This window comes from Anaeromyxobacter paludicola (genome assembly GCF_023169965.1).
In the GTDB taxonomy this organism is placed as follows: domain Bacteria; phylum Myxococcota; class Myxococcia; order Myxococcales; family Anaeromyxobacteraceae; genus Anaeromyxobacter_B; species Anaeromyxobacter_B paludicola.
Genome location: NZ_AP025592.1, coordinates 2823687 through 3052268, shown reverse-complemented (window position 1 = coordinate 3052268; position 228582 = coordinate 2823687). Strand labels below are relative to the sequence as shown.

Here is a 228582-nt window from a genome sequence, read left to right as displayed (position 1 = left end):
CACCCGCCGGGATGAATCCCGGAATCCGGCTGGTTTCGCGAGATCTCCCCCGCCGGCGAGCGGCACGCGCCGTGCTCTCGCCCTCACCGGAGGCCCACGGATGGATGTGTTGCGGAAGTTCGTCGCTCCGGAGGTGATGAGCGGCCCCGGCTCGCACCGGCTGGCCGGGGCGAGCCTGCGCCGGCTCGGCGCGCGGCGGGCGCTCGTGGTGAGCGACCCGGGCGTGCGGGCGGCCGGCTGGACCTCCGCGGTCTGCGCGTCGCTCGACGAGGCCGAGGTGCCGCACGTCCTCTTCACCGCGGTCACCTCCAACCCTCGGGCCGCCGAGGTGGCGGCCGGCGCGGCGCTCTACGCGCGGGAGCGCTGCAACGCCATCGTGGCCGTGGGCGGCGGGAGCCCCATCGACTGCGCCAAGGGGATCGGGATCCTGGCCGCGAACGGCGGCGAGATCCTCGACTACGAGGGGATCGACCGGATCCCGGCCGCCATCCCGCCGCTCGTCTGCGTGCCCACCACCGCCGGCAGCGGCGCCGACGTCTCGCAGTTCGCCATCGTCTCCGACCCGGCGCAGCGCACCAAGATCGCCATCGTCGGCAAGACGCTCGTGCCCGACCTGTCGCTGCTCGACCCGCTCGTCCTCACCACCCAGCCGGCCGCGCTCACGGCCGCCACCGGCGTGGACACCCTCTGCCACGCCGTCGAGGCCTGCGTCTCGACCGCGGCGGCGCCCATCACCGACCTCCTGGCGCTCGACGCGATCCGGCTCGTGGTCCGTCACCTGCCCGAGGCGCTGGCGCGCCCGGCCGACCTCGCCGCCCGCGCCGGCACCCTGCAGGCCTGCCTCCACGCCGGGATCGCCTTCTCCAACGCCAGCCTCGGGGCGGTCCACGCCATGGCGCACGCCCTGGGCGGCCTGAAGGACCTGCCGCACGGCGACTGCAACGCGATCCTCCTGCCGCACGTGGTGGAGTGGAACTTCGAGGCCGCCCCGGAGCGGTACCGGGCGGTGGCGGAGGCGATGGGGGCGGCCGCGGCGGGGCTCGCGGGCGCGGCGCTGCGGCGCGCGCTGACCGGCGCGCTCCGCGGGTTCATCGACCGGGTGGGCGGCGCGCCCCGCCTCCGCGAGGTGGGCGTCCGGCCCGAGGACCTCCCCGACCTCGCCCGCAAGGCGGTCGAGGATCCCTGCATGGCCACCAACCCCCGCTGCCCCAGCGAGGCCGAGGTCCGCGCGATCTATGAAGCCGCGCTTTGACGATCCGGCCACCCGGGAGGCCTTCCGCGAGCGGCTGGCGGGGCTCGCCGAGGGCTCGCACCGGAAGAGCTACTACCCGGAGCTGCAGCAGCGCCTCTCGGAGCTGGAGCGGTTCCGCGCGCTGCTCGACCACAGCACGGAGGCCATCTTCCTCGCCGAGGTGCCGGGCGGGGCCCTGCTCGACGTGAACGGCTCCGCCTGCCAGCAGCTCGGTCTCCCGCGCGAGGCGCTGCTCGGCGGGGCGCTCGAGGCGCGGCTCGCGCCGGCGCACCGGGAGCGGCTGCGCGCGCTGCTCGCCCGCGAGGACGCCGGCGAGGTCCGCGAGACGCTCGCCGCCGCGCTCACGCGGGCGGACGGCAGCCGCTTCCCGGCCGAGCTCGGCGTCACCCTGGTGCGGCTCGAGGGGCACGCGGTGGCGGTGATCGTGGCCCGCGACGTCACCGAGCGGCAGCAGATGCAGGCGCGCCTCGCCCTCGCCGACCGGCTGGTCTCGCTCGGGACCGTGGCGGCGGGGGTGGCGCACGAGGTCAACAACCCGCTCTCCTACGTCCTCGGCAACCTCGAGTACGTGGAGTCGAAGCTCGAGGAGATCCGCGCCATCGCCGGCGCGGCGGTCGCCGGCGCGGTCCGCCCGCGGCTGGACGAGTGCCTCGCCGACGCCCAGGCGGCGCTCGGGGACGTGCGCGCCGGGGCCGACCGCGTGCAGCGGATCGTGCGCGACCTCAAGGTCTTCTCCCGCGCGGAGGCGGACGAGTGCGAGCCGGTGGACCTGCGCCCCCTCCTCGACATCGCCGCCTCGATGACCGCCAACGACATCCGGCACCGGGCGCGGCTCGAGAAGCGGTACCAGGAGATCCCGCTGGTGCGCGCCAACGACGGGCGCCTGACCCAGCTCTTCATCAACCTGCTCGTCAACGCCGCCCAGGCCATCCCGGACGGCGCCGCCGAGCGGAACGAGATCCGGATCTCCACCTGGACCGAGCGCGGCGACGCCATGGTGGAGGTGCGCGACACCGGCTGCGGCATCGCGCCGGAGCACCTGCCGCGGATCTTCGACCCCTTCTTCACCACCAAGCCGGCCGGCCTCGGCACCGGGCTCGGCCTCGCCATCTGCCACGGCATCGTGACGGCGCTCGGCGGCAGCCTCGAGGTCGAGAGCGCCCCCGGCGCCGGCACCCGGATGCGCCTGCGGCTTCCGCCGTCGCGGCGGGAGGCGCCGGGCGGGCTGGCCGCGGGGCCCGGGGGCGCCGCCGAGGCCCGCCGCCTCCGGGTGCTCGTCATCGACGACGATCCGCTCTGCCTCAAGGCGGTGGAGCGGATGGTGGCGCAGGCGCACGAGGTCCGCCCCTGCTCCCGGGCGCGCGCCGGGCTCGAGCGGCTCGAGGCCGGCGAGCGGTTCGACGCCATCCTCTGCGACCTGATGATGCCGGATCTCGGCGGGGTGGACTTCCACGAGAAGCTCGCGGCCCGCTTCCCGGACCAGGCGGCGCGGATGGTGGTCCTGACCGGCGGCGCCTTCTCCGAGCGCGGGCAGGCGTTCCTGCGCGAGGGGCGCGTGCCCTTCCTCGAGAAGCCCTTCTCGGCGGCGGCGCTCCTCGACGCGATCTCCGCCGCCGCCGCCCGGGCGCCCTGACCCCGGACGCGCCGGCCCCGGCGCGGCCCGCGGAGGGGCCGGCCGGGGCCGGGGTGCTGCCCGCGTCGGCGTGAGCGCTACGGGGCGGTGAAGTTCAGGGTGATCGGCGCGCCGGCCAGGACCGCGGCGTCGACGGAGGCGGTGGCCGCCGTGGTCTCGGTCCCGTCGCTCGCCACCGTGCGGCGCTCGAGCACGAGCCCGTAGGTCGCGGGCGGCAGCGCGTCCACCGTGTAGGTCTCGACGCCGCTCGCCTCGGTGGGCAGGGTGACGCGGACCACGAAGGGATGGACGTCGAGGGTGCCGGCGTCGAGCCGCTGCCGGACCACGATCGCGTCGGCGTCGGCGTCGCCGGCGGCCGGGGTGACCGCGCCGGTGATGGAGCCGGTGGCGGAGACCGCCGCGCAGGCCAGGTTCACCGTGGGCAGGGGCGCCGCGGCGGTGAGGGCCTGCGGGCCGCTCGCCTTCGCCTCGTAGGAGGTGCCGCCGACGACCGGCTGGGTCACGACGTAATAGGAGGCGTTCACCGGGAGCAGGTCGAGCTGGAAGCTGCCGTCGGCCTGGGTGAGCGCGGTGCGCACCACCACCGGCGTGCCGGTCGTGTCGAGCTGCTGGGCGGTCACCACGGCGCCGGCGAGCGGGGCGTGGGTGGTCGCGTCGGTGACGAGGCCGCTGATGGAGCCGGTGACCACGCGGTCCACCGCGCGGACGACGGGGCGGAGCAGGTACTTGCCGGAGCGGCCGGCCTCGTGGACGAAGATCGACTTGTGGGCGTCGAAGTCGATGAAGACGTCCTTGGTGGTGCCGGCGGCGACGTCGAAGCTCACGGGGAACTTCAGGCCCGACTGGCTGCCGGAGGGCACCTTGAGCGCCACGACCGAGCCGTCGGAGAGGGTGACCGTGTTGTCCGTGCCGAGCACGAGCCGCATCTGGTCGTAGTGGCCGGCGGGGAGGCTGGCGCCGTTGGCGAGCTCCTCGCTGAGGCCGTTCACCAGCGCGAGCAGGTCGATGACCTTGTTCGGGTGGCCGAGGACGATCCAGCCGCTCGTGCCGCTCTGGATCTCGATGGTCTGGACGTCGAGCGAGACGTGGAGGTAGTCGCCGGGGGCGTCCACGAGGTGGACGCTCATGCTGCCGGTCGAGCCGGAGGTGGAGCCGCCGCAGCCGGCGGCGAGGCCGGACAGCGCGAAGGCGGCGAGGGCGAGGAGGGCGGAGCGTCGGATCGGGTTCATGGTGAGTTTCTCCCTGGTCGCTTGAACACGGGACAGGGCCAGCGGTTGCGCGCCCGCACGCTCTGCCGCGTGGGGCTGGTGTAAGTATCCCTGCCACGCGCCCGAAGCACCCCCTCCCCACGGGGTGGGGAGGGCTCGGGAGGGGCTGCCGGCGGGGGCGCCCTCAGGCGGCGGAGCGCGCGAGGAAGCGGACCAGCGCCGCGGCCTTGGGCACCAGGGACGACAGCTCGATCCGCTCGTCGGCGGTGTGGAAGGCCGCCCCGCGGGGCCCGAGCCCGTCGATCGACGGGACGCCGGCCGCCCCGGTGGTGTTGGCGTCGGAGCCGCCGCCCACCAGGGGCGCCTCGCCGCTGCCGAGCCCCGCCGCGACCTGGCAGGCGCCGTACGCGGCCGCGAGCGCCGCCGAGGCCGCGGTCCGCTCGAGCGGCGGCCGGGCCGCGCCGCGGCTCACCGCGATCGACGTGCCGGGGACCGCCACCTCGGCGGCGAGCGCGGCGAGCCGCGCCAGGAGGGCGTCGCCGTCCCCGGCGGTGAGGTAGCGGAGGTCCACCTGCGCCAGGGCGCGGTCGGGCACGGTGTTCTTGCTCGTCCCGCCCTCGAAGCGGCCGACGTTCACGGTGACGCCGCTCCCGTAGTCGGTGAGCCCCTGGGCCGCGTCGACGAAGCGCGCGAGGGACCAGACGGCGTTCCGGCCGCGCTCGTGCTCGTTGCCGGCGTGCGCGGCGACTCCGCGCGCCTCCACCTGCACGGCGCCGACCCCCTTGCGCCGGGTGACGAGCAGGTCGCCCTGGCGGCCCGACTCGAGGCCGAGCGCGCAGGCGGCGCCCCGCGCCCGCGCGGCGAGGAGCGGCGACGACTCGGGCGAGCCCACCTCCTCGTCCGCGACGAACATGCCGCGGACCGGCACGCGCTCGAGGAGCCCCGCCTCGCGCAGCGCCTCGAGCGCGAAGAGCCCGACCACCAGCCCGCCCTTCATGTCGAAGGTGCCCGGCCCCCGCGCCAGATCGCCCTCGACCCGGAAGCCCTCGAACGAGCCCGGCGGGAAGACGGTGTCGGCGTGGCCGACGAGGAACGCCGGCGCGCCCGGGGCCGGACCGGAGAAGGCGAGGTGCGGCCCGAAGCGCGCGCTCGCGAGCCGCTCGGTGGCGAGGCCGAGGGCGCGGAGCCGCGCCTCGACGACCTCCACCACGGCGGCGACGCCGGCCGGGTTGCCGGTGTGGGAGTTCTGGAGGACCAGCCGCTCGAGGAGCGCGGTCATCGCGGGGAGCTGCCCCGCGAGCCAGCGCAGGGCGAGGTCGAGGCGGGGTTCGGGGCCGGGGCTCACGGGCTCGTTATATCCGCTGCCGGGGCGGCCGGCGCGCTACACTGCCCGCCCGACCGAGGCGTCCATGGCGAAGGCGAGACCCTACAAGGCGGCGGTGATCGGCGGCACCGGCTACGGTGGCGCGGAGATGATCCGCCGGCTGCTCGTCCACCCCGAGGTGGCGCTCCTGCGGGTGGCGGCGGTCGATCACGTGGGCGAGCCGCTCGCCGCGGCCCACCCCTCGCTCGAGGGCGTGCCGGGCGTCTACGAGAACCTGCCGCCGCGCGAGGCCGCCGCCGGCGCCGACGTGGTGCTGCTCGGCCTGCCGCACAAGGTCTCCGCCACGCTCATGCCCGAGCTCGTCGCCGCCGGGGTCCGGGTGGTGGACATGAGCGGCGACTTCCGGCTCAAGGACGCCGCCGCCTACGCCCGCGCCTACGGCCAGGCCCACCCGCACCCCGAGCTCCTCGAGCGGTTCGTCTACGGCCTCCCCGAGCTCAACCGCGAGCGGCTGCGCGGGGCGCGGCTCGTCGCCAGCCCCGGCTGCTTCGCCACCTCGATCGAGCTCGCGCTCCTGCCGCTCGCGCGGGCCGGCCTCCTCGAGGGCGTGGTCCACGTGCAGGGCATCACCGGCAGCTCCGGCTCCGGCATCGCGCCCTCCGCCGGCACCCACCACCCGGTCCGCGCCGCGAACCTCAAGACCTACAAGCCGCTCGAGCACCAGCACGTGCCCGAGATCGCCGAGGCGCTCCTCCAGGCCGGCGCGCGCGACCTGGCGCTGCGCTTCGTGCCGGTCTCCGCGCCGCTCGGGCGCGGCATCCTCTCCACCTGCTTCGTCGAGGTGCCGGAGGCCTGGACCGAGGAGCGGCTGCGGCGGCTCTACCAGGAGACCTACGCCGGGGAGCCGTTCGTGCGCGTCCCGGCGAGGCGGCTGCCGGAGGTGGCGGCGGTCTCGGGCTCCAACTACGCCGAGGTCGGCCTCGCCGCCGGCCCGGCGCTCGGCGGCCGGCGCACCGCCACCCTGTTCTGCGCCCTCGACAACCTGGTGAAGGGCGGGGCGGGGCAGGCGATCGAGAACATGAACCTCGTGCTGGGCCTCGACGAGACGCTCTCGCTCGAGGACCGAGGACCGTGGCCCCCATGAAGAACGTCGTCGTCAAGGTCGGTGGAGAGGTGGTGTCGAGCCCGGAGGCCGACGCCATCGCCGAGGACGTGCGCGCGCTGGTGGAGGGCTTCCACCGGGTCGCCGTCGTGCACGGGGGCGGGCCGCAGGCCTCCGCCCTCCAGAAGACGCTCGGGCTCGAGACCCGCATGGTGGCGGGGCGCCGCTACACCGATCCGGCCACGCTCGAGGTCATGAAGTACGTGGTCGCCGGCAAGGTGAACGTGGACCTGTGCGCGAAGCTCCTCGCCCACGGCGTGGTCGGGGTGGGGCTGCACGGCGCCTCCGGCCACGTGCTCCAGGCGGCGCGGCGGCCGCCGCAGGTCATGACCGGCGCCGGCCCCGACCCGGTGGACCTCGGGCTCGTGGGCGACGTCACCGGCTTCAACCTGCCCCTCCTCGGCGACCTGCAGGAGCGCGGCTACGTGCCGGTGCTCGCCTGCCTCGGCTGCGACGCCGCCGGGCAGCCGCTCAACATCAACGGCGACACCGTGGCGAGCCAGCTCGCCGCGGCGCTGCGCGCCGACGCCCTCGTGCTCGTGACCTCCACGCCGGGGGTGCTGCGCGACGTGAAGGACCCGTCGAGCCGGGTGCCGCGGATGACGCGGGCCGACTTCGCGCGCGGCGTCGCCGACGGCAGCATCTCCGGCGGCATGATCCCGAAGCTCGAGGAGTCCTTCGAGGTGCTGGCGCGCGGCGCCCGGTCGATCGTCATCGTCGGCAAGCTCTCGCCGGGAGAGCTCCTGCGGGCGGTGCTCGAGCCCGGCAGCGTGGGCACGGTGCTGGAGGCGTGAGCTGAGCCCGCAACTCTCGCCGGTCCCGGTCGGCCCGATCGAGAACCGCCCCGCCGCCTACGGAACGGCGGTGGCGCTCTCGCTCGCGGCGCTGGCGCTCACGCTCCTCTTCGCGGGCGTGTTCGAGGGCACGCGCTACTTCCTCCTCCTCGCGGCGGTGGCCGGCTCGGGCCTGCTCGGCGGTCGCGGCCCGGGGCTCCTCGCCACCGCCCTCACCGCCGGGACCACCGACTACCTCCTGCTCGGCGCGCCGGGCGCGCTCCGCATCGCCAACCGCAACGAGCTGCACACGCTCGCCATCTACGTCGCGGTGGCGATCGGCGTGGCGGTGATGAGCGGCGCGGCGCGCGAGGCGCGGCTGCGGGCCGAGCGGCTCGCCAGCGAGCACGACGCCCTCTACCGCGAGGAGCAGCGGGCCCGCCGCCAGCGCGACGAGGTGATGGCGGTGGTGTCGCACGACCTGCGCAACCCCATCGCCACCATCCTCCTCGCCGCCCGCAACGCCGCCGCGGCCGCGCCGCCCGGGGAGCCGGGCGAGAAGGTGCGCCGGCACGCCGCGATGATCGAGCGGAACGCCCAGCGCGCCGACCGGCTCATCAACGACCTGCTCGACCTGTCGAGCATCGAGTCGGGGCGCTTCTCGGTCCGCCCGGCGCCCTGGCCCGCCGAGGCGCTGGTGCGCGAGGCGGCCGAGGCGGTGCGCGCGGCGGCCGAGAAGAAGGGGCTCGAGGTCTCCTGGGACGCCGGCCCCGAGCCGGTGGAGCTCCCCTGCGACCGCGACCGGGTCGTGCAGGCGCTCGGGAACCTGGCCATGAACGCGGTGCAGGCGACCGGCGCCGGCTTCGTCGCGCTGCGCGCGCGGGCCGAGGCCGAGGTGGTGATCTTCGAGGTGCGCGACAGCGGCCCGGGGATCCGCGAGGAGGACCTGCCCCACATCTTCGACCGCTACTGGCGGGCCAAGTCGGCCCGCTACCGTGGCACCGGGCTCGGGCTGGCCATCGCCAAGGGGATCGTGGACGCCCACGGCGGCCGCATGTGGGTCGAGAGCCGGCCGGGGGAGGGGAGCACGTTCTCCTTCAGCCTGCCGCTCCCGCGCGCCTGACGCAGCTTTGCAGGATGCGGGCGCGGGAGGTGGCGGGGAGGGTGGCCGGGCTCGGGCTCGCGCCGCTGGTCTGGGTCGGCGGGCTCCTGCGGCGCGATCGCTTCTTCCACCCGCGCGGGGCGCTCTACCGGGCCCGCGCCGAGCGGCTGGCCGAGGGCGGCGGGGCCGGCCGGCTGGCGGAGCGGCTCGCCGGCCCGGTGGTGGCGCGGCTCTCCAACGCCTGGTGGCGCGGCGGGCGGGAGCTGCCCGACGTGCTCGGGTGCGCGCTCCGCTTCGTCGAGGAGGACGGGAGCCCCTCGGCGCGGGATCAGGACCTCCTCCTCGCCACCATCCGCCACCCGTGGACGACGCTCCTCGCGCCGCTCACCACCGACCAGCACGACTTCCTGGGGAACGACTACTACGCGGTCTCCCCCTTCCGGATGGACGCGGTCGGCGAGGGGTGGCTCCGGCTGCTCGGACCGGGCGGCTCGCCCGACGGCCCCGACCGCTGGTCGCGGCTGGCGCGCGCGGTCGAGGCCGGGGCGGCCCGCTTCGAGCTGCAGCTGAAGCTCCAGGGGCGGTGGGAGCCGGTGATCCGGATCCGGCTGGAGTCGCCGCTGGAGGGGGAGGCGCGAGCCGCCCGTTTTCACCCCTTCCGGGCAGGCCGCGGGCTCCGTCCGGTGGGCTTCGTCCACGCGCTTCGCCCGGCGGCGTACGGCGCGAGCCGGCGCGCGGTCCCGCTCGCGTCGCGGTGAGCCGAGGGCTCGGACTGTCGAGTTTCCCGACGGTGCGGTGAATTCCTGATCAGATCCACGCCCCGCGGCGGAATTGCTCATCAATGCGCGAGGAGCCGGTCCCAGACGGCCTCTGCGCGCGGTGAGCCGCTCAACGGTGAACAATTCAACGGCGCCGGAGCGCGATCCGCGAAAGCCGCCGGTCTTTCATGCGAAACGGCGCGCGGCGACCAGGCGCTGGCGAGCTGGCTCGGCCCTTGCTCAATCAGCGCTCGACAGCAGCCCTGCAGCGCACCGGAGCAAGGAAGGAGCGGGTCATGATCCTCGTCGTCGCGTTCGGAATCTGCGGATTCGCGGTCATCGGTCTCTCCACCCTCGTCGCGCACCACTAGCCCACGGAGGCTCGAGAAGGAGGCCCCCCATGACGCACGAATTCCTGGCGGTCTATCCAGCCAAGCTGCTCGAGTACGGCACCGCGGTCGCGTACCTCGCCGGCTTCGTCCTCTTCTGGCGCTACGTGCAGGGCGGCGCCGGCGCGCCGGAGGTGGTCCGCCGCCTCGACTGGAAGCCGGCCATCGCCAGCTGGTTCACGCTGCCGGAGGGGCTGCTGCTCCACCCGGGCCACGCCTGGGCCCGGCTCGCCGGCGACGGGACCGTCACCGTGGGGCTCGACGACTTCGCCCACAAGCTGGTCGGCGCGGCCAGGGTCGAGCTGCCGGCGCCCGGGACGCGCGTCGCGCAGGGGGACGCGGCGGTGGCCCTCGGCGACGGCGGCCGGTCGGTGGACCTGCTCTCGCCGGTGGACGGCGAGGTGGTGGAGGTGAACCGGGCGGTCCTCGAGGATCCGGCGCGGCTCGCCGATCCGTACGGCGAGGGGTGGCTCTACCGCGTGCGGCCGGCCCGCTTCGGCGCCAACGCGAAGCAGCTCTTCGGCGGCGGCGCGGCGCGGCGGCTGCTCGCCCAGGCCGGCGAGGCGCTCTCCGCCCGCATCGAGCCCGAGCTCGGGCAGGCGCTGGCCGACGGCGGCGCGCCCATCGCGGGGATGGCCCGCGAGCTCGACCCGGAGCGCTGGGACGAGGTGGCGCGCGAGTTCCTGAGGAGCTAGGCGCTCGCCGCCGGAGCGTGGCCGCTCCGCCGGGAGGGCGCCGCCGGAAGCGGAACGCGGGGAGGGGCGCTGCTCCTCCCCGCGTCGCGTCCGGGCGTCAGTAGACCGCGAGCAGCTCCACCTCGAACACCAGCGTGGCGCCGGGCGGGATGGCGGGCGGGGCGCCGGCGGCGCCGTACGCGAGCTCGGGCGGGAGCGTGAGCTTGCGCTTGCCGCCCACCTTCATGCCGGCCACGCCGCGGTCCCAGCCCTCGATGACCTCGCCGGCGCCGAGCTCGAACTCGAAGGGATCGCTCCCCACCGACGAGTCGAACTTCGTGCCGTCGGTGAGCCAGCCCGTGTAGTGGACCTGCACCTTCTTGCCGCGGACGGCCTCCGCGCCCTTCCCCTTCACCAGCTCCTCGATCTTCGGCTTCGCCATGCGCGCTCCCGGTTCGGTGGAGCGCCGGAATGTAACCGCGGCGCCGCCGGCCTCCAAGCGCTAGGAACCGCTCATGGCGAGCGCCGAGGGCCAGGCCCGGGTCGAGCACGAGCTGGTCGGCGAGCGGGCCGGCACGCTCTCCCGCCTGGTGGAGCGGCTCGAGCTCGCGCTCGCCGAGCTCCAGGAGGCCGGAGCCGATCGCGAGGAGCGGCTCGCCCGCGCCGCGGAGCTGCTCTGGTACGTGGTGGTGCAGCGCGAGGCGGTGGGCATCTCGCGCCACGACGTGCTCTACGAGGTGCTGCGGGTGCCGCGCGAGGTGCGGCTCGCCATGGGGCCGCGGCGGCGGGGCGGCTGAGCCGGCCGTGCGGTGCCGCGCCGGCGGCGCGTCACTCGAGCGGGATGACCCCCACCCGGTCGCCGGTCGTCACCCCGAGCCGCTCGCGCGCCTCGGGCGTGAGGAGCACCTCGTCGCCGTCGAAGCGGGCCGGGGCGCGCACCGCCCGGAAGCGCCACTTCCCCTCCGGCCGCGCCAGCCCCACGAGCTTCGGCCGCTCCAGCGGCGCGGGGCGGAGCGGCTCCGCCGCGACCCGGCCGCGGCGGAAGGCGCGCACCGGGCCGATCTCGTCGGTGCGGGCCTCGTAGTGCGGGCCGCCGTCGAACGGGTCGATCCGGTTCACGTAGCGGAAGCCGATCGCCTCGAGCATCCGCCGCACCGGCTCCGTCGCCGCCCCCACCGCGCCGAGCTGCCGCTGGACGCGCGGCGGGAGCAGGGTGGCGTAGAGGTCGCCCGGCGGGAAGAGCTGCTGGATGAACTCCTTGTTCTCGCGGCTCGCCTTGTCGGCCTCCTGGTACTCGAGGCCGGTGAAGCGCTTGCCGAGGCTCTCCCAGAACAGGCTCTTGCCCTCCGGCGTGAGCGGCGGCATCAGCTCCGCGAGCACGGTGTCGCGGAAGCGGTCGCGGAACATGGCGAGGTAGAGGAAGCGGACGAAGCTGAGCTGCTTGCCCGGGCGGTCCGGGCTGGCGCGCGCCGCCGGGTGGACCACGAGGCCGCCGATCTCGGTCGGCCCGTCGTAGTGGTAGCCGATCGAGAGCACCTGGTGCCGGAAGTGGCGGTCGAGCGTGGAGCTGTAGCGCTCGCGCGTGGACACGTCGAAGAAGGTGCAGGGCGACTCGCGCGTGCCGTGCTGCGCGATGAGCATCGAGGTGCCGCAGAGCTCGCCGCCGGGCGCCTCGAGGACGAAGACGTACATCCGGCCGAGCGGGTCGCGGATGCGCCCCTGGAAGCTGCGGCAGGAGTGGTCGAGGATCTCGGCGAGGGACCGCTCCTCGTTCGGGAGGTTCACCGAGTTGAGGACCGAGGCGAGCGCCTGGAACTGCTTCGAGTCGCTCTTCTGGGCGTCCCGGAGGAGGTACATGCCCCGTCAACATAGCGCCGAAAGGGTAGGGCGGGGCGCCGCGCGTCTCACCCCCTCCCTTTCCCTCCCCCGCTCCGCGGGAGAGGGGAAGAGCAGCACTCCCTCCCCGCTCGGGCGGGGAGGGCGGGGGAGGGGCGGCCTGCGGCCCCCCGCGCCGCGGTTGCCGCGCGCCCCCGGACGTGCCATCCAGACCGCATGCGCGTCGTCGTCCAGCGGGTGACCCGGGCGGAAGTGCGGGTGGCGGGCGAGGTGGTGGGCCGGATCGAGCGGGGGCTGCTGGTGCTCCTCGGCGTCGCCGCCGGCGACCTCGAGGAGGACGCGCGCTTCGTCGCCGACAAGCTCGCCGCGCTGCGGATCTTCGAGGACGAGGCCGGCAAGATGAACCGCTCGGTGGCCGACGTGGGCGGCGGGCTGCTGGTGGTCTCGCAGTTCACCCTGCTCGGCGACGCGCGCAAGGGGAACCGCCCCGGCTTCAGCGACGCCGCGCAGCCCGAGGCGGCGAACGGGCTCTACGAGCGGGTCTGCGCCCTCCTGCGCGAGAAGGGGCTGCCGGTCGCGCAGGGCGTCTTCCGCGCCGAGATGCAGGTGGAGCTCGTGAACGACGGCCCGGTCACGATCCTGCTCGACTCGGGCAAGCTGTTCTAGGCCGGCCCCGCCCGCGCCGGGGCGCCGCCGATGCGCCCCGCCGGCGCGCCGGCGCCGCGTTATGCTCCGCCGCATGTCCGACTGTCTCTTCTGCAAGATCGCGGCGAAGCAGCTCCCGGCGAAGCTGGTCCACGAGGACCCCGACACGGTCGCCTTCGAGGACATCAACCCGCAGGCGCCCACGCACGTGGTCGTGGTCCCGCGCAAGCACGTCGCGACCCTCAACGACCTCGCGCCCGAGGACGAGGCCGTCGTGGGAAAGCTCCACCGGGTGGCGGCGAAGATCGCGAAGGAGCGCGGCCTCGCCGAGCGCGGCTGGCGGGCGGTGATGAACTGCAACCGCGACGCCGGCCAGACGGTGTTCCACCTCCACCTGCACCTGCTCGGCGGGCGCGCGTTCGGTTGGCCTCCTGGTTAGAAAGGGGGCTGCGCGCCTCGCTCCGCTCGTCGCTTGCACGCTATCCGGCGGGGAGGGGCGCTGCCCCGGCCGGTGAAACGGGGCTGCGCCCCGCCCCGCCAGGCAAAGCCCGGCGGGGCCCCACCCTGCTGCGCCGGAGCCGAGCGCGCTGCGCGCCTCGCTCCGCTCGTCGCTTGCACGCTATCCGGCGGGGCCCCTCCCTGACTCGTGCTGCCGCCCTCCCGCGTGGACCCGGTTCGCGCGCGCCGGTATACTGCCCGACCCCCATGCGCGGAATCCGCGGCGCCACGCAGATCGCGTCCAACACCGTCGAGGCCATCTACGACGGCGTGGTCGAGCTCTGCCGCGCGCTCAACGAGGAGAACGGGCTCTCCCAGGACGAGATCGTCTGGGCGATCTTCACCGTGACCCACGACCTCGACGCCGACTTCCCCGCCCGGGCCGCCCGCGAGGCGGGCGGCTGGTCCCGGGTGCCCATGATCTGCTCGCAGGAGATCCCGGTACCGGGCTCGCTGCCGCGCGTGGTGCGGGTGCTGCTGCACGTCGAGGGCGGCAGCGGCGCCGGCGTCCGCCACGTGTACCTGGGCGGCGCGCGGGCGCTCCGGCCCGACCTCTTCACCGGCCCCGCCGGAGCCCCGGCGTGACCGGGCCCTTCCCGCGCTCGCTCGGCGTCGTCGGGCTGGGGCTCATGGGCGGGTGCCTCGCCCGCGGCCTCAAGGCCGCCGCGCCCGGCGCGCGGGTGGTCGCGGTCGAGCCCGACGGGTCCGTCCGCGCCCGGGCCCTCGCCGAGGGCGTCGCCGACCTGGCGCTCGCCGAGGCCGGCCCGGCGCTCGCCGAGTGCGATCTGGTCGCGCTCTGCACCCCCATCGCCGCCATCGAGGGGCTGCTCGGCCCGGTGTCGCGCCTCCTCCCCGACGGCGCGGTGCTCACCGACGTGGGCGGCGCCAAGGAGCGGGTGCTGGCGGCGGCGCGGCGCGAGGTCCGGCCGGGCGTGGAGTTCGTGGGCGGCCACCCGATGTTCGGCGGCCGCGGCGGCTTCGACAGCTCCCGCGCCGACCGCTGGCAGGGCGGCACGGTGGCGCTCTGCACCGACGACGCCTCCCCGGAGGCGCTCGGCCGCGTCGAGGCCCTCCACCGCGGCCTCGGGGCGGAGGTGCTCCGCTGCACCGCCACCGAGCACGACGCCGCGGTGGCGATGGTCTCGCACCTGCCGTACCTGGTCGCCTGCGCGCTCACGCTCGCGGTCAAGGAGGCGGGGCCGCTCGCCGCCGCGCTCGCCGGCCCCGGCCTCGACGGGATGACCCGCCTCGCCGGCTTCGCCTTCGACATCCAGGGCGAGGTGGCCCGCCGCAACGCCCACCTGCCCGAGACGGCCCGCCGCCTCCAGGAGCGGCTCGCCCGCATCCTCGCCGACATCGCCACCTCGCCCGACGGCGCCCGCGCCGCGCTCGAGGAGGCCCGCGCCTTCCGGGAGGAGCTGTTCTGATGGTGCGGGGAAACTGCATTGAGCCCCGGGATGGGGGGTTCGGGGGGAGAGTCTCTCCCCCTGATAGAGGCGCCGGAAGGCGCCGGATCTCGATTCATGGCGGCGGTGCTGACGCCGGGAAGATCGAGTGAACGGGGTGCCGCCATGAAAACGCCGCTCGTCTGCCGCCGCAAGGGACCGCTCCGCGGCAGCTTCGCCGTGCCGGGCGACAAGTCGATCTCGCACCGCGCCCTCCTCTTCGGCGCCCTCGCCACCTCGCCCTCGCGGGTGACCGGGCTGCTCGAGGCGGAGGACGTCCACTCCACCTGGAAGGCGGTCGAGGCGCTCGGGGCGCGGGTGTCGCGCGACGGCGCGGCGGTCGTGGTGGAGCCCCCCGCCGCGCTCGTCGAGCCGGCCGACGTGATCGACTGCGGCAACTCCGGCACCAGCCTCCGCCTCCTCTGCGGCGTGCTCGCCGCCGTCCCCGGCCTCTCGGTCCTCACCGGCGACGCCTCCCTGCGGCGCCGCCCGGTGCGGCGCGTGCTCGACCCGCTCCGGCGCATGGGGGCCGACCTCTCCGCCCGCGACGGCGACCGGCTCCCGCCGGTGGTGGTGAAGGGCGCCCGGCTCCGGGGCGCCACCCACGTGCTCCCGGTCGCGAGCGCGCAGGTGAAGAGCGCGCTCCTCCTCGCCGGCCTCTTCGCCGAGGGCGAGACGGTGGTCGAGGAGCCGGCCCCGTCGCGCGACCACACCGAGCGGATGCTGGCCGGCCGCGGCGTCGCGCTCCGCGCCGACGGCCCCCGCGTCGCGGTGCGCCCCGGCCGCCCCGCGGGCGGCGAGGTGGACGTCCCCGGCGACATCTCCTCCGCCGCCTTCTTCCTCTGCGCCGCCGCCGGCCTCGAGGGCTCGCGCGTCACCGCGCTCGGCATGGGCGTGAACCCCACCCGCACCGGGCTCCTCGACGTGCTGCGGGCCATGGGCGCCAGGGTGACCCTCGCGAACGGGCGCGAGAGCGCCGGCGAGCCCCGCGCCGACGTGACCGTGGAGGGGGGCGCCCTCGCGGGGACGGAGATCGCGGGCCCGCTCGTGCCCCGGCTCATCGACGAGCTGCCGGTGCTGATGGTCCTCGCCACCCAGGCCCGCGGCCGGACGGTGATCCGGGACGCGAAGGAGCTCCGGGTGAAGGAGTCGGACCGGCTCGCCACCATGGGCGAGCTGCTCCACCGGGCCGGCGCGCGGATCGAGCTCTTCGACGACGGCTGCGCCATCGAGGGGCCGACGCCGCTCTCCGGGGTGGCGGTGGAGACCAAGCTCGACCACCGGATCGCGATGAGCATGGCGGTGGCCCAGCTCTTCACCCGCGGCGAGGCGGTGGCGCTCGACGACGTCGGCTGCGTGCGCACCAGCTTCCCCGGCTTCTTCGAGCTGCTCGACCGGCTGTGCGGAGGCGAAAGGTGATCTCCGGCCGCACCACCCTCTACGGCGTCGTCGGCTGGCCGGTGGCCCACAGCCGCTCGCCCGCCATGCAGAACGCCGCCTTCGCCGCGCTCGGCCTCGACGCCGCCTACGTGGCGCTCCCGGCCGAGCCGGCCCGGATCGAGGAGGCGCTGCGCGGCGCCTTCGCGCTCGGGTTCCAGGGGCTCAACGTCACCGTGCCGCACAAGCAGGACGCCCTCGCCGCCGCCGCCTCGGCCGACGAGGTGGCGCGCGCGGTCGGCGCCGCCAACACCCTGAAGCGCGGCCCGTCCGGCTGGGAGGCCGCCAACACCGACGCCCCCGCCTGCGTGTCGCTCCTCGCCGGCGCCGGCGTGAAGCCGGGACAGCGGGCGCTCCTCCTCGGGGCCGGCGGCGCGGCCCGGGCGGCGCTCTGGGCGCTGCGGCAGCTCGGGCTCGAGGTCGCGGTGGCGGCGCGCCGCGAGGAGAAGGCGCGCGAGCTCGCGGCGGTGCCGCCCGCGCCTGCCGCGGGAGCCGGCACGGGAGGGGGCGCGCCGGTGAGCGTCCTGCCCTGGGCCGAGGCCCGCCACGACTCGGAGAGCTTCGACGCCGTCGTGAACGGCACCTCCATCGGCCTGCACGAGAAGACCACCTGCCCGGTGCCGCTGCGCTCCGGCCAGGTGGTGCTCGACTTCGTCTACGGCGACACGCCCTTCGCCCGCGCGGCGCGGGACGCGGGCGCCGCCTTCGTGAGCGGCGAGGAGGTGCTGCTCCGGCAGGGCGCCCTCGCCCTCGAGATCTGGACCGGCCGCCCCGCGCCCGAAGCGGCGATGCGGGCGGCGCTGAACGGAGCCCCCTAGATGCCCCTGCGCTACCTCACCGCCGGCGAGTCCCACGGCCCCGCCCTCTGCGCCATCGCCGAGGGCTTCCCGGCCGGCCTCGCGGTGGACTTCGACGCCGTGAACCGCGACCTGCGCCGCCGCCAGAAGGGCTACGGCCGCGGCGGCCGCATGAAGATCGAGACCGACGAGGCCCAGTTCCTCTCCGGGATCCGCGGCGCCGTCACCACCGGCTCGCCCATCGCGCTGCTGGTCTGGAACAAGGACCACGAGAACTGGAAGGAGCTCGTCTCCCCCTACGCCCGCGGCGGGCGCAAGTTCACGCAGGTGCGCCCGGGCCACGCCGACCTCGCCGGCGTGCAGAAGTACGGGCTCGACGACGCCCGCGACGTGCTCGAGCGCGCCAGCGCCCGCGGCACCGCCACCGTGGTCGCGCTCGGCGCGCTGGCGCGCCAGCTCCTGGCCCGCTTCGGCGTCACCGTGAGCTCGCGGGTGGTGGCCATCGGCGAGGAGCTGCGCCGCAGCGGCGTCCCGCCCACCGCCGCGCAGCGCGCCGCCATCGAGGCCTCCGACGTCCACACCGACGACGAGGCGGCGGCGGCGCTCTGGCGCGGCATCATCGACCGCGAGAAGGCCCGCGGCTCCGCCATCGGCGGCGCCTTCGAGGTCTACGCCGAGGGGCTGCCGGCGGGGCTCGGCAGCTACGTCCACCCGGACCGGCGGCTCGACGGCCGGCTCGCCGGCGCGCTCTGCGCCATCCAGGCCATCCGCGCCGCCGAGATCGGCGAGGGCACGCGGGTGGACCTCCCCGGCGACCGCTTCCAGGACCCGATCCGCTACGGCGCCGAGCAGGGCTTCTACCGCGAGACCAACCGGGCCGGCGGGCTCGAGGGCGGCGTCACCAACGGCGCCCCGGTGGTGGTCCGCGGCTTCATGAAGCCCATCCCGACCATGATGACCCCGCTCCCCTCGGTGGACATCGCCACCCGCGAGCCGGTCTCCGCGAAGTACGAGCGGAGCGACGTCTGCGCGGTGCCGGCGGCGGCGGTGGTGGGCGAGGCGGTGGTGGCCTGGGTGCTCGCCGACGCGCTGCTCGAGAAGTTCGGCGGCGACACCGTGGGCGACGTGGCGGCCGCGCTCGAGGCCTATGCCGCTCGGCTCCGCTGAGACGCTGGCCCTCGCCGGGATGATGGGCGCCGGCAAGTCCACCGTGGGGCGGGAGCTCGCGCGCCTCCTCGGGCGCCGCTTCGTCTGCACCGACGCGGTGATCGAGGCCCGGGCCGGCAAGCCCATCGCCCGCATCTTCGCCGAGGACGGCGAGCCCGCCTTCCGCGCCCTCGAGCGCCAGGTGGTGGCCTCGCTCGCGGGCCCGCTGGTGGTGGACCTCGGCGGCGGCGCCTTCTGCGCGCAGGCCTCGGCCGAGCACCTCCTCCGGCGCGGCCGCGTGGTCTTCCTCGATGTCTCGGCGGCCGAGGCCGCCCGGCGCATCGGCGCCACCGGCCACCGGCCGCTCGCGGCGAGCTGGGAGCCGCTCCTGCGCCGCCGCTTGCCGCTCTACCGCCGCGCCCACCTCACCGTCGCGGTGGACGGAAAGGCGCCCGAGGCGGTCGCCCGGCGTATCCTGGGGCTCCTGTGACGAGCAAAGGCGGTCGACCGTGAGCATCGAGATCCTGGAAGCGCGCCAGGAAGGGCGCGAGTACCCGGTCTGCGTGGGCAAGGGCGCGGCCGCCGCCGCCGCCGAGCTCGCCTCCGAGCGCGACGCGGTGGCGCTCGTCACCGCCGCGCCGGTGCGGGCGACGCCGCTCGTCGAGCGGCTCGAGCGGCAGCTCGCGCGGACCGGCCGGCTGGCGCTCGTCCACGTGCTCCCCGACGGCGAGAAGGGCAAGCGGCTCGCCGAGATCGAGCGGGCCGCCCAGAAGCTCCTGCGCGCCGGCCTCACCCGCCGCTCGCTGGTGATCGCCGCCGGCGGCGGGGCCGTGACCGACGCCGCCGGCTTCCTCGCCGCCACCTTCATGCGCGGGGTGGACTGGCTCGCGGTCCCCACCACGCTCCTCGGGATGGTGGACGCCGCCCTCGGCGGCAAGACGGCGGTGAACCTGCCCGCGGCGAAGAACATCGTCGGCGCCTTCCACCCGCCCATGGCGGTGCTGATGGACCCGGCGGGGCTCGCCACGCTCCCCTTCCGCGAGCTGCGCAGCGGCTTCGGCGAGGTGCTCAAGTACGCGGCCCTCCGGCCCTCGCTCCTCCCGGCGGCCGCCCGCGCCGCCGCCCGCGGCAAGGCCGACGCCGGCCTGGTCGCCGAGTGCGCCCGCATCAAGCTCGAGGTGGTGGCGCGCGATCCCTTCGAGCGCGGCGAGCGGAAGCTCCTCAACCTCGGCCACACCTTCGGCCACGGCGTCGAGGCGGCCGGCGGCTTCCGGCGCTACACCCACGGCGAGGCGGTCGCGGTCGGGCTCGCCTTCGCCTTCCGGCTGGCGGCGCGCATGGGCCGGGTCGGCGCCGAGCAGGCCTTCGCCCTCGACGAGGCGCTCGCCGGCGCGGGGCTGCCGGTGCGCGTGCCCTCGGCGGTGGCGCGCAAGGCGGCGGCGCTCATGGCGACCGACAAGAAGCGGACCGCCGCCGGCCTGCGCTGGGTGCTGCCGCAGGCGGTGGGCGAGTCCTGGGGCGTGGAGTGGGACGTCGAGGCCGACCCGGCGGCGCTCCGGGCGGCGCTCGCCGACATCGCGGAGGGGACATGATCCTGCTCGTCAACGGACCGAACCTGAACCTGCTCGGCGAGCGCGAGCCGGAGGTCTACGGCGCGACCACCCTCGCCGACGTGGAGCGGATGGTGCGCGAGGCCTGCGCGCCCGCCGGCGTGGAGGTGAAGGCGTTCCAGTCGAACCACGAGGGCGCGCTCATCGACTTCCTGCACGAGCACCGGAAGATCGCGAAGGGGCTCGTCCTCAACCCCGGCGCCTTCACGCACACCAGCTACGCCCTCCACGACGCCCTCAGGGCGCTCGCCTTCCCCAAGGTGGAGGTGCACATCTCCAACGTCCACGCCCGCGAGGCGTGGCGGCGCGAGAGCGTGCTCGCCCCGGCCATGGACGGGCAGATCGTCGGGCTCGGCGTGCAGGGCTACCTGCTCGCGGCCCGCTGGCTGCTCGGCCGGATCGCCGGCGCGTAGTGCCCCGGGTCGCCGTCCTCCTCCCGGCCCGCGACGCCGCGCGCACGGTGCGCGCCGCGGCCGCCTCCATCCTGCGCCAGACCTTCCGCGACCTCGCGCTCGTGGCCGTGGACGACGGCTCGCGCGACGGGACGGCGGAGGCGCTCGAGCGGGTCGCCGGGCGCGACCGCCGGCTGAAGCTGCTCCGCGGGCCGGGGGAGGGGATCGCCGGCGCGCTCAACCGGGCCCTCGCGGCCGCGGACGCCGAGGTGATCGCGCGGATGGACGCCGACGACGTGGCCCACCCGGCGCGGCTCGCGCGGCAGCTGGCGGCGCTGGCGGAGGACCCCGGGCTCGCCGCCGCCGGGAGCCGGGTGCGCCTCTTCCCGCGCCGCGACGTCCGGCCCGGGATGGCGCGCTACGCGGCGTGGCTGAACGGGCTCACCTCGCCCGCGCTCTGCGCGCGCGACCTCTTCGTCGAGGCGCCGCTCGTCCACCCGGCGGCGGCGATCCGGGCGACCGCGCTCCGCGCCGCCGGCGGCTGGCGCGAGGGCGACTTCCCCGAGGACTACGACCTCTGGCTCCGCCTCGCCGCCGCCGGCGGCCGGCTCACCAACCTCCCGGCCACGCTCCTCGACTGGCGGGAGTCGGCGGGGCGGCTCACGCGGACCGACCCGCGCTACGCCCTCCCGCGCCACCTCGCGCTCAAGGCGCACCACCTCGCGGCGGGCCCGCTCGCCGGCCGCGCCGAGGTGGCGATCTGGGGCGCCGGCGAGACCGGGCGCGCCTTCGCCCGCGCCCTCGCGCCGCACGGCATCCGGCCGGCGCTCTTCCTCGAGGTGGACCGGAAGAAGCTGGGCCGGCGGGTCGCCGGCGCCGAGGTGGTCGGCTACGAGGAGGCCGCGCGCGCCCGCGGCCTGCCGCTCCTCGTCGCGGTCGGCGCGCCCGGCGCGCGGCCGCTCATCCGCGCCGAGCTCGCGAAGCAGGGCTTCGTGGAGGTGCGCGACTTCCGGTGCGTGGCGTAGCGGGGGCGAGGCGCGCCCACCCGCGCCCACCCGCCGGTGCCTGCAAGCTCACGCACGGTGAATCGCAAAGGTGACGCGCGGCGGCCGGTCACCCGCAGTTGCATCGGGCGGGCCTTGTCCAGGGGGGCGCGCTCAGCGCGCCGGGAGCGCCAGCCCGAGCGCCGTCGCCAGCCCGGCGAGGTCGTCCGGCACCGGCGCCTCGAACGCCATCGGCGCGCCGCCGGCGGGGTGGGGCAGCTCGAGCCGCCTCGCGTGCAGCATCACCCGCGGCACGCGCAGCTCGCCCACCCGGCGCGGCCCGCCGTAGCGCGGATCCCCGAGGAGCGAGGCGCCGAGGTGCGCGAGGTGGACGCGGATCTGGTGCGTGCGCCCGGTCTCCGGCCGCGCCTCCACGAGCGCCTCGCCGCCCGGGCCGACCGCGAGCGTGCGGTAGCGGGTGGCGGCCGGCTCGCCGCGCGGATCGACCTTCCGCATCCCCTTGCGCAGCGGGTCGGGGCCGAGCGGGGCGTCGATCCGCCCCTCCGGCGGCGAGGGCGCCCTGGCGCAGAGGGCGAGGTAGGTCTTCTCCGGGACGCCGGTCCGGAACTGCTCGGCGAGCGCCCGCGCCGCTTCGGCGGTCCGCGCGAACGCGGTCACGCCCGAGGTCTCGCGGTCGAGCCGGTGCACCAGCGTCACCGGCGCGCCGAGGAGCGCGGCGGCGAGCTCGGGGAGCGCGCCCCGGTCGGTGGTGAGGGTGGGCTGCGCCGGCACGCCGGCAGGCTTGTCCACGACGCACAGGTCGGCGTCGGCGAAGAGGAGGCGCGCCGGGGCGAGCGGCGCGGGCGCCCCGGCGGCGCGGCCGCCCTCCTCGAGGTGGACCGTGACCGCCTGCCCCGCCCAGATCTGCCGCGAGGCGACCTTGCAGCGCTTCCCCTCGAGGAAGACGCCGCCGGCCTCGAGCGCGCGCCGGGCGAGGCCGCGCGAGATGCCGCCGCGGGCGGCGATGAACCGGTCGAGCCGCTCGCCGTCGTCGGCGCGGGTGGCGCGCAGCTCGAGGGACCTCACGCGGTCAGGCCGCCTTGCCGTCCTTGGCCGGGCAGCTCGCGCAGGCCTGGCTCTTGGGCGAGGCGCTGGCGCACGGGGAGGCGCTCCCCTTCTTGTAGTCGGTGATGTAGAAGCCCGAGCCCTTGAAGGCGAAGGAGCTGGCGCTCATCGCCTTGGTGACCTTCGACCCGCACACGTCGTGCTTCTTGAGCGGGGCGGCCGACATCTTCTGCAGGACCTCGAAGCGCCCGCACTTGGGGCAGTCGTACTCGTAGATGGGCATGGTGGTGAGACTCTCCGGTTGTCGAACCTAAGGCCCGCTGGCACGCTGTCAAGCGGGCGTCCGCGAGGGCGGCCGCGGGCGAAGCAGACCCGGCGGCGCGGTCCCCTGGGGCCGTCGAGGCTGGCATACCACCGCGGGCGCCGCGGGAAAAGGGCACGAGGAGCGAACGGGAATGGAGGAGCGGCTCGAGCCGGTGCAGGTGGCGGCGGAGGTGGACGCGCTCGCGGCGGCGCTCGACGAGGCGCGCCACCGGCACGTGGCCGGCATCGACCTCGAGCCCGACCTCTCGGGCGCCTTCGCGCGCCGCCCCGCGGCCGCGCACCGCGAGACGGTGCGCCGGCTGCGCGAGGCCGGCGAGGGCGCGCTCGCCGCGCGGGTGGCCACCCTCCGCGCCGAGCGGGCCGCCGCCGGGCGGGAGGAGCGCTGGCGGGCCGCCGAGGCGCGCGCCACCGGTCTCGGGCCGGACGGCCCGATCGGGCTCGCCGACGCGTCGCTGCGGCTCCTCGCCGAGCCCGACCGCGAGCGCCGCCGCTGGCTCGGTCGCGCCCTCGCCGAGGCCTGCGAGGCCGCCGCCCCCGACCGCGAGGCCTGGGTGGAGGAGCGGGCTCGGGCGCGCGCCGAGGTCGGCCTCGCGCCCGACTGGGACGCCGTGGTGGGGGGCGACGAGCTGCTCGCCGCCACCGACGACGCCTGGGCCGACGTGCTCGGCTGGCTCGCCCGGCGCGAGCTGGGGCTCTCGCCGCGCCCGCAGGGCGACCTCGCCCGGGCCGACCTCCTGCACCTGCTCGCGCTGCGTCCGCTCGAGGGCGCCTTCCGGCCCGGGATGCTGGCCCGCGAGCTCGAGGGGCTCGCCTCGCCGCTCGGGCTGCCGCTCGCCCGGATCCGGGTGGACGCCGAGCCGCGCCCGGCCAAGTGGCCCGGCGCCCACGCGCACGGGGCGCGCGTCTCCTTCCGGCCGCGCGGAGGGGCCGGCGACTGGCAGGACCTGTTCCTCGCCGCGGGCGCCGCCCTCGCCGCCGCGGGGCCGCTCCCGCCGCACCGGCGGCCGCTGCCGTTCCCGGCCCAGCTCGGGTCGCTCCTCGCGGGCCTGCTCCTCGAGCCGGCCGTCCTCGAGAAGCGGCTCGGGGTGGAGCGGGGGCGCCTGCGCGACGCCCAGCGGCTGCTCGCGCTCCGGCAGCTCTTCCAGCTCCGCTGCGCCGCCGCCGCGCTGCGCTTGGCCGCCGAGGCCGACCGGGGCTGCTCCGGGGCCGCCCTGCGCGAGGCGCACCGCGACGCCTTCGCCCGCGCCACGCTGGCCGACTGGCCGGACGTCCTCGCCGCCCGCGACGGCGGCGCCGAACGGCACGCCGCCCGGCTCGCCGGGGCCGCGCGCGCCGAGGCGCTGCGGCGCGAGTGGCTCGAGCGCTACGACGAGGACTGGTGGCGCAACCCGCGCGCCGCCGAGGGCGCGGCCGGGCTGCTCGTCTCGGGCGGCGAGCGGGGCGCTCGGCGCCACCCGCACGCCGCCGAGGGCGCGGCCGAGCTGCTCGTCTCGGGCGGCGAGCGGGGCGCTCGGCGCCACCCGCGCGCCGCCGAGGGCGCGGCCGAGCTGTTCGTCTCGGGCGGCGAGCGGGGCGGGGAGGAGCCTCCGGCGGCGCTCGGCGCGGCCCGCCTCCTCGCGCTGCTCGGGTAGCCGTCGCGCGCGAGCAGGACCTCGCGCGGGCGAACGGCCGGCGGCGGCGCCCCCTCCCGGGCGCCGCCGCCGTCTCGTCCTAGCCGTGCTGCGAGGGGCTGCTGCAGCCGCAGTAGCTCTGCTGGTCGAAGTAGCCGCTGGAGGGGACGGAGTTGATGTAGAGCCGCTTGCCGCTCACCGACTGGTCGTACGGGTAGACGTGGTCGCTGAACCCGGTGCCGCTGCCGTTGTTGAGCATGCCGACGCTCGAGGAGCCGTGCGGGATGGCGTTGTGGCAGTCGAAGCAGATCTTCCCGGCGTGGTCGCCGATCCGGTGCTCCGGGAAGCGGCTCTTGGTGGTGCCGGAGGTGGGGAAGGTCGCGTCGTGGCAGTTGGCGCAGAAGGTCCCGGCCGGCATGCCCGAGCTCGAGTTCTTCACGTTCTCGTCCCAGATCCGGTTCGGCCCCTTGAGCATGAACTTGTAGGAGGAGCCGTGCGGGCCGCCCGCGTCGTTCGGGGTGTCGGCCTCGTGGCAGTCGCTGCAGGTCATGGTGCTCGTCATGGTCCAGGGCGAGAGGATGTTCTGCGTCACCGGCCAGTACTTGCCCGCCACGCTGGGATCGCCGATGGAGCCCGTGCCGTAGCCGGTCTGGGTGGTGCGCGACTGGAACACCGGGTGGTAGCCCTTGTTGGCCGGGTTGAACTCCTGCAGCTGGTCGGTGTGGGCCATCTGGATGGCGTACGGCTGCGCGCTCACGGTGGTCCCGGCGTAGGCCCGGTCGATGGTGAGCTGGGTGTTGCTCTGGACGCTCACGATCTTGTACCAGGTGCCGTCGGCGGCGTTCTGGATCAGGGCGCCCACGTAGCGGCCGGGGTTGGCGGTGGGCAGCCAGCCGGAGGTGGTGCTGGTGGAGCCGTACGTGTAGGTGGTGGTGGTGTTCTGGCCGGTCACCGTGGTGCTCCCGTTGGTGAACGAGGCCGTGCCCATGTAGTAGCTGAAGCCGGACCGCGACACCGGCGGCGTGGCGCTCCCCCACCAGTAGCTGGAGTGGCACTTCATGCAGAGGTACGCCTCGAGGTCCGAGTTGTAGGCGAGCTTCTTCTTGGTGACGTCGAGGTCGCTCGCGGCCTTGGCGCCGGCGGCGATGCGAGCCCAGTTCGGCACCACGCCCCAGGCGCCGTCCACCGCCGGGCCGGCCTTGTTGGTCATCTGCTCGATGCGGTAGGGGACGCCGGAGTAGGCCGTGCTGGGGGCCGCGGTGAGCGTGAGGGAGGTCGGGCTCGCCACCGAGGCGATGGTGTACCAGGTGGCGGTGCGGCCGGTGTCGAAGGTGGTCGAGCCGAACTTGATGCGACCGCCGACGTAGAAGGAGGTCCAGCGGGTGTCCACCCCGGTCACCGCGGTGCTGCCCGCCGCCACCGAGACCGTGCCGCTGATGTACGAGTGGCCGCCGCGCTTGGCGAGGTGGGTGACGTGGCAGTCGAGGCAGCTCGCGTGGCGCGTGCCCGGCCCGTTGCCGAGCTCGTTGCCCCAGGCGGCGGCGTTGTACTCGGCGTCGCCGAGCTGGTGCTGCGTGTCGGTCGCGACCGGGTGGGCGTAGAACTTGTTGGTGGGCGAGGCGAGGTCGTTCGAGCGGTTCACGCCGATGACGCCGTTGCCGTGGCAGTTGAAGCAGAGGAAGACGGCCTGGCCGTCGGTGCCCGGCTTGAGCGAGCCGGCGAGGAGCTTCGGGTAGTCGGAGTAGTGGACCGCGCCGAAGGGGTAGGTGTCGTCGGTGGGCTGCTTGTCCGCCCGATCCGAGTGGCACTTGGTGCAGTTGCGGCGGAAGCGCGAGCCGTCGCGCATGGTGTAGCCCCAGGTGCCCCAGACCACGTCCGAGTCGAAGTCGTGCGCCGTGCCGCCGAAGGTGTCCTTCGAGATGGTGTAGCCGCCGGAGTTGATGGGCTGCTGGTGGCACCCGGCGCAGAGCCCGCCGCCGGTCTTGGTGGCGTCGAAGTCGCTGTCGGAGACGTTGCCGGTCACGATCTCGCCGTCGCTGCCGCGCGTCACCGCCCGGCTGGTGCCGGTGGTGGGGTCGCCGTAGACGCCGAAGGCGTGGGTCCAGCCGCCCGGCTCGTTGTGCCGCTTGTCCGGGTGGCACATGTTGAGGCAGGAGCGCACCGACGGGTCGTTGGCGGTCTTGAGCGGCCCGGTGGTCCAGGAGATGTTGTTGTCCACCGGCGAGGTGTTCGTGCCGGGCACGTTGCCGATGGGGTGGCGCGAGACCTTCGCCACGGTGCCGCTCATGCGCTCCCAGATCTTCTGGTGGCACTGGTCGCAGGAGTCGCCGCCGCGGCTCTCCGGGCTGAAGCCGTTCTTGTGCTTGTGGCAGTTGAAGCAGGACGTCGTCCCGGCCTTCTGGGAGTAGTGGCTGTCGGAGTTGCCGGTGTTGCGCCAGCGCGGCACCGTCGAGTCCCACGGGTTCGAGGTGCGGGTGTGGCAGGTCTGGCAGGGGCCGGTCCCGTCGGAGTTGATGAAGGAGGCGTTCGGATCGCTGCCGCTCACCCCGGAGTCGCCGCTGGTCTTCTTGAAGTTGACCGTCCGCGGGGCCTGCACGCCGTTCACCGCCGGGGGCGTGATCTGGCCCTTCACGAGGTAGGTGTTCTTGCTGCCGTGCGGCGCGTGGCAGTCGCGGCAGCCGATGGCGAAGGAGCCGTACTTGCGGCTCGTGGTCTCGGAGGAGTGGGAGCGCAGGTTGTGGCAGTCGGTGCAGAGCTGCTCGGAGTTGTCGCGGACGAGGAGGTTGCCGTCCCCGGCGTTCCCGGCCTTCACCACGAAGTTGACCGCGCGCGCCTGCACCACGCCGTCGCTGGTCCGGGCGCAGGCCCGCAGGATGTAGCTGCCCTGGGGGAGCGTGGAGACCTGCGCCTCGAAGATCCCGGCGCGCTGCCCGAGCTGGTAGTTGCCGCTCTGGGTGAGGGTCTTGGCCGTGCCGGTGCAGTCCGGGGCGGAGCCGTTGGTCGAGTAGGTGTACGAGAGCAGGTCGGCCACGCCGTTGGCGGTCGGGCTCCAGACGTGGACCTGGAGCCGGAACCCGCCGCTCAGCACCTTGTTGTCGGACGGGTTCACGATCGACACCTGCGGCAGGAGCGAGTACCCGGTGGTGCTGCCCTCGGCGATGGCGCCGGCGACGATGGCGAAGGCGTTCCCGGTCACGGTCGAGCCGGCGGTCGCGGCGGGGGCCGCGAGCGTGACGTCGGCGGGCGCCACCCGGAGCTGGAACTGCGCGCCGATGGTCGCGGCGCGCGCCGCGGCCACCGTCACCCGCAGGGTCAGGGTGCTGCCCGCCGGGACGGTGGTCGAGAGCCCGGACAGCACGTAGCGGGCGGCGCTGGCGTTCCAGGTGGCCACGCCGAGGACCGCGCCGGTGGTGTCGTTCGCGATCACCACGCTCGCGATGTCGGTGTCGGCCGCCGCGGGAGAGGTCGCCGCCGCGTTGGCGACGGCGATCTGCCCGAGCGTCACGCTGCCGCTCGCGCCGGCAGTGAGCTTGACGTAGCCGGCGATGACCGGCGCGCCGCCGCGGGTGATCGACCCCGTGGGCTGGGTCGTGACGGTCGCGACGGTGCCGGTCGGCAGGGTCACCGAGGGGCCGCCGTACACGTCGGCGCCCAGCGACCAGTTGGCGCAGGAGTCCCGGGTGAACGCCCGGTAGTAGTAGGTGGTGCCGTTCACGAGGCCGGTGTCGGTGCAGGTCGCGATGTTCCCGGTGCAGGCCACGGCGACGTTGGTCGCGAGGGCGTCGCCGGGGTTGTAGGTGGCGGTGCCCTCGGCCGGCGCCCCGCGCGTGATCGGCGCGGTGCTGCGCGCCAGCAGGGTGTACCCGCCGGTGCTGGTCCAGCTCACGGTCATCTGGCCGGAGCCGGGGCTGGACGCGGTGAGGCCGGTCACCGCGGCGGGCGACGAGTTGTCGAGGCTGAGGGTCGCCTCGGCGGTGTCGGTGACGAGGAGGTTCGTCGAGAGCGCCTTGGTCGCCCCGACCACGCGGGCCGTGAGCGCGTAGGTGGCGCCCGGGACCTCGGGGAGCAGCGTGTGCGGCTGCGGCGTGAGCTGGATCCGGTACTGCCCCGCGGCGGCCGGCGACACCGGCACCGGGAGCGAGAGGCCGGTGAAGGTCCAGTCGTCGCCGGCGGACGGGCGCGTCCCGGTGGCGAGGACGACGTTGTTCGCGTCGGTGAGGGTGACGGCCGCCACCTGCGGGGAGGTGCCCGCCGCGAGCCGCACGGTGAGCCCGGTGACGGTGTCGGCCGCGCCGCTGCTCGCCTGCAGGCTGAAGGCGTCGGCGAAGGTCATGGCGCTGCCGGGGCAGAGCGGGGAGACGCTCGCGGCCGCGGGGGCGCCGTCGGCGAGGGTGGTGGTCGCGCCGGGCGCGACCGGCCCGGCCACGTTGCTCGCGGCCGAGTAGTTGCCGTACAGGTCCACCGCGAAGGCCTGGTAGTACCAGGCGCCGCTCGCCTGCGTGTCGGTGCAGGTCGCGCCGGGCTTCGCCACCACGCAGGCCACCGTGCCGTTGCCGATGGCGTTGCCCACGGCGTAGGTGGTCCCGTCCACCGGCGCGCCGGTGAAGGTGGCCGAGGTGCCGCGGACCACCACCACCTGGCTGAGGTCCACGTTGAGCGGGTTGGTCCAGCCCAGGCTCTCCTGGCTGGCGCCCGCCTGGGCGACGAGGCCGCTCGGCGGCGACGGCGGCAGGTTGTCGATCACGATGCGGGCGCTGTCCGCGTCGGTGATGGTGGCCGGGAGCGCGCTCATGGCGCCGTAGACGACGCCGCGGACGGTCCAGTTCTTCACGCTCGGCAGGGCGGTCTGGCTCTTGGGCGTGACCCGCACCCGGTACTCGGTCGGCGTGGTGGTGGCGAAGATGGCCGGGTTGAGCGCGACGTCGAACGTGTCCACCCCCGGGTTCGAGACCGAGCCGTAGACGGTGGCGCCCGTCGAGTCGGTCACCTCGACCAGGCTCACCGCCTCGGCCGTGCCGGCGTCGAAGGCGAGGGTGACGGTGAAGATCGACGGGCTGGTGTTGGAGGTGGTCGAGACGAGGAAGCCGTCGAGCACGATGGCGCCGCTGCCGGGGGCCACGACGAGGCCGTTGTTCGCCTCCTTGGTGGCGACGTCGGCGATGGTGACGGTGCCCGAGGTGCCCTCGTCCACCACCAGCGTGCCCGAGGCGTCGCCGGTCGCGCGCGAGTCGCCCACGTAGACGGTGACCGAGTCGCCGCCGCTGTTGGTGACCAGGGCCACCTGCATGGCGAGGTTGGTGCCGGCCGGGGCCACGCCCGAGATCCGGGAGAGGTCGGGGGTGATGACGCCGGCCCCGTTGACCGGCACCTCGGTGTAGCCCCACGGGTAGAGGTAGCCGCCCGACGCGTAGCCGAGCGTGATCCGAACGGTGACCGGCAGGCTGACGCTCTTGTTGAGCGCGATCCGGGTGCCGGTGCTCTTGCCGGTGACGAGGGTGTCCGCCGCGTAGGCCGCGTCGCTGATGGCGAGCAGCAGCTCGAACGGACCGCTCTGGGACGTCGAGACGTACGTGCCGGTGTTGCAGGCGAAGGTGCTGCTGGTGTTCATCGAGGTGACGCGCCGCTGGACGACGTTCGAGGCGGCGCTGCACCCCCAGGAGTTGTACCAGGCCCCGTAGCTCACCGTGTAGCCGCCGAAGGTGCCGGTGTTGTCGTTGGGCTGCCAGCGGTAGGTCTTGGTCTGGGCGCCGGCCGGCCCGGCCCACAGGACGAGCGCGCCCAGGGCGACGAGCAGTGTGCGGCGGAGTAGGTGGAGCGCGGAACGCCGCGCATCGTCGCCCCCCGAGGCGCACGACTCGAATCGGTACATGCCGGCACGGAGTGCAAGTCACATTCCGGTTGCTCCCTCCATGGAGGGAGCACCGCGCGGTCGGGCGCCGGACGGGGTCGAAAGCTTACCGGTCCGGTTGGGACTGCGTTTTTTGAGTATGCAGAAACTGCGCACCCGTGAGGCACCCACATGGGGTGACCCTTTGATCGGGCATATGCCCCACCCATTGGGTGAAAACACCGGATCTCGCTCGACAAGCCGATCCCGGGGCGCACCTGCGCCTACGCGCAGCGTGGACCCAGGGCCACGAAACTGGGGTCACGACGACCCGGCCGTTCAGGAATCGGCGCCGGCGCGGTAGACGGGGACCACGTAGGGCCCCTCTGGGATCACCGCGACGTGCCGGTCGCCGCTCCGCGCCACGCTCCGCCGCACCGCCTCCTCGACGGAGGCGACGACCTCCACGCCGGTGAGCGCCTGGTCCTTCGCGGAGAGCCGCGGCGCGTAGAGGAGAACGCGCGCGCCGCGCATCGGCTTGAGCTGCATCTGCGTCTGCCACTCGTCCACGTCGGCGAACGGCTTCCCGGAGATGGCGCGCAGGAAGCCGTCGGCGCCCAGCTCCACGAGCCGCCGCTGCGCGTCCACGTACTCGCGCGAGCCCATCCCCTCCGAGCACTCCGAGGCGATGACGAGGTCGGCGCCGGGCGCGAGGATGTCCATCGGCGCCACCATCCCCTTCACCGTCTGGTAGTAGGTCTTGTCGAGCGGGTAGCCGGCCGCGCTGGTGACGACGGTCTGGAAGCGCCGCCCCACCGGCACCACCGCGTAGCGCTCGACGAAGGCGACCGCCCGGGCGTGGCTCGCGGCGAGCTCCCCGTAGCTCACGAAGGAGAGGCGCCGCGCCTCGTCGAGGACGGCGTTCACGGCGAGCACCCGCCCCAGCATCCCGGCGATGGCGAGCTGCTCCGAGTGGAGCGGATTCCCGTCGAGGACGCAGTTCTCCGCCCGGGGGTGGGACATGAAGCGGAAGTTGTGGAAGGTGGTGATGGTGTCCCGGTGCGCCACGCCCGGCGCGATCACCTTGCGGCCGCCCGAGTAGCCCGCCATGAAGTGCGGCTCCACGAGCCCGGTCACGAGCTTGAGGTCGGCCTCGGCGAAGCGCCGGTCGAGCTTCACCGGCGTGCCCGCGGCGGTGCGCCCCAGGTCCACGTGCGCCGCGTCGTCGCGCGCGTCGTGGTTCTCGACGCGGAAGGTCCGCAGCACCCAGGGATCGCCGATGAGCTCCTCGAGCTCCTGGCCGAGGTTGGGCCGGTGGAGGCCGGTCGCGACCAGCACGCGGACGTCCTCCGGCGCGAGCCCGGCCGCGAGCAGCGCGCGGAGCGCGGCCGGGAGGATGAGCCGGTTCGGCACCGGGCGGGTGATGTCGCAGACGAGGACGCAGGCCGAGCGGGCGCCGCGCGCCTCCTCCTCGAGCGGCCGCGCCTCCACCGGCGCGCGGAGCGCCTCGGCCACCGCGCCCTCGGGGTCGGGCAGCACCGGCATCTCCGGCTTGCGGAGGACCGTCGCCTCCACGCCCTCCGGCAGCCGGACCGGCAAGGTGCCGCGGCCGTAGCTCAGCTCGACGTCCATGGGAGGCCCCCTTCCTGGAGCCCCATCGTAATCCGGACGGACGTGCCTCGCTCGGGGCGACCTCCCTGCCGGCGTCAGTCGCCCTCCGAGATGCAGAGGTAGACCAGGGTCTGGTTGAGGAGCTGGTAGGCGATCTCGCCGAAGGTCATCGGGCCCACCACGTCGCCGATGCGCCGGCCCTCGAGCTCCAGGTTCACGTAGTTCAGGACGCAGTTGCAGGAGAAGGCGACGCGCCGGCCCAGCCCGGTGGGCAGCGCCGAGGCGAAGGCGCGGACGGAGTCGGGGAGCGGCCGCGCGTGCTGGTACTCCACCCCGGCGAACACCGGCGCGAAGAAGCGGACCTCGCCGCGCTCCCGGTCCACCGACTGGAAGCTGACGTTGATCGAGGCGCCGGCGTAGTCGGCCACCAGGGGCAACCGGGTGTCGAGCCCGCTCCGCTCCAGGTACCCGACCAGCGGCTCCGGACGGCCGTCCACCGCGACCGTCGCTGCCGTGAACCCGGTCTCGGGGAAGGTGAGGGTCGGCCCGTCCCCCCTCTCGAAGACGTTGACGATGCCGAGGTCGGGCACCTTGCCCGGCGCGAGGGAGAGCTGCATCACGATCGCCTGGTCCGACAGCGGCTCGGCGGCGCTGCCGTCGAAGACGCGCGGCGCGGACGCGCCGAGCTCCGACAGGTGGACGCCGGCGATCCAGCCGAAGAGCGGCGCGGTCGCGAACCCCGGGTAGCGCGGGGCGTGGAGCGCGAAGGCGAGGTGGACCCGGCTCCAGCACGGGGCGATCATCGCGGCCAGCGCGCCCTCGGGCAGGTCGGCGTAGACGCGCGAGATCTCCTCCTCGCCGTACCGGCGGATCCCGAGGCAGTCCACGCCGGGCGGCAGGTGCTCCACGAAGATCCGCTCCCGGTCCACCACCCCGCCGGCCTCGGTCATGAAGTAGGGGATGGTGCCCGCGATCCAGCGCCCCGGCGGCAGCCGGCGCAGGAGCGCCTCGTCGCCGGCGAGCAGGAGCGGCTCGTCGCGCCCGAGCAGCGCGGCGACCTCCCCGACCTCGAGCAGCTGCCGGCGTGGCATCCGGCTGACATAACGGCCCGCCCCCCCGCGCCACCAGGCCGGCCCCTCGTCCTCCGGGGTGCCACGCCCGGGCGAGCCGCTGCCGCCGCGGCGGTCCCGCGCTAAAGGAGAGCGGGCGTCGCCGGCACGTCACGGTCGGCGCGCCCGGGTCATGACGTCCGCCGCCGCCGCCACCGCGCCCCGATGCGCGAGAGCGTCCCTGATCCCGCTCGCGCTCACCGGCGCCGCCTGGCTCGCCGCGGCCGCCGTCGGGCCCCGGGCGGCCGGGCTCAGGCTCCTGCTGTTCGTCCCGCCGGCCCTGGTGGCCGCGTACCTCGGGGGGCTGTGGCCCGGGCTCCTGGCGGCCGCCCTCTCGGGGCTGGCCTGCGCCGCGGCCTGGCTGCTGCTCCCCGGCGCGAACTTCGATCCGGTGGCGCTGGCCGGGCTGGTCCTCGTCGGCCTGACCTCGGCCTGGGTGGTGCACGCCTCGCGGCGCAAGCGGGCGGCGGGGCCGGAGGCTCCGCGGGCGGGCAGCCTGCTCGGGCGGCAGCTCCGGCTGACCGCGCTCGAGGCGCAGGCGACGCGGTTCCAGCGCTTCGCGCGCGACGCGCCCATCGGCATCGCCTTCCTCGACGGCGCCGGCGGGCTCGAGTTCGCCAACGACGAGTACCTGCGCATCCTGGGCCGCTCGCGCGCGGAGCTCGAGGCGGAGCGCTTCCGGCTCCAGCGCGGCCCGGCGCCGGAGTGGGCGCAGCCAGGGCTCGGCCCGCGCCACGAGCGCTGGCACGTGCGGCCAGACGGCACGCGGGTGCCGGTGCTGGTCGGGAGCACGCGTCAGGCCGACGGGGTGGCGGTCTTCGTGCTCGACCTCACGGCCGAGAAGGAGGCGCGGCGCGCCCTCGAGGAGAGCGAGGCGCGCTACCGCACGCTGGCCGGAGAGCTGGAGAGCGTGGATCGGCGCAAGGACGAGTTCCTGAGCGTCCTCTCGCACGAGCTGCGCAACCCGCTCGCGCCCATCCGAAACGCGGTCTACCTGCTGAACCGCGGCGCCGCCGCCGATCCCGCCCGCCTGGAGCGGATGCTCGGGGTGATCGATCGGCAGGTGGAGCACCTCGCGCGCATGGTGGACGACCTGCTCGACGTGACGCGCATCACCCGGGGACGGGTCGAGCTCCGCCGGGAGCCGCTCGAGCTCGGCGCGCTGGTGCGCCGCGCCGGGGAGGACCACCGGGCCATGGCCGAGCAGGCCGGCCTCGAGCTCCGGATCGAGGCGCCCGGCGAGCCGCTGTGGGTGGACGCCGATCCGACCCGCATCGCCCAGATCGCGGGCAACCTGCTCCAGAACGCGGTCAAGTTCTCGAAGTCCGGCGGCGCGGTGACGCTGTCGCTGGCCCGGGCCGGCGACGGCGCCGAGCTCCGGGTCCGCGACACCGGGGCGGGCATCGAGCCCGAGCTGCTGGCGCGGGTGTTCCAGCCGTTCGTCCAGGCGGAGCGGACCCTGGCGCGCTCGGCGGGTGGGCTGGGGCTCGGCCTCGCGCTCGTGAAGGGGCTCGCCGAGATGCACGGGGGCAGGGTCGCGGCCGCCAGCGCCGGGCCGGGGATGGGCGCGGAGTTCACGGTCTGGCTGCCGCTGTCCGCGCCGGCCGCCGCCCGGGCGGAGGCGGCGCTGGCGGACACCGCGGCGCCGCGCCGGCTGCGCGTGCTGGTGGTCGAGGACAACCGGGACGTGGCGGACTCGCTCGTGGAGCTGGTGGAGGCCTTCGGACACGAGGTCCGGCTGGCCCACGCCGGTCCGGACGCGCTGGCCGAGGCGCGCGCGGCGCCGCCCGACGTCTTGCTCTGCGACATCGGGCTGCCGGGGATGAGCGGGTACGAGGTGGCGAGCGCGTTCCGGGCGGACCCGGCGCTCCGCGGCGCCCGGCTGGTGGCGGTGAGCGGCTACGCCCAGCCGGAGGACCGGCGCCGGGCGGCCGAGGCCGGCTTCGACGAGCACGTGGCCAAGCCGCCCGATCCCGCCGCGCTCGAGCGGCTGCTGGCGCGGGTGGCGGCGAGCCGGGAGCCCGCGCGCGCCTAGCGCTTGCGCTTCAGGGCCGAGAGGATCTTGGCCTTGCGCTCCGGCACGGCCGCGGGCGCGACCGTGCGAGGCGGCGCCTTGGCCGGCGCCGCGGCCGCCCGCGCCCGGCGGCGAGGGGCGAGGCCGCGCGCGCGCAGCTCGAGGTAGGCCTCGATCTCGTAGGAGAGCAGCTCGATCTGGGCGTCGGACAGGAGCTCGACGCGCGTGAGCGGCGCGGCCCCGGGCAGCGAGGCGCCGAGCCGCATGCGCAGCACGCTCTCCTCGGTCTTGTCGAGCGCCCGCAGCGCCCCCTTCCGCAGCGCGGCCTGGGCCTGTCCCTCGGTGACCACCGCCGTCGCGGACCGCTTCTTTTCCATCGCTCTCCCTTTCCGAGAGCCATGCTAGGCGGCCGCCGGGCCCCGTCCAGTTTTCGTCGCCGGCGGGAGGATCGGAACCCAAGTGATATCGCGCGCTTGCCTACATGTGCGTTCACCGGCCGAGCGGGCGTCTTGCGCCCCGGGGGCGGCGCCGTAAAGAGACCGGCATGGCCGACTGGCGCGAGAACCTGATCGACACGGACGAGGGGATCGGCGCGCTGCTCGCTTCGGTGAAGCGGGTGGCGGTGCTGGGGATCAAGACCGAGGTGGCGGCGGGGCAGCCGGCCCACGACGTGCCGGCGGTGCTGCAGGCGCGCGGGGTCGAGATCGTCCCGGTGCCGGTCTACTACCCCGAGGCGACGGAGATCCTGGGCGAGAAGGTCTACCGGAGGGTGGCGGACGTGCCCGGGGACCTCGACGTCGTCGACGTCTTCCGCCGCCCGGCCGACATCCCGGCGCACGTGGACGACCTGCTCGCGAAGCGGCCGCGGGCGGTCTGGTTCCAGCTCGGGATCAGGAACGACGCGGCGGCCGAGCGGCTCGCCCGCGCCGGCATCCGCGTCGTGCAGGATCGCTGCCTCAAGGTGGAGTGGGCGCGGCACCGCGGCTGACGCGGACGCGGGCCGCGCCGCGACCTCACCCGCGGTTCGTCCCGCCCATGCGGGCCTGGAGCTGCCGGTTCAGGTCCTGCCAGCGCCCCTGGGCCGCGGTGGCCTGGGTGTCGAGGTCCCGCGCCTTCTGCATCGCCTGCGTGTAGTCGTTCTCGGCCTTGGTCACCTTGTTGGTGATGGCCGCGGCGTCGTACTTGCCGGCCGCCGGGATCTGCGACTGCTGCATGGCCTGCAGCTTGGCGTGGTTCACCCGCGCCGCCATGAGGTCCACCCGCTTCTGCGCCGCGTCCACCTCGGCCTGGCGGGCCTCGACGAGCGACTTGGCGTAGTCCAGGTGCGCGTCGGCCGCGTTCTTGTGGAGCGTCGCGGTCTGGGTCAGCTCCTGCCCGCGCTGCTTCTGGCCGGGGTCGTTGCTGTCGCCCGCGATCTTGGTCTCGGCCTGGGCCCGCTTCATGTCGGCGTCGGCCGCGGTCTGGTCGGCCTTCGCCAGATCCTGCTCGTGCTGCACGTCGGTCATGCGCAGCTTCGCGCGGGCCAGCTCGTCCTGCGCCTGCAGCTGCTGCTGCCGCGCGTCGTCCACCTGCTGCGTCTGGTTCGGTTGAAGCCGCCCGTAGTCGGCCTCCGAGACCGTGTCGCCGCCCCGCTCCCCCCGGCTCCCGGCGCAGGCGCCCGCCAGCAGGGCGAGCCCCGCGATGATCGCTCGCTTCATGTGTCCATCCTCCCTTGGACAGAAGCTATGTCGCCTCGGCGCGACGGGGCAGGGCGGGCCGGCGGCGCGCGACCGCGCCTCGGAGGCTAGAGGTAGATGCCGAAGCCGAGCTGGAACGAGGTCTGACTCGCGGTGTAGCCGAAGGGATCGTAGAACCAGCCGTCGCTGCGCCGGTCGCCGCCGCTGAAGCGCTTCCCCTTGAGCTCCATGCTGAAGAAGAAGTCGCGGGTGACGAACAGGTCCACGCCCACCGAGGCGCCGAGCGTGGCGTGCCAGTCGGACAGGGGGTCGATCGACCCGGCTCCGAGCGCCACCCCGACGAACGGCCGGACCTGCCCGCGATCGTTGAAGTCGTACTTGAGCCCGACCTCGACCGAGCGCGCCACCTCGGCGTACTCGAACCCGGCCCGCAGCCGCGCGCCGCCGGTGGGCGGGCGCAGCTCGACGTTGAGCTGGCCCTCGGGGAAGCTGCCGGTGTTGCCGGTGGCCTCGCTGAAGCCGGTGACGCCGAGCGGCATCCAGACCAGGCCGAGGCCGCCGCGCGCCGGCTCGTAGCCGCCCTGCGCCGGCGGCGCCGGCCGGTAGCGCCAGCTGGGCGGCGGCGGCGGCGGGGGCGGCGGCGGGTAGTCCGGGTCGTACTGGCCGAGGGTGGTCGCGAGCAGGAGGGGGAGGAGGATCATGGCGGGGCTCCGGGCTGTGCCCGCCAGAGCGGTGCGAGAGCCGTGCCGGGGGGCCCTCCGCGAGGAAAACCCAGCGCCGCAGCGATGTTCTCGCGCTCCCGGCCGGCGGGCCGGGGAGGCACGGTGTGGCGCGACGGCGTCGCGTGGTCGCGCCGCGCACCCTCCCCGGCCCTCCCGCTCCGCGCGAGAGGGGGGGGCTACGGCGCCTCGGGCTCGGCCGGCTCGGGCTCGCCGGGCTCCGCGCGCTCCGCGGGCGGCTCGCCCTTCTTGCGCAGCCCCACCGCCTCGAGCGCGCGCGCGACGCCGTGGGCCTTCGGCTCGGGCGCGAGCTTCGCGGGCGCCTGCACCGCCGGCACCCGGTCGCCCACCCCGGTCACGGCGGCGTCGAGCGACAGGTCCACCCGGACGCCCGGGTCGTCGCGGGTGCCGAAGGTCGCGCGGAGGTGGACCGCGAGCGGCGCGCCGGTCTCGGCGTCGGCGACGAGCTCGCCCTCGAGCGCCTGCGGGACCCTCCCCTCGAGCAGCCCGAGCCGGCGCCGGGTGTCGTCGTCCGAGGAGAGGCCCGCGGGCGGCGTCGCCGGGGACGGGCGGGCCGCGCCGAGCCGGAGCTCGTACCGCCGCGCGGCGCGCGCCAGCACCCGGAGCTCGCCGGCCGGCGCGAGCTCCAGCGCCGGCCCGCAGAGCCGGGCCACCTGCTCGGCGAGGCCGAAGCTCTCCTCGCGGTGGCGCCGCGCCTCCTCGCCGCGGTCGTTGGGCCGCGCGCGGAAGGCCCCGCCAGCCGGCGACCAGCGCCCGCGCGCGAAGGTCCGCGCGCCGTCGAACACGAGGGTCCGGCCGGTCTCGGCGCCCTGCCAGGTCCCGGGGTCGAGCTCGGTCGAGACCCGGAAGGCGCCCTTCGCCTGCTGCCGGAGCAGGTGCCGCTCCGAGACGTGGATCGGGTGCTCGGGGTCGCTCGCCTTCACCACCGTCCAGGTCGCCGTGGCCTCCCACTCGAACGGGCCGAGGCGCGCCGCCACCTCCCCGGCGTCCATCGCCAGCGAGGCCGCGGGGCGGGACCAGTCGAAGGGGGCGGGCGGCCGGGACGTCGCGGCGCCGGGCGCCTCCGCGCCGCGCTCCGCGCGGGAGCGGCAGGCGGCGGGGAGGAGCGCCAGCGCGCCGAGGAGCGCGGCGAGCGGGAGGCGCGGCATGCGTGGACGGGATCTAGCGCCCCGCCGCGCCGGGCTCACGCCGACCTGCTCGAGGAGCGGCGCGCCACCCGGAAGAGGATCGCCCCGAGCAGGGCGAAGGCGCCGACGCCGAGGACCTGGTAGCCGCCCTGCCCGAGCGCGCGCTCGAGCGCCGGCTGGAGGTTGAGCACGCGGTTCATGAACGCGTCCACGTTGTCGTTCACCTGGAGCAGCGCCACCACCACGCCGGCGAGCGCGCCGCCGGCCACGAGGCCGGTCGCGAAGAGGCTGCCGCCGCCGAGCTCCCCCTCCTCCGCCGGCTCGCCCTTGCGCGCGGCGGCCCAGTCCACGATCCCCTTGATCGCGCCGCCCGCGAAGATGGGGAGCGTGGTGGAGAGCGGCAGGTAGAGGCCGACCGCGAAGGAGAGCGACTTCACCTCGCAGAGCTCCATGGTGATGGCGAAGAAGGCGCCGACCAGGACGAAGGTCCAGTCGAGGTTGAGGGAGAGGAGCCCCTTGATGAGCGTGGCCATGAGCGTCGCCTGCGGGGCCGGGAACTTGTCGGTGCCGATCATGTGCACCACGCCCTGCCGGGCGAGGTCGCCGGTCGGCGTGTCGAGCACCTTCACGGTGACGCCGATGACCAGCGCCGAGACGATGGCGCCCACGAAGAGCGCGAGCTGCTGGTAGCGCGGCGTGGCGCCCACCAGGAAGCCGGTCTTGAGGTCCTGGCTGGTCGCGCCGGCGTTGGCGGCGGCGATGCAGACCATGCCGCCCACCACGAGCGCCATCGGCTCGTAGGCGCTGCCGGTCCAGCCCAGGCCCACGAAGACCATGGCGGTCGCCATCAGCGTCGCGATGGTCATGCCCGAGATCGGGTTCGACGACGACCCGATGATGCCGACGATGCGCGAGGAGACGGTCACGAAGATGAAGCCGAAGGCGATGATCAGGACGGCGATGAAGACCTTGTTGAGGAGGGTCCGGCCCGGGACCTGCGGCAGCAGGGTGAGCAGCACCACCAGGCCGAGGCTGCCGGCGATGACGGTGCCGAAGGAGAGGTCGCGCTCGGTGCGCGAGACCGACGCGGCGGCGGTCTTGTCGCCCATGGACTTGAGCCCGTCGCGCAGCGAGGACCAGATGGTGGGGGCGGTCTTGAGCAGGGTGATGAAGCCGCCCGCCGCCACCGCGCCGGCGCCGACCTGGCGGATGTACGCGTAGTAGACGGCGCGGGCGGTGCTCGCGAAGGCGTGGGTGGCGGGATCCCAGCCGAACTGCGCCGGCTGGTAGCCGACCTTGGGGAGCTGGGTGGCGATGGCGTCGCCCGGGACCAGCACCGCGAGCAGCGGGATGAGGCCGAGCCAGGCGAGCACGCCGCCCGCGACCAGCACGCCGGCGATGCGCGGGCCGATGATGTAGCCCACGCCCAGGTACTCGGGGGTGATCTCGCCGTTCACGGTGGCGGAGGGGAGCCACTTGTTCGCCTGCCGGGTGACGTAGGCCGGCACCTCGGCGATGACGTGGAAGACCTTCTGCAGCACGGCGTAGCCGAGCGCGAACCCGACGCCCTGGAAGGCGGTGCGGGCGAAGTCGCCGCCCTTGTCGCCGGCGATGAGCACCGAGGCGCAGGCGGCGCCCTCGGGGTAGGTGAGCTGCCCGTGCTCCTTCACGATGAGCGACCGGCGCAGCGGGATCATCATCAGCACGCCGAGGATGCCGCCCACCAGCGCCAGCGCGAAGAGCGTGACGTAGCTGAAGTAGCCGGCGCCGATGGAGGAGCCGGTGGCCGGGTCGGCCGAGAGGAACAGGAACCCGGGGAGCGTGAAGACCACGCCGGCCGCGATCGACTCGCCGGCCGAGCCGGCGGTCTGGATGATGTTGTTCTCGAGGATGGTGGTCTTGAGGAACTTGCGGCCGAGCGAGATGGCGATCACCGCGACCGGGATCGAGGCCGACACGGTGAGGCCGGCCTTGAGCGCGAGGTACACGGTCGCCGCGCCGAAGAGGATGCCGAAGCAGGCCCCGGCCACCACCGCCTTCAGGGTGAGCTCGGGCAGGGTCCGGTCGGCGGCCACGTAGGGCTTGAAGGCGGCGGCGGCCGGCCTGGCGGCGGCCGCCTCGGCGACGCCGCTCGCGAGCGGATCGGAGGTGGGGGAGGAGGTGTGGCGCGGGTCGCTCATTCGGTCTCCCTGAACGGAAATGGCCCGAATCTAGAACGGATGACGCGGTGTGGCCAGAACGGGGACGCCCCAGACAGGCCATCGGACATGCGGAGCGCCCCCGAGGGCGCGCCGGTATGCTGCCCTACGTTGCCGGGCCACGACACCATCTCCCCGCGCTCGCGACGCGAGGCCGACGCCGCGCCCGCCCCGGAACGCCCTGGCGGCGCCGCGCCCGAGGCCGTGGACAGCGGCTCGCTCCTCCGCGCCATCAGCGACTCCTCGGACGACGTCATCTACGCCAAGGATCGCGCCGGCCGGCTCCGGTTCGCGAACCCCGCCACGCTCGCCCTCATCGGCAAGCCGCTCGAGGCGGCGCTCGGCAAGACCGACGCCGAGCTCCTCGACGACGCCGAGGCGGCGCGGCGGGTGATGGAGAACGACCGCCGGATCATGGAGACCGGCGCGACCGAGGAGCTGCTCGAGGAGGTCCCGCTGCCGGACGGCACGCGCCGCCTCTGGCTCTCCCAGAAGCGCCCCTGGCGCGACGCGAGCGGCCGGATCGTCGGCCTGTTCGGCATCTCGCGCGACGTCACCGCCCGGAAGCAGGACGAGGAGGCGCTGCGGGAGAGCGAGGCGCGCTACCGGTCGCTCTTCGCCAACATGACCGAGGGGTTCACGCTCGGGGAGACGATCCTCGACGAGCGCGGGGTGCCGGTGGACTTCCGGCTGCTCGAGGTGAACGAGGCCTTCGAGCGGCAGTCCGGGCTCTCGCGGGAGCGGGCGCTCGCGGGCACCATCCGCGAGGTGCTCCCCCAGATCGAGCAGAGCTGGATCGACACCTACGGCCGCGTGGCGCTCACCGGCCAGCCGGTCCGGTTCCGGATGTACAACCGCGACCTCGACCGGCACTTCAACGTGAGCTGCTACTGCCCGTCCCCGGGCCGCTTCGCCGTCCTCTTCAGCGACGAGACCGAGCGCGTCCGCGCCGAGGAGGCGCTGCGCGAGGCCGACCGCCGGAAGGACCACTTCCTGGGCGTGCTCTCGCACGAGCTGCGCAACCCGCTCGCGCCGATCCGCAACTCGGTGTTCCTCCTGCGGCGCGCCCCGCCCGGCGGCGAGCAGTCGCGCCGCGCCGTGGACGTCATCGGGCGGCAGGTGGAGCACCTCACCCGCCTCGTGGACGACCTGCTCGACGTGAGCCGCATCGTGCACGGGAAGGTGAGCCTGCGGCGGGAGCGGCTCGACCTGGTGGAGGTGGCCCGGCGGAGCGCCGAGGACCTGCGCGCGGTCTTCGAGGAGCGGGGGCTGGCGCTCGAGGTGCGGCTGCCCGCCGAGCCGCTCTGGATGCACGCCGACCCGACCCGGCTCGCCCAGCTCGTCGGGAACCTGCTCCAGAACGCGGCCAAGTTCACGCCGGCCGGCGGCCGCGTCGGGCTCACGGTCACGGGCGGCGCGCAGCAGGCGGCGCTCGCGGTCAGCGACACCGGCGTGGGGATCGCGCCGGAGCTCCTGGGGCGCGTCTTCGAGCCCTTCGTCCAGGCCGAGGAGGCGCTGGCGCAGGGGCGCGCCGGGCTGGGGCTCGGGCTCGCCCTCGTGAAGGGGCTCGCCGAGCTGCACGGCGGGACCGCCTCCGCCTCCAGCGAGGGTCCGGGGCGCGGCAGCACCTTCCGCGTGGAGCTGCCGCTCGAGCCGCCGGGCGAGGCGGGAGCGCGCTCGCGGGAGGCGTCGCAGGTGCGGGCGCTGCTCGGCCGCCGGGTGCTGGTGGTGGACGACAACGTGGACGCGGCGGAGTCGCTGGCGGAGCTGCTGGTGCTCTTCGGCCACCAGGTGGAGGTGGCCTTCGACGGGCCGAGCGCCATCGAGAAGGCGCGCGCCCGCCCGCCCGAGGCGGTCCTCTGCGACCTCGGGCTGCCCGGGATGAGCGGCTACGAGGTGGCGCGGGCGCTGCGGCGCGAGTGCGGCGATCGGACCCGGCTCATCGCGCTCTCCGGCTACGCCCAGCCCGGCGACCTGCAGCGCTCGGCCGAGGCGGGCTTCGACGCCCACCTCTCGAAGCCGGCCGACCCGGCCGACATCGAGCGGCTGCTGGCGTAGGGGCGGAGGCGCGAGGAACGGATGGAGGCGTCGCTCCGCGCGGAGTAAAGAGGAGCCCATCCACGATGGAAGGGAGCCTCGCCTGGGCCTGCGCAACGCCGTCGAGCTGGTGATCCTCGCCGCCCTCTGGGGCGGGTCGTTCCTCTTCATGCGGGTGGCCGCCCCGGAGCTCGGGCCGGTGACGCTCGCGGGCCTGCGGCTCGGGATCGCCGCCCTCGTCATCGTGCCGCTGCTCGCGGCCACCCGCGGCTTCGGCGATCTGCGGGGGCGGCTCTGGCCGGTGCTGGTGGTGGGCGCGCTCAACTCGGCGCTCCCGTTCTGCCTGCTCACCTACGCCACCCTCTCGGTGACGGCCGGGTTCGCCTCCATCCTCAACGCCACCACGCCGCTCTGGGGCGGGCTCGTGGCCCACTTCTGGCTGCGCGACCGGCTCGACCGGAGCCGCGCCGCCGGCCTCGCGGTCGGGTTCGCCGGGGTTGCCTTCCTGGTCTGGGGGCGGGCCTCGTTCAAGCCCGGGGGCGCCGGGCTGGCGGTGGTGGCGGCGCTCCTCGCCACGCTCTCCTACGGCGTGGCGGCGAGCTTCACCAAGCGGCGGCTCGCCGGCGTGAACTCGCTCGCGGTGGCCGCCGGCAGCCAGGCCGCCGCCGCGCTCCTGCTCCTGCCGGCGGCGCTCTGGGCCTGGCCGGCGCACCCGGTCTCGGCGCGGGCCTGGATCTCGGTGACGCTCCTCGCCGTGCTCTGCACCGCCTTCGCGTACGTGCTCTTCTTCCGGCTCATCGCCCACGTGGGACCGGCCCGGGCCGTCTCGGTGACCTTCCTCATCCCCCCCTTCGCGGTGCTCTGGGGCGCGGTCTTCCTCGGCGAGCCGCTCACCTCCCGGATGGTCCTCGGGTCGGCGGTGATCTTCACCGGCACGGCGCTCGCCACCGGGCTCGCGCGGCTGCCGGGGAGAGAGGCGGCGACGCCGGCGCGGGCGGGGTGAGCGGCGGCTACAGGTACTCGCAGAGGTAGGCGACCGGCCCGAGCGCCTTCACGTCGAAGCCGCTCTTGCCGGCCACCTCGAAGGTGGTGCCGGCCGGGTAGAGCTGCCAGCTCGCCTCGCCCGGCGGGCGCACGAAGAGCTCGCCCGACACGAGCGTCACCCGCTCGGCGGCGTCGGTGCCGAAGTGGAACTCGCCCGGCGAGATGACGCCGATGGTCTGCCGCTGGCCGAGCCGCTCGTAGCCGAGGCTCTGCACCAGCCCGTCGAAGTAGACGTTGTGCTTCAGCATGCGCCGCCCTCCGCCGCGCCGAGGAGGGCGCGGAGCTCGTCCGCCATGGCCGCCACGTCCTCGAGGCGCGTGGCGGGGTTCATGAGCGCGAGCCGGAGCCAGCGCCGGCCGCGGAACAGGGTGCTCGAGACGTAGTGGCGCCCCTGCGCGAGGAGCCGCCGCCGGAGCTCGAGCTGCCGCTCGTCGCTCCCGGCCACCCGGAAGCAGACGATGTTGCTCTCCGGCGCCACCGCCACCTCGAAGCCGGGGGTGCGCGCGAGGAGCGCCGCCGCCTCGGCGGCGAGCGCGGTCTGCCGCTCCACGTAGCGCGCCAGCGCCCCCTCGCCCTCGGCGGCGAGCGCGAGGAACAGCCGCAGCCCGAGCGCCGCCTTGGTGCACTCCACGGTGCGGTGGAGGAAGTCGAAGCCGGGCTCGTCCTTCTCGTGGAAGAGGTAGCTCGCGTCCTGCTGGAAGGCGCCGTCGAGGGTCCGGTGGTCGCGCACCAGCACCGCCGCGCAGACGGTCGGCGTGCGCAGCATCTTGTGCGCGTCCCAGACCACCGAGTCGGCGAGCGCGATCCCGTCGAGCCGGTGGCGCAGCCGCTCGGAGAGGAGCGCCGAGGCGCCGTGCGCGCCGTCCACGTGGAGCCAGAGGCCGCGCTCGCGGCAGAGCGCGCCCACCTCGCGCAGGGGGTCGTAGAGCCCGGCCGCGGTGCTGCACGCGCTCGCCACCACCGCCATGACGGCGCGCCCCTCGTCGCGGAGGGCGTCGAGGGCGGCCGGGAGCCGGTCGGGCACGAGCCGGCCGTCGGCGTCGCAGGGGGCGGCGCGGAGGGCGCCCTGGCCCAGGCCGAGGATCCCCACCGCCCGGCTGATGGAGTAGTGCGCCGCCTCCGGCGCCAGCACGGCGAGGCGGGCGCCCACGCCGTCGCGCCAGGCCGACGGGGCGGCGCGGGCGCGGGCGGCGGCGAGCGCGGTGAGGTTCGCGAGGGAGCCGCCGTGGGTGAGGACGCCCCCGCCGTGCGGCGCCGGGGAGGGCGGCGCGGGGGGCAGGGGCGCCGGCGTGAAGCCGACCTTGGCGAGCATCCAGTCGAGGACGGCGAACTCGATGGCCGCCGCGGCCGGCCCCATCTCGTAGATCGCCATCGCGTTGCCGGTGACGCCGTCCACGAGCGAGCCCACGGCGCCGAGCGGCTCGGGCACCGCCACCTGGTGGGCGAAGTAGCCCGGGTGGTGCAGCCGCGTGGTGGCGCCGAGGTAGCGCGCGAGGAACTCCCGGAAGGGCGCGCCGGAGAGCCCTCCCTCCCGGATCCAGCGGGCCACCTCGAGGCCGGCCGCGAGCTCGCGCAGGGGCGGCTGCGAGAGCACGGGCCCCCGGCCCTCGGCGGACTCGCGCAGGTAACGGGCGAGCGCCTCGACGGCGGCGTGGGCGTCGGCCTCGAAGCGCGCGAACGGGTCGGCCATCGCCGGCCGTCATAGCCGGTCGGGGCGGCCGGCGCGAGATCCCGTCTCCGGGCGCCCCGCGAGAGGCGTCCTGGGGCGCCGATCACCGCGAAAGGAAGGTGCCGTGGGGTGGGAGCCGTGTCCTAGACGATCTCGCGCCGCGGCGCGCCGGCCGCGACCTCGTCGAACCCGACCCGGCCGCCCGACCAGAGGATCCGGTCGCAGGCGTGGAGCAGGGCCTGGAGCCCCTCGCGCGTGACCGCCGAGACCGGGACGCCCTCGGCGAGCGGGGGCGGGGTGCCGGGCGGCAGCCGGTCCATCTTGTTGAGGACCAGGAGCCGCGGCTTCCCGGTGAGCTCGAGCTCGGCCAGGATCTTCTCCACCGCCGCCACCTGCGCGTCGAGGTTCGGATCGGAGGCGTCCACCACGTGGAGCAGGAGGTCGGCGTCCTCGAGCTCCTCGAGCGTGGCGCGGAAGGCGGTGACGAGGTCCTCCGGCAGGTCGCGGATGAAGCCCACCGTGTCGGTGATGATCACCTCGCGGTCGCGCGGGAAGCGGAGCCGGCGGCTGGTCGGGTCGAGGGTGGCGAAGAGCTTGTTCTCCGCCAGCACGTCCGACGCGGTGAGCGCGTTGAGCAGGGTGGACTTGCCGGCGTTGGTGTAGCCGACGATCGAGAGGATGGGCAGGCCGTTGGCGTTGCGCTGCTTGCGCCGCACCTGCCGGCTCGCCGACACCTGGTCGATGCGCCGCTCGAGTGCGGTGATCCGGTCGCGCACGCGGCGGCGATCGATCTCGAGCTTGGTCTCGCCGGGGCCGCGGCCGCCGATGCCGCCGGCGAGGCGCGAGAGCGAGTCGTCGCGGCCGACGAGGCGCGGGTAGAGGTACTTGAGCTGCGCCAGCTCCACCTGGAGCTTGCCCTCGGCGCTCTGCGCCCGCTGGGCGAAGATGTCGAGGATGAGCTGGGTGCGGTCGAGGATCTTGAGCGCGGTGGCGTCGGCGATGTTGATGGCCTGCGAGGGCGAGAGGTCGGCGTCGAAGATGATGACGTCGGCCATGAGCTGCATCGAGCGCAGCAGGATCTCGTCGAGCTTCCCCTTGCCGATGAGGTAGCGCGGATCGGGCTCGCGCCGCATGGCGAGGAGCGCGTCCACCACCTCCACGCCGGCGGTGCGCGAGAGCTCCTTCAGCTCCTCGAGCGAGGACTCGGCCTCGGCGCGCCCACGCCCCTTGCCGCGCCCCTTGGTGCTGCCGCCCACGCCCACCAGGATGGCCCGCTCGCGGCCGGAGGTCTTGCGCAGGGCGGAGCTGGCCCGGGCGAGCTCGTCCTCGAGCGCGAGGGTGTTCTGGAGCGCGTCGTAGAAGCCGGCGTCGAAGACGGTGGGGACGGTCTCGTCCTTCCACATCTCGCCCGAGGCGCCCGGGAGCAGGTGGGCGAAGTGGAGCTTGCCGGGGAGCCCGGAGTCGAGCACCTCGATGGCGGCCACGAGGTCGAGCCGCAAGAGCGCGAGGTCGGTGTGGTCGTCCCGGGTGATGGCCTCGCCGTTCAGGTGGGTGTGCACGAGCCGCAGGCCGCGGAGGCGGTAGCTGCCGGCGCGGGCGCGGCCGATGTCCGGGAGGTCGAGCTTGCGGGCGTCGCCGACGACGACGCTCTGCACGTCCCCCTTGCGATCGAGCAGGACGCCGACCTGGCGTCCGGTCTCCCGGGAGATCTCGGTGAGGTGACGGGCCAGCTCCGGCGAGACGATGTCCTCCGCCGGGACGCGGCGGCGGTAGGTGCGGCGGAGGGCGTGGAGCTGCGAGGGCTTGAGTCCGAGGGTGTTGCCGGAGACTTCTTGCATGCGGTGACCGAAACATAGCGGGCCGCGCCCTCGGGGGCGAGCCCATCCGGGTGGGTGGCGCGCGCCGAGGGCGGGGGGGCGCCCCGGCCCTCGCCCGCTCGCTAGGGCTCCCCGGCGGGATCCCGCCGCATGCGGCACTGCCGGTCGAGCTCCGCGAGCCGGGGCACGAGCTCGGAGTGCTGCTGCACGCGGAAGATGTACTCGAGCTCGAGCAGTCCCTTCCAGCGCACGCGCGACCTCGACGAGGCCGCTCACTTGCCGGGCATGCGTCCTGGGCGCCAGCCACAGGCGGGGGGCGAGGGGACCTCTCGCCGCGCCGGCGGCCCCGGCGGCCGCGCCGATCCGGGTGAGGAGGCTGGCCCCTCACCCGGGCGGCCGAGGCGCTACTTCAGGACGGCGTCCACCTTGGCGCCCGCCTGGTCGGCGGCCGCGTCGGCCTTCTGCGCGCCGGCGTCCACCTTCTCGGCCGCCTTGGCCTTCGCGGCGGCGGCCTTCTGGTGCGCCTTGGCCTTCACCTTCGAGGCCTTGTCGTGCGCCTTCGCCTTGAGCGCCGCCTTCTGCGCCGCGACGTCGGTCTTGGGCTGGGACTGCTCGGCCACCTTCGCCTTCACGGCGGTGACCTTCTGCTCGCCGGCGGCCTTGGCCGCCTCGGTCTTCGTCGAGACCTCGGTGGCCGTCGCGGTCTTCACCTTGGTGGCCTCGGCGCCGGCGGCGGTCTGGGCCTTGGCGGCCTCGGTCGCCGTGGCGGTCTTCACGGCGGCGGACTCGGCGGCGACGGCGCCCTTGGCCTGGTTGGCCTGGTCCTGGAGGGCGCTGGCGGACGGCACCTGCGCGAGCGCGGGGGCGGAGAGGAGGAAGGAAGCGGCGAGGGCGGCAGCGGTCTTCATGGCGGGAGCTCCTGGTTTCGTGGGGTCGGTGCGGCAGCGGACGACGGTGACGCTGAGCAAACGGCGTGCCCGACGGTACGCCCGCCGCCCGCGCCGAGTTTCGGGCACTTGGGATGCCCCGCTCGCGCGAGGGTGTGGCGAAACGGGGCGGCGCGGCCCGCGCGGGCGCGCCCGCGGCCGCTCACCGCGCGAGGGTGACCGCGAGCTTCACGAGCGTGTCGCTGCGGCAGGTCGTGGTCCGGCGCGCGGCGGCGAGCGGCGGCTTCTCCACGCGGACCTCGACCTGGGCCCCCGGCGCGCAGGTCACCGAGGCGAGGAGCGGCGTCTCGCCGAGGTCGCGCCCGTCCACGAGGACCCGGGCGCCGGGTGGGGTCGAGTCCACCGACAGGCCGAAGCCGTGGAACGGCAGCGTCACCTCCCCGGTCGCGGGATCGCGCTGCTCGGACCGCGGGGCGATGGTGCTGCTCCGCTCCCAGCCGCGCCGGACCTCGGCCTGCTCGGCCTCGGAGAGGACCGGCTTTGCCGGCTGCGGGTCGGGCGTCGCCTGCGCGGACGGGCTCGCGGGGGCGAGCTGGTGCTCCGCCACCTTGGCGAGGCCGAAGGCGAGCCCCACCGCGACGGCGGCGTACAGCACGATGCGGCGCATGGGGCGCGAGAGGTCGTCGGGCACGGCGGTCACCGGGGCCCTGGGGAGGGCAGCACCTCCACCTGGTAACCGGCCTTCTCGAGCGAGGGGCGCACGCGCGCCTCGTCCCCCACCACGGCGATCACCTCGCGCCCCGTCCCCAGCGACCGGGCGGCCCGCTCGATCCGCTCGGGGTCGAGCGAGGCCACCGCGGCGGCCTGCCGCTCGTAGACGTCGGGGTCGGCGCCGTCGAGCGCGGCCTCGACCAGCCGGTCCACGACGTCCTGCACGGTGGAGAACCGGAACGGCTGGTGGCCCGCGATGCTCCAGCGCAGGAACTCGGCGTGCTCCGGCATCACCGGCGCCGCCGCTTCGTCGGCCAGCCCCTCGAGCACGGCCGAGAGCGCCCGGCCGGCGGCGTCCGGCGCCGACCAGTAGGAGAGCTGCAGCGCTCCACCCGCCGCCGACCCTCGGGGCGAGACGAGCGGCGTCGCGACCCCGCTCCCCGCCTCGCGCTCGAGGCGCAGCTGGAGATCGAGCTCGACGGCCCCGGCCGCGACGACGTCGGAGGACGCGACCGGGGGCGGCATCCGGGTCCAGACGAACGTCAGCGCCCGCGTGGCGTCCTTCGCCGGGACGAGCAGGATCGCTCGCCGCTCCGGGAAGCGCGAGGAGCGCGCCGCAGGCAGCGGGCCGCGAGGAGCGTCGCCCGCCTGCCAGGCCTCGAACCTCCGGCGGACGAGCGGCACCAGCTCGGAGTCCGCCGGCAGGTCCCCGCCGAGCACCAGGGTGGCGTGGTCCGGCCGGAACTCGGTCGCGAGCCAGGCGTCGGCGTCGCTCGCCGTGATGGCCGCCAGGGTCTTCTTGCGGAGCACCACCTGCTCCGCGCTGCCGGGGAACAGCCTCTCGACGGACTCCACGGCGGCCGCCGTGGCGGTAGGGATCGATTCCAGGGCGTCCGCCCACTGCTTGCGGTGGGTGGAGAGGTCGGAGGCGCGGGTGGCCTGCTTCTCGGAGACGCAGGCGAGCTCGTCGAGGACGAGGGCGAGCTCGTTCGAGAGCCCCTGCGAGTGGAAGACCACGCCCTGCGGAAGGTGGCGCGGGCTCGGCGCGGTGCAGCCCGACCCCGCGCCGATGAAGTTCGCGTCCGGCGCGGCGGCGGCCAGGGCGAGCTCCGCCAGCCCGCGCGGCGAGGGTCCCGCGCGCACCGCCAGCGCCGCGCTGACCTTGGGGAACCCCGGCCGGCGGTAGACGACCACCTCGAGACCGCTGGCGAGCCGGAAGCGGTGCGCCGTGTCGAGCCCGGGAGCGGGCGCGACGCTCCGGGCGTCGTAGGTGCCGCCGGGCGGGAGCCGGAGGAGTCCCACGGGCGGGCCATCGATCGGGACTTCGGCCGGCCGCTCGGGGATGGACGCGCCCGGCAGCGGCTCGACGAGCAGCGCGCCCATCCGCGCCGGCGTGAGCCACCGCTCGAGGTACGGTCCGAGGTCCTCGAGCAGCCGATCCACGCGCCTGCGCCTCCAGGTGCCGAGCGCGTCGGCTTCGCCCGTGACCCGGAGCATCTGCACGATCTCTCCAGGACGCGGGTCCTCCATCCACCAGAACGACGCGCGCCGGACGCGGCGGACCTCCGCCGGGCGGGCCCGAAGCTTCGGGTCCCGGGCGCGGAGGCGGGCCACGAGCGGGCCGGCGTCCTCCTTGCGCGCCAGGTCGAGCCGGACGGCCAGCACGTTCGCGGCGACCTCGTGGCGCACGAGGATCTCCTTCAGCCGGCCGGTCGAGCCCACCGCGCCCGGGAGCCACCGCCGGACGACCTCCGCCGCGACCTCCACCCCCACGTCGTCCTGCCCGGCGAACCCGGGCAGGGCCCAGGTGAGCCAGAGCTGAGGGCCCTCGGCCAGCCCGCGCCGCACCGCCAGCTCCGGGGAGCCGTCCGGAGGCTTCCGGAGCGGCTTCGGGGGTCCGGCGGGATCGCGGCGCGCGCCGGTGGCGAGGTCGCCGAAGGCCCGCGCGACCTCCGCGGCGAAGGCGGGCGGGGCGCCCGGGCCGGTGACCGCGAGCACGAGCCGCTCGGGCCTGAAGTGATCGGCGCAGAAGGCGCGCACGTCGGCGAAGGTGATCGCGGCGAGGGAGGCGGGTGTGCCGAGCGCGGGCCGGCCAGGCGGCGTCCCCGCCAAGGCGTGCTCCAGGGCCCACTCCGCATCGGGCTCCTCGAGGGCCCGCTGGGCCGCGCCGAGCTGCTCGGCCTTCGCCGCCGCGAACTGCGCCTCCGTGATCCCGGCCAGCGGATCCCGGAGTCGATCCGCCTCCACGGCGAGGAGCCCGGCCACCCGGGACGGCAGCGCCGCCGCCCAGAGCTCGAGGCTGTCCCGCTCGACGCTGGCGCCGAAGCGCGGGGTCTGCTGGAACATCCGCTGCTGGTAGGTCCGCGCGCCGCCCGCGCCGCGCTCGACCAGCCGCACCGCCAGCGCCGCGAGCCCCTCCTTTCCAGGAGGATCGTCGGCGGAGCCGCCCACGTACGAGGCCGTGAAGGAGGATACCCCCAGCCCCTTGAACTGGTACGCGAGCGCCCGCAGCCCGGTCGGGAAGGGGGCGAAGTGACCGCCGTACGGCACGGGCGGCAGCGGAGGCTGGGCGGCCGCCGCCGCGACGCCGGCCCACGTCGAGATCGCGATCGATGCGGCCGCGAGCGCGCGGCGCCAGGTGTGCATGAGCTCCCCCCCCCCGAGCCCGGGATGCTAGCACGCAGGGTCCGCCCGGGGCGCGACGCAGGGTCCGGCCGATGCCGCGGGCGCGACCGTCCGCGCGCCGAGTTTAGACGGACCCGGGTGCGTAACGACCCAGGCACACGGAGAGAAAAACACAGGCCCTACTTCGGGGGAGGGCTGGCACGCTCTTCGCTCCCGGTCCGAGCCTCACGATCCGAGGCCCCTGGATGGAAGCGCTCACCCCCTGCCCGATCCCCCGCCCGTTCGGCGGCGCCGGCCCGCGTCCGCGGGTGGCGCTGGTGCGCGGCGTGAGCGAGGGCAGCTTCCTCGAGCGGTACCGCCGTGGGGCCGAGGAGATGGCGGACGACCTCGGCATCGAGCTCGTCACCTGGGACGCCCGCGGCGACCCGGGCGCGCTGCCGGACCTCGTCCGGGCGGCGGCGCGGGGCGGGGCGCAGGCGCTGGTCGTGGATCACGGGCAGGGAGAGCGCCTGCGAAGCGCGGTCGAGGAGGTGCTGGCGCAGGGGGTGCGGGTGGTCGCCTTCGACACCGCCATCGACCATCCCGAGGTCCCCGAGGTCGAGCAGGACGACTTCCTGATCGGTCATGTCATCTGCACCCGGCTCGCGCAGGACACCGCGGGCCGGGCGGCGGTGATCCACGTCACCGCCGACGGCTTCGCGCCCCTCGCGCGGCGCGAGCGGGCCTGGGAGGCGCATCGCTGGCGCCACCCCGGCCTGCGGGAGGTGGCCCGGATCGAGGCGAACGCCGCGAACGCCGCCGCCGACGCCGAGGCGCGGGTCGGGCAGGCCCTGCGGGCGCACCCCGAGACCACCGCGATCCTGGCCCTGTGGGACGAGTTCGCCGAGGGCGCCGTCCGCGCCGTCGAGCGGGCGGGGCTGCGCGGGAAGGTGCGCGTCTACTCGGTGGACGTCGCCGACCGCGACATCCGGCGCATGCGCGAGCCCGGCTCTCCCTGGGTGGCCACCGCGGCGACCGACGCCCGCGCCATCGGGCGCCTCGCGGTGCGGGCCGCCGCCGCGCTCCTCGCCGGCGCGCCCGTGGAGAGGCACCTGCTGCTGGAGCCGCGCCTCGTGACCCGGGAGCTCCTGGTGGAGCAGGGGATCACCGGGATGGAGGCGCTGGTCCAGGCGCTGCCCTCGCTGGGCGAGAGCCGGCTCGTCTGGCCGGCCTGGATGGAGGCCCTCCTGATCTCGCGCGGCCGGATCCTCCCGGCGTCGCGCCTCTCGCCGGACCAGCTCGTGGGCCAGCTCCGCCGCGCGCTCGGGAGCCTGGAGGCCCGCAACCGCGAGCTGCAGGCCACCGCCGGCGACCTCCAGCGGGCGCGCGACGAGCTGCAGCGCCACGCGCAGGAGCGCAGCTCCCGGCTGGTGCACGCCGAGGCCAAGCTGGCGCAGTCGAGCCGCTACCTGGAGAAGATCGTGGACGCGGTCGCCGACCCGGTCTTCGTGAAGGATCGCCAGCACCGCCTCGTGCTGGTCAACGACGCGCTGAGCCGGCTCCTGGGGCGCGACCGCGCCGACATCCTCGGGCGGACCGACTACGACTTCCTGCCCAAGGCGGAGGTGGACGTCTTCTGGGAGAAGGACGAGCTGGTCTTCACGACCGGCGAGGAGAACGTCAACGAGGAGCAGCTCACCTCGGCCGACGGCGAGACCCACGTCATCGTCACCAAGAAGACCCTCTACGCCGACGAGCGCGGCGACATCTTCATCGTCGGCATCATCCGCGACGTGACCGAGGCCCGCCGGCTCGAGGAGCGGCTCCGGCAGTCGCAGAAGATGGAGACGGTCGGGCTGCTCGCCGGCGGGGTGGCCCACGACTTCAACAACCTGCTCACGCCGATCCTCGGGTACGCGCCGCTGCTCCTCGAGGCGATGCCGGCGGAGCACCCCGACCGCGAGATGGTGACGGCGATCCAGGACGCCGCCGGGCGGGCCAAGGACCTCACCCGCCGCCTCCTCACCTTCAGCCGCAAGCAGGTGATCGAGCCGCGGGTGCTCGACCTGCGCGAGCTCGTCCGCGGCGCCGAGCGCATGCTGCGCCGGACCATCCGCGAGAGCGTGCAGATCGAGGTCGCGCTGCCGGACCAGCTCGGCAAGGTGCGGGCCGATCCCGGGCAGCTCGAGCAGGTGCTCCTCAACCTCGCCATCAACGCCCAGGACGCGATGCCCGAGGGCGGCCGCCTCCAGATCGAGGCGCGGGACGTGGGGCCCGGCGACGCGCTCGCCGGCGCCGACCAGCCCCCCGGCGAGGGCGCCTGGGTGCTGCTCCGGGTGAGCGACACCGGCGCCGGCATGGACCCGCGCACGCTCGAGCACGTCTTCGAGCCCTTCTTCACCACCAAGGAGCTGGGGCGCGGGACCGGCCTCGGGCTCTCGACGGTCTACGGCATCGTGGAGCAGCACGGCGGCTCGATCACGGTGCAGTCGGCCCGGGGGGAGGGGACGGTCTTCCGGGTCCACCTGCCGCGGGTGGCCGAGGAGCCCGTGCCCGCCGCCCCGCCCGCCTGCGCGCGCGCGGCCGGCCGCGGGACGGAGGTGGTGCTGGTGGTGGAGGACGACCCGATCGTCCGGTCCCTGGTGAGCCGCCTCCTGCGCGGGTTCGGCTACCAGGTGCGGACGGCCGAGGGCGGCGAGGAGTGCCTCGCCCGGATGGGAGACGGCGCCACCCCGGTGGATCTGCTCCTCACCGACGTGGTGATGCCGAGGATGAACGGGCGCGAGCTCTACGAGCGGCTCCGGGAGCGGCGCCCCGGCCTCAAGGTGCTCTTCATGTCGGGGTACGCGAGCGACGTGATCGGCCGGCACGGCGTGGAGGACGACGGCGACGCGGTGGGGTTCCTGCAGAAGCCGTTCACGGCGGCCGACCTGGCCGCGCGGGTGCGGCAGGCGATCGACGGGGGCTGAGGCCCGCGGCGCGTGCGGGGCGCCGGGGGGAGGGCAGTTCCGGAATCCCGAGGGGTCGTCTAGAGTGCGGCGGGTGCAGCGGTCCCAGCTCTCGAAGACGAAGCGGCTCGTGGTGAAGGTCGGCACCGGCACGCTCACCACCCCGGACGGCGGGTTCGACCGGCAGAACTGCGCCCGGCTCGGGGCGGAGCTGGCCCACGCGGCGCGGGCGCGGCCGGTGGTGCTGGTCTCCTCGGCGGCCATCGCCTTCGGCGCGCGGGAGCTCGGGCTCGTCCGCACCAAGGGCAAGCCCTGGGACATGGCCACCAAGCAGGCCTGCGCCGCGGCCGGCCAGCCGCACCTCATGCGCGCCTGGCGCGAGGCGCTCGCCCCGCACGGCCTCCAGGTGGCGCAGGTGCTCCTCACCGCCGACGACCTCGCGAGCCGCAAGCGCTTCCTCAACGCGCGCCGCACCTTCAGCCGGCTCCTCGAGCTGGGCGTGCTGCCGGTGGTCAACGAGAACGACACCGTGGCGGTGGAGGAGATCAAGGTGGGCGACAACGATTCGCTGGCCGGCCTGGTCGCCACCTGCGTCGAGGCCGACCTGGTGGTCATGCTCACCGACGTGGACGCCATGTACGACCGCGACCCGCGCGAGCCGGGGGCGCGGGCGCTGCGCGACGTGCCGCGCATCACCGCCGAGGTGGAGCGGATGGCGGGCGGGGCGGGCACCGAGCGGAGCACCGGCGGGATGATCACCAAGGTGAAGGCGGCGAAGCGGCTCGCCTCGCAGGGCACCGCCACCGCGCTCCTCTCCGGCCGCGCGCCGGGCGCGCTCGCGGCGCTCCTCGCCGGCGAGCCGGTGGGCACCTTCTTCACCCCGGCGGTGGAGCAGCTCTCCCGGCGCAAGGGCTGGCTCCTCTCGGCGGCCAAGGGGCGCGGCGTGCTGCTGGTGGACGACGGCGCCCGCCGCGCGCTCGAGCAGCGGGGCAAGAGCCTGCTCCCCTCCGGCGTGAAGGCGGTGGCGGGCCACTTCCGCGTGGGCGATCCGGTGGACATCGCCGTCCGCGACGGCCGCCCCTTCGCCCGCGGGCTCGCCGGCTACGGCGCCGACGAGGTGCGCCGGATCGCGGGCCTGAAATCGGGCGAGATCGAGCGGGCGCTCGGCTATAAGTACCTCGACGAGGTGGTGCACCGGAACGACCTGGTGCTCCTCGAAGAGGAAGAGGCGGAGGCACGGCGGTGAAGAAGCGCGAGCCCGCGTCGATCGCGGAGCGGATGCGGGCCCTGGCGGTCGCGGCGAAGGAGGCCGCCCGCGAGCTCTCGCGCGCGCCCACCGCGAGGAAGAACGCCGCGCTCCTGGCCGCCGCCGACGCGGTGATCCGGCGCAGCCGCGGCATCCTCGCCGCCAACAAGCACGACCTCGCCGCGGCGAAGAAGGCGGGCCAGAACGCCGCCTACCTCGACCGGCTCGCGCTCGACCCGAAGCGGCTCGAGGGCATCGCCGGCGCGCTGCGCGAGGTGGCCCGCCTCCCCGATCCGGTGGGCGAGGTGACCGCCAGCTGGAGCCGCCCGAACGGGCTCGCCATCAGGAAGGTCCGCATCCCGCTCGGCGTGGTGCTGATGGTCTACGAGGCCCGCCCCAACGTGACCACCGACGCGGCCGGCCTCTGCCTCAAGAGCGGCAACGCCGCGATCCTCCGGCCCGGCTCCGACGCGCTCCACTCCTCCCTCGCGCTCGCCGACGCCTTCGCCGACGGGCTCGCCAGGGCCGGGCTGCCGCGCGCCGCCGTGCAGGTGGTCCCGACGCCCGACCGCGAGGCCACCTTCGCGCTCCTCGCGCTCGACGACCTCATCGACCTCGCCATCCCGCGCGGCGGGCCGTCGCTCATCCGCGCCGTGGCCGAGCGCTCGCGCGTGCCGGTGGTGAAGCACTACCAGGGCGTCTGCCACCTCTTCCTCGACCAGTCGGCGCCGGTGGAGAAGGCGGTGGCCATCGCCCTCAACGGCAAGGTGCAGCGCCCCGGCGTCTGCAACGCGCTCGAGTGCCTGCTCGTGCACCGGGGGGCGGCGGCGAAGCTCCTGCCCGCGGTGGGCGGCGCGCTCGCCAAGGCCGGCGTGGAGCTGCGCTGCGACCCGGCCTCGCTCGCGGTGCTGACCCGCGCCGGCGTGAAGGCGAAGGCGGCCGCGCCGGACGACTTCGGGCGCGAGTTCCTCGACCTCGTGCTCGCGGTACGGGTGGTCCCGAACCTCGACGGCGCGCTCGACCACATCGCGCGCTACGGCTCGCTCCACACCGAGGCGATCGTCACCCGCGACCTCGACAGCGCCCGGCGGTTCGAGCGCGAGGTCACCGCGAGCGCGGTGGTGGTGAACGCCTCCACCCGCTTCAACGACGGCGGCGAGCTCGGGCTCGGCGCCGAGATCGGCATCTCCACCACCAAGCTGCACGCCTTCGGACCGATGGGCTTGCAGGAGCTGACGGCGCAGAAGTACGTCGTGCAGGGCGAAGGACAAGTGAGGATCTAGATGGCGACGAAGAAGACCGCGAAGAAGGCCCCTGCCAAGAGGAAGCTCAAGCCGGCCCGCAGGCCCGACGCGAAGAAGCCGGCCCGCAAGCCGGCCGCGAAGAAGCGCGACCTCTCGCGCGCCAGCCCGGCGAACCGCGGGCGCGGCGCCAAGCCGGCCAAGCGCTTCAAGGCGGAGAAGCCCGACGCCGTCGGCACCACCCGCAAGCCGAAGAAGGCCGCCAAGGTCGCCCCGCTCGGCGGGCGGCAGCGCCGGGCGCTCGAGGCGCCGGAGCCGTCGGAGGCCGTCGCCGCCGCCGCGCAGGCCGCGCCGCAGGAGGAGGCCCGCCCCGATCCGGCCCGCGACACCGCCATGGTGATCGCGCAGGCCGGCCTCGACAAGAAGGCGAACGAGGTGCTCCTCCTCGACGTCCGCGGGCTCACGAGCTACGCCGACTGGTTCGTGCTCATGACCGCCGACAGCGACCGGCAGGCGGGCGCGATCGCCGACGCCATCGACGAGAAGCTCAAGGCCGCGGGGCAGAGCAAGGTGGGCTCGGAGGGCTACTCCGGCGGCCGCTGGGTGCTCATCGACTACGGCGACGTGGTGGCCCACGTGTTCAGCCGCGAGGCGCGGCAGTTCTACGACCTCGAGGGGCTCTGGGCCGACGCGCCGCGGTTCCCGGTCGAGGGGTAGGCGCGGCCCGGGCCGCTCACGGCAGCCCGTGGCAGGCGCCGCAGGTGGCGCTCCCCACGGGCGTCGTGCCCCAGCGCACCGAGGTCTGCGCGAGGTGGCACCCCACCGACGTGCAGGTCTTCGTCGCCGGGTCCCAGCGCGCGTCGGCGAGGTGGACGGAGAGCGTGGTGCCGTCCATCACCGCGCCCGGCACCTGCGCCGGGTCCACCAGCGTGGCCGCGCTCGTCACCCAGTACGGCCGGGTGGGCCGGTCGGGCGCGGCGGGCAGCCAGGGGATGCTCCCCGGGAGCGCGGTGCGCGCGTCGAAGACCACGTCGCGCCGGCCGTTCACGTGCAGGCGCGGGAGCACCGCGCCGCCCTCGGCCGCGGGCCCGCCCGCCGTGCCGTGGCAGGCGGTGCAGGCGAGGTCGGCGTAGGTGCGGGTGGTGAGGCGGGCCGGGTCGCCGCCGGGCAGCTGGTAGCTGCCGCTCGTGTCGAGCCAGTAGAAGCCCGACGGGCCGGTGTGGCCCGGGTCCACCGTCCCGGCGTGGCAGGCCTGGCAGGTGATGGGGGCCGCGTCCTGCCCGGCCGCGAGCGCGCCGCCGTGCTTGGTGCCGCCGGGGTGCCACGCGCCCGGCATCCCGAGGAAGTGGCCCAGCTCCCACCCGTCGTCGCCGAGCACGAGGTGGCTGTTGGCGGTGGCGGTGCCGGCCCCGCCGCTCGGGTAGCGCGGCGGGTTGCCGTGGCAGCCGTCGCAGCCGAGCCGCGCGCCGGAGTCCCAGGCCGGCGTCGGCTGGAACGCGGGCGCGTCCTGGCCGGAGCCGTGGCAGTAGACCTGCCCGCAGGTCCGGTCGGCGGCGTAGGTGGCCCCGGGGCCGTTGCGCGCCTTGAGGCTCCCGGCCGGCGCGGCGGGGTCGTGGAGCTCCACCTCCACCGCGCCGTCGCCGTGCTTGGCCGCGTCGAGCGGGTGGCAGTTGCCGCAGCCGAAGGCGTAGCCCGGACCGCCCTGCGGCGCGTAGTCCTGGAGGATCCGCAGGTCGCCGTAGGTGGCGACGGGCGGCGCGCCCTGCAGGGCGAAGTGGACCGCGTGCGAGCCGGTGGCCGGCGGGACCTCGTGGCAGCCGCCGCAGGGCACGTCGGCGCTGAAGGTGACGTCGAGCCGGCCGTTCACGTGATACCCGCCCGCCACGTCGACGGTGCCGTCCGGGCGGACGGTGCGGCCGTGGCACCCCTCGCAGCGGGTGGCCGCGAGGTGCGGCGGCGGGGGCGGGTAGCCGTGGCAGGCGTCGCAGGCCGACTGCGCGCCGTCCACCCGCGTCCAGACCGGCTGCGTGAAGCGGCCGCCCTGCAGCGTGGCGCCGTGGCAGTAGACCTGGCTGCAGGACGGCGGCGTGCTCGCGTCGCCGGGGAGGAAGCGGGGCGTCAGCCTCCCGTTGGCGGTCGCGAGCGGGCCGAAGGCGAGGAGCCCCGTGCCGCTGAAGTGGCCCGGGTCGCCGACGGCGTGCGGCACCGCGTGGCAGGCGTCGCAGCCGAGCCCCTGGCGGACGGGGCCGTCCTGCACGTGGGCGAGGTGCGCGCCGACGCGCGGGTCGGAGGTGTTGGAGAGCCCGAACACCGGGGAGGTGGTCCCGTCGCCGTGGCAGCGCTCGCAGGCGCCCTGGGCACCGCCGGCGCTCTCGGCGTGGCGCCCGCTGCCGCAGGCGAGGAGGGCGGCAGAGCAGGCGAGCGCGGCGACGATGACGCAGCGTGACATGCCGCGGGATCCTGGCGCGGTCGGCGCGTGTGCTTCCTTGACCTACATCAGCCCACGCCGGAGCGGCCCTCCTTTCCGCCCCTCGCGCCTTGCCGATCCCGGGCTCCGCTCTGCTACACTCGCCAACCCTCGGTCCACCACAGGGAATATCCATCCTGTAATCCGCCGTTTAGCTGTCACGGCCCGGTGGCCGCCCACTCTCGAGGAGGCCAGCATGTCGAAGCGGCGCATGGTGACGATGGACGGGAACGAGGCGGTCGCCTCGGTCGCCCACCGCATCAACGAGGTGATCGCGATCTACCCGATCACGCCCTCCTCCAACATGGGCGAGTGGGCCGACGAGTGGTCGTCGAAGGGCAGGAAGAACATCTGGGGCTCGGTGCCGAGCGTCTCCGAGATGCAGTCGGAGGGCGGCGCCGCGGGCGCGGTCCACGGCGCGCTGCAGGCCGGCGCCCTGACGACGACCTTCACGGCGTCGCAGGGGCTGCTGCTCATGATCCCCAACATGTACAAGATCGCGGGCGAGCTCACCCCGTTCTGCATGCACGTGTCGGCGCGCACGGTGGCGACGCACGCGCTCTCGATCTTCGGCGACCACTCCGACGTGATGGCGGTGCGCCAGACCGGCTTCGCGCTCCTCTCCTCCGCGTCGGTGCAGGAGGCGCACGACTTCGCGCTCATCGCGCAGCGCGCCTCGCTCGTGTCGCGCGTGCCCTTCCTCCACTTCTTCGACGGCTTCCGCACCTCGCACGAGGTCTCGAAGATCGAGCTGCTCGAGGACGACGACCTCCGCGCGCTCATCACCGACGAGCTGGTGGCGGCGCACCGCGCCCGCGCGCTCTCGCCGGAGGCGCCGGTGGTCCGCGGCACCGCCCAGAACCCCGACGCGTTCTTCCAGGCCCGCGAGGCCTGCAACGGCTACTACCTCGACTGCCCCGACGCGGTGCAGGCGGCGATGGACGCCTTCGCGGAGCTCACCGGCCGCCAGTACCGGCTCTTCGAGTATTACGGCCACCCGGAGGCGGAGCGGGTGGTGGTGGCGATGGGCTCGGCCTGCGAGACCATCCAGGAGACCATCGACTGGCTGGTCGCCAGGGGCGAGAAGGTCGGCCTGGTGAAGGTGCGGCTCTACCGGCCGTTCGCGGTGGGCGACTTCATGAAGGCGCTGCCGCGCACCACCCAGAGCATCGCCGTCCTCGACCGGACCAAGGAGCCGGGCGCCATCGGCGAGCCGCTCTACCAGGACGTGGTCACCGCGCTCCGCGAGGCGCAGCAGGCCCACATCGACCGCTTCCACCACGAGATCGTGGTCACCGGCGGCCGCTACGGCCTCTCCTCCAAGGAGTTCACGCCGGCGATGGTGAAGGCCGTCTACGACGACCTCGCGAAGCACCGCCCGCACCGGCACTTCACCGTCGGCATCAACGACGACGTCACGAAGCTCTCGCTCCCCTGGGACCCGACCTTCGACATCGAGCCCGACGCGGTGGTCCGCGCCGTCTTCTTCGGCCTCGGCGCCGACGGCACCGTGGGCGCGAACAAGAACTCGATCAAGATCATCGGCGAGGACACCGACAACTGGGCGCAGGGCTACTTCGTCTACGACTCGAAGAAGTCCGGGTCGGTGACCATCAGCCACCTGCGCTTCGGGCCGAGGCCGATCCACTCGGCCTACCTCGTCTCCAAGGCCAACTTCGTCGCCTGCCACCAGTCCCAGTTCCTCGAGAAGTACGAGATGCTCGAGCTGGCGGCGCCGGGCGCGACCTTCCTCCTCAACACGGCGCACGGGCCCGCGGAGGTGTGGGACCACCTGCCGCTCGAGGTGCAGCAGCAGCTCCTCGAGAAGCACCTCAAGCTCTACGTCATCGACGCCTACGACGTGGCCAAGAAGACCGGCATGGGGGTGCGCATCAACACCATCATGCAGACCTGCTTCTTCGCCATCTCCGGCGTGCTCCCGCGCGAGGAGGCGATCGCCCACATCAAGAAGGCGATCGAGAAGACCTACTCGCGCAAGGGCGCCGAGGTGGTGCAGAAGAACTTCGAGGCGGTGGACCAGACCCTCGCCCACCTCTACCCGGTGGAGGTGCCGAAGCGGCTCGGCGGCGCGCCGCGCCCGCCGGCGGTCTCCGAGGCGGCCCCCGAGTTCGTGAAGCGGGTCACCTCGCTCATGATGGCCGGCAAGGGCGACCTCCTCCCGGTCTCGGCCTTCCCGGTGGACGGCACCTGGCCGATGGGCACCACGCGCTGGGAGAAGCGGAGCATCGCCCTCGACATCCCGACCTGGGACTCCTCGCTCTGCATCCAGTGCAACAAGTGCGCGCTCATCTGCCCGCACGCCGCCATCCGCGCCAAGTTCTACCCGGCCGACGCGCTCGCCTCCGCCCCGGCGGCGTTCAAGGCGATGGACTTCAAGAGCGCCGAGGTGAAGGGCGCCAAGTACACCATCCAGGTGGCGCCCGAGGACTGCACCGGCTGCAACCTCTGCGTCGCCATCTGCCCGGCCGAGTCGAAGACCCAGGCCGGCCACAAGGCGCTCGACCTCGTGCCGATGCCGCCGCTCCGCGAGCAGGAGAAGAAGAACTTCGAGTTCTTCCTCGGCATCCCCGACGCCGATCGGACCAAGCTCAAGCTCGACGTGAAGGGCACGCAGTTCCTCGAGCCGCTCTTCGAGTTCTCGGGGGCCTGCTCCGGCTGCGGCGAGACGCCGTACCTCAAGGTCCTGACGCAGCTCTACGGCGACCGGATGCTCATCGCCAACGCCACCGGCTGCTCGTCGATCTACGGCGCGAACCTCCCGACCACCCCGTACACCACCGACGTCAGCGGCCGCGGCCCGGCCTGGGCCAACTCGCTCTTCGAGGACAACGCCGAGTTCGGCTTCGGCCTCCGGCTCGCGGTGGACAAGCAGTCCGAGTACGCGACGGAGCTCCTGAAGCGGCTCGCGCCGGCGCTCGGCGACGCGCTCGTGGACGGGCTCGTCCAGGCCGACCAGTCCACCGAGGCCGGCATCGCGGCGCAGCGCGAGCGGGTGAAGGCGCTGAAGGAGAAGCTCGCCGGGCTGGCCGAGCCCGACGCGCGGCGGCTCCTCGTGCTCGCCGACTACCTCGTGAAGAAGAGCGTCTGGATCGTGGGCGGCGACGGCTGGGCCTACGACATCGGCTACGGCGGCCTCGACCACGTGCTCGCCCAGGGCAAGAAGGTGAACATCCTGGTGCTCGACACCGAGGTCTACTCGAACACCGGCGGCCAGGCCTCCAAGGCCACGCCCATGGGCGCCGCGGCCAAGTTCGCCACCTCCGGCAAGGCCCTCGCCAAGAAGGACCTCGCCATGATGGCGATGACCTACGGCAACGCGTACGTGGCCCGGGTGGCCATGGGCGCGAAGGACGCGCAGACCATCAACGCGCTCCGCGAGGCCGACGCCTTCCCCGGCACCTCGCTCGTCATCGCGTACAGCCACTGCATCGCGCACGGCTACGACATGGGGCTCGGGCTCGAGCAGCAGACCGCCGCGGTGAGCTCCGGCTACTGGCCGCTCTTCCGCTTCGACCCGCGCCGCACCGCCCAGGGCGAGAGCCCGCTCAAGCTCGACTCGGGCGCGCCCAAGACCACGCTCCTCGACTACGTGTCGAACGAGAACCGGTACCGCCAGGTGCAGCAGGCCAACCCGGCGGCGTTCGACCACTTCATCGCCGAGGCGCAGAAGCAGGTCCGGGAGCGGTACGCGCTCTACGAGCAGCTCGCCCGCGCGCTGCACCCCGAGAACCTGGTCCCCGGCAAGGCCAACGGGGCGCCGAAGGCGTAGCGCCGCCGGACGCTTCACGTTTCACCCCCTCCCTGTCCCTCCCCCGCTCCGCGGGGGAGGGGAGGAGGGGTCCCCGCGTCGCCATCGAAGGCGTCCCGGAGGTCTCTCCCTCCCCACGGCGTGGGGAGGGGCGGGGAGGGGCGGCCAGCGGCCCCGCGCTACCAGCGCCCCTCCCGGTCGCGCCCCGGACCCGCTACACTCACGGCCTCCATGTCCCTCCCAGAGAGAACGCTCGCGAGCGGCGACGAGGCGGTGGCGCTCGCGGCCCTCGACGCCGGGGTCGCGCTCGGCACCGGCTACCCGGGCACCCCCTCCACCGAGATCCTCGAGGCCTTCGACGCCGCCGGCGGCAAGGCGCAGTGGGCGCCGAACGAGAAGGTGGCCCTCGAGGTCGGCCTGGGCGTCGCCTACGCCGGCGCCCGCACCCTCGTGACCATGAAGCACGTGGGCCTGAACGTGGCCGCCGACCCGCTCTTCACCGCCGCCTACACCGGCGTGGACGGCGCGCTGGTGGTGGTCTCGGCCGACGACCCGGGCATGGCCTCCTCGCAGAACGAGCAGGACAACCGGCGCTACGCGGTGGCCGCCGGCCTGCCCGCGCTCGAGCCCTCCGACTCGCAGGAGGCCTACGACCTCACCCTCGCGGCCATCGAGCTCTCGGAGCGGTTCAAGCTGCCGGTGCTGCTCCGGATGACCACCCGCGTCTGCCACGGCAAGTCGATCCTGCAGCGCCGCCCCGCCGTGCCCGCGCCGCGCCCGGAGCGGTTCCGTCGCGACATCGCCGGCCGGGTGATGATCCCGGCCTACGCCCGCCCCGCCCACCGGCGGCTGCGCGAGAAGCTCGCCGCGCTCGCCGACTGGGCCGAGTCGGCGCCCCTCACCCGCGTCGATCGCGGCGACCCGCGGCTCGGCGTCATCACCGCCGGCGTCTCCTACCTGCACGTGCGCGAGGCCGCCCCCGACGCGAGCGTCCTCAAGCTGGGGATGGTCCACCCGCTCCCGCTCGCCAGGGTGCGCGCCTTCGCCGACAGCGTGGACCGGTGCGTGGTGGTCGAGGAGGGCGATCCGTGCCTCGTCGAGGCGCTGCGGGCCGCCGGGATCCAGGTGGAGGGCAAGGCCGAGCCCTTCCGCTTCGGCGAGCTCAACGTGGACCGCGTCCGGCGCATCCTCGCCGGGGACGCCCGCCCCGAGCCCGCGCCCCCGCGCGGCAAGCCGCCGGAGCTCTGCCCCGCCTGCCCCTACCACCCGGTCTACGGCACGCTCCAGAAGCTCGACTGCATCGTGGCGGGCGACATCGGCTGCTACTCGCTCGGCGTGCTCCCGCCCTACCAGGCCATGGACACGCTCGTGGACATGGGCGCCGCGCTCGGCGTCGGCCTCGGCCTGCGCCACGCGCTCCCCGAGGCGGAGGCGCGGCGGGTGGTCTCGGTGATCGGCGACTCCACCTTCGTCCACTCCGGGCTCACCGGCGTGGCCGAGATGGTCTACAACCCGCCGCCGACCGGCCACGTGGTGCTGGTGCTCGACAACGGCACCACCGCCATGACCGGCCAGCAGGAGCACCCGGGCACCGGCCGCACCCTCGAGCACGAGCCGACCGGGCGCCTCTCCATCGAGGGGGTCGCCCGCGCCATGGGGGTCGCGAACGTGGACGTGGTGGACCCGGTGGCCGATCCGGCCGGCTTCGAGGCGCTCCTGCGCCGGCGGCTCGGCGAGACCGCGCTGTCGCTCATCGTGGCGCGCCGCCCCTGCATCCTGGCGGCGCCCGAGATCCGCAAGTGGGAGAAGGCGGCCGAGGCGAAGCGGGCCGCGAGCGCCTGCGCGGCCGCGTGCCTCGGCTGCGCGCCGGATCCCCTCTCCCCCAGCGGGGGCGAGGGCGAGGGAGAGGGGGCCGCCCAGTGAAGCCCACCGTGACCAACGTCATCGTCGCCGGGCTCGGCGGCCAGGGCGTGATCAAGGCCTCCGACATCCTCGCGGACGTCGCCCTGCGCGCCGGGCTCGACGTGAAGAAGGCGGAGGTCCACGGCATGAGCCAGCGCGGCGGCTCGGTGTCGAGCGACGTCCGCTTCGGCGAGGAGGTGCTCTCGCCCATGGTGCCGCCGGGCGAGGCCGACTTCCTCCTGGTGCTCGCGCCCTCCGAGGTGGAGGTGAACCGCCCCTCGCTCCGGGCCGGCGGCGTCCTGCTCGCCCCCGACCTGGTCCCCGAGGACCAGCTCGCGAACAAGCGCAGCCTGAACGTGGCGCTGCTCGGCGCGCTCTCGGCGCACCTCGACCTGCCCGAGGCGCTCTTCCTCGAGGCGGTGCGCGCCGCGCTGCCGGAGCGGCTCCACGCGGTCAACGAGGCGGCCTTCGCGGCCGGGCGGGCCGCCGGCGCGGCCGCGGCCCGGGCGCGGACGGCGTGAGCCTGGCCGAGCCGGCGGCGGCCCGGCCGGCGGCGGACCCGGCCCCGCGCGGCGCGCCTGGCCTGCCGCGGCGCGCGCTCGCGGCGGCGGCGCTCCTCGCCCTCGCCGGCGCCGCCCGGCTGGCCCTCGCCTGGGGCGAGGTGCCGAACCGCGCCTCCCTGGGCTGGGACGCCGCCCGGCGCGCCGTGCTCAACCTCGAGGCGGCGCAGGCGCTCCGCGAGCTGCGGCCGCTCACGCTGCTGCGGCTCCTGGCCGGCCCCGAGACCTGGCCCACGCTGCGGATGGCCCTGGCGGCGCCGCTCCTCGCCGTCACCGGCCCGTCCTTCGCGGTCGAGGGGCTCCTCTCCTGCGCCTTCTCCGGCGCGCTCCTCGGCGCGACCTTCCTGCTCGCCGCGGCGCTCGCGCCGGCGCGCCCGCTCCTCGCCGGGGCCGCCGCCGCCGCGCTGGTCGCGGCGCACGAGGGGCTGCTCGGGTACGCGGCGACGCCCATGCTGGAGCCGCTCTCCGCGCTCCTCACCACCGTCGCGCTCCTCGCCTGGGTCCGGCTGCGCGACGGCGGCGCGGGCGCGCGGCTCTGGCCGCTGGCGCTCGCCGGCAACCTCCTCTTCCACGCGAAGTGGCAGCACGGGATCTTCCTCGCGCTCGCCGCGCTCGCGGTCGAGGTGGCCGGGCTCGACGGCGCGGCCCGGGCGAGCGCCGCCCGGGCGCTCCTCACCGCCCTGCGCCGGCGCGCCTTCGCCGCCTTCGCGGCCGCCGCGCTCGCCTGCGCCCTCGCGGCCGCGGTGGTGGCGGCGACCGGCGGTGTCGAGGCCACGGTCCTCGGCCTGCACGTGATCGCCCGGACCGCCGACGGGCCGGTCTTCTGGGCCGCGTTCGCGCTCCTCGCCGGCGGCGGCCTGGAGCTCTGGCGCTCGCGGGCGCTGCTGCGGCGCGAGGTGCCGCGCCGGCTGCGCGGGCTCGTGGTCTGGCTGGCCCTGCCCATGGCGGCCTGGACCCTCGTGCCGTTCACCTGGCGCCTGCGGACCATGCTCGTCACCTCCACCACCTTCGAGCCCGGCGGCGCCGCGCGGCTCGGGCCGCTCGGCGGGCTTGCCTTCCACGCGCGGGCGGTGGTCGAGGGGTTCGGCGGGCCGGCGCGGGCCGGGCTGCTGCTCGGGCTCGGCGCGGCCGCGGCGGGCGCGGCGCTCCGCCCGGAGCTGCGGCGGCGGCTCGCGCCCGTCGCGGCGCTCGCCGCGGTGGAGCTCGCGGCGCTCGGGCTCGGCACCCGCGCCAACTACCAGGCCCGCTTCTCGCTCAACCTCGCGCCGGCGCTCGCCGCCGCGGCCCCGGCGGCGCTCTCGCTCCTGCCGCCGCTCGCCGGCCGCGCCGCCGGCGTGGGGCTCCTCGCCCTCGCGCTCGCCGGGGCCGCCCCGCGCTGGCGCGCGCCCCGGCTCGAGGCGCTCCTCTCGCCGGGGTTCAACCTCGAGGAGATCGGCGCCGGCTGCGCCGCCGTCGCTCGGGCCGTGCCGCCCGCGGGCGGGTTCCTCGTGAACGAGACCGCCGTGCCCTGGCGGCAGGACTGCGCGCTCGCGTTCTTCGCCGAGGCGCGGCGCCGCGGCGCGCCGTACGACGCCGAGCGCGATCGCCCGGCGCCCGCCGACCGCGAGGCGATCCAGGTCGGCCACGACTGCAGCCGCACGCCGCCCGCGCTCGCCGGGTTCCGGCCGGACGGGCCGGCGGCGCTGGATCGCGGGGTCTGCGCGCGGCGCTACCGGAGGTGAGCCGCGCCCCTCCCTGGCCCTCCCCCGCTCCGCGGGAGAGGGGAAGAGGGGACCGCCGGGCTCGCCGCGAGGAGCCCCTCGCTGGAATCCCTGGCGCACGCCGCGAGGAGTGCCTCGCTGGAATCCCTGGCGCACGCCGCGAGGAGTGCCTCGCTGCACTCCCTCCCCGCTCGGGCGGGGAGGGCAGGGGAGGGGCGGCCAGCGGGTCCGAGCGGCCCGCTCAGCGCGCCGCCTGCGTCCCCGGCCCGACCCGCTCCCAGATGGTCGCCCGCGTCTCCACCCAGCGCGGCGAGAGCTGCGGCCCGCGCACGCGCCCGTCCACGCCGGTCCAGACCTCGCGCCAGCCCGGCGGCGGCGGCTCGGCCGGCGCCCCCTCGGCGAACTGCTTCACGAAGAGCGCGCCCGGCGGCGCGTCGTCGAGCCGGACCGGGCCGAGCGGCAGCGGGCAGGGGTCGGCGAGCTCGGCGGCGCAGGCCGGCTCGAGCGCGGGCGAGTCGAAGCCCACCACCGGCGGGGGCGGCCGGCGGGCCACGAGCCAGCGGGCCGCCGCCAGGTCGAGCCGCTCGCCGGGGATGGGCCGGTGCCGGGCGAAGGCGCCGGGCGGCGCGAGCGCGAGCGGGAGGACCAGGAGCCCGGTGAGCGCGGCGAGCGGCGGGACGCGGCGGTGGGCGAGGACCAGGACCGCGGTGAGCGCCAGCACCGCCAGGAGCACCGCCCCCGCGAGCGCCGGGCCGTGGACCCCGGGGAGCCGCCGGCGGTCGAGCAGCGTCGCCGCCGCGCTCGCGCCGGCCAGCGCCACCGCGAGCCGGGGCGCCGCCGCCGGCAGCCAGCGCTCGAGGCGCGCCAGCCCCTCGCAGGCGAGGAGCGCCAGCGCCGGGCCGAACGACACCAGGTACCGGCTCTGGCGCCACCAGTCGGCGGGCCCGATCCGGAGGAAGGTGAGGAGGAGCCACTCCACCGCGAGCGGCGCGAGCGCCCAGGCGAGCCAGCGCGGCCGCGCCGCGTCCCGCCGGGCGAGGGCGGCCAGCGCCACGAGCTCGAGGGCGAGGAGCACCGCCGGCTGGGTCTCCGCCGCCGCCGTGTAGAAGTAGCTCCGCCAGAGCTGCCGCAGCTCGAGCCGCGGGGCCACGTTCCCGCCCTGGTAGGCGTTCAGGTGCACGAACCAGAGCAGGTCGCCGTACGCGAGCGCGCCCGCCGCGAGGTACGCGGCGAAGGGCAGGAAGGCGCCGGCGGCGGCGGCGAGGCGGCGGCGCTGGACGAGCAGCGCCGCGCCCAGGGCGACGAAGAGCGGCCCCTCCGGCCGCGAGATCCCCACCAGCCCGAGCCCCGCCGCCGCGAGCGCCGGGGCGTCCTCGGCGAGCCCGAGCAGCGCCACGCCGAAGCCGGCGGCGAAGAGGAGCTCGGTCATGGTGGAGGAGGCCTGACCGAAGAAGTCGAGCTGCGTGGCGAGGAAGACGCCGGCGAGCCAGGGCCGGGCGAGCCCCAGCCGGCGGGCGGCGAGCATCGTGGCCGCCATCGCGACCGCGGCGGGCACGAGGCTGAAGAGCCGGGCGGCGCGGAGCCCGAGGCGGGCCGGGGCGGCGTAGAGCAGCAGGAACGCCGGCCGGTCCCAGGTGTGGAGCAGGAGGCGCGGGTCGTCCAGCACCGCCCGGGCGTGGCGGAAGTGGGTCAGGTGATCGTGGACGTAGGCCTCGGGCGAGAGCAGGGCCGAGGCGGCGAAGAGCGCCGCGAAGCCGAGGATCACCCAGCGCCCGGCGCGGTCGAGCCGCGCCACGAGCGCCGCGGCCGCGGCGGCGGCCAGGGCGGGGAAGATCCAGAGCAGCGCCAGCATCGGGGACTTCCTATCATCGGCCGAAAGCGGAGACAGCCGAGATCCGCGCCGTCGCGGCAGGGCGAGCGGCCAGCCCCCTTCGAGAGGTGAACGGCGCCCGGCCCGGTCCCGGAGTAACCTTCCGCCCGGCGATGGGCGAGGCGCGCGAAGCGGCGGACGGGGAGCGGGGGCGGGAGCCCCCCGGCGAGGCGCCGCGCCTCGAGGGCCGGCTGGCGCTCGGCGCGGCGGCCCTGCTCGGCGGCCTCGCGGCGCTCCGGCTCTGGGCGGCCTACCCCCTCGTCGAGAACCGGCTCGCGCTCGGCCCGGGCGCGGCGGCGCGCGCGGCGGGCGACCTCGCGGCCGCCGAGGCGCTGCGCCACCTGCGGCTGCTCGAGCTCGGGCGGCTCCTCCTCGCGCCCGAGCCGTGGCCCACCCTGCGCCGCCTCCTCGCGGCGCCCGCGCTCGCCCTGGGCGGGCCGTCTCCCGCCGCCGAGAGCGCGGTGAACGTGGCGCTCTACGCCCTGCTGCCGCTCGCGCTCGCCTGGGCGGTCCGGGCCTTCGCGCCCCGCGAGCCGCTCGGCGCGGCGGGGGTGGCCGCCCTCGCGCTCCTGGCCCACGCCGGGCTCCTCGGCGTCGCCGCGAGCGGCCGGCTCGAGGTGCTCGCGGCGCTCTGCCTCGCCGGCGCGCTCGGCGCCTGGGGCCGGTACCGCGCCGGCGGCGCGGGGGCGCCGATCTGGCCGCTCGCGCTCCTCGCCAACGCGCTCTTCCTCGCGAGCCCCCGCGACGGCGCGCTCCTCGCCCTCTCGGTCCTCGCCGTCGAGGGGGCCGCGCTCCCGCCCGCCGCCTGGCGGAAGGGGGGCCCGCGCCGGCTGCGGCGGCTCGGGGTCCCTCTCGCCGGGCCCATGCTGCTCGCGGCGCTCCTGCCGCCCTGGCGCGTCGCCGCGCTCCTCGCCGCCCCCCGGGACGCGTCCGCGGCCGGTCCCCTCGGCGCGCTCCGCGCGACGCTGGTCGCGCTGCTCCGGGAGGGAGCGCCGCGGCCGGCGCGGGTCGCCGTGGCGCTGGGGCTCGCGGCGGCGCTCACCGCGGCCCTGCGCGTGCCCGCGGCGCGCCGGCGGATGCTGCCGCTCCTCGCCTTCGGCGCGGCCGAGCTCGCCGCCCTCGCGCTCGGCGCCGGGGCGCGCGAGCCCCGGGCGGCGCTGGTCCTCGTGCCGCTCGTGGCGCTCCTCCTCGCGGCGCCGCTCCAGCCGCTCCCCCCGGTCGGCCGGGCGGCGCTGGCCCTGCCGATGCTGGGACTCCTCGCCGCCGCCGCGGGCCCGGCCTTCAGCCCGGCGCGGCTGCCGGCGGCGCTCTCGGCCGGCTTCGGCGACGTCGCCGTGCAGGACGCCTGCGTCACGCTCTCCGGCCTCGTGCCGCCGGTGCACGGCGCGCTCGTCAACGCCGCGCCGGCGCCGCTCCGCGAGGACTGCGCCCTCGACCTCGCCTTCGAGGCGGCGAAGCAGGGGGTGCGGCTCGACGTCCGGCGCGGCCGCCCGGCGCGCGGCGACCCCGAGGCGCTCGACCTCGCCCCGGGCTGCCGTCCCCCGCCCCCGGAGCTCGACGGCTTCGAGCCGGTCGGCCCGCCCGCCCTGGCAGGCCCGCTCTGCGCGCAGCGGTACGAGCGGCGCTGACGGCGCCCGCCGGGGCCTCGCGCCGCCCCGCCGGGCTCGGCGCGGCCGTGACGCCTGCGCCCGCCAGGGCGGGGCGCGGCCGTGACGGCTTGTGATCCCGCGCGCCCTCTGCGTACCATGCGGCGGGTGAGAACCGACCCCGTCGAGGGCGCCCCGGGCTTCCACCCGGCGAGCGCCCCGGACTACCTGCCCCGCGCCCAGCTCGGCGACCTGCAGCTCCGCCGGCTCAAGGCGATCGTGAAGCGCGCCTACGACCGCGTCCCCCTCTTGCGGGAGCGCATGACGGCGCACGGCCTCGACCCCTCCGCCGTGCAGCAGCTGGCGGACCTGGGGAAGCTCCCCTTCACGGTGAAGGCCGACCTGCGCGACGCCTACCCCTTCGGCCTGTTCGCGAGCCCGATGGAGGAGATCGTCCGGCTCCACGCCTCCTCGGGCACCACCGGCAAGCCCATCGTGGTGGCCTACACCGCCGGCGACCTCGAGGTCTGGAAGAGCGCCATGGTGCGCACGCTCGCCTGCTGCGGGCTGCACGCCGGCGACGTGGTGCAGAACGCCTTCGGCTACGGCCTCTTCACCGGCGGGCTGGGCGCGCACTACGGCGCCGAGGCGCTCGGCGCCACCGTGATCCCCATCTCGGGCGGCAACACCGAGCGGCAGCTCATGGTGATGAAGGACTTCGGCGTCACCGCGCTCTGCTGCACCCCGTCCTACTTCCTCCACCTGCTCGAGCGGGCCCGCGAGGAGAAGGTGGATCTCGGCAAGCTCCGCGCCGGCGTCTTCGGGGCCGAGCCCTGGAGCGACGCCATGCGCCGCCACATCGAGGCCGAGGGCGGGATCAAGGCCTACGACATCTACGGCCTCTCCGAGATCACCGGCCCCGGCGTGGCGAGCGAGTGCGCCGCCCAGGACGGCCTGCACGTCTTCGAGGACCACTTCTACCCGGAGATCATCGACCCGGAGACCGGCGCCGTGCTGCCCGACGGCGCCGAGGGCGAGCTCGTGCTCACCACGCTCTCCAAGCAGGCGATGCCGATGATCCGGTACCGGACGCGCGACCTCACCACCCTCGAGACCGCGCCGTGCCCCTGCGGCCGGACCATCCGCCGCATCCGCCGCATCGGCCGCCGCTCCGACGACATGTTCATCGTCCGCGGCGTGAACGTCTTCCCGTCGCAGATCGAGACCGCCATCCTGGCCGTCGAGGGCGTGCTGCCGCACTACCAGATCGTCCTCACCCGCGAGCGGGGGCTCGACGAGGTGGAGGTGCGGATCGAGGTCACGCCGGAGGCCTTCGGCGACACCGTCTCCGCGCTGGAGGGGCTGCGCGAGGCGCTCGCGCGCAGCATCGAGCACGTGCTCGGGATCCGGGTGAAGGTGCACCTCGTCGAGCCGCGCTCGCTGGCGCGCAGCGAGGGCAAGGCGAAGCGCGTGCTGGACCAGCGGCAGATCTGAAGGAGCCGACCGTGAAGCTCACCCAACTCTCGCTCTTCCTCGAGAACCGCCCCGGCCAGCTGCGCGTCCCCTGCGAGGTGCTCGGGAAGGCCGGCGTGGACATGCTCACGCTCTCGCTCGCCGACACCCGCGAGTTCGGCATCCTGCGGCTCCTGGTCCGCGAGCCGGCCCGCGCCCGCGCCGCGCTCGAGGCGGCCGGCTGCGTGGTGAAGGAGACCGAGGTGCTGGGGGTGGAGGTGCCCGACCGGCCGGGCGGGCTCGGCGAGGTGCTGGCCGGCTTCGACCGGGCCGGGGTGGGGATCGAGTACAGCTACGCCCTCGCCTCCGGCTCGCGCGACGGGCGGGCGGTGCTGGTCTTCCGCGTCGCCGACCCGGACGGCGCGGCGCGGCGGCTGCTCGAGGCCGGCGTGAAGGTGCTCACCCGGGAAGAGGTCCTGGGGGGCTGACGGCGGGTGCTCCGGGGGGCCCTCGCCGCGCTCGCCGCGCTCCTCCTCCCGCTCCTGGCGGCGGCGCAGCCGTCGCCGCAGGCTTCGCCGCCCGCCGGCGGGACGGAGCCCTCCACCCGGGCCTTCGGCTGGTCCCCCTACGAGGAGGAGACGGTCGCGGAGGCGCTCCGGCTGCTCCGGCTCTCGCTCGACCCCGCCCCCGAGGGGAAGGTGGTCGAGTCGATCGAGACCGTCCGGCTCGAGGTGATCGAGGAGCGCGACCCGGCGCCCCGCTTCCTCAACCTCTTCCACGTCGTCACGCGCCCCGGGGTCGTGCAGCGCGAGCTGCTGCTCCGGGCCGGCGACCGCTGGCGGCAGCCGCTCGCCGACGAGTCGCAGCGGAACCTCGAGGCCCTGCCGCAGCTCTCGCTCGTGCTCGTGGTCCCGGCGAAGGGCAGCGCGCCGGACCGGGTGCGGATGGTGGTCATCACCAAGGACGTCTGGAGCCTGCGGCTCAACTGGGACATCGCCTACACCAGCGGCGGCGTCGAGTCGCTCTCGGTCCACCCCACCGAGACGAACCTCCTCGGCACCCACGAGTCGCTCGGGCTGCTCCTCGACTGGGCGCCGCTCTCGCTCGCGGTGGGGGCGCAGCTCCAGGCGCCGCGGCTGCTCGGCAACCGCGTCTCGGCGAGCGCCGAGGGCGGGCTCATCTTCGCGAACGGCTCGGGCCAGCGCGAGGGCTCCTTCGGCGCGCTCTCGCTCTCGAACCCGCTCTGGACCTCGCTCACCGAGTGGTCGTGGGGCGCGAGCGTCTCCTGGCTCGAGGAGGTGACCCGGCTCTACCAGAACGCGCACCTCGCCGCCTTCAGCCTCGACCCGGCGGCGGGCTGCGCCGACGCGCGGAGCTGCGTGCCCTACGCCTGGAAGAGCGACCTCGTCACCGCCGGCGCCTCCCTGACCCGCTCCTTCGGCTGGGCCACCAAGCAGGACCTCACCCTCGGCTTCGAGGGGCGCCGGCGCCACTTCACGCTCCCCGACCTCTCGGCCTACGACCCGGCCACGGTGGAGGCGTTCCGCACCACCCGGGTGCCGGTGAGCGACGACCGGGTCGGGCCGTTCGTCCAGTACCGCACCTACTCCTCGAGCTTCCTGCGCGTGCTCGACCTCGAGACGCTGGCGCTGCAGGAGGACCACCGGCTCGGCTTCGAGGGCTACGCCCGGCTCTACGCCTCCTGGCGCTCCATCGGCGGGAGCCGCAGCTTCACCGGGATCTCGACCGGCGCCTCGCACACCCTGCCGCTCCGCGACGGGCTCCTGCGCGCCGGCGTCGAGCTCATCTCCGAGATCGAGGCGGGGACGGTCACCGACGGCTCGGTGCAGGCCACCCTCCGCGTCGCCTCGCCGCGCGGCGCGCTCGGGCGGCTCGTGCTCGACGGCGTGCTCCTCGACCGCTTCCGCAACCACCTCGACCAGACCTCGTCGCTCGGCGGCGACTCCCGGCTGCGCGGCTACCCGACCGGCTTCCTGGTCGGCGCCGACGTGCTGGCGGTGAACCTCGAGGCCCGCTCCACGCCCGTCCCGCTCTTCCGCTCGGTGCAGCTCGGCGCGGTGGCGTTCGTGGACGCGGGCGACGCCTTCGACCGCTTCGGCCAGCTCTCGCTCCACCGGAGCGCCGGGCTCGGGCTTCGGCTCCTCTTCCCGCAGGTGGACCGGATCGCCTTCCGGGTGGACGTGGGCTTCCCGCTCGAGCGCCCCCTCCCGGCCGGCGCGAGCCCGGCGGCGGTGTTCGTCCGCTTCGACCAGGGCTTCCCGCTCTACGAGATCTCGCCGCGCACCGCGGCCACGCGGTGAACGTGCGCCGCGGCCCGAACCGGGTTATCGACGTTCGGACGAGCCGGCGCCCGGCTCCCTGGGAGGACTCCCCGTGACCCCTTCGCCGCCCGCCGCGCCTCGCGCCGCGCTCCGCCTCCTCGCCGCCCTGGCGCTCTGCCTCGCCGCCCTGCCGGCCGGCGCCGCCGCGGTGAAGGACCGCAGCCAGATCCCGGAGCAGTACAAGTGGAACCTGGCCGACATCTTCCCCTCGGCCCAGGCCTGGGCGCACGCCAAGGCCGAGCTCGGGCGGCGGCTGCCGGCGCTCGCCCGCCACAAGGGCCACCTCGGCGACTCGGCCGCGGCGCTCCTCGCCGGCCTCGACGACGTCTACGGCTTCGACCGCGAGCTGCAGCGGGTCTCGGTCTACGCCTCGACGCTCTCCGACGAGGACACCCGCGCCGCGAAGCCGCGGGAGATGAAGCAGTCGGCCGAGCTCCTCCAGACCGACTTCGCCGCCGCCACCGCCTGGGTGAAGCCGGAGCTCCAGTCGCTCGACCCGGCCCGGGTGCGCGCGTTCCTGGCGCAGGAGCCGAAGCTCGCGCCGTACCGCTTCTTCGTCGAGGACGCCCTGCGCTGGAAGCCGCACACGCTCTCGGCGCCGGAGGAGCGGATCGTCGCCCAGGCCGGGATCCTCGAGGGGGCCGGGGGCGCCGCCTACAACGTCCTCAAGGACGCCGACCTGCCGTACCCGACGGTGAAGCTCTCCACCGGCGAGGAGGTGCGGCTCGACAACGCCGCGTTCACGCTCCACCGCGAGGCGCGCTCCCGCGCCGACCGGGAGCTGGTGTTCCGCGAGTTCTTCGGCGCGCTCCAGGGCTACGAGCGGACCATGGGCGCCACGCTCTACGCCAACGTGCAGGCCCACCTCTTCGACGAGAAGGTGCACCGCTTCGGCTCCGCGCTCGAGGCGGCGCTCTTCCCGGGCAACATCCCGCCCGAGGTCTACCGCCAGCTCCTGCGCGACGTGCGGCGCAGCCTGCCGACCCTCCACCGCTACCTGAAGCTCCGGCAGCGGATGCTGGGCGTCTCGCAGCTCGAGTACCAGGACCTCTACGTCCCGCTGGTGAAGGAGGTGGCCCTCTCGTACACGCCCGACCAGGCGCGGGCGGTGACGCTCGAGGCGCTGGCGCCGCTCGGGAGGCCCTACCGCGACGCGCTCCAGCGGGGCTTCGAGAGCCGCTGGACCGACTACCTGCCGACCCCCGGCAAGCGCACCGGGGCCTACTCCACCGGCGTCTACGGCGTGCACCCGTACCAGCTCCTCAACTTCAACGGCACCTACGAGGACCTCTCCACGCTGGCGCACGAATCGGGCCACTCGATGCACACCTGGCTCTCGATGAACGCGCAGCCCTACCCGACGGCCGACTACCCCATCTTCGTGGCCGAGGTGGCCTCCACGCTCAACGAGAACCTGCTCGTCCACCACCTGCTCGCGAAGGCGAAGGACGACGACACGCGGCTCTTCCTGCTCGGCTCGAACCTCGACGGCCTGCGCACCACGCTCTTCCGCCAGGCGCTCTTCGCCGAGTTCGAGCTGCGCATCCACGAGCAGGTGGAGCAGGGCGAGACGCTCACCGGCGAGGGGCTGTCGGCGCTGTATCTGAAGCTGGTGCGCGAGTACTACGGCCACGACCAGGGCGTCTGCCGGGTGGACGACCTCGCCCGCATCGAGTGGGCCTACATCCCGCACTTCTATTACGACTTCTACGTCTGGCAGTACGCCACGAGCATGGTGGCCTCGACCGCGCTCGCGACCGGCCTCCGCGAGGAGGCGAGGCAGGGCGGGACGAGCCGGCGCGACGCCTACCTCGACCTCTTGCGGGCCGGCGGCTCGCGCTACCCCATCGACCTGCTCGCCTCGGCCGGCGTGGACATGCGCACCTCGAAGCCGTTCGACGCCGCCATCGCCGAGATGAACGCCACCATGGACGAGATCGAGCGGATCCTGGCGCGGCGGCCGGCGCGGGCGGCGCCGTAGCGGCCGGTCACTCGACCACGAAGGTCATCTTCATGTTGCCGTGGCCCGACCCGCAGAAGTGGTCGCAGATGGTCACGTAGCGCCCCGGCTTCGCCGGCGTGAGGGTGATCTCGGCGGGCGTCTCCTTCGTGGCCTCGGCGTCGATGCCGAGCTCGCGCTGGAAGAACCCGTGGGTCACGTCCTCGCTGCGGAGGACGATCCGGACCGGCTGGCCGGCCTTGAGCCGGACCTCCTTCGGCGTGAACTCGAAGCGCTTCGCGACGATGGTCACGGTGACGGGATCGGCGGCCCGGGCGGGCGCGGCGGCGAGGAGCGGCAGGGCGACGGCGGCGGCGAAGAGGGCAGGGCGCATCGGGTTCCTCCTGGGGGGTAAGTGGGGATCAGAGGGACGAGGGGCGGAGGAGCTGGGCGAAGCCCTCGGTGCCGGAGAGCTTGCGCAGCGTGAGCTCCACCTCGGTCGGCGCGATGGCGAGGCCGCCCCCGCCTTCCCGGCGCGCGTCGAGCCGCCGGAGCCCGAGGTTGCGGAAGGGCCGGGCCGGGTCGAAGGGGATGGGCTTCTTCTCCGGGGTGGTGGCCGGGTCGGGGAAGGCGAAGATGAGCGAGCGCGCCGCGTAATGGGTGGCGTGCCCGGCGCGGTGCACGTCCTCGCGGTGGATGTGGCCGTAGAGCACGGTCACGTTCTCGAACGGCTCGAGCAGCGCCATCACCTGGTCGCCGTCGCGGGTGAACCACTCCCAGTCGGGCCGGAGGTCGAAGAGCGGCCGGTGGGTGAAGACCACGATGGGCGCGGTCCTGGGGAACCGGGCGAGGTCGCGCCGCAGCCAGTCGCGCCGCTCCGGCCCCACCTCGGGCTTCGCGCGCGAGACGTTGTCGAGGGCCACGAAGTGCACGCCCTTGTGGTCGAAGGAGTACGAGGTCTCGCCGAAGAAGCTCCGGAAGAGCGCGCCGCCGTCGAGCCCGGCGTCGTGCTCGCCCGGGACCGCGTGCATCGCCGGGACCCGCAGCCGGCCCGCGATCTCGCGGAAGCGGGCCATGCGCGCGGCGTGCTCGCCCGGCTTCTCCGACTCGTGCGACAGGTCGCCGGTGAAGAGGACGAGGTCGGGCCGCTGCGGGAGCGCGTTGATCTCGGCCACCGCCCGCTCGAAGGCCTGGGTGCCGGTCGGGTTGGGAGGCCCCGAGAAGCCGACGTGCGGATCGCTGAGCTGCACGAAGGTGAAGGGCGCCGGCGCCTCCCCGGTGGCGCGCCCGAGCGCGCGCGCCGCGTCCTGGCCCTCCGCGCCGGCGAAGGCGCCCACGCGGTAGAGGGCGCCGGCCCCGAGGGACAGGCCGGCGATGCGAAGGAAGGTCCTGCGGTCGATGCGGTCGCGCATGGTGGCTCCGGGGGGTTCCAGTCACCGGAGAGAACGCCGCCGCCGCGCCGCGGTTCCAGGCGCGGGTGGGGCGCGCCGCTACAGCGTCCCCGCGATCGCCTTCGCCACCGCGCCGAGGTCGGCGGCGCTGGCGTCGGACACGAGCGCGTACCCGAGCTCACCCTTCTTCCAGGCGAACACGTTGTAGCCGCGGTGCGGCGGCTGCTGCTTCGGCGCGTCGGCCGCCGGCCACGGCAGGCCGGCGCACCGGAACTCGAGCAGCGTCACCTTGTGCAGCCGGAGCGTGTAGGCGATCACCGCCGCGTCGCGGTCGTGGAACCAGCCCACCGCGCCGCCGCGCAGCACGAGCCCGGGCGCGTCCGGCACGTCGGGCGCGAAGTCCACCCGCCCCTCGAACCAGGGCTTCACCTGGTGCGCGCCGCCGGCCTGCACCTCGAGCGGGCGCTCGCTCTTGAGGACCCGCAGGTGGTCGTTGACCGCCTCCACCCGGAGCCGGGCGCGGGCCTCGTCGAGCCCGCGCCGGTCCTGGTGCGTCCGCAGGCCGGCGAACACCAGCAGGCCGGCGGCGAGGGCGGCCGCGACGGGCGCGGCGAGCCGCGTCGCCCAGCGGCGGGCGGCCGGGGCGCGGGGGCGGGGCGGCCCGGCGCCGGCGGCCATCGCGGCGAGCCGCGCGCGCAGCTCGGCCGGCGCGGGCCGGCGCGGGCGGCGCGCCAGCGCGTCGTCGAGGGCGCGCTCGTTCTCGACGGCGGCGGCGCACCCCTCGCAGCCAGCGAGGTGGGTCCGGACCTCGGCCTCGAGCGCCGGCGGGAGCCGGCCCCGGGAGAGGTCGCGCAAGCTGTCGCGCCCGGCGTGCCCGTTCATGGCAGCCCTCCCTCGGCGCCGTAGTCGGCGAGCCGCTCCCGGAGCGCCGCCCGCGCGCGCGCCAGCCGCGACTTCACCGTCCCGGCGGGACACTCCAGCGTCGCCGCCATCTCCGCCTCCGTGAGCCCCTCCTGGTCGAGCAGCACCACCCACCGCGCCTCCGTCGAGAGCGACGCCAGCGCGGCCTCGATCTCGTCCCCCACCACCCGCCGCAGCTGCTCGGCCTCGAGCCCCTCGCGGCCCGCGACCGGCGCGGCCCGGTCCGCGGCGTCGTCGCCGTCGAGCGAGGCGTCGATGGGGCTGCGCCGATCGCGCCGCCGGCGCGAGAGGAAGGCGTTCCGCAGGATCCGGAAGAGCCAGGCGCGGAGGTTCCCGGGCTCGAAGCGCCGCGCGGCCTGGAGCGCGTGGGCGAAGGTCTCCTGCACCAGATCCGCCGCCTCCTCGTCGTCGCGCGTGAGGTGCCAGGCGAGGTCGTGGAGCGCGTCGGCGTGCGCCAGCGCCTCGCGCCCCAGCGCGGCCACCTCGTCCTCCGAGCGCCAGCGCGCCATGACGAGCTTCCTAGCGTCGGCAGCGGCCATGTCGGCGGAAAGAACGCGGGACGCCCGATCCGGTTCCCGCACGCCCTGAGAAGGTCGCCCAAAGGCACCCGTCTCGTCGCCGCGCCGGGAAGGCGGGCCTCCAAGGGACGACTCCGAATGGCCCGAGGGCCGCCGGAACCGCTCGGGGCCGGCGGCGTTTCCACCGCGCGGCGGGATCAGCACCTCCGGCCCGCCCCAGGGAGAGCACCATGAAGCGCACGTTCCGCCGCACCGCCCTCGTCCTCCTGCTCGGGAGCGCCGCCACCGCTCGCGCCGCCGGAGCGGGCAAGCCGGCCGGCTTCGACGACGCCGCCTGGCCGGACGACCCGACCGGCGCGGCCGCGGCGCCCCAGCCCGCCTCCGCCGAACCGACGGCGCTCGGCCCCGGGCTGCCCGCCGGCCACGACGACACCGCCTGGCCGGTCGAGGCGCTCGGTGCGGGGCGCGACGACGCGTTCGCCGTCGGGCCGGCGCTCCCGGCCGGGCACGACGACGCGACCTGGGCGCCCTCGCCGGTGCCGGCCCCGCCGCTCGTGGCGCGGGCGGCCCGGTAGCGCCCGCTCAGCGCGAGGGGCCCGCCCGGGCGGTCCGGTAGAACCGGAACCGGCGCAGGAGGTGGGCGCCGTCGCGCGCCTCCGTCCCGCCCGCGTCCTCGAGGGGCCCGAGCGCCGCCTCGAGCCGTTCCCGGGCCGGGCCGAGCCCGTCCACCGCCACCACCAGCAAGGGCTCGCCGCTCCTCCGCGGGTCGGGCTCGTAGTAGCTCGCCGCGCAGGGCCGGTCGCCCACGTAGGCGACCGGCGCGCCGGCGTACCAGCCGAGCTGGCCGAGCGCCATCCAGTGGGTCGCCGCGAGCCGCGCGCCCCCCGCGGCGGCTCGCGCCGCGCGCGCCGCCTCGGCCCACCCGGCGAGCTCGTCGCGCGGGCTCGGGTGGAGCGGGAGCGGCAGCGCGAACGCGGCGAGGGCCGCGAGCGAGAAGGCGAGCCCGGTGCCGGCGGCGATCCGGAAGGCGCGCGCGCCGGCCACGCTCCCCGCGCCCACCGAGAGGAGCAGCAGCGCCGAGAGCCACCCCGGCGCCGGCCAGTGCGGCAGCGCGCCGGGCGTGAAGGCCGCGGCGAGGGTGAAGAAGGCCACCACCGGGATCCCGGAGAGCGAGAGGGCGAGGAAGCCCGGATCGTCGTCGGGCGGGCGGCGCACCGCGGCGCGGCCGGCGAGCAGGAAGAGGAAGGGAGAGACGTAGGCGGCCTGCGCCGCCAGCGAGACGAGCAGGCGGGCGGTCGAGAAGCTCCGCCCGCGCGCGCCGTGGCTCGCCTGGAAGGCGAAGGAGGGCCAGCCGCGCGCCGCGTTCCAGGCGAGCATCGGTGCGGCGAGCGCGAGCGCGAGCAGCCCGCCGAGCCAGGGCCAGGGGGTGGCGAGGAGGCGGCGCCCCCGGCCGGTGGCGACGAGCGCCGCCATTGCCGCGAGGCCGAGCAGCCCGGCCGTGAGCTTGGAGAGGGCGGCGAGCCCGAGGAAGGCGCCGGCGGCGAGGAAGAAGCGGGGATCGCGGCGCGCCGCCCGGTCGAGCGCCCAGAGCGCGCCGACCCAGCAGAACGCGAGCGGCGCGTCGGGGGTGGCGAGCATGGCGCCGAGCGAGAAGACCGGCGCCGCCTGGAGCAGGAGCGCGGCCGCCAGTGCGGCCCGGTCGCCGCCGCGGACCCGGGCGAGGTCGGCGGCGAGCAGCGTGGTCGCGGCCTGGAGCAGCAGCGGCAGGAGCCGCACCGCGAGCGGGTGGGAGCCGAGGAGCCGGAGCGGGCCGGCCACGAGCCAGGCGACGGCCGGCGGGTGGTCGAGGTAGCCCGCGCGCAGGTGGCGGGCCCAGTCCACGTAGTAGGCCTCGTCCACGCCGAGCGGCAGCGCCGCCGCGAGCGCCGCGCGCACGGCGAGGCCGGCGAGGGCGATGAGCAGCACGCGGCGGGCGGAGGGGGACACGGGACCCCGAGTAAAGCACGCGGCGGTGCGCGGCGCGACGCGCCACCCCTCGGGTGCGCCCGCGCCCCGCCGCGGTTCCCGCGCCGGCGCCGGCCGTCTAGGATGCGCGCCATGAAGCTCAGGCTCATCTCGGTCGGCAAGGACCGCTCCGGCCTCTACCAGCCCGCGGTGGAGGAGTACGCGAAGCGGCTCGGCCGCTACCTCAAGTTCGAGCTGGTGGAGCTGCCCGAGGCGCGGCGTCACGCCGGGACCCCGCAGGCCAGGGTGGAGGAGGGGGCGTCGATCCTGGCGAAGCTCAAGCCGGGCGAGCGGGTGGTGGCGCTCGACGAGCGCGGCAAGGAGCTCACGAGCGTGGAGCTCGCGCGGGCGGTGGAGGGCTGGATGGCGGGCGGGCGCGACGTCGCGCTCGTCATCGGCGGCTCCGACGGGCTCGCCCCGGAGGTGGTGGCGCGCGCGCAGGAGAAGCTGGCGCTCTCCCGTTTCACCATGGCCCACCGCCTGGCGCGGCTGGTGCTCGTCGAGCAGCTCTACCGGGCCCTCACGATCGTCCGCGGGGAGCCGTACCACAAGTAACGGCCCGCTCACCCGCCCCGGCACCCATGGGTCCCCTGCGCCCCTCGCGGCCGGGTGCGATCTCCTTGATCCAGGCCAGCCCCGGACGTGGCACGTGCCGTGCTCACCCGGGAGGGCATGCGCTCAGAGACCCGGATGAGGACCCGGATCGTCCTCGGCTTCACCGCCGCCCTCGCGGCCACCGCGGTGCTCGGCGGCGTCCTGCTCCACGAGCTCGGCCAGGTCTCGGCGGCGTTCGACGACATGTCCCACCGGAAGCTCCAGGGCGTGCAGGCCCTCGACCGGATCGAGTCGGCCGAGTCGGAGCTCACCGCCGCGGCGACCGGGCTCATCCACCAGCGGCTCTCGGCGAGCGGCATGCGCCCCACCTTCTTCAAGGAGGCGGACGCCGCGATGGCGGGGATGGTGGAGGCGCGCAGGGCCTACGAGGCGCTGCCGCACGGCACGCGCGTCGAGCTCCTCTACGCGCAGCTCAAGGACCCGCTCGACGCCTGGCGCGACCAGGCCGTCCGCCTCGTCGCCATGGAGCGGAACCGCGACTACCTCGTCTCCTCCGGCAAGCCCGTGGACGGCCCCGAGGTGAAGGAGCTCGACCGCAAGGCGCTCGCCGTCTACCTCGACGCCCGCCAGTCCTTCCTCCCGGCCGCCGAGAAGCTGAAGGAGCTGGTCGCGGTCACCAACGAGGACGCCTCGAAGCTCGTGACCGAGGCCGACGCCGCCCAGGCGCGGGCGCGCTGGATCTCCGTGCTGGTGGCGATCCTGGCGCTGGTCGCCGCGGTCGCGAGCGGGGCGCTCCTCGTCCGCTCCATCGACCGGATCCGCGAGAGCCTGCTGCGCGAGGCCCGCAAGCTCTCCCGGGCCGCGGCGGCCGGCGACCTCGAGGTGCGCGGCGATCCCGAGAGCGTCCACGTCGAGTTCCGCGAGATCGTCGAGGGCATGAACGCCACCCTGGCCGCCGTGAGCGCGCCGGTGCGGCTCGCCGCCGGGGAGCTCGAGCGGATGGCCCGGGGCGACATCCCCGAGCCGGCCGACGTCGCCTTCGAGGGCGACTTCGCCCGCATCAAGGAGAGCCTGGATCGCTCCTGCGCCGCCGTGAAGGCGCTCGTCTCCGACGTCGGCGCGCTCGCGCAGGCCGGCGTCGAGGGCCGCCTCTCCACCCGCGCCGACGCCGCCCGCCACGGCGGCGACTTCCGGCGCATCGTCGAGGGGGTGAACGCCACGCTCGACGCGGTCACGGGCCCGCTCGGCGCGGCGGCCGCGCACGTGGACCGGATCGCGCGGGGCGACATCCCCGCGGCGATCGAGGCCCGCTGGCCGGGCGAGTTCGACGCCCTGAAGCAGAACCTGAACGGCTGCGCCGCGGCGGTGACCGCGCTGGTCGAGGACGCGCGGGGGCTCGCGGCGGCGGCGGTGGAGGGCAAGCTCGCCACCCGCGCCGACGCCTCGCGCCACCAGGGCGACTTCCGCGCCATCGTGCAGGGCGTGAACGACACCCTCGACGCCGTCATCCGGCCGCTCACCGCCGCCGCGGCCCACGTGGACCGGATCGCGCGGGGCGACATCCCGCCGCCGCTCGAGGAGGGCTGGGCGGGCGACTTCGGCGCGCTGGAGCGGAACCTCAACGGCTGCGCCGCCGCGGTGCAGGCGCTGGTCGCCGACGCGCGGCGGCTGGCGCGGGCGGCGGTGGAGGGGCAGCTCGCCACCCGCGCCGACGCCGCGCGCCACCAGGGAGAGTTCCGCGCCATCGTGCAGGGGGTGAACGACACCCTCGACGCCGTCACCGGCCCGCTCGGCGCGGCGGCCGCCTGCGTGGACCGGCTGGCCCGGGGCGACGTCCCCGCGCCCATCGCCGAGCGCTGGCCGGGCGACTTCGACGCGCTGAAGCGCAACCTGAACGGCTGCATCGAGGCGGTGAACGCGCTCGTGGCCGACGCGGCCGGGCTCGCCGAGGCGGCCGTGGAGGGGCGGCTCGAGACCCGCGCCGACCTGGAGGCGCACCGCGGCGACTTCCGCAAGGTGGTGGAGGGCGTCAACCGCGCCCTCGACGCGCTGCTCCGGCCGGTGGCCGAGGCGCAGGAGGTGCTGCAGCGGCTCGGCGAGCGCGACCTCTCGGCCCGCATGTCCGGCAGCTACCGCGGCGGGCACGCCCGGATGCAGGAGGCCATCGACGCCGCCGCCGGCGCGCTCGGCGACGCCCTGTCGCAGGTGGCCGGCGCGGTCTCGCAGGTGAGCCAGGCGGCGGAGCAGATCGCCTCGAGCTCGCAGGCGGTGGCGAGCGGCGCCTCGGAGCAGGCGAGCAGCCTCGAGGAGACCGCGGCCAGCCTGGAGACGGTGGCCGCGCAGGCCGCTCGGAGCGCCGGCAGCGCCGGTCAGGCCCGGTCGCTGGCGCGCGGGGCGAGCGACCTCGCCGGCCAGGGCGCGCGGGCCATGGAGCAGCTCACCGCCGCCATGGGCGAGATCCGCGCCTCGGCCGAGGGCACGAGCGCCATCATCCGCGACATCAACGAGATCGCCTTCCAGACCAACCTCCTCGCCCTCAACGCCGCCGTCGAGGCGGCGCGGGCGGGCGAGGCCGGCCGGGGCTTCGCGGTGGTGGCCGAGGAGGTGCGCTCGCTCGCGCTGCGCAGCAAGGAGGCGGCGCAGCGGACCGAGGCGCTCATCCAGCAGTCGGTGGTCCAGGCGTCGAGCGGCGCGGAGACCTCCCGCCAGGTGGAGGCGCGGCTCGCCGAGATCGTCGGCGGGATCGCCAAGGTGGCGGCCATCATCGACGAGATCGGCGCCAGCGCCGGCGAGACCTCGGCCGGCATCGCCCAGGTGAACCGGGCGGTGGCGGAGATGGAGAAGGTGACGCAGCAGAACGCCGCCAGCTCCGAGGAGTCGTCCTCCGCCGCCGCCGAGCTCTCGAGCCAGGCGGAGGAGCTGGCCGGGATGGTCGGCTCCTTCACCCTGCCCGAGGAGGATCAGCGGCGCAGCTGCGCCGCGTAGTCGTACTGGATCCGGTCGTACTCCTCGGTCATCAGCGGCGAGGAGATGAGGAAGTCGGCGGTGGAGCGGTTGCAGGCGGTCGGGATGTTGTAGAGCACGGCGATCCGGAGCAGCGCCTTGATGTCCGGGTCGTGCGGGAGCGGCTCGAGCGGGTCCCAGAAGAAGACCAGCGCGTCGAGCTCGCCCTTCGCGATCATCGCGCCGATCTGCTGGTCGCCGCCGAGCGGGCCGGAGAGCAGGCAGTTCACCTCGAGGTCGAGCTCCTCGGCGATCATGCGGCCGGTCGTCCCGGTGCCGTAGAGGGCGTGGCCCGAGAGCGAGCCTCGGTTGTAGCGGGCCCAGTCGAGCAGGTCCTTCTTGCGGTTGTCGTGCGCCACCAGCGCGAGCGCCTTGCGCGGGGGCATCGTCAGCACCTTGGGCTTCGGCATTCGACCTCCTCTGCGGGAAGGCCGGGATCCTAACCGCTGTCGGTGACGATTCGAAGGACCCACCTGGCCGGCGTCACGGGAGCTTGCGCAGGGTGGCGAACCCGGTCGCGGTCGAGACGTGCAGCGCCGGCGGCGAGACCATGGTGTCGAGCTCCAGCCGCTGCACCCGATCGTCGGGGAGGCCGCTGCCGGCCCGCACGCTGGTCTTCTTCCCGGTGGCCGGGTCGAAGACCGCGAGGCCGGAGGAGGCGGTCGCGACCACGAGGCGGCCGTCGGGCAGGGCCACGAGGTCCTGCACGTGGTACTCGGGCGAGCCGAGCTGCCCGGGGTCCCAGTAGGTGAAGCCGCCCGCCTTGTCCCAGCTGGCGATCCCGTAGCAGCGCGCCTCCACGTTGGCCGCGCCGGGCGAGCAGCCCGGGAAGATGCCGCTCGCGAACCAGACCTTCCCGTCCGGCGCCACCGACACCGCGCTGACGTTCACGGGATCGCCCTCCTGCGGCGGCTCGAAGACCGGCCGGCTGCCCGAGCCCGGGCCGTAGTAGGGATCGCCCCAGCCCACCATCGCCGCCGTGCCGCCCTCGTAGATCCACTGGAGCGGCGACGCGTTCCACTGGATCCAGCCGGCGGTCCACTTGCCGCCGTGCCAGAGGTCGCCCTTCGCGTCCACGGCGAGGCCGTGCCAGTCCCCCATGCGCTGGTTCGACTCGGTGTTGTCGCAGGGCGCGTGCCAGCAGACGCGCGCGTGCAGGTGGTCGCCCATGTACTCCTGGTTGGCGAGGTCGAACCACTCGCCCGCGACCGCGTGCCGGAACTTGTCGGGCAGCATCAGGTTCACGCCGTGGTTCGTGCCCACGTAGAGCGTGTGCGGGTGGGCGAAGTGGTCGTAGACGAGCCGGTAGACGGTGCGGTTGTGCCAGTACTGCCCGCCGTGGTCGATCGACTCGAAGTCGAACCGGTCCACCTGCAGCGTGCCGTCGGCCTGGAGCCGCACCCGATCCACCTTGCCGGTGTGGCGGGCGCCGTCGGTCACGTCTCCCACGCCCGACTCGTCGCCCCAGTAGCCGACGAAGACCTCGTTCGGCCCGCCGCCCACGATCTCGGAGATGCCCCGATCGACCGCCGCGCCGTAGCTCGTGTCGGAGTCGGGGCAGTAGGCGCCGGGGGCGATCCAGCCGTTGCGGCAGTAGCGCTCCGGGTTCGAGGCGAGGTGGAGGCCGTCGGCGGCGTCGTAGCGGCGGAAGGCCTTGTCGCCCGGGCGCATCACGTAGAGCGCCTGCGGCGTGGCGGCCCAGAGGTCCTGGGACTCGTCGGTGCTGGCGCCGACCACCGGCGTCTCGCGCAGCCCGTCGGAGGCGCCGTAGGTCACGTTGTCGGCCGGCCATGGGCCCGCGCCGCCGAAGGTGGGCGTCGGGCTCGGCGAGGGCGAGGGGCTCGGGCTCGGGCTCGGCGAGGGCGACGGGGTCGGGCCCGGGCTCGGCGAGGGGCTGGGGGTCGGCGTCGGCGTGGGCGTCGGCCCGGCGTCCGGCGCCTCGTTGCTTTGCTGGGTAGTCCCGCCCTTCGAGCCGCCGCAGCCCGCGGCCGCGAAGGCCAGGATCGCGAGCAGGAGCGCGCCGGCGAGCAGGCGCACGCGCGCGCCCAGGACCATCCCGTTCCCCATGACACCCCTCCCGATCGGGCCTGCGCACGCACGAGGCCGCGGGGCGGGAGATGCGAGCGGCGCGCCAGCGCCGAAGCTGCGGCGAAACGGGCGGGAGGTGGAAGGGCGGGCGGCGCGCCGGGGGAAGCGGCGCGCCCACCCGAGGAACGCGCGTTCTACGGCCCGAGCAGGTACCGGCGCAGGTGCTTCACCGCGATGGTGCCGTGGCCGACGAGCGCCTCGTCGAAGGCGCGCTGCGAGAAGGGGCCCTTCGCCCGCACGTCCCGCTCGAGCGCCGCGAGCTCGCTCGACCCGAGGAAGTACTGGCAGAGCTGCGTCGAGTCGAGCTTGGCCCGGAGCAGCTTCTTCTCCGCCTGCGCCCGCTCCTGGAAGCCGTCCTCGACCATGAAGCGCAGCGCCTCCGCGTCGGTCATGGCGCCGCCCTGGAGCTGGATGTCGAGCAGCGCGTTGGCGGCCACGATCATCGACCCCTGCAGGTCGAGGAAGCGGTAGCGCGCGTTCTCGGCGGCGCCGAACCCCTCGCGGACGAGCAGGGTGGTGCCGTACACCGCCCAGCCCTCGGCGAAGGCCCCGTCCCAGAGCGTGGCGCGCAGCGGGCTCAGGTCCTTGCGCGCGTACCAGGCCTGGGTGTGGTGGCCGGGGTAGGCCTCGTGCGCGGCGGTGAGCGCCACCTCGTACCGGTTCTCGGCGCGCAGGTAGCTCTCCTGCTTCTCCTTCGACCAGGACGGATCGACCGGCTCGACGTAGTAGGTGCCCTTCCAGGCGACCTCCTTGTCGAGCATGCCGGGCGAGAGGTACTCGGCCCCGGCGCCGCCGCGCTTGAACTCGGGCTCGGGCGCCACGGTGAGCGTGTCGGCGGGCGGGAGGGCGAGGAGCCCCTTCGCCTCGATGAAGGCGCGCAGGCCGTCGATCTGGCGCGCGTGGGAGGCGACCAGGTCGGCCGCGGCGGGGTGCTCCTTCGAGAGCTCGTCCTTCACGCGGGCGATGAGCCTCGCCTGGCCGGCGGCGTCGAGGTCCTTGGGCGGCGGCGGCTCCGAGGGCCAGAGCTGCGCGGCGAGCGCCACCGCGGTCTCGTAGAGCGCGCGCCGGGTCTCCTGGAACGCCTGGCGCGCCCGCGGCACCACGTCCTCGTCCGGGCGGAGGTCGGTCTGGAGCGCCAGCGGGAACTTCTTGCGGTAGAGCGCCGGGCCGAGCCGCCAGTCGCGGGTGGCGCGCTTCGGGAGCGCGGTCTCGAGGAAGCGCTGGTAGTCGCGCAGCGCCGCCACCGCCTTCACGCGGGCCTGCTCGGCGGCCGGGTCGGCGCGGGTGAAGCCGCGCACCTCGGTCTCGAAGAACTCGATGCGCCCCTTGTTGTCCTTCACCGCCTGCTCGAGGTGCACCTTCGAGACGGCGCCGAACGCGACCTTCCGCTGGGAGAGGTAGCGGGGGAGGGCGCGCAGCTGCGCGGCCACCGCCCGGCGGCGCACCGGCTCGGGCGCGAAGTCGCCGTGGATCACGTCGGAGAGCCGCCCCGCCACCACCTCGCGCGGGTCGTAGAAGGTGAAGTCGTCCACCAGGCGCGGGTTCCAGGTCCACTCGCGGATGGCGGTGAGCTCGAGGAGCTCGAGCCCGATCCCGTCCGAGAGGATGGCGGCGTCGATCCGCCCGTCCGGGCTCAGCGCCTGGCGGTCGAGGGCGGCGAGCTCGCGCTGCTGCGCCGTGAGCTCGGCGACGCGGCGCTTCACGCCCGAGGCCGACAGGTCGGGCAGCGCGCCGTCCTGATCGTGGACGCCCATGTACGTGGCGAGGTGCGGCTTGGCGCGGAAGAGGCCGTCGAGGTAGCGGCGGGTGAGGGCGGCGAGCCGCTCGGAGGGGCCCGGGGCGCCGGCCTGCGCCGCGGCGGACGAGGCGAGGAGCAGGCAGAGGAGGGCGAACGCGTGACGGACAGTGCGCATGCGGCCTTATAGACCGCCGGCCGGCGCGGCGGCCAGCCCGGCGCGACCGGCGCGGCCGCGCGGTGCCCCGGCCGGGAGCGACCCCGCGAGGCGGCCGCGAGCGGGCGACCCCGGACCACGGGGCTCGGTGGGCAGGCGAGCGAGCTGCCACCCTGGAACCCTGCGTGAACCGGAGCGTCCGGCGTCGCGGGCGGGCACGCGCGTCGGCACGCCGGGCGTGCGCGGGTGCCCGCCGCGGCGGGAACCGCAAAGACCGATGTCCCGCGCGCGTGGGACGGCTCACGCTCCCGCTTGCTGGACTCAGGGGGTGGCCCGACCGCACCGCGACGTTCCTCCGAGCGCAGGGCCGGGCAGGGGGGTGGAGCAGCACACGGAGGTCGCCATGACTGTCGAGCGTTACCAACCGCGCCAGGCTCGCGCGGGCTGGGCCGTCGTTCTCGTCGTGATCCTCGCCGCGGGGCTCGCGGGGCTCGGCTGCGGCCAGGCGCAGCAGGATCCGGGCGGCGCCGCCGCCGCCCAGCAGGCCATCAGCGGAAACCTCACCGGCAGCCTCTTCGAGAGCGGCGACGGGGATCTCGTCGCCTCCACGGGCGCCAAGGACTGGGGCTCGGTCTCCTCGCTCGGCGCCTTCGTGCAGAAGGCCGACAAGACGCCGAAGTCGGTGGACAACGCCTTCGGCCAGGGCACGAAGGAGGACGGCGCCGACGTCACCATCGTGGACGGCTCCATCCCGCCCAACAAGAGCGACCTCACCGAGTTCTACATGTTCCACGAGATCCTGCCAGTGACGACCACGACCGGCACCACGGACCACACGTTCGTCTACCTCGCCTGGGAGCGGTCGAACGTGCTCGGCTCGGCCAACATGGACTTCGAGTTCAACCAGCTCGAGCAGACCGACAAGGCGCTGCTCGACGATCCGCCGGGCACCACCGGCCACACCACCATCGCGCGCAAGTGCGGCGACATGCTCGTCACCTTCGACTTCACCAACGGCGGCGGGAACCCCGTGCTCGGGCTGCTCCGCTGGCTCGACACCGGCACCACCTGCCCGACCGGCTTCGGGACCTTCACCGCCAACGACTGCTTCGCCAGCAACACCCTGCCGTGCTGGGGCAAGCGGGTCGATCTCTCCGCCGCCGGCTTCGCCAACGGCGCCGTGAACACGTCCGCCGTGACCGATCCCATCCAGAGCAACCTGTCGCTGCCGGCCCTCACCTTCGGCGAGGCGGGCATCGACCTCACCGCCGCCAAGGTGTTCCCCGCCGGCCAGTGCATCAACTTCGCGAGCCTGTTCCTGAAGAGCCGCTCCTCCGCCTCGTTCACCTCCGAGGTGAAGGACTTCATCGCGCCCGCGCCGGCCAACATCAACAACTGCGGGAACCTCGACATCCTCAAGGTCGATGACTCGAACACCGATCCCACCCTCGCGGCCCCGCTCGCGGGCGCCGTGTTCGGGCTCTACACCGGCGCGCCCAGCAGCGCCGGCTCGCTCACCTGCAGCGGCACCGCGGTGACGCTCGGGACGCCGCCCGTGGCGGTGACCTGCACCACCGGCAACACCGGCCACTGCCAGATGTCGAACCTGCCGCCGGGCACCTACTGCGTGGCCGAGACCACCGGGGTGGCGTACCACGACCTCGCGCCGGCGCAGTCGGTGACGGTCGCCGGGACCGCGACCGTGCAGGTCACCTTCGTCGACCCGCGCCAGTTCGGGGCGGTGCTCGTCACCAAGGTCGGCAAGGACAAGCGCTGCACCGGCGCCGGCGCGCCCGACGCGACCTGCAAGGCGGCCGGGGTCCGCTACCTCTCCGGCGCCAAGTTCGACGTGAAGGACACGAGCGGCAACGTGGTCGGCACCATCACCACCGGCACCGACGGCACGGGCTGCCTCGACAAGAGCAGCGCCAGCTCGGCGACGGGCCTCCTGCTCGGCCCGGTCACCCTCAACGTGAGCGAGACCGCCGCGCCCACCGGCTTCGCCAAGGACGCCACCGCCCAGTCGGTGACGCTCAACAAGAAGGCCGACTGCTCCACCACCGGCGTGGCCAACGCGGGGTCGCCGGCGAACGCCTTCGTGGACACGCCGCTCTCGTCGCTATCGGTCTCCTTCGCCTCCGAGGTCGCGCTCGGGGTGACCACCGCGACGGTGCAGTGCACCGGCGACACGGCCGCGTCGAACCTGGTCGAGGGGACGCCGTATGCGCTCACGCACCTCGTGCCGGGCACCTACAGCTGCACCGTGGTGATCGACCCGTGAGCGGGTAGCCGCGGGCGGGCGCGGCCTCCGGGGCCTTGGAGGCCGCGCCGCGCCGGCGGCGGGTCAGGGGGCGCAGCGGGCGCCGAGGAGCCCCTGCACGATGGCCACGTCCTTCGCGTCCACCACGCCGTCGGCGTTGAGGTCGAAGCGGTTCCAGGCGCCGACGTGGCTCCAGAAGGACTGCGGCAGGTTCGGGTCGGGGGTGATGGCCGACCAGGGGATGCCGTTCCCCTCGCCGACGTGAGCGCTCACCAGCGCCACGTCCGCCTGCGTCACCACGCCGTCGTCGTCGAGGTCCGGCGGCCAGAAGTCGAACTCGTCGTTCGCCTGCGGGGTCCCGCAGGAGCGCAGGTAGTTCGAGCCGGCCGGGGTGGCGCCGTACAGGTAGTTGCCGGTGGGGTAGACGAGCTGCGCCATGGCGTGCTCGAGGCTGTCCGACCAGCCGTCGTGGTCGGCGTCGGCGGCGAGGCAGTCCGCCCAGTAGTAGTAGGGCCAGTCGTTGGTGTCCTTGCCGGACACGGTGATGGCGTTCGCGGTGGTGGTCCCGACGTTGGTGATGGTGATGGCGTAGCCGGCCGAGCCGATCCCGCTCGTGTTCGGGAACATGCAGAGCTGGGCCACGCCGCTCCGCGTGTCGGCGTGGATGGCCATCCCGGCCTGGCCCGGGTCGTTGGAGTTGCCGTCGGCCGCCGGGACCACGGTCGAGATCCGCAGCGACGCGCCGGTCTCGGCGGCGACGTGGACCATGACCGCGCGCGGGTCGTTGCAGTCGGGGTAGCGCGGGGTGAAGGTGTAGCTCTGCCCGGGCGCGAGGTAGCCGGCCGCGCTCCAGCTCAGCGCGTCGTCCTCGCTCACGCAGCCCTTGGTGGCGTCCCAGCGGAACGTGTACTGCTCGGAGGTCGCGGCGAGGGGCGCCGGGCTCACCGACAGGCTCGCCTGGGCCACGAGCGTGCTCTGGTTGCGCTTCAGGAGCTGGGTCGCCGCGACGGTGTGCGCGCCGGGGGCGTAGCCCGCGGCGTGATCGACGGCGAGGCAGCCGCTCGCGTCGGCGACGCCGCCGAAGCTCGTGGTCGAGCCGCCGGGGGCGGTGTCGGTGAGGGTGACCGGGAGGCTCGCCGCGAACCCGCAGCCGGCGAGGTGGAAGGTCGCGCCCTCGAGCACCGGGTTCGGCGAGGCGGCGAGCGAGGCGCCGCGGGTGGCGGCGGTCGACGCGGCCGCGACGGGCTCGGGGTCGGGGCCGCCGCAGGCGGCGGCGAGGAGGGCGAGGAGGCAGAGGGGAGGCAGGCAGGCGCGGCCAGGGATCGTCATCGTCGAGGTCTCCGGGTCGCGCGGCGCGCACGAGTCGAGGGTCCGCGCGACGGCCGAGGCCATCGGCGGCGAGGAAGGAAGCTCGCGACCGGTAGGTGGGAGAGGTGAAGTTCGAGCGCAGGCTACCCAGTCAGGCATCCCTTGTTCAAGGGGCAGCGTGTAGGGAAACGGCGCACTGTTGGTGACATTCACGGAACGTCACGCGCGCCAGCGCGGCGCGGCACCGGGCTTGCTACCGCAGCGTCCCGAGCTTCTCCTTGAGGGGAGCGGTGGGCGCCTCTACTATCCTGGCGCGCCGTCGAACCCCCACGCTCGCGAGGTGTCCCTTGCCCAAGCCGAAGCCGGTTCTGCTCGTGATCCTCGACGGTTTCGGCCTGCGCGACGCGCGCGAGGCGAACGCCATCGCCATCGCCGGCACGCCGAACATCGACGCGCTGAAGCGGGACTACCCCTGGACCGCGGTGCGGACCAGCGGTCTCTCGGTCGGCCTGCCCGACGGCCAGATGGGCAACTCGGAGGTGGGCCACACCAACCTCGGCGCCGGCCGGATCGTCTACCAGGACCTGGTGCGCATCAACCGCTCCGTCGAGGACGGCTCCTTCTTCCAGAACCCGGCGCTCCTCTCCGCCTGCCAGAAGGCGAAGTCGGGCTCGGGGACGCTCCACCTGCTCGGGCTCGTCTCCGACGGCGGCGTGCACAGCCACCTGGAGCACCTCTTCGCCTGCGTGGAGCTGGCGCGGCGGGAGGGGGTGCCCCGCACCTTCGTGCACTGCTTCCTCGACGGGCGCGACACGCCCCCGCGGAGCGCCGAGGGGTACGTGGCGCAGGTGGAGAAGCGGCTCGCCGAGCTCGGCTACGGCAAGGTCGCGACGGTCACGGGGCGCTACTACGCCATGGACCGCGACAAGCGCTGGGACCGCGTCGCGCTCGCCTACGGCGCCCTGGTGAAGGGGGAGGGCTACAAGGCGGCCTCCGGCGTGCAGGCGGTCACCGACGCTTACGGGCGCGGCGAGAACGACGAGTTCGTGAAGCCGACGGTGGTGGTGAACGGCGGCGGCGAGCCGCGGGCCCGGGTGCGCGACGGCGACGCGATCGTGTTCTTCAACTTCCGCTCCGACCGGGCCCGCGAGCTCACCCGCGCCTTCACGCAGGAGGGCTTCAAGGACTTCGACGCCGCCCCGCGGCCGCGCCTCTCGACCTACGTCTGCATGACGCAGTACGACGAGACCTTCACGCTCCCGGTCGCGTTCGGCCCGGACCAGCCGACCGAGATCTTCCCGGAGATCGTGAGCCGCGCCGGGCTGAAGCAGCTCCGCTGCGCCGAGACCGAGAAGTACGCGCACGTCACCTTCTTCTTCAACGGCGGGCGCGAGGTGCAGTTCCAGGGGGAGGACCGGATCCTGGTCCCGAGCCCGCGCGACGTGAAGACCTACGACGAGAAGCCCGAGATGAGCGCGCGCGAGGTGACCGACAAGCTCGTGCAGGCGATCCAGTCGCGCCAGTACGGCTTCATCCTCGCCAACTTCGCCAACCCCGACATGGTGGGCCACACCGGGATCCTCGACGCCGCCGTGAAGGCGGTGAAGGTGGTGGACGAGTGCATCGGCCGGCTCTGGGCGGCGGCGCGGCAGGCCGGCATGGCGCTCCTCATCACCGCCGACCACGGCAACTGCGAGCTGATGGTCGATCCGGTGACGGGCCAGCCGCACACCGCCCACACCCTGGGACCCGTGCCGTTCATCCTCGCCGACCCGGACTTCAAGGGCGCGAAGCTGCGCCAGGAGGGCGTGCTCGCCGACGTCGCGCCCACCGCCCTCCAGGTGCTCGGGCTGCCGCAGCCCAAGGAGATGAAGGGGCTCGGGCTGGTGATGCGGTAGGGCGGGCGAGCTTCACGCCAGGCGGGATGCTTGAATCTCCCCTCCCGCCGGGCGGGAGGGGCCGGGGGAGGGCCGCCAGTTGAATCCAGCGCTCGCTTCGCCGCGCCCGCGCGGCCCCCTCGCCGCCTTCGGGACGGCGCTGCTCGACCTCCTTTACCCCCCGCGCTGCGCCGCCTGCGGCGACGGCGTGCCCACCTCGGCCGCGCCGTTCTGCGCCGTCTGCGCCGGGGCGATCGACCCCGCGCCGCCCGGCTGCCCCCGCTGCGGCCAGCCCGGGCCGGCCGAGCCCTGCGGCGCCTGCCTGCTCCACCCGCCGGCGTTCCTCGAGGTCCGCGCCGGCGCGCTCTTCGGCGGACCGCTCGCCGACGCCGTCCACCGGCTCAAGTACCGCGACCGGCCGGCGCTCGCCCGCCCGCTCGGCCGCTGGCTCGCCGGGCGGCTCGCGCTCCCGCCGGGCGCGGTCCTGGTCTCGGTGCCCCTCGGCCGCGAGCGGCGGCTCGCGCGCGGCTACGACCAGGCGGCGCTCCTCGCGGCGGCCCTGGCGCGCGCGGCCGGCGACGGCGCGCGCCGCCTCCCGGGCGCGCTGCGCCGCACCCGCGAGACGCCTCCCCAGGTCGGGCGCGGGCGCCCGGAGCGGAGCCGGAACGTGGCCGGGGCGTTCGAGGCCGCCCCCGCCGTCCGCGGCCAGGACCTCTTCCTCGTGGACGACGTGGTCACCACCGGCGCCACCGCCGACGCCTGCGCCCGCGCGCTCCTCGCGGCCGGCGCCCGCTCGGTCCGGGTGGTGGCGCTCGCGCGCGCCGAGTGAGGAGCGGGCCCGCCTGGCCGCCCCTCCCCACCCGGTGGGGAGGGAGTGCCCCGGGCTGCCGCCGCGAATGCCTCGAGGTTCCCTTTCCCGCCGAGCGGGCCTTCGGGATCGCCCTGAGTTGCGGCGCCATGGTCGTGCCCCCGAGGTTCCCCTCTCCCGCGGAGCGGGGAGGGATAGGGAGGGGGTGAGACGAGAGGTCCAGGGGGATGCGGGGCAGGAGGCCCGCCGGGCGCACGCCCTCTAATTTCTTCGACCTGTCCGGGGTTAGAGTGGGGCGAATGCTCGCCCTCGCCCTGCCCGTGCTCCTCGCCCTCGCCGCCCCGCCCGTGGCGGCGCCGGCCGCAGCGCCCCGCGATCCGGCGCAGGAGGAGCTCGCGGCCGCCCTGGCGTCGCTCGGCCGCGACCGCCACCAGCCGCGCGCCGCCGCCGACCTGGCCCGCCTGTCGCTCCTCGAGGACGACGCCCCCGAGCTCTCCCGGCTCGACCGGGCCTACGCCGAGCTCGCGGCCGACCCCCGCGCCCTGCCCGAGGTGCGGCTCCTCGCGCGGGCCGGTCGGGCGCGCCTCGCCCGCGCCGGCGGGAGGCTCGACGCGGCGCGGGCCCAGGAGCGCCGGCTCGGGCTCCTCACCCGCTTCGCCGTGATCGGCCCCTTCGACGGCGAGGGGAAGCGCGGCGACGCCCAGGCCTTCCCGCCGGAGGCGGCCATCGACCTCGCCGCCCGCTACCCGGGGAAGGTCCGCGAGGTGGGCTGGCGCGCGCTCCCGCCCGAGGCGGCCGCGGGCGGCTTCGTCCACCTGGGCGCGGCGCTCCGGCCGGCCCGCGAGGCGGTGGCCTACGCGCTCGCGGTGGTGGAGCTCCCGCGCGAAGCGCGCGTCCGGCTCTCCCTCGGCGCCAGCGGCGCGGCCCGGGTCTTCGTGAACGGCGCGCTCGCCCTCGCCGACCCCGCCTACCACGCTGCCCGCCCCGGCCAGCGCGCCGCGCTCCTCACCCTGCGGGCCGGCCCGAACCGGATCCTGGTGAAGCTCGCCCACGACGAGGGCCGGATGGGCTTCTACCTCGGCCTCACCACGCCGCGCGGCGACCCGCTCCACTTCTCCGAGCGCGCCCCCGACCCGCTCCCGCCGCTTTCGGCCGGCGCGCCGCCCCGGCCCGAGCCGGTCGCCTCCGCCGCCGACCTGCTCGCCGCCCGCGCCGAGCGGGCCCGCGGCGCCGACGAGGGGCGCGCCCGGCTCGACCTCGCGCTCGTCCTCGCCGACTCGCGCAGCGCCGACGCCCGCGAGCGGCGGGCCCAGGCCGAGGCGCGCCGCGCCGCCGCGCTCCTGCCCGGCTCGGTCGAGGCCCAGCTCCTCGCCGCGCGCCTGGAGGAGGACCCGAACCGCCGCCGCGAGCGGCTCGAGGCGGCGCTCGCCGCCGACCCCGGTGATCCGCGCCCCCCGCGCGAGCTGGGAGAGCTCGAGCTGGCCCGCCACCGCGCCCCCGACGCGGTGAAGCTCCTCGAGCGCGCGGTGGCGGCCGCGCCCGGCGACGTCCGCGCCCTCTCGCTCCTCGCCGACGCCCGCGAGGCCTGCGGGCTCGCCGCCCAGGCCGACCTGCTCCGGCTCGAGCTCGCCGCCCGCTTCCCGCGCCTGCCCGCGGCCCAGGCCGCCGCCGCCCGCGCCGCGCGGAGGCTCGATCGCACGGCCGAGGCGATCCGGCTCGAGCGCGCCGTGCTCGCGCTGCGCCGGGACGACGGGCTCGCCCGCGCCGCGCTGGTGCAGCTCCTCGTGGACCGGGGCGACGTGGCGGGCGCGCTCGCCGCGCTCGAGGAGGCGGAGCGGTTCGACCCCTCCGACCTCGCCGTCCGGCTCCGGCGCGGCGACCTCCTCGCCGGGAGCGGCCGGCTCGCCGAGGCGGAGGCGGCCTACGGCGCCGCCGAGCGGATCGCCCCCGAGGACCCCGAGCCGCCCGAGCGGCGCGGCCGCGCGCGGCTCCAGGCCGGGGAGGCCAGGGAGGCGCTCGCGGACCTGCAGCGGGCCCTCGAGCTCAAGCCGCAGAACCCGGAGCTGAAGGAGCTCGTCCGCGCCGTCTCGCCGGAGCGCGAGCGCTTCGAGCGACCCTACCTGCAGGACGCCGCCGCGCTGGCGCGGGCCTTCGACCCGGCGCGGTGGAAGGGCGAGGACGCGGTGGTGCTGGGCGAGCTGCAGGCGACCCGGGTCTACCCCTCCGGCCTCTCCTCCACCTACCACCAGGTGGTGGTGAAGGTGCTCACCCGCCGCGGCGCCGAGGCGCTGCGCCGGCACGCCATCGGCTTCGCCCCGGAGCGGCAGGAGGTGAAGGTGGACCGGGTCCGGGTGGTGAAGCCCGACGGCAGCGCCGTCGAGACCTGGCAGGAGTCGGAGCGGAGCGCGAGCGAGCCCTGGTACCGGCTCTACTACGACACCCGCACCCGCACCGTGACCCTCCCGGCGCTCGAGCCGGGCGACCTCGTCGAGCTCGGCTGGCGGCTCGACGACGTGGCCGGCGAGAACCTCCTCTCCGACTACTTCGGCGACCTCGTCTACCTGCAGGACGGCTACCCGAAGCTGCGGAGCGAGTACGTGCTGCTCGTCCCCTCGGCGCGCCGCATCTACGCGAACGACCCCGGCGTGCCCGGCCTCGAGCGCACCGAGCGGGCGCTCCCGGGCGGCGTGACCGAGCACCGCTTCGCCGCGCGCGACCTGCCCCGGCTCGACCCCGAGCCGGCCATGCCCGGCTACACCGAGGTCGGCCCGTTCCTGCACGTCTCCACCTACGCGAGCTGGGACGACGTGGCCCGCTTCTACTGGGGGCTGGTGCGCGACCAGCTCCGCCCCACCGACGAGGTGCGCGCCACCGCCCGCCGGCTCGAGGCCGAGGTGAAGCGCGAGCGGCGCGCCCGCGGCCTGCCCGAGGCGGGCGACGAGCGGGCGGTCATCGAGGCGGTCCACGACTTCGTCGTCACCGGCACCCGCTACGTCGGCCTCGAGTTCGGCATCCACGGCTACAAGCCGTACCGGGTGGACCAGGTGCTCTCTCGCCGCTTCGGCGACTGCAAGGACAAGGCGAGCCTCACGCACGCGCTCCTCGAGGCGCTCGGGATCGACGCCCGCCTCGTCCTCCTGCGCATGAGCCGGCTCGGGAACGTGCCGGCCGCCCCGGCGTCGCTCGCGGTCTTCAACCACGCCATCAGCTACGTGCCCAGGTACGACCTCTGGCTCGACGGGACCGCGAGCTGGTCGGGCTCGCGCGAGCTGCCGTCCGAGGACCGCGGCGCGACGGTGCTGGTGGTGGGCCCGGACGGCCCGCCGCGCTTCGGCCGGATCCCGGAGGGGCGGGCGGAGGAGAACCTGACCGTCCTCGCGCTCGACGCCGAGCTGCGCCCGGACGGGAGCGCCGCGCTCTCCGGCGACTCGACCGTCGGCGGCGGCCGCGCCCCCGAGTACCGGCGCGCCTACGGCGCCGAGGCCGACCGCAAGGTCTCCTTCGAGCAGGCCTGGAGCCGCACCTTCCCCGGGCTGTCGGTGAAGACCGTGTCGCTCTCCGACCTCTCCCGCCTCGAGCAGGACGTCTCGATGCGCTTCACGCTCGAGGTGCCGCACCTCGCGCAGCGCGACGGCGACGGGCTCGCCTTCGCCCCCTTCGGCGAGCCGTCCCCGTACACCGAGGCCTACGCCCCGCTCTCCGCCCGCGCCTTCCCGCTCGTGCTCGGCGACCCCTGGGAGAACCGCTTCCGCTACCGGTACCGGCTCCCCGCCGGCTGGAGCGCCGCGGCGCTGCCGGAGCCGGTGAAGCTCGAGGCGCCCTTCGGGGCCTTCGAGGTGACCTGGCGCGAGGAGCAGGGCGCGCTGGTCGTCGAGGGCCGGGTGGCGTTCCGCGTGAGCCGCGTCGCCGTCGCCGACTACCCCGCCTTCCGCGGCTTCACCGCCGCCGTGGATCGGGCCATGGCGCGCCGCGTGCGCGTCGCCCCGCGCCAGGCGGCGCGATGACCGTGAGACCCCCCGAGGCCCCGCCCGTGCGACTCCGCCCCCTCGCCTTCGCCGTCCTCCTCTCCGTCGCCGCCGCCTGCGCCGGCGCCCGGCCCCGCTCCCCGCTCGACGAGGCGGCGGCCCGGGCGGCCGCGCCGGACGCCCCGGCGCGCACGCTCGCCCAGGCCGGCTGGCACGCGCTCCTCGCGAGCGATCCCGGGCTCGCCGCCGCGCGCTTCCGCGCCGCGGTGGCGCGCGAGCCGGCGGAGCCGTGGGCGCTCGAGGGGCTCTCGCTCCTCGACCGGCGCGGGCTCGACGACGCCGCCGAGGCGCGCCACCTCCTCGCGCTCGTCGCGGGCGCGCCGCGCCACGCCCTCGCCGAGCCGGCGGTGCGGCGCCTCTCCGATCTCGCCGACCGCGGGCCGGCGCGCGCCGCCGAGGTGGAGGCGGGGCTGGCGCCGCTCCTCGCGAGGGGCGCGCTCGCCGGCAACGCCGCTTCCCGCGCCCGGCTCGCGCTCGCCGGCCTCGCCCAGGAGCGCGGCGATCCCGACCGCGCCGCCGCCCTGCGGGCCGAGGCCGGGGTGGTGCGGGCCTGGACCCTCTCCGGGCCGTGGGGCGCCTGGCACGCGCTCGACCTCGACCGCCCCTTCCTCCCCGAGGCGGGGCCGCTGCCGGCCAGCGCCGAGGGGCCGCCCGGGGTCGGGGCGCTCGCGGCCCGCACGCTCCTCGCGCCGTCCGGGCTCGCCACCCTCGAGGGCGAGCCGTACCAGGGCGACCAGTTCTACCTCGCCGCCGACGTGACCGCGGCGCGGGGCGGGGCCTACCTCGTGAACCTGGGCAGCACCGCGCTCCTGCGCGCCTGGCTCGACGGCGAGCTCGTCGCCGAGCGGCGCCCCGGCGCCGACGCGCCCACCCTGCTCACCGTCCGGCGCGCGCTCTCGCCGGGCGTCCACCGGCTCCTCGTGAAGCTCGGGCGCGGCCCGGCGCGCGCCGTGCTGGCGGCGTCCTTCGCGCGCGAGGACGGCGCGCCCTCCGACCTCGCCGTCGCGCCCGCCGCGACCGGCCCCGGCCCCGCCGCCGCGCCCGCCCGCCCCGGCCCCGCGTCCCCGCCCCCACCCCGCGGCCTCTCCCTCGCGCGCGCCCTCGAGCCCGACGTGGGGCCCGCGGCCGCGCGGCTGGTCGCCGCGCGCGACGCCCTCCCGTTTCATCGAGAGGAGGCGAAGGCGCTGCTCCTCGAGGCCCTCGCCGCCGCGCCCGGCGCCGCCCCGCTCCACGCCGCCCGCGCCGAGGCGCTGCGCGACGACTCCACCCTCGCCGATCGGGTGGCCCGCAGCCGGGCCGAGGCCGAGCTCGACCGCGCCCTCGCCGCCGACCCGGGCGACGCCGAGAGCCGGCTGGCGCGCGCCGAGCTGGCGCGGGCCGGCGAGCGGCTCGACGCCGTCGCCGAGGTGCTCCAGGCGCTGCCGGCGGAGGCGGCGCGCGCGCCGGCCGCGCTCCTCGCGCGGGCGCGGCTCGAGCAGGCCCGCGGCGTGACCGAGGCCGCCGAGCGGCTCGCCGAGGAGGCCCGCGAGGGCGGGGGCTCCTGCGAGGCCACCCCGCTGCTGCTCGAGCTCGCCAACCGGCGCGACGCCGTGGCCCGCGCCGACGAGCTGGCCCGGGCGCTGCCCGGCTGCCCCGGCGGCCGCGAGCGGCTCGCCGAGCACCTGCGGCTGCGAGGGCGCGGGGCGGAGGAGCTCGCCCTGCGCGAGCGGCTCCAGCGCGAGGAGCCGTCCCGGATCGAGCCGGCCCTGGCGCTCGCGCGGGCCCTCTCCCGCGAGGGGGCGCCGCGGCGCGCGGCCGAGCTGCTCGCCGGCCTCGGCCGGACCTGGCCCCGCGAGGCGCGGCTCGAGAAGCGGCGCGCCGAGGCGCTCGACCTCGCCGGCGACGCCGCGGCCGCGCGCGCCGCGCGGGCCCGCGCCGCGGCCCTCGACGGCGGCGACCTCGCCCTGCGCCGCGCCGCCGCCCTCGACGAGGGGCGCGACCTCCTCGCCGAGTACGCCGAGGACGGGCGCGAGGCGATCCGGGCCTACCGCGCCTCGGGCGCCCGCCACGACACATCGGCGGTGATGGTGCTCGACGCCACCGCCGTGCTCGCCGACGCGCGCGGGGCGAGCGTGGAGCGGGTGCACCAGGTGCTCCAGCTGCTCGACCAGCGGGCCGTGGACGCCATGGGCGAGGTCTCGATCCCCTCCGGCGCGCAGGTGATCGCGCTGCGGACCCTCAAGGCCGACGGGCGGGTGCTCGAGCCGGAGGAGGGCGGCGACCGGCGCTCGGTCTCGCTCCCCGGGCTCGAGCCGGGCGACTTCGCCGAGTGGGAGTACGTGCGGGCCGTGCCGTCGCGCGGGCCGGGCGTGCCGGGCTTCTCGACGCCGGCGTTCCTGTTCCGCGGCGAGGTGCCCATCTGGCGCAGCCGCTTCGTCGTCGCCGCGCCCGCGGGGAGCGGGCTCGCGGCCGACGTGCGCCGGATCGCCGCGCCGGCCGTGGCCCGCGAGGGCGATCGCGAGGTGCTGCGGCTCGAGGCGCGCGACGTGCCGGCGCTCCAGCCCGAGCCGGGCACGCCCGCCGAGACCGAGTTCCTGCCGGTGGCGCAGGGCGGCGCGGGCGGGGGGCTCGACGACGCCCTCCGCGGCTTCGCCGACCTCCTGCTCGCCCGCGACGTCCCGAGCCTGGAGGTGCGCCTCCTCGCGCGCGAGGTCGCCGCCTCGGTCCCGGCGGGCGCGCGGCGCGATCCCCTGGCGCTCGCCCGCGCCGCCTGGGCCCGGGTGCACGAGGTGGTGGTCGCGCCCGGGAGCCCGGTGGACTCGGCCGGCGAGGTGCTCTCGCGCGGCCGCGGCAGCCGCGCCGTGCTCCTGCGGGCGCTCCTGCGCGAGCTCGGGCTCGACGCCCGCTTCGCCGTGGCGCGCGACTTCACCCGCGATCCCTCGCCCTGGCGCTTCCCGCGGCTCGAGCTCTGGTCGCACACGCTCTTGCGCCTCTCGGCCGGCGGGCGCGAGCTCTGGCTCGACCCGACGGTCCGTTACACCCCCTTCGGCGAGCTGCCCGACGCCCTGCGCGGCGCCGAGGTGGTGGTGCTCCCCGAGCCCGGCGCGCCGCTCGTCCGCGCCCGGATCCCCGAGGGCCCCCGCGCGCCGGCCCGCAGCGTCTCGCTCGACGTGACCGTGGACGCGAAGGGCGACGCGGAGGTCGCGGGGGAGGAGGTGTACGAGGGCTTCGAGGGCGCGGCGGTGAAGGCCTCCTTCGAGCGGCTCGACGCGCCCCAGCGCCGGCAGGCCCTGGAGCAGGCGCTCTCGCGGAGCTTCCGCGGGCTCGCGCTCACCTCGTTCGAGGTGAGCGGGGAGGGGCGGCTCGACCAGCCCTTCACCATCCGCTACCGGCTGCGGGCGCCCGGCTGGGCGCGGCGGGAGGACGGGCGGCTCGTGGCCGAGTCCTCGATCTTCCCCGCGCGGCTCGCGACCCGCTACCTCTCCCGGGCCGAGCGCGAGGCGCCGCTGCTCGTGGGGAGCTCCGAGCGCGCCACCCTGCGGGTGACGGTCCACGCCCCGCCCGGCTACGAGCCCGCGCCGGGCGTCCCGCGGGCGGTCACGTCGCGCTTCGGCAGCTACCTCCGGACCGAGCGATCCGAGGGGCCGCTCCTGGTGCGCGAGGACCGGCTGGAGCTCCCGCTCCTGCGCGTGGATCCCCCGGCCTGGACCGACTTCGCCGCCTTCGCCCGGGGCGTGGACGCGGCGCAGGACCGGCCGCTGGCGCTGGTGGGTGCAGGTACGCGAAGCGGCGACGAGTAGGGCAGAGGTGGGAGCTCTCGCGCGCTGGCGCGGTGTTTTTACCGTCCCGCCCCTAGAACCCAGCGTCGACTCTGTGTAAGAGTTCGCTCCGTTGCGCCCCATGCCGTGCGTTCCGTCCGCTGTCGCCAGCCGCCCGCAACCGGTCGCGATGGTCGAGCAGGACTAGCAGCCAGGGGGGAGCGACCCGCCCGCTCCGGAGACGGAGCGGGCACTTTTCCCACCACCGCAACCGCTCGCCCACGCCGGGGTTCATGGCTGCGTGGCCCACGCCCCCGGGCCGAGGAGAGCGAGAATGAACCCGATCCGCAACGTCCTGCTGTCGGCCCCGATGGCGCTGCTCGCCGCGTGCGGCGGCTCCAGCGTGGGCTCCAACACCCCGCAGGCCTTCCACGACGCGGCGCCGAGCTACGCGGCCCTCTCGATGGACCAGGCCGGGGCCACCGACACCAGCAGCCCCGCCGCCCTCGAGATCGCGCCGGCCGCGCTCACCGCCTCGCCGGCGGCGACCGCCCCGTCCGGCCTGCTGCTGTCGGGCAGCGGCTGCCACCCGCACCTCTTCCTGCGCACGCGCGAGGTGGTCGATCGCGTCAACCGGCACGTCTACAAGGTGCTCCGCCACGTGGAGGCGATCATCGCCCGGAACCCGACCGCCACCACCGGCTCGAGCGAGGTCTGGGACCACGTGAACGCCGACGGCGTCGAGGTCCGCTTCACGGTCACGGTGCTCGACGTGGCGAAGTACGGCTGGATGCTCGAGCTCAAGGCTCCGGCCGCCACCACCTGGGACACCGTCCTCTCGGGCGACATCGACCGGACCGGCGCCACCGGCCCGCACCAGGGCAAGGGCTCGCTCGACATCGACTTCGCGAAGCTGCACCAGGCCTACCCGGCGGAGCGCGCCGACCAGGGCACGCTCCACGTGGACTTCGACACCCAGGCCGCGTCGCGCCTGCTCTCGGTGAAGGCGGTCGGCGTGGCGTGGGACGTCCGCGACGACGGGCTCGGGATGGACGCGGCGACGCTCGCCGCGCTCGAGGCCCCGCGCAGCGGCAGCTACGTCTACTTCCGCGAGCCGGGCGTGGGCGGCAGCCTCAAGATCCAGGACCAGATGGTCTTCGCCTGCCCGGCGAACCCGACCCTGGCCCTCGCCGACGTGAAGCTCGCCTCCCGCTGGTACCGCACCACGGCGGGCGACGTGCACGGCCGCTCCGACACCGTCATGACCGGCGGCCAGCTCGCGGCCCCGGTGGCGAAGGTGGTCGGCGTCACCTGTCACGACGGCTCCGCCGAGACCAGCCTGGAGGCGGAGAGCTTCTGGCTCATGAAGGCCGAGCAGGCGGACGGGACCACCGTGAGCGGCGAGTCGAGCGCGCACCTCGGCGCCGACCCCGCCAGCGTCTGCGACGCCGCCTTCGGCGCCGTGCCCACGCTCACCGACGCGACGAGCGACTTCGCCTGGGATCCGAGCCTCAAGTTCGACGACCAGGTGCCGTTCCCGTTTCCCAACATGAAGTAGCGGTCGAGCGGCGGCCGCGGCGCTCCGGCCCGGGCCACCTCCCCCCGGTCCGGCCGAGCGCCCGGCCGCCGCTCTCTTTCTCTCGCAGCCCGCGGCCTACGGCAGCAGCCGCTCCGCGATCGCGCTGTGCAGGTCGAGCCCGCGCGAGGTGAGCCGCACGCGGCCCCCGCCGAGCACCGCCAGCCTCCCCCGCCGCAATGGCTCGAGCTCGCGCCGCCGCGCCTCGGGGACGAGCGAGAGCGGCACCCCCTCCCGGAGCCGGAGCCCGAGCATGAGCCGCTCGCGCTCCACCGCCGCGGGGTCGAGCGGCTCCTCCTCCGCCGACGGTGCCCGCCCCGCCTCCACCGCCGCGAGGTAGGTCTCCGGCCCGCGGTGGTTCGACCAGCGCACGCCGCCCTGGCCCGGCCGGAGCAGCGCGCCCACCGCGCCCGCGCCGAGCCCGAGGTAGCTCTCGCCCACCCAGTAGAGCCGGTTGTGGACCGCCTCGCGCCCCGGCCGCGCGAAGTTGGAGATCTCGTAGCGCCGCAGGCCGCCGCGCCGCAGCCCCGCCCGGATGGCCCGCGCCTGCGCCAGCACCTCCTCGTCGCCCGGCAGCGGCAGCCGCCCCTCGCGCCGCATGCGCGCGAACGGGACCTCCTCCGCCATGATCTCCGGGTCGAGCGTGAGCGCGTAGGCCGAGACGTGCGTCACCGGCAGGGCCGCGAGCCGGGCCGCGTCGGCCGCGGCGGTGGCCACGGTGGACCGGCGCGCCCCGTAGATGAGGTCGGCGGCGACGTCCTCGAACACCTCGCCCGCGAGCCGCAGCGCCCGCTCCGCCTGCTCCGGCCCGTGGCGCCGGCCCAGCTTCACGAGCACGCCCGCGTCGAACGACTGCACGCCGACCGAGAGCCGGTTCACGCCCGCGTCGCGGTAGGCGCGCAGCCGGCCGGCGTCGGCCGCCGACTCGGGGTTCGCCTCCAGCGTCACCTCGCGCGGCCGCGCCCCGAAGCGCGCCGCCGCCCCCGCCACCACGCGCGCCACCTGGTCCGGCTCCCAGAGCGACGGCGTGCCGCCGCCCAGGTAGACGCTCGCGAGCTCGCGCCCCTCGAACGCCGGCGCCCGCAGCGCGAGCTCCGCCAGCACCGCGTCGGCGTAGCGCGCCTGCGGGATGGGGCGCGCCGTCGAGACCGCGAAGTCGCAGTACGGGCAGTGGACCGCGCACCAGGGGAAGTGGACGTAGACGCCGAAGGCCAAGGCCCGATCCTTACCGCGCGCGCCCGCGCTCGCCAACCGGCGCCGCCGCGGCTATCTTCGCGCCGCATGCCGACCTACGCCCTCACCGCCACCGTCCCCGCCGCGCGCGCCGAGGACCTGTCCGCCGCGCTCTTCGACGAGGGGGCCACCGGCGTGGAGGTCCGCGACGGCGAGGTCACCCCCATGCCCGGCCAGGCGCGCCCCGCCCCCGGCGAGGCGATCCTGGTCGCCTTCTTCGCCTCGGCCGACGAGGCCCGGGCCGCCGCCGGCGCGCTCGCGCTCGAGGGCGCGGTGGAGGAGCTCCCGGACCGCGACTGGGGCGAGGCCTGGAAGGAGGGGCTCTCCGCCTTCTCGGTCGGCCGGGTCTTCGTCCGGCCGTCCTGGGTGGAGGCGTCGGTGCCCGAGGGGAGCGTCGAGGTGGTGCTCGACCCCGGCATGGCCTTCGGCACCGGGACCCACCCCACCACCTCGCTCTGCCTCGGGGCCATCGGCCGCTTCCTCGAGGCGCGCCCCGGCGCGAGCGTCTTCGACGTCGGCACCGGCGCCGGCCTCCTCGCCATCGCGGCGCGCAAGCTCGGCGCGAGCCGGGTGGTCGGCTCCGACAACGACCCGGTGGCGGTCGCCGTGGCCGCGGAGAACGGGGCGCGCAACGGCGCCCCCGGGATCGAGTGGACCGGCGCCGACGTCCCGGCCGTCGCGGGCCCGTTCGACCTCGTGGTCGCGAACATCCTCGCGAACACGCTCGTCGAGCTCGCGCCGGCGATCGCGGCGCAGGTGGCGCCCGGCGGCCGGCTGTACCTCTCGGGCATCCTCTTGCCGCAGGAGGACGAGGTGCGCGCCGCCTACCTCGCGGCCGGGCTCGCGCGCGCCGGGGCGGAGGAGCGGCGCGAGGGCGAGTGGTCCCTGCTCGCGCTGGAACGGCCGTGACCGTCCGGAGGCTGCACGTCCCCCGCGGCGCCATCGCGGGGGACCGCGCGCGGCTCGACCCGCGCGACCGCCACTACCTCGAGGGCGTGCTCCGGCTCGCCCCGGGCGCCGCGGTGGAGGTGTTCGACGGCGAGGGGAGCGCCTGGGCCGGCACGCTCGGCGAGGGGGAGGTGCGGCTCGGGCCGCGCCGGGACGCGCCCGCGCCGGCGGCGGTGGTCTGGCTCGCCTTCGCGCTCGCCCGCGGCGAGAAGAACGACCTCGTGGTCCAGAAGGCGACCGAGCTCGGCGTGGCGCGCCTCCTGCCGTTCCAGGCGGAGCGCTCGGTGGTGAAGCTCGACGCGGCGCGCGGCCGCGAGCGGGCCCAGCGCTGGCAGCGGATCGCCGAGGAGGCCGCGCGGCAGTGCGGCCGGTCCGAGGTGCCCGCGGTGGACGCGCCGGCGGCGCTCGCCGAGGTGCTCGCCCGCGCCCCCGCCGGCTTCCGCGCGCTGGTGCTCCATCCCGCGGCGGGGGAGCCGTTCGCCGACGCGTGCGATGGGCCCGCCGCGGGGTTCCTGGCAGTGACCGGCCCGGAGGGCGGGCTCACCGAGCCGGAGCTGGAGGCCTGCCTCGCCGCCGGCGCGCGCGCCGCCACCCTGGGGCCGCGCGTGCTGCGCGCGGAGACCGCGGCGGTGACGGTGGCGGCGCTGCTGCAGCACCGGCGCGGCGACCTCGCCTGAGCGCCCGCGGCGCCGCGAGCTAGCCGAGCTCGCGCCGCAGCTGGTCGAGGAGGGCCTCCGACTGGGCCGCGCCGAGGAGCGTCTTCAGCATGGGGCGCAGCGCCTCGAGCACGCGCGGCGCCTGCTCGCGCGTGACCGACTCCGGCGCCACCCCCAGGGCCCGCTCGCAGAACGTCCGGAGCGCCGTCCGGGCCGTGTGGGGCCCGAGGTGCACCGAGAGCTGGTCGAAGATGATCTGGGCAGGCGCCCGAAACTCCCCCATGGACGCGGGAACCTAGTCCCTCCGACGGTGGTCGTAAAGAGTACAAGTAGTCAAACCCCTTGCGATGTGGGTACGTCCGGAGCATGACGGGTTCGCCATGAACGAGCCCAACGAGACCGACCCGCGGCGCGCGCTCCTCACGCGGCTCGAGACCCGGGCGGAGCAGGGCGGCGGCGAGGAGCGGATCGCGCGGCAGCACGAGGCGGGGAAGCTCACCGCGCGCGAGCGGATCGACCTCTTCCTCGACCCCGGCAGCTTCGTGGAGCTCGACAAGCTCAAGACCCACCGCTGCGCCGACTTCGGCATGCAGGAGGCGCGCGTGCCGGGCGACGGGGTCGTCACCGGCTGGGGCCGGGTGGACGGGCGGCAGGTGTTCGTCTTCGCGCAGGACTTCACGGTCTTCGGCGGCTCGCTCTCGGGCGCCAACGCCGAGAAGATCTGCAAGGTCCTCGACCTCGCGCTGCAGGTGGGCTGCCCCGTGGTCGGCCTGCAGGACTCGGGCGGCGCGCGCATCCAGGAGGGGGTGCCGGCGCTGGCCGGGTACGCCGAGGTGTTCCTCCGCAACGTCCTCGCCTCGGGGGTGGTGCCGCAGCTCTCGCTCATCCTCGGCCCGTGCGCCGGGGCGGCGGTCTACAGCCCCGCGGTCAGCGACTTCGTCTTCATGGTGAAGGACACGAGCTACATGTTCATCAGCGGCCCGGAGGCGATCGAGGCCGCCACCGGCGAGCGGGTCACGCGCGAGGAGCTCGGCGGCGCGCGCGCCCACGCCGAGCGGAGCGGCGTGGCCCACTTCGCCTGCGACTCGGAGGAGGCGGCGCTGCAGGCCGCGCGCGAGCTGCTGTCGTACCTGCCGGCCAACAACGCCGAGGACCCGCCGGAGCAGCCCTGCGCCGACGACCCGGCGCGGGAGGACGCGGCGCTCGCCGCCGCCGTCCCGGAGGGCGGCGCGAGCTACGACGTCCGCGAGATCCTGCGGGCGGTGGTGGACGACCGGCGCCTGCTCGAGGTGGCCGAGGGCTTCGCGCCCAACCTGGTGGCCGGCTTCGCGCGGCTCGCCGGGCGGCCGGTGGGCCTGGTGGCGAACCAGCCGGCGGCGCGGGGCGGCGCGCTCGACGCCGACGCGAGCGTGAAGGGGGCGCGGTTCGTCCGCTTCTGCGACGCCTTCAACCTGCCGGTGGTCACCTTCGTGGACGTCCCCGGGTTCCTGCCCGGCACCGGGCAGGAGTGGGGCGGCATCATCCGCCACGGCGCCAAGCTCCTCTTCGCCTACGCCGAGGCGACCGTGCCCAAGGTGACCGTCATCACGCGCAAGGCGTACGGCGGCGCCTACGACGTGATGGCGTCGAAGCACCTGCGCGCCGACGTGAACCTCGCCTGGCCCAGCGCCGAGATCGCCGTGATGGCGCCCGAGGCCGCCGTCGGCCTGCTCTTCCGCAAGGAGCTGCAGGCCGCCGCCGATCCCGACGCCGAGCGGCGCGCCCGCACCGAGGCGTACCGCGAGCGGTTCGCGAGCCCCTACCGCGCCGCCGAGCTCGGCTACGTGGACGAGGTGATCCGCCCCGAGGCGACGCGCCTCAAGCTGGTCCGCGCCCTCGACATGCTCCGGACGAAGCGCCAGGAGCTGCCGCCCCGCAAGCACGGCAACATCCCGCTCTAGCGCGCCGGCGCTCAGCGCGGCCCGGCGCCGCCTCGTCCGGCGCCCTCGCCGGGCTCCGACCCCGGCCGCGCCCGCGCCGCCGCGGCCTCCAGGGTGTCGAGCACCGCCTCGGGCCGGACGTCCCGCTTCAGCTCGCCCAGCTCCGGGCTCCGCGACTCCTCCACCCCGAGCCGCTCCGCCACCGCCGAGACGAGCCGGATGAGCCGCGTCACCTCGTGCTCCGCGAGCAGGCTGACCTGCAGGTCGAGGTCCGCCCGCTTGTCGGCGAGCGCCGTCATCCGGTTCTGCGAGATGAGGATGAAGGTGGAGAGGAAGATCGCCTCGATCGACGCCGCCGTGCCGAGCACGATGAACTGCCGGTCGAAGCGCCACGGGGACCACGGCAGGTTCACGAGCACCCACGCCCCGTAGACGACGAGGTGCAGGTAGACGAAGCGCATGCTCCCCGCGAACGCCGTGATGAGGTCGGCCGCCCGCACCTCGCGCGGCCGCCGCCGCTCCTCCCGGGCGCGCCGCGAGAGCAGCGCCTCGATGTTCCGCTCCACCACGCCCGCCAGCTCGGCTGGCGCGCAGTGCCCTGCAGAGGGTCGTGCCATGGGGTGAAGGTGGGCACGGAGCGCGAGCCGCTCCCGGCCGCCCCTCCCCGGCCCTCCCCACGCCGTGGGGAGGGAGCGCCGCGGGTTCCCTCTCCCCGTGAGTTGCGAGGAGCGCTGCGGCTCCGCTCTCCCGCAGGGTGGGTGAGCCAGCGCTGCCGATCCCCTCTCCCGCGGAGCGGGGGAGGGACAGGGAGGGGGTGAGACGCGCGGCGCTAGATCGCCGCCGCGATCACCGACTCGGCGCGCTCGCGCTCGATCGCCACGAAGCGGCTGAGCTCGAGGTCGAGCTCGTCCACCAGCTCCTGCACGGTCTTGAGCTCGGCGACGTCCTTCTCCGGGATCCGGGTGATGCTCTGCCCGGTGTAGAAGAGGCCGTTCTCCTTGTCGCCCAGGATGGCCGCCTTGAGGAGCGCGTCGGTGATGCAGAAGCTCTCCTGGAAGTTGCTCGCGCGGCACTTGCAGAGCTCGGCGGCGAGGCACTCCACGCAGGCCTTCTTGCGGCCCATGTAGCCCTCCTTGCCGAAGAACCAGGCCTTGGAGCGGGGCGGGAAGCGCTGGCCCGCCGCGAGCGCGTCGGTGAAGGCGTTGCGGACGGCGCGGGCCTTCATGCCCTTCACGCAGCTGATGATGATGGCCACGTCCTCGGCGGTCTTGCCGAGGTGCATCTCCTTGAAGCCGGCGTGCGTGTCGCCGTCCTTGCTGGCGATGAAGCGGGTCGCGAGCTGCACGCCCGCCGCGCCCTGGGCCAGGAAGCCGCCGACGTCCTCGGCGGTGACGCCGCCCGCGGCGACCACCGGCAGCCGGGAGTGGGCGCGGACCTCCTCGACGAGCGAGGGGAGCGGGTGGTCGATGTCGCCGATGTGGCCGCCGGCGTCGGCGCCCTCGGCCACGAGGAAGTCGGCGCCCCACTTCTCGTACATGGCCGCGAGCCGGCCCGAGGAGACGATGCCCGCGAACGGCACGCCGCCCTCCTTGCACCAGCGGAGGATCTCGCGCGAGATGCCGGCGCCCTGGACGATGAAGGAGACGCCCTCCTCGATCGAGACGCGCGCCGCGCGCGCGAAGTCGTCGCGGTTGATGGCGGCCATGAGGTTCACGCCCACGTAGCCGCCGGCCGCCTCGGCCCGCGCGCGCCGGATCTCCCGCCGCAGCATCGCCTCGGTCTTCACCACCGCCGAGACGGTGCCCACGCCCACGAAGTGGACGCTCTTCGCGGCGGCCACCTTGCCGGAGAGGCCGTCCGAGGCGTGGATGCCCATGCCGCCCTGGACCAGGAGCCGCTTGCCGGAGGCGACGATCTGCTCGATCGCGGCGCGGGTGAGCTTCGGCGACGTGCCGCGCGGGAGCTCCTCGGTCGGGGGGGTCGGCTGGATCGCTTCCATGGCGTCTCTCCTGCCCGGGGGGTGTCTGCCCAGGCGAGCGAGGAGGCTACGCCCCCCGTGTCATGCGCTCGTCACGGCCGCCCGACGCGCTGCGTCCAAAACTGGTATGTTGGCGGGGTGTTGCGCGCTTTCTCCTGGGTCTACTGGGCGTTTCTCGCGATCACCTTCCCGCTCTTCTTCGCGGTGCAGCTCGCGATCTTCCTCGCCACCATCGCGTTCGACCGCCGCCGGGTGGCCGTGCACCTGTTCTCCTGTCTGTGGGCCTCCACCTACGTCTGGCTCTGTCCGCTCTGGCGCGTGCGGACCCTGGGCCGCGAGCGGCTGCCCTGGCGCGGGGCGGCGGTGATCGTCGCCAACCACTCCAGCCTGCTCGACATCCTCGTGCTGTACGGCGTCTTCCGGCCGTTCAAGTGGGTCTCGAAGGAGGAGATGTTCCGGGTCCCGATCCTCGGCTGGAACATGCGGCTCAACGACTACGTCCCGCTCCGGCGCGGCGAGCGCGAGTCGGTGATCCGGATGATGGCCCACTGCCGCCGCCACCTCGCGGCGGGGAGCCCGGTGATGATCTTCCCGGAGGGGACCCGCTCGCGCGATGGCGCGCTCCAGCCGTTCAAGGACGGCGCGTTCCGCCTCGCCGCCGAGGCGGGGTGCCCGATCATCCCCATCGCCGTGAGCGGCACCGCCGACGCGCTGCCCAAGCACGGGCTCGTGCTGCGCCGGCGCATGCGCGCCCAGGTGGAGGTGCTGCCCGCGCTCGACCCGACCGCCTTCGAGGGCCCCGGCGCGTTGCGCGACGCCGCCCGGGGCGCCATCGCGGCGGCGCTGGCCCGGGCGCCGCGCGAGTAGGGCGATGTGAGCGCGGGTGTGTTGCTCCCCCTTCCGGGCGGTGCGGCGTGGTACACTTCGGAGCCGAGGGGAGGGGGCCCTGGCTTCACGCAACGACAACTGGACCTGGCGCGGGATCGCGGTGGCGATCGCGGCGGCGCTCGTGCTCGCCGCGCCCCCGCGCCCCGCCGCCGGCCGCGCCCAGGGCGCGTTCCAGGTGGTGGTGCACCGGGACAACCCGGTGACGTCGCTGTCGCGCGGGACCGCCGCCAGCCTGTTCCTCAAGAAGGCCACCGAGTGGCCCGGCGGGCAGAAGGTCGAGCCGGTCGATCTCCGCGAGGGCGCGCCGGTCCGCGACGCCTTCTCGGAGGCGGTGCTGCGCCGCAGCGTCGCCTCCGTGCGGGCCTACTGGACCCAGTCGATCTTCTCCGGGCGGGCGGTCCCCCCGCCGGAGCTGGAGGACGACGAGGCCGTGGTGGCCTTCGTCGCCCGCTCTCCCTGGGCCATCGGCTACGTCTCGGCGGGCGCCCGGCTCGCCGGGGTCAAGGCCGTCGCCGTGCGCGACTGAGGGCGACCGTGTTCCTGGGACACCTCTCGTTCAGGCAGAAGATGGCCATCCTGCCGATCTCGCTCGGCCTCGCCTTCCTGGCGGTGCTCTGCGTGAACACGGTCTTCCAGAGCCGCTCGGAGCTGGCCCTGCGCCGCATCGAGCAGCTCGGGTCGCCGTCCTTGCGGGCGAGCCGGGACCTCGAGCTCGAGCTCGAGCAGCTGCAGGAGGTGCTCGAGCACGCGGTGGAGGCGCAGGATCCGGAGCAGCTCGCCGCCAGCGCCGACCAGCGGGACGCCTTCCTGCGCCGGGTGGGCGAGCTGCGGCGCCTGCAGCGCGGCCCGGGCACGGAGGTGGACCAGATCGAGCAGGGGTTCGCGGACTACTACCGCCTGGCCCGCGACGTCTCGGCGCGGCTCATCGCGCGCGACGTCACCGGGATCACCGAGCCGCTCGAGTCCATGCAGGCGCGCTACCGCGCCCTGCAGAGCGCGCTCGCCGAGACCACCCGCTTCAACCGGGACCAGATGGCGCGCGACTTCGCCGACGCCCGCCACCAGCAGGACCTCGCCACCTGGGGCACCGCCGGGGTGATCGGCGCCTGCGCCTTCCTGCTGTCCCTGCTCGGCGGCTGGATCGCGCGGAGCGTGGCGCAGCCGCTCGGCGCGCTCTCGCGGGCGGCGGCGCGGGTCGCGAGCGACGGCGACCTCGGGCAGGCGATCGAGGTGCGGGGGAACGGCGAGGTCGCCGACCTCGCCCGCGCCTTCGCCGAGATGATGGAGAAGCTGCGCCAGATCCCGATCGGCCTGCACCGCTCGGCCGAGGAGCTGGCGCGGGCCTCCGCCGAGCTCGAGACCGCGAGCCACGCCCAGGCGGCCGCGCTCGAGGCCGAGGAGCGCGCGCTCGCGGAGGCGCGCGGCGTGGCCGAGTCGATGACCGCCTCGGGGGGCTCTGCGAGCGAGGCCGCCCGCGTGGCGCTCCGCGTGGCCGCGCAGGCCGAGCGGGCCGCCGAGGCCGGCCAGCGCGCCACCGGGGGGACGCTCGAGGGGCTCGCCGAGATCGGCGGGCAGGTCGAGACGCTGCTCGCGGCCTCGCAGGGCCTGGGCGAGCGGCTCGGGGCGCTGGAGAGCTCGGCCCTCGCCCTCGGCAAGTCGGCGGTCCACGCGACCGACGCCGCCTGGCGGCTCGAGCTCGAGCTCGACCCGGCCCGCGGCGGCGCCGGCGCGGCCCTCGCGGTCGAGGTGCACCGGCTCTCCCAGCAGGTCTCGCAGGGCGCGGCGCAGCTCGGCGCGGCGCTGCGCGAGTTGGGCCGCGCCGCGCGGCAGACCACCGGCCGCGGCGACGAGGGGCGGCGCCGGATCGACGCCGGGATGGAGCGGATCCGCGCGGCCGGCGAGCACCTGCGCGAGATCTCGGCGCTCCTCCAGCAGTCGAGCCAGGCCACGCGGCAGATCGTGAAGGCGGTGGAGGAGGAGGCCCAGGCGCTCGCCGGGATCGGCGGGGCGCTGGTGAAGCTCGACGAGGTGGCGGCGCGGAGCGCGGCGGGCGCGCGCCGGACCGCCAAGGCGGCCGACGCCGTCCGGCTCGTCGCCGGGCGCGTCGGCGAGGTGGTGCGCTCCTTCAAGCTCTGAGCGCGTCGATCCCGGGCGCTCCGGGCGCTCCCGTGAGCCGGGCGCCCGGGCGCGTCACGTCGCGGCGCCGGCGGTGCGGGGCAGCGTCACCGCGAGCACCGTCTCCCGCGCGTCCCCGTCGCCCTCGCACCGGACGGCCACGTCCCCGCCGTGCGCCTGGACGATCACCTTGGCGATGTAGAGCCCGAGCCCGAGGCCGCTCCCCTTGCGCGAGCCGCCCTCGGGCCCCTTGCGGAAGGGCTCGAAGGCGCGCGCCAGCACCTCGTCCGGGATGGCGCCGCGGTTGCGGACCTCCACCTCGACGCGCTCGCCCTGCCCGCGGGCGGTCACCGTCACCGGCACCTCCGGCTCGCCGTGGTCGAGGGCGTTCGAGACCAGGTTCGAGAACACCTGCTCGAGCCGGTCCGGATCCCACTCGCCCGAGAGATCCCCCTCCGCCACGCGATCGAGCGCGCGGTCGGGGTTGGCGGCGGAGAGCTCGTCGCAGACCCGGCGCGTGATCTCGCCCAGGTCGGCGGCGCGCCGCTCCATGGGGATGCCGCCCCCGAGCCGGGTCCGCGTGTAGGAGAGGAGGTCGCTGATGATCCGGCCCATCCGGCCGGCGCTCGAGCGCATCCGCTCCACCGTCTTGGCCTGCCACCCGGCGAGCCCGCCCCGCTTCTGCAGGAGCGCCGTGCTCATCACGATGGCGCCGAGCGGGTTGCGCAGGTCGTGGCCGACGATCCCGAGGATCTGGTCGCGGAAGGCGGCGGTTCGGCTGGAGGCCTCCTCCACCTCGGCCGCGTGCCGCTCGGCCACCTCGCGCTGCCGCTCGCTCTCGCGCAGCGCCGCCTCGAGCCGGGCCTTCCCGCGCGCCACCTCGATGCGGAGCGCCGCGAGCTGGACCAGGAGCCGCTCCTGGGCGGAGAGGTCGAGGGCGCTGCGAGAGCCGGCGAGCGCGGCGGCGGCGGCCACCCCGTCCTCGACGATGGGCACCGCGTACACGGTCAGCGTGCCCTCCGGCAGGGGAGGGAAGGGCTGGCCGCCCGTGCGGAAGAGCCACGGCTCCGTGCGGCCGGCGGGAGCGGGCTCGGCCAGCACCGCGCTGTCGATGGACGGGCTCGCCTGGACGATGGCCTCGAGCCACTCGTCGGCGCTGCCCGGCTCGCGGGAGAGGATCCGCTGCGCGGCCGCGAGCATCCGCTGGCGCGACGCGTCCTCTTCGGGGCGCGTCTCGGCCTGGAGCTCCTCCCGGGCCTCTTGCGGGTGGGGGTCGCGGGGCACGGGGCTAACGTAGGGACGGTCCCCCGCAGCCCGCAAAGAGACCGGGTCAGGATCTTTACGCGTCACTCTGCGCGCGGGTATGGTGGAGGGCTCCCACACGCACCTACCGCTGCGCGCGAGGCCCCCGGAGAGATGAGCAGCCGGCGAGAGATCACGAAGATCCTGGTGGCCAACCGCGGCGAGATCGCCGTCCGCGTGATGCGCACCTGCCGCGAGATGGGGATCCCCACCGTGGCGGTCTACTCGGACGCGGATCGCGGGTGCCTGCACGTGCGCTACGCCGACGAGGCGGTCCACCTCGGGCCCTCGCCCGCCCGCGAGAGCTACCTCGCCATCGACAAGGTGATCGCCGCCGCGCGCCAGACCGGCGCCGACGCGGTGCACCCCGGCTACGGGTTCCTCTCGGAGAACCCGGCGTTCGCCCGCGCGGCCGCCCAGGCCGGCCTCGCCTTCATCGGGCCCCCGCCCGAGTCGATGGAGGCCATGGGCGTGAAGACCACCGCCCGCGCCCGCATGGCGGCCGCCGGGGTGCCGACCGTGCCCGGGTCGCCGGCCCCCCTCGCCGGGCCCGACGAGGCGCGCGCCTTCGCCGAGTCGATCGGCTTCCCGGTGATGATCAAGGCGGCGGCCGGGGGCGGCGGCAAGGGGATGAAGCGCTGCGAGCGCGCCGAGGACCTCCCGGCGCTCTGGGCGAGCGCCCGGCGCGAGGCGGCGGGCGCCTTCGGCGACGACCGGCTCTACCTCGAGAAGTACCTGGACCGGCCGCGCCACGTCGAGATCCAGGTCTTCTTCGACGGCCACGGGAACGGCGTCTGGCTCGGCGAGCGCGAGTGCTCGGTGCAGCGCCGCCACCAGAAGGTGATCGAGGAGACCCCGAGCTGCGCGCTCGACGGCGCGCTCCGCGAGGCCATGGGCGAGGTGGCGGTCCGGGCCGCGCGGGCGGTGGGCTACGTCGGCGCCGGCACGGTCGAGTTCCTGGTGGACGCGCGCCGCAGCTTCTACTTCCTCGAGATGAACACGCGGCTCCAGGTCGAGCACCCGGTGACCGAGCTCTGCACCGGCCTCGACCTCGTGCGGCTGCAGATCGAGGTGGCGAGGGGCGCGCGGCTGCCCTTCACCCAGGCCGAGGTGGCGCGGCGCGGCCACGCCATCGAGGCGCGCGTCTACGCCGAGGACCCGGCCAAGGGCTTCTTCCCGAGCCCGGGCCGCATCTCGTACCTGCGCGCGCCCGGCGGGCCGGGCGTCCGCGACGACGCCGGCGTCTACACCGGCTGGGTGGTCTCGCCGTACTACGACCCGCTCCTCTCCAAGCTCTCGGCCTGGGCGCCCACGCGCGAGGAGGCCATCGCGCGGCTCGACCGCGCGCTCGGCGAGTACGTGGTGCACGGCATCGCCACCAACCTCACCTGGCTCCGGCAGGTGCTGCGCCACCCCGCCTTCCGCGCCGGCGACTACGACACCGGCTTCTGCCAGGCGTTCGCGGCCGACCTCGCGCCGCGGCCCGACCCGCGCCACGAGCGGGCCGCCCTGGCCGCCGCGGCGGTCGCCGCCTTCAAGCGCGACCTCGACCGCGAGGGGGCGTTCGCCGCGCGCGCCCTCCCCGCCGGCGGCTCGGGCTGGGTCCGCGCCGGCCGGGCGCGCGCGCTGAAGGGCGGCCCGCGGTGAAGCGCGCCACCTACGTGGCCCTGCTCGAGGGCGGGCGGGAGGAGACCGTCGAGGTGTCGATGGAGGCGCCCGGCCGGTACGAGGTGCGGATCGCGGGCGAGGTGCACCGCGTGGACGCGTTCCGGCACGACCACGGCACGCTCTCGCTCCTGCTCGGGACCGAGAGCTACGCCGTGACGATCGACGAGAAGAAGTCGGGGCTGGAGGTGCACCTGCGCGACTCCGTCTACCGGATGGAGCTCGTGGAGGCGCGCCGGCTCCGGATGCGGCGGGCCGCGGCGAAGCCGGGGCGATGAAGCGACGAACGAACACCACCGAGAGGGAGCGAATGTCCGATCACCGCGAGCAGAACCGGGCCGACCAGCAGCGCTGGCTCGAGACCACCTTCGGCAAGGCCGTGAAGAAGAGCCCCGAGCGGCGCGCCTCCTTCGCCACCACGAGCGGCATCCCGCTCCGGCCGGTGTACGGCTGCGGCGACGTGAAGCCGGGGCTGCACGAGCGGCTCGGGCTGCCGGGCGAGTACCCCTTCACCCGCGGCGTGCAGCCCACCATGTACCGCGGCCGCTTCTGGACCATGCGCCAGTACGCCGGCTTCGGCACCGCCGAGGAGTCGAACAAGCGCTACCGCTACCTGCTCCAGTCCGGCCAGACCGGCCTCTCGGTGGCCTTCGACCTCCCCACGCAGATGGGGCGCGACTCAGACCACCCGCGCGCCCGCGGCGAGGTGGGCAAGGTGGGCGTGGCCATCGACTCGATCCGCGACATGGCGACGCTGCTCGACGGCATCCCGCTCGGCACCGTCTCCACGTCGATGACCATCAACGCGACGGGCGGCATCCTGCTCGCGCTCTACCAGGCCATCGGCGAGAAGCAGGGCGTGGCGCCCGATCAGCTGCAGGGCACCATCCAGAACGACATCCTCAAGGAGTACGCGGCGCGCGGGACCTACATCTACCCGCCCGAGCCGTCGCTGCGCCTCATCACCGACATCTTCGCGTACACCGCGAAGGTGATGCCGAAGTGGAACCCCATCTCCATCTCCGGCTACCACATCCGCGAGGCCGGCTCGACGGCGGTGCAGGAGGTGGCGTTCACGCTGGGCGACGGCATCGCCTACGTGGAGGCGGCGGTGAAGGCCGGGCTCGACGTGGACGTCTTCGCGGGCCGGCTCTCCTTCTTCTTCAACGCCCACAACAACCTGCTCGAGGAGGTGGCCAAGTTCCGCGCCGCCCGGAGGCTCTGGGCGAAGATCATGAAGGAGCGGTTCAAGGCCAAGGACCCGCGCTCGATGATGCTCCGGTTCCACACCCAGACGGCCGGCTCGATGCTGACCGCGCAGCAGCCCGAGAACAACGTCGCGCGCGTCACCATCCAGGCGCTCGCGGCGGTGCTCGGCGGCACCCAGTCGCTCCACACCAACTCGCGCGACGAGGCGCTCGGCCTGCCCACCGAGGACGCGGTCCGGGTGGCGCTGCGCACCCAGCAGATCGTGGCCAACGAGTCGGGGGTGGCCGACGTCATCGACCCGCTCGGCGGCAGCTGGGCCATCGAGGCGCTCACCGACGAGATCGAGGGGCGCGCCGAGGAGTACCTGCGCAAGATCGACGACCTCGGCGGCATGGTGCAGGCCATCAGCAAGGGCTACGTGCAGCGGGAGATCCAGGAGGCGGCCTACGCCTGGCAGCGGCAGGTGGAGAAGAAGGAGCAGGTGGTGGTCGGCGTGAACGCCTTCAAGAGCGAGGACCCGCCGGTCCCGGTCATGAAGGTGGACCCGGCGCTCGAGGAGCAGCAGGTGCGGCGCGTGAAGGCGCTCCGGGCGGAGCGCGACAACGCGGCCGCCACCCGGGCGGTGGACGCGCTGCGCCAGGCCGCCCGCGGCACCGAGAACCTCATGCCGCTCGTCCTCGCCGCCGTGAAGGCCGAGGCCACCCTCGGCGAGGTGAGCGACGCGCTCCGCGACGTCTTCGGCGAATACCGGGAGACGGTGGTACTTTAGCGGGCGTGTCGTCGAAGCCACCGCCCCCGCCGCCCGGCCCGCCTCCCGTCCTCGAGCGCTCGACGGAGGCGCCGGACCCGGCGGGGAGCGCGGCCGGCGCGGCGCCCTCCTTCGGGGCCGCGGTGAGCCCGGCGGCGGCCCTCGCCGCCGCGCTCCCGTGGGAGGGGTCGCTCGCCGAGGCGAGCGCCCTCCACCTCTGCTACCTCGCGGCCGCCGCCCAGGCGAGCGGGCGGCTGCGGCTCGCCGTGGGGCGGGCGCAGGTCGCGCTCGTCTTCCGGCGCGGCAACGTGGAGCACGCCGTCTCCACCGACCCGGCCGACGACCTCGGCGCCTTCCTGGTCCGCCGCGGCGTGGTGCGCCGCGAGGCGGTCGAGGCGGCCCGCTCCGGCCCGGCCGGCGTCCACGCCGACCTCGTGGGCGCGCTCGCGGCGGCCCGCTGGCTCGACCCGGCCGCGAGCTTCCCGCTCCTGCAGGAGCACGGGATCTCGGTGGTGGCCCGCGCCGTCGGCCTCGAGCAGGGCGCGGCCCGCTTCGAGCCGGGCGTCGCCCCGCCGCCGTCGTCCTTCCAGCTCGGCCCGCGCTGGGCCGTGCTCTGCTCGGCCGCGCGCCGCATCGACCCCGCCGCGGCGCGCCGGCTCCTCGGCCCCCGGATCGACCGCGCCGCCGGCCGGAGCGGCGGGCGGGTGGAGCTGCAGTCGCTGGCGCTCACGGCCCAGGAGGCCCGGATCGCCGGGCTCTTCGACGGCCGCCTGAGCCCCGCCGAGCTGGCCGCGGCCCACCCGGCGGACGCCGAGCTGGTCATCCGGGTGGCGCTGCTGCTCGCCGAGACCGAGCTGCTCACGTTCGGCGCGGCGCGCCCCCCCGTCGCGAGCGCCACGGCGCCGGCGCCCGCCTCCGCGGCCTCGCGCCCGCCGCCCGCCTCGCCCGCGTCTTCCGCCGTCGCCGCGCGACCTCCGCCCGCCGCGCCCGCGCCGTCCGCCGACGCGGCGCGGCCTCCGCCCGCCGCGCCCGAGAGGTCCCCCTCCCCGCCGGGCGGGGAGGGCAAGGGAGGGGCGGCCAGCCCAGCCCTGCGGCCCGGCTCCACGCCCGGGCCGGTCACCCCGGCCTCTTCCCCGGCGCCGGGGCCCGCGAAGCCCGCCGCCACCCCGCCCCCTCCTCGCGCCTCCGCCCCCGCCTCCCCACCGCGCCGGGCCGAGTCGGTCCCCGAGCTCCAGGCGGTGCTGGCCCGGCTCGCCAAGGCGGACCACTTCGAGGCGCTCGGGGTGAAGCCCGACGCGCCGACGGCGCAGATCAAGGTCGCCTACTTCAAGCTCGCGAAGCGCTACCACCCCGACGCCGCGGCCCCCGGCGAGCCGGCGGAGGCGCGGCAGCTCCGCGCCGACGTCTTCGCGCGGGTGGGCGAGGCCTGGGGCGTGCTCGGGGACGAGGCGAAGCGCGCCGCCTACGTGGAGCGTCAGAAGGCCGGGGCCGCGGAGGTGGACGTGATGGCCATCCTCCAGGCCGAGAACCTCTTCCAGACCGCGACCGTCCTCGTGCGCAACCGCAAGTACGAGGAGGCCTCCGCCAAGCTCGACGAGGCGATCGCGCTCAACGCCAAGGAGCCCGAGTTCCAGGTCTGGAAGGCCTGGGTGGAGTTCCTGCTCGCCCCCGACAAGCGGCGGCAGCGGGAGGTCTCCACGGCGGTGATGGAGGCGGCCCTCAAGAAGGCCCCGATGTGCATGCCGGGGTACCTGTTCATGGGCCAGATGGCGAAGCTCACCGGGGATGCGGTGGCCGCCGAACGGTGCTACAAGCGCGGCCTCGCCCAGGATCCCGACCAGACCGACCTGCAGCGCGAGCTCAAGTACCTGAGGAAGTGACGCGTGCCCGCTCCGACCAGCCCGAAGAAGAAGTCGCTCATGCCCACCGGTCCGCTGCGCCGCCAGCTCCGCGCCGCCGGCCACCACCTCCACCCGATCGTGCAGGTGGGCAAGGAGGGCGTGACCGACGCGGTGGTGCGCCAGCTCAACCAGGCGCTCTACGACCACGAGCTCGTGAAGGTGAAGGTCGGGACCGAGAGCCCGGAGGACCGCTTCGAGGCCGCCGAGGCGCTGGCCCGCGAGGCGGAGGCGCAGCTGGCGCAGATCCTCGGGCGCACGCTGCTCGTCTACAAGAAGCACCCCGAGAAGCCGAAGTTCGAGGCCGGCCCGGCGCGGCCCGCGGCGGCGAAGGCCCGCCCTGCCGCGACCTCCAAGGCCCGCCCGGCGCGCAAGCCGGCGCCGCGCGCGAAGCCGAAGGCCGCCCGCAAGCCGCGGCGGTAAGTCGCGGCGGATCCCGCTCACCCCCTCCCTGACCCTCCCCCGCTTCGCGGGAGAGGGGAGCGCCGGAGCGCGCGGAGTGGGAGGCGTGGTGCGGCCCCCGCTTGGCGGGGGAGGAGGGCAGCGGCAGGGTAGACGAGCCTTGGGGCACCCCCTCCCCACCGCGGTGGGGAGGGCGGGGGAGGGGCGGCCCGCGGCTCAGTGCAGGCTGTTGCCCGTCCCGTGGACCGGCTGGACTGCCTCGTTCGGCTGAAAGCGCCGGCGGGCCGCCTCGAGGTCCTCCTCGTCGGCGAGCCCCTTCTCGAGCAGCACGCTGGCGGTCACCTCGGACTGCACCACCGCGTCGGCCGTGTTCTGCTCGGCCATCTCGATGCGCCCGGCCAGGTCGGCGAGCCGCGCCTCGAGCTCCCGGCCCCGCGCCTCGCTGCTCCGCCGGGCCCGTCCGGACTGCACCGCGAGGGTGAGGCAGGCCGCGGAGCTGAACAGGCCGACGACGAGGGCGAACATCGTTTCATCCTACCGGCCCCATCCGGAGGTGTCGAGCCGAACGGGCCGCTTGCCCCTCGCCCGGCCGTCCGCTATCGCTGACGGCACGTGCCGGTGACGGTCAACATGACGCTGGCGGTGAAGCGGCTCATCCGCGACGCCGCCGCGAAGCTGCCGGAGCTGGCCCACATCCGGTCGACCCGGATCCTGGTGGTGGCCGGCGAGGCGCGCCGCGCGTCGCGCGCCACCATCCGCCCGGCGCACTTCAAGGAGACCCGCGGCCGCCGCAGCGGCGCCGGCCACCGCAAGCCGCTCGTGCAGGTGCGCGGCCGCAAGATCCTCTACGTGATCACGCTCCGGCCGCTCTGGTTCCTCTCCTCCACGCCGGAGGAGCGGATCGCCACCATCCTCCACGAGCTCTACCACGTGAGCACGCGCTTCGACGGCACGCTCCACCGGGCGCGGCGCCACTCGCAGATGCCGCGCGCCACCTACAACCGCCGCGTGCGCGCCCTGCGCGATCGCTACCTCTCGCGCGCCGACGCCGAGCTCCTCGCGCCGTTCGCCCACTCCGGCACGGTGCGCGCGCGCATGTGGCTCGAGCGCCCCGCCGGCGCCTACCGCGAGGGCGAGTACCAGGGGCGCCGCGTCTACACCGAGAAGCAGCTCTTCCTCGGGCTCATGCCCATGCGCGCGTCGCCCGGCCGGCCGCGGCGGCGGCGCGCCGAGTAGGCGAATCGGGTTGCCCGCCGGCTCGCGCGGGCGCTATCACCAGCCCGGGCTCCGGGCCCTGGAGGCGGTGCGATGAAGGTGGCGATCCTGACCGGCGGCGGAGACTGCCCCGGCCTCAACGCGGTGATCCGGGCGGTGGTCCGCCGCGGCGAGCAGCACGGCCTCGAGTTCACGGGGGTGCGCGACGGCTGGCGGGGCCTCCTCGCCAACGATCACTTCCGGCTCACCCGCGACGCCGTCTCCGGCATCCTCCACCTCGGAGGCACCATCCTCGGCACCTCGCGCACCAACCCGTTCAAGTCGGAGGGCGGCCCGGAGCGCGTCCTCGAGACGCTGGAGCGGAACCACCTCCAGGCGGTGGTGGCCATCGGCGGCGAGGACACGCTCGGGGTGGCCAAGAAGTTCTTCGACATGGGCGTGAAGGTGGTCGGCTGCCCCAAGACCATCGACAACGACCTCTCCGGCACCGACTACACCTTCGGCTTCGACACCGCGGTGACCATCGCCACCGAGGCCATCGACCGGCTGCACACCACCGCCGAGGCCCACAGCCGCGTCATCGTCTGCGAGGTGATGGGCCGCCACGCCGGCCACATCGCGCTGCACAGCGGGATGGCCGGCGGCGCCGACGTGATCCTCATCCCCGAGCGGCCCATCGACCTCGACGAGGTGGCCGCGCACGTGCTCGCCCGCCAGGCGCGGGGCCGGCGCTTCTCGATCGTGGTGGTCGCCGAGGGGGCGCAGATCCAGCGGGGCAAGGACGAGGTGCAGGACCGGGAGCTCGACCAGTTCGGCCACGTCCGGCTGGGCGGGATCGCCAACGTCCTCGCCGCCGAGATCGAGAAGCGCACCGGCATCGAGACCCGCACCACCGTGCTCGGCCACATCCAGCGGGGCGGCTCGCCGACGGCGCGCGACCGCGTGCTCGGGACGCGCTACGGCGTGTTCGCCGCCGACCTCGTCCGCGACCGGCGCTTCGGTCAGATGGCGGCCCTCCGGGGCGACGCCATCGTCGGCGTGTCGCTCGAGGAGGCGACCCGCGACCTCCACCTCGTGGACCCGGCGCTCTACGACGTCGCCGCGGTCTTCTTCGGGTAGCCGGCATGCGCAAGGAGCTCAGGCTTCCCCTCACCGCCCAGGGCCGGCTCGACCGCGCCCTCGCCGACGCGCTCGGCCTGGGGCGCGCCGCCGTGAAGGCCGCCTTCGCCGCGGGCGAGGTCCGGGTCCGGGGCCGGCGCGCCCGCGCCAGCGATCCCGCCTCGCCGGGCGCCCTCGTCGAGCTCGAGGTGGAGGAGCCGGCGGGGCCGCCCGCGCCCGAGCCGGAGCTGCCGCTCGCCGTGCTCGCCGAGGGGCCGCGCTGGCTCGTGGTGGACAAGCCGCCCGGCGTCCCGACCCACCCGCTCGCGGCCGAGGAGGGCGGCACGCTCGCCAACGCCGTGGTGGCGCGCTACCCCGAGTGCGCCGCCGCCTCGCCGGATCCGCGCGAGGGCGGGGCGGTGCAGCGGCTCGACCTCGAGACCTCGGGCTGCGTGCTCTTCGCCCGCGACCCGGAGGCGTGGGAGGCCCTGCGCGAGCAGTTCCACGCCCGCTCCATCGAGAAGGTCTACCGGGCGCTCGTGGTGGGGCGCGTGCCCTCGGGCGGCGTCTGCTCGGTGCCGCTGGCGCAGCGCGGGGGGCGGGTGGTGGCGGTGCCCGACCCGCTGGCGCCGTCGGCGCAGCGCGCGGGCCAGGGGCGGCCGCGCGAGGCCGAGACGCACTACGAGGTGGAGCGGGCCTTCGCGGCCCACACGCTCCTCGCCGTCCGCATCGTCACCGGCGTGATGCACCAGATCCGCGCCCACCTCGCCTTCCTCGGCCACCCGGTGCTCGGCGACGGGCTCTACGGCGGGGTCGCGGCGGAGATGCCGCTCACCAGCCGTCACTACCTCCACGCCGCGCGCGTCGGGTTCGCGCGCCCGGAGGACGGGGTGCGGCAGGTGGTGGAGAGCCCGCTCCCGCGCGACTTCGAGGCGATGCTGGAGCGGCTGCCCCCTCCCTAGCCCTCCCCCGCTGAGGCGGGAGAGGGGAACCGCAGGATCTCCGCTGACCTCCCCCGCCGACACGGGGAGAGGCAGACCCGCTGCTCTCCCTCCCCGCCGGGCGGGGAGGGTCGAGGAGTGGCGGCCAGCGGAAAAAGAGAGAGGGCCGGGTCTCCCCGGCCCTCTCGAGCGCTTCGCGATCCCGCTCGCCGTTACTGGGCCGGCGCCGGCGCGGGCGCGCCCTCGGCGGGCGCGGCGGCGGCCGGGAGCCCGAACGACGGGGCGTCGGTCATCATGCCGATGGTGTTCACGCCGGCCGCGTGGGCGGCGTCGAGCGCCTTCACGGCGAGGCCGTACTTGGCCCCGTCCTCGGCGTTGAAGAACAGCACCTTCGACATGCGGTCCTTGTAGAGCGGCGCGAGCAGGACGGCGGCCTGGTCGAGCGTCATCTCCTGCCGGTTCAGCATCACCCTGCCGTCCGCCTTGAGCGTGAGGACGGTCTGGTCCGGCGGCACCGAGTCCGGCGGCACCACCTGGTTCGGCGGCTCGAACTCCGGCACGCGCGTGAACATCTGCTTCTCCGCGAGCGGCGTGAGCACCATGAAGATGATGAGGAGCACCAGCACCACGTCGATGAGCGGCGTGACGTTGATGTCGGTGACCGGCCGCTTCGTGCCGACTGCCATTCCCATGGCTACTTCTTCTCCTTGATCTCGGACGCGGCGAGCGAGACGCCCATCACCCGCGTCTTCGAGACCTCGAGGATCACCTCGCGGATGGTCTTGTAGTCCGCGTCCTGGTCACCCTTGACGATGATCGGGGCGCCCGGCATGGCGGCCATCTCGGCGGTGAGCCCGTCGGCCAGGTTCTGCTTGGTGAACTCCTTCTTGTCGATCCAGAGCCGGCCGTCCTTCGTGACGGAGAGCAGGATCGGATCGCCGCCGCTCTTGAGCTCGGAGACGTACCTCGCGCTCGGGAGCTGCACCGCCTTGCCCCGCTGGAGCATGGGGGTGATCACCATGAAGATGATGAGCAGCACGAGCACGACGTCGACGAGCGGCGTGACGTTGATCTCGCTCTTGACGCCCTTGCCACCTACGTCCATCGACATCTGTTGCTCCTTGTGGGCGGGCCCGCGAGCGCTGGCGCGCGGGCCCGTCCCGGCGGGCTACTTCGCCGCCGCGTCGGTGTGGCCTTCCTTGAGGAAGTAGTCGACGAGCTCGTTGGCCGAGTCGTTGATGTCCACCGTCATGTCCTCCACCCGGTTGGTCAGGTAGTTGAACATCATCACGGCGGGGATGGCGACGAGGAGGCCGAACGCGGTGGTCACGAGGGCCTCCGCGATGCCGGCCGAGACCGAGCCGAGACCGCCGGAGCCGGTGGCGGCCATCGCCTGGAAGGCGGTGATGATGCCGGCCACGGTGCCGAGCAGCCCGACGAACGGGGCGGTGGAGCCGACGGTCGCGAGGGCGCCGAGGCCGCGGCGGAGGTCGGCGATGGTGCGCTGGCTGGAGCGGTCCACGGCGCGGTTCACGGCGGCGACGACGTCGAAGTCGCCCATGCCGGCCTGGCCGCCCTTGGCGTTGATCTCCACGCCGCGCTCGTACTCCTCGATGGCGAGGCCGAGCACCTTGGAGATGTGGCCGCGCCCGAGCTTCTTGGAGAGGGCGACCGCGTCACCGTACTTGCCGTCCTTCAGCATGCCGGGCAGCTGCACCGCGAAGTTGCGCGAGGCGGAGGCGGCCCGGGCGTAGGTGACGAGCCGCTCGCCCATCACGCCGAGCGAGTAGATGCTCATGACGCCGAGCACGCCGGCGATGCCCTTCGCGAAGGGGCCCATCGTGTGCCACATGTGCACGAGGTCGAACGACATCTGCGGCGCGGCCTCGGCGGCGAGCACGAGGTGGTTGATCGAAGAGAGCAGAGGAAGCGACATCCGAACGTCTCCTGTGAGATGCGAGCTGCGGGAAGCGGCGAGCGCGGGAGCGGCGAGCGCGAATTACCCGCCGGTGAAGCGGAAGGGCATGATGACCCAGATGCTGACCGGGGTGCCGCGGGCGTCCTTGCCCGGGACCCACTGGCAGCCCTGGATGGCGTTCCAGATCGCCTGCTCGATGCGCGGATCCGGCACCGGGGTCTTCATGGTGAGGCGGGTGGGGCTGCCGTCCGGGCGGATGGCGAACTGCACCACCACCGGCGCGGAGGAGACGAACCCGGCGAGGTCGCGCGGGATGCGCACGGAGCTCTGGACGCAGTTGGCCCGGACCTGGGCCGGCTTCTGGTAGCCGTTGGTCGCGTAGTGCGGCGCGTCCTCGACGCCGCCGCCGCCCTGGCTCTGGGCCGTCTGGCCGCCGACCACGCCGCCGATCACGCCGCCCTCGACGCCCTCGTCCGAGCCGGAGTCGTCCTCCTCGGGAGGCTCGTTCGGGTTCGGCGGCTTGAGCTCCTGGATCTCCTTCGGCTGCACCATCGCCATCGGGTTCGGGCGCGGCTTCGGAGTATCGGTCTTCGGCTTGGGGGTGCTCTTCTTGCGCGCCGGCGGGGGAGGCGGGGGCGGCGGCGGGGGCGGCGCCGACTTCATGATCTTCACCGGGACCAGCGGCCCCTCGGCCACCTTGGCGGCGATGCGCGCCGAGATGGTGATGATGGCGAAGATCAGGAACGCCTGAAAGGCCGTGGAGCCGAGGACGTAGGCGCCCCGGCGGGCAGCGTTCTTACCGCCCTCTCGCTTCGTGACTTCTTCGAACACGGAACTCTCTCTGAGATGAGCCTTGGGTGGCGCAAGAAGGCTTTTTTTAAAGCTCGCTTCCTAGTATCCGGGCCCCTTCGTGTCAACTGCCTTGCCACTCGCCCGGTCGCGGCGGCGCGGGGGCCGAGGCGCGGGGTCGAGGTCCACGCGACCCGGACCGGCGATCGTCGTTGACCGCAGGTCAATGCTGGCAGGGTCCGCAAGCGATCGCCGGCGCCATCCCAGCGCGAAAAGCGAGGGGTAATATGAGACCCAGCCTGTGTGTGACCGCGCGGTTCCGCTCAAAGTGGAAAGCGGGCCGGAATTGAGCCCCCTTTTGCGGGGGGGGCTGACACCGAGTTTGCTCTGGGTATCAGACCCCCTCGGGTTCCCTTGCGGGAGAGGCATGCGGTAAGGGGAGTTTTCGTTGACACTCTGGTGACAACTGCGTAGAAATCGCACACTTTGCCATCATCTTTTCGTGGGATGTTGGCCGGGTCAGTCCCCTTAATCGGCTGCTGCTTCGAGTCTCCATCAGGGAGGAAGTCATGAGGAAGAGGTTGCTGCGCCTCCTGTGGAGTGCGCCGCTCGCGCTGCTGTTCGCGGCCGGGCTCGCCTCCGCACAAACCACCGGCTCTGTGATCGGCGTGATCACGGACGCTTCCACCGGCAAGCCGGTGGCGGGCGCCCTGGTCATCGCGACGAGCCCCAACCTTCAGGGTGAGCAGACCGCCGTCACGGATGGCAGCGGCAGCTACCGCATCACCCAGCTCCCGCCGGGTCAGTACAAGCTGGCCGTCCAGCTCGAGGGCTTCAAGCCCGCGGAGCGCTCCGACATCTCCATCCGCCTCGACAAGACCATCCGGGCCAACATGGCCGTGGTCCCTGAGGCGGTCCAGATGGAGGAGCAGGTCGTCAAGACCGGCATCGCCCCCGTCATCAACGTGGGCAGCGCCGAGACCGGCACCGTCGTCTCGAAGGAGTTCGTCGCCAACGTCCCGGTGGGCCGCGACTTCCAGTCCACCGCGATCGTGACCCCGGGCGCCCAGGTCGACACCTACGGCATCAGCTTCAACGGCGCCACCTCCCCCGAGAACAGCTACATCCTCGACGGTCAGAACGTGACCGACCCGGCCTACGGCGTCCTCGGCTCCAACATCCTCACGAACTTCGTCGAGGAGGTGGACGTCAAGTCCGGCTCCTTCATGCCGGAGTACGGCCGCACCACCGCCGGCATCATCAACGTCGTCACCAAGTCGGGCTCGAACGAGTTCCACGGCTCGGTGTTCGGCAACATCACCCCCGGCTTCCTCTCGCCGTCCGGCACGCAGGTCGGCCGCAACGGTGAGGCGATCGCCCGCGAGACCACCTTCAATCACGGCGGCTACATCGCCGACTTCGGCGCCGAGTTGGGCGGTCCGATCATGAAGGACAAGCTCTGGTTCTACGTCGGCTTCGCCCCCACGCTGCACCGCGAGGTGAGCCGCCGGTACTACCAGGCCGCGCAGCAGGCCTTCAACGCGGACGGCACGCCGACCCTCGACGGCAACAACAAGCCGGTCGCCAAGATCGACCCGAACAGCGGGTTCGCGGTCACGAAGGAGCTCCCGGGCACCAGCCGGTACTTCAACGACGACAACAACGGGTACCAGCTCACCAGCAAGCTGACCTACCTGTTCAACGAGAACCACAGCTTCACGGTCTCGTTCTACCGGGCGCCCTCCGACCGCAACTATCTCACCAACGCCAACGCCACCGAGTCGGCCGGCATGACGGCGTACAAGGAGAACCCGAACGACCTCATCGGCCGGTACACGGGCAAGTTCCTCGACAAGCACCTCGTCATCGAGGCGCAGGGCGGCTGGCACCACCAGACCACCGAGAGCGACCCGAAGAGCTACACGGTCAACGGTGACGTCATCAACCAGGCCACCACGTCGCAGGTGATCTGGCAGCGCACGCACGACCTGCAGCAGTTCACCGGGGCGATCCCGGGCTGCGAGACCGGCGCCGCCGGGTTCACGCCCTGCAACGTCACCAACTTCTGGACGGGCGGCTACGGCTTCATCGAGACTCTCAAGCTCGACCGCTACTCGGGCAAGGTGTCGGCCACCTACCTGATGGAGCTCCTCGGCCACCACGCCTGGAAGGCCGGCGTGGACATCGAGCAGTCCCGCTACGACCACGCCAAGACCTACTCCGGCGGCGCCATCGTCCGCGAGCGCACCAACGCGCTCACCGCGAGCGGCACCTACCGGTTCCAGGACTACCGCCAGTTCGGCATCGCGTCGGACGACGGCTCCTCGATCGACACGCTGGGCGGCACCTACGCCCTCCACGTGCAGTCGATCACCAACAGCCGCGCCTACTACATCCAGGACAGCTGGTCGATCCTGGACACCCTGACCCTCAACGCCGGCGTGCGATGGGAGACCCAGGACATGTACAAGAACGGCTCGGACTTCAAGAACTTCAACATCACGGACAGCATCGGTCCGCGCGTGCAGGCCATCTGGGACTTCACCGGCCAGGGCCGCGGCAAGGTGTCGGCGAACTGGGGCCGCTTCTACGAGGCCCTCCCGCTCGACATGGGCGACCGCTCCTTCGGCGGTGAGACCCAGGTCCGCGACTACCGCAACTGCACCGGCGTCATCGATCCCAAGGGCGACCTGAGCCACGTGGGCGGCTCGCCGCGCCTCTGCCCGGTGATGGTCGGCACCGCCTCCCCGTTCGGCCAGACCTACGCCCCGTACTCCACCCCGGTGGTGCCGGTGGCGCCGGACCTCAAGGCCCAGTACGTCGACATGTTCGGCGGCGCCGTCGAGTACGAGATCCTCCCCGACCTCTCGATCGGCGTCACCTACGAGGGCCGTCGCCTCGGCCGCGTCATCGAGGACATGTCCACCAACGACGGCGTGAACTTCTTCATCGCCAACCCGGCCGAGTCGAAGCCGTTCCTCGTGAACGCGGCGGGCGACAAGGTGGTCACCTCCTGCCCGACCAACGACTGCACCAAGGTCGACCCGTCCGGCGGCTACTCGACCGACGCCGTCACCGGCCGCGTCTACTTCGCGAAGGAGCCCGCTCCCGAGCGCAAGTACGACGGCATCACGTTCGAGGTGAAGAAGAACTTCTCGAACCACTGGCTCGGCCAGGCGAGCTACACCTACAGCTCGTTCCGCGGCAACTACCCGGGCCTCTTCCGCACCGAGAACGCCCAGCTCGACCCGAACATCCTGTCGGAGTACGACCTCCCGTCGCTGCTCCCGAACAAGAACGGTCCGCTGCCGGGTGACAAGCCGCACCAGATCAAGCTGTACGGCGCGTACATCTGGGATCTCACCAAGAAGCTGAACGTGACCACCGGCGCGGCCTTCCGCGCCCAGAGCGGCACGCCGATCAACGTCCTCGGCGCGCACCCCGACTACGGCAACGGCGAGGCCTTCATCCTGCCCCGCGGCTCCGGCGGCCGGACCCCGTTCAACACGCAGCTCGACCTGCTCGGCAGCGTCGACTACGTGATCGCGGCGCCGTACACGCTCAAGTTCACCGTGTCGGTGTTCAACGTCCTCAACAAGCAGGAGACGCTGAACGTCGACCAGAACTACACGTTCGACTCCGTCCAGCCGATCGTCGGCGGCCAGTGCTCCAGCCGGAACGGCGCCTCGTCGAAGGATCCGATCGCCGGCGTGCAGGCCGACTGCCCCGACATCAAGTACCTCACCACCACCGACGGCCGCCCGGTCACGCCGAACAAGAACTACGGCCGCCCGGCCAACGCCCCGGCGCCGACGTACGGCTACGCCCCGCCGGCGTACCAGGTCCCGCTGCAGGTCCGCCTCGGCGTGGCCCTGACCTTCTAGCCAAAACGGAAAGGAGACCACTCACATGTTCCGCAACTCCAGTTCCTTCCGTCGGCTGGCGCTCGTCGGTGCCTGCAGCCTGCTCGGGCTGACCTCCGCCTGCGATCCGTACGAGTCGGCCGACACCTCGAAGCCGACCCTGCAGCTGGTGCTCGCCACCGACGGGTCCCACCCGGAGATGGCCACCTCGGTCGCCGCCAACGCGACCGACGCCGCCGGCAACACCATCGTCGGCACGGTGAACGCCGCCGGCACTGGCGCCCTGACGCTGCAGGACTTCTCCATCACCTGCAAGGACAAGTCGAAGCACACCGGCTCCGCCACCACGCTGAGCCAGTGGTACGTCCAGGCGAGCAAGATCCTGGATGGCGCCACCGTCGTCGGGACCTCCACCACCTACACGGCGGCGGACGGCTCGTTCCTCGGCACGACCTGCACGCCGGCCTCCGGGATCACCGTGTCCCGCACCGTGGGCGGCGTCGCGACGGACATCACCGCGAACGCCTCGGTCTGCTACATCCCGCAGACTCCGGACGGGGGCTCCTACCTCCTGGTCTATCCGGAAGGCGCGACGGTGACGTTCGACACCGCGGGCAAGCCCGACTCGTTCACGATCAACGACATGACCCCGAGCGCCTCCTACGCGTTCACGGCCACGGTCAAGGATCACCAGGCGCAGTCGCTGCCTATCAACGTGACGATCGTGACGCCGGCGATGACCACCGACGTCTGCCCCGCCACGCCGTAATCAGCGCACGCATCGAGTAGTTCGACCCCGGGTCGGCGCGAGCCGGCCCGGGGTTCTTTATTTGCGCCTGGGCCGAGGGCCGCCAGCCGCTAGACGCCTGCTGGCCGCCCCTCCCCATCCCTCCCCGCCCGAGCGGGGAGGGAGTGCAACGAGGCGCTGCGGGCGGGCGAGCTCCGAGGTTCCCTCTTCCCCTCTCCCGCGTGAGCGGGGGAGGGACGGGAGGGGGTGCGACGGGACGCGCCTCACCGGGCTGCTCTGGCGGATCCGGTGGCCCACCTCTTCCCCTCTCCCGCGGAGCGGGGGAGGGAAAGGGAGGGGTGAGACGAGGGGCGCAGCCGCGGCCCCGGAAACGAGAAAGCCCCGCCGCGCAGGCGCGCGACGGGGCTCGGATGAACCGGAGCTCGGAGCGGGAGCTACTTCACGAGGCCGGCGGTCTTGGCGACCTCCTCGGCCAGGTTCTCGGTCTTCTTCTCGAGCCCCTCGCCGAGGACGAAGCGGGCGAAGCGGCGGACCTGCACGTTCTCGCCGATCTTGGCGACGGTCTCGGTGACGAGGTCCTGGACGGTCTTCTTGTCGTCCTTCACGAACGGCTGCTCGAGGAGCACGACGTCCTTGTAGAACTTCTCGACCTTGCCGGTCGCGATCTTCTCGATGATCGCCTCGGGCTTCTTCTGCTCGCGGGCCTGGGCGCGGGCGATCTCCATCTCCTTCTCGATCACCTCGGCCGGGACCTCCTCGCGCCGCACGAACTGCGGGGCGGCGGCGGCGATGTGCATCGAGAGATCCTTCACCAGGGCCTGGAAGCCGTCGGTGCGGGCCACGAAGTCGGTCTCGCAGTTCACCTCGACGAGCACGCCGATCTTGCCGCCCATGTGGATGTAGCTGGCGACGGCGCCCTCGGTGGCGGCCCGGCCGGCCTTCTTGGCGGCGGCGGAGAGCCCCTTCTTGCGGAGGTACTCCTCGGCCTTGCCGAAGTCGCCGCCGCTCTCGGAGAGCGCCTTCTTGCAGTCCATCATCCCCGCGCCGGTCTTCTCGCGGAGGTCCTTCACCATGGTTGCGCTGATCTCGGCCACTGGTCTCGTCTCCTGATAAGGAAAAGGGGCGGGTCCCGTCGCCGAGACCCGCCCCGGAATGGGAACCTTCCGGGCTGCTACTTCTGCTCGGGGGCCGGGGCGGCCTCGACCGGCGCGGCCGGGGTCACCTCGCCCTTGCGGAGCACCTCGACGTTGGCGCTGGCGGCGCCGCGGTCCTCGCGGGGCTGGCGCGGGCCGCGGTCACGGCCGCCGCGGTCGCGGCGATCGCGACGGTCACGGCCGCCGCGCTCGCTGGCGGCGTCGCGGTCGCTCTGCTCGGTCTCCTGGGTGCCGTGCTCGGCCACGTAGGCGCTGTAGCGGCGGCTGCCCTCGATGCAGGCCTCGGCCACCTTCCCGGTGAAGAGCCGGATGGAGCGGATGGCGTCGTCGTTGCCCGGGATGACGTAGTCGATCCCCTCGGGATCGCAGTTGGTGTCCACCACGCCGACCACCGGGATGCCGAGGCGGTTCGCCTCGTGCACGGCGATGTGCTCCTTCTTCGGGTCGATGATGAAGATGGCCGCGGGGACGCGGGAGAGCTCCTTCACGCCGCCGAGGTTCTTCTCCAGCTTCTCGCGCTCGCGCTCGAGCTGGGCCACTTCCTTCTTCGGGAGGCGCTCGTAGGTGCCGTCCTTGGCCTGGCGCTCGATCTCCTTCAGCCGATCGATGCCGCTCTTGATGGTCTTGAAGTTGGTGAGCGTGCCGCCGAGCCAGCGGTTGGTCACGTAGAACATGCCGCAGCGGGCGGCCTCCTCGGCGACCGCGTCCTGGGCCTGCTTCTTGGTGCCGATGAAGAGCACCTTGCCGCCGCGCGCCACGGTGTCGGAGACGAACCGGAAGGCGTTGCGGGCCAGGGTGACCGTCTTCTGCAGGTCGATGATGTAGATGCCGTTGCGGGCGCCGAAGATGTACGGCTTCATCTTCGGGTTCCAGCGCTTGGTCTGGTGGCCGAAGTGGACGCCGGCCTCCAGCAGCTGCTTCATGGTGATGGCGGTGCCGCCCTGCTCCATGGCCTGCGCCATCGTCTGGGGCGCGGCCTCGGCGGCGGGAGCGGTCTCGGCGGGGGGAGGCGCCTGGACGGCGCCCTCGGCGGGGTTCTGCTGGGTTTCCATGTGGTCTCTCCGGTTGGTGTCCGCCACTCTCCCGAAAGCCGGCTCGTCCCACCCGCCGCTCTCCTCGGGACCGAAGGTCCGCTCGGAGGTCGGCGGGCACCGGGGTGCGCCGCGGGAAAGTGTGTGAATTTACGACGGTTCTGGTCTCATCCAGGCTCGCGATACACCACGGGCCTGCCCCGAGGGGCGCCGTGATCTAACACAGGCCACCCGGTCTCGCAACGCCCCGTCACTTCCACCATTTCAGCTCGACCAGGGCGCCGTCGTACCCGCGCCAGGCGACCGGACGCGGGGCGGCCCCCGGGCAGCCGTGCCGGGCGATCCGGGGCGACACCGCGAGCCCGCGCCCGCCGCAGCGCCGGCATTCGAAGCGGCGCGCGAACGCGGCGCCGTCCGGTGCCGCGAGGGGAGGCGGCTCGGGCACGGTCGGGCCGGGCGGCGAGCCGAAGAGGCCGCGGGCGCGGTAGGCCTCGAGCTCGGCCAGCTCCGCCTCCTCGCCCCCCTGGCCGCGGCCGGCCTCGGCCCGATCGCCGAGCTGGCAGCGCCCGCAGCGCGCCACCCCGAGGCTGCGGGCCACGACGACGTAGGTGGCGCCGTCCCGCTCCTCCTCCCAGGCCTCGTGGGCGTCCACCTCGAGGGCGGGCACCGCGAGCCGCCCCAGGGCCGCCTCCTTGGCCGCGTCCACGGCGTGGGTGACGAGCACCTCGAGCGCCAGCGCCGGCGCCCCGGCGCGGGTGACGAGCACGTCGGCCCGGTGCGAGCCCACGAGCCCCTCCGCCACCGCGCCGTCCCCCGCCGCCGCGAGCTCGACGGCCGCCTCGCGCCGGCACCCCGGGCAGCGCGCGCCCAGCACCACCCGCAGCCGCCCGGCGAAGGCCTCGCCGCAGAGCCAGAGCAGCCGCTCCTTCACGTTGAGGTGGAGGGCGGTCTCGGGCGCGGTGAGGGGGCAGCGCGACCCGGGCTCGTGCGCGAAGTGGCGCGCGCGCTGCTCGCCGAGGTGCGGGATGAGCGGATCGCCGCAGCCGAGGCAGGCGAAGGGGGCGCGGTCGCGCCGGCGCTTCGGGTCGAGCGCGGCGACGTGGACCTTGCGGCCGTCCCGGTCGCGCGCCCAGGCGAGCTGGACCTCGGGGGCGGGGCCCGCTCTCGCGGCGCTCCCTCCCCGCTCGGGCGGGGAGGGCTGGGGAGGGGCGGCCAGCGGGACCTCGCGACGGAGCGGGTGATGTTGGCGGGCGTTTCCGTGTCGAGGTCGCGTTGCGCGAGGCACGGGCGGAGTCTATCTCCCCGGGCGGGCGCCCGTGGAGCGGGCGAGCGGCCAGGCGCCGAGGAGGGAACGATGGCGGTCGAGAAGGGCTCGAAGGCCCCGGACTTCACGCTCACCGACGAGGCGGGCGAGCAGGTGTCGCTCTCGGGACTGCGCGGCAAGCGCGTGGTGCTGTTCTTCTATTCGAAGGCCGGCACCTCCGGCTGAACCCGCGAGGCCCTCGACTTCCGTGACGAGGTCGGCGCGTTCCAGAAGAAGAAGGCCGTGGTGCTCGGGGTCTCCCGCGACTCCCCCGCGGCGCTCGCCCGGTTCAAGGAGAAGCAGCAGCTCCCGTTCCACCTCCTCTCCGACCCCGAGGCCGAGGTGCTGCGCGCCTACGGCGTCTGGAAGGAGAAGAACATGTACGGCAAGAAGGTGATGGGGGTGGAGCGGAGCACCTTCGTCATCGGCAAGGACGGCGAGGTCGAGGAGGCCTTCCGGAAGGTGAAGGTGGAGGGGCACGTCGCGGACGTGCTCGCTGCGCTGTAGCCGGGCCCCGGGGCTCTCCCTCCCCGCCGCGGCGGGGAGGGCGGGGGAGGGGTGGCCAGCGCCGCCCCCGCTGCTCCCGTTCGCATCCGTGTTAGACAGCGCGCATGGCCACCTCCCGCGCGCTCCGCACCGACCTCGTCGACGCCGTCGTCCTCGAGGTGTACGGCCTGGTCCGCGACCAGGGCTGGCTCGCCGACCGGGCGCTGGAGCGGGTGCTCCGGCGCGAGAAGCGGCTCTACGCGGTGGAGCGGCGCGCCGCCGCCGAGTCGGTGTACGGGCTCATCCGCGCCCAGGGGCAGCTCGACTTCGTCCTCACCGGCGCGCTCCCCGGCGAGGCGGCCCGCGCCCGCCCGGCGCTCTCGCTCGCCTACGCGGCCTGGCTCGCCCGCAGCGGCGCCGCCCCGCTCGACGCGGCGGCGAAGCGGCTCGGCGTCCCGCGCCGCGAGCTCGCGCCGGTGGAGGCGGCCGGCAAGGCCATCGCCGCGCTCGCCGATCCGCTCTCGCGCTTCGCCGTCGAGGCCTCGCTGCCGCGCTGGATCGCGGAGCGGTTCGCGGCGGAGCTCGGCCTGGACGAGGCGGTCCGGCTCGGCAAGGCGATGAACGAGCGCGCGCCGCTCACCGTCCGCGCGAACCTCCTGCGCGGCCCGCGCGAGGACCTGCAGGCGCGGCTCGCCGAGGAGGGGGTCGAGTCCACGCCCACGCCCCACTCGCCCTGGGGGCTCACGCTCGACGGCCACGCCAACGCCTTCGCCCTGCGGGCCTTCCAGGAGGGGCACTTCGAGATCCAGGACGAGGGGAGCCAGCTCATCGCGCTCGCCCTCGGCGCCCGACCCAACCACAAGCTGGTGGTGGACGCCTGCGCCGGCGCGGGCGGCAAGTCGCTCGCGCTCGCGATGGAGATGCGCAACAAGGGCTCGCTCCTCGCGCTCGACCCCGACGCCGAGCGGCTCGAGGAGGCGAAGCGCCGCGCCCGCCGCGCCGGCGTCCACAACCTGCGCGACCGGGCCATCCCGCCCGACGAGACCGCCGACGAGGCGCTGAAGGATCTCGCCGGCAAGGCCGAGCGGGTCCTCGTGGACGCGCCCTGCAGCGGCCTCGGCACGCTCCGCCGCAAGCCCGACGCCCGCTGGCGGCTCCGCCCCGAGGACCCGGCCCGCTTCGCCGGGCTGCAGCGGTCGATCGCGGTCCGCTGCGCGAAGCTCCTCAAGCCGGGCGGCCGGCTGGTCTACGCCACCTGCTCTCTCGGCCGGACCGAGAACGACGAGGTGGCCGACTTCCTCGCCACCGCCGCCCCCGGCCTCGTCCCCGTGCCGCTCTCGGAGACGCTCGGGGCGGAGCGCGCCGCCGCGCTCGGCGCCGACGGCAACCGGCTGCAGCTCTACCCCCACCGGCACGGCACCGACGGCTTCTTCATGGCGCTCTTCCAGCGGGAGAAGTGAGCCGTGCCGCACGTCCCCCACCGCCCCCTCCCTGTTCCTCCCCCGCTTCGCGGGAGAGGGGAAGAGGCGCTCGCGGCCGGCATCCAGAGGCCGCCGCGCTGCGCTCCCTCCCCGCTCGGGCGGGGAGGGCGGGGGAGGGGCGGCCAGCGGGTGACCGGTGCATTCCGGCGGGACTCGAGGAGCTGAGGCATGCCCGAGCTCCCCGAGGTCGAGATCGCCGCCCGCAACCTGCGCCGCTGGACGCGGGGGCGGCGCATCGAGGCGGTGGAGACCGATCCCCGGGCGGCGCGCGTCTTCCGGCCCGGCGCCCCGGAGGCGTTCGCGGCCGCGCTCGCCGGGCGGCGAATCACCCGGGTGGACCGGCACGGCAAGCAGCTCCTCCTCACCCTCGACGCGGCCGCGAAGGCGGGCCCTCTCGGCGTCCTCGCCCACCTCGGCATGACCGGCAAGTGGCTGCGGCGCCGCCCCGGCGAGGAGCCCCCGTCGCACTCGCGCGCCCGGCTCCGGCTCGACACGGGCGCGGTGCTCCACTTCCGCGACCCGCGCCTCTTCGGGCGGCTCCGGCTCGTCCCGGGCGCCCGCTTCGACGCGGTGCCGGAGCTCTCGGCGCTCGGCCCCGACCCGCTCCGCGACGGCGTGGACCCGGCGGCGCTCGGCGCGGCCCTCTCGCGCTCGCGGCGCCCGGTGAAGGTGGCGCTCCTCGATCAGTCGCTGCTCGCCGGGGTGGGGAACATCTACGCGAGCGAGGCGCTCTTCCGCGCCCGCATCGACCCGCGCCGCGCGGCCCGCGACCTCACGCCGGCCGAGGTGAGGCGGCTCGCGGGCGCGGTGGTGGCGGCCATGGAGGAGAGCCTCCGCCGGCAGGAGGGGCCGGAGATCACCTACGTCGAGGAGCCGGGCGCCGAGAACCCGTTCCTCGTCTACGGCAAGGCGGGCGAGCCCTGCCCGCGCTGCCGGCGGGCCCGGATCGTCCGCGCCGTCCAGGCGCAGCGCTCCACCTTCTACTGCCCCCGGTGCCAGCGGTAGACTCGGCGCCCGTGAAGAGCCCCCCTCACAGGCGCTGCCCGCGATGACCCCCGACCGCCTCGCCCGCATGAGCGTCGCCGAGCTGCGCATCCACTTCCTCGGCCAGGACCGCCCGCTCACCGCCGAGTGCGAGGCGGCGCTCGCGGCCGACGCGCGGGCCGGCGCCCGGGCGGTCTACGACGCCATCCTGAAGCGCCGCCGGGAGAACCGCGCCGAGGGGCAGCGGCTGCGCCACCTGCTCGAGTGGGAGAGCCGGCTCTGGGCCGCCGGCGTCACCCGCATCGCCGGCGTGGACGAGGCCGGCGTCGCGCCGCTCGCCGGCCCGGTGGTCTCGGCCGCCGTCATCCTGCCGCGCGACTTCCGGCCCCGGGGCATCGACGACTCGAAGCAGCTGGACGCCGCGGAGCGGGAGCGGCTCGCCGCCGAGGTGAAGGCGGCCGCGGTCTGCTGGGCGGTGGGGATGGCGAGCGTCGAGGAGATCGACACGATCAACATCTACCGCGCCAGCCTGCTCTCGATGCGCCGGGCGGTGCAGGGGCTCCCGGTCGTCCCCGAGCACCTCCTCATCGACGCCCGCAAGCTGCCGGAGCTGAAGATCCCGCAGGACGGCATCATCCACGGCGACGCGCTCTCGCTCACCATCGCGGCGGCCAGCATCCTCGCCAAGACCACCCGCGACGCGCTCATGGCCGACCTCGACCGCGTCCACCCGGGCTACGGCTTCGCCCGTCACAAGGGGTACCCGACCGCCGAGCACTTCCGGGCGCTCGAGTCCCTCGGCGCCTGCCCGATCCACCGGCGGTCGTTCGCGCCGGTGCGGCAGGCCCTCGGGCTGGAGCCGGTGCAGGAGGAGCTGTTCGCGCCGCCGAAAGACGCGGCGGGCGAGGGCTAACCCCCCGATCCGGCTGGATAAGCCATTTGACGGGGCGGCCCCCGAGGGCTAGAAGTGGGGACCAGAGGTCAGGCCCGACGGTGCAGGTGCGGCCATTCGAGCTGCGGATTTCCCGCGGCCCCGCCCCCCGATCCGGCTCCTATGCGACAGCATTCATCTCCCCGTACGGACCGCGCCCAGCTCGCCGACGCGAGCGACTTCCCCCACGACGAACCCTCTCGAGGCCCGCTCCCAGGGCTGGCGCTCGACCCGCCCGTCCCCGATCCGGAGCACCCGCCCGAGATCCCGGCCGATCGGCTCGACCCCGACGCGCTGAAGGTCATCTTCCGCCTCCGGCACATGGGCCACCAGGCCTATCTCGTCGGCGGCTGCGTCCGCGACGTCCTGCTCGACAAGAAGCCGAAGGACTTCGACATCGCGACGAGCGCCCACCCCGGCGAGGTGCGGGCGATCTTCCGCAACTGCCGGCTCATCGGCCGCCGCTTCCGGCTCGCGCACGTCTACTTCCGCGGCGGGAAGGTGCTCGAGGTCGCGACCTTCCGCGCCAACCCCACCGACCAGGTGGAGGACCTGCCGGAGGACGGCGACCTCCTCATCACCCGCGACAACGTCTTCGGCACGGCCGAGGAGGACGCCCGCCGCCGCGACTTCACGGTGAACGGCCTCTTCTACGACTGCGCCGCCGGCGAGGTGATCGACCACGTGGGCGGCCGCGCCGACCTCGAGGCGCACCGCATCGCCACCATCGGCGACCCCGACATCCGCATGCGCGAGGATCCGGTCCGCGCGCTGCGCGCCATCCGCTTCGCCGCCCGGCTCGGCTTCACCATCGCCCCCGACACCTTCGAGGCGATGCGCCGCTACGCGAAGGAGATCGCCCGCTGCGCCGCGCCGCGCGTGCTCGAGGAGATCTTCAAGATCCTCCGCTGCGGCGCCTCGGCCCGCGCCTTCGAGCTGCTCCGCGCGGCCGGCGCGCTGCCGGTGGTGCTCCCGGCGGTCTCGAGCGCCATCGACGCGCTCCCCGAGGACGGCCGCCGCCGCGCCCAGGCCCACCTCGCCGCGCTGGACGAGCTGGTCCGGTCCGGCGCCGAGGTCTCCGAGGCGGTGCTGCTCGGCACCCTGCTCGCGCCGGTGCGCGGGCCCGAGGACGCGCCCGGCGGGCCGCTCGCCGCCCAGGACGAGCTCCTGCGCGAGCTCGTCACCGGCTCGCGCCTGCCGCGCAAGATCGCCGAGCGGGCCAAGCTCGCCCTCTCGTCGCAGCGGGTGCTCAAGGGCCCGCCGCGCCGCCGCCGCCGCCGCTCGGGCGGGATCGCGGGCCAGTCCTACTTCCTCGACGCCGTGCAGCTCCTCGAGATCGCCGTGAAGGCGACCGGCGAGGGCGCCGACGAGCTCGCGCGCTGGCGCCCGTCCGCCGACGGCGCGACCGCCCCGTCCGGCGAGGCCGAGCCCCGGCAGGCCGAGCGCGAGGGGGAGCCCCGCCGCGGCCGGAGCCACGGCCGGCGCGGGCACCACGGCCCGGCGGCCGCTCCCGCCGGCGGCGAGACGATCATCCAGGAAGTGACCATCGGGGCTGCCGCCAACGAGGCGGGAGCGCCCGGACCCGGTCCGGCCGAAGCCGCGGCCGAGGGCGACGCCCACTCGCGCCGGCGGCGCCGCCGCCGGGGTGGTCGCCGCCGCCGCCGCCGCGGCGCCGCGGACGCGGGCGGCCCGCCGCCGTCGCCTTGACCACCCCCTCACCCTTCGGTACAAACCGCGACCATGCCGACCGAAAAGCCGACGCCGCGCTACAAGCGCATCCTCCTGAAGCTTTCCGGTGAGATGCTGATGGGGGACGGCAAGGGCGGGATCTCGCCCAAGGTCCTCACCACCATCGCGCAGGACGTGAAGGACGTGGTGGACCTGGGCGTCGAGCTGGCCCTGGTCATCGGCGGCGGCAACATCTTCCGGGGCGTCTCCGGCGCCACCGAGGGCATGGACCGGTCGAGCGCCGACTACATGGGCATGCTCGCCACGGTCATCAACGCCATGGCGCTGCAGGACGCGCTCGAGAAGATCGGCGTGGACACCCGGGTGCAGTCGGCCATCGAGATGCACCAGGTCGCCGAGCCCTACATCCGCCGCCGCGCCATCCGCCACCTCGAGAAGGGCCGCGTGGTGATCTTCGCGGCCGGCACCGGCAACCCGTACTTCACCACCGACACCGCCGCCTCGCTCCGCGCCATGGAGATCCACGCGGACGTGCTCATGAAGGCGACCAAGGTGGACGGCGTCTACACCGAGGACCCGAAGAAGAACCCGGCTGCGGTGAAGTTCAAGCACCTCGCCTACATCGACGTCCTCAAGCGGAACCTGAAGGTGATGGACTCCACCGCCATCAGCCTCTGCATGGACAACGACCTGCCCATCGTCGTCTTCGACTCCACCCAGCACGGCAACGTGCGCCGGGTGGTGCTCGGGGAGGAGATCGGCACCACGGTCGGCGGCACCGGTCCGCGCGCCACCGCCACGTAGCGCCTCCGCGGCGCCGCACGCCTTCGCACCCGAGAGAGGGGAGCCCCACCCTATGAGCGTTGCCGACGACATCCTGAAGGACCTGCACGGCCGCATCGCCAAGAGCCTCGACGCCTTCCGGCAGGACCTCACGACCATCCGCACCGGCCGGGCCAGCCTGCACCTGCTCGACAACGTGCGGGTGGACTACTACGGCACCCCCACGCCGCTCGCGCAGGTCGCGACGCTCTCCACGCCCGACGCCCGCCTCATCGTCGTGAAGCCGTGGGAGAAGAACATGATCCCGCCCATCGAGAAGGCGATCCGCGACGCCAACCTCGGCCTCAACCCGATGAGCGACAAGGACCTGGTCCGCGTCCCCGTGCCCGCGCTGACGGAAGAGCGCCGCAAGGAGATCGTGAAGCAGGTGAAGCAGAAGGGCGAGGAGTACAAGCTCGCCATCCGCAACGAGCGGCGCGACGCGAAGGAGCTGCTCGAGGCCGCCGAGAAGGACGGCGACGTCGCCGCGGACGAGGCCAAGAAGGCGCTCGAGAAGGTCCAGAAGGAGACCGACGAGGGCGTGAAGAAGGTCGACGAGATCGTCGCCGCGAAGGACAAGGAAGTGATGCAGATCTGAGGCGGAAGCCTCTCTGCGCAGCGCCCCCTCCCTGTCCCTCCCCCGCTGTCGCGGGAGCGGGGATGAGGTCACCGCGAGGGCGGCGACCAGCAGGTGCCGAGACGGCGCCGATCGCTACGCGAACCCATGCGCCGCCCAGAGCATCGCGACGAGCGCCAGCAGCCAGATCAGGTGCGCCACGCCGCCGAGCGCGGCGAGCCGCTTCACCGCGCCCTCGGTGCCGGCCGTGCCGCCGCCCGACTCGATGGCGAGCTCGATCTTCTTCCAGGCCGGCATGAGCACGCCGGCGACGAGCCCGAGCAGGAGCAGCCCGAGCAGCGTGCCCACGATCACCCCGGCGCCGATGCCGCCCACCTGCCCGAGCGGGGAGGCGAGGAGCACGCCGGTGAGCACGGTGGCGACGCCGGCGGCGAGGTCGAGCCGGAGCGCGGCGCGCACCCGGGCCAGGAGCGGCACGGTGTGCGGCGGGCCGAGCGCGAGGGTGCGGCGGACGTCGCCCGGCACGTAGATGGCCGCGCCGAGCCAGGCCGCCATGCTGAGCACGTGCAGCAGCCGGAGGAGGAAGGGCATGCCGGTCCGTTAACCGGCCGGCCCCGACGGCGCACGCCGCATCGAGGTGCCCGGGAGAGGCGGGCCGCCCCCCGGTCCGGAGGGCGCTACCCCTCCTGCTCGAGCAGGGCGATGACCGCCCGCAGCACCTCGAGCCGCGCGAACCGCTTGTCGTCGCCCGGGATCACCTTCCAGGGCGCGTCGGGCCGGTGGGTGCGGTCGAGCATCTCCTGGATGGCCTTGGCGTAGGCCTTCCAGCGCTTGCGGTTGCGCCAGTCCTCCTCGGAGAGCTTGTAGCGCCGGAGCTTGTCGGTCTCGCGCCGCTCGAACCGCTCGAGCTGCGTCCTGCGGTCGATGTGCAGGAAGATCTTCAGGATCCGGATGCCGTCGTCGGTGAGCATCCGCTCGAAGGCGTTGATCTCGTCGTAGGCGCGGCGCCACTCCGCCTTCTTCGCGAACCCCTCGACCCGCTCCACCAGCACCCGCCCGTACCAGCTCCGGTCGAAGACCGCGAGCTCGCCGTCCTCCGGGAGCCGCTGCCAGAAGCGCCACAGGTAGTGGTGCCGCTTCTCGGCGTCGCGCGGCGCGGCGATGGGCCACACCTTGTAGCCGCGCGGGTCCATGAGCGCGGTGAGCCGCTTGATGGCCCCGCCCTTGCCCGCGGCGTCCCAGCCCTCGAAGACCACGATGGCGCGGCGCCGCTGGAGGAAGTTCTCGATCTGCAGGCCGTAGGCGCGCTTCTGCAGCGCGCCCACCTCCTGCTCATAGCTCTCCTCGTCCACCTTCCTCGAGAGCTTCACCCCGTCGAGCGTCAGGGTGCCCGGCGCGTAGACCTCGAACCCGTAGGCGTGCTCGACGCGGTCCTTCCTGGCCATCCTGGGACGCCTCCCGCCGGCGGCGCCGGCGCCTCTCGTCAGTAGCGGTAGCCGTGCGCGATGGGGAAGCGGCGCCCCTCTCCGAAGGCCTTGGCGGTGACCTTGAGCACCGGCGCCGCCTGGCGCCGCTTGTACTCGCTCATGATCACCATCCGGAGCACCCGCCTCACCGTCTCCGGCCGGTGGCCGCGGGCCACGATGGTGTCGAACGGGAGCCGCTCCTCGATGTGCGCCGCGAGGATGTCGTCGAGCTCGTCGTAGGACGGCAGCGTGTCCTGGTCGGTCTGGTCGGGCTTGAGCTCGGCCGAGGGCGGCTTCGTGAAGGTGTTCTCCGGGATGAGCTCGCGGCCGGCGCGGCGGTTGGCGGCGCGGGCCACCTGGTAGACGAGCGTCTTGGGGAGGTCGCCGATGGCGGCGAGGCCGCCCGCCATGTCGCCGTAGAGCGTGCAGTAGCCGACGGCGAGCTCGCTCTTGTTGCCGGTGGAGAGCACGAGCCCGCCGAGCTCGTTCGAGAGCGCCATCAGGATCTGGCCGCGGATGCGGGCCTGGACGTTCTGCGCGGCGAGGTCGCCGAGCGGCCCCCCGAGCACCTGCTCGAGCTGCGCGAGGTAGGCGGCGTGCATCGGCTCGATGGCCACCTCCTCGAAGCGGACGCCGAGGTTGGCCGCGAGGGCGCGGGCGTCGTCGCGCGAGTGCTGCGAGCTGTAGCGCGAGGGCATGGCCACGCCGAGCACGTTCTCGCGCCCGAGGGCGTCGGCGGCGAGGCAGGCGGTGAGGGCGCTGTCGATGCCGCCCGAGAGGCCGATGACCGCGCTCTTGAAGCCGCACTTGCGGACGTAGTCGCGCACGCCGAGCGAGAGCGCCCGGAAGAGCTCCTCCGCCTCGGCCTCGGGGTCGCGGGCGCGCGGCGGCGCCGCGGGCGGTCGCGGCCGGCCCGGCTCCTCCTCCACGGTGGCGCGGCCGGTCTCGAGATCGGCCACGAGCAGCGCCTCCTCGAAGAGCGGCGCCCGGGCCAGCACCGCGCCGTCCTGGCCGACCAGCATCGAGGCGCCGTCGAAGACGAGCGAGTCGTTGCCGCCCACCTGGTTCACGTAGGCGATGGGCACGCCGTGCCGGCGCGCCGCCGAGGAGAGCATCCGCTCCCGCAGCGCCGGCTTGCCGAGCGAGTAGGGCGAGGCGGAGATGTTGAGGATGAGCCCCGCGCCCTGCCCGCGCAGCTCGTCGAGCGGGTCGCGCTCGTAGCGCGGCTTCACCCAGAACCGCTTGTCGTTCCAGATGTCCTCGCAGATCGAGAGCCCGAGCCGCGCGCCGAGCGCCGGCGACTCGGCCGAGGTGCTCTCGCCGGCCGGCACGAAGTAGCGGGCCTCGTCGAAGACGTCGTAGGTGGGCAGGAGGGACTTGCGCCCCACCGCCGCCACCCGCCCGCCCTCGATGAGCGCGGCGCTGTTGTAGACCGAGGGCGGCGGCGCGTCGGCGGCGCCCTCCGGGAACCCGACCACCACCGCCACGCCGCGCGACCACTCGGCCGGCTGGGCGAGCTCGGCGAGCGCGCGGGCGGCGCGGGCCAGGAACTCGGGCATGTCGAGGAAGTCGCGGGGCGGATAGCCCGAGAGGGCCAGCTCCGGGAAGACCACGAGCTTGGCGCCCTGGGCGCGGGCCCGCTCCACCTGGGCGCGGATCTTGGCGGAGTTCCCCGCGAAGTCGCCCACGGTGGTGTTGATCTGGGCGAGCGCGATGACGGTCGGCGGCACGGTTCGAAGATGCTACCATCCCGCTCTCCGCGCGAGCATTTCCGACATGACCACCCGCACCTCCGCCCTCCCGGGCGCGCTCGCCGCGCTCGCGCTCTGCCTCCTCGCCGGCTGCCCCGGCAAGCCCGCGCCGGCGCTGCCGGAGGTGCGGCTCTACGCCGGCGTGAGCGACGCCGCGGCGCGGGCCGTGGCCGACGCGGCGGCGCGGCGCGGGATCGCGCGGGTCGTCCGGGTGGCGCGCCCGGCCGAGGCCGAGCTGGGGTGGTTCGCCGATCCCGCGGCCGCCCTGGAGGACGGCGCGCTCCTCGTCCCCGGCGCCGCGCCGCCGCAGCCCGACGTGGACGACGCCTGGAAGGACCCGGGCCGCCGGTTCGTGCCGCTCTGCGCCCGCGGCGCGGTGCTCCTCCTCGGCCCGGGCCCGCTGCCGTTCGAGCCGCGCAACCTGCGCGACCTCGCCGATCGCCGCCTCGCCGGCCGCCAGGCCCTGGTGCCGCTCTCGCAGGGCGACGGCCCGTCGTGGCTCGCCGCGCTCTCGCTCGCCTACGGCCCGCAGAGCGTGGAGAAGTTCCTGCGGCTCCTCGCGCGGGCCGAGCCGCAGCTCGTCGCCTCCGACGCCGAGGTGAAGGAGCGGGTCGCGCGCGGCGCGGCGTCGGTGGGGCTCGTCGGTTCGGAGGAGGCGGCCGCTGCCGCGGCGAGCGCGCACGCGCTCGAGGTGGTCTACCCGGACCAGCAGGGCGACGGCGGCGTGGTGCTCCCGACCGCGGTCGCGCTGCTCGCGCCCGGCCGGGCGAGCGCGCCCGCCGCGCAGCTGCTCGCGTTCCTGGCGGGCCCCGAGGCGGAGGCGCTGCTCGCGGCGCGAGCGCCCGGGTACCTGCCGCTCCGGCCGGACACGCCGGTCCCCCCGGGCGTCCACCCGGCCGGGAACGTGCGCTCCCTGGCGGTGGAGTGGGACCGGCTCGCCGCGGAGAAGGCGCGCCTGCGTCCCGCGCTGCGCGCGCCCTGAGGCCCAGCGCCTCGGGCGCGCCGCGCTCGCCGCGCCGCGGCCTCCGCCAGGGCGCGTCCACGACCTCCGGGGTCGGCTCCCCATTTTTGGACCTGCGCGCCCCGCGGCCCGTCCCGGGGTAGCGGGGCTGGCCGCTCGCCTGGACCGTGCACAGACTCGCCATCGGGTCGGAGGAATCATGCACGTGCGCGCCTCGCTCCTCGTCGCGCTCGTCCCAGCCGTCGCCCTCGCGGGCGGCGTCGAGGGCCGGACGCGGAGCCAAGGGCCGGTCTGCTCCGGCGACTACGCCGACTTCCACTCCGCCCTGCGCCAGGAGATCCGGACCTTCGAGGCCTCGGCCGAGGCGAGCTACACCTACCTGGTCCGGACCACCGCCATCTACGAGCACGTCTACTACGGCAAGGGCGGGAAGCTCCGGCGCGCCTACCTCCGCCACGTCCGCCACGGCACCGCCTTCGCGTACAAGGCCGCCGGCGGCGAGTGGTACCTCGCCACCAACGCCCACGTGGCCGCGGCGCCGGAGGTGACCGGGCCGGGCAGCGAGGTGGAGGGGGTGCCGGCGGGCGCGCGGAAGGTGCGGGAGAGCGTGCGGATCGTGCAGAGCGAGTCGGACGACGACGAGCCCGGCCAGATCCCGCTCGTGCGCGCGGCGGTGGACCCGGCGCTCGACATGGCGGTGCTGAAGTCGCGCCGGCCGCTGCGGATCCTGCCGTACCGGATCGGCCGCTCGGCGGCGCTCAAGGTGGGGAACGCGGTGCAGGTGCGCGGCTATCCGCTCGCGGCCTTCGCCGCCTCCAACACCGGCCGGGTGACGGCGGTGGGCCAGGCCGATCACGAGCGGGCCTGGTCGCACGACGACTTCACCGTGGACGCGCTCCTCAACAACGGGAACTCGGGGAGCCCGGTCTTCGCCATCTCCTGCAAGTCGGGCGAGCTCGAGCTGGTCGGCGTCTACCACGCGGGCTACGTGGGGGCGCAGGCGATGAACGTGGTGGTGTCGATCGACCAGCTCCGGCCGCTGCTCGACCGGCTCGAGGTGGGGCGCGGCGCGGCGGCGCTGGCGGACGGGGCGCTCGACCGCCCGCGCGTGCTCGAGGCGCTGCGCGCCAGCGGCGGCGCGGCGGAGCTGCCGTACGCCGACCGCATGGTCCGCGCCGAGGCGGCGGGCGACTCGGTGAGGTTCGGGCTGCTCGGCGCCGGCTTCCCGCTCTCCACCCGCGTCGCCTTCGAGCTCGAGAGCCCGGCCGGCGCGGGCGAGCTGCAGCTCCGGGCGGGGAAGGGCGAGCCGGCCGCGTACGGCTCGGCGCTGTCGCCGGAGCTGGGTCAGGAGCTCGGGGAGCTGGCCGACTCGCTCTGGCGGCAGCTCGACGCCGTCCTGCAGTACCGGGCGGCGGAGCGGGCGCGGTCGTTCTCGCTCGCCTCGGCGATCGGCGAGCGGGTCCGGGCGCGGCGGGAGGAGCAGCGCGAGCAGCTCCAGGCGGTGGACTTCGCCTCCGACGGCGCCCTGCAAGGACTCGCCGGCCTGATGGCGCCGGAGCCGTCGCGGGCGGAGAGCGCGGACCGGTAGAGGCCGCTCCGGCCGCGGCCGCCGCGCCTCGCCCGCGGACGGTCAGGGCCGAGGGCCGGCCGCTCCGCGCTTCACGGCGTCTCCGAACGATGGCGCCGCGTGGCGAGGGGGGGGTGAGGTAGGTCCAGGTACGTGATCTCGATCAGGGGCGTCCTATTAGGGTCTATAAGGGCCTATATCGGCACAGGAGCGGACCGCCTGACCGCCCAACCGGGTTCCAGGCCCCCGGACCCACCCCATTTGCCCAAGGTCCGCGGGACTTTACGAGAAAGTGATCCGTAGGGGGTGGCAACCGGCCGGGGCGTGCATATCGTCCTTCACGCCCGGGAAAAAGACGGCCAGGCGTGGGATCGGTAGGGATCCCTCCGCTTGGCAGACCCGGAAAGCTGGCCCAGACAACGGGCCTTGTCGGGAAGGAAAAAGAGATGGCTCAGATCGATATCGAGGTCCTCACGCCCTTCGCCGCCCGCTTCCTGGAGGGCACGACGCTCACGCCGGCCGAGCGCGCCGAGGTGCTGCGCATCGCGCAGGGCTTCGCCTGCAAGGACTCCGCGGCCGCCGCTGGCGTGTCGCCCGAGACCATCCGAGCCCGCCGCAAGCGGATCTACCGCAAGCTCGACGTGCCGGGCTCGGGCGAGCTCCTCGCCAGCCTGCTCTCGCTCTCGCTCAAGATGCTCGCCAAGGGCGAGCGCATCGAGCCGCGCCCGGTCGTCCCGGCGCAGCCGCAGGCCCAGACGCAGCCCGGCGCGAGCTCGCCGGCGGCTGGCCTCCGCTAGCCTCCAGACCTCTCCCTGGAAAAAGGGCGGCCCGGGTCGAGCCCGGAGCCGCCCTTTTGCTTGGAGGGGGCCATGGCCCCCTCACCTCGCGAGCGCCTACCGCGCCACCCAGCTCTCGAGCTTCTCGGCGACCTTGGCCGGCGTGAAGCCGTACTCCTCGGCGAGCGCCTTCTCCGGCGCCGAGGCGCCGAAGCGGTCGATGCCGATGACGAGCCCGTCCTTGCCGGCGTGGCGCCACCACTCGGTGCCGCGCGCCGCCTCCACCACCGCCACCTTCTGCCCCGGGGGCAGCACCTCGTCGCGGTAGGACTGCGGCTGCGCCTCGAAGCAGGTGAGGCACGGCACCGACACGAGCCGCCCCACCACGCCCTTGGCCGCGAGGAGCTCCAGGGCCGCCTGCGCGAGGCCGACCTCGGAGCCGGTGGCGAGGACCGTGAAGCTGGCGCCGGCGGGAGCGGCGACCACGTAGGCGCCGCGGCCGACCGCCGCCGGGTCGAAGCTGGCGCGGGTCACCTTGGCCGGCTTCTGGCGGGTGAGGACCAGCGCCGTCGGCCCGTCCTTCCGCTCGAGCGCGTGGCCCCAGGCCCAGGCGGTCTCGAGCCCGTCGGCCGGGCGGACCACGTGAAGGTTCGGCACGGCGCGCAGCGTGGTGAGCTGCTCCACCGGCTGGTGCGTCGGCCCGTCCTCGCCGAGGAAGATCGAGTCGTGCGTGAAGACGTAGATCGACTGGAGGTGCGACAGCGCCGCGAGCCGGATGGGCGGGCGCATGTAGTCGGAGAAGATGAGGAAGGTGGCGGTGAAGGGGATGGCGAACCCCTCGTAGGCCATGCCGTTCGCGATGGCGCCCATGGCGTGCTCGCGGATGCCGTAGGGCACGTTGCGGGCGGCCGGGTTCTGCGGCCCGAACACGCCCGCGCCCTTGATCTCGGTGAGGTTCGACTCGGCCAGGTCGGCGGAGCCGCCGATGAGCGAGGGGACCAGCGCCGCCGCCTTCTGGATGAGGGCGTGCGAGAGCTTGCGCGTGGCGTCGTTCTGGTCGGCGCCCTCGAGGAGCTTCGCCTGGAGGTCGGCCGGCAGCGCGCGCGTGACGAGCGCGTCGAGGAGCGCGGCCTGCTCGCCGTGCGCGGCGCGCCACGCCGCCTCGTCCCGCTTCGCGGCCGCGACCTGCGCGGCCTTCTCGGCCTGCACGCCCTTCCAGAAGGCGCGGACCTCGTCGGGCACGAGGAAGCGCGGCTCGAGCGGCCAGCCCAGGTGCTTCTTGGTGGCCTCGAGCTCCGCCTCGCCGAGCGGCGCGCCGTGGCTGGAGGACTTGCCCGCCTTGCCGGGCGAGCCCCAGCCGATGGTGGTGCGGCAGCGGATGAGGCTCGGCTTGCCGAGCTCCGCCTTGGCCGCCTCGATGGCCCGGTGGACCGCGTCGTGGTCGTGGCCGTCCACCGACTGGACGTGCCAGCCGTAGGCCTCGAACCGCTTCGTCACGTCCTCGCCGCCGAAGGTGATGGCGGTCGAGCCGTCGATGGTGATCTGGTTGTCGTCGTACAGGTAGACGAGCCGGCCGAGCTTCATGTGGCCGGCGAAGCTGGCCGCCTCGGCCGCCACGCCCTCCATCAGGTCGCCGTCGGAGACGATGGCGTAGACGAAGTGGTCGGCGGCCGGGTTGCCGGGGCCGAGCCGGGCGGAGAGGATCGCCTGGCCGAGCGCCATGCCCACGCCGTTGGCGAAGCCCTGGCCGAGCGGCCCGGAGGTGACCTCGATGCCGGGGGCGTAGCCGAACTCCGGGTGGCCCGCCGTCCGCGAGTGGAGCTGGCGGAAGCTCTTGAGGTCGTCGAGGCTGAGGTCGAAGCCGGCGAGGTGGAGCAGGCTGTAGAGCAGCATCGACCCGTGCCCGGCGGAGAGCACGAACCGGTCGCGCCCCAGCCAGCGCGGCTCCTTGGGATCGAAGCGCAGGTGACGGGTCCAGAGGACGTGCGCCAGGTCGGCGCAGCCCATGGGCATGCCGGGGTGGCCGCTGTTCGCCTTCTGCACGCCGTCGGCGGCCAGCATGCGGATGGTGTTGACGCAAAGCCGGGTCAAGTCTGCGCTGGGTGAAGCCAAGAGGGATCTCTCCGTCGAAGAGCGGGGGAGGAAGCTGGGAAGGGCGAAATGTCGCCCACGGGGAGGGCGAGATCAAGGGGGTGTACCATCTGCTGGCGTGACTTCTTCCCGCCCCCCGCTCGCCCGCAGGGCCAGCGCCGTCCCGCGGCCGCCCGACGCGCCCGCGCTCCGGATCGGCCACCGGGTGGCGCGCACCGAGGCCGAGGGGCCCGGGAGCCGGTACGCGGTCTGGCTGCAGGGGTGCGCGCTGCGCTGCGCCGGGTGCTGCAACCCGCACCTCTTCGACCCGCGCGGCGGGGAGCGGGTGACGGTGCAGGCGCTCGCCCGGGAGCTGGCGCGAGAGGTAGGGAAGGGTGGGCTCGATGGGCTGACGCTGCTCGGCGGCGAGCCTTTCGAGCAGGCCGCGCCCGCCGCCGCGCTCTGCCGGGCCGCCCGGGGGCTCGGGCTCTCGGTGATGGTCTTCACCGGCCACGCGCTCGAGGCGCTGCAGGCGCGGGCCGCGGGCGACGCCGGGGTGGCCGCGCTCCTCGCCGCGACCGACCTCCTCGTGGACGGGCCCTTCGACCGGGCGCGGCCCGAGCGGTCGCGCCGCTGGGTCGGATCGGAGAACCAGCGGTTCCACTTCCTCACCGCGAGGTACGCGCCCGGCGTCGAGCGGGCGCCGCCGGGGGAGCTCGCGCGGACGGTGGAGGTGCGGATCGGGCCGGACGGGCGCGTGTTCGTGAACGGGTGGCCGGAGGGCATCGACCCTCGCTGAAAGCTTCGCCTTGGGGCCGGTGCCCCGCGCCGGCTCGTCAGGTCCCCTCGTACGCGCGCTGGAGGCCGGCGACGTCGAGCTTCTGCATGCCGAGCATGGCCTGCATCACGCGCTTCCCGCCCGCCGTGTCGGCGCGCTGCATGAGCTCGCCCAGGGCGTCCGGCACCACCTGCCAGTAGACGCCGAAGCGGTCCCGCACCCAGCCGCAGCGCTCGGGCTGCCCGCCATCGGCGAAGGCGTTCCAGTAGTGATCGACCTCCGCCTGATCGGCGCAGCTCACCACGAAGGAGATGGCGTGGTTGAAGGGGTCGAGCGGGCCGGCGTCGATGGCGACGAACGGCTGGCCGGCGAGGGTGAAGGAGACGATCTGCACCGAGTTGGCCGGGCCGCTCGGGGTGTCCACCGGGATCGGCGTGACCTGATCGACGTGGGAATCGGGGAAGAGCGAGGCGTAGAACCGCGCCGCCTCGGCCGCTCCCTTCGCGAACCAGAGGTGAGGGGTGATCTTGGTGCGGAGGGTGGGCATGGGCTCCTCGGGCTGGCGCCGCGCCCCTCTGTCTAGGCGGCGGCGCGCGCGAGATCGACCCCATGCGTTCACGCACGTTTTCGCCGAAATCCCGAGCAGCGGCGGCGCGATGACGCCGGATCGGCAGGATTTGCACCGAAGACCCTTGGGGCGTGCGCTGGACGCCGCCGGGCGATCCGTGTAGACGCATCGCCTCTCGCTCCGACTCCGGGGCGAGGCAGGGCGGCCATCTTCGCCGCCCCAGAACACAGAGAAGAAACGAGTACACGGTTCAAAATGGCTACTGGTACGGTGAAGTGGTTCAACGATGCGAAGGGCTTTGGTTTCATCACCCAGGATAGCGGTGGCGAGGATGTGTTCTGCCACCACACCGCGATCCAGGCCGACGGGTTCCGCACCCTGGCCGAGGGCCAGAAGGTGGAGTTCGACGTGACCAAGGGCCCGAAGGGCCTGCAGGCGGCGAACGTCCGCCCGGTCTAGCCGACCCGCATCGATCGAACAGGAAGCCCCGGCCCCTCACGGAGTCGGGGCTTCTTGCGTTCTGGGGGCAGGCGTGCGGCGAGGCGCCGCCGGGCGCAAGTTCAGGAGGTGGCAGCCCGCCCCGACAGGACTCCCAGCGAGCGGGAAGACGAGCGCTCGCCGCTGGCTCGCGCCCAGGCCTTCTTCCGCGTGCGCATCTGGGCCGTGCGCGTCGCCGACCTGCGCGGCTGGCAGCGGCTACTCTACCGCGGGAGCCGCGTCCTCTACTCCGGCTTCCAGGGCTTCTTCTCGAACCGGATCACCGTCCGGGCCGCGGCGCTGACCTACTACAGCGTCCTCTCGATCGTGCCCTTCCTCGCCTTCGCCTTCGCCATCCTGAAGGGGTTCGGGGCGTACGAGAGCTTCATCGAGAAGAGCGTCCGGCCCTACCTGCACCAGACCTTCGGCGACAACCCCGCGCTGCTCGGGGCCACCGAGAAGATCCTGCAGTTCGTCCAGCGGACCAACTTCTCCACGCTCGGCGCGGTGGGGCTGCTCATCCTGCTCTACACCAGCGTGAGCCTGCTCTCGTCGGTCGAGGACACGCTCAACGACATCTGGGGCGCCAAGACGCGGCGCACGCTGCTGCGGCAGGTGACCGACTACGTCACCCTGCTCGTCACCACGCCGCTGCTCATCCTCGCCGCCGGCACCGCCGCGACCGCCGCGCAGAGCTCGCGGGTGGTGGAGTTCCTCCGCGACGTGTCCGGGATCGGCGCGGTGATCGACTTCCTGCTCCGCTTCACCTCGGTGGCCGTGGTCGGCGTCGCGTTCTTCGCGCTCTACCTCATCCTGCCCAACGTGCGGACCCGGCGGCTCTCCTGCGCCATCGGCGCGCTCGTCGCCGCCGTGCTCTGGCAGGTGGCGCTCGTCCTGTACGTGCAGCTCCAGGTCGGCGTGTCGAGCTACAACGCCCTCTACTCCGTCCTGAGCGCGCTGCCGATCTTCCTCGTCTGGACCTACGTGTCGTGGCTCGTGGTGCTCGTCGGCGCGCAGGTGGCCGCGAGCCACCAGAACGAGGGGCTGGTGCGGCAGCGGCTGCGGGCGCAGCAGGCCGACCAGGCGTTGCGCGAGACGCTGGCGGTGGTGGTCGGGGCGCACGTCGCGCGCGAGTTCCTGCGCGGCGGGCCGTGGCGGGCGCAGGCGCGCCTCTCGGAGCTGGTGGACGTGCCCGCGCTCGCCATCGAGGAGACCCTGCAGGCGCTGGTGCGCGCAGGGCTGCTGGCGCGGGCCGACGTCGGAGGCGCGGTGGGCTACCTGCCGGGCCGGGACCTCGACCGGATCCGGGTGAGCGATCTCAAGGATGCACTGAGGATGGAGCCGCAGGCCGACGCCGTGCGGGCGGAGCTCGAGGCGCGGCTCGGGCCGGAGCTCGCGCGTGTGCTGCGAGGCGGCGAGGAGGACCGGCGCCGGTCGCCGCACGACGTGAGCCTGCGGGAGCTGGCCGGGATGGTGGGGGACGTGGACGAGGGGAGGGCCGTCGCGGCCCGCACGCCACCGGTCGCGAAGGCGCCGCCCGTGGCGACGCAGCGGCCGGTGATGGACGCCAAGTGAGGGGCGGAGGGTCGAGCTCCCAGCGACGCCGCTGGTGGTGGCCTCAGGGCGCCTCGGCGCGCCGCTCGGCGAGCAGCTCGGAGACGAGCTGCGTCATCCGGCGGTGGTGCGAGCCCGCCCAGTAGACGCGGCCGCAGGAATCGCAGCGGCGGAAGTCTTCGTGCTCGCGGCGGACCGCCGGCGGTAGCGCGGACTCGACCTTTGCCTTGGCGACCGGCTCGAGGAGCCCGTTGCAGCGCAGGCAGCGGCGGAAGGGGGCGATGGCGCCGTGGAGGTCGAGGCGGCGCAGGACCTCCGTGAGCTGCTCGCGCGGGTCCGAAGCTCGGACCAGGTAGCCGTGGGTCACGATGCGACGCTTGAGGAGGCCGCGGTCGCGGGTGAGGAGGATGCGGTGCTCCTCGGCCGAGATTCGGGCCAGCTCGTCATCGGGCGCGTCGTTACGCCAGGCGGTGTCGAAGCCCAGCATGCGCAGGTGCCGCGCCAGCCGGCCCAGGTGGCCGTCGAGGACGAAGCGGACCTCCCGCAGCGGGGCCGGGCGGACGTGGGTGACGGGCGCGATGTCGATGGCCTCGAAGACCGGGTAGACCGCCACGCGCGCGCCGTCGTGGAGGCGCCAGGAGAAGTCCACCGGTTCGCCGTCGGCGAGGACCAGGTCCACCTCGGTGTGGGGGACGCCGAGGGCTTCGATGACGTCCTTCACGGAGGGGTGGCCGTGGAAGGGGTGGTCGAAGGAGACGAAACGCTTCGAGGGAGGGAGGAAGTCGTTCAGCTCGGCGTAGAGGCGGAGGTGGGCGTGGGGCATCGGCCCCAAGGCTTAGTGAGGCGCGGCCCATCATGCCCGCTGGATGGTTCGCGTGGGGGGCCTCCGATTTCGTAGGCCGCCGATTTAGTGAACGACAGATGAACGCTCTTCCAGTGGACCAGGCCGAGGAGCGCGACCTGGACCTTGTGGCCACGCAGCGGAGGCAACGGCTCCTTCCAGGCCAGAAGCCGGCACCAGCGTGCCGCATTGGTGGTGCTGCGCGCTAATGACGCCGGCCCGATCCCCTACGCGGCCCGGAAGATCTCCTTCCTGTGGAAGTCAAGGAACGCGTCTTGCTGCTTTGAAAACGTTCCGACATTCGGAGGCCGATCGGGGTCTATTCCGAGCTTCACGAGCGCCCTTTCATCCGCAACGGGCGAAACTAGAAGCCGTCCTTCGCCGAAGGAGATGAAGCCTCGGTCGAACAGAAAGTCCGCCGTAGGTGCCAGCATGAGCCCGTTGTGCGAGCTCAGTCGCTCCGCGTTAGAAGCGTGCCGCCAAGGCTTGATGTGGCTTGCGATCAGGTACGCCGGGTTTGTGACATGAGTGATCCGGCACTCCTGCTCCATCGATGCCACGTTGCTGCGAAACAGCCCCTGGCCGCGACGAGCCTTGATCACTGCCTCGCGTTCAGTCGAACTGAGTGATGCCTTCTCGATGTCATCGACGAGATGGCGCTCCCAAAGCTCTCGCTCTGGTTCCTCCGCCGAGATGATGAGAGGCTTCTTCGGGTCCCTTGCAGGCAGCGGGTTGCCAGACGCTTCGATGAGCGACCAGAGCACGCGCCCGAACTCATCCGACAAGGCCGCGAGGTAGACAGACTGAAGCCCCTTCCCGTTCGCAGCGTTGAGCGGTGAGTACCGGTCGGGGAGGAGGGGCTGGATGCGGTCCCATGACGCCCGAGGAAGGACGGGGTGCTGCAACCGTGCATACTCGACGTCGACCCTGAAGCCGATCTGACTCCAGCTCCGCCCAGCGTCGCCGAACTCCGATGGTTTGGGAGCATCGTAGCCGAACGAGCAGATCGTCCCGTAAGCGCGTACCGCGCCTTCCCAATATGAGAACACGACGTCGCCCGGCGCGACGATCCGCATGTTCTCGTAGAACTGATTGCGTGCCCCATCCGCCCTGCGCTTCGGCGACCACAGGTACCCACCGCCTAGCTCATGGCGGTGCGTCTGCTTCTGGTTGACCCACCAGTATTGCATGGCGCAGCGCGTAGAATAGCGCAGCCATCGCGGCGGTCGAGTCGGATCGTCGCGTGCGGCGGAGGCACGACGCCGCTCTACCGGATCCCCGTCTCCTTCGTTCTGCGGCGGCGCTTCTCCCTGGCGGTAGCGCGGCGACCAATTGGAGCGCGGCGGCGGATCCTGCGTCGCAGGAGCGAGCGCTGAAGAGATGGCGCTTGCTACACCGTTGCTACCTGCGCTCGTTGAGCCCAACAAAGAAGGGCCAGGCATTCCAGAAAGTTCCTGTGCTGGCTCGCCCGCTGAAGGAAGCGGAGGCACCTCTGCCCCTAGGATTCGTAGTCCGAAAGCCCGCGCCCCCTCACCACCCCCTCTTCACCCCCGTCGTCGCCCCGCTGACCGGCTGCTCGTAGAACTCCCGCGTCTTCTCTCGGGCGGCCACCTTCCCAAGGGCCTTCTCGAGCTGCTCCGTCTGCTTGAGGCAGCTCTGCCCCTTGAGTCCCCGCGTGGTGAGCTTCACGTTCCCCTGCGGGTCGATCTCCACCTCGATCTCCACCTTGGTCGCCACGCTGCCTCCACTTCGCCCGAAGCCCTAAGCCCGCGCCCTGAAGGCCCGCCCCGAAGCCGGCCCGGCCCTCAGCTCCACTTTGAGAGGACCACCTTCACCGTCCCATCCGCCTGCTTCTCCTCGCGGGCGATCTGGTAGCCCTTCTTCCGGAGCTCCTCGGTCACCTTGGTGTACGCGTAGCGCTGCGCCACGCGGCCGGCGAGGGCCTTCGCCTTGCCGGTCTCGTCGTGGCCGACGAACACGGCCTGGCCGGTCTGCTCGTCGAGCTTCACGCCCACCTCGGTGCCGTCCTGGTCGCGGATGACGCCGGCGACCTCCTCGAGCTGGCCCTGCGCGTTCTTCACCTTCCGCCGCTCGCGGATGAGCTCGGCGCCGGCCTCGGTCACGGCCTGCGCCAGCCCCGCGAGCCCCTGGATCACGAGCACGATCTCGACGCCCTGGCTCACGGCTGCCTCCCACTTCCAAGAGAGAAGCCCACCCTCACCACCCCCAGAACCGCCGCCGTCCCCACCGCGAGCCGGGCGGCGAGAAGAGCGCGGCCAGCACGAACAGTCCGATGAACCCGGCGAGGCGCGTCCCGCCGCGCGGGCTGCCGAAGATCACGAGCAGGAGCGGCACGGCCACCAGCGCCACGATGACGCCGATGCGCCAGGCGGGGCTCCGGATCCGGCGCAGCAGCCGGACGCCGTAGGGCGTGGGGTCGCCGCCCCCGCCGCCCCAGTCGTCCCAGCGAGAACCGGGCCCGCCCCAGCTCCCCCAGTCGCGGTCGAGCCGGGCCCGCTCCCGCTCGCCGACCTCGCGCGCCATCTCCGCGGCCATGGCGCGCCGGGCCTCGTCGGTGGCGGCGGCCTCCACCTCGCGCTCCTTCTCGCGCACGGCGGCCTCGCGCTCCTCGAGCGCCTTCTCCCGCTTCCGCTCCTCCCAGAGCCGCTCGTTGAACCGCTGCACCTCCGCGGTCCCGAGGTCTGAGCCGCAGGTGGTGCAGGTGCGGGTGAAGGGGGAGTTGTCGGTCTCGCAGCGCGGGCAGCGCGTGAAGGGCTGCGCCTCCTCGTCGTGCCGGGCGGTGTCGATCGCCGGCTCGGCGGGCGGCCGGAACCGGTCCACGTGCGCGGGCGCGACCGAGGGCGCAGGCGCGGCGGGCAGAGCACCGGGCCGGGCGGCGGGCTCGATCCCGCCGATGCGGGCGTCCGCTTCATGGACGGTATCCACCTCCTCGGGGCGCCTGGGGCGCTCGAGGTTGCGGAAGCGATCGGCGAGCCTGTCCGCCATCTACTGCTCCTCTCGAGAACTGCGCGAAGCCCTCGGCCCTCAGCCGAAGCGCGTGGCGATGGGCCGGGGCACGGCCTCGGCGGCCGCCGACGAGGCGGGCCGGGTGCGCGTGCGCGCCCACTCCCGCACCCGCTCCACCTCCTCGCGCATGGTGGTGGCGAGCGGCACGGTCTCCTGCACGGCTCGCTCGACGTGCGTCTGGGCGAGGTCCACCTTCTCGGCGAAGGCGTCGTAGAGCGCCGACACCACCGCCTGCTCCACCTCGGCGCCGCTGAAGCCGGCGGAGAGGGCGGCGAGCTTCTCGAGGTCGAACTGCTCGGGCTTCCGCCCCCGCCGGCCGAGGTGGATGCCGAAGATGTCCCTCCGCTCGGCGGCCGCCGGGAGGTCGATGAAGAAGATCTCGTCGAACCGCCCCTTGCGCAAAAGCTCCGGCGGGATGGCCTCGATGCGGTTGGCGGTCGCGACCACGAACACCGGCGCGGTCTTCTCCTGCAGCCAGGTGAGGAGCGCGCCGAAGATGCGGGCGGTCACGCCGCCGTCGCTCGTGCCGGAGGAGGCGACGCCGGAGAGCCCCTTCTCGATCTCGTCGATCCAGAGCACCACCGGCGCCACGCCCTCGGCGACGCGGATGGCGCGGCGCAGGTTCTCCTCCGACGAGCCGACGAGCCCGCTGAAGATCCGCCCCATGTCGAGCCGGAGCAGGGGCAGCCGCCACTGCGAGGCGATGGCCTTGGCGGTGAGGCTCTTGCCGCACCCCTGCACGCCGAGGAGGAGGAGCCCCTTCGGCTCGGGGAGCCCGAACCGCCGCGCCGGCTCGCCGAACGCGGCGCCGCGCCGCGAGAGCCAGCGCTTCAGCTCCGACAGGCCGCCCACGTTCCCGAGCTGCTCCTCGGCGGGCTGGTACTCGAGGAGCCCGCTCTTGCGGATCACCTGCCGCTTCTCGTCGAGCACCAGCGCGACGTCGTCCTTGTCGAGCCGGCCGTCGAAGGCGATGGCCTTCGCGAAGGCGTTCTCGGCCTCGGTGAGGGTGAGGCCGCGCGCGGCCTGGATGAGCCGCTCGGCGTCCTCCTTCGAGAGGTCGACCACGGCCTTCTTCCCCTCGCGCACCACGGTCACGATCTCCTTTAGGAGCTGCAGGAGCTCGCGCACGCTCGGCATCGGCACGTCGAGGACGGAGATCTCCTTCTCCAGCTCGGGCGGGATGTGGAGGGTGGGGGAGAGGATCATCACCGTGGTGAAGGTGCTCTTGAGCGCCTGGCCGAGCTCGCGCACCGCTCGCACGACGGTGGGGTCGTTGAGGAAGGGGTGGAAGTCCTTCAGCACCACGAGCGACGGCTCGGAGAGCTTCTCGACGGCCGCGAGCGCCTCGACGGGATCCTTGCCGCCCTCCTGCTGCTCGCGGCCGCGCCGGTCGCCGAGCCGCCGGAGCCCCTTGGTCACCGACCAGGCGTAGAGCGCCTTCCCGTGCTGCTCGGCGAGGTCGCGCAGGATCGCGTCCACCCGCGCCTCCTCCCACGACACGAGGTAGATGAGCGGGTAGCGGGCGCGGACGAGGGTGTCGAGCTCGCGCACGAAGGGCGGGGTGGGCGGAGCGGGCTGCTGCGGGGCCGCGGCGGGGGGAGCGCCGGGCGAGTCGGGAGCGGCCATCCCCGGAGGATAGCAGGGTTTCCCGGGGGGGAGAGAAGGCGGCCTCTCAGCCGCCCACGAGCAGCGCCACCGGGAAGCTCCCGAAGAGCGCGGAGAGCGCGAGCGGGCCGCCCTCGCGCGGCTCGCCGGTGACGAGGTCCTGGTAGCGGCCGGCGAGCTCCGGCGGGAGCGGCAGCTCCCCCTCCCAGGCGATGGGCCCGCCGGCTGCGGCGTCGAGGAGCGAGAGGGTGAGCCGCGGCACGGCGCAGAGCAGCCGTCGGCCGCGGTGGGTGCGGGCGAAGGCGACGAGATGGCCAGCGTCGCGCCCGCGCGCCTCGAGCGGCAGGTAGGTGCCCTCGAGGAAGAGCTCGGGCGCCTCGCGCCGCAGCCGGAGCCCCTCGCGCAACAGCCAGAGCTTGGCCCGCCCGTCGCGCAGCCCCTCCGGCGACGAGACCTCGCGCGCCAGCGCGGCGCGGGCCTCCGGCCCCTCCGCGAGCCGCCGGTCGATCGCGTCGAGCAGCCCGGCGCGCCGCGCGAAGTCCACCGGGCGCCGGTTGTCGGGATCGACGAGCGAGAGGTCCCAGAGCTCGCAGCCCTGGTACACGTCGCACACGCCGGGCGCGGCGCACTTGAGCGCCACCTGCGCGAGCGACGAGAGCCGCCCGGCCTGCGCCACCCGGGCGGCGAAGGGCGCGAGGTCGTCGAGGAACGGCCGGTGCGCCAGGATCCCCTCCACGAAGCCCCGCGCGGCCGCCTCGTACTCGGCGTTCACGCTGGTCCAGCTGGTGTGGAGCTTCGCCTCCCGGAGCGCCTTCTCGAGGTAGGCGAGGATGCGCGCCCGGTACGCCTGCCAGCCCGCGGCGGCGGGGTCGATGCGCGCGCCGGGCGCGAGCGCCTCGTCGGGCAGGCTCCCGACCAGCGTCTGGTAGACGAGGAGCTGGTCGTTCCGGTCGGGCGCGCGCAGCCCGTCCTCGAGCTCCCGCTCGTGCCGCCGGTTGAGCCGCCCCCAGAGCGCGAGGCGACCGCGCCACTCGGCCGGGATCTCGGAGAGCGCGTCGATGCGGACGCGCACGTCCTCGCTCCGCTTGGTGTCGTGGGTGGAGGTGGCGTTGAGCGAGCCGGGCCAGCGCGCCCGCCGGCCGGCGCAGAGGTCGTGGAAGGCGGACGGGCTCGCGCCGAAGTCGCGCGGCTCGCCGCCCACCTCGTTGAGCGAGGCGAGCCGCAGGTAGACGTAGAAGGCGGTGTCCTCGATGGCCTTCGCGGTCACGGGCCCGGTCACCTGCTGCAGCTTCATGGCGAACTCGCGCCAGAGGGCCCGCTCCGCCGTGGTGAGCTCCTCCGGCATCCGCAGCAGCACGGCGTCGCGCACGAAGTCGTAGATGGAGGGATCGGTGACGGGGCTGCGGCGGCGCGCCCGCGCGATGGCGGCGTCCACGTAGGCCCGGTCGCGGTCGGAGACGCGGCCGTCCGGCGTGACGTAGGTCCGGTAGACGGGAAAGGCGGCCACGTACTCCACGAGCGCCCGGGTGAGGTCGTTGAGGGTGAAGTCGCGGGTGCGCCGGTCCGACTCGCTGATCCGGTTGAGCCGGTGGGCGAGCATGTTGATCTCGCTCGCCATCGACGACGACATGACCAGCTTCTTGCGCTGCCAGGCCACCTCGCGGAAGTCCTCGCGGCGCCCGGTGTAGCGGGTGTAGAGCTCGGTGAAGGCGCGGCCGTGCGCCGGGTCCACGAAGAGCCCGTTGGCGGCGGCCACGAACTCGTAGCCGGTGGCGCCGTCCACCGCCCAGTCGGGCGGCATCTGCTCGCCGGCCATCAGGATCTTCTCGGCCACGACGTAGAGGGGCCGGGGCGGCAGCGCCCCCTGGGCGAGCTCGTCGCCCACCCGCTCCGCGAGCGCGAGGACCGCCGCGTCGTCCACCCGCTCGCCGCGCGCCTCGGCCCGGGCCCGCGCCCGCTCGGCGACGGCGCGCGCCTGCAGCGCCCGGAAGTAGGCGGGCGGGTCGTAGAGGCCGTCGGGGTGGTCGATGCGCAGCCCGGAGATCCGCCCCTGGCGCAGGAGCGCCATGGTGAGCCGGTGGGCCTCGTCGAACACCTGCGGATCCTCCATGCGGATGGCGGCGAGCGCGTTCACGTCGAAGAAGCGCCGGTAGTTGATCTCCTCGCCGGCCACGCGCCAGTGGGCCAGCCGGAAGGCCTGCGCGTCGAGGAGCTTGTCGAGGAGATCGAAGCTGCGGGGCTCCCCGGGCGTGCCGTTGAAGGTGCGGACGTTCCCGTCCACGAACTCCCGCAGCTCGGGGGAGGCCTCGCAGAGCGCCGCGAGCCGCCGCTTCGCCACCTCCTTCTCCCGCGCCCGCTCCTCCACGAGCCGGGGGTCGGTCTCGGAGCGCGGGGCGAGCTTCTCGAGGGCGGTGCAGAGGCTCTCGAGCTCCTGCACGTGCTCGTTGGTGGCGCCGAGCCGCTCCTTCAGCTCGGGGAGCCCGTGGCGCAGCACCTGGGGCACCTGCCGCGGCGCGATGGGGAACCGGTGCTCGTAGTAGCCGAGCCAGAGCGCGCCGCCCTCGCGCGACAGCTTCAGTTCGCCGCGCTCGAGCACCTTCCCGTACTGGTCGCCGAGGATGGGGACGAGCACCTTGTTCTCGAGCTCGCCCTTCACCGGGCGCCAGTCCACGTCGAAGAGGCGGGCGTGCTCGGAGCTGGGGCCGTTCTCGAGCACCTCCATCCAGAACCGGTTCTCCGGCCCCACGCCCATGTGGTTGGGGACGAAGTCCACGAGCTGCCCCATGCCGCGCTCGGCGAGCGCCGCGCAGAGCCGCTCGTAGGCCGCCTCGCCGCCGAGCTCGGGGTTGAGCCGGCCGTGATCCACCACGTCGTAGCCGTGCTTCGAGCCGGGCGCGGCGGCCAGGATGGGCGAGAGGTAGAGGTGGGTCACGCCGAGCGCGTGCAGGTACGGGACCTGCGCCGCGGCGGCGTCGAAGCCGAAGCCGGCGTGGAGCTGCAGCCGGTAGGTGCTGGCCGGGCGCGGGAAGAGGCGGGGGTTGCGCGAGAGCTCCGCGCGCACCTCCTCGAGCAGCGCCTCGAGCGCTGGCTGCTCCCCCTCCTCCACCGCCCTATACGGTGGCGCGCCCCCCGGCGACCGCAAGTCCCTTGAGGCGCTCGGCCGTCGCCCGGTCGGCCAGCAACCCCGGCAGGTCGCACGCCATCCGGTACGACCAGTTCCGGTCGTTCACCGTCCCGGGCACGTTCACCCGCTCACGGTGCCCGAGCGCGTCCTGGAACGGCAGGAGCGTGAGGTCGGACCCCGAGCGGTAGACGAGGTCGAGGACGGCGTCGCGGGTGAGGTCGTCCCAGCGCCGGCCGCCGCGGGCCTTCACCGCCGCGAGCTGCGGCAGCTCGAGCAGCGCCCGCCGCTCCTCGTCCGGCATGGCGTCGAACCACTCGGCGGCCGACTCGGTGTCGTGCGTGCCGGTGGTGGCGACCGAGAGGGCTGGCCAGGTGGCGGGATCCCGGAACGGCTGCCCCGGCTGCTCCCAGTGGCGCTCCCAGCGGAGGATGCGGTAGCCGGGGATGCCGCATCGGGTGAGCGAGTCGCGGACGAAGTCGGGGACGGTGCCGAGGTCCTCGGCGATGACGCGCGCGCCCTGCGACAGGATCGCCATCACCCGCTCGCCGTTGGCGATCTGCGCCGGCTCGTCGGCCGGGATGAAGGCCGGCGGCCCGCCGTCGAGCGGGCGGTAGTAGGTGCGGTAGAGCCCGACCACGTGGTCCACGCGGTAGAGGCCGTACTGGTCGGCGCCGCGGCGCGCCCGCTCGTTCATCCAGGCGAAGCCGTTCTGGTCCATCACGTCCCAGCGGTAGACCGGCAGGCCCCAGTCCTGGCCGGTGTCGCTGAAGGCGTCGGGCGGCACGCCCACGCGCGCGTCGAGGCGGAAGTCGAAGGGGCGGCTCCAGACGTCGGCCGAGTCGGTGGCGACCATGAACGGCAGGTCGCCCATGAGCTCCACGCCCTCGCGGGCGGCCGCGTCGCGGGCGGCGTGCCACTGGAGGTCGAGCTGCCACTGGAGGTAGGAGCGGAAGAGGATCCGCTCGGAGAGCTCGCCGCGGGCGCGGGCCAGGGCCTCCGGCTCGCGGTGGCGCAGCGCCTCCGGCCACTCGGTCCACGGGCGGCCGCCGAAGACGTCGTCGTGCAGGGTCACGAAGAGCGCGTACTCGTCGAGCCAGAAGGCGTGCTCCTTGGCCCAGTGGCTCATGGTGACCGCGCGCTGCGACCGGCCCTTCCACTCGTTCTCGAGGAAGGCGCGGAAGGCGAGCTCGAGGGCGCGCCCCTTCACCGCCCGGATCCGCTCCCACTGCACCGACGGCGCGGCTCGCAGCGCGGCGAGCTCGTCCCGGTCGGCGTCGGAGAGCGCCGCCTCGCCCCCGGCGGCGGCGAAGTCCTCCACCTGCGCGAGCGAGAGGTAGACCGGATCGACCGCGAACGCCGACAGCGCGCCGTACGGGCTCGACTGCCCGCGCGACGCCTCGGTGACGGGGAGGAGCTGCACCACCGAGAAGCCGGCGCTCGAGGCCCAGCGCGCGAAGGCGGTGAGGTCGGGGATCTCGCCGAGGCCCCAGCTGCCGGGAGCGCGGATGGAGAAGAGGGGGATGAGGACGCCAGCCTGCCGCATAGGTGCCTGAAGGGTGCGTTTCTTCCGCACACGCCGCAAGTAAAATTCGGTAGATCATCGGCGTGCCCCCGTCCGCCCGCGGCCGCTTCGCGCCGAGCCCCACCGGGCCGATGCACCTGGGGAATGCCCGGACGGCGCTCCTCGCCTGGCTCTCGGCCCGCGCGACCGGCGGCGCCCTGGCGATGCGGGTCGAGGACCTCGACGGCCCGCGCGTGCGGCCCGGCCTCGAGCGGCGCATCCTCGAGGAGCTCGCCTGGCTCGGGCTCGACTGGGACGAGGGGCCGGACGTGGGGGGGCCGTTCGGCCCTTACCGGCAGTCGGAGCGGGCCGGGCGGTACGCGGCGGCGCTCGATGCGCTCCGCGCGCGCGACCTCGTCTACCCGTGCTTCTGCTCGCGCAAGGAGATCGCCGCCGCCTCGCAGGCGCCGCACGGGCCGGGCGACGAGGTGCGCTACCCCGGCACCTGCCGCCACCTCTCCGAGGCGGAGCGCCGCCGGCGCGAGGCGAGCCGGCTCCCGGCCTGGCGCTTCCGCGTGCCGGAGGGCCCGGGCGCGGTGGTGGAGGTGGAGGACGCGCTGCACGGGCGGGTGCGCTTCGACGTGGCGCGCGAGGTGGGCGACTTCGTGGTGATGCGCGCCGACGCGGTGGCGGCCTACCAGCTCGCGGTGGTGGTGGACGACGCGGCGATGCGGATCACCGAGGTGGTGCGCGGCGACGACCTCCTCCCCTCGGCGGCGCGGCAGCTCCTCCTCTACCGGGCGCTCGGGCTCGAGCCGCCCCGCTTCGCGCACGTGCCGCTCGTGGTGGGCGAGGACGGCGAGCGGCTGGCGAAGCGGCACGGGGCGCTCTCGGTGGGCGAGCTGCGCGAGCGCGGCGCAGCGCCGGAGGCGGTGGCCGGGCTGCTCGCCTCCCTCTGCGGGCTCGCGCCCGCGGGGGCGCGGCTCCGGCCGCGGGAGCTCCTCGACGGGTTCTCGCTCGCGCGGGTGCCGCGGCAGGCGGCGGTGCTCGCCGGGGAGCGGCTCGCCCGTCTCGCACCGTGAACGTCCCCCGGCGGGGCCGGGCTGTCGCCTGGGCTATCGCCGAGGCTGTCGCCTGGGCTATCGCCGAGGCTGTCGCCTGGGCTATCGCCGAGGCTGTCGCCTGGGCTATCGCCGAGGCTGTCGCCTGGGCTATCGCCGAGGCTGTCGCCTTCACCCGCCGTCCTCGTCGGGAAAACCCGACAGGGGGGCGCGCAACCTCGCGAGATCACGTGCGGCGAGGGCTGGCAAGGCGCGTGCAGTCTCTCTCCCCGTCTTCCAACCCCCCACGGAATCACCCAAGGAGAAGCCCATGTCCCGCAAGACCTCGACCCTCATCGGCGCCGGCGCTGGCCTCGCCCTCTACCTGTTCGCCGGCCTGCTGCCCTCGATGTACTACGGCGGGTTCGCGGGCGTGCTCCTCGCCGGCGGCATCTTCGGGACGCCGCTGCAGCCGACCCTCCTCGTCCGCGGCCTCATCTACTTCTCGACGGCGATGGGCGTGGTCGGCGTCGGCTCCCTCTTCGCGGTCGGCGGCGCGGCGGCCGGCGCGGCGGTGGGCGCCCTGGTCCCGGCCCCCAAGAAGGAGGCCGAGGCGAAGGTGAAGGCGTAGGCCTCTTCGCCTCAGCGGAGCGGCGCGGCCGGCCCGGGGGTGACCCGGAGCCGGCCGTCGGCTTTCCGGAGCGCCCCCGGGCCGCCGGTCTAGAATGCCGGTCGCCATGCGCCTCCTCACCGGCCCGCTCCTCTCGTTGCTGGTCGTCGCCGCCGCCCATCCCGCCCGGGCGGCGGACCCGACTCCGCCCCCCTCGCTGAGCGTCGCGGGGGAGGGGCGCGCGACGGCGGCGCCGGACGTGGCGGTGCTCGCGCTCGGCGCCGAGGTGGTCGGGCCGAGCCTCGCCGGTGCCACCCGCGAGGCGAACGGCCGGATGGCCCGCGTGCTCGAGGCGCTCACCGCGAATGGCGTCGCGAAGAAGGACGTGCAGACGTCGCGCTACGAGGTGGGGCTGGAGCGCCGGCCCGACCCGCACGGCGGTCTCGGGCCGATCTCGGGCTACCGGGTGAGGAGCGCCTTCAAGGTGACGGTGCGCGAGCTCGCCCGGACCGGCGCGGTGCTCGACGCCGCCCTGGCCGCCGGCGCGAACGACGTGCAGGGCATCACCTTCGAGAAGGAGGACTCCGCGCCGGAGCGGCTCCGGGCGCTCGCGGCGGCCGTGGCGTCGGGACGCGCCAAGGCCGAGACGCTGGCCCGCGCCGCCGGGCGGAAGCTGGGCCCGCTGCTGCAGCTCTCGGAGGGAGGCGTCGCGTCGCCCCCGTGGCCCCTCGCGACCCTGCGGGCCAGGTCGATGGGCAAGGCCTCGGTCGAGCCGGGCGAGCTCCAGTTCACGGCCGAGGTGGAGCTGGTGTTCGCGCTCGAGTGACCGGGCGCGCCCGCCCCGCCTGCCACGCCGAGGACCCATGCTCTCCTTCCCTGCGCTCGTCGTGACCGCCCTGCTCGCCGCGCCCGCCCCGGTGCGGGTGGAGCTCGACACCGCGCTCGGCCCGATCGAGCTCGAGCTCGACCCGGCCCGCGCGCCGGTCACCGCCGCCAACTTCCTGCGCTACGTGGACGCCGGCCTCTACGACGGCGCCCGGTTCCACCGCACGGTGCGGCGCGACAACCAGCCGGACGCGCAGGTGCTCATCGAGGTGGTGCAGGCGGGCGTGGCGCCGGAACGGGAGGCGCGGAGCTTCCCGCCCATCCCGCTCGAGCGCACCGGGAAGACCGGGCTCCGGCACCGCGACGGGACGGTGTCGATGGCGCGCGCCGGTCCGGACACGGCCACCGGCGACTTCTTCGTCTGCATTGGCGACCAGCCGGAGCTCGACGAGGGCGGGCGGCGAAACCCCGACGGCCAGGGCTTCGCCGCCTTCGGCCGCGTGGTGCGCGGCATGGAGGTGGTGCGGCGGATCCAGGCGGCGCCGGCCCAGGGGCAGGCGCTCACGCCGCCGGTCCTCATCCGCAAGGCGCGCCGGGTCGAGCCGCGCCCCCTCCCCAGCCCTCCCCCGCTGCGCGGGAGAGGGTGAGCCGCCCGGCGCGGGAGAGAGAGAACCGCTCGGCTCCACTTCGGGTGGGTGACCCCGCGGCTCTCCCTCCCCACCGCGTGGGGAGGGCAGGGGAGGGGCGGCCATGAGGCCACCCCGCCTCCTTACTGCGGCTTCGCCGGCTTCGGCTTCTCCGGGCCCGCGCCCGCCCCGGCCGCCGCCGGCTCCGGGAAGCCGCGCTTGCGCATGAGCGCCCCGATGCCGGGGTCGCGTCCGCGGAAGGCGCGGTAGGCCTCGGCGGGATCGACGGTGTTGCCGGCCGAGAAGACGAACCGCCGCAGCCGGCCCGCCACCTGGGCGTCGTACGGGCCGCCGGCCTCGGTGAAGGCCTCGTAGGCGTCGGCGCTGAGGGTGTCGGCCCAGAGGTAGCTGTAGTAGCCGGCCGAGTAGCCGTCGCTCGAGAAGACGTGCGCGAACTGCGGCGTCCGGTGGCGCATCACCAGCTCGCGCGGCATGCCGAGCGCGGCGAGCGTGTCGCGCTCGAAGGCGGCGGCGTCGATGGGCCGGTCGCCGGCGAGGTGGAGCTTCATGTCCACGAGCGCCGCCGAGAGGTACTCGACGGTGGCGAAGCCCTGGTTGAACCGCGAGGCCCGCTCGATCTTCTTCACCAGCTCCTGCGGGAGCGGCTTGCCGGTCTCGACGTGGAGCGCGAAGCGCGACAGCACCTCCGGCGTGGGCAGCCAGCGCTCGAGGAGCTGCGACGGGAACTCCACGTAGTCGCGGGCGACGTCGGTGCCGGAGAGCGACTTGTAGGTCACGTTCGAGCTGAGGCCGTGGAGCGCGTGCCCGAACTCGTGGAACAGGGTCTCGGCGTCGTCCCAGGAGAGCAGCACCGGCTCGCCCGGCTTCCCCTTCACGAAGTTGGCGTTGTTGGAGACGATGGTGGCCACCTCGCCGTCCATCCGCTCCTGGTTCCGGTAGGCGTTCATCCAGGCCCCGGAGCGCTTCCCCTCGCGGGCGTACGGGTCGAAGTACCAGAGCCCGACCAGCTTGCCCTTCCCGTCCTTCACCTCCCAGACGCGCACGTCGGGGTGGTAGACCGGCACTCCCTTCGCCGGCGTGAAGTGCAGGTCGAGGAGCCGCCCGGCCACCCAGAAGAGCGCCTCGCGCAGGTTCTCGAGCTGGAGGTAGGGCTTCACCTCGTTCTCGTCGAGGTCGTACTTCGCCTTGCGGACCTTCTCGGCGTAGAAGCGGTAGTCCCAGGGCTCGATGGTGAGCTTCGCGCCCTCGCGGTCCGCCACCGCCTGCATGTCGCGGACCTCCTCCTTCACCCGGGCCACCGCCGCCGGCCAGACCGCCTCCATGAGCCCCGTGGCGCGCTCGGGCGTGCCGGCCATCGAGTCGCCGAGCCGCCAGTGGGCGTGGGTCGGGTAGCCGAGCAGCTTCGCGCGCTCGGCGCGGAGCTTCAGGATCTCGGCGATGGCGGCCTTGTTGTCCTTCGCGTCGCCGTGGTCGCCGCGCAGCACGAAGTTGCGCCACACCTTCTCCCGCAGGTCGCGCCGGGCGGAGTAGGCGAGGAACGGCTCCACGCTGGAGCGGGTGTTGAGCACCGCCCACTTGCCCGGCTGGCCCCGCGCCTCGGCCGCCGCGGCCGCCGCGGCGCGCACCGCGGGCGGGAGGCCGGCGAGGTCGCGCTCGCCGTCGAGCCAGGTCACGTAGCCCGCCTCGTCGGCGAGCAGGTTCTGGGTGAAGCCGGTGTACAGCCCGGCGAGCCGGGCGTTGATCTCGGCGACCCGCTTCTTGGCGGGGGCGTCGAGCCGCGCGCCGGCCCGCACGAAGTTGGTGTGGTAGAGCCACGCGAGCCGCTGCTGCTCCGGCGTGCGGCAGAGCGTCTCCCGGGCGTCGTACACCGCCGCGACGCGGGCGAAGAGCTTCGCGTTCTGCGTGATCCGGTCCTGGTGCGCCGCGAGCTTCGGCGCGAGCTCGCGCTCGACGGCCTGGAACTCGGGCGTGGAGAGGTTGGACGACCAGATGTCGAAGAGGGCGTAGACCCGGTCGAGCGCGCGGCCCGACCGCTCCAGCGCGGCGAGCGTATTGTCGAAGGTCGGCGCGGCCGGGTCGCTCGCGATCCGGTCGATGGCGGCGAGCTGCTCGGCCATGGCGGCGTCGAGGGCCGGGGCGAGCAGCGACACCTTCATCTCGCCGAAGGGCGGGACGCCGCCGTACGGGCCCTTCCAGGGCGCGAGCAGCGGGTTGTCGCCACCGCTGGGCGGCGCGGCGAAGAGCAGCACGGGCAGGATCGTCTGGAGGAACGGCAAGGGCACGCGGACACCTCCCTGGTGGACGGCGGTGCGACACTCTTGGACGGCCCGGGGCGGAGGTCAAGGACGAGCTGCGGCTCGCCCGCCCCCCGCCGGCCAGGAACCGCGCGCGAAGCCTTTGCTCAGCGGACCGAGAAGTAGACCCGGGCGCCCTGCTCCTTCCTGGCCCGCTCGCCCCCCTCGACGAGGAACAGCCGCGCCTGGTCGATCCCGGCGGCGACGAGCGCGTCGCGCACGCCGTGGGCCCGCTCGGCGGCGAGCTCCGGCAGCGCCTCGGGGTCGAGCTCGACCGCCGCGAGCTGCGCGGGGGTGGGCTCGCCCTTCACCTCCGGGTGCTCCTCCCGGAACTGCTGGAGCCGGAGCACCTTGCCGTCCTGCTCCGGGTCGGCGGTCCCCTCGATCTCGACGCCGAGCGCCGGCCGCTGCGAGAGCGACTTCGCGAGCGCCGCCAGCCTCTTCTGCGCGGCGGCGTCGGGCGCGTCCTCGCCGGGGGCGTAGGCGATCATCGACAGGTCCTCCTGGCCGCCGCCGGCGATGGCCGAGAGCAGGCTGAAGGGCGAGGTGGCCACCTTCACGAGGACGTTCAGGACGGTGTGCCAGATCACCTTGCCGAAGCGGAACTCGGGGTCGTCGAGGTTGCCCTCGACCGGCACGTCGAGGTCGATGACGCCGTCGCGGTCGGTGAGGATGGCGAGCGCGAGCTTCACCGGGAGCTTGGTCGCGTCGGGGCTCTCCACCTTGTCGCCGAGCGTGAGCTGGTCGAGCTTGACCACGTTCGTGGCGGTCAGGCTGCGGCGGACGATCTTGTAGCCGAGGTCGAGGTGCAGCTTGCCCTTCTGGATCCCGTAACCGAGGAACTTCCCGGCGTAGGGGCCGAAGGGCGAGAGGTCGATGCCGCGCGAGGCGACCTTCAGGTCGGTGAAGGCCTCCTTCTGGAGCGGGTTGAGGGTGCCGGTGATGCTCACCGGCGCGGCGCCGCCCGCCTTGGCGCGCACGTCCACCACCGAGCGGACGCTCGGATCCGACGAGAGGTGGGTGATGCGCGCCTGGATGTCGCCGAGGGTGAGGAGCGCCGGGGGCCGGACGGAGCGGTCGGCGAGGGCCACCTCGCCGCCGGCGATCTGGAAGCTGCCGACGCCGGTGCGCCAGGCGGGCGCGGCGCGGCCGGCGGGGCGGGCCGTCGCCGCGGGCTTCGCGACGGGCTTCCCCGCGGCCTTGCTCGCGAAGCTCAGGCTCCCGTCCTCCCAGACGTGGAGCCGGAAGCGCGGCGCCACCAGCCTCACCGACTGCACCACCGCGCGCGGCGGCGTCGAGCCGGCGTCGATGCCGGCGAGCTCCAGCGCGCGCCACTGGATCTGGTCCTCCCGGTGCGCTGGGGAGACGAGCGAGAGCCCCTCGACGCGCACCTCGCCGGCGAAGCTCCACCGGGGCTCGGCGCCGCGCCCGTCGAACGTGGTCCTGGCCTTCAGCCCCAGCGTGCCCGCGGTCAGCTTGAGCGGCGGCTGGCTCTCGAGGAAGGGGGCGAGCGGGGTGAGGTCGAGGCCGGCGGCCGCGAGCTCGAGCTCGGCCCGCTTGCCGAACGGGTGGATGGGGCCGCGCGCCTCCACCTTGCCCTTGCCGTTCCAGAGGAGCGAGGCCTCGAGCGGGCAGACGGTCTCGGGGCCAGGGCGCAGCTCCCCGAGCTTCACGGCCACCTGCTCGAGCGCGAAGCGGGCGGGCACCGGGGTGGAGCGGTCCTCCACCGGCACGCGCAGCCCCTCCACCTCCACCGTCCCCACCGACCAGCGCCACGCGCCCGGCTTCGCGCCGGGCGGCGGCGGCCGCGGGCCCATCTCGGAGAGGCCGAGCTTCCCGGCGGCGTCGCGCCCCACCCGCACCTCGCCGCCCTTCACCCGCACCGCGCCGACGCGCGCCTCCTGGCCGAGGAGGTCCACGTCGATGCCCGCCACCTCCACGCGCGGCAGCGCGACCAGCGCCGCCTTCTGCCCCAGCGGCGCCAGCCCCAGCTGCTCCACCTCGAGCCGCCCATCCCGCAGCGCGAGGACGCGCTTCTCCGCGTCCCAGGCGAGCTCGTAGCGCGAGCCGTAGGAGAGGCTGCCGTCCAGCACCTCCACCGTCGCCTGGTCCTTGATGTACGCGCCGTACTTGGGGAGCTTGAGGTGGGCGAAGGAGATGGTGCCGCTCGACCGGAGCGGCCGGCTGTCCACGGTGCCGCTCCAGGAGAAGGTCTCGCCCGACTCGGTGGCGCCGCTGAAGGCGTAGGGGCTGTCGCCGCCGCCGGCGGTGCGGAAGGAGGAGAGCGCGATCGAGAGCGGGCCCAGCGCCGAGCGGAAGGCCGGCGTGCGCGTGCGGTCGGTGAAGGTGACCCGCGCCCCCGAGATGGCGAGCTGGCCGATGTAGAGGCCCAGCTGCGCCTTCTGCCCCGCGGGCGCGGCCTTCGCCGGGGCCTGCGCGGCGGCCGGCCCGGACGGCGCGAGGAGATCCTGCACGTTGAGGGCGCCGTCGGGCTGCAGCGTCAGGCTCACCGCCGGCTGGTCGAGCCGCACCTCGGCGAGGCCGAGCTCGCGGTGCAGGAGCCGCAGCGGCGTGACCCGGACGTAGAGCGAGCCCCAGCCGGCGAGCGGCTCGCCCCCGTGGTCGCGGACCTCGAGGTCGCGGATCCGGACGGAGAGGGCGAACGGGTTCACCTCCACCCGGCCCACGCGCACCTCGCGCTTCAGGGCCGCGCTCCCCTGCTTCAGGATCGCGCTCCGGAGGAGCCGGGGCGCGAGGAGGAAGCCGAGCGCGGCGTAGAGCGCCAGGAGCAGCGACAGGGCGAGCGCGGCGCGGAGGAGGATCGTGCGGGCGGCGGGGCGAGACATGGCGCGCCAATGTACCTCCGGCGCCGGACCGGCGCGACCCCTCGCGTCCCGCGCCTACGGCGGAGCGCCGAGGGCCGCCGCGAGCGTCGCCTCGAGGTAGCGCACCGCGAGCCCCACCGTCCGCCGCGCGCCGTCCGGCGTGCGGGCGATGGGCGGCGCCACCTCCATCACGTCGCCGCCGCAGAGCGTGAAGTCGCGGCCGAGCCGGCGCACCAGCTCCACCACGAAGCCGGAGGAGAGCCCGGCCGGCTCGGGCGTGCCGGTCGCGTCCACCTCCGCCGCGTCGGTGCCGTCCACGTCGTTCGAGAAGTAGACCTGCCGCACGCCGGCGCCGCGGAGCTCCGCCACGATCCGGTCGAGCGCCGCCGCGGGGTCGGCGTTCACCTCGGCGGCCCAGAGCTGCCGCACCCCGTAGGCCTCCTCCCAGTGGGCCTTGAGCCGGCCCGAGGCGCGCACGCCCACCTGCACGAGCCGCCCGCCGCGGCCGAGGAGCTCGTTCGCGTGGTAGCTCCAGGTGGCGTAGCAGTAGCGCACCCCGAGCCGCTCCTCGAGCAGGTCGGTGTGCGCGTCCACCTGGACCACGCCGAGCCCCTCGCGCGCGCCGGAGAGCGCCTTCACCACCGGCCAGGCGCAGGAGTGATCGCCGCCGAGCGCGAGCACCGCCGCCCGCGGGTTCACCGCGAGGACGAGCGAGAGCGCCCGCTCCGCGATCGAGAGCGGCGAGACCGGGAGCCGCGCCCGCGCCTCTTCCGGGAGCCTGGGGTAGAGCCAGCGGCGGCTCCGGTCGAGCTGCGCCGCCGAGAGCATCTCGTCGTCGAGGAGCTGCGGGATGACGAAGACGTCGCCGAGGTCGACCACCCCCGCGGCGCGGGCCCGCTCCGGCCAGTCCGGGCGCTCCTCCAGGAGCCGCTCGCGGATCGCCTGCGGCCCCACGTTCGCGCCGCGCAGGTAGCCGGCGCCGACGTCGGAGGGGATGCCGAGGATCACCGCCCGCGCCTCCTCCAGGCGCGCCAGCCCCTCGAGCCAGCGGTCGTGGACCTCGTCGTCGCGGTCGGCGCGGTAGAGGCGGCGCTGCAGCGCGAGCTGCTCGGCCCGGCCGGTCGAGACGAGGTACAGGCCGCCGCCCGCGGGGCGGAGCAGCCAGTGCAGCTCCTCGAGCGGCGTCACGGCGGGCTACCCGCGGAAGGCCCGCACGAACTCCACCAGCGTCCGCACCGCGGCGCCGGTGCCGCCCTTGGCGATGTAGCCGGCCTCCTTCGAGGAGAAGGAGGGGCCGGCGATGTCGAGGTGCGCCCAGGGGGTGTCGCCCGCGAACTCCTTCAGGAACCAGGCCGCGGAGATGGCGCCGCCCCAGCGCTCGCCGGCGTTCTTGAGGTCCGCGACGTCGGACTTGAGGTTCTCCTTCACCGACTCGGTGAGCGGGAGCCGCCACACGTCCTCGCCGGCGTTGCGGCCGGCGGCGAGCACGCCCTCGATGACCGGGCCGTCGGGGCCGAAGGCGCCGGTGGTGGTGTGGCCGAGCGCCACCATGCAGGCGCCGGTGAGCGTGGCGACGTCGATCATCGCCGCCGGGTGGAAGGTGTCGGCGCCCCAGGCGAGCACGTCGCCGAGCACCAGCCGCCCCTCGGCGTCGGTGTTGGTGATCTCGACCGTCTTGCCGGCGTACGAGGTGAGGATGTCGGACGGCTTGTAGGCGCGGCCGCCCGGCATGTTCTCGCAGGCGCCCACGAGCGCGTGGACCGGCTGCGCCGGGGCGAGCGCGGCGACCACCTTCATGGCGGCGAACACGGCGGCGCTGCCGGCCATGTCGCTCTTCATGGTGACCATGCTCTCGGTCGGCTTGAGCGAGAGGCCGCCCGAGTCGAAGGTGATGGCCTTGCCGACGAGGACGATGGGCTTCTTCTTGCCGGCCGCGCCCTTCGGGACGTAGCTCAGCCGGATGAGCCGCGGCTCCTCCACCGAGCCGCGCGCCACCCCCTGGAACATCCCCATCTCGAGCGCGGCGATCTCCTTCGGCCCCTTCACCTCCACGGTGAGCCCCGCCTCCTTGGCGAGCGCGCGCGCCGCGTCGGCGAGCAGCGCCGGGGTGCAGGCGAGCGGCGGCTCGTTCACGAGGTCGCGCGCCCACACCACCGCGGCGGCGGTCTCCATGGCGAGCGACACCAGGTCCTTCACGTCCGGCGCCCGGTCCTTGCCCGGCGCGAGCGCGAGCAGGAGGTGGGCCGGCGCCTCGGGCTTCTTCTCCTTCCTGGTGCGGTAGCGGTCGAACTGGTAGGCGCCGAGGAGCGTCCCCTCGACCACCGCGCGCGCGACGAGCGCCGCGTCGCCGGGGATGCTGGCGGCGGCGAAGGCGAAGCGCGCCGAGGCGGTCTTGCGCGCCAGCCGCACCGCCTGCCCGGCGGCCATGCGCACCGGCTCGAAGCCCTGGCGCAGGAGCTGCTCCGGCGTGGGGCGGCGGCCCATGCCGATGAAGAGGATGCGCGCGGAGCGCATCTTGCCGAGGGTGTGGAGGAAGAGGCTCTGGTCGGCGCGGCCGACGAAGCCCTCCTCGCGCGCCGCGGCGGCGACGTGCCCGCCGAGCTTGCGGTCGATGGCCACGAGCGGCCCCTTGAGGCCGTCGGCCAGCTCCTCCTCGAAGACGGGCACGGCGAGGAGGCTCGACTCCAGCTCCAGCGCGGCGGCCCCCGTCAGCTCGATCTTCATCATCTCGAATGCCTCCAAAAATCGCGGATCGTGCGAGCTTAACACCGCGAAAACGGGCTCGCGCGAAGATTGGCGGGGTGGGGGCGGGGAAGGGCGACCGCGCTCAGGCGGCGCGCCGGCCCGGCCCGGCGCCGGCGAGGACCGCCTCGAGCCGGGCCGCCACGTGCTCCCAGCGGTAGAGCTCGGCGACCCGCTCCCGCCCCCGCTGCCCCATGCCCCGCGCCCGCTCCGGGTCGGCGAGCAGCGCCTCCAGGGCGGCCGCCAGGGCGGCGGGGTCGGCGGGCGGCACGAGCAGCCCGGTGAGCCCGTCCTGCACGATCTCCGGCACCGCCTCGAGCCGCGTGCCCACGCACGGCAGGCCGCAGGCCATGGCGTCGAGGTAGGCGATGCCGAACGGCTCGCGGAGCGTCGGCAGCGCGAACACCGTGGAGCGGGCGCAGAGCGCCGGCAGCTCGGAGAAGGGGACGAAGCCGAGCTGCGCCGCGCCGGCCGGCAGCGCGAGCGGCCGGCGGGGGCCGGCGAGGAGGAGCCGGGCCCGCGGCCTCCGCCGCCGCAGCCGGGCGAAGGCCTCGAGGAGCACCGCCCCGCCCTTGCGCAGGAAGTCCACGCCCACGAAGAGCACCGTCTCGCCGTCGTCCTGCCGCGGCGCCGACTCGGGGAAGACGTTGGCGCCGGCGCCCACCACGTGGACCCGCTCGCGCGGCACGCCGTAGTGGCGGGTCAGCGAGCGGGCGGTGTTGGCCGAGAAGGCGCAGACCGCCGCCGCGCCGAGGTAGAGCCGCCGCTCGCGCGCGTGCCAGTCGAGCCCGTAGTCGGGCGGCGGTCCGAGCCCCGCCTCCTTCACCTCGGGGCTCTCCTGGGCGAGCAGGCGGGTGTGGTCGCAGAGGAGCACGTAGGGCCCGCGCGGCGGGTCGCCGGGCGCGAAGAGCGCCCCGTTCTGCAGCACCACCTCGGGCGGGACGGGGAGGGCGTCGAGGAGCTCGCCGGCCCGGCGGGTGTGGCGATCGAAGGCGTAGGGCGTGTTCCAGCGGTGCGCCAGCGCCCCGGCGCGGAAGCGGGCCGCGGCGAGCGCGTAGTGGAGCGCCACCTCGGGCGTGAGCCGCGGGCGCCGGGTGCGCGGGTCGCGCGGCTCGAGCGGACCGGTGGCGCAGAGGTCCCGGACGCGGTGGCCCCGCGACCGGAGGGCCTCCGTCACGTGGGCCGTCACCCCGCTCTGCGCGCCGTAGTGGAGGTACGCGATGTCCATCCGCTCGGGCGAAAGCTGACCGCGCGCGCGCTCGCCGGCAAGGGCGCGCCGGGAGCCGGTCGTGTCCGGCCCGGCGGGCGAGCCGGTGATTCGCTGCCACATCGGAGCACATCCCCGTACGGAATCGGGTTTCGCGCGCCCCGCTTGGGGAAGAGTCCGAGCGTGCCCCCTGTTCGACGGTCGTGGAGCGGGGAGCGGCTCCGGGGTCGCGGGTGGAGCCGGCCCGCCAGGAGCCTGCTCGCCGGGACGCCTACCCGGCCGCCCTCGCCCCGGAGAGGCATTCCGCGCGAGCCCGCCCCGCCGGGGGAGGAGCCGGCCCCCGCCCGGCGGGCGTGCACGTCGTCGCTTGGAAACCCCCGGCCGTGCGAGCGGCCCCCGCGCTCCACGGCTGGTGCCCACCCCCTTCAGCCCGTGGGAGGACTACGCCCGTCGCGGACCGGTACACGGCCTTCCTGGCGTGCGCAGGTCCTTCACCCAAGGAGCCCACCGAGTGGATCTCAAGCGAACTTGCCTCCTGCTGGCCCTCGTCGCCGCGCCGCTGTCCGCGCTCGGCGCCGACCACCCCCACCTCTTCTTCTCCGGTGGAGACGTGGGCGGCCTGCAGGCCCGCGCCTCGGGCACGCACAAGGCGCTCGCCGACAACCTCACCTCGGCCACTTCCCAGTTCTTCGGGACCCGCATCTCCTCCTCCGGCGTGGCGACCTGGCCGGACGGGCACACCCTCTCCATCGGAGACATGCGCGACGTCGGCAACTCGCTCGTCGTCTTCGCCTTCGACTGGCAGCTCACCCAGGACCCGCAGGCGCTGGCGCTCGCCAAGGGCTGGCTCACCACCGTGGCCTCCTGGGGCAACTACGATCTCGACGGCACGCACGACCTCGTGCAGGCCCACCTGCTCGCCGGGACGGCCGTGGCCTACGACCTCCTCTACGGGCAGCTCTCCGCGGCGGAGCAGTCGAGCGTCCGCAGCGCGCTCGTGAACAACGCCGCCGCCCTGATGGCCGCCGGCAAGGGCGGGATCTGGTGGGAGGGGCAGCCGCTCCAGAACCACGACTGGATCAACCACGCCGCCATCGGCCTCGCCGGCCTCGCCATCGACGGCGAGCCGGGCGCGGACCAGTCGGGCGCGTTCGTGGACTACGCGGCGCAGAACGCGAAGCAGATCCAGGCCGCGGTGGCCGGGATCACCGACGGCACGTGGCACGAGGGCTTCAGCTACCTCTCCTACGGCTACCAGTGGCACCTGCCGTTCGTGGACGCGCTCAAGCGCGCCGGCAAGGGCGACCTGACCGACCTCGCGGTCCTGAAGGGCGAGGGCGCCGCCCGCGCCTACGCGCAGATCCCCGAGACCCCCTGGACCTACGTCCTCTCGAATGGCGACTTCAGCTCGTTCATGCCGGACGAGGGGCTCCTCCCGCTCCGCTTCGCCGCCTCGCGGTACGGCGACGGCGTGGCCCAGGCCGCGGCCGATCGCTGGGCCCAGGGCGCGAAGCGCACCACCTACGCCCCCGAGATCAACCAGGCCGTGTTCGAGTTCCTCTACTGGGATCCGTCGGTGAAGGCGGCCGACCTCTCCACCCAGCCGCTCGACTGGTACGGCGCCGACTCGGGCTCGGTCATCTTCCGCAGCGGCTTCGACCAGGGCGCGACCCTCTTCGCCCTCAAGTGCGGCACCTTCGGCGGGCGCACCGCCTGGCAGCGCGCCGCGAACGGCGACCTCTCCCTGGGCGGCCTCAACTTCAGCCACGATCACGCCGACGACTGCGGCTTCTACCTCTACGGCAACGGGAACTGGCTCGCCCCCGAGGCCGAGGGCTACTACATCGGCCACGCCGACTCCCCCGGCCCGGCCGCCAACGCCACCGCCTTCCACAACTCGCTGCTGATCGACGGCCAGGGGCAGCTCGGCGAGGGCGTGCGCGCCAACGGCGACGACGCCTCCCGCTACGGCTGGTTCGGGCAGCGCGAGGGCAAGATCGCCTTCCACGGCTCCTCGGCCCACTTCGCCTACGCCACCGCGGACGGCTCGAAGCTCTACGACCCGGCCAAGGGGCTCACTCGCTGGGACCGGCACGCCCTGTTCCTCGATCGCAAGTACGTGATCCTCCGCGACGTCGTCGAGGCCTCCTCGGCGCACGACTTCGGCTGGCTCTCGCACTTCACCACCTACGCCGGCCAGGACGGCAGCTGGATCCACGGCGCCGGCGAGAACGGGCAGGACCTGGGCGTCGCGGTGGTGGCGCCGGCCGGGGCCAGCATGAGCTTCGACACGCAGTCGCCGGTGCACGGCAACAACTTCGACAAGAGCGGCAACTTCGCCGCGGCCACCGTGCACTCGGGCTCCACGAGCGCCGCCACCTTCCTCACCGCGCTCGTCCCGACGGCCAACGGCGCCTGGGGCTCGCGGCCGCAGGTGGTCGCCCTCGACCCGGGCCACGCCGACGCCGGCCTGACCCTCACCGCCGGCGACCTCAAGGCCGTGGCCATCTTCGCCAACGACGGCGGGTCGACCCAGGAGGCGGGCGGCTTCAAGCTCGCGGGGCGCGCCGGCGTCGTCGAGTACCAGGGCGGCGCCCTGAACCGGGTGGCGCTCATCGACGGGCAGACCCTCTCCGACGGGCAGCGCGCCCTCGTGGACCAGAGCGGCGGCGCCGGCAAGGCGGCCATGATCGAGGCGGAGGGGCTCTCCTCCGGCACGGTCACCGTCACCGGCGAGCAGCTCGCCACCGCCACCTTCTACGCCCCGCAGGCGAGCAAGGTGCTCTGGTACGGCAAGGAGATCCCGTTCCAGCGGCAGGGCGACCTCGTGAAGGTGCAGTTCGACCCGCCGCTCCAGGGCGCGGGCTCGGCCGGCAGCACCGCCGGAGCGGCCACCGCCGGCGCCGGCGCGGACGCCACCGCCGGCAAGAGCGGCGGCGGGTGCTCCGCGGGCGGCTCCGGCCTCCTCTCGGCCATCCCCATCTTCGTGGCGGGCTGGCTGCGCCGGCGCCGCAAGGCGAAGAAGGCCGCCGAGCGGGCGGCGCGCGAGCGCGAGGACCAGGAGCGCCGGGCGGCGTAGCCCGGGGCTCAGGGTTGCCCAGAATACCCGGGACCGAGCCAGGTGAGCGAGGCGCGAGCAGCGCGAGGCGCGACGACCGAGCATACGTGGAACGTATGTGAGGGAGGAGCAACGACGCGATGCGACGCGCATCGCTCGCCGCGGCGACGGGATGGGTGTTCTGGTCAACCCTTTCAGAACCGGACGGCCCGCACCGCGCCCGCCGCCCCGTCGGCGACGTAGAGCGTGCCGTCCGGTCCCACCGCGAGCCCGAGAGGCAGGCCGAAGCTGGCCTGACCTCCCGGGCCGTCGGCGTTCCCGGTCCGGCCGGTGCCGGCCACGGTGTGCACGCTCGAGGCGGCGGCGGTGGCGCCGGGCGCGACCGCGCGCAGGCGGAAGTTGCCGGGATCGGAGAGCACCAGCGCGCCGCCGGCCCAGGCGGCGCCGCCCTGCGGGGCGAGCAGCGCCACGTCGCCGGTCCCGTCGGCCGCCCCCTGCGTGCCCTCGCCGGCTCCGCCCGCGAGCGTGGTGACGGTGCGCGCCGCGTCGCGGCCGATGGCCTTCAGCGCGCGGGCCGCCGAGTCCACGAAGTAGATGCGCCCGTCGGGCCCGGCCGCGAGCGCCGTGGGCGCGCCGATGCGGGCCGTCGCGGCCGGGCCGTCGAGGTTCCCGCCGCCGGCCGCCCCCACGAGCGTGCTCACCGTCCCGGCCGCGTCGAGCCGCCGGATGCGGGCGTTGCCGGTGTCGGCGATGAGCAGGTCGCCCGTGACCGGGTCGCGCAGGAGCGCCGTCGGCATGCGGAAGCGGGCCTGCAGCGCCGGCCCGTCGGCGAAGCCCTTCACGCCGAAGGTGCCGGCGATGGTGCTGACGGTGCGCGCCGGGTCGGTCCCGATGCGCCGGATGGCGCCGTTGTTGGCGTCGGCGACGAGCAGGCTGCCGTCGGCCTCGGCCCAGACGCCCGTCGGCTGGTTGAAGCGGGCCGTGGCGGCGGGCTGGTTGTCGAAGCGCGGGTCCTTCGAGGGCTGGCCGTCCCCGGCGAGCACCGAGACCGCCCCGCCGGGCTGGACCTGGAAGATCTGGTTCGCGGCGGGCGAGGCGACCGCGAGGACGCCGCTCGGCAGCCGCGCGACGCCGGTGGGCTGCGGCAGCCCGGTCGCCACGGTGGCGACGCTCGCCGCGAACGGCCCCTGGGGCGCGGGCGCGGCGGGCGGGGCGGGCGCGGCGAGCGCGTCGGGGACGGGCAGGCCGAGCGCCTGCGCGAGCACGTTGGCCGTCATCCGCTCCACCCGGGCGTCGTGGACCGTCGAGAGCGGGTCGAGGCCGCGGGTCCAGCCGATGGTGGCCGCGTCGAACACCAGCGCGCCGCTCCCGGCGCGGTACGCGACCGCCTGCGCCAGCCCCGGCTTGCCCTCGCCGTCCACGAGCGGCGACTCCGCGAGCACCGCGGTCCCGGCCGGCACGTCGAACCCGGAGAAGACCCGGTCGTACTCGTAGCCGACCAGCATGGCGACCGCGTCGCCGGGCGCGAGGCCGGTCCCGGCGAAGAGCCAGGAGGTGGCGTCCTTCACCACGAAGGGCGACTGCAGGATGGTGAAGGACTCGTACATGGCCCCGGTGAGCGACTGCTCGGGGAGCCCGATGACCGGGTCGCGGAAGCGGCCGGTGCGGGAGGCGTCCTGGACCGGATCGGCGGCCGGGTTGGCCTTGTAGCAGGTGAGGGTGCGCGGGTTGGCGGCGCCGGCGAAGTCGCCCGGGCGCGCCTTCCAGTAGCCGGCGTTGGCGCCGAAGAAGAGGACCGGCACGCCGGCGTCGCGGGCCTGCTCGAGCAGGGTGCGCTCCTCGCCGGCCCAGTACTCGTCGTGCCAGACGCTGAGGAAGGCGCCGGTGCGCGTCAGCCCGGCGAGGCCCCCCGCGACCGCCGCGGGGTTGGTGCTGTAGGTGGCGTCGTAGCCGTGGCGCTCGAGGAACTGCGCGAAGCGGACCTCGCCGTCCCACATCGCGCCCATGCCGGCGCCGCGGTCGTAGGGGCGGTCGAAGCTCACCACGGTGGCGAGCCCGCCGGGCACCTTGGCCGAGTCGTCGCGGTAGAGCGACTCGCCCCCGTAGCCGTTGTAGGCCTGCGCCGTCTGCACGGCGGCCTGGACCTGGAGGTCGGCGGGCCGGCCGTCCACCACCACGAGCGGCGCGAACCCGACGGCGCCGTCGTCGCGCGTGAGCTTCAGGCCGTAGATCCCCGAGACCGCGTCGGCGGGCACGTCCACCGCGAAGGCGGCGGGCCAGGCGCAGCGGACGAGCCCGGTGGTGGGATCGGGCGGGCAGGGGGGCTGCGGCGAGACCGGGAGCGGACCGCCCTCCAGCACCTTGCGCGCGCCGGCCCCGCCGTACCAGCCGAAGCGGTAGAGCGCCCAGCGGGCCTGGTGCGCGGCGTCGGAGGTGGCCATCACCTGCACCCGCTCGCCGCCGCGGGCGGAGCTCCGGTCGAGGTAGGCGTCGAACCGCCCGGACCTCCAGCTCGCCGTGCCGTTCGACCAGGTGGCGTCGCCCGCGAGCGCGTTCTCGGCGGGGATGGGGCTCGCGTAGCCGGGGCGCGACGGGGGCCAGGTCCGCTCGCAGGGGCCGCCGTCGCCGCACGTCAGGCTGCCGCCGTCGGGGCCGCCGTCGCTGCCGGCGTCGGTCCCGCCGTCGGTTCCGCCGTTGGAGGTGACCGGTCTGGCGGAGGAGCCGCAGGCTGCGAGGGCGAGCAGCGCGGCCAGCCAGGCCGCGGCGAGGGCAGGGGGGCGCACGGGTGAAAGGGTGGGGGCCGGGGGGCGGGGGGACAATCACCCCCTGGGCGTCCCCCTTCTCGATCTGGCCACCGCTGGCCGCCCCTCCCCAGCCCTCCCCGCCCGAGCGGGGAGGGAGCGCCCCTCGGCAGATTCTCAGCTCGGAGCGCGGCCCTCTTCCCCTCTCCCGCGGAGCGGGGGAGGGCGAGGGAGGAGGTGCGACCCGCGGACCCCTCGGGGCAGAGGGCACGCTCGGGCTCCAGCGCGGCAGCGCTCCGACCGGAGGGCTGCCGCACGCACACCAGGATGCCGAGCTTTCGCCGGGGTGGAACATGCAGCAGGGGCGGATCCCGTCGCTCGACGGCCTGCGGGCCCTCTCGGCGGGGCTGGTGGTGTCGGGGCACGCGGCCGAGGCGATCGGCGCGGTGGCGGCCGTCCGCGGGCTCTACCTCGTCCGGGCCGCGGGCTCGATGGGGGTCACCGTCTTCTTCGTGGTGAGCGGCTTCCTCATCACCGGGCTGCTCGAGCGCGAGCGGGATCGCACCGGCACGATCCGGCTCGGCGCGTTCTGGTTCCGGCGCGCCTTCCGGATCCTCCCCGCCTGCTGGGCCTTCCTCGCCGCCATGGCGGTCCTGGCCGCGGCGGGCACCGCGCACATCCCGCTCCCGTACTTCTCGCGCGCCTTCTTCTTCCTGACCGACTACCTGGGGCTGCCGGACCACTGGTGGCTCGGCCACCTCTGGTCGCTCTCCGCCGAGGAGCAGTTCTACCTGCTCTGGCCGCCCGCGCTGCTCCTGCTCGGCCGCCGGCGGGCGCTCCGGGTGGCGCTGGCGCTCTTCCTCGCCGCGCCGCTGCTCCGGCTCGGGACCTGGTGGCTCGCCCCGGGGCTTCGCCCCTCCATGGCGTTCATGCTCCACACCCGGATCGACGCCGTCATGCTCGGCTGCGTCTTCGCGCTCGCCCGGGCCGAGGGGAAGGGGAGGGCGGTCCTCGGCGCCCTCTCGCGGGGGCCGGTGGCGGCGGCCGCCGCGGCCTTCCTCTTCCTGGGCGCGCCGCTCCTGTTCCGGGCCTTCGCCTGGGACTACCGCTTCTGGCTCGGGTACCAGGCGGAGGCGGTGGCGGCCGGCGCGGTGCTGCTCTGGGCCACTGGCCACCCCGCCGCGCTCGCCGGGCGGGTGCTCAACTCCGCGCCGGCGGTCCACCTCGGCCGGATCTCGTTCGGCCTCTACCTCTGGCAGCAGCCGTTCCTGAACCGCGAGCTGGGCTGGTCGCCGGGGATGGTCCTCGCCGGCGTGGGCGCGGCGCTGCTGATGGCGGAGGTGTCGCGCCGGTTCGTCGAGGAGCCGGCGCAGGCGCTCCGGCGCTGGCTAGAGCGCGTCCGGACGCTTCCCGTGCCGCGCGACCACCACGGTGTGGATGCCGCCGCGAACGGCGAAGTCGCCCACCACCTCCATGAAGCGCGGCTGTAGCAGCTTCACGAGGTCGTCGCAGATCCGGTTGGTCACCGCCTCGTGGAAGGTGCCCTCGTCGCGGAAGGCCCAGAGGTAGAGCTTCAGGCTCTTGAGCTCCACGCAGAGCTCGGCCGGGACGTAGGTGAGCCGGATGGTGGCGAAGTCGGGCTGCCCCGTCACCGGGCAGACGCAGGTGAACTCCGGGCACTCCATCCGGATCTCGTACGGGCGGTCCGGCTTCGGGTTCTTGAAAGTCTGAAGGTCTCGGGAGGGGCTGGTCGGCATGGGGCGGCCTTCTATCATCCCCTCTGGGGGGAGCGCGAATGGGTACCGGCTGGCGGTATTTCCGCCCGGACACCGGAAAAGTTACAGGGTTCAGCCGCGGCGCGTCGGAGTCCGCGAGGCAAGCCCTCGTAATCCGTCGGTGCGGTGGTAGGCAAGCCGATTGCTTTAGGGCAGGGCATGAAGACGACGACCCGGAAGCGTACCCCCCGCCTCTCCCCGCGCCGCTTCGTGACCACCCTCGGTGACCTCGTGAGCGCCGCCTACGACGCCGCCGACGGCTTCGGCGAGAAGCGCGTCGAGCGCGCCAAGCTCATCCTCACCCGCTCTCCGCTCGCGCGGGCGATGTCGCCCCACGTGAGGTTCGTGTGACGTCCCACCCCTTCCGCGGGGCCTAGCCCACCCCGCCGCAGTCGCAGTGGCAGTCTCCCCCACCGCGAGGCGGTCCCGGCCAGCACGGCGGGGCCGCCTCCGGATTTTAACGGGACATGCTGTCCCGCCCCGCCGGCGGAGCCGTCGGGGCCCCACCCTCCGCTCGGCGGGTCCCTTACGCTTCGCCTGCGGCGAAGCTCGCCCGCCCTGGAGGGCTCCGCCCTCCCCCGCTGCGCGGGGACCCCTCCCGCCGCCCCCGCCGCGCCTACAGCGCGACGCCCGCCATCGCCAGGATCGAGAGCAGCAGCACCACCAGCGCCTCGCCGGCGATGAAGCCGGACGCGAGCGGGGTGCAGTAGCTCTCCTCGCCCTTCGGCGAGAAGCGGCGCCAGAGCGCCTGCACCAGGCCGCCGAGCACCATCGGCAGCACGGCGTAGCCGGGGATCAGCATCCCGAGCCCCACCGCGGTGGGCGACGGCAGGTAGCGGTGCCGGCGCGGGTCGGCCTCGAGCACCGTCAGCACCACCCCGAGCGCGAGCGCCACCGCGAGCGCGGTGAGGCAGCCCTTCGGCAGGGTCGAGAAGCCCTTCGCGAGCAGCTCGGCGAAGCCGGCCCACTTCACCGAGATGGGGGACGAGAGCCCGTCGCCGCCCACGCCGTAGCGCGCGCGGAGGGCCGGGTAGGCCACCGCCACCGCCAGCGAGCCGACCGGCACCGCCAGGAGCTGCACGATGGTGAGGTGCCGGTAGTTGGCGCCGACGATCTGGCCGGCGCGGTAGTCCTGCATGAGGTGCTCGCCGTTGGCGGCCACCGTCCCGCTCATGCCCGAGCCGATCATGTTCACCGGGATGTGGCCCGGGACGATGGCGGCGAAGACGGCCTGCATGAGGTTGGCGAGGGCGCTGATGGGCGCCCAGTTGGTCTCGCCGAGCACCCGCGTCCCCACCAGCATGAGCGGGAGCGAGAGCAGGAGCGAGACCGCGGTGAGCCAGAAGGGGAAGCCGAGCGAGATCTTCTGGACGACCGCCAGGGCCACCGAGAGCCCGAGCGCGCCCCAGACCACCAGCCGCATCGGGAACTCCTCCGGGGCGCCGGCGAGCTGCTTGCGCGAGAGCCCCTGGAAGCTGCGCAGCACCACCTTCCACTTGAGCGCGAGCGCGGTGAGGCCGCCCGACACCATGAGGCCGGTCGCGGGCCACATCACCCAGCGGAGCACCGCCGCGAAGGTCTGCTCGGGGACCACGCCGGCGCCCACGAGGAGCGGCGGCGCCAGCACCCAGGCGACGATCATCCCGAGCCCCATCGACAGGGTCACGCGCAGGCCGACCAGCAGGCCGGAGCCGAAGGAGAGGAGCGAGACCTCGGAGCCCATCCGCAGCGCCGCGCCGTGCGCCCCGAAGCCCACCTCGCCCGGGATGAGGGGGAGCAGCTGCAGCACGCGGTCGCCGGCCAGCTTCAGCTTCCAGTGGAGGTCGCGGACCACGGCCACCAGCGCCGAGAGGAGCAGGCCGAGCCCGAGCGCGCGGACGCGGTGCGCCGCCTCGCGCCGGTCGAGGTCGAGGACCAGCATGGTCTCGCCCGCCGCGGTCCCGTCGGCGAAGGGGAGGTTCTCCTCGTCGATGTAGTGGCGCCGCAGCGGCACGGCGAGGAGCACGCCGAGGAGCCCGGCCACGGTGAGCCAGGAGAAGATCTGCAGCGTGGAGAGGTGGACCGAGAAGCCGAGCTCCGGCTTCGCGTTCAGCATGTCGAAGGCCGCGAGCAGCGTGCACATGAAGCCGGCCTGGCCGGCGGCGGTGCCGGCGGTCTGCACGAGGTTGTTCTCCCAGCGCGTGCCGCGCGCGCCGGTGGCGAGGCCGATCACCCCGAGCGCCAGGTAGCCGAAGAAGGCGCTCACCACGGAGATGTTGGGCCCGTAGCCGATCTTGAGGACCACGTACGGATACGAGGCGCCGATGAGGGCCGCGACGGCCATGGCCGTGAGCACGGCGCGCAGGGTGAGCTCGCGCCTGGGCTCGGCGGGCAAGGGGCTCTGCTGGGCTTCGGCGGGGACGCGCATGTGAGCGGGCATTCAAGCCCATTCCGGGGGGGTGCGCCAGCCGCCTGCATCTCCCACCTGGCGTCAATCCCCTGACGGTGGGTGCGACGCCCACCTCCACTTCATTCCAGGAATTCCGGGCCGCTCCGGAGCGCTCGCCTGGGCGGCTGGTGTCTAGCCCCCAGCCTCCGTGTCTCATGGCCACCTGACCGGGGTGCCGAGCGTCGAAATGACCGCTCCATCGGGGCGCCCCACGACCCAGGAGCCCCAGTGAAGAAGACGGCCCTCATCCTCGCGCTGCTCTGCCCGCTCGCCGCCTCCGCCGCCACCCACCCGCGCCTGTTCTTCGGGCCCGGCGACGTCGCCCGCCTGCAGCAGCAGGCGAAGAGCACGCACCAGGTGGTCTACACCGGCCTCAAGAACGGCGTCGATCAGTTCGTCGGCACGAACATCGCCTCGGACGGGACGGTCACCTGGAACACCGGCCGCACCTTCAACGTCGGCGACCGGCGCGACATCGGCAACGCGCTCGAGGTCTTCGCCTTCCTGTGGCAGATCGACGGCGGCTCGCAGTACTTCCAGCTCGCGCACGACTGGCTGATGTCCGCCGCCTCGTGGGGCAACCTGGACCTCGACGGCTCGCAGGACCTCATGCTCGGCCACCTGCTGACCGGCGTGGCGATCGCCTACGACCTCCTCTACCCGAACCTGACCGCGTCCGAGCGGACCACGGTCCAGCAGGTGATCGCCCGCAACGCCGCCGCGCAGTACGCGAACGCGGTGAACGGCGTCTGGTGGTCGGCCGAGTACGGCCAGAACCACAACTGGGTGAACACCGACTCCTTCGGCCTCGCCGCCCTGGCGCTCGAGGGCGAGTGGGACCAGGCCACCGTGGACGCCTGGCGCAACCAGGCGGTCGCCAACGCCCAGCACATCGCGGCGGTCACCGACCCGATGACCGACGGCGCCTGGCACGAGGGGCCGAGCTACCTCGCCTACGGCCTCCTCTGGCACCTGCCGTTCGTGGACGCGCTCAAGCGCGCCGGCCACGAGGACCTCACCGCGATGGGCATCGTGAAGGGGCTCGGCGCCTACCGCGCCTGGAACCAGCTCCCCGAGCAGCCCAACGCCTACGTCCTCGCCTACGGCGACTTCTTCGGCTTCGGCCAGGACGACCAGCTCTTCGCGCTGCGCTACGCCGGCTCGCGCTACGGCGACGGCGTCGCCCAGGCGGCCGCCGACCGGTGGCTCGCGGGCACGAAGCGCAACACCTACGCGCCCGAGCAGAACGCCCAGATCTTCGAGTTCCTCTACTGGGATCCGAGCGTCGCCACGACCGACCTGCACACGCAGCCGCTCGACTGGTACGGCCCGAACATGGGCGGCGTGGTCTTCCGCTCGAGCTGGGACCCGGGCGCGCTGCTCTTCGGCCTCAAGTGCGGCGACTACGGCGGGAAGAGCTTCTGGCAGCGGCTCGCGGCGAGCGACCCGCTCCTGCCGGACCTCGACTTCAGCCACGACCACGCCGACGACAACGGCTTCTACCTCTACGGCAACGGCAGCTGGCTCGCCCCCGAGGCCGACGGCTACTACATCGGCCAGCCCTCGTCGCCCCCGCCGATGGCGAACCAGACCGTCTACCACAACAGCCTCACCGTGGACGGCGCCGGCCAGCTCGGCGACGGCGTCCGCTCGAACGGCGACGGCTCCACCCGCTACGGCTGGTTCTCGCAGCGGCAGGGGCAGATCTCGTTCCACGGCTCGACCAGCCACTTCGCCTACGCGGTGGGCGACGGCGCGAAGCTCTACCCGGCGTCGATGGGGCTCACCCGCTGGGACCGCCACGCGCTCTTCCTCGATCGCAAGTGGGTGGTGCTCCGCGACGTCGTCGAGTCGAGCCTGTCGCACGACTACCACTTCATCGCCCACTTCATGAACGGCGCCAGCCAGGACGGGAGCTGGATCCAGGGCACCGGCACCGGCGGCCAGCTCCTCGGCGTGGCGGTGGTCGCGCCGCAGGGCTTCGGCGTGGACTTCTTCACCCAGGCGCCGGCGCACATCTCCGACCTCAACCCGGCCGGCCAGGTCTCGGTGGCGTCGATCCACCCCGCCGCGCCGGCCCAGAACGCCACCTTCCTCACCGCCCTCGTGCCCACCGGCAGCTGGGCGGGGCGGCAGCAGGTGGCGGCGCTCGACCAGAGCCAGGCCGACGGCGGCCTCACCGTGACCGACGGGGCGCACGTCGCCGCGGCCATCTTCAACTCCTCGCCGGCGGGCGAGCGGCGCGCCGGCGGCTACCACCTCGTCGGCACCACCGGCGTGGCCGAGTACGACGCCGGCGCGCTCTCGCGGGCCCTGCTGGTCGCGGGCTCGCTCCTCGAGGACGCGACCGGCCCGGTGCTCCAGCAGGACGGCACCTCGACGGTGCTCGAGGCGGACGGGCTCAACGGCGCCACGCTCGCCCTCACCGGCGACGCGCTCGGCAAGGTGACGGTGCGCGCGCCGGCCGCCCAGGCGGTGACCTGGTTCGGCCAGGCGGTGCCCTTCTCGCGCCAGGGCGACCTCGTGCTCGTCAACACCGCGCTCGCGGCGCCCCCGGGCGCCAGCACCGGCGGCCCGACCGACCCGGCCACGGGCGCCACCGGCACCCCCAGCTCCGGCGGCGCCGCGGCCGGGGGCGCCGACACCGGCACCTCGACCGCCGGCTCCACCGCCGGCAGCGGCGGCGCCCTCGCGAGCGGCGGCTGCTCCGCCGGGGCCGAGGCCGGGCTCCTCGCCCTCATCGGCCTCCTCGGCGCGCTCCGGCGCAAGCGGCAGGCGAAGCGCGAGGACGAGCGGCGGGCCGCGTAGCGCCCGCGCTCCCCTCCAGGACGGACAGAGGCCCGCCCCCCGTCGATCGGGGGGCGGGCCTCCTCGCGTCTGCCGCCGCCTCGGGGGAACGGCGGTCCGCGCGCCTCGTGACCTGCGCGCCTACGCCGCGGCGCCCTCGCCGGCCAGCGCGCCGAGCGGCCACTCGATCTCGACCGCCAGCGCCTGCAGCTCGCGGCGCAGCTTGTCCTTCGCCCGGATCTCGAGCTGCCGGGCCCGCTCGCGCGAGAAGCCGAAGTGCTCGCCGAGCTCCGAGAGCGTGACCGGCTTGTCGGTCATGAGCCGCTTCTCGATGATGTACCGCTCGCGCTCGTCGAGCCGCAGCAGCGCCTCCTTCACCTTCCCGGAGAGCAGGCGCTCCTCCTGCGCCTCGGAGAGCGCGTGGTCCTGCGGCGCGCCGTGGCCCACCAGCATGTCCACGTGGGCGTACCCGCCCCCGTCGCCCATCGGGGCGTCGAGCGAGAGGTCGCGCCCCTCCATCCGCTGCTCCATCTCCTTCACGTCGGTGGTCTTCACCCGCAGCTTGCGGGCGATCTTGTCGGCGTCGTTGCCGTCCGACTCGAACCCGTGCTCGGAGGAGAGCTTGTCGAGCTCGCGCTTGGTCCGGGCGAGCGAGAAGAAGAGCTTCCGCTGGGCCTGCGTGGTCCCGAGCTTCACGAGCGACCAGGAGCGCAGGATGTAGTTCTGGATGTACGCGCGGATCCACCAGACCGCGTACGAGATGAGCCGGATCCCCTTGTCGGGGTCGAACTTCTGCACGGCCTTCATGAGCCCCAGGTTCCCCTCCTGGATGAGGTCGGACATCTTGAGGCCGTACGACCGGTACTCGTAGGCCACCTTCACCACGAACCGGAGGTTCGAGGTCACGAGGTGGTGCGCCGCGCGGGTGTCGCCGCTCGCCCGGTACTGCCGGGCGAGCCGCTGCTCCTCCTCCACCGTGAGGAGCGGGAAGTTCTTCAGCTCGGAGAGGTACAGCTCGAGAGAGGTGGCGTTGGTGGCGCTCGGCACGCTCTTCATCTGGGCTCCGTCCTTGGTCTTGGGCATCGCGGGCCAGGAGGTCAGCAATGCGCGTGCCGCCGCGCGCGGGCCCCGCCGGATGGGCGGATCCGGGCCGTGCACCCCGCCGATGAGGACTGGACCGGGCGATCTTGCAGCGCCCGCTGCGGCACCAATTACAGCCCCGCCCGCCCCGGGACGCGACCGTCGGCCGCGGGCTCTACCGATTGCCCGGTGGGCGAGGGCTCGAGCGAGCCCCGCCGGAGCGGGAGCCCCACGGGAAGCCAGCCCATCCACCAGAGGACGCCCAGGTAGGCCGCGAGGAAGCAGAGGCCGCAGACGGCCAGCGCCGTGAAGCGCGTCGGCGCGGCGTGCAGGGCCAGCCAGGCGGGCGGGGTGGCGAGCGCGGTGGCGAGGCCGTAGCGCGAGAGCTCGCGGAGGGGCAGCGCGCGGAGGAGCGGCACGCCGAAGAGCGTCGCGGTGCGCTGCAGGAGGAGCAGCCGCCCCAGCGCCTCGCCCGCGATCCAGCCGGCCATCGCGCCGGGCGGGCCGAGGAGCCGGAGCCCGGCGAGCACCAGCGGCACGGTGGCGGCGAGCTTCACGAGCGCCGCCGCCAGCACGAACCGGTTCTGCGCCCGCGCCCGCATCACGCCGTCGAGCGGCAGCGCCGAGAGCGCCACCGAGGCGAGCGAGATGCGGAAGATGGGCGCCGCCGCGAGGTAACGGTCGGTGAAGAGGAAGCCGATCAGGGCCGGCGCGCAAGTGAAGAGCACGCCCATGAGGGGCAGGAACGCGAAGGAGAGCCGCGCCACCGCCTCGTGGAAGAGCGCGAGCCCGCCGCGCCCGCCCTGGCGGTCGTCCTCGGCGAGCCCGAGCTGCAGCACCTCCGACACCGGCGTGTAGAGCACGTCCACGATGGGGAGCTGGAAGCACCCGACGCTGTACACGGCGAAGGCGGCCGCGCTCACGCTCGCGGCCACCGCGTACTGGTGGAACTGCTGCTGCGGGATGAGCGCCAGGAAGGCGACGCCGAAGGGGAGGGCGTAGCCGAGCTGCGCCTTGAGCGCGGCGCGCGAGCCGCGCAGGCCGTGGGCCCGCGCCAGCAGCGCCCAGGCCGCGGCGGCGCGCAGGCCGAGGGCGAGAGCGATGCCCGCGAAGAGCCCCTCGAGCGACCGGGTCGCGAGGGCGCCCCCGATCATGGCCGCCGCCCGCGCCCCCTCGGTGGCGACGCGCACCGCCGCCGCCGCGCCGATCCGGGAGAGGCTGTTGTAGGCGTGGTCGAGCGACGTGCCGGCCAGGTACAGGAAGGTGATGCCGGCCACCCACGGCAGGTGGCGGTCGAGTTCCGGGTTGTGGAACTGGAGTTCCAGCAGTGGGCGCGCCAGGAGCACGAGCAGCGCGGCGAGCGCTCCCACCGCGGTGGTCGCGAGGAGGGCCTGGGCGATGTACCGGTCGCGCTCGGCCGGCTCCCGGGGGACGAAGTAGTAGAGGCTCGGCGTGACCCCGAGCGGCAGCACCAGGTAGAGCGTGTTGATGACCAGCCAGGCCTGCTTGAACGTGCCGTACTGGGCCGGCAGGAGCACCCGCGCCAGCACGAGCGGGGCCCCGAAGGTGAGGGCCGCCCCGGCGAGGCGCGCGAGCATGAGGGGCCTCGCCCGCCTCAGGATCGACTGTGCCATTCCGCTCGGGAATGTACGGAGCGGCCGCCCTCCGCCGAAGGGCCCGTCCCGGGGGTTGCGGCCGGGCGCTACGCCGTGAGCACCAGCTTGCCGAAGGAGTCGTTCCGCTCCATCGCCTCGTGCGCCTCGCGCGCCCCGTCGAGCGGCAGCGCCCGGTCGAGCACCGGCCTCACCCGGCCCGCGCGGAGCAGCGGCAGGCCGTCGCGCGCGAACTCCTGGGTGGCGCGGATCTTCTCCTCGAGCGGCCGCGGCCGGAGCACCGTGCCGACCACGGTGGCCCGGCTCCGGAGCAGGAGGCCCAGGTCGAGCGTCCCCTTCACGCCGCCCATCGTGCCGATGCAGACGATCCGGCCGCCGGGGGCGAGCGCGGCCAGGTTCTCCGGCAGGTAGCTCGCGCCCACGAAGTCGAGGACGAGCGGCGCGCCCCTCCCGCCGGTGAGCCGCTTCACCTCGTCGGCGAACCGGGGCTCCTCGCGCCCCACCCGGATCCCGTGCGCGAGCCCGAGCGCGCCGGCCCGCTCGAGCTTCTCCGGCGAGCGGGAGGTGCCGAGCGCGACGGCGCCCGCGGCCTTCACGAGCTGGATCGCCGCGGTGGCGATCCCCGAGCCGGCGGCGTGGATCAGCACCGGCCAGCCGGGGCGCAGCCCGCCGAGCGTGAAGAGCGCGTCGTGCGAGGTGAGGAAGGCCTCGGGGATGGCCCCGGCCTCCTCCCAGGAGAGCCCCTCCGGCACCGGCAGGAGCATCCGCTCGTGCACCACCGCGAGCTCCGCCTGCGCCTCGCCGGCGGCGATGGCCATGACCCGGTCGCCCGGCTTCCAGGCGGTGACGCCGTCCCCGCACCGGACCACCTCGCCCGCGAGCTCGAGCCCGGGGATGTCGTCGCGCGTGCCGCGCGGGGGCGGGTAGAGCCCGCGCCGCTGCAGCAGGTCGGCGCGGTTCAGGGCGGCGGCGCGGACGCGCACCAGCACCTCGCCGCGAGCCGGCGCGGGGTCCTCCACCTCGCGCACCGCCACCACCTCCGGCCCGCCCTTGCCCGTGAACGTCACCGCTCTCATGTGATCCTCCTCACGCCGGGTGCGCCGAAGTGGCCGGTCGGGGCGCCGAAGGGGGCCTCGTACGCGGCGCCGGCCTCGTCGCGGGCGACCGTGGCGGCGCCCGGCGAGACGGCCGCCAGAGGATAGCGGTCCGGGCGCGGCGGCGCGAGCCGCTCGTCGTCCACCGGGCAGGCCCGCTCGGCGAAGGGGCCGGGGATCGCCTCCGGCGGCTCCACCGACACGGCGAGCCAGTACCCGTTGTAGCTCCCCTCCCACCAGAACCCGAGCGCGGCCGGGGCCACGGCGGCCGCCGCGGCGGCCTCGAGGAGCGCGGCGCGGAAGGCGCGGAAGGGGCGCGTGTCGTGGCGCGGGTCGGTCCCCGCCGGCACGAGCCCGCCGAAGGCGCGGCGGAGGTCCTCGAGGGCGAAGCGCAGGACGCGGGCGGGCACGCGCGGTCGTCTAACCGCCCGAGGCGGCCGCCGCCCTCGCGCGGGTGAGCGCCCGGGCCACCGCCCCGCGCAAGGCGGCCGGCTCGAACGGCTTCTCGATCCGCTGGTTCGGCGTCCGCTCGAGGAACTCGCGCGCCTGGGGCGTGAAGGCGCCGCCGGTGATGAACACCAGCGTCTCGGCCAGGGCCGGGCGCAGCTGCGAGAGCTGCGCGTGGAAGTCCATGCCGGTCATCTCCGGCATCATGAGGTCGCAGAGCACGAGGTCGAACGTGTCCCGCGCGAGCCGCTCGAGCGCGTCGCGCGGGCTCGTGAGCGCCACCACGTGGTGCCCCTCGAGGATGCGCCCGATGACGCGCCCCACCAGCGGGTCGTCGTCGAGCACCAGGATCCGGCCGCGCGGGGCGGCGGGGGCGGCGTCGCGCGCCGGGGCGGGCCCGGGCACGGCGGTCGCGGCCGGCAGCGCCACGCGGAAGAGGCTGCCGGCGCCCGGCACCGACTCGACGTCGATGCGCCCGCCGCAGGCCTTCACGATGCCGTGGCAGATGGCGAGGCCGAGCCCGGTCCCGCTGCCGACCGGCTTGGTGGTGAAGAACGGCTCGAAGATCCGGTTCCGGACCTCGGCCGTCATGCCGCAGCCCGAGTCCTGCACCTCGACCACCACCTCGCCCGAGGCGTCGGTCTGGGCGGAGACCCGCACCACGTTCTCGTCGGCGTGCCCCTCCGGGATCGACTGCGCCGCGTTGACGATCAGGTTCAGGAAGACCTGCCCGAGCCGGTGCTCGTCGCCGGCGACCGGCGGGACGTCGGCGATCTCGGTGGAGAGCCGGGCGCGGTGGCGCAGCTCGTTCTTGGCGAGGCTGATGGCGCCGCGCAGCACGCGCCGGACGTCGGCCGCGCCGGTGCCCTCGCCGTCGGCGCGGGAGAAGAGCTTCAGGTCGCGCACCACCTCGCGCACCCGGGTCGCGCCCTCCTCGGTCTCGCGGATCACCTGCAGGAACTGCTCGAGCTTGCCGTCGGGCTCGCCGGCGCCCGTCCGCAGCGCCGAGCGGAGGGCGCCGACCTCCTCGCGCATCCAGGAGAGGTTCCCGAGCACGTAGGCGAGCGGGTTGTTGATCTCGTGCGCCATGCCGGCGGCGAGCGTGCCCACCCCGGCCATGCGGGCCGCCTCCTCGGCCGCCTTCCGCTCCCGGAGGTCGTGGGCCGTGGCGACGCAGTAGTCCTGGTCGTCGAAGCGGACCAGGCTGGCGTGGATCTCCACTGGGATGGGCTCGCCGCCGGGCGGGGCGATCACCCCCTCGTAGGAGTGGCTGCCGGTGCCCTGCACGCGCGCGAAGGTGTCGCGCCACTGCTCGGGCGTCGAGCCCGGGAAGAGCTTCCACACCTGCTGCCCGATCACGCGCTGGCGCGGCAGCCCCAGGAACCGGCAGAGCGTCTCGTTGGCGTAGACCAGCCAGCCGTCCGCGGTGAAGCAGGTGGTCCAGTCGAGCGTCCGGTCCATGGACGCCCCGAGGAGCCGGAGCGAGCGCTCCGAGGCCGCGAGCGCCGCCGCGCCGCGCCGCCGCTCCTCCACCACGCTCGCGAGCACGAGGGAGGTGACGAGCGCCACCGCCAGGTAGACCTCGGCGGCGAGGCCCGACTCCGCCGCGCGCGCGCCGTGCGCGAAGGGGCCGTAGTCGTTCGCCGTGGCCCAGAGCATCACCAGGGCGGTGCCGAGCCCCACGGTGGTCGCGCCGCGCGGGCCGAAGCGGAGCGCCGCCCAGGTGGCGACCGGGAGGAGGAGGAACTCGTCGCGGAGGAGGCTCGGTCCCCAGGTGCCGAAGACGAGCCAGGAGCTCAGCGCGAAGGCGACGCCGAGGAGGGCGGCCTCGACCACGCGCCCGGGGGCGGGCCGGCCGGGGCTCGGCTGCGCCCAGGCGAGGACCAGCGGCGCCATCACCAGGATGCCGAGGCCGGTTCCCATCCAGAGCCCCGCCGCGCTCTCGAGGAACGGCAGGTCGCGCGTGGCGGCGAGGAGGGCCGCGGAGAGGACGCCGGAGAAGAGCGAGGCGAAGAACGGCGCCACCGCCAGGAGCACGAGCACGTGCCGCACCTTGCCGAGGTCGGGGCGGCCCGGGCAGAGCTGCAGCGCCAGGCTCGCGGCGACGAGCTCCTCGAGGGCGTTGGTGACGGCGAAGCCGAGCACCATCCCGGCCGGCTGTCCGTTCCAGGCGTTGAAGAGGCCCATCGCGACCGCCGCGGTCCCCAGCAGGACCGCCCAGCGGCGGCGCTCCGAGAGCAGCAGGGCGCCGACGGCGAGCCCTCCCGGCGGCCAGAAGGTGACGAAGCGGCTCGCGTCGCGGGTCAGGAGGTAGCTGCCGAAGGCGGTGCCCAGGGCGACGACGAAGAAGGCGAGGAGGAAGGCCCAGAACGGCGCGCCCGCCACGCCCGGCGGGGCGTGCGGCTCGGGGCGCGCCGGCGCTGCGATGGGGGTGGGAGCCTCGGCCATGGCGCGAGCGGCGGGGGCGCGGGCTGGCCTCCGTCGTCGGCTTCATTCTAGACTGCGCCGCCGTCCCCGTCGCCACCCCCCCGTACACGGGACCCGGCCCCCCGGATGACCCTCCTCTCCCGCCCCGGCGACCGCCGCGCCTTCGCCGCCCTCTCGGCCCTCGTCCTCGCGACCCGCCTGCCGGGGTTCGCCTTCGGGCTGCTCAACATCGACGAGTGCGACTTCACCATCCTGGCGCGGGCGATCGCCTCCGGGGCGCGGCTCTACGTGGACGTCGCCGACATCAAGCCGCCGCTCGCCTACCTGGCGTTCCTGCCCTCGGGGCTCGCCTACGCGATCTGGCCCATGCGGCTCGCCGGGGTGCTCCTGGTGCTCGCGACCGCCCTCCTCGCGCGCGCCGCGGCCCGCGCCTGGACGGGAGACGACCGGGCCGGCTGGTGCGCCGCCTTCGCGGCGGTGCTCGCCGGCATGGTCGAGCTCCCGTCCGTCTCGGCCGAGCTGGTTATGAACCTGCCGGCGGCGGCGGCGCTCCTCCTCTTCGTGCGCGCCCGGCGGGAGGGGCGGCCGGGGCTCGACCTCGCCGCCGGACTCTGCGTCGGCGCGGCGAGCTTAGTGAAGCACCAGGCGGCGGTGCTCGACCTCGGGCTCGGGCTCGCGCTCCTGTGGGAGGCCCGGGACCCGCGCGCGCGGCGCGGCGCGCTCCGCGGCTTCGGCCTGCTCGCGCTCGGCTCGGCGCTGCCCTGGCTCGCCACCTCGGCCTGGTTCGCGGCCCAGGGCCGCTTCGCGCCCTTCTACGACTGGGTCTTCGCCCGGAACTTCCTCTACGTGTCGCGCCTCGCCGGCGACGCCGCCCTGCCGCGCTTCGCCGCCTCCTTCGCCGAGTGCGTGCTCGGCGCGACCGGCCTGCTCTGGGCGCTCGCCGCGCTCGAGACGCGCCGCGCCCTCGCGCCCGATCCGATCCGCCGCGGGCTCGCGCTCACGCTGCTCCTCACCTGGCTCCCGGTGAGCGCCGGCGGCCGCTTCTACGAGCACTACTTCCTGCAGTTCGCGCCGCCCCTCGCGATCCTGGCGGCGCCCGGCCTGGCCGCGATCACCCGCGCCTGGGGCGGCCTCGGACGCTTCCGGCGCGCCGGGCTCGCGGCGCTGCTCGCGCTCCCCGTGCTCGGCACCACCGGCTACGCGGTGGCCCGCGGGCTCCTGCGCGACTACCCCGGCCAGGAGCCGCGCGCGAACGCGCTCGCCGCCTGGCTGCGCGAGAACACCGCCCCCACCGACCGGCTCTTCGTCTGGGGCCACTTCTCGCCCATCTACTACCTCTCGCAGCGGCTCCCCGGGACGCGCTACCTCACCTGCTCGGTGCACGAGGGGAACTTCGACCCCGGCCACCTGCCCGACGGCTTCGACGCCGCCGCGCACCGCTCGGAGCGCGACGTGCGGGCCACGCTCGAGGACCTGGAGGCGAACCGGCCGGCCCTCTTCGTGGACACCGGCCCGGCCGACATCCACCACTGGTCGCGCGTGCCGCTCGCCGCCTTCCCGGACCTGCGGGACTACCTGCTCGCGCACTACGCGCCGGTGGCGACGCCGGGCGGCGCGGTGGTCTACCGGCGGCTCCCGGAGCGCGGGCCCGAGGCTCAGGAGAAGAGCGCGCGGACCACCAGCACCGAGGCGGCGAACCCGGCGAGGTCGGCGAGCAGCGCCGCCGGCAGCGCCTGGCGGTAGCGGGTGATCCCGACCGCGCCCATGTAGACCGCGAGCACGTAGAAGGTGGTCTCGGTGGAGCCGGCCATCACCGAGGCGAGCCGGCCGGCGTAGGAGTCGGGCCCCTCGCTGCGGAGCACGTCGCCCACCACGCCGAGCGCGCCGCCGCCCGAGAGCGGTCGCACGAGGAGGAGCGGCAGCACCGGCGCCGGGATCCCGAGCCGGCCGGTGAGGGGACCGAGCGCGCGCGCCGCGAGGTCGAGCGCCCCCGAGGCACGCAGCATCCCGAGCGCCACCAGCACCGCCACGAGCGGCGGCATGATCCGGACCGCCGTCTCGAAGCCCTGCTTCGCCCCCTCGACGAAGGCCGGGTAGACCTTCACCTTCCGGGCGAGGGCGAAGAGCGGGATGCCTGCGACGAGGAGCGGCACCGCCCAGGCGCTCGCGAGCTCGAGGGCGTGCCTCAGCACGGCGACGCGCCTCCTCCCGCCCCGCCGGGCGGGGAGGGCGGGGGACGGTCGGCCGGGCCGCCTTGCGCGGGCGGCCCCGGGTAGAGCCGCCGGAGCCCCTTCGCCGCCGCCACCGCCACCACGATCGAGCAGGAGGTCGCGAGCAGCGTGGCGCCGATGATCTCCGCCGGCGCCCGCGATCCCGCCGCGGCCCGGAGCGCGATGACGGTGGCCGGCACGAGCTGCAACGAGGCGGTGTTCATGGCGCAGAAGAGCGCCTGGGCGTCGCTCGCCGGCCCCGGCGCGGGCTTGAGCTCCTCGAGCCGCCGCATCGCCTCGAGGCCGAACGGCGTGGCGGCGTTGCCGAGCCCGAGCAGGTTCGCGGAGAGGTTCATGAGCATGGCGCCCATCGCCGGGTGGTCCGGCGGCACCTCCGGGAAGAGCCGGCGGAGCAGGGGGCGGGCCGCCCGCGCGAGCAGGCCGACCAGGCCCGCCTCCTCGGCCACCTTCATGAGGCCGAGCCAGAGCGCCATCACGCCCGCGAGCCCGAGGGCGAGCGCGACCGCCTGCTGGGCCGACTGCACCACCGCCCCGGTGAGCGCCTCCATGCGCCCGTTCACGGCGGCGGCGGCCACCGAGACGGCGAAGAGCACGGCCAGGATGGCGCCCACGGCCCGATTCTCGCGTGGAAGGTCGGGGACGCGAGTTTTTGTTACAAGGTGGCCGGCATGAAGAAGCTGCTCGCCCCCCTCGCGCTCGCCGCCGCCCTCGCCGCCTGCCGCGGGCAGGACCGCGGCCCGGCCCCCGCGCCCGCCGCCGCCCAGAGCCCCGTGGCTCCTCCGGCGCCCTCACCCTCGCCGGGCGGGCAGGCGCCGAGCGGCGCCGGGGTCTCGGTGCTCCCTTCCGCTCCGGGCGGGCAGGGATCGAGCTCGAGCGGCGCCGGGGCTCCCTCGGTGCTCCCCTCCCCGCCGGGCGGGGAGGGCCAGGGAGGGGCGGCCAGACGGACCTCGACCCCTCCACCCGGCGGCCCCGCCACCATCCTGACCGTCCGCCGCCCCGCCGGCCCGGAGTGGTTCGGCCTCTACCTCGTCGGCAAGAAGGCCGGCTGGTCCACGCTCCAGGTCACCCGCGAGACGCGCGCCGGCGCCGACGTGCTCGTCTCGCGGGCCGAGACCGTCCTCGAGGCCACCGTGGGCGGCAAGCAGGTCCGCCGCTCGCAGAAGGACGAGAAGGTCTACGAGGCGCGCCCCGGCGGCCGGCTCCTCTCCTTCTCGAGCGCCCGCGAGGGCGACGGCGGCGCCCGCTCGCTCGAGGCCCGCTGCACCCCGACCACCTGCGAGGTGACCCTCTCGGCGCCCGGCGCCGCTCCCGAGCGCCGCAGCCTCCCCGCGCCCGGCGAGACCGCCGAGCAGGCCGACGCCGCGCGGCTCGCCGCGGCGACGCGCGGCACGGTCAAGGGGCCGCAGCTCGAGACCGAGCAGCTCCGCGTCCGCAAGATGGAGGACGTCTACCTGGGCCGGGAGCCGATCGCGGGCGCCGGCGTGCAGACCGAGGTCTCGGTGGTGCGCGAGCAGGAGGAGAGCGACCGGCTCCCGGCGCGCGTCTCGGTGACCCCCGACGGCCACATCGCCGAGATCCGCTACGGCGACTCGCTGGTCGCCCGGGCGGAGTCGCCCGAGGTGGCGAAGCGGCTCGACCAGGTGGACCTGTTCAACCTGGCGCGCGTGCCCCTGCCGCGCGACCTGCCGCGCACGGTGCCCGGCGCGATCCGCTACGAGCTCATGGGGCTCCCGCCCGGCTTCCGCCGCGAGACCGACGGTGGCCGCCAGGGCTACGCCGCCGGCCCGGGCGGCGCCACCGTGCTGACCGTCCGCGCGAGGCTGCCGCGCGCTGCCGACCCCGCGCGCGACCCGCCGCGCGCCGCCGGCCGTCAGGGCGAGCTGCTCGAGGCCACCCCCGAGATCGACTGGCAGGACCCGGCCCTCACCGCCCTCTCGAAGGAGGTGGTCGGGGACGCGCGCGGCACCTTCGCCGCCTCGACGCGGCTCGTGCACCACGTCTTCGGGCGGCTCGAGAAGGTCTACGGCGCGAGCCACGACCGGGCCACCGAGGTGCTCGCCGCCGGCAAGGGCGACTGCACCGAGCACGCGCTGCTCTTCCTCGCCCTGGCCCGCGCCGCCGGCGTCCCCGCCCGCGGCGTGCACGGCCTCGTCTACACCCGCTACGCCGACGGCGTCCCGGCGCTCTACTGGCACGCCTGGGCCGAGGTGAAGGCCGGCGACGAGTGGATCGCCGTGGACCCTACCTTCGACCAGCCGGTCGCCGACGCGACCCACGTCGCGCTCGGGCGCGGCACGCAGGTTGACACCGTGGGGCTGCTCGGGGCGCTCAAGGTGCTCTCGGCGGAGCCGGTCAGGTAGCGCTCGGCCCCGCCGCCGCCCGCGCGTCCGCCACCGCCTGCACGAAGGCCTCGGGCCGCGCCGGCGTGAGCACCACCGGGCCGCGGGTGGTCGAGAGCAGCACGTGCCCGTCCATGCGGGAGGCGTAGAGCCGGTAGGTCCCGAGCGAGCGGTGCCGGAACCGGCCGTAGCAGCCGAAGAGGCCGCCGACCCCGAACAGGCGGATCGAGCGCCGGAGCGCGCCGGGCTCGAGCCGGCGCGCCTCGCGGATCTCGGCGAGCGGCACGAGCACCGGCCCGGCGATCCAGCGGCGCACCCGGACGCCCTCGCGCCCGACGCCGAAGGCGCGCGGCGCGAAGCCGAAGCAGCCGAGCGCGGTGAGCGCCAGTGGCCCGAGGGAGGCCGCCAGCGCGACCGGGCGCGCCTCCGGGGGGAGCCGCGCCGCCGCGTCGAGCAGGAAGGCGGCGGCGCCGGCGAGGGCGGCGAGCACCAGGGCCGTCGTCGCCTTGATCTTCCAGTCCCAGGTCGCCTCGAAGGTCCGCTCGATGGGAGCACCCCGCTGGCCAGCGCGTTCCGTGAAGTATACTCGCCCACCCCACGCCCACGGAGGTGCCCATGCCCGGTCTCGACCACGTCGCCATCCTCGTCTCGGACCTCGACGCCGCCATCGAGCTCTACCGCGACGTCTACGGCCTCCCCCTCGCCGAGGTGGAGGAGGTCCTGAGCGAGAAGGTGAAGGTCGCGATCTTCGGCCACGGCGCCGGCCGGATCGAGCTCGTCGCGCCCGCCTCCCCCGACAGCCCGATGCACAAGGCGCTCGAGAAGCGGGGCGAGGGGCTGCACCACGTCTGCGTCGAGGTGCCCGACATCGAGCAGGCGATGGCGTCGCTCAGGGCCAAGGGGGCGCCGCTGCTGGACGAGAAGCCTCGCCCCGGCGCGGGTGGCGCGAAGGTGGCGTTCGTCCATCCCAAGGGCGGGCGCGGGGTGCTCGTCGAGCTGCGGCAGGGGCCCAAGACTCCTTGACTTGAGCGCGCGGCGCGTGCTTGAAAAGCCGGTTCTCACAGGGACGGGCGAGCGCCCGCCGTCCGCTCCACAGGAGTACCCATGAATCGGCTCCTCGTCGCACTCCTCGCGGCTCCCCTCCTCACCGGCGCCGCCGCGCCGCAGCCGTCGAAGGACCAGCCGGTCCCGGCGGAGAAGAAGGACGCCGCCGCGACCCCGCCCGCTGCGCCGGCCCTCACGCCCGAGCAGGACCGGGCCGTGAAGGAGGCCGTCACCCGCGAGCTCGAGAAGGCCAAGGCCGACCTCCGCGACGAGCTGCGCGCGGAGCTCCAGGGCGCCCAGTCGGCCCGCGAGTTCATGGACACCGCCGACGTGGCGAGCCGCCCCAAGCTCGACTTCCTCCAGATCCACGGGTACCTGCGCTTCCGGGCCGACCTCTTCGACCACCTCGACCTCGACCGCGATCCCGACCCGAACAACTACTGGGTCTACCCGCGCCCGGTCGTCGGCACCTACCAGGACCCGACCACCGGGGCCTGGGTGGTGAAGCACGGCACGCTCACCTCGGCCAACATGCGCCTGCGGCTCGAGCCGGTGCTGAACGTGTCCGAGCAGATCCGGGTGCTCTCGCAGGTCGACCTGCTCGACAACGTGATCCTCGGCTCGAACCCCTACTCGAGCGACTTCAGCCTCGGCACCTTCGGCACGAGCGGCACCACCCCGCCGCTCTACGGCGTGAACTCGGACCGCGCCTCGATCGCCGCCAAGCGCGCCTGGGGCGAGGTGCAGACCCCCGTCGGCCTCCTCAGCTTCGGCCGCATGCCGTCCTCCTGGGGCCTCGGCGTCCTCACCCACGCCGGCAACGGGATCGACGACGACTACGGCGACACGGTGGACCGGATCCAGTTCGCCATCCCGGTCCCGGGCACGCCGCTCGGCAACCTGACCGTCATCCCGATGTGGGACTACGTCGCCTCGGGCCTCAGCACCGCCGACGTGCGCACCACCGCGGGCATCGGCCAGGCGGTGGACCGCGACCAGGCCGACGACGTCCGGGCCATCGGCGTGAAGATCGTCCACGAGGACACCGAGGACGAGCTGCGCCGCAAGCTGGAGCAGGGCCAGTCGAGCGTGAACTACGGCCTCTTCTACAGCTACCGCACCCAGAGCTACGAGTTTCTCGGCGCCGGCAGCGCGGCGACCGCGAACACCAGCGCGCAGGCCTTCGCCACCACGCCCACCGTGGTCCAGCGCGGCGCCTATACCCACACCTTCGACCTCTGGACCCGCGTGCAGAAGGGCCGGCTCAAGGTGGAGGGCGAGGCGGTCGGCGTCTACGGCCAGATGGACAACGTCTCGAGCGACCCGGCGAACCCGCTCGGCCCGGTGCTCCTGCGCCAGTTCGGCGGCGTGGTCCGCGCGAGCTACGGCCTCCTGGACGGCAAGCTCACGCTCTCCGGCGAGTGGGGCATCGCCAGCGGCGACTCGAACCCCGGCATGGGCAACGTCTACGGCCGCAGCGCCGACGGCAAGACCTACGGCGTCCTCATGGGGCAGCAGTACGCCGCCGGCGACAAGGTGCTCGACATCCGCAGCTTCGGGTTCAACCCGGCCTACCGGGTGGACATGATCTTCTGGCGCGAGATCATGAAGGAGGTCACCGAGGCCTGGTACCTCAAGCCGACCATCCGCTGGGAGATGCTGCCGGGGCTCGCCGGCACCTTCTCGGTCATCTACTCGCAGGCGCTGAACGGCGAGTCCACCCCGTCGTCCACCGGCCCGGGCACCGGGAAGACGCCGCTCGGGATCGAGGGCGACCTCGGCCTCTCCTACACCTCGGACGACGGCTTCATGGCCTGGCTCAACTACGGCCTCTTCCAGCCGCTCGACGGCATGGACTTCGCGCCGGAGCTGCAGGCGAGCCACCCGAGCCTCTCGCGCGCCCACGCCATCCGCGCCGGGCTCGCGGTCCGGTTCTAGACGGGGCCGCGCCCCCTCCCTGACCCTCCCCCGCTCCGCGGGAGAGGGGAAGAGGTTTGCCGCGGCACACGGCGCGGGCACCGCGTGGCGCTCCCTCCCCGCTCGGGCGGGGAGGGCGGGGGAGGGGCGGCCAGCGGCGACCGGCTGACGGCCGTCTCAGCCCACCACCGTCCGCACCCGGAACTCCGGCTGGCGCTGGATGGCCTTCTTCACCTTGCACTGATCCGCGACCCGGACCAGCGCCTCCCGGTACTTCTCGGGGAAGGTCTCCGGCACCACCACGTCGAGGTCCACCCCGAGCAGCGCGCCCGTCTCCGGGTCGTGGTGCGCCCGCTGCGCCACCCGGATGCCGTCGGTGGGGAGCCCGCGCTGCTGGCAGAACCCGAGCACGAAGATGCCGGCGCAGGTCCCGAGCGAGGCCAGGAAGAGCTCGTAGGGCGTGGGGGCCGACCCCGCGCCGCCGGCCGCCGCGGGCTGGTCGGTCCGGATGACGTGGTCCCCGAGCCGCGCGTCCACGCGCTTGCCTCCGGGGAAGGTGACGAGGAGCTCGGTGGTGCCGGCCATGTGGGTCTCCGGGTGAAGGGGAGAGGGCGCCGCGGCGCCGCTCTCCGGGTGAGAGCCGCGGGCCGCCCGGGCGGTTCGGGGCGGCTCCCCGGGCCCCGCCGGCTGTGGTAGCGTCCCGCCCCCTCCATGAACGCGAAGACCAAGGCGAAGCCCATCTCCCGCGCCGCCCTCTCGGGCGAGGCCGATCCCCGCCTCGTGGCGCTCTCGGTGTCCATCCAGGACGACGGCGCCCTCTACGAGGAGGACATCCGCGGCAGCCAGGCCCACGTCTCCATGCTGGCGGCCCAGGGCATCGTCCCCAAGGCGGCGGCCCGCCGGATCGTGGCCGCGCTCGACCAGGTCTGCGACGAGTTCGCCGCCGGGAAGATCGCCTTCGACCCGTCGCTGGAGGACGTCCACACCCACGTGGAGCGGCGCCTCGGCGAGCTCGTCGGCAAGGACGCCGGCTACCTCCACGCCGGCCGCAGCCGCAACGACCAGGTGGCGCTCGACGAGCGGCTCTTCATCGTGCGCGGCTGCGATCGCTGCGACGGCGCCCTCGTCCGGCTCATGCAGGCGCTCCTCGCCCAGGCGAAGGCCCACGAGAAGACGCTCCTGCCCGGCTACACCCACCTCCAGCGGGCCCAGCCGGTGTCGCTCGCCCACCACCTGCTCGCCTACGTGGAGATGCTGGGGCGCGATCGCGAGCGCTTCGCCGAGGTGCGCCGCCGCGCCGCGGTGTCGCCGCTCGGCTCGGGCGCGCTCGCCGGGACCACGCTCCCGCTCGACCGCGAGCGCACCGCCCGCGCCCTGGGGCTCGCCGGCGTCACCCAGAACTCGCTCGACGCCGTCTCCGACCGCGACAGCGCCATCGAGCTCTCCTTCGCCTGCGCCCTCGCCTCGGTCCACCTCTCCCGCCTCGGCGAGGAGGTCGTGCTCTGGACCACGCGCGAGTTCGGCTTCATGACGCTCGACGACGCCTTCGCCACCGGCAGCTCGCTCATGCCGCAGAAGAAGAACTCCGACGTGGCGGAGCTCTCGCGCGGCCGCGCCGCCCGCGCCATCGGCGACCTCGTGTCGCTGCTCGCGATGGTGAAGAACCTGCCGCTCGCCTACAACCGCGACCTGCAGGAGGACAAGCGCCCCCTCCTCGACGGGCCGCGCGCGCTGGTGCTGACCCTCGACGCCCTCGCCGGCGCCGTCGAGACCGCCACCTTCCACGCCGAGGTGATGCGCGCCGCGCTCGGCGACGGCGAGGCGCTCGCCACCGACGCGGCCGAGTACCTGGTGGAGAAGGGCGTGCCGTTCCGCGAGGCGCACGAGGCGGTCGGCAAGGCCGCCGCGTTCTCCACGCGCGCGGGGCGCCCCCTGGCCCGCCTCACCGCCGCCGAGTGGGCGAGCTTCCACCCCCGCTTCGGCGCCGACGTGCTCCGCCGCTTCGACCCCGCCGAGAGCCTGCGCCGCCGCGAGCTCCCGGGCGCACCGGGGCCGAAGCAGGTGAAGGCCCAGCTCGCGCGCTGGAGCAAGGCGCTCCGGGGCGGCCGGTGAGCGCGGCCCGGGCCACCCTGCTGCCCCTCCTGCTCCTCTCCCTCGCCTGCGGCGTGAAGGGCTACCCGCGCCCGCCGCGCCCCCAGGCCGAACGGCCGCCCGCGCCCGCCGCCACCCCGGCGCCCACCCCCACGCCGACCCCCAGCGCCGCCCCCGACGGCGGCGCCCCGGAGCCCCGATGAACCACTTCCAGCTCAAGGACGGCGTCCTCCACGCCGACGAGATCCCGCTGCCGCGGCTCGCGGAGGCGTACGGCACGCCGCTCTTCGTCTACTCGACGGCGACGCTGAAGCGGCACTGGAAGGTGCTCGACCGCTCGCTCAAGGGGCTGAAGCACCTCGTCTGCTACGCCATCAAGGCCAACTCGAACCTCGCCATCCTCCGCACCTTCGCCGAGCTCGGCTCCGGGTTCGACATCGTCTCCGGCGGCGAGCTCTACCGCGTGCTGCAGGCCGGCGGGCAGGCGAAGAAGGTCGTCTACAGCGGCGTGGGCAAGCGCGACGACGAGATCGCCTTCGCCCTCGAGGCCGGCGTGAAGGTGCTCGACGTCGAGAGCGCCGCCGAGCTCGCCCGGGTCTCGATCGTCGCGCGCCGCCTCGGCAAGAGGGCCCCCATCGCCCTGCGCGTCAACCCGGCGGTGGACCCGAAGACGCACCCGTACATCGCCACCGGCCTCAAGGAGTCGAAGTTCGGCGTCTCCATGGAGGACGCGCTCCGGCTCTACACCCTCGCCGCCAGGGACCCGGCCCTCGAGGTGAAGGGCGTGGCGCTCCACATCGGCTCGCAGATCACCGAGACCGGGCCGTTCACCGAGGCCATCCGGCGCACCCTCGAGCTCGTCGGCGCGCTGCGCGGGCAGGGGATCCGGATCGGCCACTTCGACGTCGGCGGCGGCCTCGGCATCCAGTACCGGGACGAGGCGCCGCCCCACCCGGACGAGTACGGCGCGGCGGTGAAGCAGGCGCTCGCGTCGTTCGACGGCGAGGTGCTGCTCGAGCCGGGCCGGGTGCTCGTCGGCAACGCCGGCGTCCTCGTCACGCAGGTGCTCTACACGAAGCGGAACGGCCGCCGGAACTTCGTGGTGGTGGACGCCGCCATGACCGACCTCGTGCGCCCCGCCTTCTACGGCGCTCACCACGAGATCGAGCCGGTGGTCCCGGTGGAGGACGCGAAGCCGGTGGTGGCCGACGTGGTCGGGCCGGTCTGCGAGTCCTCCGACTTCCTCGGGAAGAAGCGGGCGCTCCCGCCGCTCGAGCCGGGCGACCTGCTCTGCGTCCGCTCGGCCGGCGCCTACGGCTTCGCCATGTCGTCCAATTACAACACCCGCACCCGCGCCGCGGAGGTGCTGGTGGAGGGCGACGAGGCGCTGCTCGCCCGGCGCCGCGAGACGCTCCAGGATCTCGTCCGCGGCGAGTCTCCCAGCCCCCGCCCGCGCCGGTTCACGAAGCGCGCGGTTCGGGTAGAGTCGCAGTCCAGGGCCCCCAGGCGGAGGAAGGCATGAGATTCGAAGGTTCGATGGTGGCGATCGTCACCCCCATGCGGGATGGGGCGGTCGACCTGCGCGCGCTGAAGGAGCTCACGGCCTGGCACCTCGCCGAGGGCACCGAAGGCATCGTCCCCTGCGGCACCACCGGCGAGGGCGCCACCCTCACCGCGGCGGAGCGCGCCGAGGTGGTGAAGGCGGTCCTCGAGGTGGCGAAGGGGAAGGCGGCGGTCATCGCCGGCGCCGGCTCCAACTCCACCCGCGAGGCGATCGCCGGCGTGCAGGCGGCGAAGGAGCTCGGCGCCGACGGCGCCCTGGTGGTCACGCCCTACTACAACAAGCCCACGCAGGAGGGGCTCTACCGGCACTACCTCGCCATCCACGAGGCGGCGCGCTTCCCGGTGGTGGCCTACAACGTGCCGTCGCGCACCTCGGTGGACCTCCTCCCCGACACGGTGGCGCGGCTCGTCGCGGCCGGCGCCATCTGCGGCATCAAGGAGGCGACCGCCTCCATGGACCGGCAGGTGCAGCTGGTGGAGCGGTGCGGGAAGGACGCCATCGCCTACCTCTCCGGCGACGACTTCACCGCCGTCCCGTTCCTCGCCTGCGGCGGCCACGGCGTCATCTCGGTGGTGGCCAACATCATCCCGCGCCAGTTCGCGAGCATGCTCGCCGCCGCGCGCGCCGGCCGCTTCGAGGAGGCCTTCGCGGCGCAGGTCCGGATGGCGGCGCTCAACCGCGCCATGTTCGTCGAGACGAGCCCCGGTCCGGTGAAGGCCGCGGTCGCCCTCATGGGCAAGTGCGGCCCCGAGCTGCGGCTGCCGCTGGCGCCCGTCTCCGAGAAGAGCCTCGCCGCCGTCCGCGAGGCGATGGTCCAGTACGGGGTGCCGCTCGCATGATCGACGTCGTCGTCACCGGCGCGGCCGGCCGCATGGGGACCACGCTCGTCCGCTGCCTCCAGGGCGCGGAGGGGCTCCGGCTCGCCGCCGGCGTGGAGCGGCCGGGGCAGGCCCGCTTCGAGGACGCGGGGGAGCTCGCCGGGCTCGGCCGGCTCGGCGTCCCGGTCAAGGACTCGCTCGCCGCGGCGCTCGACGGGCTCGCCCGGCCGGTGGTCATCGACTTCACGAGCCACGAGGCCTCCGCCGCCCACGCCGAGCTCTGCGCGGCGCGCGGGGCGGGGCTCGTCATCGGCTCGACCGGCTTCACCCCCGAGACGAAGGCCCGGGTGCAGGCGGCCGCGGCCCGGATCCCGGTGGTGCTCTCGCCCAACATGAGCGTGGGCGTGAACGCGGTCTTCGCGCTGGTGCGCGAGGCGGCCCGGATCCTCGGCGACGGCTACGACGTCGAGGTGCTCGAGATGCACCACAACCGGAAGAAGGACGCGCCCTCCGGCACCGCGCTCCGGCTCGCCGAGGTGGCGGCCGAGGCGCTCTCGCGCGATCCCCGGCAGGACCTGGTCTACGCGCGCCACGGCCTCGTGGGCGAGCGGACGAAGCGCGAGATCGGCGTGCAGACGCTCCGCGGCGGCGACGTGGTGGGCGAGCACACCGTCTTCTTCGTGGGCGAGGGCGAGCGGATCGAGATCTCGCACCGCGCCACCTCGCGCGACCAGTTCGCCCGCGGCGCCGTGCGCGCGGCGGCCTGGGTCGCGGGGCGGCCGCCCGGGCTCTACGACATGTTCGACGTGCTGGGGCTGCGGAGCGGCCGATGAGGACCTGCCGGTTCCGGCGCGCCGGCCGCGAGCGGTACGGCGTGATCGAGGGGCTCGAGGTGCGGCCCCTCTCCGCCGAGCCCTGGGCCGGCGGCCTCCCGGAGGGCCCCGCGCTGGCGCTCTCCGAGGTGCGGCTCCTCGCGCCGGCGCTCCCGCAGAAGGTGGTCTGCGTGGGCCGGAACTACGCCGCGCACGCGAAGGAGCTCGGCAACGAGGTGCCGAAGGAGCCGCTGGTCTTCATGAAGCCGGCCACGGCGGTCGTCGGGCCGGGCGAGCCGATCCGGATCCCGGAGGTCTCCTCCGACGTGCAGCACGAGGCGGAGCTGGCGGTGGTGATGGGCCGCCCGCTCACGCGCGCCGCCACCGCCGCCGAGGCCCGCGCCGCGGTCTTCGGCTACACCTGCCTGAACGACGTCACCGCGCGCGACATCCAGCGCGCCGAGGCCCACTTCACCCGCGCCAAGGGCTACGACACCTTCTGCCCGCTCGGCCCGGTCATCGAGACCGACCTCGACCCGCTCGACACCACCGTGGTCTGCCGCGTGAACGGCGACGAGCGGCAGCGCGGGTCCACCCGCGACATGATCGTGGACCCGTTCGCGCTCCTGGTCTTCATCTCGCGCATCATGACGCTCCTGCCCGGCGACGTGGTCGCGACCGGCACGCCGGCCGGCGTGTCGCGGATGGTGCGGGGCGACTGGGTGGAGGTGGAGGTGGGCGGGGTGGGCGTGCTGAAGAACCCGGTCACCTGAGGGGGCGGGCGCCGGCGGCTCCCGAGGGGGCGCGCCGGCAGGAGGGATCGTCATGCGGGCCTACGTCGGCGTCGGCTCGAACCTCGGGGATCGCTGGGCGCACCTCGCCCTCGGCGCCCGCCAGCTGCGGGCCGCGCCGCGGGTCTCCCTCTTGCGGGCCTCCCGCGCCTACGACTCCGAGCCGGTCGGGCCGCCGCAGCCGCGCTACCTCAACGCCGTGCTCGAGCTCGAGACCGAGCTCACCGCGCCCTCGCTGCACGCGCTCCTCCAGCTCACCGAGCGCGCCGCCGGCCGCCGCTACGGGACGCCGCGCTGGAGCGCGCGCACGCTCGACCTCGACGTGCTGCTGTACGGGACCGAGGTGGTCCGGACGCCGCGCCTCGTGGTGCCCCACCCGCACCTCGTGAGCCGCCGCTTCGTCCTCCTGCCGCTCTCCGAGCTCGCGCCCGGCCTCGAGATCCCCGGCACCGGGCGCACCGTCGCGCAGCTGCTCCAGGAGGCGCCGCCCCTCGATCTCTTCCCGGCGGGCCGGTACCCGCTCTAGCGCCGCGGGGCGCGGCCCTGCCTCCCGGTGAGCCCCGCCTCGTGCGCCGCCGCGAGCACCTTCTCCACGGCGGCCGGGGGGAGCGGCTCGCAGCGCCCGAGCTGCCGGGCCAGGAAGGCCACGCGGGCCACCCGCTCCAGGGTCTCGAGCCGGTCGCACGCCTCGCCGAGCGTGCGCCCCAGCGCGAGCGCGCCGTGCCGCTCCAGCAGGAGGACGTCGTGGCGCCCGAGGAAGGGGGCGAGCGAGGCGGGCACCTCCGCGGTGCCGGGCGTCGCGAAGGGCGCGAGCGCGATCTTCCCGAGCACCACCGCCGCCTCCGGCAGGAGGTCGTCCGGCGGGGGCGCCCCGGCCACCGTCAGCGCGACGGCGGTGAGCGGGTGGGCGTGGACCACCGCCTCCACCTCCGGGCGCGCCGCGTAGACGGCGAGGTGCATGGGCAGCTCGCTCGTCGGCCGCCCCCGGCCGCGCACCTTCTCGCCCGCCTCGGTGACGACGAGCAGGTCCGCGGGGCGGAGCGACGCCTTCTCCACCCCGGACGGCGTCACGAGGAGCCGGCCGCGGGCGAGCCGGCAGGAGACGTTCCCCTCGCCGGCGCCGATGAGGTCGCGGGCGTGGAGCCGCTGGCAGACGGCGACGAGCGCGCGGCGGAGCTGGGCTTCGGAAGGGCGGGCCATCCCCGCACCATTCCCGAAAACGCGGGCGCGCTCAAGGACGCGGCGCCCCCGGGGCGGCGAGCCCGCGCGCGGCGGGGCGGCTCGAGGCGCTACAGCACGCGGGCGGCGAGGAGGTCCTGGACGTCGAGCAGCCCGACCGGCCGCCCGTCCTCGTCCACCACCGGCACCTGATCCACCCGCGCGTGGCGCAGCACCCGGGCCGCGTCCATCACCAGCGCGTCGGGGCGGACGATCCGCGGGTTCTTGCACATCACCTTCGACACCGGGATCGTGAAGTCGGTCTCGCCGCGCTCGACCAGCCGCCGCAGGTCGCCGTCGGTGAAGACGCCGGCGAGCTTGCCCTGGGCGTCCACCACCGTGGCCGCGCCCGGCCGGCCGGGGGTCTCGGTCATCACCGCCACCGCCTCGGCGAGCGAGGCCGTCGCGGCGACGAGCGGGTTGGCCTCGCCGCCCCGCATCACCTCGCTCACCTTCATGAGCCCGCGCCCGAGCTTCCCGCCCGGGTGGTAGAGCGCGTACTCGTCCTTGTCGAACGAGCGGTTCTTCATGACGGTCATCGCGAGCGCGTCGCCGAGCGCGAGCAGCGCCGCGGTGCTGGCGGTGGGGGCGAGCCCCATGGGGCAGGCCTCGTCGATGCGGCCGATGGCGAGCGTGAGGTCGGAGCCGCGGGCCAGCGGCACGGCCCGGTCGCGGGTGAGCGCCACCACCCGCACGCCGATCCGCCGCAGCGCCGGCAGCAGCCGGAGCAGCTCCTCGGTCTCCCCCGAGTTGGAGAAGGCGAGGACCAGGTCGTCGCGGGTCACGCGCCCGAGGTCGCCGTGCGCCGCCTCGGCCGGGTGGACGTAGTGCGAGGGCGTGCCGGTGGAGGCGAGCGTCGCCGACACCTTCTGGGCGACGAAGCCCGACTTCCCCATCCCCATCACCACCACGCGACCCTTGCAGGCGAGCACCCACTCGACCGCCTTCGCGAAGTCGCCGTTCAGGGCGAGCCGGCCGATGGCGCGGGCCTCGGCCTCGAGCACCGTGCGACCGTAGGCCGCGAGCTCCTTCGCGCGCTTCGCCGCAGCGGCGCGCGGGCGGGGCAGCTTCACCACCCGGCCGCTCTTCCGGCTCGTCATGGACCGGCGGTATAGCACGCCGACGCCCCTTGCGGCAGGCTGCCGGGGTTCGCTATACCGTGCGCCATCCCCCGCTCACCGAGGACGGCCCCGACATGCAGTTCTTCATCGATTCCGCGGACATCGGCGACATCAAGAAGGCGCTCGCGCTCGGCCTCTGCGACGGCGTGACCACGAACCCCTCGCTGGTCGCCAAGACCGGCCGCAAGTTCACCGAGGTGCTGAAGGAGATCGTGGCGCTCGTGCCCGGGCCGGTCTCCGCCGAGGTGACCGCCACCGACTACGAGGGGATGATGCGCGAGGCGCACGACCTCGCCAAGGTGGCCGACAACGTGGTCATCAAGGTGCCGCTCATCGTCGAGGGGCTCCGGGCCGTGCGCGACCTCGCCTCCGAGGGCGTCCGCACCAACGTGACCCTCTGCTTCTCGCCGGTGCAGGCGCTCCTCGCCGCCAAGGCGGGCGCGACCTACGTGTCGCCGTTCGTGGGCCGCCTCGACGACATCTCCGAGGACGGCATGGCGCTCATCGCCCAGATCCTCGAGATCTACCGGAACTACGACTTCGCCACGAAGGTGCTGGTCGCCTCGGTGCGCCACCCGATCCACGTGCTCGAGGCCGCCCGGCTCGGCGCCGACGTCGCCACCATCCCCTACGGCGTCATCGCGCAGCTCGCGCAGCACCCGCTCACCGACATCGGCCTGAAGAAGTTCCTCGCCGACTGGGAGAAGGTGCCGAAGGAGAAGTAGCCGGGCCGCGGGTCGCGGCCGCGCCGTCGCGCGCCGCGACCCCTTCCCGCCGGCCGCCCGGATGGCGAGCTTTCCCGCTGGGGGAAGCTCCGCATGACCCGGCTCGCCGCGCTCTCGATCCTCTGCTCGCTGTCGCTGCCCGGCGTCGCGCTCGCCCAGCTGGCGGACGGGCGGACCGGCAGCGGCGGCCTCGGCTGGCTCTGGTGGCTGGGCGTCGCCGCCCTGGTCGCCGGGCTGTTCTTCCTGCTCTTCAGCCCGCGAGCGGGCCGAGGCGGCGCTCGACCTCGTCGAGCATCGCGATGAGGTCGGCCCGCGAGAGCGGGATCCCCTCGGCGTACTCCTTGAGCGAGAGCGCCTTCTCGGTCAGGAACCGGACCAGCAGGTGGCCGGCCGCCGCCTCGGCCTCGGTCTGCCAGCAGGCCGGGGCCTTGGTCGCCATGAGCCGGTCCACCGCCTCGAACTCGCGCGCGAGGTCGAGCCGCGCCACCTCGAGCGCGAAGCGGAGCGCCTGCTCGCGCGGCCGCTCCTCGAGCCCCACGGCGTAGCGCCGGCGCAGCTCGTCCGAGACCCACTCCACGAACGGCGGCGGCCAGCGGGAGAGCTCCTCGGCGAGGTGCTCGGCGAACCGGGCCAGCACGTACGCCTTCACCGGCTGCTTCTCGCGCTCGTAGAGGAAGTCGTAGCGGCGGTCGCGCACGGGAGATGGAGTAGCACTCCTGCTCGCGCGCCGCTCCTCCTCCTCGCTTCCGGCGCGTCTCACCCCTCCACCTCACAAAAACGTCGCCCCGTCGGTCACACATCGCCCGCTCGCCCGTCCAACGCTCGTGCCCGGGAGATCGGGCCGCGCTGCGGGGGAAGCTCGAGGGTGCCGGACGGCGGGGGGCCGCCCGCCGCGCCCTTGAGCTTCTTTTCCGGAACCCCCTGCCGGGACGGCTGTGCGCTGAGGTATCCTCGGCGCTCGTGCCGACCGAGGCCACCATCGCGGCCTGCCTGGCGCAGGGCGAGCTCGACCGCGCGGCCGAGGCGGCCATCCGCGGATTCGGCCCGAAGATCCTGGGCTTGCTGCGCACCGTCCTCCGTGACGAGACCGCCGCGGCCGACGCCTTCTCCCTCTTCGCCGAGAACCTCTGGCGCGGGCTCCCGTCCTTCCGCGGCGAGTCCTCGGTCCGGACCTGGTCCTACCGGCTCGCCTGGAACGCCGCCCTCACGGTCCGCGACGAGGGGTGGCGCCGGCTCGGGCGGCGGCTCGAGACCACCCAGGCCGCGCGCCTCGCCGAGGACGTCCGCACGCGCTCGGCGGCCCGGGTCGAGCGGCAGCTCCAGGCGGTGGCGAAGCTCCGGGAGGCGCTCGAGCCGGAGGAGCAGGCGCTCCTCACGCTCCGCATCGACCAGCAGCTCTCCTGGGAAGAGATCGCCTCGGTCCTCTCGGGCGACGGCGCCCCGGTGCAGCCGGCGACGCTCCGCAAGCGCTTCGAGCGGCTCAAGGAGAAGCTCGCCGCCCGCGCGCGCGAGCAGGGTCTCGTCGAGTGAGCGACGGCGGCGCCTCCGGCGGCCGGCGGGGGTCGGCCCTCTCCCGCCTCCTCGAGGAGCTCGCGCGCGTCGAGGAGGCCGACCTCCCCGACCGCTTCGCGCCCGGCCTCCCGCCCGGCGCGGCGGTGGGCCGGTTCCGGGTGGAGCGCGAGCTCGGGCGCGGCGGCTTCGGCGTGGTCTACGCGGCCCGGGATCCCGAGCTCGGCCGGACGGTGGCGCTCAAGCTCCTCAAGCCCGGGAGCCGCGTGGCGCGGAGCGGCGAGGAGTGGATCCGGCGCGAGGCCGAGGCGGTGGCGCGCCTCAACCACCCCGGCATCGTCACCCTCCACGACTTCGGCCGGGCGCCGGAGGGCGCCTACCTGGTCTTCGAGCTGCTCCAGGGGGAGACCCTGGCCGAGCGCTCGGCGCGGGGCAGGGTGGCGCTCGACGAGGCGCTCCGGATCGGCGCCGCGGTGGCGGAGGCGCTCGCGCACGCCCACGCGGCCGAAGTGCTGCACCGCGACCTCAAGCCGGGCAACGTGTACCTGTGCGGCCCGGCGCCGGTCCCGGGCGCGACTCCGCCCGGCGGCGGCCCGCCCCCGGTGGTGAAGGTGCTCGACTTCGGCGTGGCCCACCTCTTCGGCGGCGCCACCGAGCCCTCCGGCGGCACCCCCGGCTACATGGCGCCGGAGCAGCGGGCCGGCGGCGCCGTGGACGCGCGGGCCGATCTCTACGCGCTCGGCGTGGTGCTCCACGAGCTCCTCTCGGGCGCGCCGCCGTCCTGTCCCGACGCGAGGACCGCCGCGCTCGCCCCGCTGCCGCGCGGCGCCGGCCCGGCCGGGCTGCGGCGGCTCGTGGCCGCGCTCACGGCGCACGACCCCGGGCGCCGGCCGCGAACCGCCGCCGAGGTGGCGCGCGCGCTCGAGCGACTCCGCCGCGACCGCGAGGGCCGCTGGCGCCGGCGGCTCCTCGCCGGGCTCGGCCTCGCCACGGGGGCGGCCCTGGCCGTGGCCGGCTGGGCGGTGCTGCTCGGCCGGGAGGCCGCGCCCGGCGAGAGGGTCACCGCGGTGGTGGCCGACGCCGAGAACCGGACCGGTGACCCCGACCTCGATCGGCTCGGCGACGGCGTGCGGGCGCTGCTCGGCGAGTCGCGGCGGATCGAGCCGCTGACCCGCGATCGGCTCGCCGCCGTGGCCCGCCAGGCCGGCCTCGCGCCGCCGGCCCGGCTCGATCCCGCGCAGGCCCGCGAGCTCGGCCGGCTCGCCGGCGCGAGCGTGCTCCTGCTCCCCGCGGCGCGGGCGGAGGGAGGCGCCCTCCGGCTCTCGCTCCGCGCCGCCGCGCCCGACGACGGCCGGACGCTGTTCGAGGTCGCGGAGGAGGCCCGCGGGAAGGGCGAGGTCCCGGCGGCGATCGACCGGCTCCTCGCGAAGGTCCGCTCGAGGCTGCGCGAGCGGCGCGAGGATCTCCGCGCCTCGCCCATCCAGCTCGCCCGCGTGGCGACCGGGGACCTCACCGCCTACCGGCACTACCTCGAGGGCCTCGACTGCATCGGGCGCCCGTCGGCGGGGCCGGCCAACACCGCGCTGGCGACCTGCGGGCCGCACTTCAGCCAGGCCATCGCGCGCGATCCGGCCTTCCCGCTGGCGCACTACCACCTCGCCGTCCTGCTGGGGCTCGAGGGCACCGCGCCGGCCGAGATCGGCGCCCACATGGACGCCGCCCTCGCCGGAGCGGGCCGGCTCTCGCCGCGGGACGCCACCCTGGTGCGCGCCTGGAAGGCCCACCTCGACGGGCGCGACGACGAGGCGGAGCGCGCCTACGACCAGCTCGTCGCCGCGAGCCCCGACGACCGCGAGCTGCTCTACCTCGCCGGCGATCTGCGCTTCCACCGCTCCGAGCGGGTCGGCGCGATCCCGTACTTCCAGAAGTTGCTGGCGCTCGATCCGGAAGCCGAGTGGCCGCTCGAGCACCTCATGGAGTGCTACGCGGTGACCGGTCGCACGCGCGAGCTGACCGCCATGGTCGCCGAGCTTCGGGCGCTGCCCAGGACCCCGGAGCGGTCGCGGGTGCTCATCCGCGCGCTCGCCTGGCTCGAGCAGCCGGAAGAGGCGGTCGCGGCCGCGCGGCGGGCGGCGGCCGACCGGATCGCCACGGGTGAGGCGGACCTTCGCACCGTGCTCCTGGCGGCCGGGCGCTACCGGGAGGTCGAGCCGTTGATGCGGGCGCGCACCGACTTCGACGCCGCGGGCGGGGGAGCCTACATCTGGCTCGCCAACGTCCTCATGGCGCAGGGGCGAAACCGCGAGGCGACGCAGATCCTGGACGAGCTGCAGCGGCGCGTGCAGGGGATGCCGCCGAGCTGGCCCGCCTTCTTCAAGGCGACGCTGGCGGCGGGAGTGAGCGACGCGACGCGGCTGTCGCGCGAGGCGGCCGAGGCCGTCGAGCTCGTCCGCGCGTCCCGCGACGGCTTCGGCCAGCGGGACGTCGTCGCGGTCTCGGCGCTCCTGCTCGCGCTCCGGGGGGACCCGGCGCGGGCGCGCGAGCTCGAGCCGCTGCTGCCGAATCCGTCCACCGCTCGCGCGGAGCTCGAGGCGTTGCTGCGCTGGAGAGCCGGGGACGGCGCCGGCGCCGTGGCCGCGCTGACGGCGATCGAGGCCGACGATTCCTGGCCGGAGTGCGGGATCGCCCCCGCCTATCTCCTCGCCGAGGTGAGCGCGTCGCAAGGGGAGTGGGGCGAGACGGCGGCGGCCGTCCGGCGCTTCCAGCGGCTCTGGCCGCGCGGCTTCTGGCGCGGCTGGGCCTGGCCGCGGGCGCTCTACCTCTCGGCCGAGGCCCACGCGCGGCTGGGCGAGCGCGAGACGGCCCGGGCCGAGCTCGCGAGGCTCCTCGAGCTGCTGCAGCGGGCCGACCCCGGCCTCCCGCTGCGGCGGGAGGCGCTGGCGCTGTCCCGGACCCTCCGCTGAGCGCCCGGCCTCGTGGAGGGTCCTAGGACGGCAGCGCGTACTGCCGGATCGAGTCCACCACCAGCTCGGCGTCCATCCCGACCACCTCGTCGGCGAGCCGCCTGACCGCGGGCGGCGCGGCGCGCTCGCCGGCCGGGGAGACGCCGATGACGGGGCGCCCGAGGGCGCGGGCCAGGGCGAGCTCGCGCTCCTCCCCCGCGTCCTTCGCAAGGAGGAGCAGCACCGCGTCGGCGGCCCGCATCCGGCGCCGCACCTCGGCGGCGGACGCCTCCGGCGCGAGGCTCAGGTCCAGGAAGCGGAAGCCGGGCCGGGCCTGCAGCAGCGCGAGGAGCCGCGCGCGCGCCGCGTCGCCGCCGCCGGAGCGGCCGATGTAGAGCTTGTAGGTGAGATCTCTCGGGGTCATCGCCGTCCGTCCTCGCCTTCTCGCCACGGGAGGACAGACGGCCGGAGCCGCCCGGTGTGACGGGGGCGCGCGAGATCGATACCCAGGGTCCGGGCCGGCCGCGGGAGGGTCCGTCCGCTACCCGTCCCCGAGCGTGCTGGTCTGCACCCAGGCCACCCGCGCCTGGCGCGAGGTGAAGCGCCAGAGCGCCCAGACGGCGGCCACGTTCAGCGCCACGAAGGTGTGGCAGAGCGCGGTGACCCGGCCGGCGTGGCCGAGCCGCAGGTGGCCGAGCAGGGCGAGGCCGTAGAAGTAGAGCTGCACCGCGAAGAGCGCCTGCGGCAGGAGGCCGGGCGCGTTCCAGGCGGCGCCGAGCGCGACGAGGAGCGCCCAGGGGCAGAGGAGCCGCGCCACCTTGTGCCAGAAGAAGCGCCAGAAGACCGGGTTGGTGGCCGGGGTGAGGAGCGCCGGCAGGAGGAAGAGGAGCTGGTAGTTGCCGGCCAGCGTCCGCACCTTGCGCGTGAACTCGCGGCCGACGTCGAGCTCGCGGTCGAAGGCGAGGGCGTCCTCGGCGTAGACCACCTCGCGCCCGGCGAGCACCACGCGCATGGGGACGTAGACGTCGTCGAGGATGGTGTCCTGCGGGAGCTGCTCCGGGAAGAGCTCGCGGCGGATGGCGTAGATGGCGCCGGTCGCGCCCACCACGCTGCCGCAGCGCCCCTCGGCGACGCGGATGCCGGTCTCGTAGCGCCAGTAGGCGCCGGGGCCGCGGGCGGCGTCGAGTCGGAGCTGCCCGGTGACGGCGCCCACGCGCGGGTCGCCGAACGGGCGCACCAGGGCGCGCGCGGCGCCGGGGTCGAACCGCTGGCGGCTGTCGCAGAGGAGGAGGAGCTCCCCGCGCGCGAGCGGCACGGCGCGGGCGAGGGCGGAGGGCTTGCCGAGCTGCGCCGGGTTGGTGGCGACGCGCACGCGGTCCGGCGCGAGCGCGCGGGCGCGGGCCGGGGCGCCGTCGCGCGAGCCGTCGTCGGCGATGATCACGTCGAGCCGGTCCGAGGGGTAGTCGAGCGCGAGCAGGTTCTCGACCTTCCGGACGAGCTGCTCGCCCTCGTCGTGCGCCGCGACCACGCAGGTGACGGTGGGGAGCGTCCCGGGCCAGGCGGCGAGCGGGCGCGGCCGCGCGAGGCGCGCCTTCAGCCGGATGGCGAGCGGGTAGCCGGCGTAGGTGAGGACGAGGAAGAGCAGGGAGGCGGCGAGCCAGACCACCGCCGGGTGGCCGGGGTGGGGCAGCAGGAGGTCGCCCAGGTCGGGCAGCGCGCTCGGGTGCGGGAGCATGGCTCACCTCCGGCCGGCGAGCCCGAGCAGGCGCCCGGTGAAGGCGTGGTAGCGGGCGTCGCCCATGGCGCGGCGGACGAGGCCGCGCGCCCCCATGTCGAGCTCGTCGGCGAGGTGCGCCAGGGGCTCGCCGCGGCAGAGCCGGGCGAACCGCTCGAGCGGGGTGCCGCGCCGGATGGCGGTCCGGCGCAGCACCCCGCCCTCGCCGAGGCTCGCGTTGCAGCCGGGGCGCGAGGTCCAGAAGGTGGTGAAGCCGTGGGCGCGGGCGGCGCGCTCGACCTCGTCCGAGGTGCGGCCGCCCGGCAGCGAGAGGTGCACCGGCGCCTCGCCGAGCACCGCCGAGAGGATGGCGCGGCTGCGCTCGAGCTCGTCGTGCAGCTCGTCGGGCTCGAGCAGGGTGAGGAAGCGGTGGGTGTGGCCGTGGGCGCCGATGAGCCAGCCCGCGCGGTGGATGGCCCGCAGCCCGGCGGCGTCGAGGTACCCGGGGCGGCCGAGGAAGCCGGTGGTCATGAAGAGGGCGCCGCGCATCCCGAGCGCGGCGAGGCGCGGCAGGGCCTCCGTCCGCACGCTCGCCTCCCCGTCGTCGAAGGTGAGCACCACGCCGGGGCCGTCGGAGGGGGCGCGCGGGTCGAGCACCCCGCCCGGCGCCGCGGCCGCCACGTCGAGCTGCGCGTCGAGCTCCTCGAGCCGGACCGTGTAGCGAGCCCCCTCGGCCGCGTCGGCCGGCTCGCCGAGGCCGTGGTACATCAAGGCCACCACCCGCCTGTGGATCATGCGCCCGCCCCCTCGTCGCGAGATCTAGGTCTCGGGGGGACGGGCGGGAGGCTCCGGGTCGGTAGGCCGGCAGGGGTCTTACCCGCCGGAGGGGCGGGAGCGCTGCGCGTGGGCCGCGAGTCAGCGCCGCCTGGTCGCCCGCTTCAGCGAGCGGACGTACCGCTCCACCCGCTCGGCGCGCGCCTTGCGGCTCCCCGGCTCGGCGATCCGGTTCACGATGGCGCTCCCCACCACCAGCCCGTCGGCGAGCGGCGCGAGGGCCTTCGCCTGCGCGGGGGTGGAGATGCCGAAGCCGATCACCACCGGCACCGGGCTCTCGGCGCGGATGGCCGCGAGCCGGGGGGCGAGATCCGCGGGCAGCGCCTTGCGCGCCCCGGTCACGCCGGCCACCGACACGTAGTACAGGAACCCGCGCGCGGCGGCGCAGGCGGCGGCGCGGCGGGCGGGGGTGGAGGTGGGCGCGAGCAGGAACACGAGCGCGACGCCGCGCGCCCGCGCCAGGTCGCCGAAGCGGCCGGCCTCCTCGGGCGGGAGGTCGGGCACGATGAGCGCGTCCACGCCGGCCTTCGCGCAGTCGTCGAGGAACCGCTCCTCGCCGTAGGCGAGCATGGGGTTCACGTAGCCCATGAGCGCGATGGGCGTCTGGGAGCGCTCGCGCACCGCGGCCGCGAGGGCGAGGCACTGCGCCACGGTCGTCCCGGCGGCGAGCGACCGCTCGGCGGCCCGCTGGATGGTGGGGCCGTCGGCGATGGGGTCCGAGAAGGGGACGCCGATCTCGAGGAGGTCGGCCCCGCCGCGGACGCAGGCGAGCGCCATCTCGAGCGAGGTGACGAGGTCGGGGTCGCCGCCCATCACGTAGGTGACGAGGGCCGCCTCGCCCCGCTCGCGCGCGGTGGCGAAGGCCCGGGCGATCCGGTCGGGGGCGGCGGCGGGGGCGGCGGAGCTCCTGCGGGCGGCGCTCACTTGGACCTCCGGGCGGTGCGCGTGGCGCTGGCGCGGCGGGCGGGTGGCCGGGGCGGCCGGCCCGCGGCCTTCCTCGGGCCGGGGACGGCGGCGCGCTCGGCGAGGGCGCGGCGCACCTGCTCCACGTCCTTGTCGCCGCGGCCGGAGACGTTCACGATGACGAGGCCGCCCGACCCGAGCTTGCGGGCCACCTTGCGCGCGGCGGCGACGGCGTGGGCGCTCTCGAGGGCGGGGATGATCCCCTCCGTGCGCGCGAGGTACTGGAGCGCGTCGAGCGCCTCGTCGTCGGTCGCCTGCATGAGGGTGAGCCGCCCCTGGTCCTTGAGGAAGGAGAGCTCGGGGCCGACGCCGGGGTAGTCGAGCCCGGCGCTGATGGAGTGGGCCTCCGCGATCTGGCCGTCCGCGTCCTGCAGCAGGTAGCTCTTCGAGCCGTGCAGCACGCCGGGGCGCCCCTTCGCGAGCGCCGCGCCGTGCCGGCCGGTCGAGAGGCCGTGGCCGGCCGCCTCGACGCCGACGAGCTTCACCGCCGGGTCGCCGACGAAGGCCGTGAAGATCCCCATGGCGTTCGACCCGCCGCCGACGCAGGCCACCACCGCGTCGGGGAGCCGACCGGCGTGCTCCTGCACCTGCCGCCGCGCCTCGTCGCCGATGACGCGCTGGAGGTCGCGGACCAGCGCCGGGTAGGGGTGCGGGCCGGCCACCGAGCCGATGATGTAGTGGGTGTCGCCGACGTTGGTGACCCAGTCGCGGATCGCCTCGTTCATGGCGTCCTTGAGCGTGCGCGAGCCGGCCTCGACCGGCACCACGCGCGCGCCGAGGAGCTGCATCCGGAAGACGTTGAGCGCCTGCCGCTCCACGTCGAGGGCGCCCATGTAGACGTCGCACGGGAGGCCGAAGAGCGCCGCCGCGGTGGCGGTGGCGACGCCGTGCTGGCCGGCGCCGGTCTCGGCGATGATCCGCTTCTTGCCCATGCGGCGGGCGAGCAGCACCTGGCCGAGGGTGTTGTTCACCTTGTGCGCGCCGGTGTGGCAGAGGTCCTCGCGCTTCAGGAGCACGCGGCAGCCGCCCACCTCGGCGCTCATCCGCCGCGCCTCGCCGAGCGGGGTGGGGCGGCCGGCGTAGCGGGTGAGCAGCTCCTGGAGCTCGGCCTGGAAGACCGGGTCGCGCCGCGCCTCCTCCCAGGCCGCCGTCAGCTCGTCGAGGGCCGGGACCAGGGTCTCCGGCACGTACCGGCCGCCATAGGGGCCGAAGTGTCCCGCCGCGTCGGGCCGCGCCAGCTCGCTCACCGTTCCTCCTCCGCGTCGGCGCGCCGCACCGCCTCGACGAAGCGCGCCAGCTTCTCGTGATCCTTCACCCCGGGCGACGACTCGACCCCGCTCGCCACGTCCACGCCGTACGGCCGCACCCGGCGCACCGCCTCGCCGACGTTCTCGGGGGTGAGCCCGCCCGCCAGGATCACCGGCTTGCCGGCGATCTCCGGGCGCGCCAGCGACCAGTCGAAGGGGACGCCGGCGCCGCCCTGCGCCGGGGAGGGCGTGTCGAGGAGGAAGGCGGTGGCCTGCGAGCGCGCCAGCGCCGCCTCGTCCCAGGCCTCGCCGGCGCGCAGCCGGTAGAGGACCGGGAAGCTGTACTGCGAGCACTCGCCCACCGGCTCGTCGCCGTGGAGCTGGATGGCCTGCATCCGGGCCTCTCCGGCCACGTTGAAGATCTCGAAGCGCATCGCGTTCACGAAGACGCCGACGGTCGTCACGAACGGCGGCAGCCGGCGCACGATCTGGCCGGCGACGTCCGGCGCCACGTGGCGCTTCGACTGCGCCCAGAAGTTGAAGCCGAGCGCGTCCACGCCGAGCGCGACGGCGGCGAGGGCGTCCTCGAGGCGGGTGATGCCGCAGATCTTGATCCGGGTTCTCATGAGCTCCGCGGGGGCCTCGGGGTGATCGGGGAGCGAGGCGCTCCGGCTACGCCTCCATCAGCTCCTTCAGCAGCGCCGCCGGATCGGCGGCCCGCACCAGCGCCTCGCCGACGAGGAAGTTGGCGGCGCCGGCGGCCCGGAGCCGCCGCACGTCCTCCGCCGTCCGCACGCCGCTCTCGGCCACCGCCTTCACGGTCTCGGGCAGCATGGGGAGGAGCCGCTCCGAGACGGAGAGGTCCACCTTCATGGTCTTGAGGTTCCGGTTGTTGACCCCGACCACCTGCGCGCCGGCGGCGAGCGCCGCCTCCACCTCCCACTCGTCGTGGACCTCCACGAGCGGCGTGAGCTGGAGCGCGGCGCAGTCCTCGACGAGGCCGGCGAGCCCGTCCTCCGAGAGCGCCGCGGCGATGAGCAGCGCCGCGTCGGCGCCGGCCACCCGGGCCTCGAGGAGCTGGTAGCGGTCGATGACGAAGTCCTTGCGCAGGAGCGGCAGGGCCACCTGCCGGCGCGCGCCGGCGAGGTCCTCGAGCGCGCCGCCGAAGCCGGGGCCGTCGGTGAGGATCGACACCGCGGCCGCCCCGCCGGCGGCGTAGCGCGCGGCCTGGGCCGGCGCGTCGAGCGCGGCGGCGATCTCGCCCGCCGAGGGGCTCGCCCGCTTCACCTCGGCCACCACGCGCACCGGCCCGCCGCGCGGCGAGAGCGCCTCGGCGAGGGAGCGGGGCGGGGGCAGGTCGCTGGCGCGGGTGATGAGCTCGCGCTCCGACGTCTTGCGGCGGCGCTCCTCCACCTCGGCCGCCTTGCGGCACAGGATCTCTCCGAGGAAGCTCATGCGTCCGCCCGGCTGGCGGCGACGAGCCGCGTGAGCTTCTCGAGGGCCGCGCCCGCGTCGATGGAGCGGGACGCCACCTGCACGCCCTCGCGGAGATCGGCCGCCGCCCCGCCGGCCACCAGCCCGGCCGCCGCGTTGGCGAGCACCGCGTCGCGGGCCGCGCCCTGCTGTCCGCCGAAGACGTCGCGCAGGATGCGCGCGTTCAGGGCGGCGTCGCCGCCGCGGAGGTCCTCGCGGGTCCAGCGCCGCAGGCCCAGGTCCTCTGGCACTACCGAGAAACGGTCCAACTTCCCCTCCTTCACTTCCGAGCAGTGGGTCATGCCGGTGACGGCGATCTCGTCGAGACCCTCGCCGTGCACCACGAACGCGTGCGCCGCGCCCAGCGCCGCCAGCACCCCCCCGATCACCGTCACCCAGCGCGGCTCGTACACGCCCATCACCTGGTGGCGGGCGCCGGCGGGGTTGGCGAGGGGGCCGAGCAGGTTGAAGATGCTCCGCATCGCGAGCTCGCGCCGGATGCCGGCGACGGCCTTGAAGGCGGGGTGCAGCCGCGGCGCGAAGAGGAAGCCGATGCCGACCTCCTCGATGCAGCGCTCCACCCGCTCCTTCGGGATCTCCACCTCCACGCCGAGCGCGGCGAGCACGTCGGCCGAGCCGCAGCGGGACGACACCGAGCGGTTGCCGTGCTTGGCGACGCACACCCCGGCGCCCGCCACCACGAAGGCGGCGGCGGTGGAGATGTTGAAGGTGTTCTGGCCGTCGCCGCCGGTGCCGCAGGTGTCCACGAACACCTCGCGGTGCACGGCGACCGGGTCCACCCGGGCGCGCATCACCTCGGCGGCGCCGGCGATCTCCTCGACCGTCTCGCCCTTGATGCGCAGCGCGGCGAGCAGCGCGCCGACCTGCGCCGGCGTGGCCTCGTCGTCGGCCACCTCGTTCATCACCGCGACCATCTCGGCGCGGGTGAGGTCCTGCCGCTCCACCAGCTTGGCGAGCGCCTCGCGGATCATCGCCGCCTCCCGCGCCCGAGCCGGGCGAGCCAGTTCCCGAGGAGCTGCTTCCCGCAGCCGGTCAGGATGGACTCCGGGTGGAACTGGACGCCCTCCACGTCGAGGGTCCGGTGGCGGAGCCCCATGATCTCCCGCTCGTCGGTCCAGGCGGTCACGCGGAGCGCCCGCGGCAGGGTCTCGCGCTCGACCACGAGCGAGTGGTAGCGCCCCGCCTCGAACGGCGACGGCAGCCCGGCGAAGACGCCCTCGCCCCGGTGGCGCACCGGGCTCGCCTTGCCGTGGACGATGCGGGCGTTGCGCACCACCTTGCCGCCGAACGCCTGGCCGATCGCCTGGTGGCCTAGGCACACGCCCAGGATGGGCAGCTCGCCCGCGAGCGCGCGGACCGCCTCGAGCGTCACCCCGGCCTCGGAGGGGGTGCAGGGGCCCGGCGAGAGCACGAGGCCGCGCGGGCGGCGGGCGCGGATCCCGGCCACGTCGATGGCGTCGTTGCGGAAGACCTCGACCTCCGCGCCGAGCTCGCCCAGGTACTGCACGAGGTTGAAGGTGAAGGAGTCGTAGTTGTCCACCACGAGGAGGCGCGTCATCGGGCGCCCCCGGCCTTGCGCGCCGCCGACGTCTCCGGCGGGGCGACGGCGGCGGCGTCCATGCTCTGCGCCTCGGCCTGCGCCACCGCCGCGAAGAGCGCCCGCGCCTTGTTGACCGTCTCCTGGTACTCGGCCGCCGGCTTCGAGTCGAAGACCAGCCCGGCGCCGGCCTGCACCGACACCCGCCGCCCCGCCTGCATCAGGGTGCGGATGGCGATGCACATCTCCATGTCGCCGCCGCGGTCGAAGTAGCCCACCGCGCCGGCGTAGGGGCCGCGGCGCGCCGGCTCGAGCTCGTCGATGATCTCCATGGCCCGCACCTTGGGCGAGCCGGAGACGGTGCCGGCGGGGAAGGAGGCCCGGAGCACGTCGATCGCCGAGAGCCCGTCCTTGAGCTTGCCGCGCACCTCGGAGACGAGGTGCATCACGTGCGAGTAGCGCTCCACCACCTTGAGCGCGGTGAGCCGGACCGAGCCCACCTCGGCCACGCGGCCGACGTCGTTGCGCCCGAGGTCGATGAGCATCACGTGCTCGGCGTTCTCCTTCGGGTCGGCGCGCAGCTCGGCCTCGAGCGCCTGGTCCTCGGCGGCGTCCTGGCCGCGCTTGCGGGTGCCGGCGATGGGCCGCAAGGTCACCTCGCCGCCGCGCAGCTTCACCAGCGTCTCGGGCGAGCTGCCGACGAGGGCGCGGTCGCCGTCCTGCAGGAAGAAGAGGTACGGCGACGGGTTCACGCGCCGGAGCGCGCGGTAGAGGTCGAACGGCGCCGAGGAGACCTCGGCGTCGAAGCGCTGCGAGAGGACGATCTGCTGGCAGTCGCCGGCGCGCAGGTAGGCCTTGGCCTTGCGGACGGCGGCCTCGAACTCCTGGCGCGCCACCCGCGGCTGGAGCGCCGCCGGGGCGCGCGCCGCCTCGCGCCGCCGCTCCCGCCGGCCGTCGCGCAGCGGCCGCGAGAGCCGCTCGAGCACGCCGCCGATGCGCAGCAGCGCCTGCTGGTAGAGCGCCCGCGGGTCGTCGCCCTCGCCGCAGCGGACCTCGGCGATCACGTGCATGGAGTGGCGCAGGTTATCGAACGCCACCACCACGTCGAAGTCCATGAAGAAGGCGTCGGGGAACCCGAGCTCGTCCGGGTTCGCGATCGGCACCCGCGGCTCGAAGAGCTTCACCGCGTCGTAGGAGAAGAAGCCGACGAGGCCGCCGGAGAAGGCGGGCGTGCCGGGCACGCGCACGGCGCGGTGGGTGGCGAGGGCGGCCCGCACCTGCTCCACCGGGTCGCCGCCGTCGCCGAGGCGCCAGCGCATCACCTCGCGCGGGCCGGCGCCGAGGAACGAGTAGCGCGCGCTCCGCTCCCCGCCCTCGACCGACTCGAAGAGGAAGGCGCGCTTCTCCCCGCGCGACAGCTTGAGGAACGCCGAGACCGGCGTCTCGGTGTCCGCGTCCACCTCCACGCGGATGGGGACCGCGAGGCCGGGGCGGCAGAGGGAGAGGAATGTGTCGAGGTCGGGCAGCGGCTTCACGTCAGCCGCGCCAAAGGAACACCGTCATGCCGTGATCCGCCGCTTCGGTCCGGCGACCTCGGCCACGTCCTTCGCCACCGGCTTGTTCCGCGCGTCGACGAGGACGACCTTCGGCGCGTGCTGCCGCGCCTCGGCCTCCTCCATCTCCGCGAAGGTGGCGAGGATGACCTTGTCCCCGGGCTGGTTGAGGTGCGCGGCCGCGCCGTTGATGCAGATGACGCCGCTGCCGCGCTCGCCGCGGATGGCGTAGGTCTGGAGCCGCGTGCCCCGGGTGATGTTCCACACGTGGACCGCCTCGAACTCCAGGATCCCGGCCGCGTCCATGAGATCCTCGTCGATGGTGACCGACCCCTCGTAGTCGAGGTCGGCGTGGGTCACCGTCGCGCGATGGATCTTGGACAGGAAAAACGTCCGCCGCATGGGGTCTTAGATACCTTCTCGCGGACCGGGGTGCAAGGTTGCGCCGCCGCGCAGGGCCCCACCGGTGGGTGCCGCCGGGGCCTCCCGCTCTTAGCGTGCCCGCATGGACCTCGCCATCCTCGCGCTGCTCCTGGCCGCGGCGCCGGCCCCGACCCCCACCGAACCGGCGCGCGCCGACGCCAGCCCAGCCCTCGTTGCCGCGCAGCCGGGGAGGGCCGACGCGGTGCCACCTCCCTCTCCCGCGCAGCGGGAAAGGGCCGGGGAGGGGGCGGCGGATCCCGAGTCCACCATCCAGGGCGCCCCGATGAAGGCCGACGTGACCTGGCTCGCCGACCCGCTCCGCACCGGCCGCGGCGTGGGCACGCCGGGGAACGCCGCCGCCGCCGACTGGGTGGCCGGTCGCTTCCGCGCCCTCGGTCTCGCGCCGGCGGGGACGGAGGGCTACCTGCAGCCCTTCGACGCCCCGGTGCGCGCGGTCCTCCGCGGCGAGAACGCGCTCTCCCTCGGTGGCGCGCCGCTCGCGCTCCAGCGCGACTGGCAGCCCTTCACCTTCTCCGATCCCGGGAAGGCCGAGGGCGAGGTGGTCTTCGCCGGCTACGGCGTCACCGCGCCGGAGCTCGGCTACGACGACTACGCGGGGCTCGACGTGAAGGGGAAGGTGGTGCTGGTGGCGGCCCACTTCCCCCGGGAGGCCGACCCGGCCTCGCCGTTCCGGGCGCCGCAGGCCTACCGTTACGGCGAGTGGCGCTACAAGACCATCAACGCCCGCGAGCACGGCGCGGCGGCGATCCTGGCGGTGCGCGACGGCTGGAACCACGCCGGCAAGGACGAGCTGCCGCCCTGGCGCGGCGCCGTCTCCTCGCGGGCCGGCCTGCTCGCCGCGCGCGTGACCCTGGCGGCGCTCGCCCGCGCCGGCGTGGACGCCGCGGCGCTCGCCGCCCCGGCGCAGCAGGACGGCCGCCCCCACTCGCGCCCCACCGGCCTGCGCGCCCGGCTCGCGACCGACGTCGAGCAGGAGCGCGCCCCGACCGCCAACGTGCTCGCGCTGCTCCCCGGCGGCGATCCCGCCCGCGCGGGCGAGTGCGTGGTGGTGGGCGCCCACTACGACCACCTCGGCTACGGCGGCGACGAGTCGCTCTCGCCGGAGGAGACCGGCAAGGTTCACCCCGGCGCCGACGACAACGCGAGCGGCGTGGCGGCGGTCCTGGCGGTGGCGCGCGCCATGAAGGAGGCCGGCCCGGCGCCGCGGACGGTGCTCTTCGCGGCCTTCAGCGGCGAGGAGCTTGGCCTCCTCGGCTCGGCGCTCTACGTGCGCGCGCCGCCCGCCGCCTGCCCGCTCGGCCGGACCCAGCTCATGGTGAACCTCGACATGGTGGGGCGGGCGCGGGAGGGGAAGGTCTTCGTGGACGGGGCCGACACCGCGAAGGGGCTGCGGGCCGAGGTGACGGCGCTCGCGAGCCGCCCGCCGGCGCTGCCGCTCCGGCTCGCCTTCGGCGGCGACGGCTACGGCCCCTCCGACCAGACCAGCTTCTTCGCGAAGGGCGTCCCCGTGCTCTTCCTCTTCACGGGCGCTCACGTGGACTACCATCGCCCCACCGACACCGCCGACAAGATCGACGCCGCCGGGCTCCAGGCGGTCGGCCGGCTCGCCTACCGGGCCGCGCGCGACGCCGCGCTCCGTCCGGCGCGGCTCGAGGTGGTGCGCGCCCCCGCCCCGCCGTCGCGCGAGCGGCAGGGGGAGCGGGAGCGGGGCTACGGCGCCTACCTCGGCACCATCCCCGACTTCGAGGAGCGCAAGGACCCGGGCATCAAGGTCTCGGGGGTGCGCCCGGGCAGCCCCGCGGAGAAGGCCGGCATCGCGGGCGGGGACGTGGTACTGGAAGTGGCGGGGACGCGCATC

At 74.9% G+C, this 228582-nt stretch carries 188 protein-coding genes (1 of these 188 cut by a window edge); 99 read left to right on the top strand and 89 right to left on the bottom strand.

Annotated elements, in window-relative coordinates:
- Positions 1-109 precede the first annotated feature (109 nt).
- Entirely contained in the window at positions 110-1252 is a 1143-nt protein-coding gene (locus AMPC_RS13735) for an iron-containing alcohol dehydrogenase (protein WP_248341847.1), read from the top strand.
- A complete protein-coding gene (locus AMPC_RS13730) occupies positions 1236-2885 on the top strand; it encodes an ATP-binding protein (RefSeq protein ID WP_248341846.1) in 1650 nt (549 codons plus the stop codon). Before AMPC_RS13735 ends, AMPC_RS13730 begins: the two co-directional genes overlap by 17 nt.
- Before the next feature lie 77 nt (positions 2886-2962).
- Here AMPC_RS13730 and AMPC_RS13725 read toward each other — a convergent pair whose 3' ends face one another.
- Positions 2963-4114 (bottom strand): DUF4382 domain-containing protein, encoded by a 1152-nt coding sequence (locus AMPC_RS13725; protein ID WP_248341845.1) that lies wholly within the window; start codon positions 4112-4114, stop codon positions 2963-2965.
- Positions 4115-4277: 163 nt separating this feature from the next.
- The gene (locus AMPC_RS13720) at positions 4278-5438 is read right to left on the bottom strand and encodes a M20/M25/M40 family metallo-hydrolase (RefSeq protein WP_248341844.1); all 1161 of its coding nucleotides are present in this window, start codon (positions 5436-5438) and stop codon (positions 4278-4280) included.
- Between the two features lie 64 nt (positions 5439-5502).
- Here AMPC_RS13720 and argC point away from each other — a divergent pair, with 64 nt between their 5' ends.
- From argC to AMPC_RS13695, 5 genes are all read left to right on the top strand, one after another.
- The gene (gene argC, locus AMPC_RS13715; RefSeq protein ID WP_248341843.1) at positions 5503-6561 is read left to right on the top strand and encodes an N-acetyl-gamma-glutamyl-phosphate reductase; all 1059 of its coding nucleotides are present in this window, start codon (positions 5503-5505) and stop codon (positions 6559-6561) included.
- Positions 6558-7373 (top strand): acetylglutamate kinase, encoded by an 816-nt coding sequence (gene argB, locus AMPC_RS13710; protein WP_248341842.1) that lies wholly within the window; start codon positions 6558-6560, stop codon positions 7371-7373. Before argC ends, argB begins: the two co-directional genes overlap by 4 nt.
- Before the next feature lie 70 nt (positions 7374-7443).
- On the top strand, positions 7444-8475 hold the full coding sequence (locus AMPC_RS13705; protein ID WP_248341841.1) for a sensor histidine kinase: 1032 nt from the start codon (positions 7444-7446) through the stop codon (positions 8473-8475).
- 14 nt (positions 8476-8489) lie between these two features.
- The gene (locus AMPC_RS13700; RefSeq protein WP_248341840.1) at positions 8490-9212 is read left to right on the top strand and encodes a hypothetical protein; all 723 of its coding nucleotides are present in this window, start codon (positions 8490-8492) and stop codon (positions 9210-9212) included.
- Positions 9213-9612: 400 nt separating this feature from the next.
- The gene (locus AMPC_RS13695) at positions 9613-10296 is read left to right on the top strand and encodes a glycine cleavage system protein H (protein ID WP_248341839.1); all 684 of its coding nucleotides are present in this window, start codon (positions 9613-9615) and stop codon (positions 10294-10296) included.
- Positions 10297-10393: 97 nt separating this feature from the next.
- On the opposite strand, the gene AMPC_RS13690 is transcribed toward AMPC_RS13695, so the two are convergent.
- Positions 10394-10717, bottom strand: a complete 324-nt coding sequence (locus AMPC_RS13690) for an FKBP-type peptidyl-prolyl cis-trans isomerase (RefSeq protein WP_248341838.1) — start codon at positions 10715-10717, stop codon at positions 10394-10396.
- A gap of 73 nt (positions 10718-10790) precedes the next feature.
- Here AMPC_RS13690 and AMPC_RS13685 point away from each other — a divergent pair, with 73 nt between their 5' ends.
- On the top strand, positions 10791-11072 hold the full coding sequence (locus tag AMPC_RS13685) for a DUF6665 family protein (protein ID WP_248341837.1): 282 nt from the start codon (positions 10791-10793) through the stop codon (positions 11070-11072).
- A gap of 31 nt (positions 11073-11103) precedes the next feature.
- Here AMPC_RS13685 and AMPC_RS13680 read toward each other — a convergent pair whose 3' ends face one another.
- The gene (locus AMPC_RS13680; protein ID WP_248341836.1) at positions 11104-12132 is read right to left on the bottom strand and encodes an arginine N-succinyltransferase; all 1029 of its coding nucleotides are present in this window, start codon (positions 12130-12132) and stop codon (positions 11104-11106) included.
- 195 nt (positions 12133-12327) lie between these two features.
- On the opposite strand from AMPC_RS13680, the gene dtd reads away from it, so the two are divergent.
- The 11 genes from dtd (at position 12328) to AMPC_RS13625 (ending at position 21106) form a co-directional block, all read left to right on the top strand.
- Entirely contained in the window at positions 12328-12777 is a 450-nt protein-coding gene (dtd, locus tag AMPC_RS13675) for a D-aminoacyl-tRNA deacylase (protein WP_248341835.1), read from the top strand.
- Positions 12778-12850: 73 nt separating this feature from the next.
- The gene (locus AMPC_RS13670; protein ID WP_248341834.1) at positions 12851-13195 is read left to right on the top strand and encodes a histidine triad nucleotide-binding protein; all 345 of its coding nucleotides are present in this window, start codon (positions 12851-12853) and stop codon (positions 13193-13195) included.
- A gap of 266 nt (positions 13196-13461) precedes the next feature.
- Positions 13462-13839: a chorismate mutase gene (gene aroH / locus AMPC_RS13665; RefSeq protein ID WP_248341833.1), complete on the top strand. Its 378-nt coding sequence runs from the start codon at positions 13462-13464 to the stop codon at positions 13837-13839.
- Entirely contained in the window at positions 13836-14681 is an 846-nt protein-coding gene (locus AMPC_RS13660) for a prephenate dehydrogenase (RefSeq protein WP_248341832.1), read from the top strand. The genes aroH and AMPC_RS13660 overlap by 4 nt, the downstream gene beginning before the upstream one ends.
- Before the next feature lie 144 nt (positions 14682-14825).
- Entirely contained in the window at positions 14826-16118 is a 1293-nt protein-coding gene (gene aroA / locus AMPC_RS13655) for a 3-phosphoshikimate 1-carboxyvinyltransferase (RefSeq protein ID WP_248341831.1), read from the top strand.
- Positions 16115-16954 carry a shikimate dehydrogenase family protein gene (locus AMPC_RS13650; protein WP_248341830.1) on the top strand — a complete coding sequence of 280 codons (840 nt, stop codon included), beginning with the start codon at positions 16115-16117 and terminating at the stop codon, positions 16952-16954. The genes aroA and AMPC_RS13650 overlap by 4 nt, the downstream gene beginning before the upstream one ends.
- Positions 16955-18100: a chorismate synthase gene (aroC, locus tag AMPC_RS13645; protein WP_248341829.1), complete on the top strand. Its 1146-nt coding sequence runs from the start codon at positions 16955-16957 to the stop codon at positions 18098-18100. It begins immediately after the preceding gene.
- A complete protein-coding gene (locus AMPC_RS13640) occupies positions 18081-18569 on the top strand; it encodes a shikimate kinase (protein WP_248341828.1) in 489 nt (162 codons plus the stop codon). Before aroC ends, AMPC_RS13640 begins: the two co-directional genes overlap by 20 nt.
- Before the next feature lie 19 nt (positions 18570-18588).
- Positions 18589-19671, top strand: coding sequence for a 3-dehydroquinate synthase (locus AMPC_RS13635; protein ID WP_248341827.1), 1083 nt, complete (start codon positions 18589-18591; stop codon positions 19669-19671).
- On the top strand, positions 19668-20102 hold the full coding sequence (gene aroQ / locus AMPC_RS13630; RefSeq protein ID WP_248341826.1) for a type II 3-dehydroquinate dehydratase: 435 nt from the start codon (positions 19668-19670) through the stop codon (positions 20100-20102). Before AMPC_RS13635 ends, aroQ begins: the two co-directional genes overlap by 4 nt.
- A complete protein-coding gene (locus AMPC_RS13625) occupies positions 20102-21106 on the top strand; it encodes a glycosyltransferase (RefSeq protein ID WP_248341825.1) in 1005 nt (334 codons plus the stop codon). Before aroQ ends, AMPC_RS13625 begins: the two co-directional genes overlap by 1 nt.
- A 132-nt stretch (positions 21107-21238) precedes the next feature.
- Here the strand turns inward: AMPC_RS13625 and AMPC_RS13620 are convergent, their stop codons facing one another.
- Complete coding sequence (locus tag AMPC_RS13620) at positions 21239-22150, bottom strand: RluA family pseudouridine synthase (RefSeq protein WP_248341824.1); 912 nt, start codon at positions 22148-22150, stop codon at positions 21239-21241.
- A 4-nt stretch (positions 22151-22154) separates the two neighbouring features.
- Positions 22155-22412, bottom strand: coding sequence for an FmdB family zinc ribbon protein (locus tag AMPC_RS13615; RefSeq protein WP_248341823.1), 258 nt, complete (start codon positions 22410-22412; stop codon positions 22155-22157).
- A gap of 172 nt (positions 22413-22584) precedes the next feature.
- Between AMPC_RS13615 and AMPC_RS13610 the strand changes: the two genes are divergently transcribed.
- On the top strand, positions 22585-24084 hold the full coding sequence (locus AMPC_RS13610) for a hypothetical protein (protein ID WP_248346419.1): 1500 nt from the start codon (positions 22585-22587) through the stop codon (positions 24082-24084).
- A gap of 79 nt (positions 24085-24163) precedes the next feature.
- Here AMPC_RS13610 and AMPC_RS13605 read toward each other — a convergent pair whose 3' ends face one another.
- The 3 genes from AMPC_RS13605 to AMPC_RS13595 all read right to left on the bottom strand — a co-directional run bounded on the left by AMPC_RS13605 (position 24164) and on the right by AMPC_RS13595 (position 32592).
- Entirely contained in the window at positions 24164-29932 is a 5769-nt protein-coding gene (locus tag AMPC_RS13605) for a NapC/NirT family cytochrome c (RefSeq protein WP_248341822.1), read from the bottom strand.
- 297 nt (positions 29933-30229) lie between these two features.
- The gene (gene larA, locus AMPC_RS13600; protein ID WP_248341821.1) at positions 30230-31522 is read right to left on the bottom strand and encodes a nickel-dependent lactate racemase; all 1293 of its coding nucleotides are present in this window, start codon (positions 31520-31522) and stop codon (positions 30230-30232) included.
- A gap of 74 nt (positions 31523-31596) precedes the next feature.
- On the bottom strand, positions 31597-32592 hold the full coding sequence (locus tag AMPC_RS13595; protein WP_248341820.1) for a DUF6976 family protein: 996 nt from the start codon (positions 32590-32592) through the stop codon (positions 31597-31599).
- A gap of 151 nt (positions 32593-32743) precedes the next feature.
- Here AMPC_RS13595 and AMPC_RS13590 point away from each other — a divergent pair, with 151 nt between their 5' ends.
- Entirely contained in the window at positions 32744-34645 is a 1902-nt protein-coding gene (locus AMPC_RS13590) for a hybrid sensor histidine kinase/response regulator (protein ID WP_248341819.1), read from the top strand.
- Here AMPC_RS13590 and AMPC_RS13585 read toward each other — a convergent pair.
- On the bottom strand, positions 34642-35001 hold the full coding sequence (locus AMPC_RS13585) for a hypothetical protein (protein WP_248341818.1): 360 nt from the start codon (positions 34999-35001) through the stop codon (positions 34642-34644). The genes AMPC_RS13590 and AMPC_RS13585 overlap by 4 nt on opposite strands.
- 167 nt (positions 35002-35168) lie before the next feature.
- Between AMPC_RS13585 and AMPC_RS13580 the strand changes: the two genes are divergently transcribed.
- The gene (locus tag AMPC_RS13580) at positions 35169-35612 is read left to right on the top strand and encodes a CoA-binding protein (protein ID WP_248341817.1); all 444 of its coding nucleotides are present in this window, start codon (positions 35169-35171) and stop codon (positions 35610-35612) included.
- A 25-nt stretch (positions 35613-35637) separates the two neighbouring features.
- Here AMPC_RS13580 and AMPC_RS13575 read toward each other — a convergent pair whose 3' ends face one another.
- From AMPC_RS13575 to AMPC_RS13560, 4 genes are all read right to left on the bottom strand, one after another.
- Positions 35638-36321 (bottom strand): hypothetical protein, encoded by a 684-nt coding sequence (locus AMPC_RS13575; RefSeq protein WP_248341816.1) that lies wholly within the window; start codon positions 36319-36321, stop codon positions 35638-35640.
- A gap of 86 nt (positions 36322-36407) precedes the next feature.
- Entirely contained in the window at positions 36408-37001 is a 594-nt protein-coding gene (locus AMPC_RS13570) for a hypothetical protein (RefSeq protein WP_248341815.1), read from the bottom strand.
- A gap of 197 nt (positions 37002-37198) precedes the next feature.
- Positions 37199-38188: a hypothetical protein gene (locus tag AMPC_RS13565; protein WP_248341814.1), complete on the bottom strand. Its 990-nt coding sequence runs from the start codon at positions 38186-38188 to the stop codon at positions 37199-37201.
- Between the two features lie 35 nt (positions 38189-38223).
- Positions 38224-40347, bottom strand: a complete 2124-nt coding sequence (locus AMPC_RS13560) for an OPT family oligopeptide transporter (protein ID WP_248341813.1) — start codon at positions 40345-40347, stop codon at positions 38224-38226.
- A 129-nt stretch (positions 40348-40476) separates the two neighbouring features.
- On the opposite strand from AMPC_RS13560, the gene AMPC_RS13555 reads away from it, so the two are divergent.
- Both AMPC_RS13555 and AMPC_RS13550 read left to right on the top strand, forming a co-directional pair.
- On the top strand, positions 40477-42423 hold the full coding sequence (locus AMPC_RS13555) for a PAS domain-containing hybrid sensor histidine kinase/response regulator (protein ID WP_248341812.1): 1947 nt from the start codon (positions 40477-40479) through the stop codon (positions 42421-42423).
- A 109-nt stretch (positions 42424-42532) separates the two neighbouring features.
- The gene (locus tag AMPC_RS13550; protein ID WP_248341811.1) at positions 42533-43405 is read left to right on the top strand and encodes a DMT family transporter; all 873 of its coding nucleotides are present in this window, start codon (positions 42533-42535) and stop codon (positions 43403-43405) included.
- Positions 43406-43412: 7 nt separating this feature from the next.
- Here the strand turns inward: AMPC_RS13550 and ppnP are convergent, their stop codons facing one another.
- The 7 genes from ppnP to AMPC_RS13520 form a co-directional block, all read right to left on the bottom strand.
- Positions 43413-43694 (bottom strand): pyrimidine/purine nucleoside phosphorylase, encoded by a 282-nt coding sequence (gene ppnP, locus AMPC_RS13545; RefSeq protein WP_248341810.1) that lies wholly within the window; start codon positions 43692-43694, stop codon positions 43413-43415.
- Positions 43688-45136, bottom strand: a complete 1449-nt coding sequence (locus AMPC_RS13540) for a pyridoxal phosphate-dependent decarboxylase family protein (protein WP_248341809.1) — start codon at positions 45134-45136, stop codon at positions 43688-43690. The genes ppnP and AMPC_RS13540 overlap by 7 nt, the downstream gene beginning before the upstream one ends.
- Before the next feature lie 122 nt (positions 45137-45258).
- A complete protein-coding gene (gene hflX / locus AMPC_RS13535; protein WP_248341808.1) occupies positions 45259-46953 on the bottom strand; it encodes a GTPase HflX in 1695 nt (564 codons plus the stop codon).
- A gap of 101 nt (positions 46954-47054) precedes the next feature.
- On the bottom strand, positions 47055-47183 hold the full coding sequence (locus AMPC_RS20435) for a hypothetical protein (protein ID WP_256466063.1): 129 nt from the start codon (positions 47181-47183) through the stop codon (positions 47055-47057).
- A 153-nt stretch (positions 47184-47336) separates the two neighbouring features.
- Positions 47337-47840, bottom strand: coding sequence for a hypothetical protein (locus AMPC_RS13530; RefSeq protein ID WP_248341807.1), 504 nt, complete (start codon positions 47838-47840; stop codon positions 47337-47339).
- A 181-nt stretch (positions 47841-48021) separates the two neighbouring features.
- Entirely contained in the window at positions 48022-48519 is a 498-nt protein-coding gene (locus AMPC_RS13525) for a PEGA domain-containing protein (RefSeq protein ID WP_248341806.1), read from the bottom strand.
- Positions 48516-51176 carry a M16 family metallopeptidase gene (locus AMPC_RS13520; RefSeq protein ID WP_248341805.1) on the bottom strand — a complete coding sequence of 887 codons (2661 nt, stop codon included), beginning with the start codon at positions 51174-51176 and terminating at the stop codon, positions 48516-48518. Before AMPC_RS13520 ends, AMPC_RS13525 begins: the two co-directional genes overlap by 4 nt.
- A gap of 224 nt (positions 51177-51400) precedes the next feature.
- Here AMPC_RS13520 and AMPC_RS13515 point away from each other — a divergent pair, with 224 nt between their 5' ends.
- The 4 genes from AMPC_RS13515 (at position 51401) to rsfS (ending at position 57286) form a co-directional block, all read left to right on the top strand.
- Positions 51401-54103: a substrate-binding domain-containing protein gene (locus tag AMPC_RS13515; RefSeq protein ID WP_248341804.1), complete on the top strand. Its 2703-nt coding sequence runs from the start codon at positions 51401-51403 to the stop codon at positions 54101-54103.
- 73 nt (positions 54104-54176) lie between these two features.
- Positions 54177-55328: a glutamate 5-kinase gene (gene proB / locus AMPC_RS13510; RefSeq protein ID WP_248341803.1), complete on the top strand. Its 1152-nt coding sequence runs from the start codon at positions 54177-54179 to the stop codon at positions 55326-55328.
- A 32-nt stretch (positions 55329-55360) separates the two neighbouring features.
- Positions 55361-56611: a glutamate-5-semialdehyde dehydrogenase gene (locus AMPC_RS13505; RefSeq protein WP_404800653.1), complete on the top strand. Its 1251-nt coding sequence runs from the start codon at positions 55361-55363 to the stop codon at positions 56609-56611.
- Positions 56612-57286, top strand: a complete 675-nt coding sequence (gene rsfS, locus AMPC_RS13500; protein WP_248341801.1) for a ribosome silencing factor — start codon at positions 56612-56614, stop codon at positions 57284-57286.
- A 16-nt stretch (positions 57287-57302) separates the two neighbouring features.
- On the opposite strand, the gene AMPC_RS13495 is transcribed toward rsfS, so the two are convergent.
- Complete coding sequence (locus AMPC_RS13495) at positions 57303-59018, bottom strand: CxxxxCH/CxxCH domain c-type cytochrome (RefSeq protein ID WP_248341800.1); 1716 nt, start codon at positions 59016-59018, stop codon at positions 57303-57305.
- A gap of 214 nt (positions 59019-59232) precedes the next feature.
- On the opposite strand from AMPC_RS13495, the gene nifJ reads away from it, so the two are divergent.
- The 4 genes from nifJ to AMPC_RS13475 all read left to right on the top strand — a co-directional run bounded on the left by nifJ (position 59233) and on the right by AMPC_RS13475 (position 66988).
- On the top strand, positions 59233-62826 hold the full coding sequence (nifJ, locus tag AMPC_RS13490) for a pyruvate:ferredoxin (flavodoxin) oxidoreductase (protein WP_248341799.1): 3594 nt from the start codon (positions 59233-59235) through the stop codon (positions 62824-62826).
- A 210-nt stretch (positions 62827-63036) separates the two neighbouring features.
- Complete coding sequence (locus AMPC_RS13485) at positions 63037-64728, top strand: thiamine pyrophosphate-dependent enzyme (protein WP_248341798.1); 1692 nt, start codon at positions 63037-63039, stop codon at positions 64726-64728.
- Positions 64725-65228, top strand: coding sequence for a 2-oxoacid:acceptor oxidoreductase family protein (locus tag AMPC_RS13480; protein WP_248341797.1), 504 nt, complete (start codon positions 64725-64727; stop codon positions 65226-65228). Before AMPC_RS13485 ends, AMPC_RS13480 begins: the two co-directional genes overlap by 4 nt.
- Positions 65225-66988 (top strand): hypothetical protein, encoded by a 1764-nt coding sequence (locus AMPC_RS13475; RefSeq protein WP_248341796.1) that lies wholly within the window; start codon positions 65225-65227, stop codon positions 66986-66988. The genes AMPC_RS13480 and AMPC_RS13475 overlap by 4 nt, the downstream gene beginning before the upstream one ends.
- 220 nt (positions 66989-67208) lie before the next feature.
- Here AMPC_RS13475 and AMPC_RS13470 read toward each other — a convergent pair whose 3' ends face one another.
- Complete coding sequence (locus AMPC_RS13470) at positions 67209-68819, bottom strand: hypothetical protein (protein ID WP_248341795.1); 1611 nt, start codon at positions 68817-68819, stop codon at positions 67209-67211.
- A 131-nt stretch (positions 68820-68950) separates the two neighbouring features.
- On the opposite strand from AMPC_RS13470, the gene AMPC_RS13465 reads away from it, so the two are divergent.
- The 5 genes from AMPC_RS13465 (at position 68951) to pepF (ending at position 76198) form a co-directional block, all read left to right on the top strand.
- Complete coding sequence (locus AMPC_RS13465) at positions 68951-70465, top strand: hypothetical protein (RefSeq protein ID WP_248341794.1); 1515 nt, start codon at positions 68951-68953, stop codon at positions 70463-70465.
- Between the two features lie 126 nt (positions 70466-70591).
- Entirely contained in the window at positions 70592-71917 is a 1326-nt protein-coding gene (locus AMPC_RS13460) for a phenylacetate--CoA ligase family protein (protein ID WP_248341793.1), read from the top strand.
- 11 nt (positions 71918-71928) lie between these two features.
- Entirely contained in the window at positions 71929-72363 is a 435-nt protein-coding gene (locus AMPC_RS13455) for an amino acid-binding protein (RefSeq protein ID WP_248341792.1), read from the top strand.
- A 6-nt stretch (positions 72364-72369) separates the two neighbouring features.
- A complete protein-coding gene (locus tag AMPC_RS13450; protein ID WP_248341791.1) occupies positions 72370-74196 on the top strand; it encodes a BamA/TamA family outer membrane protein in 1827 nt (608 codons plus the stop codon).
- A 73-nt stretch (positions 74197-74269) separates the two neighbouring features.
- Positions 74270-76198, top strand: a complete 1929-nt coding sequence (pepF, locus tag AMPC_RS13445) for an oligoendopeptidase F (protein WP_248341790.1) — start codon at positions 74270-74272, stop codon at positions 76196-76198.
- A gap of 7 nt (positions 76199-76205) precedes the next feature.
- Here pepF and AMPC_RS13440 read toward each other — a convergent pair whose 3' ends face one another.
- The 4 genes from AMPC_RS13440 to AMPC_RS13425 form a co-directional block, all read right to left on the bottom strand.
- The gene (locus AMPC_RS13440) at positions 76206-76550 is read right to left on the bottom strand and encodes a cupredoxin domain-containing protein (RefSeq protein ID WP_248341786.1); all 345 of its coding nucleotides are present in this window, start codon (positions 76548-76550) and stop codon (positions 76206-76208) included.
- A 28-nt stretch (positions 76551-76578) separates the two neighbouring features.
- Positions 76579-77568, bottom strand: coding sequence for a metallophosphoesterase family protein (locus tag AMPC_RS13435; RefSeq protein WP_248341784.1), 990 nt, complete (start codon positions 77566-77568; stop codon positions 76579-76581).
- A 78-nt stretch (positions 77569-77646) separates the two neighbouring features.
- Positions 77647-78429, bottom strand: coding sequence for an anti-sigma factor (locus AMPC_RS13430; RefSeq protein WP_248341782.1), 783 nt, complete (start codon positions 78427-78429; stop codon positions 77647-77649).
- On the bottom strand, positions 78426-78977 hold the full coding sequence (locus AMPC_RS13425; RefSeq protein WP_248341780.1) for a sigma-70 family RNA polymerase sigma factor: 552 nt from the start codon (positions 78975-78977) through the stop codon (positions 78426-78428). Before AMPC_RS13425 ends, AMPC_RS13430 begins: the two co-directional genes overlap by 4 nt.
- Positions 78978-79216: 239 nt before the next feature.
- Here AMPC_RS13425 and AMPC_RS13420 point away from each other — a divergent pair, with 239 nt between their 5' ends.
- On the top strand, positions 79217-79561 hold the full coding sequence (locus AMPC_RS13420) for a hypothetical protein (RefSeq protein ID WP_248341774.1): 345 nt from the start codon (positions 79217-79219) through the stop codon (positions 79559-79561).
- Positions 79562-79568: 7 nt separating this feature from the next.
- Here AMPC_RS13420 and AMPC_RS13415 read toward each other — a convergent pair whose 3' ends face one another.
- Positions 79569-80972 carry an ArnT family glycosyltransferase gene (locus tag AMPC_RS13415; RefSeq protein ID WP_248341772.1) on the bottom strand — a complete coding sequence of 468 codons (1404 nt, stop codon included), beginning with the start codon at positions 80970-80972 and terminating at the stop codon, positions 79569-79571.
- A gap of 111 nt (positions 80973-81083) precedes the next feature.
- Here AMPC_RS13415 and rlmH point away from each other — a divergent pair, with 111 nt between their 5' ends.
- Entirely contained in the window at positions 81084-81545 is a 462-nt protein-coding gene (gene rlmH, locus AMPC_RS13410) for a 23S rRNA (pseudouridine(1915)-N(3))-methyltransferase RlmH (RefSeq protein WP_248341770.1), read from the top strand.
- 135 nt (positions 81546-81680) lie between these two features.
- The gene (locus tag AMPC_RS13405; RefSeq protein ID WP_248341766.1) at positions 81681-84530 is read left to right on the top strand and encodes a methyl-accepting chemotaxis protein; all 2850 of its coding nucleotides are present in this window, start codon (positions 81681-81683) and stop codon (positions 84528-84530) included.
- Here AMPC_RS13405 and AMPC_RS13400 read toward each other — a convergent pair.
- The 3 genes from AMPC_RS13400 to AMPC_RS13390 form a co-directional block, all read right to left on the bottom strand.
- The gene (locus tag AMPC_RS13400; RefSeq protein ID WP_248341762.1) at positions 84506-84958 is read right to left on the bottom strand and encodes a methylglyoxal synthase; all 453 of its coding nucleotides are present in this window, start codon (positions 84956-84958) and stop codon (positions 84506-84508) included. The genes AMPC_RS13405 and AMPC_RS13400 overlap by 25 nt on opposite strands.
- Before the next feature lie 73 nt (positions 84959-85031).
- Positions 85032-86615 carry a ligand-binding sensor domain-containing protein gene (locus AMPC_RS13395; protein ID WP_248341760.1) on the bottom strand — a complete coding sequence of 528 codons (1584 nt, stop codon included), beginning with the start codon at positions 86613-86615 and terminating at the stop codon, positions 85032-85034.
- A 155-nt stretch (positions 86616-86770) separates the two neighbouring features.
- Positions 86771-88549 (bottom strand): DUF885 domain-containing protein, encoded by a 1779-nt coding sequence (locus tag AMPC_RS13390; protein ID WP_248341759.1) that lies wholly within the window; start codon positions 88547-88549, stop codon positions 86771-86773.
- Between the two features lie 382 nt (positions 88550-88931).
- Between AMPC_RS13390 and AMPC_RS13385 the strand changes: the two genes are divergently transcribed.
- On the top strand, positions 88932-90809 hold the full coding sequence (locus AMPC_RS13385) for an MSCRAMM family protein (protein ID WP_248341758.1): 1878 nt from the start codon (positions 88932-88934) through the stop codon (positions 90807-90809).
- 63 nt (positions 90810-90872) lie between these two features.
- Here AMPC_RS13385 and AMPC_RS13380 read toward each other — a convergent pair whose 3' ends face one another.
- Positions 90873-92117, bottom strand: coding sequence for a dockerin type I domain-containing protein (locus AMPC_RS13380; RefSeq protein ID WP_248341757.1), 1245 nt, complete (start codon positions 92115-92117; stop codon positions 90873-90875).
- A 326-nt stretch (positions 92118-92443) separates the two neighbouring features.
- Between AMPC_RS13380 and gpmI the strand changes: the two genes are divergently transcribed.
- The 5 genes from gpmI (at position 92444) to AMPC_RS13355 (ending at position 104101) form a co-directional block, all read left to right on the top strand.
- The gene (gene gpmI / locus AMPC_RS13375) at positions 92444-93994 is read left to right on the top strand and encodes a 2,3-bisphosphoglycerate-independent phosphoglycerate mutase (RefSeq protein WP_248341751.1); all 1551 of its coding nucleotides are present in this window, start codon (positions 92444-92446) and stop codon (positions 93992-93994) included.
- A gap of 79 nt (positions 93995-94073) precedes the next feature.
- Complete coding sequence (locus AMPC_RS13370; protein ID WP_248341750.1) at positions 94074-94802, top strand: ComF family protein; 729 nt, start codon at positions 94074-94076, stop codon at positions 94800-94802.
- Positions 94803-95080: 278 nt separating this feature from the next.
- A complete protein-coding gene (locus tag AMPC_RS13365; protein WP_248341749.1) occupies positions 95081-98785 on the top strand; it encodes a DUF3857 domain-containing protein in 3705 nt (1234 codons plus the stop codon).
- 26 nt (positions 98786-98811) lie between these two features.
- Positions 98812-102585 carry a DUF3857 domain-containing protein gene (locus tag AMPC_RS13360; RefSeq protein ID WP_248341748.1) on the top strand — a complete coding sequence of 1258 codons (3774 nt, stop codon included), beginning with the start codon at positions 98812-98814 and terminating at the stop codon, positions 102583-102585.
- 292 nt (positions 102586-102877) lie between these two features.
- Complete coding sequence (locus tag AMPC_RS13355; RefSeq protein ID WP_248341747.1) at positions 102878-104101, top strand: hypothetical protein; 1224 nt, start codon at positions 102878-102880, stop codon at positions 104099-104101.
- A 96-nt stretch (positions 104102-104197) separates the two neighbouring features.
- Here AMPC_RS13355 and AMPC_RS13350 read toward each other — a convergent pair whose 3' ends face one another.
- The gene (locus AMPC_RS13350; protein WP_248341745.1) at positions 104198-105334 is read right to left on the bottom strand and encodes a coproporphyrinogen-III oxidase family protein; all 1137 of its coding nucleotides are present in this window, start codon (positions 105332-105334) and stop codon (positions 104198-104200) included.
- Between the two features lie 66 nt (positions 105335-105400).
- On the opposite strand from AMPC_RS13350, the gene AMPC_RS13345 reads away from it, so the two are divergent.
- Positions 105401-106261: a 50S ribosomal protein L11 methyltransferase gene (locus AMPC_RS13345; protein WP_248341743.1), complete on the top strand. Its 861-nt coding sequence runs from the start codon at positions 105401-105403 to the stop codon at positions 106259-106261.
- Entirely contained in the window at positions 106258-106977 is a 720-nt protein-coding gene (locus AMPC_RS13340; protein WP_248341741.1) for a 16S rRNA (uracil(1498)-N(3))-methyltransferase, read from the top strand. The genes AMPC_RS13345 and AMPC_RS13340 overlap by 4 nt, the downstream gene beginning before the upstream one ends.
- A 19-nt stretch (positions 106978-106996) precedes the next feature.
- Here AMPC_RS13340 and AMPC_RS13335 read toward each other — a convergent pair whose 3' ends face one another.
- On the bottom strand, positions 106997-107239 hold the full coding sequence (locus AMPC_RS13335; RefSeq protein ID WP_248341740.1) for a hypothetical protein: 243 nt from the start codon (positions 107237-107239) through the stop codon (positions 106997-106999).
- A gap of 97 nt (positions 107240-107336) precedes the next feature.
- On the opposite strand from AMPC_RS13335, the gene AMPC_RS13330 reads away from it, so the two are divergent.
- On the top strand, positions 107337-108896 hold the full coding sequence (locus AMPC_RS13330; RefSeq protein WP_248341739.1) for an acyl-CoA carboxylase subunit beta: 1560 nt from the start codon (positions 107337-107339) through the stop codon (positions 108894-108896).
- Positions 108897-108907: 11 nt separating this feature from the next.
- Here the strand turns inward: AMPC_RS13330 and AMPC_RS13325 are convergent, their stop codons facing one another.
- Positions 108908-109492 (bottom strand): DUF1003 domain-containing protein, encoded by a 585-nt coding sequence (locus AMPC_RS13325; RefSeq protein ID WP_248341738.1) that lies wholly within the window; start codon positions 109490-109492, stop codon positions 108908-108910.
- Positions 109493-109704: 212 nt separating this feature from the next.
- Entirely contained in the window at positions 109705-110874 is a 1170-nt protein-coding gene (locus tag AMPC_RS13320; protein ID WP_248341736.1) for an NAD(P)H-dependent flavin oxidoreductase, read from the bottom strand.
- A 117-nt stretch (positions 110875-110991) separates the two neighbouring features.
- On the opposite strand from AMPC_RS13320, the gene AMPC_RS13315 reads away from it, so the two are divergent.
- The 3 genes from AMPC_RS13315 (at position 110992) to AMPC_RS13305 (ending at position 113877) form a co-directional block, all read left to right on the top strand.
- Positions 110992-111720, top strand: a complete 729-nt coding sequence (locus AMPC_RS13315; RefSeq protein WP_248341735.1) for a lysophospholipid acyltransferase family protein — start codon at positions 110992-110994, stop codon at positions 111718-111720.
- A gap of 121 nt (positions 111721-111841) precedes the next feature.
- On the top strand, positions 111842-112267 hold the full coding sequence (locus tag AMPC_RS13310) for a type 2 periplasmic-binding domain-containing protein (protein ID WP_248341734.1): 426 nt from the start codon (positions 111842-111844) through the stop codon (positions 112265-112267).
- A gap of 8 nt (positions 112268-112275) precedes the next feature.
- Complete coding sequence (locus AMPC_RS13305; RefSeq protein ID WP_248341732.1) at positions 112276-113877, top strand: methyl-accepting chemotaxis protein; 1602 nt, start codon at positions 112276-112278, stop codon at positions 113875-113877.
- A gap of 54 nt (positions 113878-113931) precedes the next feature.
- On the opposite strand, the gene AMPC_RS13300 is transcribed toward AMPC_RS13305, so the two are convergent.
- The gene (locus AMPC_RS13300; protein WP_248341730.1) at positions 113932-115140 is read right to left on the bottom strand and encodes a sensor histidine kinase; all 1209 of its coding nucleotides are present in this window, start codon (positions 115138-115140) and stop codon (positions 113932-113934) included.
- A gap of 132 nt (positions 115141-115272) precedes the next feature.
- Here AMPC_RS13300 and AMPC_RS13295 point away from each other — a divergent pair, with 132 nt between their 5' ends.
- From AMPC_RS13295 to yhbY, 5 genes are read left to right on the top strand one after another with little or no spacing between them, the layout of a single operon-like run.
- Positions 115273-116805: an acetyl-CoA carboxylase biotin carboxylase subunit gene (locus AMPC_RS13295; protein ID WP_248341728.1), complete on the top strand. Its 1533-nt coding sequence runs from the start codon at positions 115273-115275 to the stop codon at positions 116803-116805.
- The gene (locus AMPC_RS13290; RefSeq protein ID WP_248341726.1) at positions 116802-117101 is read left to right on the top strand and encodes a hypothetical protein; all 300 of its coding nucleotides are present in this window, start codon (positions 116802-116804) and stop codon (positions 117099-117101) included. The genes AMPC_RS13295 and AMPC_RS13290 overlap by 4 nt, the downstream gene beginning before the upstream one ends.
- A 32-nt stretch (positions 117102-117133) precedes the next feature.
- Entirely contained in the window at positions 117134-118801 is a 1668-nt protein-coding gene (locus AMPC_RS13285) for an acyl-CoA mutase large subunit family protein (RefSeq protein ID WP_248341724.1), read from the top strand.
- A 5-nt stretch (positions 118802-118806) separates the two neighbouring features.
- Positions 118807-120660: a DnaJ domain-containing protein gene (locus AMPC_RS13280; protein WP_248341722.1), complete on the top strand. Its 1854-nt coding sequence runs from the start codon at positions 118807-118809 to the stop codon at positions 120658-120660.
- Between the two features lie 3 nt (positions 120661-120663).
- Complete coding sequence (gene yhbY, locus AMPC_RS13275) at positions 120664-121101, top strand: ribosome assembly RNA-binding protein YhbY (RefSeq protein WP_248341716.1); 438 nt, start codon at positions 120664-120666, stop codon at positions 121099-121101.
- 195 nt (positions 121102-121296) lie between these two features.
- Here the strand turns inward: yhbY and AMPC_RS13270 are convergent, their stop codons facing one another.
- Complete coding sequence (locus tag AMPC_RS13270; protein WP_248341710.1) at positions 121297-121605, bottom strand: hypothetical protein; 309 nt, start codon at positions 121603-121605, stop codon at positions 121297-121299.
- Between the two features lie 87 nt (positions 121606-121692).
- Here AMPC_RS13270 and AMPC_RS13265 point away from each other — a divergent pair, with 87 nt between their 5' ends.
- From AMPC_RS13265 to AMPC_RS13255, 3 genes are all read left to right on the top strand, one after another.
- Positions 121693-122316 carry a putative metallopeptidase gene (locus AMPC_RS13265; protein ID WP_248341709.1) on the top strand — a complete coding sequence of 208 codons (624 nt, stop codon included), beginning with the start codon at positions 121693-121695 and terminating at the stop codon, positions 122314-122316.
- Between the two features lie 72 nt (positions 122317-122388).
- Positions 122389-123414, top strand: coding sequence for a 6-phosphofructokinase (locus AMPC_RS13260; RefSeq protein ID WP_248341704.1), 1026 nt, complete (start codon positions 122389-122391; stop codon positions 123412-123414).
- Positions 123415-123419: 5 nt separating this feature from the next.
- Complete coding sequence (locus AMPC_RS13255) at positions 123420-124355, top strand: RluA family pseudouridine synthase (RefSeq protein ID WP_248341702.1); 936 nt, start codon at positions 123420-123422, stop codon at positions 124353-124355.
- A gap of 191 nt (positions 124356-124546) precedes the next feature.
- Here the strand turns inward: AMPC_RS13255 and AMPC_RS13250 are convergent, their stop codons facing one another.
- The 4 genes from AMPC_RS13250 to AMPC_RS13235 form a co-directional block, all read right to left on the bottom strand.
- Positions 124547-125026, bottom strand: coding sequence for an ExbD/TolR family protein (locus AMPC_RS13250; protein ID WP_248341701.1), 480 nt, complete (start codon positions 125024-125026; stop codon positions 124547-124549).
- 2 nt (positions 125027-125028) lie between these two features.
- On the bottom strand, positions 125029-125445 hold the full coding sequence (locus tag AMPC_RS13245) for an ExbD/TolR family protein (protein ID WP_248341699.1): 417 nt from the start codon (positions 125443-125445) through the stop codon (positions 125029-125031).
- Between the two features lie 57 nt (positions 125446-125502).
- Positions 125503-126270, bottom strand: a complete 768-nt coding sequence (locus AMPC_RS13240; RefSeq protein WP_248341697.1) for a MotA/TolQ/ExbB proton channel family protein — start codon at positions 126268-126270, stop codon at positions 125503-125505.
- A gap of 63 nt (positions 126271-126333) precedes the next feature.
- A complete protein-coding gene (locus tag AMPC_RS13235) occupies positions 126334-127083 on the bottom strand; it encodes an energy transducer TonB (RefSeq protein WP_248341696.1) in 750 nt (249 codons plus the stop codon).
- Positions 127084-127610: 527 nt separating this feature from the next.
- On the opposite strand from AMPC_RS13235, the gene AMPC_RS13230 reads away from it, so the two are divergent.
- Both AMPC_RS13230 and AMPC_RS13225 read left to right on the top strand, forming a co-directional pair.
- Entirely contained in the window at positions 127611-130925 is a 3315-nt protein-coding gene (locus AMPC_RS13230) for a TonB-dependent receptor (protein ID WP_248341694.1), read from the top strand.
- 25 nt (positions 130926-130950) lie between these two features.
- Positions 130951-131673, top strand: a complete 723-nt coding sequence (locus AMPC_RS13225) for a hypothetical protein (protein ID WP_248341693.1) — start codon at positions 130951-130953, stop codon at positions 131671-131673.
- A 413-nt stretch (positions 131674-132086) separates the two neighbouring features.
- Here the strand turns inward: AMPC_RS13225 and tsf are convergent, their stop codons facing one another.
- From tsf to AMPC_RS13210, 3 genes are all read right to left on the bottom strand, one after another.
- Complete coding sequence (gene tsf, locus AMPC_RS13220; RefSeq protein WP_248341691.1) at positions 132087-132746, bottom strand: translation elongation factor Ts; 660 nt, start codon at positions 132744-132746, stop codon at positions 132087-132089.
- 77 nt (positions 132747-132823) lie between these two features.
- Positions 132824-133768: a 30S ribosomal protein S2 gene (gene rpsB / locus AMPC_RS13215; RefSeq protein ID WP_248346322.1), complete on the bottom strand. Its 945-nt coding sequence runs from the start codon at positions 133766-133768 to the stop codon at positions 132824-132826.
- Positions 133769-134087: 319 nt separating this feature from the next.
- Positions 134088-135122: a competence protein CoiA family protein gene (locus tag AMPC_RS13210; RefSeq protein WP_248341688.1), complete on the bottom strand. Its 1035-nt coding sequence runs from the start codon at positions 135120-135122 to the stop codon at positions 134088-134090.
- Between AMPC_RS13210 and bcp the strand changes: the two genes are divergently transcribed.
- From bcp to frr, 7 genes are all read left to right on the top strand, one after another.
- Positions 135078-135647: a thioredoxin-dependent thiol peroxidase gene (bcp, locus tag AMPC_RS13205; protein ID WP_318654300.1), complete on the top strand. Its 570-nt coding sequence runs from the start codon at positions 135078-135080 to the stop codon at positions 135645-135647. The two genes, AMPC_RS13210 and bcp, sit on opposite strands and share 45 nt — an antisense overlap.
- Positions 135648-135751: 104 nt before the next feature.
- Positions 135752-137086 carry an RsmB/NOP family class I SAM-dependent RNA methyltransferase gene (locus tag AMPC_RS13200; protein ID WP_248341675.1) on the top strand — a complete coding sequence of 445 codons (1335 nt, stop codon included), beginning with the start codon at positions 135752-135754 and terminating at the stop codon, positions 137084-137086.
- A gap of 189 nt (positions 137087-137275) precedes the next feature.
- A complete protein-coding gene (gene mutM / locus AMPC_RS13195; protein WP_248341673.1) occupies positions 137276-138112 on the top strand; it encodes a bifunctional DNA-formamidopyrimidine glycosylase/DNA-(apurinic or apyrimidinic site) lyase in 837 nt (278 codons plus the stop codon).
- Between the two features lie 34 nt (positions 138113-138146).
- Positions 138147-139004, top strand: coding sequence for a ribonuclease HII (locus AMPC_RS13190; RefSeq protein WP_248346320.1), 858 nt, complete (start codon positions 138147-138149; stop codon positions 139002-139004).
- Between the two features lie 141 nt (positions 139005-139145).
- Entirely contained in the window at positions 139146-140729 is a 1584-nt protein-coding gene (gene pcnB, locus AMPC_RS13185; RefSeq protein WP_248341663.1) for a polynucleotide adenylyltransferase PcnB, read from the top strand.
- 33 nt (positions 140730-140762) lie between these two features.
- A complete protein-coding gene (pyrH, locus tag AMPC_RS13180; RefSeq protein WP_248341654.1) occupies positions 140763-141515 on the top strand; it encodes a UMP kinase in 753 nt (250 codons plus the stop codon).
- A gap of 52 nt (positions 141516-141567) precedes the next feature.
- A complete protein-coding gene (frr, locus tag AMPC_RS13175) occupies positions 141568-142131 on the top strand; it encodes a ribosome recycling factor (protein ID WP_248341646.1) in 564 nt (187 codons plus the stop codon).
- A 114-nt stretch (positions 142132-142245) separates the two neighbouring features.
- Here the strand turns inward: frr and AMPC_RS13170 are convergent, their stop codons facing one another.
- The 3 genes from AMPC_RS13170 to AMPC_RS13160 all read right to left on the bottom strand — a co-directional run bounded on the left by AMPC_RS13170 (position 142246) and on the right by AMPC_RS13160 (position 145306).
- Complete coding sequence (locus tag AMPC_RS13170) at positions 142246-142701, bottom strand: hypothetical protein (RefSeq protein ID WP_248341645.1); 456 nt, start codon at positions 142699-142701, stop codon at positions 142246-142248.
- An 86-nt stretch (positions 142702-142787) separates the two neighbouring features.
- Positions 142788-143555 (bottom strand): polyphosphate kinase 2 family protein, encoded by a 768-nt coding sequence (locus tag AMPC_RS13165; protein WP_248341643.1) that lies wholly within the window; start codon positions 143553-143555, stop codon positions 142788-142790.
- Positions 143556-143593: 38 nt separating this feature from the next.
- Positions 143594-145306: an NAD+ synthase gene (locus AMPC_RS13160; protein ID WP_248341642.1), complete on the bottom strand. Its 1713-nt coding sequence runs from the start codon at positions 145304-145306 to the stop codon at positions 143594-143596.
- A gap of 46 nt (positions 145307-145352) precedes the next feature.
- On the opposite strand from AMPC_RS13160, the gene AMPC_RS13155 reads away from it, so the two are divergent.
- The 3 genes from AMPC_RS13155 to AMPC_RS13145 all read left to right on the top strand — a co-directional run bounded on the left by AMPC_RS13155 (position 145353) and on the right by AMPC_RS13145 (position 148652).
- A complete protein-coding gene (locus AMPC_RS13155; RefSeq protein WP_248341641.1) occupies positions 145353-146309 on the top strand; it encodes an ABC transporter substrate-binding protein in 957 nt (318 codons plus the stop codon).
- 178 nt (positions 146310-146487) lie between these two features.
- Positions 146488-147876, top strand: coding sequence for a S1 family peptidase (locus AMPC_RS13150; protein ID WP_248341640.1), 1389 nt, complete (start codon positions 146488-146490; stop codon positions 147874-147876).
- A 425-nt stretch (positions 147877-148301) separates the two neighbouring features.
- A complete protein-coding gene (locus AMPC_RS13145) occupies positions 148302-148652 on the top strand; it encodes a LuxR C-terminal-related transcriptional regulator (protein WP_248341638.1) in 351 nt (116 codons plus the stop codon).
- A gap of 96 nt (positions 148653-148748) precedes the next feature.
- On the opposite strand, the gene tkt is transcribed toward AMPC_RS13145, so the two are convergent.
- Positions 148749-150722, bottom strand: coding sequence for a transketolase (gene tkt / locus AMPC_RS13140; RefSeq protein WP_248341637.1), 1974 nt, complete (start codon positions 150720-150722; stop codon positions 148749-148751).
- 118 nt (positions 150723-150840) lie between these two features.
- Between tkt and AMPC_RS13135 the strand changes: the two genes are divergently transcribed.
- A complete protein-coding gene (locus AMPC_RS13135) occupies positions 150841-151500 on the top strand; it encodes a 4Fe-4S cluster-binding domain-containing protein (RefSeq protein ID WP_248341635.1) in 660 nt (219 codons plus the stop codon).
- 37 nt (positions 151501-151537) lie between these two features.
- Here the strand turns inward: AMPC_RS13135 and AMPC_RS13130 are convergent, their stop codons facing one another.
- The gene (locus AMPC_RS13130; protein ID WP_248341633.1) at positions 151538-152026 is read right to left on the bottom strand and encodes a VOC family protein; all 489 of its coding nucleotides are present in this window, start codon (positions 152024-152026) and stop codon (positions 151538-151540) included.
- 276 nt (positions 152027-152302) lie between these two features.
- Here AMPC_RS13130 and AMPC_RS13125 point away from each other — a divergent pair, with 276 nt between their 5' ends.
- A complete protein-coding gene (locus AMPC_RS13125; protein ID WP_248341632.1) occupies positions 152303-152506 on the top strand; it encodes a cold-shock protein in 204 nt (67 codons plus the stop codon).
- Positions 152507-152614: 108 nt separating this feature from the next.
- Complete coding sequence (locus tag AMPC_RS13120) at positions 152615-154099, top strand: YihY/virulence factor BrkB family protein (RefSeq protein ID WP_248341631.1); 1485 nt, start codon at positions 152615-152617, stop codon at positions 154097-154099.
- A gap of 43 nt (positions 154100-154142) precedes the next feature.
- Here the strand turns inward: AMPC_RS13120 and AMPC_RS13115 are convergent, their stop codons facing one another.
- The 8 genes from AMPC_RS13115 to AMPC_RS13080 form a co-directional block, all read right to left on the bottom strand.
- Positions 154143-154901: a Mut7-C ubiquitin/RNAse domain-containing protein gene (locus tag AMPC_RS13115; protein WP_248341630.1), complete on the bottom strand. Its 759-nt coding sequence runs from the start codon at positions 154899-154901 to the stop codon at positions 154143-154145.
- 245 nt (positions 154902-155146) lie between these two features.
- Complete coding sequence (locus AMPC_RS13110) at positions 155147-155995, bottom strand: HNH endonuclease (protein WP_248341628.1); 849 nt, start codon at positions 155993-155995, stop codon at positions 155147-155149.
- A 454-nt stretch (positions 155996-156449) separates the two neighbouring features.
- On the bottom strand, positions 156450-156656 hold the full coding sequence (locus AMPC_RS13105; protein ID WP_248341624.1) for a DUF2997 domain-containing protein: 207 nt from the start codon (positions 156654-156656) through the stop codon (positions 156450-156452).
- Positions 156657-156724: 68 nt separating this feature from the next.
- Positions 156725-157102: a DUF1257 domain-containing protein gene (locus AMPC_RS13100; RefSeq protein ID WP_248341622.1), complete on the bottom strand. Its 378-nt coding sequence runs from the start codon at positions 157100-157102 to the stop codon at positions 156725-156727.
- A 34-nt stretch (positions 157103-157136) separates the two neighbouring features.
- Positions 157137-157925 (bottom strand): zinc ribbon domain-containing protein, encoded by a 789-nt coding sequence (locus AMPC_RS13095; RefSeq protein ID WP_248341621.1) that lies wholly within the window; start codon positions 157923-157925, stop codon positions 157137-157139.
- Positions 157926-157964: 39 nt separating this feature from the next.
- Positions 157965-159572: an AAA family ATPase gene (locus AMPC_RS13090; protein ID WP_248341619.1), complete on the bottom strand. Its 1608-nt coding sequence runs from the start codon at positions 159570-159572 to the stop codon at positions 157965-157967.
- Positions 159573-159618: 46 nt separating this feature from the next.
- Entirely contained in the window at positions 159619-162657 is a 3039-nt protein-coding gene (treY, locus tag AMPC_RS13085; RefSeq protein WP_248341613.1) for a malto-oligosyltrehalose synthase, read from the bottom strand.
- A gap of 4 nt (positions 162658-162661) precedes the next feature.
- Positions 162662-164218 (bottom strand): 4-alpha-glucanotransferase, encoded by a 1557-nt coding sequence (locus AMPC_RS13080; protein ID WP_248341607.1) that lies wholly within the window; start codon positions 164216-164218, stop codon positions 162662-162664.
- A 110-nt stretch (positions 164219-164328) separates the two neighbouring features.
- On the opposite strand from AMPC_RS13080, the gene gluQRS reads away from it, so the two are divergent.
- From gluQRS to AMPC_RS13060, 4 genes are all read left to right on the top strand, one after another.
- A complete protein-coding gene (gluQRS, locus tag AMPC_RS13075; protein ID WP_248346318.1) occupies positions 164329-165258 on the top strand; it encodes a tRNA glutamyl-Q(34) synthetase GluQRS in 930 nt (309 codons plus the stop codon).
- Between the two features lie 289 nt (positions 165259-165547).
- Positions 165548-165847, top strand: a complete 300-nt coding sequence (locus AMPC_RS13070; RefSeq protein WP_248341606.1) for a hypothetical protein — start codon at positions 165548-165550, stop codon at positions 165845-165847.
- A gap of 106 nt (positions 165848-165953) precedes the next feature.
- On the top strand, positions 165954-166652 hold the full coding sequence (locus AMPC_RS13065) for an SIMPL domain-containing protein (RefSeq protein WP_248341604.1): 699 nt from the start codon (positions 165954-165956) through the stop codon (positions 166650-166652).
- Between the two features lie 37 nt (positions 166653-166689).
- Positions 166690-167298, top strand: a complete 609-nt coding sequence (locus tag AMPC_RS13060; RefSeq protein WP_248341595.1) for a peptidylprolyl isomerase — start codon at positions 166690-166692, stop codon at positions 167296-167298.
- A 122-nt stretch (positions 167299-167420) separates the two neighbouring features.
- Here AMPC_RS13060 and AMPC_RS13055 read toward each other — a convergent pair whose 3' ends face one another.
- The 5 genes from AMPC_RS13055 to AMPC_RS13035 form a co-directional block, all read right to left on the bottom strand.
- Positions 167421-169547: a M3 family metallopeptidase gene (locus AMPC_RS13055; RefSeq protein ID WP_248346316.1), complete on the bottom strand. Its 2127-nt coding sequence runs from the start codon at positions 169545-169547 to the stop codon at positions 167421-167423.
- Positions 169548-169699: 152 nt separating this feature from the next.
- On the bottom strand, positions 169700-172438 hold the full coding sequence (locus AMPC_RS13050) for a DUF748 domain-containing protein (RefSeq protein ID WP_248341594.1): 2739 nt from the start codon (positions 172436-172438) through the stop codon (positions 169700-169702).
- Between the two features lie 54 nt (positions 172439-172492).
- The gene (locus AMPC_RS13045; protein WP_248341593.1) at positions 172493-173605 is read right to left on the bottom strand and encodes an arginase family protein; all 1113 of its coding nucleotides are present in this window, start codon (positions 173603-173605) and stop codon (positions 172493-172495) included.
- 6 nt (positions 173606-173611) lie between these two features.
- Positions 173612-175144 (bottom strand): leucyl aminopeptidase, encoded by a 1533-nt coding sequence (locus AMPC_RS13040; protein WP_248341592.1) that lies wholly within the window; start codon positions 175142-175144, stop codon positions 173612-173614.
- Between the two features lie 100 nt (positions 175145-175244).
- A complete protein-coding gene (locus AMPC_RS13035) occupies positions 175245-176489 on the bottom strand; it encodes a glycosyltransferase family 4 protein (protein WP_248341588.1) in 1245 nt (414 codons plus the stop codon).
- 388 nt (positions 176490-176877) lie between these two features.
- On the opposite strand from AMPC_RS13035, the gene AMPC_RS13030 reads away from it, so the two are divergent.
- The gene (locus AMPC_RS13030; protein ID WP_248341587.1) at positions 176878-179445 is read left to right on the top strand and encodes a heparinase II/III domain-containing protein; all 2568 of its coding nucleotides are present in this window, start codon (positions 176878-176880) and stop codon (positions 179443-179445) included.
- A 173-nt stretch (positions 179446-179618) separates the two neighbouring features.
- On the opposite strand, the gene AMPC_RS13025 is transcribed toward AMPC_RS13030, so the two are convergent.
- Positions 179619-182207, bottom strand: coding sequence for a N,N-dimethylformamidase beta subunit family domain-containing protein (locus AMPC_RS13025; protein ID WP_248341581.1), 2589 nt, complete (start codon positions 182205-182207; stop codon positions 179619-179621).
- Between the two features lie 311 nt (positions 182208-182518).
- Here AMPC_RS13025 and AMPC_RS13020 point away from each other — a divergent pair, with 311 nt between their 5' ends.
- Positions 182519-183655 carry an acyltransferase family protein gene (locus AMPC_RS13020; protein WP_248341580.1) on the top strand — a complete coding sequence of 379 codons (1137 nt, stop codon included), beginning with the start codon at positions 182519-182521 and terminating at the stop codon, positions 183653-183655.
- On the opposite strand, the gene queF is transcribed toward AMPC_RS13020, so the two are convergent.
- Positions 183554-183922: a preQ(1) synthase gene (gene queF, locus AMPC_RS13015; protein WP_248341579.1), complete on the bottom strand. Its 369-nt coding sequence runs from the start codon at positions 183920-183922 to the stop codon at positions 183554-183556. The genes AMPC_RS13020 and queF overlap by 102 nt on opposite strands.
- A 177-nt stretch (positions 183923-184099) precedes the next feature.
- Between queF and AMPC_RS13010 the strand changes: the two genes are divergently transcribed.
- Positions 184100-184291: a hypothetical protein gene (locus AMPC_RS13010; RefSeq protein ID WP_248341576.1), complete on the top strand. Its 192-nt coding sequence runs from the start codon at positions 184100-184102 to the stop codon at positions 184289-184291.
- Positions 184292-184556: 265 nt separating this feature from the next.
- Here AMPC_RS13010 and AMPC_RS13005 read toward each other — a convergent pair whose 3' ends face one another.
- Positions 184557-186347 (bottom strand): OPT/YSL family transporter, encoded by a 1791-nt coding sequence (locus tag AMPC_RS13005; RefSeq protein WP_248341574.1) that lies wholly within the window; start codon positions 186345-186347, stop codon positions 184557-184559.
- 249 nt (positions 186348-186596) lie between these two features.
- Between AMPC_RS13005 and AMPC_RS13000 the strand changes: the two genes are divergently transcribed.
- Positions 186597-189176: a DUF4962 domain-containing protein gene (locus AMPC_RS13000; RefSeq protein ID WP_248341572.1), complete on the top strand. Its 2580-nt coding sequence runs from the start codon at positions 186597-186599 to the stop codon at positions 189174-189176.
- A 120-nt stretch (positions 189177-189296) separates the two neighbouring features.
- Here the strand turns inward: AMPC_RS13000 and rpoH are convergent, their stop codons facing one another.
- The 5 genes from rpoH to AMPC_RS12975 form a co-directional block, all read right to left on the bottom strand.
- Positions 189297-190238, bottom strand: coding sequence for an RNA polymerase sigma factor RpoH (gene rpoH / locus AMPC_RS12995; RefSeq protein ID WP_248341571.1), 942 nt, complete (start codon positions 190236-190238; stop codon positions 189297-189299).
- Positions 190239-190366: 128 nt separating this feature from the next.
- Positions 190367-191833 (bottom strand): lipopolysaccharide biosynthesis protein, encoded by a 1467-nt coding sequence (locus AMPC_RS12990; protein WP_248341570.1) that lies wholly within the window; start codon positions 191831-191833, stop codon positions 190367-190369.
- A gap of 104 nt (positions 191834-191937) precedes the next feature.
- A complete protein-coding gene (locus tag AMPC_RS12985; protein ID WP_248341563.1) occupies positions 191938-192924 on the bottom strand; it encodes an NAD(P)H-quinone oxidoreductase in 987 nt (328 codons plus the stop codon).
- Positions 192921-193352 (bottom strand): hypothetical protein, encoded by a 432-nt coding sequence (locus tag AMPC_RS12980; protein ID WP_248341562.1) that lies wholly within the window; start codon positions 193350-193352, stop codon positions 192921-192923. The genes AMPC_RS12985 and AMPC_RS12980 overlap by 4 nt, the downstream gene beginning before the upstream one ends.
- 10 nt (positions 193353-193362) lie before the next feature.
- Entirely contained in the window at positions 193363-195837 is a 2475-nt protein-coding gene (locus tag AMPC_RS12975) for an MASE1 domain-containing protein (RefSeq protein ID WP_248341561.1), read from the bottom strand.
- Positions 195838-195942: 105 nt separating this feature from the next.
- Between AMPC_RS12975 and AMPC_RS12970 the strand changes: the two genes are divergently transcribed.
- Positions 195943-197559, top strand: coding sequence for a glycosyltransferase family 39 protein (locus AMPC_RS12970; RefSeq protein ID WP_248341560.1), 1617 nt, complete (start codon positions 195943-195945; stop codon positions 197557-197559).
- On the opposite strand, the gene AMPC_RS12965 is transcribed toward AMPC_RS12970, so the two are convergent.
- The gene (locus AMPC_RS12965; RefSeq protein WP_248341559.1) at positions 197472-198008 is read right to left on the bottom strand and encodes a spore maturation protein; all 537 of its coding nucleotides are present in this window, start codon (positions 198006-198008) and stop codon (positions 197472-197474) included. The two genes, AMPC_RS12970 and AMPC_RS12965, sit on opposite strands and share 88 nt — an antisense overlap.
- A complete protein-coding gene (locus AMPC_RS12960) occupies positions 198002-198658 on the bottom strand; it encodes a nucleoside recognition domain-containing protein (protein ID WP_248341558.1) in 657 nt (218 codons plus the stop codon). The genes AMPC_RS12965 and AMPC_RS12960 overlap by 7 nt, the downstream gene beginning before the upstream one ends.
- 57 nt (positions 198659-198715) lie before the next feature.
- Here AMPC_RS12960 and AMPC_RS12955 point away from each other — a divergent pair, with 57 nt between their 5' ends.
- Positions 198716-200407: a transglutaminase-like domain-containing protein gene (locus AMPC_RS12955; RefSeq protein WP_248341557.1), complete on the top strand. Its 1692-nt coding sequence runs from the start codon at positions 198716-198718 to the stop codon at positions 200405-200407.
- Here AMPC_RS12955 and AMPC_RS12950 read toward each other — a convergent pair.
- The gene (locus AMPC_RS12950) at positions 200400-200876 is read right to left on the bottom strand and encodes a PH domain-containing protein (protein WP_248341556.1); all 477 of its coding nucleotides are present in this window, start codon (positions 200874-200876) and stop codon (positions 200400-200402) included. The genes AMPC_RS12955 and AMPC_RS12950 overlap by 8 nt on opposite strands.
- A gap of 125 nt (positions 200877-201001) precedes the next feature.
- Here AMPC_RS12950 and mce point away from each other — a divergent pair, with 125 nt between their 5' ends.
- A complete protein-coding gene (gene mce / locus AMPC_RS12945) occupies positions 201002-201409 on the top strand; it encodes a methylmalonyl-CoA epimerase (RefSeq protein WP_248341555.1) in 408 nt (135 codons plus the stop codon).
- 81 nt (positions 201410-201490) lie between these two features.
- Positions 201491-203368: a TIGR04551 family protein gene (locus AMPC_RS12940; RefSeq protein WP_248341554.1), complete on the top strand. Its 1878-nt coding sequence runs from the start codon at positions 201491-201493 to the stop codon at positions 203366-203368.
- Positions 203369-203524: 156 nt separating this feature from the next.
- On the opposite strand, the gene AMPC_RS12935 is transcribed toward AMPC_RS12940, so the two are convergent.
- Positions 203525-203932: an OsmC family protein gene (locus AMPC_RS12935; protein WP_248341553.1), complete on the bottom strand. Its 408-nt coding sequence runs from the start codon at positions 203930-203932 to the stop codon at positions 203525-203527.
- Between the two features lie 126 nt (positions 203933-204058).
- Between AMPC_RS12935 and argH the strand changes: the two genes are divergently transcribed.
- Genes argH through folK form a run of 7 tightly spaced genes read left to right on the top strand, consistent with a single transcriptional unit; the run spans position 204059 to position 209949 of the window.
- Positions 204059-205459 (top strand): argininosuccinate lyase, encoded by a 1401-nt coding sequence (gene argH / locus AMPC_RS12930; protein WP_248341552.1) that lies wholly within the window; start codon positions 204059-204061, stop codon positions 205457-205459.
- Positions 205456-205641, top strand: coding sequence for a hypothetical protein (locus tag AMPC_RS12925; protein ID WP_248341551.1), 186 nt, complete (start codon positions 205456-205458; stop codon positions 205639-205641). The genes argH and AMPC_RS12925 overlap by 4 nt, the downstream gene beginning before the upstream one ends.
- Positions 205638-206960 carry a diaminopimelate decarboxylase gene (gene lysA / locus AMPC_RS12920; protein WP_248341550.1) on the top strand — a complete coding sequence of 441 codons (1323 nt, stop codon included), beginning with the start codon at positions 205638-205640 and terminating at the stop codon, positions 206958-206960. Before AMPC_RS12925 ends, lysA begins: the two co-directional genes overlap by 4 nt.
- A complete protein-coding gene (gene dapA, locus AMPC_RS12915) occupies positions 206957-207841 on the top strand; it encodes a 4-hydroxy-tetrahydrodipicolinate synthase (RefSeq protein WP_248341549.1) in 885 nt (294 codons plus the stop codon). The genes lysA and dapA overlap by 4 nt, the downstream gene beginning before the upstream one ends.
- The gene (gene dapB / locus AMPC_RS12910) at positions 207838-208653 is read left to right on the top strand and encodes a 4-hydroxy-tetrahydrodipicolinate reductase (protein ID WP_248341548.1); all 816 of its coding nucleotides are present in this window, start codon (positions 207838-207840) and stop codon (positions 208651-208653) included. The genes dapA and dapB overlap by 4 nt, the downstream gene beginning before the upstream one ends.
- Complete coding sequence (locus tag AMPC_RS12905) at positions 208650-209405, top strand: fumarylacetoacetate hydrolase family protein (protein WP_248341547.1); 756 nt, start codon at positions 208650-208652, stop codon at positions 209403-209405. Before dapB ends, AMPC_RS12905 begins: the two co-directional genes overlap by 4 nt.
- Positions 209406-209457: 52 nt before the next feature.
- Positions 209458-209949, top strand: coding sequence for a 2-amino-4-hydroxy-6-hydroxymethyldihydropteridine diphosphokinase (gene folK / locus AMPC_RS12900; protein ID WP_248341546.1), 492 nt, complete (start codon positions 209458-209460; stop codon positions 209947-209949).
- Here folK and AMPC_RS12895 read toward each other — a convergent pair.
- Positions 209946-210623, bottom strand: coding sequence for a class II aldolase/adducin family protein (locus tag AMPC_RS12895; RefSeq protein ID WP_248341545.1), 678 nt, complete (start codon positions 210621-210623; stop codon positions 209946-209948). The genes folK and AMPC_RS12895 overlap by 4 nt on opposite strands.
- 89 nt (positions 210624-210712) lie before the next feature.
- Complete coding sequence (locus AMPC_RS12890; RefSeq protein WP_248341544.1) at positions 210713-211741, bottom strand: KpsF/GutQ family sugar-phosphate isomerase; 1029 nt, start codon at positions 211739-211741, stop codon at positions 210713-210715.
- Between the two features lie 95 nt (positions 211742-211836).
- Here AMPC_RS12890 and fsa point away from each other — a divergent pair, with 95 nt between their 5' ends.
- Together fsa and AMPC_RS12880 are read left to right on the top strand one after the other, a co-directional pair.
- On the top strand, positions 211837-212487 hold the full coding sequence (gene fsa, locus AMPC_RS12885; protein ID WP_248346315.1) for a fructose-6-phosphate aldolase: 651 nt from the start codon (positions 211837-211839) through the stop codon (positions 212485-212487).
- 93 nt (positions 212488-212580) lie between these two features.
- Positions 212581-212790: a hypothetical protein gene (locus tag AMPC_RS12880; protein WP_248341543.1), complete on the top strand. Its 210-nt coding sequence runs from the start codon at positions 212581-212583 to the stop codon at positions 212788-212790.
- On the opposite strand, the gene AMPC_RS12875 is transcribed toward AMPC_RS12880, so the two are convergent.
- A complete protein-coding gene (locus AMPC_RS12875) occupies positions 212738-213247 on the bottom strand; it encodes a hypothetical protein (RefSeq protein WP_248341542.1) in 510 nt (169 codons plus the stop codon). The genes AMPC_RS12880 and AMPC_RS12875 overlap by 53 nt on opposite strands.
- Positions 213248-213447: 200 nt before the next feature.
- Here AMPC_RS12875 and AMPC_RS12870 point away from each other — a divergent pair, with 200 nt between their 5' ends.
- Positions 213448-214017, top strand: coding sequence for an RNA polymerase sigma factor (locus AMPC_RS12870; protein ID WP_248341541.1), 570 nt, complete (start codon positions 213448-213450; stop codon positions 214015-214017).
- On the top strand, positions 214014-216959 hold the full coding sequence (locus tag AMPC_RS12865; RefSeq protein ID WP_248341540.1) for a serine/threonine-protein kinase: 2946 nt from the start codon (positions 214014-214016) through the stop codon (positions 216957-216959). The genes AMPC_RS12870 and AMPC_RS12865 overlap by 4 nt, the downstream gene beginning before the upstream one ends.
- A 22-nt stretch (positions 216960-216981) precedes the next feature.
- Here the strand turns inward: AMPC_RS12865 and AMPC_RS12860 are convergent, their stop codons facing one another.
- The 11 genes from AMPC_RS12860 to panD all read right to left on the bottom strand — a co-directional run bounded on the left by AMPC_RS12860 (position 216982) and on the right by panD (position 226682).
- Entirely contained in the window at positions 216982-217362 is a 381-nt protein-coding gene (locus AMPC_RS12860; RefSeq protein WP_248341539.1) for a hypothetical protein, read from the bottom strand.
- A gap of 117 nt (positions 217363-217479) precedes the next feature.
- Positions 217480-218673, bottom strand: coding sequence for a glycosyltransferase family 2 protein (locus tag AMPC_RS12855; RefSeq protein WP_248341538.1), 1194 nt, complete (start codon positions 218671-218673; stop codon positions 217480-217482).
- A gap of 3 nt (positions 218674-218676) precedes the next feature.
- Entirely contained in the window at positions 218677-219447 is a 771-nt protein-coding gene (locus tag AMPC_RS12850) for a polysaccharide deacetylase family protein (protein WP_248341537.1), read from the bottom strand.
- Between the two features lie 120 nt (positions 219448-219567).
- Positions 219568-220410, bottom strand: coding sequence for a tryptophan synthase subunit alpha (trpA, locus tag AMPC_RS12845; RefSeq protein ID WP_248341536.1), 843 nt, complete (start codon positions 220408-220410; stop codon positions 219568-219570).
- Positions 220407-221687 (bottom strand): tryptophan synthase subunit beta, encoded by a 1281-nt coding sequence (gene trpB, locus AMPC_RS12840; protein WP_404800652.1) that lies wholly within the window; start codon positions 221685-221687, stop codon positions 220407-220409. Before trpB ends, trpA begins: the two co-directional genes overlap by 4 nt.
- Positions 221688-221692: 5 nt before the next feature.
- On the bottom strand, positions 221693-222322 hold the full coding sequence (locus AMPC_RS12835; protein ID WP_248341534.1) for a phosphoribosylanthranilate isomerase: 630 nt from the start codon (positions 222320-222322) through the stop codon (positions 221693-221695).
- A 46-nt stretch (positions 222323-222368) separates the two neighbouring features.
- On the bottom strand, positions 222369-223151 hold the full coding sequence (gene trpC, locus AMPC_RS12830; protein ID WP_248341533.1) for an indole-3-glycerol phosphate synthase TrpC: 783 nt from the start codon (positions 223149-223151) through the stop codon (positions 222369-222371).
- Positions 223148-224161 carry an anthranilate phosphoribosyltransferase gene (trpD, locus tag AMPC_RS12825; RefSeq protein WP_248341532.1) on the bottom strand — a complete coding sequence of 338 codons (1014 nt, stop codon included), beginning with the start codon at positions 224159-224161 and terminating at the stop codon, positions 223148-223150. The genes trpC and trpD overlap by 4 nt, the downstream gene beginning before the upstream one ends.
- Positions 224158-224748 (bottom strand): anthranilate synthase component II, encoded by a 591-nt coding sequence (locus AMPC_RS12820; RefSeq protein WP_248341531.1) that lies wholly within the window; start codon positions 224746-224748, stop codon positions 224158-224160. The genes trpD and AMPC_RS12820 overlap by 4 nt, the downstream gene beginning before the upstream one ends.
- Entirely contained in the window at positions 224745-226262 is a 1518-nt protein-coding gene (trpE, locus tag AMPC_RS12815; RefSeq protein ID WP_318654299.1) for an anthranilate synthase component I, read from the bottom strand. The genes AMPC_RS12820 and trpE overlap by 4 nt, the downstream gene beginning before the upstream one ends.
- Before the next feature lie 24 nt (positions 226263-226286).
- Positions 226287-226682 carry an aspartate 1-decarboxylase gene (gene panD, locus AMPC_RS12810; protein ID WP_248341530.1) on the bottom strand — a complete coding sequence of 132 codons (396 nt, stop codon included), beginning with the start codon at positions 226680-226682 and terminating at the stop codon, positions 226287-226289.
- Positions 226683-226785: 103 nt separating this feature from the next.
- Here panD and AMPC_RS12805 point away from each other — a divergent pair, with 103 nt between their 5' ends.
- Positions 226786-228582: the 5' portion of a M20/M25/M40 family metallo-hydrolase gene (locus AMPC_RS12805; RefSeq protein WP_248341529.1), read on the top strand. It continues 123 nt past the right edge of the window; 1797 of the gene's 1920 nt are visible here — the first part of the coding sequence; it begins with the start codon at positions 226786-226788; its stop codon lies beyond the right edge, outside the window.

Bases quoted from the DNA above. Each gene is read 5' to 3' on its own strand.
- AMPC_RS13080 (WP_248341607.1), bottom strand. From the start codon at position 164,218: ATGCGGCAGGCTGGCGTCCTCATCCCCCTCTTCTCCATCCGCGCTCCC.
- AMPC_RS13465 (WP_248341794.1), top strand. From the start codon at position 68,951: ATGGGCGAGGCGCGCGAAGCGGCGGACGGGGAGCGGGGGCGGGAGCCC.
- AMPC_RS13130 (WP_248341633.1), bottom strand. From the start codon at position 152,026: ATGCCCACCCTCCGCACCAAGATCACCCCTCACCTCTGGTTCGCGAAG.
- dapA (WP_248341549.1), top strand. From the start codon at position 206,957: ATGAGATTCGAAGGTTCGATGGTGGCGATCGTCACCCCCATGCGGGAT.
- rpoH (WP_248341571.1), bottom strand. From the start codon at position 190,238: ATGCCCAAGACCAAGGACGGAGCCCAGATGAAGAGCGTGCCGAGCGCC.
- AMPC_RS12855 (WP_248341538.1), bottom strand. From the start codon at position 218,673: ATGCTCCCGCACCCGAGCGCGCTGCCCGACCTGGGCGACCTCCTGCTG.
- AMPC_RS13005 (WP_248341574.1), bottom strand. From the start codon at position 186,347: ATGCGCGTCCCCGCCGAAGCCCAGCAGAGCCCCTTGCCCGCCGAGCCC.
- AMPC_RS12850 (WP_248341537.1), bottom strand. From the start codon at position 219,447: ATGATCCACAGGCGGGTGGTGGCCTTGATGTACCACGGCCTCGGCGAG.
- AMPC_RS13335 (WP_248341740.1), bottom strand. From the start codon at position 107,239: ATGGGGGAGTTTCGGGCGCCTGCCCAGATCATCTTCGACCAGCTCTCG.
- trpC (WP_248341533.1), bottom strand. From the start codon at position 223,151: ATGAGCTTCCTCGGAGAGATCCTGTGCCGCAAGGCGGCCGAGGTGGAG.
- AMPC_RS13355 (WP_248341747.1), top strand. From the start codon at position 102,878: ATGAACCCGATCCGCAACGTCCTGCTGTCGGCCCCGATGGCGCTGCTC.
- AMPC_RS13260 (WP_248341704.1), top strand. From the start codon at position 122,389: ATGAAGGTGGCGATCCTGACCGGCGGCGGAGACTGCCCCGGCCTCAAC.
- gluQRS (WP_248346318.1), top strand. From the start codon at position 164,329: ATGCACCTGGGGAATGCCCGGACGGCGCTCCTCGCCTGGCTCTCGGCC.
- AMPC_RS13430 (WP_248341782.1), bottom strand. From the start codon at position 78,429: ATGAACGGGCACGCCGGGCGCGACAGCTTGCGCGACCTCTCCCGGGGC.
- AMPC_RS13155 (WP_248341641.1), top strand. From the start codon at position 145,353: ATGACCACCCGCACCTCCGCCCTCCCGGGCGCGCTCGCCGCGCTCGCG.
- AMPC_RS13520 (WP_248341805.1), bottom strand. From the start codon at position 51,176: ATGCACACCTGGCGCCGCGCGCTCGCGGCCGCATCGATCGCGATCTCG.
- folK (WP_248341546.1), top strand. From the start codon at position 209,458: ATGCGGGCCTACGTCGGCGTCGGCTCGAACCTCGGGGATCGCTGGGCG.
- AMPC_RS13595 (WP_248341820.1), bottom strand. From the start codon at position 32,592: ATGCCACGCCGGCAGCTGCTCGAGGTCGGGGAGGTCGCCGCGCTGCTC.
- aroQ (WP_248341826.1), top strand. From the start codon at position 19,668: ATGATCCTGCTCGTCAACGGACCGAACCTGAACCTGCTCGGCGAGCGC.
- AMPC_RS12975 (WP_248341561.1), bottom strand. From the start codon at position 195,837: ATGGCCGAGGCTCCCACCCCCATCGCAGCGCCGGCGCGCCCCGAGCCG.
- rsfS (WP_248341801.1), top strand. From the start codon at position 56,612: ATGGCGACGAAGAAGACCGCGAAGAAGGCCCCTGCCAAGAGGAAGCTC.
- AMPC_RS13440 (WP_248341786.1), bottom strand. From the start codon at position 76,550: ATGCGCCCTGCCCTCTTCGCCGCCGCCGTCGCCCTGCCGCTCCTCGCC.
- AMPC_RS13095 (WP_248341621.1), bottom strand. From the start codon at position 157,925: ATGGCGGACAGGCTCGCCGATCGCTTCCGCAACCTCGAGCGCCCCAGG.
- AMPC_RS13385 (WP_248341758.1), top strand. From the start codon at position 88,932: ATGACTGTCGAGCGTTACCAACCGCGCCAGGCTCGCGCGGGCTGGGCC.
- AMPC_RS12905 (WP_248341547.1), top strand. From the start codon at position 208,650: ATGAGGACCTGCCGGTTCCGGCGCGCCGGCCGCGAGCGGTACGGCGTG.
- rlmH (WP_248341770.1), top strand. From the start codon at position 81,084: ATGAAGCTCAGGCTCATCTCGGTCGGCAAGGACCGCTCCGGCCTCTAC.
- AMPC_RS13010 (WP_248341576.1), top strand. From the start codon at position 184,100: ATGAAGACGACGACCCGGAAGCGTACCCCCCGCCTCTCCCCGCGCCGC.
- AMPC_RS13200 (WP_248341675.1), top strand. From the start codon at position 135,752: ATGGCCACCTCCCGCGCGCTCCGCACCGACCTCGTCGACGCCGTCGTC.
- hflX (WP_248341808.1), bottom strand. From the start codon at position 46,953: ATGCAAGAAGTCTCCGGCAACACCCTCGGACTCAAGCCCTCGCAGCTC.
- AMPC_RS13090 (WP_248341619.1), bottom strand. From the start codon at position 159,572: ATGGCCGCTCCCGACTCGCCCGGCGCTCCCCCCGCCGCGGCCCCGCAG.
- AMPC_RS13670 (WP_248341834.1), top strand. From the start codon at position 12,851: ATGTCCGACTGTCTCTTCTGCAAGATCGCGGCGAAGCAGCTCCCGGCG.
- AMPC_RS13325 (WP_248341738.1), bottom strand. From the start codon at position 109,492: ATGGCACGACCCTCTGCAGGGCACTGCGCGCCAGCCGAGCTGGCGGGC.
- AMPC_RS12985 (WP_248341563.1), bottom strand. From the start codon at position 192,924: ATGAGAGCGGTGACGTTCACGGGCAAGGGCGGGCCGGAGGTGGTGGCG.
- dtd (WP_248341835.1), top strand. From the start codon at position 12,328: ATGCGCGTCGTCGTCCAGCGGGTGACCCGGGCGGAAGTGCGGGTGGCG.
- AMPC_RS13390 (WP_248341759.1), bottom strand. From the start codon at position 88,549: ATGCGCACTGTCCGTCACGCGTTCGCCCTCCTCTGCCTGCTCCTCGCC.
- AMPC_RS12970 (WP_248341560.1), top strand. From the start codon at position 195,943: ATGACCCTCCTCTCCCGCCCCGGCGACCGCCGCGCCTTCGCCGCCCTC.
- lysA (WP_248341550.1), top strand. From the start codon at position 205,638: ATGAACCACTTCCAGCTCAAGGACGGCGTCCTCCACGCCGACGAGATC.
- AMPC_RS13250 (WP_248341701.1), bottom strand. From the start codon at position 125,026: ATGGGAATGGCAGTCGGCACGAAGCGGCCGGTCACCGACATCAACGTC.
- AMPC_RS13070 (WP_248341606.1), top strand. From the start codon at position 165,548: ATGTCCCGCAAGACCTCGACCCTCATCGGCGCCGGCGCTGGCCTCGCC.
- AMPC_RS13695 (WP_248341839.1), top strand. From the start codon at position 9,613: ATGACGCACGAATTCCTGGCGGTCTATCCAGCCAAGCTGCTCGAGTAC.
- trpD (WP_248341532.1), bottom strand. From the start codon at position 224,161: ATGATCCGCGAGGCGCTCGCCAAGCTGGTGGAGCGGCAGGACCTCACC.
- AMPC_RS13485 (WP_248341798.1), top strand. From the start codon at position 63,037: ATGTCCCTCCCAGAGAGAACGCTCGCGAGCGGCGACGAGGCGGTGGCG.
- AMPC_RS12890 (WP_248341544.1), bottom strand. From the start codon at position 211,741: ATGACGAGCCGGAAGAGCGGCCGGGTGGTGAAGCTGCCCCGCCCGCGC.
- AMPC_RS12835 (WP_248341534.1), bottom strand. From the start codon at position 222,322: ATGAGAACCCGGATCAAGATCTGCGGCATCACCCGCCTCGAGGACGCC.
- AMPC_RS13035 (WP_248341588.1), bottom strand. From the start codon at position 176,489: ATGTGGCAGCGAATCACCGGCTCGCCCGCCGGGCCGGACACGACCGGC.
- AMPC_RS13295 (WP_248341728.1), top strand. From the start codon at position 115,273: ATGAGCAGCCGGCGAGAGATCACGAAGATCCTGGTGGCCAACCGCGGC.
- AMPC_RS13590 (WP_248341819.1), top strand. From the start codon at position 32,744: ATGACGTCCGCCGCCGCCGCCACCGCGCCCCGATGCGCGAGAGCGTCC.
- AMPC_RS13425 (WP_248341780.1), bottom strand. From the start codon at position 78,977: ATGGCGCGCTGGCGCTCGGAGGACGAGGTGGCCGCGCTGGGGCGCGAG.
- AMPC_RS13065 (WP_248341604.1), top strand. From the start codon at position 165,954: ATGCGCCTCCTCACCGGCCCGCTCCTCTCGTTGCTGGTCGTCGCCGCC.
- AMPC_RS12940 (WP_248341554.1), top strand. From the start codon at position 201,491: ATGAATCGGCTCCTCGTCGCACTCCTCGCGGCTCCCCTCCTCACCGGC.
- AMPC_RS13560 (WP_248341813.1), bottom strand. From the start codon at position 40,347: ATGAGCGACCCGCGCCACACCTCCTCCCCCACCTCCGATCCGCTCGCG.
- AMPC_RS13420 (WP_248341774.1), top strand. From the start codon at position 79,217: ATGAAGCGCACGTTCCGCCGCACCGCCCTCGTCCTCCTGCTCGGGAGC.
- AMPC_RS13230 (WP_248341694.1), top strand. From the start codon at position 127,611: ATGAGGAAGAGGTTGCTGCGCCTCCTGTGGAGTGCGCCGCTCGCGCTG.
- AMPC_RS13585 (WP_248341818.1), bottom strand. From the start codon at position 35,001: ATGGAAAAGAAGCGGTCCGCGACGGCGGTGGTCACCGAGGGACAGGCC.
- AMPC_RS13245 (WP_248341699.1), bottom strand. From the start codon at position 125,445: ATGTCGATGGACGTAGGTGGCAAGGGCGTCAAGAGCGAGATCAACGTC.
- AMPC_RS13020 (WP_248341580.1), top strand. From the start codon at position 182,519: ATGCAGCAGGGGCGGATCCCGTCGCTCGACGGCCTGCGGGCCCTCTCG.
- AMPC_RS13050 (WP_248341594.1), bottom strand. From the start codon at position 172,438: ATGTCTCGCCCCGCCGCCCGCACGATCCTCCTCCGCGCCGCGCTCGCC.
- AMPC_RS13255 (WP_248341702.1), top strand. From the start codon at position 123,420: ATGCGCAAGGAGCTCAGGCTTCCCCTCACCGCCCAGGGCCGGCTCGAC.
- AMPC_RS13610 (WP_248346419.1), top strand. From the start codon at position 22,585: ATGGAGGAGCGGCTCGAGCCGGTGCAGGTGGCGGCGGAGGTGGACGCG.
- AMPC_RS13150 (WP_248341640.1), top strand. From the start codon at position 146,488: ATGCACGTGCGCGCCTCGCTCCTCGTCGCGCTCGTCCCAGCCGTCGCC.
- AMPC_RS13605 (WP_248341822.1), bottom strand. From the start codon at position 29,932: ATGTACCGATTCGAGTCGTGCGCCTCGGGGGGCGACGATGCGCGGCGT.
- AMPC_RS12880 (WP_248341543.1), top strand. From the start codon at position 212,581: ATGACCCGGCTCGCCGCGCTCTCGATCCTCTGCTCGCTGTCGCTGCCC.
- AMPC_RS13685 (WP_248341837.1), top strand. From the start codon at position 10,791: ATGGCGAGCGCCGAGGGCCAGGCCCGGGTCGAGCACGAGCTGGTCGGC.
- AMPC_RS13495 (WP_248341800.1), bottom strand. From the start codon at position 59,018: ATGTCACGCTGCGTCATCGTCGCCGCGCTCGCCTGCTCTGCCGCCCTC.
- AMPC_RS12895 (WP_248341545.1), bottom strand. From the start codon at position 210,623: ATGGCCCGCCCTTCCGAAGCCCAGCTCCGCCGCGCGCTCGTCGCCGTC.
- aroA (WP_248341831.1), top strand. From the start codon at position 14,826: ATGAAAACGCCGCTCGTCTGCCGCCGCAAGGGACCGCTCCGCGGCAGC.
- dapB (WP_248341548.1), top strand. From the start codon at position 207,838: ATGATCGACGTCGTCGTCACCGGCGCGGCCGGCCGCATGGGGACCACG.
- AMPC_RS13330 (WP_248341739.1), top strand. From the start codon at position 107,337: ATGAACGAGCCCAACGAGACCGACCCGCGGCGCGCGCTCCTCACGCGG.
- AMPC_RS13345 (WP_248341743.1), top strand. From the start codon at position 105,401: ATGCCGACCTACGCCCTCACCGCCACCGTCCCCGCCGCGCGCGCCGAG.
- AMPC_RS13380 (WP_248341757.1), bottom strand. From the start codon at position 92,117: ATGACGATCCCTGGCCGCGCCTGCCTGCCTCCCCTCTGCCTCCTCGCC.
- larA (WP_248341821.1), bottom strand. From the start codon at position 31,522: ATGGACGTCGAGCTGAGCTACGGCCGCGGCACCTTGCCGGTCCGGCTG.
- AMPC_RS12955 (WP_248341557.1), top strand. From the start codon at position 198,716: ATGAAGAAGCTGCTCGCCCCCCTCGCGCTCGCCGCCGCCCTCGCCGCC.
- AMPC_RS13565 (WP_248341814.1), bottom strand. From the start codon at position 38,188: ATGCCGCGCCTCCCGCTCGCCGCGCTCCTCGGCGCGCTGGCGCTCCTC.
- AMPC_RS12860 (WP_248341539.1), bottom strand. From the start codon at position 217,362: ATGACCCCGAGAGATCTCACCTACAAGCTCTACATCGGCCGCTCCGGC.
- rpsB (WP_248346322.1), bottom strand. From the start codon at position 133,768: ATGGCGCAGGCCATGGAGCAGGGCGGCACCGCCATCACCATGAAGCAG.
- pyrH (WP_248341654.1), top strand. From the start codon at position 140,763: ATGCCGACCGAAAAGCCGACGCCGCGCTACAAGCGCATCCTCCTGAAG.
- AMPC_RS13285 (WP_248341724.1), top strand. From the start codon at position 117,134: ATGTCCGATCACCGCGAGCAGAACCGGGCCGACCAGCAGCGCTGGCTC.
- AMPC_RS13320 (WP_248341736.1), bottom strand. From the start codon at position 110,874: ATGGAAGCGATCCAGCCGACCCCCCCGACCGAGGAGCTCCCGCGCGGC.
- AMPC_RS12990 (WP_248341570.1), bottom strand. From the start codon at position 191,833: ATGCTCGCGCGCCTCGCCGGGGCGGCCCTCACCTTCGGGGCCCCGCTC.
- AMPC_RS13405 (WP_248341766.1), top strand. From the start codon at position 81,681: ATGAGGACCCGGATCGTCCTCGGCTTCACCGCCGCCCTCGCGGCCACC.
- panD (WP_248341530.1), bottom strand. From the start codon at position 226,682: ATGCGGCGGACGTTTTTCCTGTCCAAGATCCATCGCGCGACGGTGACC.
- AMPC_RS13730 (WP_248341846.1), top strand. From the start codon at position 1,236: ATGAAGCCGCGCTTTGACGATCCGGCCACCCGGGAGGCCTTCCGCGAG.
- AMPC_RS13575 (WP_248341816.1), bottom strand. From the start codon at position 36,321: ATGAAGCGAGCGATCATCGCGGGGCTCGCCCTGCTGGCGGGCGCCTGC.
- AMPC_RS13515 (WP_248341804.1), top strand. From the start codon at position 51,401: ATGGAAGCGCTCACCCCCTGCCCGATCCCCCGCCCGTTCGGCGGCGCC.
- AMPC_RS13110 (WP_248341628.1), bottom strand. From the start codon at position 155,995: ATGCGGATCGTCGCGCCGGGCGACGTCGTGTTCTCATATTGGGAAGGC.
- AMPC_RS13640 (WP_248341828.1), top strand. From the start codon at position 18,081: ATGCCGCTCGGCTCCGCTGAGACGCTGGCCCTCGCCGGGATGATGGGC.
- AMPC_RS13435 (WP_248341784.1), bottom strand. From the start codon at position 77,568: ATGCGCGACCGCATCGACCGCAGGACCTTCCTTCGCATCGCCGGCCTG.
- AMPC_RS13365 (WP_248341749.1), top strand. From the start codon at position 95,081: ATGCTCGCCCTCGCCCTGCCCGTGCTCCTCGCCCTCGCCGCCCCGCCC.
- aroH (WP_248341833.1), top strand. From the start codon at position 13,462: ATGCGCGGAATCCGCGGCGCCACGCAGATCGCGTCCAACACCGTCGAG.
- argB (WP_248341842.1), top strand. From the start codon at position 6,558: ATGAAGAACGTCGTCGTCAAGGTCGGTGGAGAGGTGGTGTCGAGCCCG.
- AMPC_RS13040 (WP_248341592.1), bottom strand. From the start codon at position 175,144: ATGATGAAGATCGAGCTGACGGGGGCCGCCGCGCTGGAGCTGGAGTCG.
- AMPC_RS13570 (WP_248341815.1), bottom strand. From the start codon at position 37,001: ATGATCCTCCTCCCCCTCCTGCTCGCGACCACCCTCGGCCAGTACGAC.
- AMPC_RS13170 (WP_248341645.1), bottom strand. From the start codon at position 142,701: ATGCCCTTCCTCCTCCGGCTGCTGCACGTGCTCAGCATGGCGGCCTGG.
- AMPC_RS13270 (WP_248341710.1), bottom strand. From the start codon at position 121,605: ATGTTCGCCCTCGTCGTCGGCCTGTTCAGCTCCGCGGCCTGCCTCACC.
- argC (WP_248341843.1), top strand. From the start codon at position 5,503: ATGGCGAAGGCGAGACCCTACAAGGCGGCGGTGATCGGCGGCACCGGC.
- AMPC_RS13165 (WP_248341643.1), bottom strand. From the start codon at position 143,555: ATGGCCAGGAAGGACCGCGTCGAGCACGCCTACGGGTTCGAGGTCTAC.
- AMPC_RS12935 (WP_248341553.1), bottom strand. From the start codon at position 203,932: ATGGCCGGCACCACCGAGCTCCTCGTCACCTTCCCCGGAGGCAAGCGC.
- AMPC_RS13240 (WP_248341697.1), bottom strand. From the start codon at position 126,270: ATGTCGCTTCCTCTGCTCTCTTCGATCAACCACCTCGTGCTCGCCGCC.
- AMPC_RS12820 (WP_248341531.1), bottom strand. From the start codon at position 224,748: ATGACGCGCCTCCTCGTGGTGGACAACTACGACTCCTTCACCTTCAAC.
- AMPC_RS13725 (WP_248341845.1), bottom strand. From the start codon at position 4,114: ATGAACCCGATCCGACGCTCCGCCCTCCTCGCCCTCGCCGCCTTCGCG.
- AMPC_RS13395 (WP_248341760.1), bottom strand. From the start codon at position 86,615: ATGGGGAACGGGATGGTCCTGGGCGCGCGCGTGCGCCTGCTCGCCGGC.
- AMPC_RS13690 (WP_248341838.1), bottom strand. From the start codon at position 10,717: ATGGCGAAGCCGAAGATCGAGGAGCTGGTGAAGGGGAAGGGCGCGGAG.
- AMPC_RS13145 (WP_248341638.1), top strand. From the start codon at position 148,302: ATGGCTCAGATCGATATCGAGGTCCTCACGCCCTTCGCCGCCCGCTTC.
- mce (WP_248341555.1), top strand. From the start codon at position 201,002: ATGCCCGGTCTCGACCACGTCGCCATCCTCGTCTCGGACCTCGACGCC.
- nifJ (WP_248341799.1), top strand. From the start codon at position 59,233: ATGTCGAAGCGGCGCATGGTGACGATGGACGGGAACGAGGCGGTCGCC.
- pcnB (WP_248341663.1), top strand. From the start codon at position 139,146: ATGCGACAGCATTCATCTCCCCGTACGGACCGCGCCCAGCTCGCCGAC.
- mutM (WP_248341673.1), top strand. From the start codon at position 137,276: ATGCCCGAGCTCCCCGAGGTCGAGATCGCCGCCCGCAACCTGCGCCGC.
- AMPC_RS13400 (WP_248341762.1), bottom strand. From the start codon at position 84,958: ATGCCGAAGCCCAAGGTGCTGACGATGCCCCCGCGCAAGGCGCTCGCG.
- fsa (WP_248346315.1), top strand. From the start codon at position 211,837: ATGCAGTTCTTCATCGATTCCGCGGACATCGGCGACATCAAGAAGGCG.
- AMPC_RS13125 (WP_248341632.1), top strand. From the start codon at position 152,303: ATGGCTACTGGTACGGTGAAGTGGTTCAACGATGCGAAGGGCTTTGGT.
- AMPC_RS13470 (WP_248341795.1), bottom strand. From the start codon at position 68,819: ATGCTGGCGCTGCTCTGGATCTTCCCCGCCCTGGCCGCCGCCGCGGCC.
- aroC (WP_248341829.1), top strand. From the start codon at position 16,955: ATGCCCCTGCGCTACCTCACCGCCGGCGAGTCCCACGGCCCCGCCCTC.
- AMPC_RS13580 (WP_248341817.1), top strand. From the start codon at position 35,169: ATGGCCGACTGGCGCGAGAACCTGATCGACACGGACGAGGGGATCGGC.
- ppnP (WP_248341810.1), bottom strand. From the start codon at position 43,694: ATGCTGAAGCACAACGTCTACTTCGACGGGCTGGTGCAGAGCCTCGGC.
- AMPC_RS13225 (WP_248341693.1), top strand. From the start codon at position 130,951: ATGTTCCGCAACTCCAGTTCCTTCCGTCGGCTGGCGCTCGTCGGTGCC.
- queF (WP_248341579.1), bottom strand. From the start codon at position 183,922: ATGCCGACCAGCCCCTCCCGAGACCTTCAGACTTTCAAGAACCCGAAG.
- frr (WP_248341646.1), top strand. From the start codon at position 141,568: ATGAGCGTTGCCGACGACATCCTGAAGGACCTGCACGGCCGCATCGCC.
- AMPC_RS13060 (WP_248341595.1), top strand. From the start codon at position 166,690: ATGCTCTCCTTCCCTGCGCTCGTCGTGACCGCCCTGCTCGCCGCGCCC.
- AMPC_RS13530 (WP_248341807.1), bottom strand. From the start codon at position 47,840: ATGAAGACCGCTGCCGCCCTCGCCGCTTCCTTCCTCCTCTCCGCCCCC.
- AMPC_RS13615 (WP_248341823.1), bottom strand. From the start codon at position 22,412: ATGCCCATCTACGAGTACGACTGCCCCAAGTGCGGGCGCTTCGAGGTC.
- AMPC_RS13115 (WP_248341630.1), bottom strand. From the start codon at position 154,901: ATGCCCCACGCCCACCTCCGCCTCTACGCCGAGCTGAACGACTTCCTC.
- AMPC_RS13505 (WP_404800653.1), top strand. From the start codon at position 55,361: ATGCGGGCCCTGGCGGTCGCGGCGAAGGAGGCCGCCCGCGAGCTCTCG.
- argH (WP_248341552.1), top strand. From the start codon at position 204,059: ATGAACGCGAAGACCAAGGCGAAGCCCATCTCCCGCGCCGCCCTCTCG.
- AMPC_RS13680 (WP_248341836.1), bottom strand. From the start codon at position 12,132: ATGTACCTCCTCCGGGACGCCCAGAAGAGCGACTCGAAGCAGTTCCAG.
- AMPC_RS13540 (WP_248341809.1), bottom strand. From the start codon at position 45,136: ATGGCCGACCCGTTCGCGCGCTTCGAGGCCGACGCCCACGCCGCCGTC.
- AMPC_RS13700 (WP_248341840.1), top strand. From the start codon at position 8,490: ATGCGGGCGCGGGAGGTGGCGGGGAGGGTGGCCGGGCTCGGGCTCGCG.